General features: G+C 37.9%; 216 protein-coding genes and 1 other annotated feature. Of the genes, 38 read left to right on the top strand and 178 right to left on the bottom strand.

All coding sequences use genetic code 11. From position 1 onward, the window contains the following. From V7138_RS18660 to V7138_RS18605, 12 genes are all read right to left on the bottom strand, one after another. A partial coding sequence (locus tag V7138_RS18660; RefSeq protein WP_335400226.1) for an AAA family ATPase occupies window positions 1–487 on the bottom strand: 487 nt, incomplete at its 3' end. A gap of 128 nt (window positions 488–615) precedes the next feature. Next, complete coding sequence (gene rnc, locus V7138_RS18655) at window positions 616–1,347, bottom strand: ribonuclease III (protein ID WP_335400222.1); 732 nt, start codon at window positions 1,345–1,347, stop codon at window positions 616–618. Window positions 1,348–1,597: 250 nt separating this feature from the next. After that, window positions 1,598–1,831: an acyl carrier protein gene (locus tag V7138_RS18650; protein ID WP_010282514.1), complete on the bottom strand. Its 234-nt coding sequence runs from the start codon at window positions 1,829–1,831 to the stop codon at window positions 1,598–1,600. Window positions 1,832–1,931: 100 nt separating this feature from the next. Beyond that, window positions 1,932–2,672 (bottom strand): 3-oxoacyl-[acyl-carrier-protein] reductase, encoded by a 741-nt coding sequence (fabG, locus tag V7138_RS18645; RefSeq protein WP_335400219.1) that lies wholly within the window; start codon window positions 2,670–2,672, stop codon window positions 1,932–1,934. A 1-nt stretch (window position 2,673) separates the two neighbouring features. After that, a complete protein-coding gene (fabD, locus tag V7138_RS18640) occupies window positions 2,674–3,618 on the bottom strand; it encodes an ACP S-malonyltransferase (protein WP_335400216.1) in 945 nt (314 codons plus the stop codon). A gap of 12 nt (window positions 3,619–3,630) precedes the next feature. Next, entirely contained in the window at window positions 3,631–4,632 is a 1,002-nt protein-coding gene (plsX, locus tag V7138_RS18635; RefSeq protein ID WP_335400213.1) for a phosphate acyltransferase PlsX, read from the bottom strand. Between the two features lie 53 nt (window positions 4,633–4,685). After that, on the bottom strand, window positions 4,686–5,264 hold the full coding sequence (gene fapR / locus V7138_RS18630) for a transcription factor FapR (protein ID WP_335400210.1): 579 nt from the start codon (window positions 5,262–5,264) through the stop codon (window positions 4,686–4,688). A gap of 112 nt (window positions 5,265–5,376) precedes the next feature. Further along, window positions 5,377–7,425, bottom strand: coding sequence for an ATP-dependent DNA helicase RecG (gene recG / locus V7138_RS18625; RefSeq protein ID WP_335400208.1), 2,049 nt, complete (start codon window positions 7,423–7,425; stop codon window positions 5,377–5,379). Next, entirely contained in the window at window positions 7,418–8,305 is an 888-nt protein-coding gene (sdaAA, locus tag V7138_RS18620) for an L-serine ammonia-lyase, iron-sulfur-dependent, subunit alpha (RefSeq protein ID WP_335400206.1), read from the bottom strand. Before sdaAA ends, recG begins: the two co-directional genes overlap by 8 nt. Before the next feature lie 47 nt (window positions 8,306–8,352). Next, entirely contained in the window at window positions 8,353–9,015 is a 663-nt protein-coding gene (gene sdaAB / locus V7138_RS18615) for an L-serine ammonia-lyase, iron-sulfur-dependent subunit beta (protein ID WP_335400204.1), read from the bottom strand. Between the two features lie 149 nt (window positions 9,016–9,164). Beyond that, window positions 9,165–10,847, bottom strand: a complete 1,683-nt coding sequence (locus tag V7138_RS18610) for a DAK2 domain-containing protein (protein WP_335400201.1) — start codon at window positions 10,845–10,847, stop codon at window positions 9,165–9,167. Between the two features lie 16 nt (window positions 10,848–10,863). Further along, window positions 10,864–11,226, bottom strand: a complete 363-nt coding sequence (locus V7138_RS18605; protein WP_335400199.1) for an Asp23/Gls24 family envelope stress response protein — start codon at window positions 11,224–11,226, stop codon at window positions 10,864–10,866. 272 nt (window positions 11,227–11,498) lie between these two features. Here V7138_RS18605 and rpmB point away from each other — a divergent pair, with 272 nt between their 5' ends. After that, window positions 11,499–11,687: a 50S ribosomal protein L28 gene (rpmB, locus tag V7138_RS18600; RefSeq protein ID WP_010282529.1), complete on the top strand. Its 189-nt coding sequence runs from the start codon at window positions 11,499–11,501 to the stop codon at window positions 11,685–11,687. A 199-nt stretch (window positions 11,688–11,886) separates the two neighbouring features. Here the strand turns inward: rpmB and spoVM are convergent, their stop codons facing one another. From spoVM to V7138_RS18520, 16 genes are all read right to left on the bottom strand, one after another. Continuing rightward, window positions 11,887–11,967: a stage V sporulation protein SpoVM gene (gene spoVM / locus V7138_RS18595; protein ID WP_010282530.1), complete on the bottom strand. Its 81-nt coding sequence runs from the start codon at window positions 11,965–11,967 to the stop codon at window positions 11,887–11,889. Window positions 11,968–12,228: 261 nt separating this feature from the next. Continuing rightward, complete coding sequence (rpe, locus tag V7138_RS18590) at window positions 12,229–12,876, bottom strand: ribulose-phosphate 3-epimerase (protein WP_335400196.1); 648 nt, start codon at window positions 12,874–12,876, stop codon at window positions 12,229–12,231. A 2-nt stretch (window positions 12,877–12,878) separates the two neighbouring features. Next, window positions 12,879–13,763, bottom strand: a complete 885-nt coding sequence (rsgA, locus tag V7138_RS18585; RefSeq protein WP_335400194.1) for a ribosome small subunit-dependent GTPase A — start codon at window positions 13,761–13,763, stop codon at window positions 12,879–12,881. A gap of 72 nt (window positions 13,764–13,835) precedes the next feature. Next, entirely contained in the window at window positions 13,836–15,797 is a 1,962-nt protein-coding gene (gene pknB / locus V7138_RS18580; RefSeq protein ID WP_335400190.1) for a Stk1 family PASTA domain-containing Ser/Thr kinase, read from the bottom strand. A gap of 4 nt (window positions 15,798–15,801) precedes the next feature. Continuing rightward, window positions 15,802–16,551 (bottom strand): Stp1/IreP family PP2C-type Ser/Thr phosphatase, encoded by a 750-nt coding sequence (locus tag V7138_RS18575; protein WP_335400612.1) that lies wholly within the window; start codon window positions 16,549–16,551, stop codon window positions 15,802–15,804. 5 nt (window positions 16,552–16,556) lie between these two features. Then, the gene (rlmN, locus tag V7138_RS18570) at window positions 16,557–17,651 is read right to left on the bottom strand and encodes a 23S rRNA (adenine(2503)-C(2))-methyltransferase RlmN (protein ID WP_335400187.1); all 1,095 of its coding nucleotides are present in this window, start codon (window positions 17,649–17,651) and stop codon (window positions 16,557–16,559) included. Window positions 17,652–17,655: 4 nt separating this feature from the next. Continuing rightward, window positions 17,656–18,999: a 16S rRNA (cytosine(967)-C(5))-methyltransferase RsmB gene (gene rsmB, locus V7138_RS18565; RefSeq protein ID WP_335400183.1), complete on the bottom strand. Its 1,344-nt coding sequence runs from the start codon at window positions 18,997–18,999 to the stop codon at window positions 17,656–17,658. Beyond that, window positions 18,986–19,939: a methionyl-tRNA formyltransferase gene (gene fmt / locus V7138_RS18560; RefSeq protein WP_335400180.1), complete on the bottom strand. Its 954-nt coding sequence runs from the start codon at window positions 19,937–19,939 to the stop codon at window positions 18,986–18,988. Before fmt ends, rsmB begins: the two co-directional genes overlap by 14 nt. An 8-nt stretch (window positions 19,940–19,947) precedes the next feature. Then, window positions 19,948–20,421, bottom strand: a complete 474-nt coding sequence (gene def, locus V7138_RS18555) for a peptide deformylase (RefSeq protein WP_335400179.1) — start codon at window positions 20,419–20,421, stop codon at window positions 19,948–19,950. Between the two features lie 88 nt (window positions 20,422–20,509). Further along, window positions 20,510–22,924 carry a primosomal protein N' gene (gene priA, locus V7138_RS18550; RefSeq protein WP_335400178.1) on the bottom strand — a complete coding sequence of 805 codons (2,415 nt, stop codon included), beginning with the start codon at window positions 22,922–22,924 and terminating at the stop codon, window positions 20,510–20,512. Beyond that, the gene (gene coaBC, locus V7138_RS18545) at window positions 22,921–24,123 is read right to left on the bottom strand and encodes a bifunctional phosphopantothenoylcysteine decarboxylase/phosphopantothenate--cysteine ligase CoaBC (protein ID WP_335400176.1); all 1,203 of its coding nucleotides are present in this window, start codon (window positions 24,121–24,123) and stop codon (window positions 22,921–22,923) included. Before coaBC ends, priA begins: the two co-directional genes overlap by 4 nt. A 52-nt stretch (window positions 24,124–24,175) precedes the next feature. Beyond that, entirely contained in the window at window positions 24,176–24,409 is a 234-nt protein-coding gene (gene rpoZ / locus V7138_RS18540; protein ID WP_335400175.1) for a DNA-directed RNA polymerase subunit omega, read from the bottom strand. Continuing rightward, window positions 24,409–25,026: a guanylate kinase gene (gmk, locus tag V7138_RS18535; RefSeq protein WP_335400173.1), complete on the bottom strand. Its 618-nt coding sequence runs from the start codon at window positions 25,024–25,026 to the stop codon at window positions 24,409–24,411. The genes rpoZ and gmk overlap by 1 nt, the downstream gene beginning before the upstream one ends. A gap of 12 nt (window positions 25,027–25,038) precedes the next feature. After that, entirely contained in the window at window positions 25,039–25,302 is a 264-nt protein-coding gene (remA, locus tag V7138_RS18530) for an extracellular matrix/biofilm regulator RemA (protein ID WP_010282579.1), read from the bottom strand. A gap of 58 nt (window positions 25,303–25,360) precedes the next feature. Next, on the bottom strand, window positions 25,361–26,236 hold the full coding sequence (locus V7138_RS18525) for a YicC/YloC family endoribonuclease (RefSeq protein WP_335400171.1): 876 nt from the start codon (window positions 26,234–26,236) through the stop codon (window positions 25,361–25,363). A gap of 189 nt (window positions 26,237–26,425) precedes the next feature. Next, the gene (locus V7138_RS18520; RefSeq protein ID WP_335400169.1) at window positions 26,426–29,116 is read right to left on the bottom strand and encodes a calcium-translocating P-type ATPase, SERCA-type; all 2,691 of its coding nucleotides are present in this window, start codon (window positions 29,114–29,116) and stop codon (window positions 26,426–26,428) included. Window positions 29,117–29,277: 161 nt separating this feature from the next. Here V7138_RS18520 and V7138_RS18515 point away from each other — a divergent pair, with 161 nt between their 5' ends. Beyond that, window positions 29,278–30,990: an Rqc2 family fibronectin-binding protein gene (locus V7138_RS18515; protein ID WP_335400167.1), complete on the top strand. Its 1,713-nt coding sequence runs from the start codon at window positions 29,278–29,280 to the stop codon at window positions 30,988–30,990. Between the two features lie 28 nt (window positions 30,991–31,018). Here the strand turns inward: V7138_RS18515 and pyrE are convergent, their stop codons facing one another. The 48 genes from pyrE to V7138_RS18275 all read right to left on the bottom strand — a co-directional run bounded on the left by pyrE (window position 31,019) and on the right by V7138_RS18275 (window position 81,651). Beyond that, window positions 31,019–31,645 (bottom strand): orotate phosphoribosyltransferase, encoded by a 627-nt coding sequence (gene pyrE, locus V7138_RS18510; RefSeq protein ID WP_335400165.1) that lies wholly within the window; start codon window positions 31,643–31,645, stop codon window positions 31,019–31,021. Continuing rightward, window positions 31,642–32,358, bottom strand: a complete 717-nt coding sequence (gene pyrF, locus V7138_RS18505) for an orotidine-5'-phosphate decarboxylase (RefSeq protein ID WP_335400162.1) — start codon at window positions 32,356–32,358, stop codon at window positions 31,642–31,644. Before pyrF ends, pyrE begins: the two co-directional genes overlap by 4 nt. Beyond that, a complete protein-coding gene (locus tag V7138_RS18500) occupies window positions 32,358–33,269 on the bottom strand; it encodes a dihydroorotate dehydrogenase (protein WP_335400159.1) in 912 nt (303 codons plus the stop codon). The genes pyrF and V7138_RS18500 overlap by 1 nt, the downstream gene beginning before the upstream one ends. Further along, window positions 33,266–34,045, bottom strand: coding sequence for a dihydroorotate dehydrogenase electron transfer subunit (locus V7138_RS18495; protein ID WP_335400157.1), 780 nt, complete (start codon window positions 34,043–34,045; stop codon window positions 33,266–33,268). Before V7138_RS18495 ends, V7138_RS18500 begins: the two co-directional genes overlap by 4 nt. Then, window positions 34,042–37,254, bottom strand: coding sequence for a carbamoyl-phosphate synthase large subunit (gene carB / locus V7138_RS18490; RefSeq protein WP_335400155.1), 3,213 nt, complete (start codon window positions 37,252–37,254; stop codon window positions 34,042–34,044). Before carB ends, V7138_RS18495 begins: the two co-directional genes overlap by 4 nt. Next, entirely contained in the window at window positions 37,239–38,339 is a 1,101-nt protein-coding gene (locus tag V7138_RS18485; protein WP_335400152.1) for a carbamoyl phosphate synthase small subunit, read from the bottom strand. The genes carB and V7138_RS18485 overlap by 16 nt, the downstream gene beginning before the upstream one ends. After that, entirely contained in the window at window positions 38,336–39,622 is a 1,287-nt protein-coding gene (locus tag V7138_RS18480; RefSeq protein WP_335400150.1) for a dihydroorotase, read from the bottom strand. Before V7138_RS18480 ends, V7138_RS18485 begins: the two co-directional genes overlap by 4 nt. Continuing rightward, window positions 39,619–40,521 carry an aspartate carbamoyltransferase catalytic subunit gene (locus tag V7138_RS18475; RefSeq protein ID WP_335400147.1) on the bottom strand — a complete coding sequence of 301 codons (903 nt, stop codon included), beginning with the start codon at window positions 40,519–40,521 and terminating at the stop codon, window positions 39,619–39,621. The genes V7138_RS18480 and V7138_RS18475 overlap by 4 nt, the downstream gene beginning before the upstream one ends. Before the next feature lie 289 nt (window positions 40,522–40,810). Then, window positions 40,811–42,124, bottom strand: a complete 1,314-nt coding sequence (locus tag V7138_RS18470) for a solute carrier family 23 protein (RefSeq protein WP_335400144.1) — start codon at window positions 42,122–42,124, stop codon at window positions 40,811–40,813. Window positions 42,125–42,270: 146 nt separating this feature from the next. Further along, on the bottom strand, window positions 42,271–42,819 hold the full coding sequence (gene pyrR / locus V7138_RS18465) for a bifunctional pyr operon transcriptional regulator/uracil phosphoribosyltransferase PyrR (RefSeq protein ID WP_335400141.1): 549 nt from the start codon (window positions 42,817–42,819) through the stop codon (window positions 42,271–42,273). Window positions 42,820–43,043: 224 nt separating this feature from the next. Beyond that, window positions 43,044–43,952, bottom strand: coding sequence for an RluA family pseudouridine synthase (locus V7138_RS18460; RefSeq protein WP_335400139.1), 909 nt, complete (start codon window positions 43,950–43,952; stop codon window positions 43,044–43,046). Then, the gene (lspA, locus tag V7138_RS18455; RefSeq protein ID WP_335400137.1) at window positions 43,927–44,412 is read right to left on the bottom strand and encodes a signal peptidase II; all 486 of its coding nucleotides are present in this window, start codon (window positions 44,410–44,412) and stop codon (window positions 43,927–43,929) included. Before lspA ends, V7138_RS18460 begins: the two co-directional genes overlap by 26 nt. A gap of 119 nt (window positions 44,413–44,531) precedes the next feature. Beyond that, window positions 44,532–44,897 carry a TraR/DksA C4-type zinc finger protein gene (locus V7138_RS18450; protein WP_335400134.1) on the bottom strand — a complete coding sequence of 122 codons (366 nt, stop codon included), beginning with the start codon at window positions 44,895–44,897 and terminating at the stop codon, window positions 44,532–44,534. A gap of 282 nt (window positions 44,898–45,179) precedes the next feature. Then, the gene (ileS, locus tag V7138_RS18445) at window positions 45,180–47,942 is read right to left on the bottom strand and encodes an isoleucine--tRNA ligase (RefSeq protein ID WP_335400131.1); all 2,763 of its coding nucleotides are present in this window, start codon (window positions 47,940–47,942) and stop codon (window positions 45,180–45,182) included. Window positions 47,943–48,031: 89 nt separating this feature from the next. After that, window positions 48,032–48,287, bottom strand: a binding site (T-box leader). A 66-nt stretch (window positions 48,288–48,353) separates the two neighbouring features. Continuing rightward, complete coding sequence (locus tag V7138_RS18440) at window positions 48,354–48,854, bottom strand: DivIVA domain-containing protein (protein ID WP_335400128.1); 501 nt, start codon at window positions 48,852–48,854, stop codon at window positions 48,354–48,356. 102 nt (window positions 48,855–48,956) lie between these two features. Further along, entirely contained in the window at window positions 48,957–49,730 is a 774-nt protein-coding gene (locus tag V7138_RS18435) for an RNA-binding protein (RefSeq protein WP_335400125.1), read from the bottom strand. Window positions 49,731–49,787: 57 nt separating this feature from the next. Further along, window positions 49,788–50,048, bottom strand: a complete 261-nt coding sequence (locus V7138_RS18430) for a YggT family protein (RefSeq protein WP_335400123.1) — start codon at window positions 50,046–50,048, stop codon at window positions 49,788–49,790. 6 nt (window positions 50,049–50,054) lie between these two features. Beyond that, complete coding sequence (locus tag V7138_RS18425; RefSeq protein WP_335400121.1) at window positions 50,055–50,489, bottom strand: cell division protein SepF; 435 nt, start codon at window positions 50,487–50,489, stop codon at window positions 50,055–50,057. 16 nt (window positions 50,490–50,505) lie between these two features. Further along, window positions 50,506–51,183 carry a YggS family pyridoxal phosphate-dependent enzyme gene (locus V7138_RS18420; RefSeq protein ID WP_335400118.1) on the bottom strand — a complete coding sequence of 226 codons (678 nt, stop codon included), beginning with the start codon at window positions 51,181–51,183 and terminating at the stop codon, window positions 50,506–50,508. 9 nt (window positions 51,184–51,192) lie between these two features. Continuing rightward, on the bottom strand, window positions 51,193–52,014 hold the full coding sequence (pgeF, locus tag V7138_RS18415; RefSeq protein ID WP_335400115.1) for a peptidoglycan editing factor PgeF: 822 nt from the start codon (window positions 52,012–52,014) through the stop codon (window positions 51,193–51,195). 158 nt (window positions 52,015–52,172) lie between these two features. Beyond that, window positions 52,173–52,418: a YlmC/YmxH family sporulation protein gene (locus V7138_RS18410; protein ID WP_335400112.1), complete on the bottom strand. Its 246-nt coding sequence runs from the start codon at window positions 52,416–52,418 to the stop codon at window positions 52,173–52,175. 177 nt (window positions 52,419–52,595) lie between these two features. After that, the gene (gene sigG, locus V7138_RS18405; RefSeq protein WP_335400110.1) at window positions 52,596–53,378 is read right to left on the bottom strand and encodes an RNA polymerase sporulation sigma factor SigG; all 783 of its coding nucleotides are present in this window, start codon (window positions 53,376–53,378) and stop codon (window positions 52,596–52,598) included. Between the two features lie 144 nt (window positions 53,379–53,522). Further along, the gene (sigE, locus tag V7138_RS18400) at window positions 53,523–54,242 is read right to left on the bottom strand and encodes an RNA polymerase sporulation sigma factor SigE (protein ID WP_057996837.1); all 720 of its coding nucleotides are present in this window, start codon (window positions 54,240–54,242) and stop codon (window positions 53,523–53,525) included. Between the two features lie 75 nt (window positions 54,243–54,317). Continuing rightward, on the bottom strand, window positions 54,318–55,244 hold the full coding sequence (gene spoIIGA, locus V7138_RS18395; protein WP_335400107.1) for a sigma-E processing peptidase SpoIIGA: 927 nt from the start codon (window positions 55,242–55,244) through the stop codon (window positions 54,318–54,320). Between the two features lie 300 nt (window positions 55,245–55,544). Further along, complete coding sequence (ftsZ, locus tag V7138_RS18390; protein ID WP_335400105.1) at window positions 55,545–56,696, bottom strand: cell division protein FtsZ; 1,152 nt, start codon at window positions 56,694–56,696, stop codon at window positions 55,545–55,547. A gap of 46 nt (window positions 56,697–56,742) precedes the next feature. After that, the gene (gene ftsA / locus V7138_RS18385) at window positions 56,743–58,035 is read right to left on the bottom strand and encodes a cell division protein FtsA (RefSeq protein WP_335400102.1); all 1,293 of its coding nucleotides are present in this window, start codon (window positions 58,033–58,035) and stop codon (window positions 56,743–56,745) included. A 126-nt stretch (window positions 58,036–58,161) separates the two neighbouring features. Next, window positions 58,162–58,524, bottom strand: a complete 363-nt coding sequence (locus tag V7138_RS18380) for a small basic family protein (protein ID WP_335400099.1) — start codon at window positions 58,522–58,524, stop codon at window positions 58,162–58,164. An 18-nt stretch (window positions 58,525–58,542) separates the two neighbouring features. Next, a complete protein-coding gene (locus V7138_RS18375) occupies window positions 58,543–59,253 on the bottom strand; it encodes a DUF881 domain-containing protein (protein WP_335400097.1) in 711 nt (236 codons plus the stop codon). A gap of 42 nt (window positions 59,254–59,295) precedes the next feature. Beyond that, window positions 59,296–59,994: a DUF881 domain-containing protein gene (locus tag V7138_RS18370; protein ID WP_335400610.1), complete on the bottom strand. Its 699-nt coding sequence runs from the start codon at window positions 59,992–59,994 to the stop codon at window positions 59,296–59,298. Next, a complete protein-coding gene (locus tag V7138_RS18365; RefSeq protein ID WP_335400095.1) occupies window positions 59,984–60,787 on the bottom strand; it encodes a cell division protein FtsQ/DivIB in 804 nt (267 codons plus the stop codon). The genes V7138_RS18370 and V7138_RS18365 overlap by 11 nt, the downstream gene beginning before the upstream one ends. A 199-nt stretch (window positions 60,788–60,986) precedes the next feature. Continuing rightward, a complete protein-coding gene (gene murB, locus V7138_RS18360; protein ID WP_335400093.1) occupies window positions 60,987–61,895 on the bottom strand; it encodes a UDP-N-acetylmuramate dehydrogenase in 909 nt (302 codons plus the stop codon). 116 nt (window positions 61,896–62,011) lie between these two features. Beyond that, the gene (murG, locus tag V7138_RS18355; RefSeq protein ID WP_335400091.1) at window positions 62,012–63,100 is read right to left on the bottom strand and encodes an undecaprenyldiphospho-muramoylpentapeptide beta-N-acetylglucosaminyltransferase; all 1,089 of its coding nucleotides are present in this window, start codon (window positions 63,098–63,100) and stop codon (window positions 62,012–62,014) included. A 106-nt stretch (window positions 63,101–63,206) separates the two neighbouring features. Beyond that, entirely contained in the window at window positions 63,207–64,307 is a 1,101-nt protein-coding gene (spoVE, locus tag V7138_RS18350; RefSeq protein ID WP_026021680.1) for a stage V sporulation protein E, read from the bottom strand. Between the two features lie 229 nt (window positions 64,308–64,536). Further along, window positions 64,537–65,889, bottom strand: coding sequence for a UDP-N-acetylmuramoyl-L-alanine--D-glutamate ligase (murD, locus tag V7138_RS18345; RefSeq protein WP_438824379.1), 1,353 nt, complete (start codon window positions 65,887–65,889; stop codon window positions 64,537–64,539). Continuing rightward, entirely contained in the window at window positions 65,890–66,864 is a 975-nt protein-coding gene (gene mraY, locus V7138_RS18340; protein ID WP_335400088.1) for a phospho-N-acetylmuramoyl-pentapeptide-transferase, read from the bottom strand. Window positions 66,865–66,866: 2 nt separating this feature from the next. Continuing rightward, window positions 66,867–67,313 (bottom strand): hypothetical protein, encoded by a 447-nt coding sequence (locus V7138_RS18335; protein ID WP_335400085.1) that lies wholly within the window; start codon window positions 67,311–67,313, stop codon window positions 66,867–66,869. Then, a complete protein-coding gene (locus V7138_RS18330; protein WP_335400605.1) occupies window positions 67,314–68,777 on the bottom strand; it encodes a UDP-N-acetylmuramoyl-L-alanyl-D-glutamate--2,6-diaminopimelate ligase in 1,464 nt (487 codons plus the stop codon). Between the two features lie 205 nt (window positions 68,778–68,982). After that, window positions 68,983–70,938 carry a stage V sporulation protein D gene (locus V7138_RS18325; protein ID WP_335400082.1) on the bottom strand — a complete coding sequence of 652 codons (1,956 nt, stop codon included), beginning with the start codon at window positions 70,936–70,938 and terminating at the stop codon, window positions 68,983–68,985. A gap of 298 nt (window positions 70,939–71,236) precedes the next feature. After that, on the bottom strand, window positions 71,237–73,447 hold the full coding sequence (locus V7138_RS18320; RefSeq protein WP_335400080.1) for a penicillin-binding protein: 2,211 nt from the start codon (window positions 73,445–73,447) through the stop codon (window positions 71,237–71,239). A gap of 3 nt (window positions 73,448–73,450) precedes the next feature. After that, window positions 73,451–73,813: a cell division protein FtsL gene (gene ftsL, locus V7138_RS18315; RefSeq protein ID WP_335400077.1), complete on the bottom strand. Its 363-nt coding sequence runs from the start codon at window positions 73,811–73,813 to the stop codon at window positions 73,451–73,453. Between the two features lie 34 nt (window positions 73,814–73,847). Beyond that, window positions 73,848–74,780 (bottom strand): 16S rRNA (cytosine(1402)-N(4))-methyltransferase RsmH, encoded by a 933-nt coding sequence (rsmH, locus tag V7138_RS18310; RefSeq protein ID WP_335400075.1) that lies wholly within the window; start codon window positions 74,778–74,780, stop codon window positions 73,848–73,850. Window positions 74,781–74,839: 59 nt separating this feature from the next. Then, entirely contained in the window at window positions 74,840–75,271 is a 432-nt protein-coding gene (gene mraZ / locus V7138_RS18305; protein ID WP_335400073.1) for a division/cell wall cluster transcriptional repressor MraZ, read from the bottom strand. Window positions 75,272–75,392: 121 nt separating this feature from the next. Continuing rightward, entirely contained in the window at window positions 75,393–77,018 is a 1,626-nt protein-coding gene (gene bshC, locus V7138_RS18300) for a bacillithiol biosynthesis cysteine-adding enzyme BshC (protein WP_335400071.1), read from the bottom strand. A 97-nt stretch (window positions 77,019–77,115) separates the two neighbouring features. Next, complete coding sequence (locus V7138_RS18295; protein ID WP_335400068.1) at window positions 77,116–77,502, bottom strand: DUF3397 domain-containing protein; 387 nt, start codon at window positions 77,500–77,502, stop codon at window positions 77,116–77,118. A 12-nt stretch (window positions 77,503–77,514) separates the two neighbouring features. After that, the gene (locus tag V7138_RS18290; protein WP_335400065.1) at window positions 77,515–78,381 is read right to left on the bottom strand and encodes a 2-dehydropantoate 2-reductase; all 867 of its coding nucleotides are present in this window, start codon (window positions 78,379–78,381) and stop codon (window positions 77,515–77,517) included. 144 nt (window positions 78,382–78,525) lie between these two features. Further along, window positions 78,526–80,070, bottom strand: coding sequence for an acyl-CoA carboxylase subunit beta (locus V7138_RS18285; RefSeq protein WP_335400062.1), 1,545 nt, complete (start codon window positions 80,068–80,070; stop codon window positions 78,526–78,528). Between the two features lie 15 nt (window positions 80,071–80,085). Beyond that, complete coding sequence (locus tag V7138_RS18280) at window positions 80,086–80,298, bottom strand: biotin/lipoyl-binding carrier protein (RefSeq protein WP_335400059.1); 213 nt, start codon at window positions 80,296–80,298, stop codon at window positions 80,086–80,088. A gap of 12 nt (window positions 80,299–80,310) precedes the next feature. Next, window positions 80,311–81,651 (bottom strand): acetyl-CoA carboxylase biotin carboxylase subunit, encoded by a 1,341-nt coding sequence (locus V7138_RS18275; RefSeq protein ID WP_335400057.1) that lies wholly within the window; start codon window positions 81,649–81,651, stop codon window positions 80,311–80,313. A 189-nt stretch (window positions 81,652–81,840) separates the two neighbouring features. Here V7138_RS18275 and V7138_RS18270 point away from each other — a divergent pair, with 189 nt between their 5' ends. After that, entirely contained in the window at window positions 81,841–82,314 is a 474-nt protein-coding gene (locus tag V7138_RS18270) for an N-acetyltransferase (RefSeq protein WP_335400055.1), read from the top strand. 66 nt (window positions 82,315–82,380) lie between these two features. Here V7138_RS18270 and gerR read toward each other — a convergent pair whose 3' ends face one another. From gerR to V7138_RS18250, 4 genes are all read right to left on the bottom strand, one after another. After that, on the bottom strand, window positions 82,381–82,995 hold the full coding sequence (gene gerR / locus V7138_RS18265) for a sporulation-specific transcriptional regulator GerR (protein WP_335400052.1): 615 nt from the start codon (window positions 82,993–82,995) through the stop codon (window positions 82,381–82,383). A gap of 82 nt (window positions 82,996–83,077) precedes the next feature. Further along, window positions 83,078–83,842: an enoyl-CoA hydratase/isomerase family protein gene (locus V7138_RS18260; RefSeq protein ID WP_335400049.1), complete on the bottom strand. Its 765-nt coding sequence runs from the start codon at window positions 83,840–83,842 to the stop codon at window positions 83,078–83,080. A 124-nt stretch (window positions 83,843–83,966) separates the two neighbouring features. After that, entirely contained in the window at window positions 83,967–84,140 is a 174-nt protein-coding gene (gene rpmF / locus V7138_RS18255; protein ID WP_077617716.1) for a 50S ribosomal protein L32, read from the bottom strand. A gap of 40 nt (window positions 84,141–84,180) precedes the next feature. Next, window positions 84,181–84,699 (bottom strand): YceD family protein, encoded by a 519-nt coding sequence (locus V7138_RS18250; RefSeq protein WP_335400046.1) that lies wholly within the window; start codon window positions 84,697–84,699, stop codon window positions 84,181–84,183. A gap of 163 nt (window positions 84,700–84,862) precedes the next feature. Between V7138_RS18250 and V7138_RS18245 the strand changes: the two genes are divergently transcribed. Continuing rightward, window positions 84,863–86,104 (top strand): nucleotidyltransferase, encoded by a 1,242-nt coding sequence (locus tag V7138_RS18245; protein WP_335400044.1) that lies wholly within the window; start codon window positions 84,863–84,865, stop codon window positions 86,102–86,104. A gap of 37 nt (window positions 86,105–86,141) precedes the next feature. Here the strand turns inward: V7138_RS18245 and V7138_RS18240 are convergent, their stop codons facing one another. Beyond that, on the bottom strand, window positions 86,142–87,170 hold the full coding sequence (locus V7138_RS18240) for a SepM family pheromone-processing serine protease (RefSeq protein WP_335400041.1): 1,029 nt from the start codon (window positions 87,168–87,170) through the stop codon (window positions 86,142–86,144). Next, entirely contained in the window at window positions 87,151–87,957 is an 807-nt protein-coding gene (locus V7138_RS18235; protein ID WP_335400038.1) for a patatin-like phospholipase family protein, read from the bottom strand. Before V7138_RS18235 ends, V7138_RS18240 begins: the two co-directional genes overlap by 20 nt. 241 nt (window positions 87,958–88,198) lie before the next feature. Between V7138_RS18235 and ylbJ the strand changes: the two genes are divergently transcribed. Then, window positions 88,199–89,419 carry a sporulation integral membrane protein YlbJ gene (gene ylbJ, locus V7138_RS18230; protein ID WP_335400035.1) on the top strand — a complete coding sequence of 407 codons (1,221 nt, stop codon included), beginning with the start codon at window positions 88,199–88,201 and terminating at the stop codon, window positions 89,417–89,419. On the opposite strand, the gene coaD is transcribed toward ylbJ, so the two are convergent. Both coaD and rsmD read right to left on the bottom strand, forming a co-directional pair. Then, window positions 89,416–89,907 (bottom strand): pantetheine-phosphate adenylyltransferase, encoded by a 492-nt coding sequence (gene coaD, locus V7138_RS18225; protein WP_335400032.1) that lies wholly within the window; start codon window positions 89,905–89,907, stop codon window positions 89,416–89,418. The two genes, ylbJ and coaD, sit on opposite strands and share 4 nt — an antisense overlap. Continuing rightward, the gene (rsmD, locus tag V7138_RS18220) at window positions 89,904–90,479 is read right to left on the bottom strand and encodes a 16S rRNA (guanine(966)-N(2))-methyltransferase RsmD (protein WP_335400029.1); all 576 of its coding nucleotides are present in this window, start codon (window positions 90,477–90,479) and stop codon (window positions 89,904–89,906) included. The genes coaD and rsmD overlap by 4 nt, the downstream gene beginning before the upstream one ends. Before the next feature lie 401 nt (window positions 90,480–90,880). Between rsmD and V7138_RS18215 the strand changes: the two genes are divergently transcribed. Continuing rightward, a complete protein-coding gene (locus V7138_RS18215) occupies window positions 90,881–91,270 on the top strand; it encodes a DUF7147 family protein (RefSeq protein WP_335400027.1) in 390 nt (129 codons plus the stop codon). A 75-nt stretch (window positions 91,271–91,345) separates the two neighbouring features. On the opposite strand, the gene V7138_RS18210 is transcribed toward V7138_RS18215, so the two are convergent. The 5 genes from V7138_RS18210 to V7138_RS18190 form a co-directional block, all read right to left on the bottom strand. Next, the gene (locus tag V7138_RS18210; RefSeq protein ID WP_335400024.1) at window positions 91,346–91,621 is read right to left on the bottom strand and encodes a YlbG family protein; all 276 of its coding nucleotides are present in this window, start codon (window positions 91,619–91,621) and stop codon (window positions 91,346–91,348) included. A gap of 107 nt (window positions 91,622–91,728) precedes the next feature. After that, on the bottom strand, window positions 91,729–92,172 hold the full coding sequence (locus V7138_RS18205) for a YlbF family regulator (RefSeq protein WP_335400021.1): 444 nt from the start codon (window positions 92,170–92,172) through the stop codon (window positions 91,729–91,731). 73 nt (window positions 92,173–92,245) lie between these two features. Next, complete coding sequence (locus tag V7138_RS18200) at window positions 92,246–92,647, bottom strand: hypothetical protein (protein WP_335400019.1); 402 nt, start codon at window positions 92,645–92,647, stop codon at window positions 92,246–92,248. A gap of 92 nt (window positions 92,648–92,739) precedes the next feature. Beyond that, window positions 92,740–92,979 carry a YlbE-like family protein gene (locus V7138_RS18195; RefSeq protein WP_335400017.1) on the bottom strand — a complete coding sequence of 80 codons (240 nt, stop codon included), beginning with the start codon at window positions 92,977–92,979 and terminating at the stop codon, window positions 92,740–92,742. An 18-nt stretch (window positions 92,980–92,997) separates the two neighbouring features. Further along, window positions 92,998–93,387 carry a YlbD family protein gene (locus V7138_RS18190; RefSeq protein ID WP_335400014.1) on the bottom strand — a complete coding sequence of 130 codons (390 nt, stop codon included), beginning with the start codon at window positions 93,385–93,387 and terminating at the stop codon, window positions 92,998–93,000. Window positions 93,388–93,525: 138 nt separating this feature from the next. On the opposite strand from V7138_RS18190, the gene V7138_RS18185 reads away from it, so the two are divergent. After that, window positions 93,526–94,023 carry a PaaI family thioesterase gene (locus V7138_RS18185; protein ID WP_335400012.1) on the top strand — a complete coding sequence of 166 codons (498 nt, stop codon included), beginning with the start codon at window positions 93,526–93,528 and terminating at the stop codon, window positions 94,021–94,023. Between the two features lie 39 nt (window positions 94,024–94,062). On the opposite strand, the gene V7138_RS18180 is transcribed toward V7138_RS18185, so the two are convergent. From V7138_RS18180 to safA, 3 genes are all read right to left on the bottom strand, one after another. Continuing rightward, entirely contained in the window at window positions 94,063–95,127 is a 1,065-nt protein-coding gene (locus V7138_RS18180) for a CAP domain-containing protein (protein ID WP_335400009.1), read from the bottom strand. A 115-nt stretch (window positions 95,128–95,242) separates the two neighbouring features. Continuing rightward, window positions 95,243–95,668, bottom strand: coding sequence for a CBS domain-containing protein (locus V7138_RS18175; RefSeq protein ID WP_335400007.1), 426 nt, complete (start codon window positions 95,666–95,668; stop codon window positions 95,243–95,245). 9 nt (window positions 95,669–95,677) lie between these two features. Further along, window positions 95,678–96,295 (bottom strand): SafA/ExsA family spore coat assembly protein, encoded by a 618-nt coding sequence (gene safA / locus V7138_RS18170; RefSeq protein WP_438824378.1) that lies wholly within the window; start codon window positions 96,293–96,295, stop codon window positions 95,678–95,680. Window positions 96,296–96,466: 171 nt separating this feature from the next. Here safA and V7138_RS18165 point away from each other — a divergent pair, with 171 nt between their 5' ends. After that, window positions 96,467–96,835: a YugN family protein gene (locus V7138_RS18165; protein WP_335400005.1), complete on the top strand. Its 369-nt coding sequence runs from the start codon at window positions 96,467–96,469 to the stop codon at window positions 96,833–96,835. 168 nt (window positions 96,836–97,003) lie between these two features. Here the strand turns inward: V7138_RS18165 and V7138_RS18160 are convergent, their stop codons facing one another. From V7138_RS18160 to cyoE, 9 genes are all read right to left on the bottom strand, one after another. Continuing rightward, window positions 97,004–97,369: an Asp23/Gls24 family envelope stress response protein gene (locus V7138_RS18160; protein WP_335400002.1), complete on the bottom strand. Its 366-nt coding sequence runs from the start codon at window positions 97,367–97,369 to the stop codon at window positions 97,004–97,006. Between the two features lie 107 nt (window positions 97,370–97,476). After that, window positions 97,477–97,986 carry a GNAT family N-acetyltransferase gene (locus tag V7138_RS18155; RefSeq protein ID WP_335400000.1) on the bottom strand — a complete coding sequence of 170 codons (510 nt, stop codon included), beginning with the start codon at window positions 97,984–97,986 and terminating at the stop codon, window positions 97,477–97,479. A 133-nt stretch (window positions 97,987–98,119) separates the two neighbouring features. Then, complete coding sequence (locus tag V7138_RS18150) at window positions 98,120–98,581, bottom strand: DUF420 domain-containing protein (protein ID WP_335399998.1); 462 nt, start codon at window positions 98,579–98,581, stop codon at window positions 98,120–98,122. Window positions 98,582–98,610: 29 nt separating this feature from the next. Further along, window positions 98,611–99,510, bottom strand: a complete 900-nt coding sequence (gene ctaG, locus V7138_RS18145) for a cytochrome c oxidase assembly factor CtaG (protein WP_335399995.1) — start codon at window positions 99,508–99,510, stop codon at window positions 98,611–98,613. A gap of 154 nt (window positions 99,511–99,664) precedes the next feature. Then, window positions 99,665–99,991, bottom strand: coding sequence for a cytochrome c oxidase subunit IVB (ctaF, locus tag V7138_RS18140; RefSeq protein WP_335399994.1), 327 nt, complete (start codon window positions 99,989–99,991; stop codon window positions 99,665–99,667). 4 nt (window positions 99,992–99,995) lie between these two features. Continuing rightward, window positions 99,996–100,616 (bottom strand): cytochrome (ubi)quinol oxidase subunit III, encoded by a 621-nt coding sequence (locus V7138_RS18135; RefSeq protein ID WP_335399991.1) that lies wholly within the window; start codon window positions 100,614–100,616, stop codon window positions 99,996–99,998. Continuing rightward, window positions 100,616–102,490 carry a cytochrome c oxidase subunit I gene (ctaD, locus tag V7138_RS18130; protein ID WP_438824377.1) on the bottom strand — a complete coding sequence of 625 codons (1,875 nt, stop codon included), beginning with the start codon at window positions 102,488–102,490 and terminating at the stop codon, window positions 100,616–100,618. The genes V7138_RS18135 and ctaD overlap by 1 nt, the downstream gene beginning before the upstream one ends. Before the next feature lie 25 nt (window positions 102,491–102,515). Next, window positions 102,516–103,583: a cytochrome c oxidase subunit II gene (gene coxB / locus V7138_RS18125; RefSeq protein WP_335399989.1), complete on the bottom strand. Its 1,068-nt coding sequence runs from the start codon at window positions 103,581–103,583 to the stop codon at window positions 102,516–102,518. Between the two features lie 107 nt (window positions 103,584–103,690). Next, the gene (cyoE, locus tag V7138_RS18120; protein ID WP_335399986.1) at window positions 103,691–104,629 is read right to left on the bottom strand and encodes a heme o synthase; all 939 of its coding nucleotides are present in this window, start codon (window positions 104,627–104,629) and stop codon (window positions 103,691–103,693) included. A 654-nt stretch (window positions 104,630–105,283) separates the two neighbouring features. Here cyoE and V7138_RS18115 point away from each other — a divergent pair. Next, window positions 105,284–106,261 (top strand): COX15/CtaA family protein, encoded by a 978-nt coding sequence (locus V7138_RS18115; protein WP_335399983.1) that lies wholly within the window; start codon window positions 105,284–105,286, stop codon window positions 106,259–106,261. 83 nt (window positions 106,262–106,344) lie between these two features. Here V7138_RS18115 and pyc read toward each other — a convergent pair whose 3' ends face one another. From pyc to V7138_RS18100, 3 genes are all read right to left on the bottom strand, one after another. Beyond that, window positions 106,345–109,785, bottom strand: coding sequence for a pyruvate carboxylase (gene pyc / locus V7138_RS18110; protein ID WP_335399981.1), 3,441 nt, complete (start codon window positions 109,783–109,785; stop codon window positions 106,345–106,347). Between the two features lie 65 nt (window positions 109,786–109,850). Beyond that, window positions 109,851–111,065 (bottom strand): putative lipid II flippase FtsW, encoded by a 1,215-nt coding sequence (ftsW, locus tag V7138_RS18105; RefSeq protein WP_335399978.1) that lies wholly within the window; start codon window positions 111,063–111,065, stop codon window positions 109,851–109,853. A gap of 245 nt (window positions 111,066–111,310) precedes the next feature. Further along, on the bottom strand, window positions 111,311–111,592 hold the full coding sequence (locus V7138_RS18100; RefSeq protein ID WP_335399975.1) for a YlaN family protein: 282 nt from the start codon (window positions 111,590–111,592) through the stop codon (window positions 111,311–111,313). A 212-nt stretch (window positions 111,593–111,804) separates the two neighbouring features. Between V7138_RS18100 and V7138_RS18095 the strand changes: the two genes are divergently transcribed. Next, window positions 111,805–112,302, top strand: coding sequence for a peptidyl-prolyl cis-trans isomerase (locus V7138_RS18095; RefSeq protein ID WP_335399973.1), 498 nt, complete (start codon window positions 111,805–111,807; stop codon window positions 112,300–112,302). 58 nt (window positions 112,303–112,360) lie between these two features. Here the strand turns inward: V7138_RS18095 and V7138_RS18090 are convergent, their stop codons facing one another. After that, window positions 112,361–113,689, bottom strand: coding sequence for a PhoH family protein (locus V7138_RS18090; RefSeq protein ID WP_335399971.1), 1,329 nt, complete (start codon window positions 113,687–113,689; stop codon window positions 112,361–112,363). 227 nt (window positions 113,690–113,916) lie between these two features. Between V7138_RS18090 and V7138_RS18085 the strand changes: the two genes are divergently transcribed. Both V7138_RS18085 and V7138_RS18080 read left to right on the top strand, forming a co-directional pair. Next, window positions 113,917–114,507 carry a YhcN/YlaJ family sporulation lipoprotein gene (locus V7138_RS18085; RefSeq protein ID WP_335400599.1) on the top strand — a complete coding sequence of 197 codons (591 nt, stop codon included), beginning with the start codon at window positions 113,917–113,919 and terminating at the stop codon, window positions 114,505–114,507. Window positions 114,508–114,665: 158 nt separating this feature from the next. Beyond that, complete coding sequence (locus V7138_RS18080) at window positions 114,666–114,869, top strand: YlaI family protein (protein ID WP_335399968.1); 204 nt, start codon at window positions 114,666–114,668, stop codon at window positions 114,867–114,869. Window positions 114,870–114,939: 70 nt separating this feature from the next. Here V7138_RS18080 and V7138_RS18075 read toward each other — a convergent pair whose 3' ends face one another. From V7138_RS18075 to typA, 3 genes are all read right to left on the bottom strand, one after another. Continuing rightward, window positions 114,940–115,224, bottom strand: coding sequence for a hypothetical protein (locus V7138_RS18075; RefSeq protein WP_335399966.1), 285 nt, complete (start codon window positions 115,222–115,224; stop codon window positions 114,940–114,942). An 11-nt stretch (window positions 115,225–115,235) separates the two neighbouring features. Next, window positions 115,236–115,541: a YlaH-like family protein gene (locus V7138_RS18070; RefSeq protein WP_438824381.1), complete on the bottom strand. Its 306-nt coding sequence runs from the start codon at window positions 115,539–115,541 to the stop codon at window positions 115,236–115,238. Window positions 115,542–115,610: 69 nt separating this feature from the next. Beyond that, window positions 115,611–117,452, bottom strand: a complete 1,842-nt coding sequence (gene typA, locus V7138_RS18065; RefSeq protein ID WP_335399963.1) for a translational GTPase TypA — start codon at window positions 117,450–117,452, stop codon at window positions 115,611–115,613. A 148-nt stretch (window positions 117,453–117,600) separates the two neighbouring features. Here typA and V7138_RS18060 point away from each other — a divergent pair, with 148 nt between their 5' ends. Beyond that, window positions 117,601–117,786 carry a YlaF family protein gene (locus V7138_RS18060; RefSeq protein WP_335399961.1) on the top strand — a complete coding sequence of 62 codons (186 nt, stop codon included), beginning with the start codon at window positions 117,601–117,603 and terminating at the stop codon, window positions 117,784–117,786. Between the two features lie 19 nt (window positions 117,787–117,805). Here V7138_RS18060 and V7138_RS18055 read toward each other — a convergent pair whose 3' ends face one another. Together V7138_RS18055 and V7138_RS18050 are read right to left on the bottom strand one after the other, a co-directional pair. Then, window positions 117,806–118,600, bottom strand: a complete 795-nt coding sequence (locus V7138_RS18055; protein WP_335399960.1) for an inositol monophosphatase family protein — start codon at window positions 118,598–118,600, stop codon at window positions 117,806–117,808. 132 nt (window positions 118,601–118,732) lie between these two features. After that, the gene (locus tag V7138_RS18050) at window positions 118,733–118,921 is read right to left on the bottom strand and encodes a hypothetical protein (RefSeq protein ID WP_335399959.1); all 189 of its coding nucleotides are present in this window, start codon (window positions 118,919–118,921) and stop codon (window positions 118,733–118,735) included. Window positions 118,922–119,126: 205 nt separating this feature from the next. On the opposite strand from V7138_RS18050, the gene V7138_RS18045 reads away from it, so the two are divergent. Next, window positions 119,127–119,762 carry a YktB family protein gene (locus tag V7138_RS18045; protein WP_335399957.1) on the top strand — a complete coding sequence of 212 codons (636 nt, stop codon included), beginning with the start codon at window positions 119,127–119,129 and terminating at the stop codon, window positions 119,760–119,762. Between the two features lie 69 nt (window positions 119,763–119,831). On the opposite strand, the gene V7138_RS18040 is transcribed toward V7138_RS18045, so the two are convergent. Continuing rightward, window positions 119,832–120,095: a UPF0223 family protein gene (locus V7138_RS18040; RefSeq protein ID WP_335399954.1), complete on the bottom strand. Its 264-nt coding sequence runs from the start codon at window positions 120,093–120,095 to the stop codon at window positions 119,832–119,834. An 11-nt stretch (window positions 120,096–120,106) separates the two neighbouring features. Next, the gene (locus V7138_RS18035) at window positions 120,107–121,066 is read right to left on the bottom strand and encodes an NAD(P)H-dependent flavin oxidoreductase (RefSeq protein WP_335399952.1); all 960 of its coding nucleotides are present in this window, start codon (window positions 121,064–121,066) and stop codon (window positions 120,107–120,109) included. A 254-nt stretch (window positions 121,067–121,320) separates the two neighbouring features. Here V7138_RS18035 and V7138_RS18030 point away from each other — a divergent pair, with 254 nt between their 5' ends. Then, on the top strand, window positions 121,321–122,793 hold the full coding sequence (locus V7138_RS18030; RefSeq protein WP_335399949.1) for an aminotransferase class I/II-fold pyridoxal phosphate-dependent enzyme: 1,473 nt from the start codon (window positions 121,321–121,323) through the stop codon (window positions 122,791–122,793). 58 nt (window positions 122,794–122,851) lie between these two features. On the opposite strand, the gene V7138_RS18025 is transcribed toward V7138_RS18030, so the two are convergent. Continuing rightward, window positions 122,852–122,968, bottom strand: a complete 117-nt coding sequence (locus tag V7138_RS18025; RefSeq protein ID WP_335399948.1) for a GapA-binding peptide SR1P — start codon at window positions 122,966–122,968, stop codon at window positions 122,852–122,854. A gap of 279 nt (window positions 122,969–123,247) precedes the next feature. Here V7138_RS18025 and V7138_RS18020 point away from each other — a divergent pair, with 279 nt between their 5' ends. Then, on the top strand, window positions 123,248–123,676 hold the full coding sequence (locus V7138_RS18020) for a DUF1885 family protein (RefSeq protein WP_335399947.1): 429 nt from the start codon (window positions 123,248–123,250) through the stop codon (window positions 123,674–123,676). 61 nt (window positions 123,677–123,737) lie between these two features. On the opposite strand, the gene V7138_RS18015 is transcribed toward V7138_RS18020, so the two are convergent. Beyond that, window positions 123,738–123,977 (bottom strand): hypothetical protein, encoded by a 240-nt coding sequence (locus V7138_RS18015; RefSeq protein ID WP_335399944.1) that lies wholly within the window; start codon window positions 123,975–123,977, stop codon window positions 123,738–123,740. A gap of 311 nt (window positions 123,978–124,288) precedes the next feature. Here V7138_RS18015 and V7138_RS18010 point away from each other — a divergent pair, with 311 nt between their 5' ends. Beyond that, a complete protein-coding gene (locus tag V7138_RS18010; RefSeq protein ID WP_335399941.1) occupies window positions 124,289–124,666 on the top strand; it encodes a thioredoxin domain-containing protein in 378 nt (125 codons plus the stop codon). Between the two features lie 72 nt (window positions 124,667–124,738). Here V7138_RS18010 and lpdA read toward each other — a convergent pair whose 3' ends face one another. From lpdA to V7138_RS17985, 5 genes are all read right to left on the bottom strand, one after another. Continuing rightward, window positions 124,739–126,148 carry a dihydrolipoyl dehydrogenase gene (gene lpdA, locus V7138_RS18005; protein ID WP_335399938.1) on the bottom strand — a complete coding sequence of 470 codons (1,410 nt, stop codon included), beginning with the start codon at window positions 126,146–126,148 and terminating at the stop codon, window positions 124,739–124,741. A 6-nt stretch (window positions 126,149–126,154) separates the two neighbouring features. After that, window positions 126,155–127,450: a dihydrolipoamide acetyltransferase family protein gene (locus tag V7138_RS18000; protein ID WP_335399935.1), complete on the bottom strand. Its 1,296-nt coding sequence runs from the start codon at window positions 127,448–127,450 to the stop codon at window positions 126,155–126,157. Between the two features lie 179 nt (window positions 127,451–127,629). Then, the gene (locus V7138_RS17995) at window positions 127,630–128,607 is read right to left on the bottom strand and encodes an alpha-ketoacid dehydrogenase subunit beta (protein WP_335399932.1); all 978 of its coding nucleotides are present in this window, start codon (window positions 128,605–128,607) and stop codon (window positions 127,630–127,632) included. Window positions 128,608–128,610: 3 nt separating this feature from the next. Continuing rightward, window positions 128,611–129,720, bottom strand: a complete 1,110-nt coding sequence (gene pdhA / locus V7138_RS17990) for a pyruvate dehydrogenase (acetyl-transferring) E1 component subunit alpha (RefSeq protein ID WP_335399929.1) — start codon at window positions 129,718–129,720, stop codon at window positions 128,611–128,613. A 531-nt stretch (window positions 129,721–130,251) separates the two neighbouring features. Then, complete coding sequence (locus V7138_RS17985) at window positions 130,252–130,923, bottom strand: YkyA family protein (protein ID WP_335399926.1); 672 nt, start codon at window positions 130,921–130,923, stop codon at window positions 130,252–130,254. Window positions 130,924–131,113: 190 nt separating this feature from the next. Between V7138_RS17985 and def (V7138_RS17980) the strand changes: the two genes are divergently transcribed. From def (V7138_RS17980) to rnjA, 3 genes are all read left to right on the top strand, one after another. Further along, the gene (gene def / locus V7138_RS17980) at window positions 131,114–131,665 is read left to right on the top strand and encodes a peptide deformylase (protein ID WP_335399924.1); all 552 of its coding nucleotides are present in this window, start codon (window positions 131,114–131,116) and stop codon (window positions 131,663–131,665) included. A 531-nt stretch (window positions 131,666–132,196) separates the two neighbouring features. Continuing rightward, a complete protein-coding gene (locus V7138_RS17975) occupies window positions 132,197–132,406 on the top strand; it encodes a DNA-dependent RNA polymerase subunit epsilon (protein ID WP_335399921.1) in 210 nt (69 codons plus the stop codon). A gap of 6 nt (window positions 132,407–132,412) precedes the next feature. Further along, entirely contained in the window at window positions 132,413–134,080 is a 1,668-nt protein-coding gene (gene rnjA, locus V7138_RS17970) for a ribonuclease J1 (RefSeq protein ID WP_335399918.1), read from the top strand. 137 nt (window positions 134,081–134,217) lie between these two features. Here rnjA and V7138_RS17965 read toward each other — a convergent pair whose 3' ends face one another. The 7 genes from V7138_RS17965 to V7138_RS17935 all read right to left on the bottom strand — a co-directional run bounded on the left by V7138_RS17965 (window position 134,218) and on the right by V7138_RS17935 (window position 141,191). Then, window positions 134,218–134,913, bottom strand: a complete 696-nt coding sequence (locus tag V7138_RS17965) for a potassium channel family protein (protein ID WP_335399914.1) — start codon at window positions 134,911–134,913, stop codon at window positions 134,218–134,220. Window positions 134,914–135,024: 111 nt separating this feature from the next. Next, entirely contained in the window at window positions 135,025–136,842 is a 1,818-nt protein-coding gene (locus V7138_RS17960; RefSeq protein ID WP_335399911.1) for an ABC transporter ATP-binding protein, read from the bottom strand. Window positions 136,843–136,856: 14 nt separating this feature from the next. Beyond that, entirely contained in the window at window positions 136,857–138,611 is a 1,755-nt protein-coding gene (locus tag V7138_RS17955; protein ID WP_335399908.1) for an ABC transporter ATP-binding protein, read from the bottom strand. Window positions 138,612–138,831: 220 nt separating this feature from the next. After that, complete coding sequence (locus tag V7138_RS17950) at window positions 138,832–139,080, bottom strand: YkuS family protein (protein WP_335399905.1); 249 nt, start codon at window positions 139,078–139,080, stop codon at window positions 138,832–138,834. 262 nt (window positions 139,081–139,342) lie between these two features. Further along, complete coding sequence (locus tag V7138_RS17945) at window positions 139,343–140,221, bottom strand: LysR family transcriptional regulator (protein ID WP_335399903.1); 879 nt, start codon at window positions 140,219–140,221, stop codon at window positions 139,343–139,345. Between the two features lie 112 nt (window positions 140,222–140,333). Then, the gene (gene cbpB, locus V7138_RS17940; RefSeq protein WP_335399900.1) at window positions 140,334–140,771 is read right to left on the bottom strand and encodes a cyclic-di-AMP-binding protein CbpB; all 438 of its coding nucleotides are present in this window, start codon (window positions 140,769–140,771) and stop codon (window positions 140,334–140,336) included. A 183-nt stretch (window positions 140,772–140,954) separates the two neighbouring features. After that, window positions 140,955–141,191 (bottom strand): YkuJ family protein, encoded by a 237-nt coding sequence (locus V7138_RS17935; RefSeq protein WP_010282860.1) that lies wholly within the window; start codon window positions 141,189–141,191, stop codon window positions 140,955–140,957. Between the two features lie 181 nt (window positions 141,192–141,372). On the opposite strand from V7138_RS17935, the gene V7138_RS17930 reads away from it, so the two are divergent. Then, on the top strand, window positions 141,373–142,329 hold the full coding sequence (locus V7138_RS17930; protein ID WP_335400595.1) for an MBL fold metallo-hydrolase: 957 nt from the start codon (window positions 141,373–141,375) through the stop codon (window positions 142,327–142,329). Window positions 142,330–142,359: 30 nt separating this feature from the next. On the opposite strand, the gene V7138_RS17925 is transcribed toward V7138_RS17930, so the two are convergent. Then, on the bottom strand, window positions 142,360–143,004 hold the full coding sequence (locus V7138_RS17925) for a DUF3993 domain-containing protein (RefSeq protein ID WP_335399898.1): 645 nt from the start codon (window positions 143,002–143,004) through the stop codon (window positions 142,360–142,362). Between the two features lie 280 nt (window positions 143,005–143,284). Here V7138_RS17925 and V7138_RS17920 point away from each other — a divergent pair, with 280 nt between their 5' ends. Next, window positions 143,285–144,148 (top strand): metallophosphoesterase, encoded by an 864-nt coding sequence (locus V7138_RS17920; RefSeq protein WP_335399895.1) that lies wholly within the window; start codon window positions 143,285–143,287, stop codon window positions 144,146–144,148. Window positions 144,149–144,186: 38 nt separating this feature from the next. On the opposite strand, the gene V7138_RS17915 is transcribed toward V7138_RS17920, so the two are convergent. After that, on the bottom strand, window positions 144,187–145,917 hold the full coding sequence (locus V7138_RS17915) for a sensor domain-containing protein (protein WP_335399893.1): 1,731 nt from the start codon (window positions 145,915–145,917) through the stop codon (window positions 144,187–144,189). 164 nt (window positions 145,918–146,081) lie between these two features. Here V7138_RS17915 and V7138_RS17910 point away from each other — a divergent pair, with 164 nt between their 5' ends. Continuing rightward, the gene (locus V7138_RS17910; protein ID WP_335399890.1) at window positions 146,082–146,549 is read left to right on the top strand and encodes a YkyB family protein; all 468 of its coding nucleotides are present in this window, start codon (window positions 146,082–146,084) and stop codon (window positions 146,547–146,549) included. Window positions 146,550–146,663: 114 nt separating this feature from the next. On the opposite strand, the gene V7138_RS17905 is transcribed toward V7138_RS17910, so the two are convergent. Both V7138_RS17905 and V7138_RS17900 read right to left on the bottom strand, forming a co-directional pair. Next, on the bottom strand, window positions 146,664–147,314 hold the full coding sequence (locus V7138_RS17905) for a glycoside hydrolase domain-containing protein (protein ID WP_335399887.1): 651 nt from the start codon (window positions 147,312–147,314) through the stop codon (window positions 146,664–146,666). 22 nt (window positions 147,315–147,336) lie between these two features. Next, entirely contained in the window at window positions 147,337–148,605 is a 1,269-nt protein-coding gene (locus V7138_RS17900) for a sialidase (RefSeq protein ID WP_335399885.1), read from the bottom strand. Window positions 148,606–148,900: 295 nt separating this feature from the next. Between V7138_RS17900 and V7138_RS17895 the strand changes: the two genes are divergently transcribed. Next, entirely contained in the window at window positions 148,901–149,137 is a 237-nt protein-coding gene (locus V7138_RS17895; protein WP_335399883.1) for an IDEAL domain-containing protein, read from the top strand. Between the two features lie 70 nt (window positions 149,138–149,207). On the opposite strand, the gene V7138_RS17890 is transcribed toward V7138_RS17895, so the two are convergent. From V7138_RS17890 to V7138_RS17880, 3 genes are all read right to left on the bottom strand, one after another. Next, window positions 149,208–151,064 carry a PAS domain S-box protein gene (locus V7138_RS17890; protein WP_335399882.1) on the bottom strand — a complete coding sequence of 619 codons (1,857 nt, stop codon included), beginning with the start codon at window positions 151,062–151,064 and terminating at the stop codon, window positions 149,208–149,210. A gap of 324 nt (window positions 151,065–151,388) precedes the next feature. After that, the gene (locus tag V7138_RS17885; RefSeq protein ID WP_335399879.1) at window positions 151,389–151,571 is read right to left on the bottom strand and encodes a hypothetical protein; all 183 of its coding nucleotides are present in this window, start codon (window positions 151,569–151,571) and stop codon (window positions 151,389–151,391) included. A gap of 104 nt (window positions 151,572–151,675) precedes the next feature. Beyond that, window positions 151,676–152,563, bottom strand: coding sequence for an NAD(P)-dependent oxidoreductase (locus tag V7138_RS17880; RefSeq protein WP_335399877.1), 888 nt, complete (start codon window positions 152,561–152,563; stop codon window positions 151,676–151,678). Window positions 152,564–152,712: 149 nt separating this feature from the next. Between V7138_RS17880 and V7138_RS17875 the strand changes: the two genes are divergently transcribed. After that, window positions 152,713–152,808, top strand: coding sequence for a YjcZ family sporulation protein (locus V7138_RS17875; RefSeq protein ID WP_335399876.1), 96 nt, complete (start codon window positions 152,713–152,715; stop codon window positions 152,806–152,808). A gap of 52 nt (window positions 152,809–152,860) precedes the next feature. After that, a complete protein-coding gene (locus V7138_RS17870) occupies window positions 152,861–152,998 on the top strand; it encodes a YjcZ family sporulation protein (RefSeq protein ID WP_438824376.1) in 138 nt (45 codons plus the stop codon). Window positions 152,999–153,052: 54 nt separating this feature from the next. Here V7138_RS17870 and V7138_RS17865 read toward each other — a convergent pair whose 3' ends face one another. Beyond that, a complete protein-coding gene (locus tag V7138_RS17865) occupies window positions 153,053–153,265 on the bottom strand; it encodes a hypothetical protein (RefSeq protein ID WP_335399874.1) in 213 nt (70 codons plus the stop codon). Between the two features lie 108 nt (window positions 153,266–153,373). On the opposite strand from V7138_RS17865, the gene V7138_RS17860 reads away from it, so the two are divergent. Continuing rightward, window positions 153,374–153,571, top strand: a complete 198-nt coding sequence (locus tag V7138_RS17860) for a DUF5370 family protein (RefSeq protein ID WP_335399871.1) — start codon at window positions 153,374–153,376, stop codon at window positions 153,569–153,571. A gap of 55 nt (window positions 153,572–153,626) precedes the next feature. Continuing rightward, window positions 153,627–154,304, top strand: coding sequence for a GNAT family N-acetyltransferase (locus V7138_RS17855; RefSeq protein ID WP_335400591.1), 678 nt, complete (start codon window positions 153,627–153,629; stop codon window positions 154,302–154,304). Window positions 154,305–154,322: 18 nt separating this feature from the next. Here the strand turns inward: V7138_RS17855 and ptsP are convergent, their stop codons facing one another. Together ptsP and V7138_RS17845 are read right to left on the bottom strand one after the other, a co-directional pair. Continuing rightward, a complete protein-coding gene (gene ptsP, locus V7138_RS17850; RefSeq protein WP_335399868.1) occupies window positions 154,323–156,041 on the bottom strand; it encodes a phosphoenolpyruvate--protein phosphotransferase in 1,719 nt (572 codons plus the stop codon). Then, entirely contained in the window at window positions 156,041–156,307 is a 267-nt protein-coding gene (locus V7138_RS17845; RefSeq protein WP_335399866.1) for a phosphocarrier protein HPr, read from the bottom strand. Before V7138_RS17845 ends, ptsP begins: the two co-directional genes overlap by 1 nt. A 472-nt stretch (window positions 156,308–156,779) precedes the next feature. On the opposite strand from V7138_RS17845, the gene V7138_RS17840 reads away from it, so the two are divergent. After that, on the top strand, window positions 156,780–157,577 hold the full coding sequence (locus tag V7138_RS17840; RefSeq protein WP_335399863.1) for an HAD family hydrolase: 798 nt from the start codon (window positions 156,780–156,782) through the stop codon (window positions 157,575–157,577). Between the two features lie 37 nt (window positions 157,578–157,614). On the opposite strand, the gene V7138_RS17835 is transcribed toward V7138_RS17840, so the two are convergent. From V7138_RS17835 to V7138_RS17795, 9 genes are all read right to left on the bottom strand, one after another. Next, entirely contained in the window at window positions 157,615–158,832 is a 1,218-nt protein-coding gene (locus tag V7138_RS17835) for a DUF4129 domain-containing protein (RefSeq protein WP_335399860.1), read from the bottom strand. Then, the gene (locus tag V7138_RS17830; RefSeq protein WP_335399857.1) at window positions 158,822–160,012 is read right to left on the bottom strand and encodes a DUF58 domain-containing protein; all 1,191 of its coding nucleotides are present in this window, start codon (window positions 160,010–160,012) and stop codon (window positions 158,822–158,824) included. Before V7138_RS17830 ends, V7138_RS17835 begins: the two co-directional genes overlap by 11 nt. After that, window positions 160,012–160,962, bottom strand: a complete 951-nt coding sequence (locus tag V7138_RS17825) for an AAA family ATPase (RefSeq protein ID WP_335399854.1) — start codon at window positions 160,960–160,962, stop codon at window positions 160,012–160,014. Before V7138_RS17825 ends, V7138_RS17830 begins: the two co-directional genes overlap by 1 nt. A gap of 180 nt (window positions 160,963–161,142) precedes the next feature. After that, window positions 161,143–163,179 (bottom strand): glucose-specific PTS transporter subunit IIBC, encoded by a 2,037-nt coding sequence (gene ptsG, locus V7138_RS17820; RefSeq protein WP_335399850.1) that lies wholly within the window; start codon window positions 163,177–163,179, stop codon window positions 161,143–161,145. 191 nt (window positions 163,180–163,370) lie between these two features. After that, the gene (gene glcT / locus V7138_RS17815; RefSeq protein WP_335399847.1) at window positions 163,371–164,213 is read right to left on the bottom strand and encodes a glucose PTS transporter transcription antiterminator GlcT; all 843 of its coding nucleotides are present in this window, start codon (window positions 164,211–164,213) and stop codon (window positions 163,371–163,373) included. Between the two features lie 72 nt (window positions 164,214–164,285). Continuing rightward, window positions 164,286–165,560, bottom strand: a complete 1,275-nt coding sequence (locus V7138_RS17810; protein WP_335399844.1) for an ATP-binding protein — start codon at window positions 165,558–165,560, stop codon at window positions 164,286–164,288. A 290-nt stretch (window positions 165,561–165,850) separates the two neighbouring features. Further along, window positions 165,851–166,603, bottom strand: a complete 753-nt coding sequence (locus tag V7138_RS17805; RefSeq protein WP_335399842.1) for a VOC family protein — start codon at window positions 166,601–166,603, stop codon at window positions 165,851–165,853. A 69-nt stretch (window positions 166,604–166,672) separates the two neighbouring features. Continuing rightward, window positions 166,673–168,055 carry an L-cystine transporter gene (locus V7138_RS17800; RefSeq protein ID WP_335399841.1) on the bottom strand — a complete coding sequence of 461 codons (1,383 nt, stop codon included), beginning with the start codon at window positions 168,053–168,055 and terminating at the stop codon, window positions 166,673–166,675. 151 nt (window positions 168,056–168,206) lie between these two features. Continuing rightward, window positions 168,207–168,614 carry a VWA-like domain-containing protein gene (locus V7138_RS17795; protein WP_335399839.1) on the bottom strand — a complete coding sequence of 136 codons (408 nt, stop codon included), beginning with the start codon at window positions 168,612–168,614 and terminating at the stop codon, window positions 168,207–168,209. Window positions 168,615–168,772: 158 nt separating this feature from the next. Between V7138_RS17795 and V7138_RS17790 the strand changes: the two genes are divergently transcribed. Then, on the top strand, window positions 168,773–169,051 hold the full coding sequence (locus tag V7138_RS17790; protein WP_335399836.1) for a hypothetical protein: 279 nt from the start codon (window positions 168,773–168,775) through the stop codon (window positions 169,049–169,051). Window positions 169,052–169,123: 72 nt separating this feature from the next. Beyond that, window positions 169,124–169,687, top strand: coding sequence for a thioredoxin family protein (locus V7138_RS17785; RefSeq protein WP_335399833.1), 564 nt, complete (start codon window positions 169,124–169,126; stop codon window positions 169,685–169,687). A 106-nt stretch (window positions 169,688–169,793) separates the two neighbouring features. Here V7138_RS17785 and V7138_RS17780 read toward each other — a convergent pair whose 3' ends face one another. Continuing rightward, entirely contained in the window at window positions 169,794–170,294 is a 501-nt protein-coding gene (locus V7138_RS17780; RefSeq protein ID WP_335399830.1) for a hypothetical protein, read from the bottom strand. Between the two features lie 523 nt (window positions 170,295–170,817). Here V7138_RS17780 and V7138_RS17775 point away from each other — a divergent pair. Beyond that, window positions 170,818–171,048: a hypothetical protein gene (locus V7138_RS17775; RefSeq protein WP_335399827.1), complete on the top strand. Its 231-nt coding sequence runs from the start codon at window positions 170,818–170,820 to the stop codon at window positions 171,046–171,048. 51 nt (window positions 171,049–171,099) lie between these two features. On the opposite strand, the gene V7138_RS17770 is transcribed toward V7138_RS17775, so the two are convergent. Together V7138_RS17770 and recQ are read right to left on the bottom strand one after the other, a co-directional pair. Continuing rightward, window positions 171,100–171,600, bottom strand: a complete 501-nt coding sequence (locus tag V7138_RS17770; RefSeq protein WP_335399824.1) for a spore coat protein — start codon at window positions 171,598–171,600, stop codon at window positions 171,100–171,102. Between the two features lie 81 nt (window positions 171,601–171,681). Continuing rightward, on the bottom strand, window positions 171,682–173,472 hold the full coding sequence (gene recQ / locus V7138_RS17765) for a DNA helicase RecQ (protein ID WP_335399822.1): 1,791 nt from the start codon (window positions 173,470–173,472) through the stop codon (window positions 171,682–171,684). A 314-nt stretch (window positions 173,473–173,786) separates the two neighbouring features. Here recQ and V7138_RS17760 point away from each other — a divergent pair, with 314 nt between their 5' ends. Further along, complete coding sequence (locus tag V7138_RS17760) at window positions 173,787–174,839, top strand: YeiH family protein (protein WP_335399820.1); 1,053 nt, start codon at window positions 173,787–173,789, stop codon at window positions 174,837–174,839. Between the two features lie 17 nt (window positions 174,840–174,856). Here V7138_RS17760 and V7138_RS17755 read toward each other — a convergent pair whose 3' ends face one another. The 4 genes from V7138_RS17755 to V7138_RS17740 all read right to left on the bottom strand — a co-directional run bounded on the left by V7138_RS17755 (window position 174,857) and on the right by V7138_RS17740 (window position 179,640). Next, window positions 174,857–175,288: a hypothetical protein gene (locus V7138_RS17755; RefSeq protein WP_335399817.1), complete on the bottom strand. Its 432-nt coding sequence runs from the start codon at window positions 175,286–175,288 to the stop codon at window positions 174,857–174,859. Between the two features lie 82 nt (window positions 175,289–175,370). Then, window positions 175,371–177,734, bottom strand: coding sequence for an FdhF/YdeP family oxidoreductase (locus V7138_RS17750; RefSeq protein WP_335399815.1), 2,364 nt, complete (start codon window positions 177,732–177,734; stop codon window positions 175,371–175,373). A gap of 214 nt (window positions 177,735–177,948) precedes the next feature. Next, complete coding sequence (locus tag V7138_RS17745; protein ID WP_335399813.1) at window positions 177,949–178,311, bottom strand: DUF2294 domain-containing protein; 363 nt, start codon at window positions 178,309–178,311, stop codon at window positions 177,949–177,951. A gap of 63 nt (window positions 178,312–178,374) precedes the next feature. Then, window positions 178,375–179,640: an L-lactate MFS transporter gene (locus V7138_RS17740; protein WP_335399811.1), complete on the bottom strand. Its 1,266-nt coding sequence runs from the start codon at window positions 179,638–179,640 to the stop codon at window positions 178,375–178,377. 404 nt (window positions 179,641–180,044) lie between these two features. Here V7138_RS17740 and fdhD point away from each other — a divergent pair, with 404 nt between their 5' ends. Then, the gene (fdhD, locus tag V7138_RS17735; RefSeq protein ID WP_335400589.1) at window positions 180,045–180,854 is read left to right on the top strand and encodes a formate dehydrogenase accessory sulfurtransferase FdhD; all 810 of its coding nucleotides are present in this window, start codon (window positions 180,045–180,047) and stop codon (window positions 180,852–180,854) included. Between the two features lie 82 nt (window positions 180,855–180,936). On the opposite strand, the gene V7138_RS17730 is transcribed toward fdhD, so the two are convergent. From V7138_RS17730 to V7138_RS17640, 19 genes are all read right to left on the bottom strand, one after another. Continuing rightward, the gene (locus V7138_RS17730; protein ID WP_335399808.1) at window positions 180,937–181,386 is read right to left on the bottom strand and encodes a CoxG family protein; all 450 of its coding nucleotides are present in this window, start codon (window positions 181,384–181,386) and stop codon (window positions 180,937–180,939) included. A gap of 136 nt (window positions 181,387–181,522) precedes the next feature. Beyond that, a complete protein-coding gene (locus V7138_RS17725) occupies window positions 181,523–182,272 on the bottom strand; it encodes a Cof-type HAD-IIB family hydrolase (RefSeq protein ID WP_335399805.1) in 750 nt (249 codons plus the stop codon). Between the two features lie 32 nt (window positions 182,273–182,304). After that, the gene (locus V7138_RS17720; protein WP_335399802.1) at window positions 182,305–183,069 is read right to left on the bottom strand and encodes a sugar phosphate isomerase/epimerase family protein; all 765 of its coding nucleotides are present in this window, start codon (window positions 183,067–183,069) and stop codon (window positions 182,305–182,307) included. Between the two features lie 2 nt (window positions 183,070–183,071). Beyond that, entirely contained in the window at window positions 183,072–184,634 is a 1,563-nt protein-coding gene (locus tag V7138_RS17715) for a DUF4127 family protein (RefSeq protein ID WP_335399800.1), read from the bottom strand. Between the two features lie 12 nt (window positions 184,635–184,646). Next, window positions 184,647–185,246, bottom strand: a complete 600-nt coding sequence (locus V7138_RS17710) for a YesL family protein (protein ID WP_335399797.1) — start codon at window positions 185,244–185,246, stop codon at window positions 184,647–184,649. A 148-nt stretch (window positions 185,247–185,394) separates the two neighbouring features. Then, window positions 185,395–186,240, bottom strand: coding sequence for a sugar phosphate isomerase/epimerase family protein (locus V7138_RS17705; protein ID WP_335399795.1), 846 nt, complete (start codon window positions 186,238–186,240; stop codon window positions 185,395–185,397). A 91-nt stretch (window positions 186,241–186,331) separates the two neighbouring features. Beyond that, window positions 186,332–187,183 carry a MurR/RpiR family transcriptional regulator gene (locus tag V7138_RS17700; protein ID WP_335400587.1) on the bottom strand — a complete coding sequence of 284 codons (852 nt, stop codon included), beginning with the start codon at window positions 187,181–187,183 and terminating at the stop codon, window positions 186,332–186,334. A gap of 79 nt (window positions 187,184–187,262) precedes the next feature. Further along, window positions 187,263–188,321, bottom strand: coding sequence for a Gfo/Idh/MocA family protein (locus V7138_RS17695; RefSeq protein WP_335399793.1), 1,059 nt, complete (start codon window positions 188,319–188,321; stop codon window positions 187,263–187,265). Window positions 188,322–188,362: 41 nt separating this feature from the next. Further along, window positions 188,363–189,367: an ROK family protein gene (locus V7138_RS17690; RefSeq protein ID WP_335399788.1), complete on the bottom strand. Its 1,005-nt coding sequence runs from the start codon at window positions 189,365–189,367 to the stop codon at window positions 188,363–188,365. Between the two features lie 27 nt (window positions 189,368–189,394). Beyond that, a complete protein-coding gene (locus V7138_RS17685) occupies window positions 189,395–190,189 on the bottom strand; it encodes a M55 family metallopeptidase (RefSeq protein ID WP_335399785.1) in 795 nt (264 codons plus the stop codon). A 13-nt stretch (window positions 190,190–190,202) separates the two neighbouring features. Further along, window positions 190,203–191,219 carry a Gfo/Idh/MocA family protein gene (locus V7138_RS17680; protein ID WP_335399783.1) on the bottom strand — a complete coding sequence of 339 codons (1,017 nt, stop codon included), beginning with the start codon at window positions 191,217–191,219 and terminating at the stop codon, window positions 190,203–190,205. Between the two features lie 12 nt (window positions 191,220–191,231). Further along, window positions 191,232–192,356, bottom strand: coding sequence for a mandelate racemase/muconate lactonizing enzyme family protein (locus V7138_RS17675; protein WP_335399782.1), 1,125 nt, complete (start codon window positions 192,354–192,356; stop codon window positions 191,232–191,234). Continuing rightward, entirely contained in the window at window positions 192,346–193,071 is a 726-nt protein-coding gene (locus V7138_RS17670; RefSeq protein ID WP_335399779.1) for an N-acetylmannosamine-6-phosphate 2-epimerase, read from the bottom strand. Before V7138_RS17670 ends, V7138_RS17675 begins: the two co-directional genes overlap by 11 nt. Window positions 193,072–193,253: 182 nt before the next feature. Beyond that, window positions 193,254–194,153 carry a carbohydrate ABC transporter permease gene (locus V7138_RS17665; protein ID WP_335399777.1) on the bottom strand — a complete coding sequence of 300 codons (900 nt, stop codon included), beginning with the start codon at window positions 194,151–194,153 and terminating at the stop codon, window positions 193,254–193,256. 16 nt (window positions 194,154–194,169) lie between these two features. After that, window positions 194,170–195,024: a carbohydrate ABC transporter permease gene (locus tag V7138_RS17660; RefSeq protein WP_335399775.1), complete on the bottom strand. Its 855-nt coding sequence runs from the start codon at window positions 195,022–195,024 to the stop codon at window positions 194,170–194,172. A 204-nt stretch (window positions 195,025–195,228) separates the two neighbouring features. Further along, window positions 195,229–196,503, bottom strand: a complete 1,275-nt coding sequence (locus V7138_RS17655) for an ABC transporter substrate-binding protein (protein WP_335400585.1) — start codon at window positions 196,501–196,503, stop codon at window positions 195,229–195,231. Between the two features lie 212 nt (window positions 196,504–196,715). Further along, window positions 196,716–197,666: an acetylxylan esterase gene (locus V7138_RS17650; RefSeq protein WP_335399772.1), complete on the bottom strand. Its 951-nt coding sequence runs from the start codon at window positions 197,664–197,666 to the stop codon at window positions 196,716–196,718. Between the two features lie 96 nt (window positions 197,667–197,762). Continuing rightward, window positions 197,763–198,572 (bottom strand): MBL fold metallo-hydrolase, encoded by an 810-nt coding sequence (locus tag V7138_RS17645; protein WP_335399769.1) that lies wholly within the window; start codon window positions 198,570–198,572, stop codon window positions 197,763–197,765. A gap of 161 nt (window positions 198,573–198,733) precedes the next feature. Further along, window positions 198,734–200,413 carry an alpha amylase family protein gene (locus V7138_RS17640; protein WP_335399766.1) on the bottom strand — a complete coding sequence of 560 codons (1,680 nt, stop codon included), beginning with the start codon at window positions 200,411–200,413 and terminating at the stop codon, window positions 198,734–198,736. A 335-nt stretch (window positions 200,414–200,748) separates the two neighbouring features. On the opposite strand from V7138_RS17640, the gene V7138_RS17635 reads away from it, so the two are divergent. After that, window positions 200,749–201,048: a hypothetical protein gene (locus tag V7138_RS17635; protein WP_335399763.1), complete on the top strand. Its 300-nt coding sequence runs from the start codon at window positions 200,749–200,751 to the stop codon at window positions 201,046–201,048. Window positions 201,049–201,120: 72 nt separating this feature from the next. Next, window positions 201,121–201,501 carry a large conductance mechanosensitive channel protein MscL gene (gene mscL, locus V7138_RS17630; RefSeq protein WP_335399762.1) on the top strand — a complete coding sequence of 127 codons (381 nt, stop codon included), beginning with the start codon at window positions 201,121–201,123 and terminating at the stop codon, window positions 201,499–201,501. A gap of 41 nt (window positions 201,502–201,542) precedes the next feature. Here mscL and V7138_RS17625 read toward each other — a convergent pair whose 3' ends face one another. The 3 genes from V7138_RS17625 to V7138_RS17615 form a co-directional block, all read right to left on the bottom strand. Further along, on the bottom strand, window positions 201,543–202,061 hold the full coding sequence (locus V7138_RS17625) for an acyl-CoA thioesterase (protein ID WP_335399759.1): 519 nt from the start codon (window positions 202,059–202,061) through the stop codon (window positions 201,543–201,545). 105 nt (window positions 202,062–202,166) lie between these two features. After that, complete coding sequence (locus V7138_RS17620; protein WP_335399757.1) at window positions 202,167–203,132, bottom strand: bile acid:sodium symporter family protein; 966 nt, start codon at window positions 203,130–203,132, stop codon at window positions 202,167–202,169. A 165-nt stretch (window positions 203,133–203,297) separates the two neighbouring features. Next, entirely contained in the window at window positions 203,298–203,450 is a 153-nt protein-coding gene (locus V7138_RS17615; RefSeq protein ID WP_335399755.1) for a hypothetical protein, read from the bottom strand. A 179-nt stretch (window positions 203,451–203,629) separates the two neighbouring features. On the opposite strand from V7138_RS17615, the gene V7138_RS17610 reads away from it, so the two are divergent. Continuing rightward, window positions 203,630–204,991, top strand: coding sequence for a YjiH family protein (locus V7138_RS17610; protein WP_335399752.1), 1,362 nt, complete (start codon window positions 203,630–203,632; stop codon window positions 204,989–204,991). A 174-nt stretch (window positions 204,992–205,165) separates the two neighbouring features. Here the strand turns inward: V7138_RS17610 and V7138_RS17605 are convergent, their stop codons facing one another. From V7138_RS17605 to V7138_RS17590, 4 genes are all read right to left on the bottom strand, one after another. Then, window positions 205,166–206,173, bottom strand: a complete 1,008-nt coding sequence (locus V7138_RS17605; protein WP_335399749.1) for an ABC transporter ATP-binding protein — start codon at window positions 206,171–206,173, stop codon at window positions 205,166–205,168. A 15-nt stretch (window positions 206,174–206,188) separates the two neighbouring features. Then, on the bottom strand, window positions 206,189–206,998 hold the full coding sequence (locus V7138_RS17600; RefSeq protein ID WP_335399747.1) for an ABC transporter permease: 810 nt from the start codon (window positions 206,996–206,998) through the stop codon (window positions 206,189–206,191). Window positions 206,999–207,001: 3 nt separating this feature from the next. Further along, a complete protein-coding gene (locus tag V7138_RS17595) occupies window positions 207,002–207,805 on the bottom strand; it encodes an ABC transporter permease (RefSeq protein WP_335399746.1) in 804 nt (267 codons plus the stop codon). A gap of 75 nt (window positions 207,806–207,880) precedes the next feature. Further along, on the bottom strand, window positions 207,881–209,191 hold the full coding sequence (locus V7138_RS17590; protein WP_335399743.1) for a purine/pyrimidine permease: 1,311 nt from the start codon (window positions 209,189–209,191) through the stop codon (window positions 207,881–207,883). Between the two features lie 103 nt (window positions 209,192–209,294). Here V7138_RS17590 and V7138_RS17585 point away from each other — a divergent pair, with 103 nt between their 5' ends. Further along, entirely contained in the window at window positions 209,295–210,278 is a 984-nt protein-coding gene (locus tag V7138_RS17585; protein ID WP_335399741.1) for a Gfo/Idh/MocA family protein, read from the top strand. The last annotated feature ends 348 nt before the right edge of the window (window positions 210,279–210,626 follow it).

The raw sequence follows: 210,626 nt of genomic DNA, 5'->3' as shown, positions 1-210,626 counted from the left end.
CTTCAAAGATGCTTCTTCTCTCTTCAGCTTTACTACTTAAAATCTCTTCTACTTTCCCCTGACTAATAATGGAAAAAGCTTCGCGGCCAAGTCCAGAATCCATAAATAAGTCAACTATATCTTTAAGTCGACATGCTTGTTTATTGATCAAAAATTCACTTTCTCCAGATCGATAGACACGACGTGTGACACTTACTTCGTGGTAATCAATTGGTAAAAAATGATCCTCGTTATCTAATGTTATTGTGACTTCAGCTACATTCAATGCTTTGCGGCTGTCACTTCCTGCGAAAATGATATCTTCCATTTTCGATCCACGCAGTGATTTTGCTGACTGTTCTCCAAGAACCCAACGAATTCCGTCTGTGATATTACTTTTCCCACTTCCATTTGGTCCTACAACAGCCGTTACACCCGGTACAAAATCTACTGCAATTCTTTCAGCAAACGATTTAAATCCTACTATATCTAAACGTTTGAGGAACATAAACTTCCCCCTCAATTCGAAATTCAAGTCCTACATATTTTAACACAAACTTGTATGTTATTGGATTACTTTTTACAGCAACCAATTAGGCAAAAATATAACCCCACGAAATCGTGGGGCACTCTACCTTATTGTTGTTTGTTTTTTAACTTCTTTAATGCTATTTCTGCTGCATGTTGCTCAGCTTCTTTTTTCGATCTACCTGTACCTGTCCCAAGCTCCTCACCATTTAGGGATACTCTTGAAACAAATTCACGACTATGTGCAGGCCCTTTTTCTTGGAGCACCTTATACTCGATGATTCCAGTTCCATCTCGTTGTACAAGCTCTTGAAGCTGACTCTTATAATCCATCACATGAGAAAAAGCACCCGCATTAATTTTTGGTATGACTGTTTGATCTAAAAACTGGTTCACAACATCTAGACCTTTATCAAGGTATAGTGCCCCAATAAATGCTTCAAACACATCAGCTAATAGGGCCGGTCGCTCTCTTCCACCAGTCATTTCCTCACCTTTACCTAGTAAAACAAGCTCCCCAAATTTAAGTTCATTGGCAAACGTAACTAAAGATGGTTCACAAACAATAGCTGCACGCATCTTCGTTAATTCGCCTTCGCTCATAATTGGAAATTTGTTAAATAAAAACTTGGAAATGGTTAGCTCTAAAACAGCATCTCCTAAAAATTCTAGCCGTTCATTGTCTTCATGCGGCTTTTTTCGATGCTCATTCACATAAGATGAATGTGTAAATGCTTGAATAAGTAGGTTCTCATCTTGAAAATGAATCCCTAGTCGCTCCTGAAAAACTTTAAACTTCGGAGTGAACTTATTGCCTTTGTCTTTATTTATCCGCTTCACCTTACGTAACCTCCAATGAGAAAAGCGCAAACGCCTTGGGATGGAACGTCTACTAAATACCGCCACGTCCTGTGGCAAACGTAGACGTCAGCACATCCTGCGCAAGCCCGACAAGCTAATGTTCTGTGTCAAAAAAAGTCGTTCTTGGACTTTTCTTGACACAGGTTATTAGACCTCGAGGGGCTAGGCGCTTGCGCTAGACACTTTGAGAAAGCCCCGTTTAAATAACGGGACTTTTACAATTTAAGAATTATAGCTGGCTTTTTATGTAATTTACAGCGTCACCAACTGTAGAAATTTTTTCAGCCTCGTCGTCTGAAATTTCCATGTCAAACTCGTCCTCAAGTTCCATAACTAGTTCAACAACGTCTAGTGAATCCGCTCCTAGATCATCTTTAAAAGAAGCCTCTAAAGTTACTGCTGATTCTTCAACACCTAAGCGGTCAACCACGATTTTTGTAATTCTCTCAAATACATCTGCCATTCCATTCACCTCCCCTCAAAGTATTATATTGGTTTACCCTAGGAAAGCGCAAGAGCATAAAGTAAAAAGCAAGTGGTTTTATTTTTATACTGCTTTCAACTTACATCACCATTCCACCGTCTATATGCAAGGTTTGGCCTGTCATATAATTGCTTTGATCAGATGCCAGGAATAAAACAACTCCGGAAATATCAGTTGTTTCACCAAACCTAGAAAGAGGAATTAATTTTAGCATATCGTTTTTAATATCTTCTGGAAGCTGGTCGGTCATTTCTGTCGTAATAAAACCTGGTGCAACTGCGTTAACGTTAATATTGCGACTTGCTAATTCTTTCGCAGTTGTTTTTGTTAAGCCAATTACGCCAGCTTTTGCAGCTACATAGTTAGCTTGTCCAGGATTCCCACTAACCCCTACAATAGAGGCGATATTGATAATTTTACCAGAGCGCTGCTTCATCATTTGTCTAGTTACAGCTTTTGTACAAAGGAACACACCTTTTAGATTAATATTAATCACATCGTCCCATTCTTCTTCTTTCATTCTCATTAATAGATTATCTCGTGTAATTCCAGCATTATTAACAAGGATATCAAGACTACCAAATGTCGAGATAACCTCTTTTACCATATTCGTAACCGAATCTGCATCAGAAACATTTGCCTGAATCGCAAAAGCCTCCTGTCCTAATGCTTTGATTTCATCCACAACTTCATTTGCTTTTTGCTCACTGCCGGAATAGTTTACTGCAACCTTTGCACCTGCTTTTGCAAGTTCAATTGCAATCGTACGGCCGATTCCCCGTGAGGCACCGGTAACCAATGCTACTTTGCCATTTAACATCTTAATTTCCCTCCTTTATTGCTCGAATCGTTGCCTCAAGTGTTTCTATGTCACTGATTGCATAAGTTGCAACTCTACGATTTACTTTCTTAATTAATCCTGAGAGCACTTTACCTGGCCCAATTTCGATAAAGGTATCGACACCTTGGTCTAGCATGTATTGAACTGAATTTTCCCATAATACAGGTGAATACAATTGCTTTACTAGATTTTCCTTAATTTGCTGTGCTGATGTCATTTCAGCTGCGTTTACGTTTGCAATAACTGGTACATTTGCATCATTAATCTCAATCTGATCAAGTACAGCACGTAATTTAGCTGCTGCAGGTTCCATTAATGAAGAATGGAACGGTCCACTCACCTCAAGTGGGATAGCACGCTTCGCACCTTTTTCCTTTGCTAATTCACAAGCCTGCTTAACACCTTCTGCTGCTCCTGAAATTACAATTTGTCCTGGGCAGTTAATATTTGCCAATTGAACTGGATGACCTGCATGAGAAATTTCATCTGTTACCGCTTGTAAGTCCTCACGACTCATCCCAAGAATGGCAGCCATTGTTCCTTGTCCTGCCGGAACGGCTTCCTCCATAAATTCGCCGCGTTTACGAACCGTACGCACAGCGTCTTCAAAGCTTAGTGCACCAGCAGCGACTAATGCGGTGTACTCACCAAGACTATGTCCAGCAACAAACCCGGGTACTATATTAGCTTCCTTAAATTTCTCCAAAATTGCAATACTTGTTGTCAGTAGTGATGGTTGTGCATTTACTGTTAACGTGAGTGTTTCTTGCGGTCCGTTAAAGATGAGAGAAGAGAGCTCCTCCCCTAATGCTTTATCAGCTCTTGTAAAAATATCCTGAACCACTTCTTGAGAATCGGCTAATTCCTTTCCCATTCCCACAATTTGCGAACCTTGTCCTGGAAAAACGAATGCAATCATGCTCATTCTACATTCCCCCTATTCATCTACTTTTGGATGGATGTCCTCTAATGTTTTACGAATTGTACCGGCAACATCTTTTTCAACCATCTCGTATGTTTGTCTTATCGCACTAAATAGACCATTCGCATCGGAAGAGCCATGTGCTTTGATTACAGGTGCCTTTAAACCAAAGAGCCCTGCACCGCCATATTCTGAGTAATCCAGTGTCTTTTTTAACACCTTTAGCTCTGGCATTAAAAGTCCGGCTGCTATTTTACTCTTTAAATTGGTTGTGAAGGCGGTTTTTAGCATCTTAAACATGGATAGAGCAGTACCCTCGATGGTTTTTAAGGTAACATTTCCTGTAAAACCATCGGTAACAACAACATCTGCCACTCCGTCAAGTAAATCTCTTGCCTCAACATTTCCAATGAAATTAAGATGTGTGGCTTTGATTAAGTCAAAAGCATGTTTGGTAAGTTCATTTCCTTTTTTATCTTCTGTACCGACATTTAATAAACCAACTCTAGGATTAGCAACTCCACGAACCTTTGCGGAATATATCGATCCCATGATGGCATATTGAAGCAAGTGCTCTGGTTTCGCATCAACATTTGCACCTACATCTAGCATAAGAAAACCCTTTTTATCCAAAGTGGGGAGGGTTGGTGCTAATGCAGGCCGGTCAATTCCTTCAATTCTTCCGACGATGAAAAGTCCAGCAGTCATGAGAGCCCCCGTATTTCCAGCTGAAATACATGCGTCAGCACGTCCCTCGCTCACCTCTTTCGCCATTAAAACCATGGATGCATTCTTTTTTCTCCTCACGGCTCTTACAGGTTCATCTGTACCTTCAATTATTTCTGTTGTATGTATGATTGTTATTCTTTCATCTTCAGTCATATATTGACGAATCTTTGCTTCATCACCAATTAAAGTTACTTCCAGATCTTTATAATGCTGTAATGCAGTCATTGTTCCCTTAACAATTTCCTCTGGTGCATGATCTCCACCCATTGCATCTATCGCAAGTTTCATCTTAATCATTCCTTTTGTTTCTATTGAGAGCTGGGTACTTGTTTTGTTCACTATTATGAATCAGTTTTTACTTGTTTATTAGAACGATACATTGTAAATTCACCGGAAAACACGATTTCATTTCCGACATAACTATTTACATCTACAATCGTTCGATCTTTTTCCTGTGAACCCTTTACTTTAGCTTTTGCAACAACTCTCTCCCCGGCTTTTACCTGTCTTGTAAACCGAATATTTGCCTTTGCAGTAAGGGCAAGTTCATCATTAATAACAGCAACCGCTAATGAGTTTGCTTGGGCAAAAAGATGATGTCCACGAGCAATTTGATTTCGTTTAAACACATGCTCATTTGTGACATCAAAAATTGAAATTGCACTTTCGTCTAGTTCAATATCGATAATTTCACCAATGACTTCTTCAATTGGCAAAGCTTTGACTTCATCATCTAGTTTTTTCTCAGCAACATTCTTAATTCTCTCACGAAGCTCAGGGATGGATAACTCCAAACGATCCAAACGAATCGTTTGAACACTAACCTTGAATTTTTCGGCTAAGTCTTCATCCGTAATAAATGGATTCACTTTTATTGTTCCCTTAAGTAGTTGCTGCCGTTCTTTTTTATTTCTTCTCATTAAAAATACACCGTCCGCACTCTTATGACTAGGTACTAATAGTTAGTATATAATTTAAAAAGGCAGATTGCAAGAAAAAAAACTCCTTACAATCTGCCTTAAAGCAAATGGTTTAATCCAGTTTTTCTCCATCTAAAATACCCGTTTGTAATAAATCCTCCCGGAGGTATTTATACGATTGATCCTCCCAAAACGCCTTTGAATTAATTAGTTTGGCAGCATCATTTCGGGCTACTTCTAGTGTACGATAATCATGAACCATGTCAGCTACCTTAAATTCAGGGACGCCACTTTGTTTACGACCAAAGAAGTCACCTGGTCCACGAAGCTCCAGATCTTTTTCTGACAGAACAAAGCCATCATTTGTTTCTGTCATGATCCGCATTCTCTCTTTTCCAACTTCAGATTTTGGGTCAGCAAGAAGAATACAATAAGATTGTTCACTACCTCTTCCGACACGTCCTCGTAATTGGTGTAGTTGGGAAAGACCGAAACGCTCAGCATCATAAATCACCATCAAAGTGGCATTTGGAACGTTTACACCTACCTCAACAACCGTTGTGGATACGAGAATTTGAACTTCATTTTCACTAAATTGTCTCATTACATCTTCTTTTTCTTCTGCAGATAATCGACCATGCATTAATCCAACTTTCGCCTTGTTTTGAAAATGGAAGGAGAGCATCGTATGAACATCAATCGCATTTTGAACATCTAACTTATCGGATTCCTCAATCAGCGGACAGATGACATAGGCTTGTCTCCCTTTTGCAAGCTCTTTTTCAATAAAGACTAAAATCCGCTCAAGCATGTCATGCTTTACCCAATAGGTTTCAATTTTTTTTCTGCCTGCTGGCATTTCATCAATCACCGAAACGTCCATCTCACCAAAAACCGTTATCGCAAGCGTCCTTGGAATTGGAGTTGCAGTCATGAAAAGCACATCTGGATTTTCACCCTTTTCACGTAAAACTCTGCGCTGCTCTACACCAAAACGATGCTGTTCATCTGTAATTACGAGACCAAGCTTTTTGAAATTAACCTCATCCTGGATAAGCGCATGGGTACCTACCAAAATATGAATTTCCCCTGTTTTAAGCTGTTCGAGTATTTCTCTTCTTCGTTTGCCTTTCACAGAGCTTGTTAAAAGTTGAATATTTAATCCGTAATTTGAGAAAAGCTCAGCAAGTGACTGGGCATGCTGTTCAGCTAAAATTTCTGTTGGCACCATTAATGCTCCTTGACATCCCGAAAGGATTGCAGCATATAAAGAAATCGCTGCAACCACGGTCTTTCCTGAACCAACATCACCTTGAAGTAATCGATTCATTCGATAGGGTGAACGTAAATCATCGATTATTTCATCAACAACGCGGTTTTGGGCACTTGTAAGCGGAAATGGTAATCCATTCGTAAATTCCTCTAGCTTCCCGGTCTGAAACTCCATGGGTGTGCCCGATGTTTGTTCACGCTCAAATTTTCTTAATGCCTGCATTTTAAGTTGAAACAGCAGAAACTCTTCATACACAAAACGTCTTCTGGCTTGTTTTAAGTCCTGATGACCAGATGGATGATGCATGATTTTAATAGCATCCTTCTTAGGTAAAAGCCGATACCTTGCTAATAATTGCTCAGGAAGATTGTCCTCAATTTGTTCACCAAACTGGTTAAGAGCAAGTGCGATAAACCGCTTCATTCCTTTTACCGTGATTTTCCCTTTTACGGAATACACAGGTTCAATAAGGTTATCCTTTATCATCGGCCCGAAGACAATCTCACTAACCGTTATGGTTTGCCGATGCTGATCCCATTTTCCTGTAACTGTAACAGTATCATTTAACGAGATCTTATTTTTATAATATGGCCGATTAAAACAGGTCGCTGTTATTAAATAGCGACCTACCAAGACCCTGAAAGTTAAGCGTGATCGTTTTCGATTGTAATAGGTTAACAGGGGTTCACTGTGAACCTTCCCCTCAATCGTTATTTTCTCCTCGTGCTTCACCTCGGCAAGGTCTCGTAAATTATAATCTTCAAATCGATATGGAAAGTATAAAAGTAGGTCAAGAATAGTAAAAATGTGCATCTCATTTAGCTGAATTCCTGTTTCTTCACCGATCCCTTTAATTTCAGTGACAGGCTGCAGTAATTGACTATTCACTTTTGGTTAGCGAAATCCCAAAGATCTTTGCTTCAAGTGCACGACCTGTTTGGGTTGCCGCTAGCCCTCCCCGTGCTGTCTCTTTTAACGCCGTCGGCATTGTCTGACCTATTCTATACATTGCATCGATTACTTCATCACATGGAATTCGGCTTGTAATACCCGCCAATGCCATATCTGCGGCGACCATCGCATTAGCTGCACCCATTGCATTACGCTTAACACAAGGCACCTCGACGAGACCGGCAACTGGGTCACAGACGAGACCAAGCATGTTTTTTAAGGTAATCGCCATTGCTTCAGCAGATTGCTGTGGTGTGCCTCCTGCCATTTCAACTATGGCTGCCGCAGCCATTCCGGCAGCTGAGCCCACTTCTGCTTGGCAGCCACCCGCTGCACCTGAGATGGAAGCGTTATTGGCAACTACAAATCCAAATGCCCCAGCTGTAAACAAAAACTGAACCATCTCGTCTTTTGTCGGATTCAATTTTTCCTTCACCGCAAATAAAGTTCCTGGAACAACTCCAGCAGAACCAGCAGTAGGTGTTGCACAAATGGTTCCCATTGCCGCATTGACTTCATTTGTCGCTACAGCCTTACTAACAGCATCAAGTACGGTTTTACCAGTTAAAAAGTTTCCTTTTTTTATATAGTTTTGTAACAGAACAGCATCTCCTCCTGTTAAACCAGAATGAGATGAAACGCCAGCAAGTCCTCTTTCGACCGCTTTTTCCATTACTTCAAGGTTGCGTTCCATTTGAGCGATGATTTCTTCACGGCTTTTTCCTGTAACTTCTATCTCTTGTTCAATCATCACATCTGCTATTTTCATATTTTTAGTAGTGGCAAGTTCTACTAACTCAGCAACATTACGAAACATACAAAAACCTCCTGTCGAGTAAACGTTTAAAACGTTTTTTATGATGCCTATTCGACAATTTTAGCTACTTTTAAAATATTGGGTAAGGTAGATAGTTCATCTAAAACCTGTCCATCGATGTTTTGGTCAACTTCAATTGTCATCAATGCTTGCATCCCTTTTTCTTTCCGTGCTACTTCCATATGACCGATGTTAATCGCGTATTTTGCAAGCACATTCGCAACGCCTGCAATGGCGCCATAACGGTCATTGTGGACGACAAGAATAGCTGGATGATTCCCAGATAAACGAAGCTGAAAGCCATTTAACTCAGTAATTTCAATTTTTCCGCCACCTATCGATATACCGACAAGCTCCAACTCCCCCTCTTCATCACCAATTGAAACTCGAGCGGTATTAGGGTGTTCCGGAATCGCTTCTTCTTCTGTGAATTTTATTTGCATACCTGATTCTTTTGCAATTTCCAAAGATGTTTTAATTCTTTCATCAAATGTGTCAAAATCAAGCAGACCACCAATGATCGCAACATCTGTTCCATGGCCTTTATACGTCTCGGCAAATGATCCGTAAAAGGAGATGTTTGCCCATTTTGGTTCTCGACCAAATAAGCTTCTAGCGACTCTTCCAATACGCGCTGCTCCAGCTGTATGGGAGCTTGACGGACCAATCATGACCGGACCAATAATGTCAAAAACACTTCTAAATTTCATATTTTTTCCCCCATCCTTACTATAAATTTATGGAGTAAGGTCAAACTGTGTTCCTACATATTACTCTATTTGTCCTTGACTTTTTTATCTACAGGAAATTGTCCCCAAACATTGAAATAGAAGGGATTGATCCCTTCTATTTCATCATCTTATTCAACTGAGAAAATAAATGCATAAAGTGGCTGCTCACCATTATGGACTTCAACTTCAATATCTTCAAACTCTTCTTCAAGATATTGGACAATCTGCTCGACCTCATCCTCTGAGGAGTCCTGCCCATAAATAATTGTCACAATTTCATCATCATCTGCAGAAATAATTTTTGCTAATAAGTCTTTTGCAGCTTTTAGCTTATCCCTATCGGTTACAACAATTTTCCCTTCGGCAATTCCCATGAAATCATCTTTCGCAATGTCGATACCGTCGATATTGGTATCGCGTACCGCATACGTGATTTGACCCGTTTTTACATTGCTTAAAGCACTTGTCATAGTCTTATGATTTGCTTCTAATTCACCAGCCGGGTTAAAGGCAAGTAATGCAGACATCCCTTGAGGTACTGTTCGTGAAGGTACAACAATCACGTTACCATCAACGACGGATGATGCCTGTTCAGCTGCCATAATAATATTTTTGTTATTTGGAAGAATGATAAAGTTTTCCGCATGTACTGATTCAATTGCTTTAACAAAATCCTCAGTACTAGGATTCATCGTTTGTCCACCTTCAATAACAACATGAGCTCCAATGCTCTTAAATAATTCTGTAATTCCTGAGCCCATCGCAACAGTGATAATCGCATATTTTTCTTTTTCTTTGTTACGTTTCATTTGTTCTGGAGCAAGTGTCTCATCTTCATTTAAAATGGCTGTATGCTGTTCACGCATATTTTCAATCTTCATTTTAATCAAGCTACCGTAGCGCTGGCCATATGATAAAACCTCACCAGGTTGCTCGGAATGAATATGTACTTTCACAATATCTTCGTCAGAGATCACTAATAACGAATCACCATAGTGACTTAAATCATTTCGGAACTGTTCTTCAGAAAATGGATGCTTGCTTGTTTTTTCCGGTTCAAACTTGACCATGAATTCTGTACAGTAACCAAATACAATATCCTCTGTATTCATATGACTCTGAACACTTTTATGATGCTCCGCATTTACAAGCTCATTCATTGATGGTGTTGCAATCGACATATTATCAATTGTCTCACCTTTTAATTCTGATAGGAATCCTTCGTAAACTAGCACTAACCCTTGACCACCACTATCTACAACCCCAACTTCCTTTAATACAGGTAGTAGATCAGGTGTACGGTTTAATGATGCTTTAGCTTCCTTTAAGAGTTCTTCCATCACAACAACAATGTCAGTCTCATTCTTCGCAGCATCAACAGCTTGTTTTGCTGCATCTTTTGCCACTGTTAAAATTGTTCCTTCAACTGGTTTCATAACAGCTTTATAGGCTGTTTCCACACCCATTTCAAAGGCATGGGCAAATTCACTAGCGTTCAACGTTTCCTTTTGTTCGATCGCTTTAGAAAAACCTCTGAAAAGTTGAGAAAGAATAACACCAGAGTTACCACGCGCTCCCATTAATAGTCCGCGCGCTAAAGATGATCCAACCTTTCCAATATGTGGGGTAACATTATTTTTTACTTCTTTTGCACCAGATGTCATGGAAAGATTCATATTCGTTCCTGTATCACCATCTGGTACAGGGAAAACGTTAAGGGCATCTACCATTTTTGCATTATTAGATAAATGTGTTGCTCCTAATAACACCATTTTTGCAAAACGTTTTCCATCTAATGTAGTAATTGACACGCAATTTTCCTCCTCTTTATGGGTTCGTTACACGAACTCCTTGCACGTAAATATTAACCGAGTTTACAGCAAGTCCTACTGTTTGGTCTAATGTATATTTCACCTTAGATTGAACATTGTGGGCAACCTCAGAGATTTTCGTGCCATAACTTACAATTATGTACATGTCGATATGCACTTCATCATTTGCTTGACGTACAACAATACCACGGGCAAAATTTTCTTTTCGTAAAAGTTCAGAAATACCATCTTTAATTTGACTTTTTGAAGCCATTCCGACGATCCCGTAACAATCGATAGCAGCTCCACCAGCAACCGTTGCAATTACATCGTTTGATATATCAATTTGTCCGTACTTCGTTTTTAATTCGATGGACATGTGAGACTCCCCCTTTATAATTGTTCACCTTTGGCTACAGTAATTTTACTATAACATCTCATATTTTAAAAGTAATTCTCAACTTCCTATGTCGATTCATTATCTTTTATTATATAGCTTTTTACTATTTCTATGTCTTGACAAGGATTTTTCCTTTAAAGCACCGTTTTGAAGTATTGCAATATCCCATTAGTTATGATAAATTATATAAGTATTTCTATGAAGAAAGCGATATGTTTGATTGTTGCTGTGCAAGTTAGGAGGGAAATAGAATGGCACGTAAATGTGTAATCACAGGTAGAAAAACTACTACTGGTAACGCTCGTTCCCATGCAATGAACGCTTCAAAACGCAAATGGGGAGCTAACCTACAAAAAGTTCGTATTTTAGTTGATGGTAAACCAAAACGCGTATACGTTTCTGCAAGAGCATTAAAATCTGGTAAAGTAGAACGCGTGTAATAAAGAAAAGCGTAAGGCGCCCGTCAATCGGCGACAAGCATAAGCCAATCGCTTCGGAAGGTGTACTTCACCTTCCGAAGCGATTGGCTAGACCAGAGAGCCGATGGCGCCTGAAGCCAGACAATAAAAATGTCTTAGCTCTTACATTTGTAAGAGCTGAAAATTTGCACAAAAAAAGCACCTATGGACGGTGCTTTTTTTATCCCTTTTTAAATGATCCTAACATCGCACGGACGATACCGCCTAAGAACTTTGGTAACTTAATTGTATAAAATTTCATACTTTCCCTCCTCAATGCAATATCCACGTACTTTCATTGAAATCACACGGTCTTCTTTATTAATAATATTCAAATGAAAAAAAATAGTACCATAGTACATATAAATAAAAGCAAATTCATGTAAACCTCTTAAAACATTCTTATGCCTAATTGATTAAAAAAAGTACAATTCAATTTAAGTTCATTACTAAAACATAGTTCTCACTTAGATAAAATATGCAAAAAAGCATATAAAAAAGAGCAGAAATGTCTGCTCTTTTTTTACAAACCTCGGATTCTTTCAATCGCCGTTTTCCGATCTTCCTGATTATAAATGGCGGAACCTGCAACTAGAACATTAGCACCAGCACGGGTACAAAGCCTAGCTGTTTCTTCATTGACTCCTCCATCAACCTCAATCTCAACATTCAAGTTTTTTTCCCTCACCATTTGTGCAACTTCCTCGATTTTCGGAAGAACAGAATGAATGAACTTTTGGCCACCGAATCCAGGGTTCACAGTCATTAACAACACTAAATCAATATCCTCAATGATATGTTTTATTGTATCTACCGGTGTAGCTGGGTTTAAAACGACGCCAGCCTTGACTCCATGAGATTTAATTAACTGAATGGTACGATGCAAATGCGAACATGCCTCAACATGTACCGTTAAAAAGTCTGCCCCTGCTTTGGCAAAAGCTGGAATGTATTGATCAGGGTTTTCAATCATTAAATGAACATCTAATGGCAATTTGGTTATAGGTCGAATCGCTTCTACAATAAGTGGACCGATTGTAATATTCGGAACAAAGTGACCATCCATGACATCAACATGAATATAGTCTGCTCCCCCATGTTCAACATCCTTAATCTCTTCTCCTAGCTTTGCAAAATCTGCTGAAAGAATGGATGGTGCAATTTTAATCATCATTAGTACCTCGGCTTTCTTTCCTTTATTTCTTCATAAAAACTCACATAGTGATTATAACGGAATTGTTCAATGCTCCCGCTTTCTACGCCTTGTCTCACTGCACACTTTGGCTCAGAGGTATGCGTACAGCCACGAAATTTACAATCTGCACCCGCCTTATATATTTCGGGGAAGCAGTATGAAAGTTCCTCTGCCTCAATGGTTAGAAATTCTAACGAACTAAATCCCGGGGTATCTGCAACAAGTCCATTGCCAACTTCAATTAATTCCACATGTCTTGTTGTATGCTTTCCCCTGCCTAATGACGTTGATATTTCATCTGTTTTTAATGCTAAATCTGGTCGAAGCATATTTAACAGGGAAGACTTTCCAACTCCGGACTGACCTGCAAATACCGATATTTGATTTTCCAATAACGGTAACAGCTGATCAAGACCTTCCTTTTCCTTAGTCGAGGTTAATAAGACATGGTAGCCGATTTCGCGATAGCTTCGTACATAGTTCTCTATTTCTTGAACCGCATCGTCCGAAAGTAAATCCGTTTTACTAATACAAATAATAGGTTCTATATCGTTTGATTCGACTAAAACAAGAAAGCGATCTAACAACAATGGACTGAAATTAGGTTCAATCGCTGAAAAAACCAGTATAGCTTGATCCACATTAGCAATTGGCGGACGAACCAATTCATTCTTGCGTTCTGATACTTCTAAAATATATCCATCTGTGTCATTCTCTGCTTGGAATAACACATTGTCGCCTACTAAGGGAGTTACTTTGTTCTTCCGAAAAACTCCTCTCCCACGACATTGAATCAGCTCACCATCTTCGTTCTGAACATAATAAAAACCACTTAAAGCTTTTATAATTTTGCCTTCTGGCATAGTTTCACTCCTTGTTTTATTCATTCGTCACGACATACAGGGTAGCTAAAAAATCAACTACCCATTTGTAACCTACTCTTCTGGATACGGAATTTCCTCTCTCATAGAAGGTTCACCGTCAATAGACACCATGTATTGGGCAGTTTCACCAGGATTAATGACAAATGTAAGGTCAACAGTTTGTTTTTCCGTCATTTCAATCTCTTTGTAAACATCCGTGATTTTATGTTGAGCATCTTGAATATAAATTTTCACCGTTTGCGGGTTTCCTTCTTCATCAGGTGTATAGTCGATCGTAATCGTCCGCTTCACGTTTTTCGGCTCTTTCGGTTCAGGACCTTTTGACATAATTACTTTGACCTTGTTACCCCTCGTTAATTCAGTTCCCTTTTCAGGTGTTTGCGAAATTGCTTGGCCTGCAGGAATCTCATTTGAAAATTGTTCCTCTGAATAATCGATATTTAATCCAGTTGAGTTGGCATATTCATTAAGTGCATTTTCAGGGTATCCTGTTAAATCAGCAAGATTAATAGTTTCAAGTCCCTTGCTAATCGTAAAAATAACTTCTGTTTCTTCAGGAACAACCTCTTCCCCTTCTTCAATTGATTGCTTAAGGATGGTTCCGGGAGCACTCTCATCGAATACTTCTTCCTTATCAACATAAAAATAATTTTCTTTATCTAATCTAGCCTTAACTTCCTCAAAGTCTTTACCGACATAATCCTTGAATGCCACTTTCTTTTTACCAGTACTTTCATATAAATCAATTGTGGCGCCTTCCTTTACAGAAGCTCCTGCTTCAGGGTCAGTTCGAACAATATACCCTTCTTGGATTTCTTGATCACTGATTTCAATGGTGTCACCAATTTTAAAACCCGCTTCCTCCAGTTTGGAAACTGCTCGGTCATATGCCATATTTGATACATTTGGTACTTCAACATCCTTTGGTAAAAATAATGCAGGGAAAACCGTAACAGCAGCAACACCAGCTGCTATGATAAAGAAAAAGATGATGGCAAGCGTTACTAAAAGCTTGTTTTTCTTCTTCTTTTTCTTTGGTTTTGGTTCGTCTTGATCAGGCTTTTTCATGTTTTTCTGAGAATCTCGGACCATTGTTTCAGCCGATAATGGGCTATTATCTTTAATAATTGGAATGGCTTTTGTTACTTCATCATCCATATTTGGTATTACGAATTTTTCTTCGTTTAAACGATTCGGAAAAAGCGCTGTCTGCAAATCCTCTTCCATCTCTTCAACTGTGTCATAGCGATGAAATGGATCTTTTGCAGTTGCTTTTAAAATAATGTTTTCTACACTCTGTGGGATGGTGGCATTCCATCTTTTTGGTGATGGAGTATCCGATTGTAAATGCTTTAAAGCAATGGATACCGCAGATTCCCCTTCAAAAGGAACACGACCTGTTAATAATTCAAACATAACAATACCAAGAGAATAGATATCAGACTTACGTGTTGACATTCCACCCCTTGCTTGTTCTGGTGATAAATAATGAACAGAGCCTAGCACAGAGTTTGTTTGTGTAATGGTTGTTGAACTTAAGGCAACTGCAATCCCAAAGTCCGTTACCTTCACTGTTCCATCATGGTCAATTAAGATATTCTGTGGTTTGATGTCACGGTGAACAATCTGATTTTGGTGTGCATGTGTAATCGCAGATGTCAGTTGCAGCATAATGTTAATCGCTTCTTTAGGATGAAGTGGTGCATTTCGTTGTATGTATTGTTTCAAGGTTTGGCCAGGAACATATTCCATTACGATATAATAAATATCCTCTTCTTCCCCAACATCATATATACTTACAACATTCGGGTGTGCCAAGCTTGTAGCCGCATGAGCTTCACGTCTAAAACGTTTAATAAATTCTTCATCATTTGAAAAATCTAAACGAAGAACCTTAATGGCTACATCTCGTTCAAGGATTATATCACGTGCGAGGTATACATTGGCCATCCCGCCGCCACCAATGACTTCAAGAATTTTATAACGACCACTTAATCGTCTTTCAATAAGCATAGGATTATTCGCCCTCACTTTCAGACGTGTATTCGACGATTACGAGTGTGATATTATCTTCTCCACCATGATCATTGGCCAATTGAACGAGTTTTTCGCACCTTTTCTCAATAGAATCGTCACTTTCTAAAATGTCTTTTAATTCAGCTTCCGAAACTTTATTCGACAAGCCGTCAGAGCATATTAATAATAGATCACCTTCATCTAAAATGATTGTTTTTAAATCCATTTGGACCTGTGTTTCCGTCCCTAATGCACGTAAAACGACATTTTTTCGTGGATGATGCTCTGCATCTTCCTTTGATATATGCCCAGAACGAACTAGTTCATTAACAAGTGAATGATCTTCGGTAATTTGCTGGAACCCATGGCTATTCAGCAGGTAGCAACGACTGTCTCCAATATGCGCCACAGATGTAAATAGGTCCGTACATATTGCTGCGACAACTGTCGTCCCCATACCCTTGCATTCATCATTTTCTTGTGAATGTTTGTAAAGATTTGTATTAATTTTTGAAATATGCTCTTTTAACCACGCTTCTGCTGATTCAGATGTGGTAATTTTTTCACTTGCTTCCCAAAAGGACTGGAGCTGAGATGTTGTCATCTGGCTTGCAACATCTCCAGCTAAATGTCCGCCCATTCCGTCAGCAACGACAGCTAAAACTTGTCCATCCTTGTTATGGTAAACACCACAGCTATCCTCATTAATTTGCCTTACTTTTCCCCGGTTTGTTAAAAAGAACGACTTCATAAGTTTCACCTCGTCTCCTCTTTACGCTCCTTTGCTCGTAATTGACCGCAGGCAGCATCGATATCATGACCTTGTTCACGGCGAATTGTTACATTTACACCATGCTTCTTTAATGTCTTTTCAAATTCAAAGATCTGTTCTCTTGGTGTTCTCACATAGTCGCGTTCAGGAACATAATTGACTGGAATTAAGTTAACATGACATTTAATTCCCTTTAATAGCTCTGCTAGTTCTTCAGCATGCTCAACTTGATCGTTGACGCCACCAAATAACCCGTATTCAAAGCTAATTCTTCTCCCTGTTTTATCAATATAGTAGCGCACAGCTTCCATTAAATCAGGCAGTTTATACGCACGATTAATCGGCATTAACCTGCTCCTTATCTCTGTATTAGGTGCATGTAAAGAGATTGCAAAATTTATTTGTAACTTTTCATCAGCAAACTTATAGATTTTTGGAATGATTCCACTGGTTGAAACGGTAATATGACGAGCACCAATATTTAGGCCCTTATCATGATTAATAATTTTTAGGAAGGAAAGCATTTGATCGTAATTATCAAACGGTTCTCCAATCCCCATGATAACAAGATGACTTACACGCTCACCCATTTCATCTAATGCTTTTTGAACTTTTACAACTTGGGCAACAATTTCCCCGGCCTCTAGGTTCCGCTTTAGTCCTCCTAATGTTGATGCACAGAAGGTACAGCCTATACGGCAACCAACCTGTGTTGTCACACAGATGGAGTTTCCATAGCTATGTCTCATGAGAACCGTTTCAATTGAATATCCATCATGGAGTTCAAATAAAAACTTCATCGTTCCATCAGCAGAGGTTTGCTGAATGATGGTTTTAAGAGTCGTAATCGTAAATTGCTCAGCAAGCTTCTGACGCAGTGCCGTTGATAAGTTTGTCATCTCATCAAAATTGGTCACCCGCTTCGTATAAAGCCATTCAAAAATCTGATTTCCGCGAAATTTCTTCTCACCATTTTCAATGAGCCAGTTTTCAATCTCTTCTAGTTGAAGAGAGTAAATGGATGGTTTTGAATTTGGTAAGTTTTGTTTTTTTCTTCTAGTTGTTTGTACTTCTTCCAATACATTACACCTGCTTTCTTAATCTTGCAATATAAAATCCATCTGTACCAAAATAATGTGGATAAAGCTGAAGTTGTCCAGTTTTAATATATGGTTTCACTATTTCAGGCAGGTAATTTTCAATTGTCTCATCTAGTATAAAATCTTTGTTTTGTTCAAGGAAGGTTTTGATGACACCTTCATTTTCTTCGTAATCTATTGTACATGTGCTATACACGAGTATACCATCTTTTTTTAATAAAGATGAAACCTCAGTTAAAATGTCTAACTGTATTTTTGCAAGGTTTTCATTGTCTGATGCTGCTTTTGAATATTTTATGTCTGGCTTTCTTCTAATAACCCCAAAGCCTGAACAGGGTGCATCAACCAGAATTTTATCAAAGCTTTGTGATTCGAAAACTTCCCTTGCTTTTCTACTATCAAGAGCCTTTGTTTCGACATTTTTAAGGCCCAATCGATTGACTGCTTCATTAATTAACTTTATTTTATGTTCATGGAGATCTTGGGAAAATACCTTACCTGTGTTATTCAGTAATTCCGCAATATGTGTTGTTTTACCACCTGGTGCCGCACAGCTGTCCAGAATTTGATCACCTTTTTCAACTCCAAGTGCACGGGCTACAAGCATAGAGCTTTCATCCTGGATGGTCAAATATCCTTCCTTAAAGGCTTTTGAATGGGCTAGATTCCCACGAACTGCTTTAATAGCATCAACAGAGACACTTCCTTTTTCTGCTTCAATTCCTTCGTCTTTTAGCATTTGAATAAGCTCTTCTTTTGTTATCACTGCCTTATTAACACGAGCGGTTTGTTCCGGTGGTGTACAATTGACCTCACACATTTTTCGAGTTTCTTCAAACCCTATGTGCTGAATCCAACGCTTAACAAGCCATATCGGATGACTTGTTTCAATCGCAAGTCTTTCCACCTCATCTTTTATTTGCTCTAATGATGGCAAGCCCTCACGTTGGATAGATCGGAGCACTCCATTTACAAGGGACGCTGTACCTTTATGCCCTCTTTTTTTGGCAATCTCGACGGCTTCAAAAAAGATCGCTCGTTCTGGTACCCGGTCTAAATAGACCATTTGGTAAAGAGATAGCCTCAATAGTATTCTCACCCATTGATCAAGCTTTTTGCTCTTTTTTAAAAATGGAGCTAAATAAAAGTCTAATGTATCGCGGCGTTGAAGGGTTCCATAGACAATCTCAGTGAGTAGACCTACATCCTTCCCGTTAACCTCATGCTTTTTAATCATTTGGTTCAAAAGAAGATTGCTATAGGCTTGATTTTTTTCTATTTGCAATAAGATCTCCAGTGCTACATTTCGAACATTAGATTTCGCCATCTTTGTCTCCTAACTGAGTCCCTACCTGTAAATCGGCACCCAACAAGAATTGCTCTGCGCTCATTTTTTTCTTTCCTGCAGGCTGAAGTTGAGTAATTTTTATAAAAGTAGTATTCCCAGTCGAAACAATAAACCCATCTTTTTCAGTTGAAACAACAGTACCAGGTTTTGTTGGTGTAGCGGATGGTACTTTTTCACCCCACCAAATTTTCATGACATCCCCATTTATTGTGGTATAGGCAACTGGCCAAGGGTGGAGCCCCCGAATATGGTTATAAATATCTTCCCCAGTTTTTGTCCAGTCTATCTTTTCCTGCTCACGTTTAATATTTGAAGCAAAGGTTGCTTTGGTGTCATCCTGTTTAATTGGTGTTATCTTATCATCTAAAAGTAATGGAATGGTTTCTGATAATAGCTTTGAACCAGCCACACTTAATTTATCGTGTAATGAACCTACATGGTCTGTTTCAACTATTGGGATTTCTACTTGTGTTAGGATATCCCCTGCATCTAGCTTTTCAACCATATACATGATGGTCACACCTGTTTTTTTCTTTCCTTGAAGGATTGAATAATGAATCGGCGCTCCACCTCTCAACTCAGGAAGTAATGAGGCATGGACATTTATACAGCCATACTTTGGAACTTCCAGTATTTCATTAGGCAGGATTTGTCCAAATGCAGCGGTTATGATTAGATCAGGCTTGTAGCTTAATACAGTTTCTATTTCTTGTTTTTCTCTTATTTTATTTGGCTGGAGGACCGGGATACCGTGCTTTAAAGCCTCTACTTTAACAGGTGGTGGAGTTAACACTCTTTTTCTCCCAACTGGTCTGTCTGGTTGTGTCACAACAGCAACAACCTCATAGCCATCCTCTATTATTTGACGTAAAACAGGTACTGAAAAATCTGGAGTACCCATAAATACTATACGTTCCATGTCATTACCTACCCTTCAATTTCTCCTTCTTCATAAAAACGGTTCACCTTCGAGGTAAATAAAATACCGTGAAGGTGATCAATTTCATGCTGAATCGCACGTGCCATGAAGTCTCTTGCCTCGAATATGTATATTTTCCCTCTACGGTTTTGCGCTCTTACTTTAACATAATCATGACGTGTAACTTCACCAAAAAGGTCCGGAAAACTGAGACAGCCTTCTGGACCTACCTGTTCACCTTTTCGCTCAAGGATCACGGGATTAATTAATTCAATAAGTCCGCTCTCGTCCCCTATATCAACGATGGCGATTTGTTTTGCAATTCCAACCTGAGGTGCAGCTAATCCAACACCGTCTGCCTCAAGCATGGTATCGTACATATCTTTAATTAGTATTGATAGTTTTCGGTCAAAGGTTGTCACCTTTTCACATTCAACCTCAAGTATTTCATTTGGATATTTAACAATTGGTAATAAAGCCAAGTGAGTTCCTCCACTACAAGTTTTTACATATCTAGCTCTATGCGCCTTGCGCTTTCTATCAGTCTCTCTCTTTTATCGTAACTTTAAACTACATCATGATATATGGGTTTAAGTCAATGGATAAGGTAAGTGAGTTTTGTGCTATTTCTCTTTGGTATCGATCAAGAATCCCTTTCAAAAGCATATTAAGATTTGGCTCATTTTTGTATTTTATCATGCATTGGTATCGATATCTATTATTAATCCGAGCAATTGGTGAGGTCACCGGGCCTAAAATGATGGATTGATTTGATAGTGATTTTCGTAAATAGATTGCAATTTTCTCAGCAACATCGACGGTTTTTGTTAGTTCTGGATGTGTTACAGTCACTAAAGCAAGATAATAATAAGGTGGATAAGCATGGGCTTTCCTTATGCGCATTTCATTTTGATAGAAGCCATCATAATTATGATGACTCGCGAGCTCAATACTATAATGCTCAGGGGTATAGCTTTGAATCACAACCTCACCAGGAAGTTCATGACGTCCGGCTCTCCCGCTAACTTGCGTGAGTAGTTGGAACGTTTTTTCTGATGAACGAAAATCCGGAAGATTAAGCATCGTATCAGCAGTTAGGACACCAACTAATGTAACATTTGGAAAATCTAATCCTTTGGCGATCATTTGTGTTCCAAGTAATATATCTGCTTTTCCATCACCGAATTCGTTCAACAATTTCTCATGGGCACCTTTTCGGCTTGTTGTATCAACGTCCATTCGAATGACTCTTGCTTCTGGTAAAACCTTCGCAAGTTCTTCTTCCACCTTCTGTGTACCAGTACCAAAAAATCGGATATGCTCACTACCACACTCATTACAGGTATTAGGCATGTAGGTTTCATACCCACAATAATGGCATTTCAAACGGTTATGTGGCCTATGATAAGTTAGTGATATATCACAATGCGGGCAATTGGCAACATACCCACAGTCCCGACACATCACAAAAGAGGAATGGCCACGTCTATTTAAAAATAAAACCGATTGCTCGTTTCGTTCAAGTCTTGCTGTTAATTTCTCAAAAAGGGGAGTTGAGAACATAGAGCGATTTCCATTACGTAATTCCTCACGCATATCGACTATTTCAACAGTGGGTAAAGGTCTTTGATTGACCCTTTCCTTTAATGTAATAAGCTCATAGACATTCTTTGATGCACGTGCAAAGGATTCAAGCGTTGGTGTTGCACTTCCTAAAATAACAGGGGCATTATGCAACTGACCACGGAATATCGCGACATCTCTTGCATGGTATCTCGGATTATCTTCCTGCTTATAGCTTGATTCATGCTCTTCATCAATAATAATTATCCCGATATTTTCAAATGGAGCAAATATGGCAGACCTCGCTCCAACTACAACACTTACTTCCTTACGATAAATTTTTCGCCACTCATCATATTTCTCACCAATTCCTAGTCCACTATGCATGACGGCAACTCGGGAGCCAAAGCGCCCCTTGAATCGACTCACCATTTGTGGTGTAAGTGAAATTTCTGGAACCAGGACAATCGCTTCTTTGCCTTTTTTTAATACGGCATCAATTGCCTGCATATAGACCTCTGTCTTTCCACTTCCGGTTACACCATACATTAAGAACACCTTATGAAGTACATCTTCAATCGAGGCAAGAATTGGAGAGATCGCATTTTGCTGTTCAACTGTCAATGGCATTGGTGTCGTTTGTTCAAAATGCCTGTCCGCATAGGGATCTCGGTAAACCTCAACATTTTGTTCTGAAATAAAACCTTTCTTTACCATTGTTCGAATGGTACTATCGGTAACGGCAAGCTCCTCTAAAAGCTCCTTTACGAAGATTGGTTTATTGTTTTTCAGAAAAAACTCAAGGACATCTTTCTGTTTTTTAGCTGCCTGTGAAAGCTCTTGAATCACTTTTTCAGTTTCCTCTATTGAAAGTGCAAGCTGCACTTGCTTCATCGTTTTTTTATTGCTACGATTTTTTACTTTGTAGACAACCTCAAGAAGGCCTTTTTTAATATCCTTTTGGTATATATGCAATAAATCGTTTTTTTCAGCGTCTTCCCAGTGAACTTCATCATGCTGTGCAAACGAAGCTTGAATTGCTGGTTCCAATTCGATTCTTTTTGATGGATCAAGAAGTCTTATTTCCTTCTCGTATTTTGCACGCATTGCTGATGGAAGCATTGCTTGTAACGCTGATATCGTAAAGCAAAGTGTTTTTTCTGTTAACCATTTACCAATATGTAGTAGCTCTTCATTCAGAGCCGGCGTCAGATCAAGCAAAGAGTGAATTTCCTTCAGCTTATCCACTCCTGCCTTGTTTGATAGACTCATTACAAATCCCTGGACTTTACGAGGACCAAATGGAACAACGACCCTCATTCCTGGTACAACTACGTCACTCCATTTTTCAGGAATAATATAATCATATGGTTTATCCGTTTGCATTGCAGGAACATCAACAATAATACTGGCAATTTTCATTCCTTTTCGCCATCCAACATTTGTTTTACTTCAAGCAATAAAGTTTTTGCAACATCAAGCTTTGTCATCATTGGCAATTCTTTATGGGTTCCATCCTTTTTATAGATGGTTACAAGATTTGTGTCCGTACCAAAGCCTGCTCCTTGTGTCGTCACATTGTTTGCAACGATCATATCAAGGTTTTTTGATGATAATTTCCGTTTTGCATATTCTTCAATATGTTCGGTCTCAGCTGCAAAGCCAACTAAAAATTGGTGTTCCTTTTGTTCACCTAATGTTTTTAAAATATCTGTTGTCCGTTCAAGTTCGAGGACAAGATCTCCGCCCTTTTTTTTCATTTTTTCAGCATAGACTTGTTTTGGACGATAATCCGCAACCGCCGCTGATTTGATGACGATATCGTTCTGCTTATAATTAGCCATGACTTGTTTGAACATATCTTCTGCAGATTCAATAGGAATCACTCTCACATTAGGTGGAGTAGGAAGATTCGTTGGACCAGAAATCAAGGTTACTTCTGCACCCATCTGGCTTGCTGCTTCTGCTATCGCATAGCCCATCTTACCTGTTGAACGATTTGTAAAGAAACGAACCGGGTCGAGCTTTTCACGAGTTGGTCCAGCCGTAATTAAGATTCGCTTTCCACGTAATACGGGTAGTTCTGAAAAATGGGCCGTTATGAGTGCGACAATTTTTTCGGGCTCTTCAAGTCGCCCTTTCCCAACATATCCACAGGCTAAATATCCTTCAGACGGTTCAATAAATTGATATCCGTCCTTCGCTAACATTTCAATATTCCGTTTTACCGCGGGATGATCGTACATATGGACATTCATTGCTGGCGCAATCCAAACGGGAGCTGTAGTGGCAAGCAATGTTGTGGTTATCATATTATCCGCAATTCCATTTGCAAGCTTGCCAATTGTATTTGCTGTAGCAGGTGCTACGACCACTAAATCAGCCCAATCAGCTAAATCGATATGAGCAATCACGGCTGGATTTATTTCATCGAATGTATCGTAGTACACATCATTTCTCGAAAGTGCTTGGAACGTTAACGGAGTAACAAATTTCATTGCTGAGTCACTCATGATCACTTTTACGTTTGCACCAGCTTGTGTTAGCTTGCTTGTTAAAGCTGCAGCCTTATATACTGCAATCCCCCCACTCACGCAAACTAAAATATTTTTACCTAGCATTGGAATCCCCCTTAAAAAAATAACAACCTGCATGAGAGGTTGTTATTTTCGGTTATTCATTAATTGTTTGTGTTGGTTCTCCAGCGTCTTTTTTATCAGTTGTATAATAAAGAAGACCGGCATCGATTTCCTCTAGTGCTTTACCAACGGATTTATAGGATACAGGCTTCTGTACCATTCCATCATTTTTTTCTTGCATCACTCTTGCTCTTTTAGCAGCAACTGTTACAAGAGTATATTTAGAATTTAATTTATTTAATAACGCATCAATAGATGGAACTAACATTAAAAATCAACCTCCAGCATTTGTTTATAACGTCTTGCCACACGGTCACGGCGACAATGCTCAGCAGTGACAATTGCATTAATCCGCTCGCAGGCAAGCTCAACCTTATCATTTTCAACAACATAATCATAAGCGTCCATCATTTCAATTTCTTCTTTTGCAACCTTCATTCTGTTAAGGATTAAATCGTCAGACTCTGTACCCCTCGTAACTATTCTGTTCTTTAATTCTTTCAGACTTGGTGGTGCTAAGAAAATGAATAAACCTTCAGGGAATGCTTTTCTTACTTGAAGTGCCCCCTGTACTTCAATCTCTAGGAAAACATCCTTACCTTCTTGTAAAGTAGATTCCACGTAATCAATTGGGGTTCCATAATAGTTCCCAACATATTCTGCCCATTCAAGAAGCTTGTTGTTTTTTATTAATGCTTCAAACTCTTCTCTCGTCTTAAAGAAGTAATCAACACCATCCACTTCTCCTTCACGCGGCTTTCTTGTCGTCATTGAAATGGAATATTGAAATTTTGTATCGGGCTGTGAAAAAATTTCTTTACGGACAGTACCTTTTCCGACACCAGATGGACCTGATAAAACTATTAGTAAACCTCTTTCTTTCATTCGTTCTTAAACCTACCCTTCGTCTGTTAGCTCATCTTCTTTTGATAGCCTTTGTGCAACTGTCTCTGGCTGGACTGCTGATAGGATAATATGGTCACTATCCATTATCATAACAGCACGCGTTCTTCTTCCATATGTAGCATCAATGAGCATTCCTCGATCACGAGCATCTTGAATAATCCGTTTAATCGGAGCAGATTCGGGACTTACAATTGAAATAATTCTGTTGGCCGAGACAATATTTCCGAATCCGATATTTATTAATTTGATTTGCACTTAATCTCCCCCAGTATATCCCCTCTATTTTTGCCGCGAAAATGGCTTTATAATCAAGCTATTCAATATTTTGAACTTGCTCTTTAATTTTCTCTAATAAGCTTTTCATTTCCACAACATGATTTGCAATTAAAGGGTCGTTTGCCTTTGAACCGATTGTATTGGTTTCTCTGTTCATTTCTTGAATGATAAAATCGAGTTTTCTTCCAATTGGTTCATTTGTTTTTACAGTTTCCCTAAATTGACTAATATGGCTTTCGAGTCGTGTAAGTTCCTCACTGATATCCGCTTTTTCTGCAAATAATGCTACTTCAGTGAGAATTCGATTCTCATCAAATTCATCCCCAACAAACTCTCTGATTCTTTTTTCAATACGGTCACGATAATGGGTAACTATTTTTGGTGCATATTCCTTAATAATATGTACATTTTCATCAATTTGTCCAAGGAAGCTAATAATATCCTGGTTTAACTTCTTACCTTCAACTTCCCTCATTTGTCTCAATTGCAATGTCGCACTTTCAATGACCTCAAGGACGGTTTCTTCAAGTTCTTGGTTCTCCATTTCTTTCTCTTCTATGGAGAGGATATTTTCATTTGAAAGTAGCTGTCCTGCTGTAATTTGATCAGTAAGCTGGTATTTTTCCTGGATTTGTCGAGTCGATGCAACTAAAGAATCTAATAAATCCCAGTCAATGGAGATCGTTTTCGTAACAAGCCCTTCACCTTCAATTGTAAGAAATACCTCGACACGACCTCTTTTCACATGCTCGATTATTGCTTTTTTTATTTTATCCTCAAGAAACAGCAGTTGTCTAGGTAATCTTATATTGATTTCACAGAATCGATGGTTTACAGATTTCAGTTCTGCATGAACGGTGAATGCATTTGTCTCTTTTTTTGCACGTCCAAAACCTGTCATACTCACAATCATCATATCACTTCCAATCTAACATAACAGGCAGCGCTTTATGTATACGCTCATCTTAACCATTTATATTTTACCATTGTTTTCTAAAATGGAATAGTTCTTATTAAATGAAAAAAGGTAATAGAGTCTACACTCCATTACCTCATGTATTATAACACAGGTCTATATCTAAAATCCAAGTCTAGCTTATTTTTATGCACGAGCTGCGGATCTTTTTCTTGTTAATAATGATCCTGCAAGTAGGAATGTTGGTATAGCTGACATTCCGATTACGAGAAGCCAATCTCTTGGTGCAATGGCATATGTTTTGAAAACAGGTTGCAGTGGTGGATAGTAAATCACGATTAGCATTAAAATTATAGATGAAATAACCGCCCACACTAAGTACATATTTTCGAATGGATTGCGGTGGAAAATAGAGCGTTCGCTTCGGCAATCAAATACATGGATTAATTGAGCCATAACTAGTGTAGCAAATGCGATTGTTTGGGCATAACCAAGATTACTAGGGTCTCTATGATAAACCACCATAAAAGCAGCCAAAGTGGCAATTCCAATTAAGAATCCGCGGCTGACAATCTTCCAACCCAATCCTCTCGCAAAGACCCCTTCCTTCGGATGTCTCGGTCCATGTTTCATTAAATTCCCTTCCGGTTGGTCAAGTCCAAGAGCCATTGCAGGTAACCCGTCTGTTACAAGGTTAACCCAAAGAATTTGAATCGGAACGAGTGGCAATGGAAGCGCCATTAACATGGCAAACAGCATGACAAGAATTTCACCGACATTGGATGCTAATAAATAACGAATAAATTTTCTAATATTTTCATAGATATTTCGGCCTTCTTTTATTGCAGCTTTAATTGTTGCAAAATTATCATCGAGCAATATTAGGGATGAAGCTTCTTTCGCTACATCTGTTCCAGTTATCCCCATTGCAATCCCGATATCGGATGCTTTAATTGCTGGAGCATCGTTTACCCCATCACCCGTCATTGCAACAATATGTCCCCTACTTTGAAGAGCTTGAACAATTTTAAGTTTATGTTCAGGTGATACCCTAGCATATACATAGACATCATCTACAATTTCCTCCAGCTCTTCTACATCCATTTTTGAAAGGGCATATCCATCTAACACTTTACCGCCAGCTGGAAGAATTCCAAGCTGAGTAGCGATAGCTTTTGCTGTAATGACGTGATCACCTGTGATCATAATTGTTTTGATTCCTGCGTCTTTACACTCTTTAACTGCTGCTTTAACTTCTGGACGTGGCGGATCAATCATTCCTTGAATTCCAATAAAGGTTAACTCGCTTTCTGCCTCACGTTCAGAAACTAATTTTTGATTCGGTCTTAATGGTTTAAAGCCAACCGCAATCGTACGAAGGGCATTTGAAGCCAATCCCTCAATCGCATCCTTAATCTTATTCTCGTATTCTCCTGATAGTGGTTGTTGTTTATGATCCCAAAGAACCGATTTACTTACACCAAGTAATACATCTGGTGCCCCCTTTGTAACAACAAATTGATTTCCAGATCTATCTCTTACAATAACACTCATCATTTTTCTTACAGAATCAAATGGAAACTCTTCAATGATTTCAAATTGTTCTGCTAAAAATTCATTTGTAAGTCCTGCTTTAATACCTGCAACAAGAAGGGCGCCTTCTGTAGGATCACCATCAACGACAATATCCTCATCTTTTCTTTTTAATGAAGCATTATTACATAAAACGCCAAACGTCAGTAATTGTTGAAGGGTTTTGTTTTCAGATGGTTTTATTTCTCTTTCCCCAAAGAAGAACTTCCCGTCTACATCATAGCCTGTACCTGAAACAGACCATGTTTTGCCGCCAGACCAAAGATGTGTAACCGTCATTTTATTTTGAGTCATGGTGCCTGTCTTATCTGAACATATGACTGACGCGCAGCCTAATGTTTCAACAGCAGGTAAACGGCGGACAATAGCATTTTTCTTAATCATTCGCTGAACACCTAAGGAAAGGGCAACCGTCACAATAGCTGGGAGTCCTTCAGGGATTGCGGCTACAGCCAACGATACTCCCGCTAAGAACATTTCATACATTTCATGTCCATTTATTACACCAACTATGACGACTAACAGAGTTAAAATTAATGCAACGGTTATCAAGATCTTCCCTAATTGCTCTAATCTTCTCTGCAATGGTGTGATCATCGCTTGTGCTGTTTGAAGAAGCTCCGCAATTTGACCCATTGCAGTATTCATACCAGTTCCAACTACAATACCGACACCACTACCACGTGTTACCATCGTTCCCATAAAGGCCATATTTTCTTGATCACCAAGTGAAACTTCACCATCACGAATCGGTTCAACGTGCTTGGTAACTGGAACAGATTCCCCTGTTAATGCAGATTCTTCAATTTCTAAGCTTTTGACATCAACTAGGCGTACGTCGGCACCAATGCGGTCACCACTAGTGAATTTAATGATATCCCCTACAACAAGTTCTTTTGACAGAATTCGAACCCATTCATTATTTCGGAATACGTTCACCTGTGGTGCAGAAAGCTCTTTTAAGGCTTGAAGCGATTTTTCTGCTTTTCGTTCTTGAAAAAATCCTAAAAACCCGTTAATTAAGACAATTGCCATAATTGCGATGGCATCAATGTATTCTCCTAACAACCCCGACACGAGAGTTGCAGCAAGTAATACAAGTACCATAAAATCCTTAAACTGAGCTAAAAAAAGCAAAAGTGCTGAAGGGCGTTCCGCTTCCTTCAATTCATTATATCCAAATTGCTTTTGACGCTGTTTTACTTCTTGGTCTTGAAGACCTGTGGAAAGGCTTGTATTTACTTTTTTTTCGACCTCTTCTGACCTTAGCTCATACCACTTCATCCGTCTTTTACACACCCCTCACTAAATCTGTATCTATGAAAGCTTATTCAGTCTCGTCCAAAAAAATGCTATACTTTTTCTAAGTTGCCTTTTTGTTGGTACAATTGTAGAAGTGCTGTAGAAGACCTGCCTTCTATTGACATAGAAAAGAGGATATTGATATGACATTCGATGGAATATTCACGAAGGAAATCGTACATGAATTACAGCTAACACTTGAAAATGGAAGAATTTCAAAAATTTATCAACCATATAAAAATGAATTAATTTTTCAGGTTCGTTCAAATGGCAGGAATCATAAGCTCTTACTTTCTGCTCACCCTAGTTACGCCCGTATCCATGTGACAAATGGATTATATGATAATCCACACGAACCACCGATGTTTTGTATGCTCCTTCGAAAACATCTTGAGGGAAGCATTATAGAAAATATCCGTCAGGTTGACATGGACAGAATCATTGTTTTTGACCTTAAAGGTAGAAATGAGCTTGGCGATGTTTCCTTTAAACAATTAGTGATTGAAATCATGGGCAGACATAGTAATATCATCCTTGTTGATACAGAAAAACAAACAATTCTAGATAGCATTAAGCATGTTTCACCAGCTGTCAATCGTCACCGCACCGTGTTACCAGGATATACATATGTTTCACCACCAGCACAAGAAAAGACGAACCCTTTTACAGTCGATGAAGAAGCATTTTTGAAAAAAATTGACTTTAATGCTGGCAAATTAGATCAACAGATTGTGAATAAATTTTCAGGCATTTCCCCTTTATTCGCGAAGGAAGTTGTGTTTCGAGCAGGAATAGCGAATCGCAAATCTCTGCCAGGACCGTTTTTGTCGATGATTGAGGCCATTAAGCAAAATAAGATTACACCACAAATCATCACAAAAGGTCAGAAGGACTATTTTTATATCCTTCCTCTACAGCATATTGGTGGTGAGGCTAAAGAATTTGCAACGATAAGTGAAATGCTTGATCGTTTTTATTTCGGGAAAGCCGAACGAGACAGGGTTAAACAGCAAGGACACGATTTAGAGCGGTTTATAATAAATGAAAAAATGAAAAACGAGAAAAAAATCAAAAAACTGGAAGCAACCTTAGTCGAATCGGAAAAAGCTGAAAAATATAAGCTATTTGGTGAGCTAGTGACAGCTAATATGTATGCGATCACCCGTGGTGAAAAAGTAGCCCGTGTGTTAAATTACTATTCAGAAGAAAATGAGATGCTCGAAATCCCATTAAATCCTCAAAAAACACCGTCTGAAAATGCTCAAAGTTATTTTTCAAAATACCAGAAGGCAAAGAATGCTGTTGCTTATGTCGAACATGAAATCGAAAAGGCAAAAGAAGAAATTACGTATTTCGACTCACTTTTACAACAAATCGAATCTGCTGCACCAAAGGATTTACAGGAAATTCGTGAGGAACTGATGGAAGAAGGCTATCTTAAAAACAAGCAACAAAAAGGCAATAAAAAAATGAAACCTACAAAACCAGCGATTGAGCATTATGAATCGACTGATGGAACAGAAATCCTTGTCGGTAAAAACAATAAGCAAAATGATTATTTAACTAATAGACTAGCAGCGAGAGATGATATTTGGCTACACACGAAAGACATTCCAGGTTCACATGTCATAATTAGAAGTAAGCAACCAACAGAAGAAACAATCCTTGAGGCGGCGACAATTGCTGCATATTTCAGTAAGGCCAAAAACTCATCTTCTGTTCCAGTTGATTACACATTGGTACGGCATGTCAAGAAGCCAAATGGTTCGAAGCCAGGCTATGTGATTTATGATAATCAACAAACGGTTTATGTTACGCCAGAAGAAGATGTAATTGTAAAACTAAGAAAGCCCTAGGAACGATTTCCTAGGGCTTTTTTTAGGCTTACATTGTATACCATTCAGCTGGATTCTCTCTCCAGCTTTGAAGACTTTCAATATCATTTTCTGACACGACATTGTTTTCTAAAGCAACTTCGATTAAGGTAGGATAATCTGTTATCGTATGGGCTGAAACATTTGCCGCTTTTAAACGGTCTGTAGCTTCTGGAAGTTGATAGGAGAAGATTGCGACGATGCCTAATACTTCACATCCAGCTGCACGAAGAGCTTCAGCAGCCGTTATTGCACTGCCACCTGTTGAAATAAGGTCTTCAATCACCACAACTTTTTGTCCCTTAACTACCTTACCTTCGATTTGATTTCCTTTGCCATGTGCTTTTGCTTTACTTCGAACATAGCACATTGGTAAATCTAAAATATCACTTACCCACGCTGCGTGAGGAATACCGGCAGTTGCCGTTCCAGCTATTACTTCCACTTCAGAATAATGCGTTTGTATTAATTCAGCTAATCCCTTTGCAATTTTTCTGTGAACATGTGGGAATGAAAGGGTCATACGGTTATCACAATAAATAGGAGATTTTATTCCAGATGACCAAGTAAATGGTTCATTTGGCTGTAAAAATACGGCACCAATCTCTAGTAAATGTCCGGCTATTTCTTTTTTCATACTTGTACCCCTTTCCATGCTGCTTTCATTTGTTTATATGTTTGTAATGGGTTCGTTGCGCGTGTGATTGACCGACCAACCACAATCGCTGTTGATCCTAATTCTCGTGCTTTTTCAGGTGTAACAACCCGCGCTTGATCACCGATTTCATCAGATGCCTGACGGATTCCGGGTGTAACTGTCATAAATTCGTTTCCTAACCTGCTGTTAATCACTGGAACTTCAAGAGACGAACAGACGACACCATCTAATCCACTTCTTTTCGTTAATGTCGCATATTCCACAACTACATCTAGTAGATTACGGTCGATCAACAATTCGTTTCTCATCACGTCTTCGGTTGTACTTGTAAGTTGAGTGACCGCAATACACTTGGGTCTTAATTGCCCTACTGCCGTTCCAGCTTCTAGTCCTTCTCGAGCTGCCTCCATCATCTTTGTCCCTCCTGCAGCATGCACATTGACTAAGTCAACACCAAGCCCTGCAAGACGCTTCATGCTAGAATAAACAGTATTTGGAATATCATGAAGCTTTAAATCTAGGAAAATAGAGTGTCCTTGCTCTTTTAAGAAATGAATGACAGATGGCCCTTCTTGATAAAATAACTCCATTCCAACCTTAACGAAAAGCTGTTCCTCATGAAATTCGGTTAGAAAACCTTTCGCATCTGTTAAACTTGGAAAATCAAGAGCGATTATAAGTGGACGGTCCATTACTTCCAACTCCTTCCTTGACACTCAGTAATATGCGTAAATCCATATTTATCTAATAAACTCGGAAGCTCTTCAATTATTGTTGGGCATACGTATGGGTCAATAAAGTTTGCTGTACCCACGGCAACAGCGCTCGCCCCAGCATAGTAATATTCAAGTACATCTTCCGCTGTTTGAACGCCTCCCATACCAATGATTGGAATAGACACGGCCTGACTGACTTCATGAATCATTCGAATTGCAACAGGCTTGATTGCCGGACCTGATAGGCCACCTGTTTTATTTGCTAAAATTGGATTACCGGTTTTAAGGTCAATTCGCATTCCAATTAACGTATTAATCATGGTTAAACCATCTGCACCTGCTTCTTCAATGGCCTTCGCCATTTCAACGATGTTTGAAACATTCGGTGATAATTTTACATAAACCGGTACACTTGATACTTCTTTTACATATCTCGTTAACTCAGCAGCTACCTCTGGAATTGTACCAAAGGCAATCCCTCCTGTTTTAACATTCGGACATGAAATATTTAATTCAAGCGCATGAACATTAGGTGCTTTTGAAATTTCTCTTGCTACCTCAACATAGTCTTCGATTTGTGAACCCGCAACATTCGCGATAATTGGTACATCAAACTGCTCAAGCCATGGAAGTTCTTCTGATAAAACCTTTTCAAGTCCCGGATTTTGTAGTCCAATTGCGTTTAACATCCCTGCACTCGTTTCGGCCACTCGAGGAGTTGGGTTTCCAAATCTCGGCTGGGCAGTGGTTGCCTTGATCATAATTGCACCTAGAGTACTTAAATCATAAAACTTCGCGTATTCTTTTCCGAATCCAAAGCAACCCGATGCTGGCATGATTGGATTTTTTAGTGATAAACCTGGTAGCTCAACTTGAAGTCTGTTCATAGTACCACCTCTCCAACCTTAAATACTGGGCCATCACTGCAAACCTTTTTATACGAAGACCCATCTGGATCATTTTGAAGATGACATACACATGCAAAGCATGCACCAATCCCGCAGCCCATTCTTTCTTCTAAAGAGATGTATGCATTTCGGTCAGGATATGCTTTTTCAAGCGCCTTAAGCATGGGTGTCGGACCACAAGAATAAAGAGTATCAAATGTAATCCCGAAAGTAGTAATAACATCCGTCACAAATCCTTTTGTTCCAATCGACCCATCAACTGTGGCAATATAAGTTGTGCCTAACTCATTAAATTTTCCTTCATAAAAGACAGCGGATTTTGATTGAAATCCAAGTACGTGGATGACATTTACACCTTTTGCGACTAATTGTTTTGATAATTCATAAAGAGGTGGAACACCAATTCCTCCACCAACCAGCAAGGCTGTCTCCCCTTCACCGACTTCATCAACAGGAAAGCCGTTCCCAAGGGGACCTAGGACATCAACTGATTGATCAATGTTTTTTTCAGAAAGGACCCGTGTTCCGAGTCCTTCCTTTCGGTAAATAAGTGTGCATTCTTGATGTTGATGGTCAATATTTGCAATACTAATCGGTCTTCTTAACAATGGGTCAATCCCATCACTCACTTTTACATGGACAAATTGTCCTGGCTCACCCATTTCCTGAACCAATGCTCCCTCTAAGGTAAGCTCGAAAATATCCTCTGCAATTTGGGTGTGGCTAACCACCTTCATTTGTTCTTTTTTCATCACGAATGTACCACCTCACGGTTTTGCAAGTGAGAACCCATTGATTCACTTGAGAATGTCATAGATTCTAGAACTTTCACGATTGCTTTTGCTGTATCTAATGAGGTTAAGCAGGCAACTCCATTTTCAACGGTTTCACGGCGAATTCTAAACCCATCTCTTGCAGGTTGCTTTCCTTTTGTTAATGTATTAATAACAAATTGTGCTTTTCCTTGACGGATCACATCAATAAGATTTGGAGCTTCTGCACCAATTTTATTAACAACCGTAACTGGGATGTTTGCCTTTTGTAAGTAGCTAGCAGTTCCGCTTGTTGCTAGAAGCTGATAGCCAATTGTATGAAAACGTTTTGCGATTTCTAGGGCTTCTTCCTTGTCTTTATCTGCTACAGTTAAAAGCACAGAGCCATATGTTGGAATCGTGATTCCTGAAGCTACTAGTCCTTTGTACAATGCCTTTTCTAGTGTATAATCCTTACCCATAACTTCCCCAGTCGATTTCATTTCAGGACCGAGGGAAATGTCCACATTGCGAAGCTTCGCAAATGAGAAGACTGGAACCTTTACGTATACTCCTTCAGTTTCTGGGTGTAATCCTGTTGAGTATCCAAGTGATGGTAAAGATTGTCCTAGAATAACCTTTGTCGCAATATTTGCCATTGGGATGCCGGTAATTTTACTTAAGAAGGGTACTGTACGGCTTGATCTTGGGTTTACTTCGATTACAAATACTTCTTCGTTATAGATAACAAATTGAATGTTTAATAGTCCGATGATATTTAAACCTTTTGCAAGTGCGATTGTATGGTCAATAATTTGTTGTTTTACATGCTCTGACAATGTTTGCGGAGGATACACGGCAATTGAGTCACCTGAGTGAACTCCAGCACGCTCGATATGTTCCATGATACCTGGAATATATACCGTTTCCCCATCTGAAATAGCATCTACTTCAATTTCTTTACCAGTTAAATAGCGGTCAATTAAAACAGGATGCTGCGGATTAATCTTCACCGCATTTTCCATATAATGAAGGAGCTCTTCGGTTTGATAAACAATTTCCATTGCTCTTCCACCTAATACATACGATGGTCTAACAAGAACTGGATAGCCAATTGCTTCTGCAATAACCACTGCTTCTTCCACAGAAGTTGCTGTTTTTCCTTTTGGTTGTGGAATTCCAAGTGAAATAACCGTTTGCTCAAATTTATCTCGGTTCTCAGCACGGTCTAGGTCTTCTAATGATGTCCCTAGAATTTTAACACCACGTTCAGCTAAGTCACTTGCGAGATTGATAGCTGTTTGGCCACCAAACTGGACAACCACTCCTTCTGGTTGCTCAAGGTCAACGATATGCATCACATCTTCAATTGTAAGTGGCTCAAAATAAAGCTTATCTGAGATACTGAAGTCAGTAGATACTGTTTCAGGGTTGTTGTTAATAATAATTGCTTCATAGCCTGCTTGATTAATCGCCCATACAGAATGAACAGTTGCATAATCAAACTCCACACCCTGACCAATGCGGATTGGTCCTGAACCTAGGACGATGACACTTTTACGGTCCGTTACAATGGATTCATTTTCATCTGCGTATGTTCCATAGTAATAAGGTGTTGCAGATTCAAATTCAGCTGCACATGTATCTACCATTTTATATGTTGGAACAATTCCGGCTTGTTTACGAGTTTCATAAATTTCAATTTCTTTTTTATCCCAAAGCTTTGCAATCATCGAATCTGCAAAGCCTCTCTTTTTCGCAAGTTGTAAGGTTTCTAGGTTACCAACATTTTGGCGTAAAGTGGCCTCAAGCTTAATAATATTTTCAAATTTTTGTAGGAAGAATAAATCAATTTCACACCATTCATGAATTTCCTGTATCGAGATGCCCCGTCTAATGGCCTCTGCAAGGTAGAATAGACGTTCATCTCCTGCTTTGCGAATTCGTTTTTCAATCGTTGCTAAATCAGCATTTGTTGCATCTTCAAGGTCGATATGCGTTACATTTGCCTCTAGAGAACGAACCGCTTTTAAAATCGATTCCTCGAAATTACGTCCAATCGCCATGACTTCTCCTGTAGCTTTCATTTGTGTTCCCAGTCGGCGGTTAGCAGATTCGAATTTATCAAATGGCCAACGAGGAATTTTTGTAACCACATAGTCAATGGTTGGTTCAAATGCTGCATATGTCGTACCTGTTACAGGATTTTTCATTTCATCTAAGGTTAAACCAACCGCAATTTTTGCTGCTAGCTTTGCAATTGGATAACCAGTTGCTTTTGATGCTAAGGCAGATGAACGACTTACACGCGGGTTGACCTCGATAATGTAGTAATTAAAGCTGGATGGGTCTAGTGCTAGCTGTACATTACAGCCGCCTTCAATTCCGAGTGCACGAATAATTTTTAATGATGTATGTCTTAATAATTGATATTCACGATCAGTTAAGGTTTGGCATGGTGCAACTACTATAGAATCACCAGTATGGATACCAACTGGATCCACATTCTCCATACTACATACAACAATTGCATTATCCGCCGAATCACGCATTACTTCAAATTCGATTTCTTTAAATCCTGCAATGCTTTTTTCTAATAAACATTGTGTAACGGGACTATTTTTCAAACCACTTGTCACAATTTCAATTAATTCTTCTTCATTGTTACAAATTCCGCCACCGGTTCCTCCGAGTGTGAAGGCAGGTCGTACAATTACAGGGAAACCAATCTTTTCAACAAAATTGTAAGCTTCTTCTAAGTTATGGATAATATCACTATCTGGCACAGGCTCATTTAGCTCATTCATTAAGTTTCGGAATAGGTCACGGTCCTCTGCTTGTTCAATGGCAGAAAGGGTAGTACCTAGGATTTCAACTCCACACTCTTCAAGAATTCCTGAATTTGAAAGTTCCACTGCCATGTTTAAACCGGTTTGCCCACCAAGTGTAGGAAGAATGGCATCTGGTCTTTCCTTTCGAATGATTTTACTAACGAATTCTAGTGTGATTGGCTCAATATATACTTTGTCAGCAATTTCAATATCTGTCATGATCGTTGCAGGGTTTGAGTTTACAAGAATAACTCGGTACCCTTCTTCCTTTAATGAAAGACATGCTTGAGTTCCTGCATAATCAAATTCTGCAGCCTGACCAATAACAATTGGACCCGATCCGATTACTAGTATACTGTTAATGTCTAAGCGTTTTGGCATAGCTCTTCGCCTTCTTTCTTGAAGTTTTCAATCATCTGTAAAAAGTCGTTAAATAAGCTATTTGCATCGTCAGGTCCTGAGGATGCTTCTGGATGAAATTGGACCGTAAATGCTGGATATTCTATATGTCGTAATCCCTCAACTGTATCATCGTTGAGTGCAATATGTGTAACTTCAAGCTTTGCGTTTGCTAATGATTCTTTATTCACTGTATAGCCATGATTTTGTGAAGTAATCGCAATTTTACCTGTTTCAAGGTCCTTTACTGGGTGGTTCGCACCTCTATGTCCAAATTTCATTTTTTCAGTTTCTGCGCCATTAGCTAAGGCAAATAATTGATGCCCTAAGCACACTCCAAATAATGGTACTTTTCCTAAAACTTCTTTGATCATTTCAATTGCTTCGGGAACATCCTTTGGATCCCCAGGTCCGTTACTTAATAAAATGCCATCTGGGCTCAAACGTAAAATTTCTTCTGCTGGTGTATTATACGGAACGACAATGACATCACAGTCACGTTTACTTAATTCATGTAAAATACTATGCTTCATTCCAAAATCAACTAACACGATGCGATACCCTCTCCCAGGGCTTGGGTACGCGCTTGTTGTAGAAACTTGTTTGACTTGGTCGATTGGCAGAGTCAATTCATTCAGTTTGTTTACAACCTCCTGGACATTGGCATCCATCCCACAAATGACGCCCTTTAATGTACCATGTTGACGAATCATTCTTGTAAGCTTTCTCGTATCGATTCCAGAAAGACCCGGGATGTTTTTTGACTTAAAATATTCATCAAGACTTAATTGACTTCTAAAATTTGATGGATGATCACATACCTCATTTACAATCAGTCCGCTAATTTTAGGGTTAATCGATTCAAAATCATCTCTGTTAATCCCGTAATTCCCAATTAGTGGGTATGTTAATGTGACAATATGTCCACAGTTTGATGGATCTGAAATGATTTCTTGATACCCGGTCATTCCTGTATTAAAAATAACCTCACCTGTGTTTTCTGTATCACTTCCAAAACCGTCACCGATAAATACTGTTCCATCTTCTAAAATGAGCTGTCGCTTCATGCTAAAACACTTCCTTTCTGCCAAACAATGTTGCCTTTTACGAGTGTCATGACTGGCCAACCTTTACATTCCCAGCCACCAAATGGTGTGTTTTTTCCTTTTGAAACAAATTTTTCAGGATCAATTGTTCCTTTTGCCTCTAAATCAATAACAGTTAAATCAGCATTTTTTCCAATTTCTAAACTCCCAAATGGTAGCTTAAAGGTGTTTGCTGGTTTGCTAGTTAAAAAGTCCACTAATTGCTTTAACGTGATTTTCTTCGTCTCAACAAAATGTGTATAAAGAAGCGGAAAAGCTGTCTCTAGGCCAACGATGCCAAACGGGGCTAGGGCCATCCCTTGTGCCTTTTCCTCACTTGAATGTGGAGCATGATCCGTAGCGATAAAATCGATTGTTCCATCCATGAGACCTTCAATAAGGGCTTCTAAGTCCTCTTTTCCACGTAATGGAGGGTTCATTTTATAATTGGTGTCAAGGCTTGGAATGTCTTCATCACATAGCAGTAAGTGATGTGGAGTAACCTCGGCTGTTACATGAATACCAGCACGCTTCGCATCCCTGATGACACGAACTGATTCCTTTGTACTGACATGGCAGACATGGTAGTGACAGCCTGCAGCTTCTGCTAATAAAACATCCCTTGCAATATGTACGGATTCGCATACTGAAGGAATTCCATTAATCCCATGCTTCTTTGAGAATTCACCCTCATGAACAGCACCTTTATTAATGAGTGTGTTTTCTTCACAATGAGCAACAATTGGCATATCGATGGCTGCAGCTTGCTTCATTGCTTCAAGCATCATTCCAGCTGCTTGAATTCCAACACCGTCATCGGTAAATGCGAATGCTCCAGATTCCTTTAATGCTTTCATATCTGTTAGTTCCTCGCCAAGCTCACGAATCGTGATAGATGCATATGGAAGGACATTAACATGAGCTGTATCCTTAATTCTTTGTTGTAGCCAGTTCATTTGACGGGCTGTATCAGGAACTGGTCTTGTATTCGGCATTGCTGCAATGGTTGTAAAACCACCCTTTGCAGCTGCAAGAGTCCCCGATTCAATGGTTTCTTTATGTTCTCCGCCAGGCTCACGAAGGTGGACATGGACGTCAACGAATCCAGCTGATACAAACATCCCTTCAACATCAATTACCTCACAATTGGTTTGATCTAGACTAGTACCTATCGCTTCAACTAAACCATTTGTGATTTTAATATCTGCTGGTATTAAATCACCATGTTCATTAAGAATTTTTGCGTTTTTTAGTAATGTGCTCATATTAAAATTCCTCCTTCTACATGCTGTAAAACTCTTTTAAGGACTGCCATTCTTACAAATACACCATTTTCCATTTGCTTAAAAATTCTTGATTTACTTGCTTCGACTAATTCACTTGCCATTTCAACGCCACGATTAATTGGAGCTGGATGCATAATAATGCTTCCTTTCTTCAAGTTCTTGCCTCGGTTAATCGTTAATCCGTATTTTTGATGATACTCTTCTTTCGTCAAACCCATGGATGACTCATGACGTTCATGCTGAATGCGAAGCAGCATAACGACATCTGCTTCTTTAAGCCCCTCGTCAAGATCGACATATGAACCATATGGATTTGTATGATCCTGCCACTCTAATGGAGCAGAAAAATGAACCTTTGCTCCAAGTCTAGTTAAACTTTCTGCATTGGATCTTGCCACACGGCTATGGCGAATATCACCAACAATTAAAATATTTAATTCTTGGAATCTATTAAACTCTTGTTTAATTGTTAATAAATCAAGGAGAGATTGTGTTGGGTGATGACCGCATCCATCACCTGCATTAATGATTGGAATATTGATGCTCGTTCTTAGCTCGTTGAAATATTCATCCTTAGGATGACGAATGACAACTGCATTTGCACCAATAGATTGAAGTGTCTTTACAGTATCATAAAGACTTTCGCCTTTTTGGACACTAGAGGTCATTGCTTCTAAATGCAATACATCTGCGCCGATTCTTTTTTCAGCAACCTCAAAACTAAAACGAGTCCGCGTACTTGGCTCAAAAAAAAGATTAGCCACAAATGTTTGTTTTTCAAGCCTCCATTTGCTCCCTTGTGCAAAAAGTTCTGCATCAAAAAGAATGCGATCAATGTCTTCAATACTTAATTCAGTCATCGAAAGTAAATGATTCATTTTCTCTCCTCCTAATTATTAGAAAAGCACAAGGCGCTCAGCCTTAGGCGACAAGCATAAGACAAGCGCTAACAGAAGGTGCTCTTTACCTTCCGAAGCGATTGACTTAGACCAGAAAGCCGATGGCGCCTGGAGCTAGACATCATTGCTATAAAAAACACCCTTACCTTTTACGGTAAGGGTGTAAGAAACATGGTTGTATAAAAAAGGGTACAAGAAAACTAAGCCCTCTTTCGCTCAAACCTTACACCCTTAATAACCTCGCCGGGTCATTTTAAAAGGTGTTGCATTATGCAACAGAGTTATCATCCTCAAGATGAGTCTCGTAAATATCTTCGTCTTCACTCACTTCTCCACCAGGAAGAATAATGTTCAGTAAAACACCAATGATTGCAGCTAATGCCATTCCGTGGATTTCAAAGCCTAACACTTTAATGAAGGCTCCACCAATCCCAATCACTAGGATGACTGATGAAATCACTAAGTTTCTATTTTCACCTAGGTCCACCTTGCTATCCACTAACATCCGTAACCCGGATGATGCAATGATACCGAATAGGAGGATGGACACCCCACCCATAACTGCACTTGGGATTGAACCAATTAAAGCATTGATTGTTCCACTAAATCCGAAGAAAATTGCGACTACAGCCGCCCCACCGATTACATATACGCTGAATACACGGGTGATTGCAAGAACACCAATATTTTCTCCATAAGTTGTATTTGGTGGACCACCAAGAAGTGATGCAATCATCGTTGCAACCCCGTCCCCCATAATGGAGCGATGCAAGCCTGGCTGCTTAATTAAATCTTTCTGAACGACTTTACTTAACACCATTTGGTGTCCGATATGCTCTGATAAGGTTACAATTGCCACTGGTACAATTAGTGCAATCATATCCAGTGAAAAATGCGGTGTGTATGAAACAAATGGGATAATAAAATCTGGCATTTCAATAAATTTCGCTTCTTTTACAGGTGTAAAATCAACTAATCCAATCACCAATGCGTATACATATCCACCGATTATTCCGATTAACACTGGGATTAGATTAAAGAAACCTTTGAAGAAGATTGTTGCGATAATGACAATAGCCAATGTTACTAAGGCCACTGAAAAATGCTGCAAGCTGTATGCTCCATTTGCATCATTCATTGCCATTCCTACGGCTGTGCCTGCTAGGCTTAGACCGATTACAATGATGACAGGACCTACTACAACAGGAGGTAAAATTCGTACAAGCCATTTATGACCTGTTGCTTTTATGATTAATGCTACAACCCCATATACTAAACCAGCTAGTAAGCTTGCCATCATAGCAGCGCCTGGACCATCGGCTGCAATTGCTGTTTGAAGTGGGATGATGAAGGCAAAGGATGATCCTAGATAAGCAGGAACCTGCCCCTTTGTAATGAGTAAAAATGCAAGTGTACCTAATCCGCTCGAGATGAGGGCCACTCCTGGACTAATTCCAACTAAATACGGTACAAGAATGGTTGCACCGAACATTGCAAATAAATGCTGTAGGCTAAGAATTGCGAAGAGCCCTGCTGATGGTTTTTCTTTTATGCCTAAAACAACCTTTTGGTTATGATTCATTACCTTATTTCCTCCTCAGTCTTAACATACCCAAAATAAAAAAATCTTTGTGTTTTTACACAAAGAGGTATACAAATCCCTTTCAAGTCGAGAAGGAATGTTACCCCTTTGTTAGCCTCTCTGGACTACATTTAAAGGGTACTTATTTAGTTCTTGTGAATCGTTACTTGATCAGTATTATCAATTTCTTCTAGTTCCACCACGATTTTTTCTGAGCTTGCGGTTGGAATATTTTTTCCGACATAGTCAGCACGGATTGGGAACTCTCGATGACCTCTATCAATTAGTACTGCTAATTGAATCTGGGCTGGCCGTCCGATATCGATGAGAGCATCGAGTGCAGCTCGTACTGTTCTCCCAGTGTATAAAACATCATCAACGAGGATGACTTTTTTATTGGTGATATCCACCGGTATATCGGATCCTTTTACAATTGGTTCACGATCTGCCGTTTTTGTTGTTAAGTCGTCTCGGTATAACGTGATATCCAGCTCACCGATAGCAATCTTTTTACCTTCAATTTGTTCGATTCGATTTGCAATGCGTTTAGCCAAGTAAATGCCTCTTGTCTTGATTCCAACGATCACACAATCCTCAATACCTTTGTTTTTTTCAATGATTTCGTGAGCTACTCTTGTTAGTGCTCTTCTAATTGCCTGATTATCTAGTACGACAGCTTTTTCAGTATCAGCCATTTGTTACACCTCACTCACTTGGTTAACTCCCTCTTAACGAAAAATGTCCTCTCACCGTTAGTGAGAGGACATCGACATTTTACCCAGGGATATAGATATACCTATCCCAGTGTATTTTCCGTTTCCTTCTCAGCCTCACGGGACTGATTTTAAAGGGGCTCATTTGATTAAGTTTATTTTACGGTGCATATCGAATTTTGTCAATCCTTTTATGTGACAAAATTTTAATAACGAAGTTTCTCGAGAAGATCCACAAAATATGCAGGAAGCGGTGCTTCAAATTCAAGATACTCATTTGTTCTAGGATGCACAAAGCCTAAAAGCCCTGCATGTAATGCCTGTCCACCTAACTCCAAAGTCTTCTTTGGCCCATACTTTGGATCACCTGCTAATGGATAACCAATATATTTCATATGTACTCGAATTTGATGTGTTCGACCTGTTTCAAGCTGACATTCAACTAAAGTAAAATCCTTAAATCGTTCTAAAACATTAAAATGAGTGACCGCTACTTTACTGTTCTCATCTGTTACTGTCATGCTTTGACGATCTTTCTTGTCTCTTCCAATTGGTGCATCGATTGTACCTTGGTCATGCGGTATGACTCCATGGACGATTGCTTTATATTTACGGGTAACCGTCTTTTCGACTAATTGATTTACTAAAGATTCATGGGCAACATCGTTTTTGGCAACCATTAACAAACCTGAAGTATCCTTATCAATTCGATGGACAATTCCTGGTCGGAGAACTCCATTGATTCCCGATAAATCCTTGCAATGGGCCATAAGACCATTTACTAATGTCCCGCTCAGATGACCTGGTGCTGGATGCACAACCATGCCCTTTGGTTTATTGACAACAATAACGTCGGCATCTTCATAATAGATGTCTAAATTCATCTCTTCTGGAACAACATCGAGTGGTTCCGGCTCTGGAATGTCAATTTGAATGTTGTCTCCCAGACTTACTTTATAATTAGGTTTTATCTTATTCCCATTAACCGTAATGTTTCCATCTTTAATCCACGTTTGAACCTGAGTCCTTGACCATTCTGAATTAAAGGCAGAAACAATTCTATCAATTCGGTCATTTTGCTGATGTTCCTCAATTGTTAGTTCGAATTGATTCATCCTTTTTCTCCTTTTCTAATTTCCCTTCAAATAGTGTTAAAATTAAGATCAAACCAACACCGATAACTAATGCTGAATCGGCGATATTAAAGATTGGGAAATTATATGTAAAAATGTATGTATCTATAAAGTCGACAACTTCTTTACGAAAGATACGGTCGATAAAATTACCAATTGCACCTCCTAGCATGAATGAAAGCGCAATGCCAAATAGACGTTGATTTGGTTTGAGACGTTGTATATACAGAACAAGCATAACAACAACAACAATGGTCACAATATAGAAAAACCACATTTGTCCCTGTAATATCCCCCACGCTGCACCACGGTTACGATGCGACGTTATGTACAAAAAATTAGGAATGATTTCAATGGAATCACCAAGCTCCATATAACGAACAATTACCCATTTCGTTACTTGGTCTAATAAAATGACAAACAAAGCTATTAAATAATACACGCAAACGCCCCCATGTTAACAAAACTTTACCTTTCTGCATTTTAGCACATGATTGGACGGGTGTACAATGTATTTGAGGGATAAAGCAAGCAGAAGTAGAAGGAAAACCTTCACTTCTGCTACACTAAATATAGATGGTTTTCACGTTGAGGGGGTATGACTTTATTTCTGTCATATAAATCAGTGAAGGAAAATTCAAAAATGGTTCGAGCTGTTGGAAGAATCCTCAGTTTCTCGATTGGAATTTCAGCACCTGTTTCCTCACAGATTCCATACAAACCAGAATTCATTTTATTTAATGCCCTTTCAACATCATATAAATCTTCTTTTATATGACTGATGACAATTTTTTCTTTTTCAGAATGCTCATTCTGAAAGAGAAATTCTTGACTAACCTCATATTGTGTTGACTGCATCAACCTTGATAGTAGTTCCTCTTTCGTTAATTCTAACTCCGCTTTAATCTCTGCATACTGATCGTTCATTGGAACGCCTCCTTATCATGCTTTTGATTAAACGCATAAGAATAAGTTTATTTCTATAAGGTAGTAAAGATAGTGTTGCCGATAAAGGTTTGTGTTAAAGCCAACAACTTTTTCCTGTTTGATAAACTGTTTCTAATTACATAATACGTAATTCTTATCAAAAATTGACGGTTGGCAAGCCGGTTATTCGTTTACAATTTTATTAACATATTATTTCAGGACACCTTTCAATTGAAAAAAGCACCATGAACCTTTAGATTCATGGTGCTCTACCAGTTAGTTTTAGTAATTTTCTTTTACAACAGCTGCACAGCGTGAGCAAAGTGTTGGGTGATCTTGGTCCTCACCAACAGTTGGTGTTACAACCCAACAGCGATCACATGTTTCACCTTCTGCTACCCCTACAACGATTTTTACTTGTTCAAAGCTCTGTGCATTTTCTGGCGCATCCTCATAAGAACCACCAATTTCAAAGCCTGATACAATGAACAATTGCTTTACGTTTTCTTCAATTGAATCGAGAAGAGCTTTTGCTTCATTGTTTGGATATAGTACAATGCTTGCAGCTAATGATTTTCCGATGACTTTTTCATTTCTTGCTGTTTCAAGTGCTTTAAGAACATCGTCGCGCAGCTCCATGAATGAATCCCATTTCGCTTCTAATTGGTCTGCATTTGGAATCTCCACAGAAGTAGGCATATCAACCAATTGAACACTTTCTTCTTTAACCGAATCGATATGAGACCATACCTCGTCAGCTGTATGTGGAAGAATTGGTGTTACTAGCTTCGTTAAGCCCAATAAGCTTTCATATAAAACAGTTTGAATCGAACGACGATCACGCTGATTAGCTGGTTCGATATATAAAATATCCTTCGCAAAATCTAGGTAGAAGGAACTTAACTCGATTGTACAGAAATTATGAACAGAATGATAAACACCTGCAAACTCATAATTTTCATAAGATGCTTTAACCTTATCAATTAATTTGTTTAATTTAACAAGGATATAACGATCCACTTCACGTAATTCATTTACTGGGACTGCATCTGTTTCCGGATTAAAATCACTTAAGTTTCCAAGTAAGAATCGGAATGTATTTCTAATTTTACGGTAAACCTCAGCAACTTGTTTTAAAATGGCGTCTGATACACGAACGTCTGATTGATAATCAACGGAGGCTACCCAAAGACGTAGAATATCAGCTCCTAGCTGTTTCATAACTTTCGCAGGAACAACTACGTTTCCTAATGATTTACTCATCTTGCGGCCTTCACCATCTAGAGCAAAACCATGGCTTAGTACACCCTTATATGGGGCTTTTCCTGTTACTGCTACTGCTGTAGATAAGGATGAGTTAAACCAACCACGATATTGGTCCGATCCTTCTAAATAAAGGTCAGCAGGACGTTGTAAGTCATCTCTTTCTAAAAGAACAGCTTGATGGGATGAGCCAGAGTCAAACCATACGTCCATAATATCTGATTCTTTTGTAAAAATGCCGTTTGGACTTGATTCATGAGTAAAGCCTTCAGGTAATAAATCTTTTGCTTCACGCTCAAACCACACATTAGAACCAAACTCTCTGAACAATTCAGATACATGGTTAATTGTCACATCCGTGATGATTGGTTCACCATTTTCACCATAAAAGACTGGAATTGGAACACCCCATGCACGCTGACGAGAAATACACCAATCTCCTCTGTCACGAACCATATTGTAAAGACGTGTTTCACCCCATGCTGGAACCCATTTTGTTTCTTTAACAGCTTCCATTAGCTCTTGTCTAAAATCCTTGATCGAAGCAAACCATTGGGCTGTTGCTCTGAAAATAGTTGGTTTCTTCGTACGCCAGTCATGAGGATAGGAGTGAGTGATGAAGGAAAGCTTTAAAAGCGCTCCAACTTCCGTTAATTTTTCAGTAATTGGCTTGTTGGCTTCATCATAGAATAAACCTTCAAACCCTTCTGCTTCCGCAGTCATATATCCTTTTTCATCAACAGGACATAAAACGCCGATGCCGTATTTTTGGCCGACAATAAAGTCATCTTCCCCGTGACCTGGTGCTGTATGAACACATCCAGTACCTGCCTCAGTTGTAACATGCTCACCTAGCATTACTAAAGAGTCACGTCCATAAATAGGGTGAGTTGCTACTACATTTTCTAATTCTCGACCTTTAAAAGTTTTCACTACAGAAACGTTTTCCCAGCCAATTTCTTTTGTTACTGCCTCTAATAACGCAGAAGCAACAACATATTTATGGTTGTCAACACTTACTACAGAGTATTCAAGATCTGGATGTACGCTAATTCCAAGGTTAGCTGGAATGGTCCATGGAGTTGTTGTCCAGATGATGATTTTTTCGTCACCCTCTAGCACACCTTTGCCGTCTTTAACAGGGAATGCTACATAGATAGACGGTGATCGCTTATCTTGGTATTCAATTTCAGCCTCTGCAAGTGCTGATTCACTTGAAGGAGACCAATATACAGGCTTAAGTCCTTTGTAGATGTAACCTTTTTTAGCCATTTCTCCAAATACTTTGATTTGCTGTGCTTCATATTCAGGTTTTAATGTAATATATGGGTTCTCCCAGTCACCACGAACTCCCAGTCGTTTAAATTGTTCTCTTTGGTTATTGATTTGTTCGTATGCATATTCCTCACAAAGCTTACGGAAATCTGCAACGCTCATTGCTTTACGATTCACCTTCTTATTCTTTGTAAGAGCTGTTTCAATTGGCAGGCCGTGCGTATCCCAACCAGGCACATATGGTGCACAATAGCCGTTCATTGATTTAAAACGAACGATCATGTCTTTGATAATTTTGTTTAAGGCATGCCCCATATGAATGTCACCATTTGCATATGGAGGTCCATCGTGTAAAACGAATAATGGACGCCCTTTTGTACGTTCTTGAACCTTTTGGTAAATATTCATTTCTTCCCATTGTTCTTGAATTTGTGGTTCACGGTTTGGGAGATTTCCACGCATTGGAAAATCTGTTTTTGGCATTAACAACGTATCTTTGTATTCCATTACCATTTCCTCCTAATTATCGTTCCAATTTACAATTGCAGCTTGCGGATACCTTTTATACATAAAAAGAAAGAGACCTCCTCATCCCAAAAAGGGACGAGAAGGTCTCTCGCGGTACCACCCTTATAGACGAAGATTTTTCATTCGTCCACTCGACATTCGTAACGTGAATGATTCGCGAGATGCTTACTCAGACATGATCAAACGACCACTTCTATATGTTCAGCACCGAACTCCGGGGTGATCTTCATTCTTACTACTTATATCAGGCTTCCACCATCCCTGACTCGCTTTTAAGAATTGATAAGTATAAGTAAGAACTACTGTCCCTTTCATAGCTGCTTATATATTGAATTTAATTTGTTGTTTTAAAATTATATGCGTATTAAACAAAAGAGTCAAGTATAGAAACTAGTTTTCTTCCGATTCGGCAAAAACTGGCTCTGAATTGTATTCCATTAGGTGATCCCAATCATCATTATTAAGCATGTCCAATTGGGCTTCAATTAACATTTTAAATCTGTTTCTAAATACTTTTGACTGCTTCTTCAATTCTTCGATTTCAATTGATATCTTTCTAGATTTCGCTAAAGATTCATTAATAATTCGATCGGCATTTTTCTCTGCCTCTTTAATAATCAGCTTTGCTTCCTTTGATGCATTGCGTTTTACTTCTTCGGCTGTTTCTTGAGCAATTAAAATTGATTTATTTAACGTTTCCTCAATATTTGTAAAATGCCCTAGTTTTTCATTCAGCTCTGAAAGCTTTGATTCAAGTTCTTTTTTCTCACGAATAACCATTTCATAATCTTTAATGACTTGATCGAGAAACTCGTTTACTTCATCCTCATCATAGCCGCGAAAACCTTTATTAAATTCCTTATTATGAATATCTAATGGCGTCAAAGGCACGAATGCCACCTCCAATAATTAATAAAAAAATAGAAATCATTACCTTTAATTATGATACTTTACATTTCGACAAAAAAGAAGAATATCCTGCATTCTTTTCAATTATTTTTGTTTTCCTACAATAATTCTCCATTTTTCCTTTTTCGTTTTTCCCTCAATTGAATGAAGTTTACTTCTTCCGTACCCGCGTACAGATAAGACATCCGTTTCTTTACATTCAAAGGAAGCATGCTCGATTTTTTTCCAATTCACCTTGACAAGGCCATTCTCAATCAAACTTTGCGCTTTTTGTCTTGACAAATTTAAAATAGAGGATAGAACAACATCTAATCGTAAGGAAGAAACAGTGACTGCTTGTTCTGTCCATTCTTCATCTACTTCAAGTAAATCTGTAGAAGTTATTTCTGAGAGAGAAATGGTTGCTTTTCCAATAGCAGTCAAATTCATACTTACATAATCGGCGATTTCTTTTGCAACGACTATCTGAATACGTTCATCCTGTGTTAATATGTCACCAAACTTTGAACGTTTTAGACCAAGTGACATTAATGAACCTAGCACTTTACGATGGTCTACCGTGACAAATTTAACTGGATATTTCACTTCAAAGAAGGATAGATTGTAGTCAGTATCATTGGGTTCAAAATAGGTTGGATATAATAATGCACGCTTTCGCTCAAGCCCTTCTGTTCCACCAAAAAAACCAACAAGGATTTCTCCATTTGCACCAATTACTTGTTGCACGATCTCCTGCTCACGCGGATCAAGAAAATCGGTTAACTTTGGACTATATTGGTTTTCTACAGTCTGCTTCCATTCCAAAACTTGATCAATGAACGCATGCTCTTCTTTTCGAAAATGTTGATATAAATTCATATGTATAATACCTCTGGTTGAAATAAAGAAAGGGACCTAGCAATGAAGGTCCTTTTATTAGAACATAACTTGTAATGCATGAATGCCTCTACTAGCGAAATTTAAAACCAGAATGGCGACGATTGGAGAAATATCAATCATTCCTAGTGGTGGAATAAATCTTCGGAATGGTTCTAAATATGGTTCACAAATTTTTGCAAAGAATTGACCAATTCCAGACTCACGTGCATTTGGAAACCATGACATTAAAATATAAATGATCAGTGCATATGAATAGAGTCCTAGCACTTGACTTAAGATAGCGAAAATAATATCCATTAGCGATTACCACCCCTTTTCAGCGTATTCTTCGTTGGAAACAATTTCAGAAATATTTCCTGATACATCAATATTATCTGGTGTACATAAGAAAATATTAGACCCAATGCGTTGAATATCCCCACCGATTGCGTATACTGTTCCACTTAAAAAGTCAACAATTCGCTTAGCTTGATCATGTTGGACACGTTGTAGATTAACAACCACTGCCCGTCTATTTTTCAAATGATCAGCAATTTCTTGTGCCTCTGCATACACACGAGGCTCAAATAAAATGACTTTTGACGATTTTTGAACACTTTGTAAGCTTACCACATTTTGCTTTGCAGCAGCACGTGTAGGCTTGGTAGGCTCAATTTCATCTTCAAAATATTCATCTTCATCATAATCATATTCATCTTCCAGTGCAAAAAAACTTTTAAATTTTGATTTAATGCTCATTTATAACACCTCTCTTTTAGAATTCTTTTCCAACTAGTGATGTACCTATTCGAATGAAGGTAGCACCTTCTTCAATTGCAATTTCATAATCATTAGACATCCCCATAGATAACTCTGTACATGGTGCATACGATAAACCAAGAGCTTGTACATCGTCTCTAAGCTTTCGAAGTCTTTGGAAGCATTCACGAATGATGTTTTTGTCTTCAGTTAATGGAGCCATTGTCATAAGTCCGACAATCTCAACGAAAGGGAATTGTTCTATTTCCTTGATGAAAGGCTCAACCTGTTCAGGGGACATTCCATGTTTGGACTCTTCTCCTGAAACATTAACTTGTACAAAACATTTTATTTTACCGTTTGCGCGTCTTTGTATTTCCTCTGCCAAAGATACTCGATCAAGTGAATGAATGTAGTCCACCTTATCGATTATATTTTTCACTTTTCTTGTTTGAAGGGAACCGATAAAATGCCAAGTGGCCTCGTTCCCAATTTCTTCTTGTTTCTTTAACAGGCCAGTGTCACGATTTTCTCCAATATGATGTACTCCCGCTTCAATCGCTTCTCTAGCAGTTTCAACACTCACATATTTTGTAACTGCAATGATTGAAACAGAATCAACCGAACGGTTTGCGCGCTTGCATGCTTGTTCAATATTTTCTTGTATGTTTAAAAGATTTTCTTTTACACTCATTTCAAAAAATTAATCCTCCTTAAATCCTATAAAGCTCATCATTCTACCCGTTTTCCCGGCATCCCTTCGATGCGAAAAGAAAAGCTGATTCTCACAAGATGTACAGTGCGAGGAAACTTGTATATTTTCAGGAGGAATACCTGCTCTTACCATCAGCTGATAGTTTAGTTCTTTTAAGTCCAGTCGATATTGTGTATCACCGATTTTCTCATATGGCTTTGAATCGACATGGTCCAAATTTTTCACAAAATTCATTACATAATCATCCACAATGTAACAGCAGCTACCAATTGATGGTCCAATAATTGCTTGAATTTCATCTGGATTAACAGCTTCCGTTTTCCAAGCTTTAACCATCTCACCAGCAATATCCTGAACAGTTCCCTTCCACCCTGCATGAGCAATTCCAATGATTTGTTTCGAAGGTGAAAAAAAATAAAGCGGAACGCAGTCTGCAAAACAAAGGGTTAATAGAATATTTTTCTCAGCGGTATAGAATCCATCCGTATCTTTGATGCCATCTTCGTATGTAAAAGTCCCTGCACCAAGATCTTTTTTAGTGACCTTAGCGATTTTATTTTTATGTGTCTGTTCAGAGCATACCCAGGTTTCAGGTGGAAATTGGAGAATGTCTGCCAGTTTCTTGCGGTTGGATATGACCAATGATTTGTCATCCTTAACATGTAGCCCTAAATTTAGGGATTCATATTCCGCTTTACTGTCTCCTCCATTTTTAGTTGTAAACCCAACAACAAGATTTTCTGAAAACTTGCTCCATGTTGTGACTTTTAAAACCTGATCTGTATCTTGAATAAATGGTTCAAGCTTCATAACAACATCCTTTATTCACATGTTCAACCCACATTGCACAAATTGGGTCGACATTATTTTATTTTTTTTGAAAAATGAACCCTTCTCCAGCCTATTTTATCATATCTTAGCAAAAGAAAGGAGAATATGTTAGGAAAAATGTCAAAATTTAGCCGTGCTTATTCTATATTAGTTTGTGTTCTAACTAAAATGACATCTTTGCCTACCTTTATGATATTCTTCCATGGAATCACAATCTCTTCATCCCTACCAAATAACCCCAATACTTTCCCATAGCCACCGATCACAATGGACTCGATTTTCCCCGTTGTTAAATTAATATCGATATCACCAATATTCCCCAGTCTTTTACCGTCCACAACACTGACAACATCCTTAGCCTGAAAATCTGAAATTTTCACCATATCCTCCGCCTCCTTATATAAACTATATGACTGGCTCATCACTTTTTATGAGACAATTATAGACGGAAAGTAAGTTGTTCATATCGCGGACGAAAAAAAGACATTCGAATGAAACGAATGTCTAGTTATTTTTCATATACAAGCTTTTGCTTGTCCACAAAATGGGTCCTGAGCCCATTAATTTTGGATATTCTTATTCATTTGTTTAATTGCTGCTTTTTCAAGTCGTGATACTTGGGCTTGAGAGATTCCGATTTCTTCAGCAACTTCCATTTGTGTTTTTCCTTGAAAAAATCGTTTGCGAAGGATGAGTTTTTCACGATCATTTAATCGTCGCATTCCTTCTTTTAAGGCAATCTCTTCAATCCAATTGGAATCCCGATTACGCTCATCACTTAGTTGATCTACAACAAAAATCGGATCTCCACCATCATTATAAATAGGTTCAAATAATGATACTGGATCCTGAATCGCATCAAGTGCAAAAACGATTTCCTCGTGTGGCACTTCAAGCACTTTTGCGATTTCTTCTGCTGTAGGTTCCCTAGATGTTTCACTCATTAAACGCTCTCTTACTTGCAATGCCTTATAGGCAATGTCCCGCAGTGAGCGCGACACCCTGATAGGATTGTTGTCTCGTAAATAGCGCCGAATTTCACCGATAATCATCGGGACTGCATAGGTTGAGAATTTTACGTTTTGACCAAGGTCAAAATTGTCGATTGATTTCATTAGGCCAATACAGCCAACCTGAAATAAATCATCCACAAATTCTCCTCTGTTGTTGAAACGTTGAATCACACTGAGAACAAGTCGTAAATTACCATTTACGAGCTTATCGCGAGCTGACAAATCATTACCGCTTTGCATTTGTCTAAATAATTCCCGCATCTCTTCATTTTTTAATACTGGAAGCTTTGAAGTATCAACACCACAAATTTCTACTTTATTTCGAGTCAATTCTTTCCCTCCTAACAGGAGTTGCTGTACAAAGTTAAGTATCTCCGTTAGAGGGAAAAATATGCATTTTGAATTCACAACTATTTCCAAAATAGTTGTGAAAAAACGACGAAATCAATCATTCACAACCGTAATATTTTTTTCTTACACCATTTTATTAAATTCTTTACGAAGTCGTTTAATAATTCGTTTTTCCAATCTTGAAATATAGGACTGCGATATCCCAAGCATATCTGCAACGTCTTTTTGTGTCTTTTCCTCTCCACCAATTAAACCAAACCGAAGCTCCATAATTTGTTTTTCACGGTCGTTAAGCTGGTGAAGTGCTTTTACTAGTAATTTACGGTCAACGTTTGCTTCTAAATCTTTTGTGATAATGTCCTCTTCTGTTCCCAAAACATCAGATAATAATAATTCATTACCATCCCAATCGATATTTAACGGTTCATCAAAGGACACCTCAGACCTAATTTTATTATTACGTCGTAAATACATTAAAATTTCATTTTCAATACATCTTGATGCATATGTTGCCAATTTAATTTTCTTTTCAGGATTAAAGGTATTAACTGCTTTAATTAATCCGATTGTTCCAATACTAATTAAATCCTCAATGTTAATCCCTGTGTTTTCAAATTTTCGTGCAATATATACTACAAGTCTTAAATTACGTTCAATCAAGATAGACCTCGCAGCTTTGTCTCCGCTGGGAAGCTTGTTTAAAAGGACCTCTTCCTCATCCTTTGATAAGGGTGGGGGTAATGCTTCACTTCCACCAATATAATAAATCTCATCCGTCTTTAAACCTAATTTTATTAAAAGCTTATACCACCAATATGTAAGTTTTAATTTTAATTTAGCCACAAGTAAGTTCTCCCTTCTATTTTGTAAAAAGCGTGAGTATGATATTTATAGGTATATAATCGTTCGATTGCCCCATTAAGAAGCTGACTTAATGGAGGACGAAATGAGCATTTTCGGATGGACGATGCAATCATATTCTCCATCTGTAGACAATGTTGTATGGTTGAGTGCAACAAGACCTTTTTTTACGATATTTTCTTCATTTCCTTGGTAGATTGTAATTTGGTCGGGCTTAATTGCGAGTAGAAACTGATGCTCCTGTCCAACCCCCCGATATGGAATAAGTCTTACACGACTTTCCCATTTATGAGATTTAGTTGACGTTTCATTCGTTAATAACTCGATATTTCGGGATTGTTCGATTAAGGTTTTAGGAAATAATTCTACATATTTCGTTGTATCTAAAATCATAACCGGGCTTTTTGTAATGGGATCGAATAATTGATTTCCGCTGTCAACTAAACCTTTTAAATTTAGCGTAATATCATCTATTTCTAGCCTCACGTCAACAATCTGATCATAAAATACTTGTTTTGTTTCAATGTCCGCTATTCTATTTTTAGAAAAATACCATAAGAGAGGAAAACCGATTATTACAAATCCCCAACTAACTGGATTTCCAAATCCAGTAGATTGTGTAAGGATGGTTCCATCAAAAACTTGAACATCAAATGCTAAGAAATAATGAACCCCTATCATTCCACCCCCAATCATGAAAGTAGCAAAATAAAAGGTTAATAGCCCCTGGATAAAATACCTAAATCGTTTATAGCCAAAGGCAACTCCTACAATTATGATTGAAAAGAATAGTTTTGTAAGAGGATGTGACCCAAATGCCGAAAAAGGAGAAACAACAATCAGGACTACCAAGGATCCAATAAATGCACCGACTAAGATTCGCCATTTAACAATTTTACGCTTTAGAATGATTGCAGTTAAAAGTAATAATAAGGCGTCAAAGAAAAAGTTTAACAACCAGATTACATCTAAATAAATGGACAATCTATTTCTCCTTTCACCGGTAGTCACAACTCTTTTTTAAACGCAACTAACGTAAACTAGTTGGCTTAAAAAATAGTATATAGTACATCTTATATGGAAGTCTGTCACTTCATGCCGATAATAAAAGAGAAATTTTGGGAGATTGGTTCTTATTTTGTCAATTTGCAAAGAATTACGAAGGAATGGAATAAATAGGGGGAAAAACAAAAAAAAAGACATTCGACAATACTTTGTCAAATGTCTTTTTTTTAATTGAAAGAGTTTTTTAGGTCTAGCTCCAAGCGCCTTACGCTTTTCTTTTTACCCTCTTCTTTTACGGTTACGTAAGAATGTTGGTACATCGATTTCATCTTCAACATGAGCGGCACCACGTGTATTTACTTCATGTACAGGCTCTTCACGCTTCACTTCTCTTCTTTGTGTAACCTGTACCTGTGGTTGGGACTGTGGTTTAGCGGCAAATGAAGGACGTGATGGACGAGCTACTGGGTCTATCACTGTCTCTTGAAAACCTGTAGCAATGACTGTAACAACTATTTCTTCTTTTAAGTTTTCATTGATAACAGATCCAAAAATCATGTTAACTTCTTGGTCTGATGCTGATGCAACAATATCAGCAGCTTCTTGAACTTCATAAAGACTTAGGTTTGTTCCACCGGTGATGTTCATCAAGACACCTTGTGCACCATCAATTGATGTTTCAAGCAATGGACTTGAAATTGCCTTTTTAGCCGCTTCTGCAGCACGATTTTCACCAGTTGCAACACCGATACCCATAAGGGCAGAACCTTTATTAGACATAATTGTTTTTACGTCAGCAAAGTCAAGGTTGATTAATCCAGGAACAGCGATTAAGTCAGAGATACCTTGTACACCTTGACGTAATACATTGTCAGCCTCACGGAACGCTTCAAGCATAGGTGTGTTTTTGTCGACAATTTCAAGCAAACGATCATTAGGAATAACAATTAATGTGTCTACTGATTCTTTCATTGCAGAAATACCACCAGCAGCTTGTGTTTGACGCTTTCTACCTTCGAATGTGAATGGTCTCGTTACTACACCTACTGTTAATGCACCCAAATCCTTTGAAATTTGTGCAATTACAGGGGCAGCACCTGTACCTGTTCCGCCACCCATACCAGCAGTTACGAATACCATATCTGCTCCTTTAAGAGCTTCTTCAATTTGTTCTCTGCTTTCTTCTGCAGCTTTTTTACCTACTTCTGGGTTAGCACCAGCACCTAAACCACGGGTTAATTTTCCACCAATTTGCATTTTCACTTCTGCTTTTGAAAGATTTAAAGCTTGAGCATCAGTATTAACTGCGATAAACTCAACACCTTGAACACCGTGTTCAATCATTCGGTTTACCGCGTTATTTCCACCGCCACCTACACCTATTACCTTTATAGTAGCTAATTGATCAACATTTGTATCAAACTCTAACATTATAAGATCCTCCTAATTTGCAAATATACTTCTCTTGTAAACTTTATTATTCAAAGAAGAGACCGAAAAACCTCTTAACCTTTTTCCCAATATTTTGTTCTTCTTTTGAGTTTTTAGGGTGACTTTTCGCTTGAGGCTGTCTAGTTGGTCTTTTTTCAGAACTTTCCACCTGGACGGTCGTGCTAATTTTTCTTCCTTGAACTCTTGCTTGTTCATAAGCAAATTGCAATAAACCTACACCTGTGGCATATTGAGGTTCTCGAACACCAATATAGTCAGGCTTTGCAATTCGAACATTACTTCGAAATACAAGTTGAGATAGCTCTAAAACTCCAGGCATATTAACAACCCCACCTGTAAGTACAAAGCCACCAGGAAGATCTCCTACACCCATTTTTTTAATTTCTTTTTGAACTAATTGTAAAATTTCTTCTAGTCTTGCTTCGATGATTTCAGAAATGTCTAATTGGGAAAATTGTTCTTGTTGATCACTGCCGATTATTGGAACGTTAAATACTTCTTCCTCAGAAGCATCATCGTAGAAGGCATGTCCATGTTTAATCTTAATTTTCTCTGCATCTTCAGTAGATGTTCGCAACCCAATTGCTAAATCCTTTGTAATATGGTCACCACCAACAGGTAAAACACTTGTTGCTTTCAAATAACCATTGTCGAAAAGTGCAATTGTAGTAGAACCTCCACCAATATCAACGAGAGCTACTCCCAGGTTTTTCTCATCATCCGATAGTGAGATTGAACCAGATGCGAGAGGCTGTAAAGAAATTGCCGTGATATCAAGGCCTGCTTTTTCAACACATCGAAGCAGATTATGTAAGATTGTACGTGAAGTTGTAATGATCGTACCCTCCACTTCAAGTCGAACACCCAACATACCACGTGGATCACTAATTTCATCATATCCATCCACAATAAACTGGTTTGGAATCATATCGATAATTTCTCTTTCTGGTGGTAGAGAAATGAATTGTGCGGCATCAATTACACGCAGGACATCTTCATTGCTTATTTCACGATTTTGACGAGACTCTGTAGAAACTGCCACAACTCCGTGGGCATCCTGTAACTGTACATTTATAGCTGGAACAGACACAACTACTTGATTAATAGAAATGCCTACCATTCTTTCTGCTTGCTCAACTGCCTTTTTAATTGAATGAACGGTTTCATCTATGTCCACAATTGAACCTTTTTTCAAACCATCTGATTTAACATTACCCACACCAATTATGTTAAGAGAATCATCAACCATTTCACCGATAATAACCTTAACACTGGATGTACCGATGTCAAGACTAACACATATTTCATTGCTGTTCATTCTGTGGCACCTCCTTTTTACGTAACACATTTAACTATCATATCGAATAACAGCATTTATTTTTCATATAAATTTTCACATATGAAAAATATTCAACAACCATAGGGGATTTCCCTTTATTAAAAATCAATTTTTTTCTATTTTATCACGAGAAAGGCTCCATTTGGATAAAATTATTCTTCTGATAACCGCTATATTTTGGAAAAGCCTCACTCCAAATGCAAAAACGGCTACCAAGTACAAGTCTACACCAAGATGTACACCTAGAAAAGATAAACTTGCTGCTAATAAAATATTAAAAAAGAAACCAGAAACAAAGACGGACTGATCATAAATATTTTGTAGGTGGGCACGAATACCACCGAATAATGTATCAAGTGCTGCTAAAACCGCAATTGATAAATAATTTGAATACTCTGCCGGAATTTTAAATTCCGATAACAGTCCGAGGATGATTCCGATTATTAGACCAAAAATTGGGAGCCACATGACTATGTTCCACCTTTATCACTTTTTGTCTGGTTCCATATTAGGTTGCATTTCCGTAAGCCTAATTGGGTCATCATACGCAGGTATCGTAACGACTTTACTTGGTTTCGAAATCTTCAATCGTAAATTATCAATAAAAAACTGTCGCTCTGCTTCCGATGCCTTTAGCTTGTTGTAGAGTCGTTCAGCATCATCAGCAATGACTTTTATTTCAATAGGTAATGGACTGATCGAATATGAATCAATTTTCGGTCTACCTTGAATTTCCCGAATGACCGTAGTTGTAATAACGCGATGGCCATCAATTGAAATCGCCTTTGCTTGATAGGAATTTAATTCATTTACTAACCATCTCAACAAACTAGGCGTAATGGTCGTTGCTTGTTTACCGGCTTCATTGAACGATTGCTCAACTGTAATCGTGATTCCAGGACCAGAGACTTCGGTAAGCCCAGCTTCTTTCTTTAATTCATCAAGGGTATCCTTAAGAATAAGGATTTTGCTATCGTCACGCTGACTTTCGTATTGTTCTAGCTTTGCTTCATATGTATAAATTTTTGTTAAAAGCTCCGTATATAGCTCTTGGGATTGCTTTAAATCCTCGCGTAATTCCCATAAATCACGGGTGTCACGTACTTCAGGTTCTTTAATGGTTTGAAATTGGACAGCAACCATAAACCCAATTATACACGTAATGACCGTGAAGCTAATCCCTGTTTTTTTGTCCAATAAAACCACCTCACCTTCATTATTGTGAAAACATTACCCGGCTTATTTTTTCGTATTAATTAAGGGATCCATCTGAATTTGTTTGTTCTCAATTTTCACTACAATATTATCCTGAATCAATTGGTCAGTGATTCCTCCATTCATATTTAAGGCAGGTACGAGGACTTCTGGATCACCGATTGCTGATATCACAAATGGTGCAGGATAAGGGTTACCATCTACAACAACAACTGGTCCATTACAGTAAATATAGGAATCATGACTAAGTCTCTTACCGTTCACAGCAACAGCTTGGGCACCAGATACATAAAGTTCATTGATGACCTTGAATAAATGACTTTCATGTACCAAATAGTTATTTACATCCTGCCCCGATGGTACATAAGAGGAATCTTCTAGTGTAACGACCACTCCCGGACCTTTTACCCCAATCTCACCAACAACCATACGGTACTTTTCTACTTCCTCAACAAGATTGAAATAAATTTGTTCCTGTTCTTCTTTTGCAAGTTCTTCTTCAATTGCTTGAATTTGATTTTGTTTTTCAATAAGCTTTAATTGAAGTTCATTATTTTTTTCGTTTTGTTCATTTAATTCAGTTCGAATTTTAGCTTCTTCATTCCATTGTTCTTCAGTTACTTGGTTCGATTCCAACTGTTCCTTTGTAAACTGGTACGAGAATGAAATCATAAACCCTAGGACTAAGCAAACAAATGAGAGAATGACATGCTTACCCTTCACCTTCATCTGTTACCATCTCCTCTTCTTCACTGGTGTCCTTATATTCATATGGAATAAATGTAGGTACAACGTCTAGTTCAATATATCCTTTTAGAGACGGATCCAATTCACTTATAATCGTTGGATAAGCCGATATATTATTCGCAAAGTTTCTTACAGTAGCTTTTACCTCATATCCGTCAATCATATACATTGTCATCTGAAGTGGATCATACTCTGTCGGGGTATGATGTATTTCAGAAATAAGCTTCGAAATGGACGGTTGCACTTTTTTAAGTTCTTTTGCAAGGAGTGTTAAGGCTCTATCTTCCCAGTCAACTAAGATGGGTGCATCAACTGGTATTGCCTTTGAACCAAACTCCTCCGGTTTTTCAATAATTTCCCCATTTTCAAGGATTGGATAAAACGTATTAGAACCACTAATATAGCCTACCCTTTTCAATTCACTAACATTTAGCAATATATGATTTGGAAGTCTTTTTTCAATCTTGACTTCTTTTATTTCAGGGTGTTTTTTAATATTTTGGATAACGATATCCTTATCGACCTTCCAAAAGCTTGTCCCAACTTCTAATTTACTTAAGCTTTTGATTTGATCAGATGATATATTTTGGTTGCCAGTAATGGTGATTTCGCCGATTTTACTTAAAGGAGATTGGAAATAAAGAATTCCGGAAAGCAAAAAGAAGAAAAACGTGATATACATAATCAGCCTTCGATTAGCCTTTTGTTTTCTCCGCTGCTTAAGCTTTGGAATTCGGTCTTCTATGGTAACAACCTTTTGCTTTGCCAAATATATTCACCCCGCTCTAGGTAAGCCCTAGAATTAGAAAATTATGTATGTTCTTCATTGAGATTCATCCTAGTCGTAAAATGCTTGGAAACGAAAGAATAAACGGCATGTATACATGCCGTTTATTTAATGGTTACAGTAACACATACATGTTATTGTATTATATCATATTTTCCTAAGAAATGGGTGTAGAAACTGTCTACATTCGACCAATTATTTCAACTTCCGTTTCCATTCGCACACCATGTAACGTATAAATTTTTTCTTTTACAAATTCAATTAGATCAAGAACATCCTGAGCTTTTGCATTTCCGGCATTTACAATAAAATTCCCGTGCATTTCCGATATTTTGGCTCCGCCAATGGAATATCCTTTTAAGCCTGATTTTTCCACTAATTGTCCCGCATAATTTGGAAGTGGATTACGGAAGATGCTTCCGGCACATGGAAGGTCCCATGGTTGGGTATCTCTTCGGTACTCTTTGTTTTTCTTCATAATCGCCGAAATATCTGCTTTATCTCCTTCATTTAATTGAAAGATTGCTTCCACTACAATACCAGGTCGCTTTTTTTGGAGAATAGAGGTGCGGTAGGAATACTCCATTTCCTCATTTGATAGCCATTCAAAGCTACCATCGTCAAATAATATATGAGCTTTTGTTAAAACTTTTGATATATCAGACCCATGCGCCCCTGCATTCATATAAACAGCTCCACCGATGGAACCAGGAATTCCACTTGAAAATTCAAGTCCAGATAAACCTTTTCTGGCAATTTGAACAGCCAGACTTACGATAGAAAAACCAGCACCAACAGTAAGTGTGGTACCATCTAGTTCCATATGATTAAGGCCATTTCCTAGCTTTATGACCGCTCCTTCAATCCCTTTATCTGATACGAGGAGATTTGACCCTCTTCCAATTGCTCGCCATTTAATGCCGTTCTTTTTAATTATCTCCAGCGTCTTTTTTAATGATTTAATATTATTAGGTTCGATGAATAGATCAGCCGGACCACCAATTTTAATTGTTGTATGCTTCGATAAAGGCTCATTCACTAAAACCTTGCCAACGTTTGCCTCTTGAAGTTCCTTAACAATATTGTCCATATTAACCTCCTTTATCAGCATCTACACTTGAAATAAACATTACTATAAGTATATGCTCCACGTACGCTTCATGGTACATTTGCCTAAAATAGTAAAACGCATGGCACCAGAAGCTATTAAATTAGGTCTTGCATTACATTGTATAGCCGTTTTGCGGCATCTGGTATACCTATTTGTGAGGATGCTTTTTTCATTTCCTCAAGTTTTTTTTGATTTAACAGAATTGAATCAATGTCCTTAATTAGCTGTGGCCCAGTTAACTCCTTTTCCAGGCGTAAAATGGCAGCCCCTTTATCACTTAAGGACCTCGCGTTTTTCTCTTGGTGATTTTTTGTCACATATGGGCTTGGCACCAAGATACTTGGCAAACCCAGAGCCGTCAACTCAGCTAATGTTGTCGCACCTGCTCGAGCAACAACAAGGTCCACACCTGCCAGTACTTCAGGCATATTATGAATAAACGGCTTGATAATGACATTATCAGGATTTCCAACTGCCTTTACTTCGTTAAGCACATGTTCATAATGAACCTCACCTGTTACATAAAGGAATTGATATTCCTTTGTCTTTACTTCGGATAAGGCATTTAAAAAAGCATCATTTAGGGGTTTCGCTCCCCTGCTACCTCCCACTAATAAAACGGAGCGTTGGGAGCTGTTAAGACCTACAGATTGCCTTCCCGCTCGGCCATCTTTGCCAATGACTTCAGAAGCCCGCGGATTTCCTGTCAGTATAACTTTTTCATTAGGGAAAAATCCTCTAGCCTCTTCAAAACAAATTGCCACTTTATCAACATAGCGGCTTAGGAATTTATTGGTGAGACCTGGAATGCTATTTTGTTCATGAATAATTGTAGAAATATGTAATTTTGATGCTGCATAAACCACTGGTCCACAAACGTAACCGCCTGTTCCAATAACCACATCTGGTTTAAATTCTTTGATCAATTTCTTGCTATCACTGACCCCTTTTAGGAAACGTGCGATCGTTTTAATGTTATCAAAGGAAAGCTTACGCTTAAACCCTGTGATATCAATCGTTTTAAACGGAATCCCTTCACGAGTCACAATTCCGCTTTCTAACCCTTTTTCAGTTCCGATATAAAGAAACTCGGCTGTTGGGTTTAGCTTTTTGATTTCGTTGATTAAGGCAAGGGCAGGATAAATATGACCTCCTGTACCTCCACCACTAACAATTATTTTCAAGGAAACTCCTCCATTTGGAAGTCTTTTCGTTAAAGTTAATTAACCCTGTTCGAATAAACAGGGTTAAACCATTTTATAGTATAACATATATTCATGTAATTTTGGGTTAATACCTTGAATACCTGCTAATATTCAAAAGAACTCCGACAGCCATAAGCATTAGGGTTAAGGATGAGCCTCCGTAACTTAAAAATGGAAGAGTAATTCCCGTTACAGGCATGAGACCTGTTACAACTCCAATATTGATAATGACTTGGATTGCAATCATTCCAATAATTCCTATTCCCAAAAAACTTCCATATAAGTCAGGAGCACCTAAAGCAATCCGTACACCTCTCCATAGTAAAATACTGAATAATATGATTACAAATGAACCCCCGATAAAGCCCAACTCTTCTGCTAGTATGGCAAAAATGAAGTCTGTCTGTGGTTCTGGCAAATAAAAGAACTTCTGCCTACTTTGTCCTAAACCTAAACCAAACAAACCTCCCGGACCAATAGCATAAAGGGATTGAATGATCTGAAACCCAGTTCCCAACGGATCTTCCCACGGATCTAAGAATGAGGTAATTCGTTTAATTCGATATGGAGCTGATAATATTAAGGCAACAAACCCCGCCACACCGATTAATCCCAATCCAACAAAGTGGGAAATTCTTGCACCAGCAACATAAATCATAACGACACAGGTTCCTACCATAACGGTTCCTGTCCCTAAGTCTGGCTGTAGCATAATCATACCGAATGCTAGAAAAACAAGAGACAGTGATGGCATTAAACCTTTTTTAAAGGACGTAATTTTCTTCTGATTTTCAGATAGGAATTTCGCTAAAAATGCAATCATTGCTAATTTCATAAATTCTGAAGGTTGAATCGAAAAGGCTCCGACTCCAATCCAGCTTTGTGAACCGTTACGTTCCATACCAATTCCAGGGATTAATACGGCAACCAATAAGACAAAACATATAATAATGAGGACTTTTGCCCAAGTTCTCCATGTCCAATAGTCTACATTCATAATAAAAAACATTGCAATGACTCCAACACTCGCAAATAGAAGCTGTCTTTTAGCAAAGAAAAACGAATCATCAAATTTATATGTAGCCCATACCGCACTGGCACTGTAAACCATGATCAATCCGACTGCTAAAAGCGTAAGTGTTGTAATAATTAATATGATATCCGGAGTCGTTTTTTGGGTCACAATCAAAACACCTCTACATTCTAGATTCAGAGCAAGGAAAAAGCGCAAGCGCCTTGATTAGCCCCGACAAGCATAAGACGAATCACGCTCAGAAATCCTGATTTCTGGAGTGATTTGACTTATGACCTCGAGCTGCTCAAAGCAAAGCTTTTCGCAAGATACTCAAGGAAGATTATCGGTGATGAAAACTGGCTAGGTGCTGGAGCTAGATTAATCTAGATTGTCCAAGCCCTTACTTAAGCTTATGCACGGCGTTTATAAAAATGTCTCCTCTTTCTTCAAATGTTTTATGTTGATCCCAGCTAGCACATGCAGGTGATAATAAAATAACATCACCCTCATTTGAAAGGTTATAGGCTTCTTTTACCGCTGCTTCAACATTATCGACCATTTTTAACGTTTCTATTCCAGCTAGCTTCCCTGCTCGTTCAAGCTTTTTGGCTGTTTGACCAAATAGAACCATAGCTTTCACACGAGATAATTCAGGGACTAGATCATCAAATTCATTTCCACGGTCAAGCCCGCCCGCTAATAAAATGATCGGTTGTTCAAAGGCAGTAATCGCCTTTTTCGTTGCAAGGATATTTGTTGCTTTTGAATCATTATAAAATTTACGTTTTTCTATCGAAGTCACGTATTGCAGGCGATGTTTAACTCCCGTGAAGGTTGTTAACACCTCAGTGATGGCACTATTTGGCGTATGAACAAGCTTAGCTACCGCAACAGCAGCCAAGATATTTTCAAGATTATGGAACCCTGGTAACACAATATCCTGGATGTCCATGATTTTTTCTTCATCAAAATAAATCGCTTGGTCCTTCATATAGGCACCTTTTTGCAATGTTTGCGTAGTCGAGAATGGAATTTTCATTCCTCGACCACTTTCGGCTGCACGAACAACGTCCTTGTCATCTAAATTAATGACACTATAATCAGCAGCCGTTTGATTTTCAAAGATTCTTGCCTTTGCTTTTATATATTCTTCCTTCGTTCCATGGTAATCAAGATGTGCATCAAAAATATTTAATAAAACAGCAATTTTCGGTGCAAATTCTTGAATGCCCATTAATTGAAAGGAGGAAAGTTCAGTAACGATGATATTTTTTTCCTCCGCCGCTTTTGCAACCTCACAGGCTACTGTTCCAATGTTACCGGCGATTAAAGGTGATTTATTACCAACCTCCAGCATTTCAAAAATCAAGGTTGTCGTGGTTGTCTTTCCATTAGAGCCCGTAATACCAATAAAATCAGCAGGAGTAAGATGATAGGCTAGTTCCACTTCCGTTATAATTGGAATTCCTTTTTCTTTCGCTTTTACTAGGAGTGGGTTACTATATGGGATTCCCGGATTTTTAACAATAAAGTCAAAATGATCATCCAATATTTCAGTTGGATGACCTCCACATACAATGTTCATTCCTAATTTTTCAAGTTCCTGGGCAGCCTCGTTTTCTTCAAATGGCTTTTGGTCGTTGACTGTAAGGTGTGCACCAATTTCGTGCAGAACCTTAGCTGCAGCATAGCCGCTTTTGGCAAGTCCCAATATTAACATATGTTTGTTAGTAAAGTTATTTGTATTTTTCAATTAAATCCACACCTCGATATAAATTCCAAGAATCGCACATAATAATCCCACCGTCCAAAATGTCACAACAACCCGCCATTCAGACCATCCTACTAACTCATAATGGTGATGTAAAGGACTCATTCGAAACACACGTCTACCGGTTGTTTTGAAAGAGATTACTTGAATGATAACAGACAATGTTTCAATAACAAATACCCCACCGATTAATAAAAGTAAGATTTCAAGCTTTAGCGCAATCGCAACCGTCGCTATCGCTCCACCGAGTGCAAGTGAGCCTGTATCACCCATGAATACCTTTGCTGGGTTCGCATTAAACACAAGGAATCCAAGAACTGCTCCTACTACCGCTACACAGAAGATGGCAACATCATATTGCGCTTGATTCCATGCCAATACCGCAAATGCACCAAATGCAATTGCAGCCGTTCCTGAAACCAATCCATCTAAACCATCCGTTAGATTAACGGCATTTGAGAAGCCAACCAACCAAATTACTAAGACAAGGACATATAGAATTCCCAAATCAAACTCAACATCTGTCCCTGGAATAGATATGGCTGTTGAAAAATTATTTTGTTTATAAATAAAGTAAAAAACGATAGCAATAGCGATTTGACCTAGTAGTTTTTGTAAAGAGGTCAAACCTAGATTCCTTTTAAGAACAACTTTAATAAAGTCGTCTAAAAAGCCTAATACCCCGTAGCCCAATGTTACGAATAAAAGTAAATATGTCGTTACCGACAGTTCCCCAAAACGAGTCGAAACTAAAATTGTCGTAAGTAAAATTGAAACCAAAATAATGATTCCACCCATCGTCGGTGTTCCCGATTTTTTTTGATGGGATTTAGGACCTTCCTCACGGATACTTTGTCCAAATTTTAATCTACGTAAGAAAGGGATAAAAATGGGGGAGAGGATGACACTTATGACAAATCCTATTGCAATCGAATAAATGACTACTTCTTCGATCATCTCTACTCTCTCCCTTCTTCAATCATTGATAATTTTTTTGCAAGTATCTTTATTTCATTTTTCGTTTGATTGTCTTGCATTAATTCTTTCGTTTCATTCGTAAAAAGTTTAAATTTTGTCATTGTATCATACCCATTTTCTTCGATTTTTTTTAAATAGTATTCTAAGATTTGTTTAAGTGCTGGTAGTGGATCTGTTACTACGAATACAGGGAAATGATTAGGTAGAAATAGCGGTAATTTTTCATCCTTTGGCCAAACTGCTGCAACTGCACCATTATAAAGTGCCTGTTTTAAAAACTCATCCCTTTTATCACGTTCAATTGAAACATAAAGTCCTCTTTTGGTTAAGATGGTTGGGTCAGTAATCACTTCCTCAAAAACAAAATTCTGATTTTTGATCCCATACCCCTCATCAAACATGGTCCACATATCTTGATTGGATAACAATTACTTCAACTCCTTAATTGCACGAGCTGCAACAAGGCGGTCATCAAATAAATGAGTTTTATCCCCAATAATCTGATAGGTTTCATGTCCTTTTCCAGCAATGATTATTATATCATTCTCACCCACATTTGAAATAGCATAAAAAATTGCTTTTTCTCGATCAGGGATAGTGATATACGTTTCACCTACAACTCCTGCTTCCATCTCCTTTAATATTTCAATAGGATCTTCAGAGCGAGGATTGTCTGACGTAAAAATAGGGACATCCGCAAATTTTGTTGCGATTTTAGCCATGAGTGGTCGTTTCGACCGATCCCGGTCCCCACCACATCCAATAATGACTGTGATTTTCCCTTTTGCAATTTGTCTAACTGTTTTTAAGACATTTTCTAAGCTATCGGGTGTGTGTGCATAGTCAACTATCACAGTAAAATTTTGCCCCTGGTTCACTATTTCAAAACGCCCTGGTATACCCTTGATCTTTTCGACAGCCCTTATAATCGTAGAGATTGATACTCGCGAAACGAGGCAAGTAGCTATGGCAGCTAAAACATTGTAGACGCTAAATTGTCCGATTAAATTCATCTTTATTTCGTAATTGCCAAACGGTGTTTGTAAATCAAATTCTGTCCCAGTGGCTGTTAAACGAATGTTAGTAGCCATAATATCTGCCCCACGATAAATTCCATATGTAACGATAGTTGCTGAAGTAGATCTTGCATATTCCTCTGAAGCAGGGTCATCATTATTTAAAACCGCGTATTTCGGATTAGCTTTTTCATAGCGATTTCCTAAACTAGCAAATAATAAACCTTTCACTCTTCGATACTCATCAATTGTCCGATGATAGTCCAAATGATCCTGAGTCAAATTGGAAAACACTGCAATATTAAAATCACATCCATGAACCCTACCAATATCGAGTGCATGAGAAGAAACTTCCATTACTGCTCTGGTTACTTGTTCAGACACCATTTGATGAAAATATTTTTGGAGCATCACTGATTCCGGAGTTGTATTCTTCATCTCTATTGTTTGCTCTCCGATTTTTGCATACATTGTTCCAATAAGGCCTGTTTTTTCACCAGCTTCTTTAAAAATTTCTTCAATTATGTGGCTGATTGATGTTTTCCCATTTGTTCCCGTTACGCCTATTAATTGGAGGTGATGTGTCGGGTGCTGGTAAAATGCATCTGCCAGTACTGCCATCGCTCTTCTTGTATCCTTCACTTTAATTACTGGAATGGACACCTGCACCTCTTTTTCCGCGATGAGCGCAACAGCACCCTGGGCTTCAGCTTGTGTCGCAAACAAATGACCATCAAATGTACTACCTTGTACACAAAAGAATAGACTTCCCTTTTTTACCTCCCTCGAGTCCATTTCAAGAGATGTGATAAAAGGATTGGCATTACCTTTTTCCGTAAAATCATGCAGGTTCGCTAATAAGTCCTGTAATCGCATCATGAATTTTACCATTCCCTCTCGAAAAATTTACCCGGGAATTGTATCAGATTTACATAATACGCTAGTCCCCGTGTGTTGTCTAGTACCCTATTTTTCTTTTAATCCGAGAAAAGGACACCTTACCAAAAATTTTATTCCTCTATATTAAAGGTATTCCTTTTTATAGAAAAAAGAAGCCTAAAGGGGAAATCCTCTTAGGCTACTAGTTCTTATCTTTTGATTCTTTTTTATCTGCGGCTTCCCCTAGATGGATCCGTAATGTTGTTCCTTCCTGGACTCGTTCTCCCGCATTTGGCGCCTGGTCAACAACAACATTTCCTTCTCCACTAATATCTAATTTTATATTCATTAATTGCTGCTGTAATTCCTGTTTTGTTAATCCAATTACATTCGGAACTTCAAGATATTTTTTATCTGTCCATAATCTCATTTCTTTTTCGATTTGGTTGTCGCGCTTTTCAATTCCAAGTAGAGGCAGGCTTTCACGCATGATGTTTCCTACTATAGGTGCAGCTACTACTCCACCAAATTGCACGGTCCCCTTAGGATTATCAACCGCAATATAGACGACAATTTGTGGATCATCTGCTGGCGCAAACCCAATAAAGGACACGATATGGTTATTTTGAAGGTAGCCGCCACCTTTTTTAGATTTTTGCGCAGTTCCTGTTTTTCCACCCACTCGATAACCATCTACATAAGCTCCACCACCCGAACCTTTTGCTACTACATTTTCAAGTGCATACCTTACTTTTTCAGACGTTTCTTCAGAGATGACTTTACGCTTTGCTTCAGGTGTGTTCCTCTCTACCACTTTCCCGGTCACAGGATCTACCCATTCTTTTGCAACATATGGTTTATATAAGGTTCCTCCATTTACTGCTGCCGCAACCGCTGTAACCTGTTGAATTGGTGTTACTGCAACCCCTTGACCAAATGCAGTTGTAGCTAACTCTACCGGTCCAACGTTCTCTGGTTTAAAAAGGATACCGGTTCCTTCTCCTTGAAGATCAATACCTGTTTTTTGGCCGAATCCAAAATCGCGAACGTACTTAAATAATGTATCCTTTCCTAATCTTGTACCTAGCTCGACAAAACCTGGGTTACAAGAGTTTTGAACAACTTCCAGGAAGGTTTGATGTCCATGCCCCCCACGTTTCCAGCATTTAAGAGTCGCTCCCCCCACTTTAACAAACCCTGGGTCATTAAAATGATCTTTATCTAAATTGACTTTCCCTTCCTCCAACGAAGCGGCTAAAGTGATAATCTTAAAGGTTGAACCAGGTTCATATGTACTCCAAACAGGGAGATTTCGGTTGTATACCTCTTGTGGAACATTCCGGAAATTTGCTGGATCAAAGTCAGGTCTTGATGACATGCCTAAAATTTCACCGGTATTTGGATCCATTGCAATCGCAATGATTCCATCTGGGTTGTATTGGGCTTGAGCATTATTGAGTTCTCGCTCAATAAGGGATTGAATTCTTGTATCAATCGTTAGCCTTAAGTCAAGACCATCCTTTGGTGGTGTATAATCATCAGCGATATCTGGCATTCTTCTTCCTTTTGCATCAGAGTAAAACTGTACACTTCCTTTTTCACCTTTTAATTCCTCATCATAGCTTTTCTCAAGACCAGTTAATCCTTGGTTATCGATTCCGGCAAAACCTAGTACATGAGAAAGATAGCTGCCAAATGGATAGTGGCGTTTCGAATCCTCGGCTATATAGACTCCCTTTATCCCAAGGGCACGGACTTCATTCGCTTTCTCGTGAGAAATTTTTCTGCCTTCAGGGTTGATATAAACTTTTGATTCATTCTCGGTTATTTTTTTATACGCTTTTTCTTTAGACATATTTAAAACGGTGGCAAGTTTTTCTGCTGCTTCAGCAGGATTCTCTATTTGTCTCGGAACAACAAGTACAGTAGGTGCACTTTGGTTCGTAGCAAGGACAACGTCGTTTCGATCGAGAATTTTTCCTCTTTCCGGCTCAAATGGTATATCCCGACTCCACGAATCCTTTGCTAGTGCAGTCAGCTTATTCCCTACAAAAAATTGAACATAACCTAAGCGAACATCAATAATCAAAAATAGTAAAAACCCTATAAATAGAACTAACGATAATCTTTTTCGTACTGTTACATTTGAAACTCGCATATAGATGTACCTCCTATAAACTTGCAAATCCAAGGCTCGTCTAAATATATATGCTTGTACCAGATCGAATAGAACAGAACAAATGCGTAAGCGCCTATAGAGGATCATCGACTAACTTCTGCCACGTCCTGTGGCAAACGTCGATGTCAGCACTTCCTCGAAAATCATTGCATTTTCTTCGTGCGATGTTAATGCCACCGAAGCCTTCCTTGTTCTGTGCAAGTCCGACAAGCACAAGACGAGCTGGATGTCGATACAAATTAAAAAAGGAACTGAAAAAATCAGTTCCTTTTTGTTCTTACTCACTATTTTCTTCTTCAATCGGATCTTCGGTTGTTTCTTCTTGTTGGGTATACGGTGGTTCCAATTTGACGGTTAATTTATCACCATCTTTTAAGATAGCCCCAGGTGCTAAGCTTTGTTGTACGACATAACCAGTCCCACTATAGGATACTTGAATATTTGTTAAATCAGCAACTTTCATAACATCCCTGATTGACCAATTTGTCAGATCTGGCAGGGTAGCTTCTTGATCAGTAAGAAGGAATACCTGTTCATTTGGCAGGATTTTTTCTCCCTGGCCCGGGCTTTGGCTAATCACATTCTTTCCATTTCCTATCACAGTTGCCTTAAGATTTAGCTTTTCAATCGATGTTTTTGCCTCATCAATCGATTTTCCTTCATAGGATTCAACTTCAATTTCTTTATCAATATTCACTTGATCTTCCGGATTTTGTTCTTTCGGTTGGATATTTAAATATTGTAAACTGTTTTTCATAACATGATTGAATACCATCACAACTGGTTCGTGACCTATGTCTGTATCCTTAAGCTTAGGCTTCTCTACAGCCACATACACGATTAATTTAGGGTCATCCACAGGTGCCATTCCGAGGAATGAATATAAAAAATTACCTCTTCCCGTTAAATACCCACCTTTCGGACTAGGTATTTGGGCAGTACCTGTTTTCCCAGCAACTTGATAACCTTCAAGATCATACGCTTTTCCGGTTCCGTCAGTTACCACCTGACGTAATAAATTTAATACTTTCTGAGCGGTATCCGCTGAAACAGGTTCTCCTGCGACTTGAGGCTTGTGATCCACTACAGTTTTATCCGTGTCAGGGTCAACAATCTTATCAACAACATACGGTTTCATCATCTTACCGCCATTTGCAATTGCAGTTGCTGCTTGAACCTGCTGAATCGGAGTAACAGAGGAAGCTTGACCAAATGCGGTTGATACTCTATCAATTTCCCACCTGAAATTAATGATATTTTCGACTTCACCTTCTAAATCAATGCCAGTTGGCCGATCAAGGCCAAATCGACCTAAATACTCTAATAATTTATCGGTCCCTAGAAGTTCATTTGCTAATTTGGCAAAGGCAACGTTTGAGGATTTAAGGACGCCTTCATCATAGGTAATTGTTCCCCATCCGGACCTATTATGGTCACGAATCGTTTCTCCTCCAGCCGTGTAGCTCCCTGAAGCAAAGGAGGCGTCCCCATTATAGACTCCCTCTTCAATTGCTGCGGCCAATGTAAATATTTTCATCGTTGAACCTGGTTCAAACGGATAAGCAATCGCGTCATTCAAGTAATTTTCGATGTTTCGATAATTTGGGTCAAAACTCGGTCTTGTCGACATTGCTAAGATTTCACCTGTTTTTGGATTCGCAACAACACCAATGATTTTTTCAGGCTGGTACTCCTTTATCGTCGTGTTCATCGCGTCCTCTAAGAAGGTTTGAATCGTTTGATCAATTGTTAAGTAAACATTGCTTCCATTATCGGGAGCGACAATCTGTTCCTTTGCATCAGGTAATTTATAACCTTTCGTATCACTTTGGAATTTCATGTAGCCGTCTGTTTCTTTAAGGTATTTATCGAGACTTTTTTCAACTCCCATCTTTCCGACTGTTTCTGTCTCTTTTGTTTCCTTATCAGTCACCTTCTGAGCATATCCTACAACATGCGAGGCGAAGGTCCCATTCGGATAGTATCTTTTTAATTCTCTTCTAAAGGCAATTCCCGGTAATTCTAAGCTTTCAATTTCTTGTTTGAGTGAGGTACTAATATCTCGGCCATAAGTCCCAAACTCAACTTGTTTTCTTTCTGGTTTTGTTAAAACTTTATACATCTCGTTCTCATCCATCTTTAGAAGCGGCGCAAGCTTGCGAGCTGTTTCTTCTGGATCCACGACATGTTGCGGGTCATCCTCATTCACGGTTAAATCTTCATCAAGGATTGCCACCACGGTGTAAGTAGAGGTATCCTCTGCAATCGGATTTCCATTTCGGTCGAAAATTGTTCCTCGATGCGCTTCAATCGTTCTCTGTTTCGTGTATTTTTCTTCTGCTAGAGCTGCTAATACAACACCATCAACCTTACCTGTACCTTGGATATATGCAAATCTTCCCATCAATGTAAAAAAGAGCAAAGCAAATATTATACTAATAAATGCTGCTCCTCTATTTATATTGGTATTTTTAATCTTCATTTTCATGTTTTAGTTCCCTTGAACAACTTTCACGTTGTTTTCATTTAACACCAGGCCAAGTTCTCTCGCTTTTTCCCAAAGACGTTCGTATTCACTTAACTCCTGAACTTGTACATATAAATCATTATTTGTTTTTGTTTGTTGACTGATTGATGCTTCGATTTGTTGAATTTCGATGTTAGTATGGTAGATGGATACTTGGTTAGATATGATATGAATTGCGCAGAATATTACAGCTGCGGAGAATAAAATCCCTAATACCTTTTCCCCTAACGTAAATCGAAATTTCTTCTTTGTAGTTGGTCGCGTCTTTGGTGCCTGATTTGGTTGGTAGCTTTCAGTTTGTCTTACTTTGTATGCTAAATTACCCATCATATCCCTCCTTAAGTATCGATCGTATTTTTATTTAAAGTTTTTCCGCAATCCTTAACTTTGCAGACCGAGCTCTATTATTTGCCTCTAATTCTTCTTCTGTAGGTAATATCGGTTTTCTTGTAATAAGTTTTAATTTTGGTTTGTATTCATCCGGGATGATTGGAATCCCTGGTGGCAGTGGTGGACCTTCGCTTGCCTTTTTTAAGGTGACTTTACAAATTCTGTCTTCTAGCGAGTGAAAGGTTATCACACTCACTCTCCCTCCTGTTGCAAGAAGTTCAATTGACTGTTTAATCGCATCCTCAAACACTTTTAGTTCATCGTTTACAGCAATGCGGATTGCTTGAAATATCCTTTTTGCCGGATGCCCGCCAGTTCTTCTTGCCGCAGCAGGAATACCCTCTTTAATTAATTCCACCAATTCACCAGTTGTCTCTATTGGCTGCTTTTCACGTGCAGCCTCTATTTTTCTAGCAATTTGTTTTGAAAATTTTTCTTCACCGTATTGGAAAAAGATTCTTACCATTTGTTCATATGACCAATGATTTACAATGTCATATGCAGATAATGATGCATCCTGATCCATTCGCATATCAAGTGGGGCATCGTGGTGATAACTAAATCCTCTTTCAGGGGTGTCCAATTGTGGAGATGAAACACCTAAATCAAATAATATACCATCGACAGCTGTTACACCCTGTTCATGTAACTTTTCAGTAATGTTCGCAAAATTACTTTTGATAATGGTTACAATATCACCATATTGAGCTAGCTTGTCCTTCGCATTTTCGATTGCGATATCATCTTGGTCAAATGCATAAAGCTTTCCTTTGTTTGAAAGCTTTGAAGCTATGTATGAGCTATGTCCTGCTCCACCAAGTGTGCAGTCTACATAGATGCCATCTGGGTTTATCTTTAATCCGGCTACGGCCTCTTCTAAAAGAACGGTTTTGTGTTCAAACATGTTAGCACCTCTAATAATTATCATTTGTTATATCCTTACTATCATTTCACAAAAAATAATTATATATCAAAACCGATCATATTTTCAGCTATATCAGAAAAAGATTCCTCAGAAGCTGCGAAGTATTCTTCCCACTTATCCTTACTCCAAATTTCTATGCGGTTTGATACTCCAAGCACTACACATTCTTTTTCAAGTCCTGCATATGAAATGAGAGGTGATGCAATATTCACTCTTCCTTGTTTATCAAGCTCACATTCAATGGCTCCAGAAAAGAAAAATCGTGTGAAAGCACGAGCGTCTTTTTTTGTTAATGGGAGTGTTTTTAATTTATCTTCAAGTATTTTCCATTCAGATTGTGGGTAACCGAACAAGCACTGATCAAGACCTCTCGTTAAAACAAACGTTTCACCAAGGCTATCTCGAAACTTAGCAGGTATTATCATTCGGCCTTTCGTATCAACAGTATGATGGTATTCTCCCATGAACATATCCATTGTCCCCACTTTCTGTATTTATATTACCACAATCCCCCACTTTCCACCACCAGTTTTTATAATTTTTTACCAAATAAAAAAATCCTCGGAAATTCCGAGGATTTCAAGGTACGATTTACATCTTAATAACCTTATGCTTTCCGTTAAATTCAAACGGAAGGGCTAATAAATCTTTGATAAAATCGTCTCCATATTTATTTAAATAGTAAAAAACATTCCATAATCTCTCCTGTGGGGAGCCAAGTGGTAGGAGAGATTTTTCAATTCGGTTAAACCGGTTTAATTCGATTTCATTACGTTTTAAGATACTGCGATTAAAAGTATTCTTTAAAAAATCAAATTGTGATTGAATATTTTGTGCGTTCTTTAATAAAAGATCTGCTAGCCCAGGATCCACTTCGAGTCCCACGTCTCGAACTTTTTTATGGATGTGCTCGACTTCTTTCTTGGCTGCTGAAATCATTCCGTCCACATCAGCTGTTTGTTTTTTCAGCCATGTTTCTTTTGCTTTTAGAAGTTCGCCCGATAACACCGCCTGTATCGTTAATCCGATTTCTTCTATATTAGATTCAATCGCTCTCTCCACAATTGTCATCATTAACCGTGGTACAACAGGTGGCATCTTTATTTCCATAACTGAAAATACTTTTTTTAGCTCCGCCCAGTATGACACCTCACCAGGTCCAGAAATGAAAGCAAGTGTCGGAAATAAGAGCTCCTGCATCACTGGACGTGTGACTACATTATTACTAAGTAGGTCCGGTTTTTCTTTCGCAATTTTAAGTAATTCTTCACCACAAAGGATACATTCATTATTTTTTCCGCTAAAAATATCATGCTCTACATTATACTCAAGCAAAATGCGTTCATCATTTTGCGTATAAAATAGGTTAGCACTGGATTCATTCATATCAATTGTTTTAGGGTATTGATAGGTAGAAAGGATTTCCTGCTGTAACAACAATGCATCATGAATGTCTCTATTTTTTTCAATCATTTTTTGAAAGTAGAATGATTGGAGTGTTCTAATCTCTTTTGAACCGGAATCAACTAGCACAAGTCCAGCCTCACCAAAGAGTTCATTAATAATTTGAATAAAAAAATCAACATAGGTCTTTGATTTTTCCACATATCCATTCAGACGTTCCAAAAGACCATTTGTATGATTGGTTTCACCATAGGTCTCAAACACTTCTTCAATCCATTCCACTAAGCCGTCCTGTTCAAGTTCTATGGACGATACCATTGTTTTCCTGTTGTGATATTGCGGAACGGCTCTTTTGCGAATGCCATTTTGTAAATTCACATAGAGATGATTAATTTCGGCAAAATCATGGTCCTCCCCTGCTATCCAAAACACCGGTATAACAGGTATATTCAGTTTTTCCTCTTGTTCTTTTGCAAGCTTAATAATAGAAACAATCTTATGAATGGTATAAAGCGGTCCAGTTAATACACCTGCCTGCTGCCCACCAATTACCACCACACTTCTTGGATCTAGTAGCTTGTTAATATTCTCAATTGTATATGGATGATAGTTTAAACGTTTATTAAATGAAAGCAAATGCTCTACAAGTTTTTCACGTTCAAATTGTCTTTTATGTAAATCTTTTTTTCTCTCCTCGTACACAAGGGGAGATTGTATGTCGTAATCAAAAAAATTCTCTATATCCAGTTCATTTGAAAGATAATGATTCATTAATCGATTTGAAGATGGTAACGAGAGATCCAAAACCTCCATAAATTCTTGTTCTTCCTTTCATATCCAGTTTATATCTTAGATGAGTATAGCACGGTTTTTTGAGAATCCAAAAATTACTGCTCAATAAAAGTTAATTTTAGGTCGCAACAAAAATTCGTTGAACTAGCCCGATGAGCAATAATAAAAAATAAGCAATCGTTGAGGCAAGGAATGCAAAACGCCAAGACTTCCTTAATACTTTCACCGTTTCAATTTCATGGCTTTTCCTCCAGGCTAAAAAGCCAATGAACAAAATGCTCGTAAGGAGGAGCAGAATGAGTAGCCAAAGCATGCTTTTTCCAACAATCACAAGTAATAAGTAATGGACTGCGATGAGAAAAAATAATGTCGTTACATCAACCGAAAGAAAAAAAGATCTTCGATTGTTTTTTAAAATAAATCTACTAATCACGTAAACTAGTATAAATCCCAGTAGTGGAATTGTTACAAATGTCGCAGCTACTCCGGCTAAAAAATCAATCATTCCTTATCCCCCTTATGTTTCGAGTCCTTTTATTGAATCATATAAAAATTGAGTAATCACTAATTCTTCGTTGTTCTTTGTTCCATGGTTTAAAACATACCCTAAAATGGCATCAATTTCAGTTTTTCTTCCCTCTTCAATGTCACGCAGCATCGATGATTTATTTTGAGCGGTGTTTTCACAAATAGTCGTCACAAGTTCCCACATTTTTTCTATATTAGATGGTATGGCAGAGGTCACTTCACGAAATAAGGCTTTCATTTGGTTGTGAAAATAATGATTTTGTAAAAGTTCCCCATTCTTCACCCGAAAAATAGCTGTCAAAGGGTTGATGACGGCATTTGCAATTAGCTTTGAGGTAACAATTTCGTACCAATCCTCATAATACTTGATGACAAAATCAGACTGTGAAAAATCGAATTGCTCATTCTTTCCTTTAAATACCCCCATTTTCGTCAGGCCAACACCGGTATGGATAACCGTCGTTTCATTTACTTTTAGTGCGCCATGTTCAACCACTCCCAGAAGAATTGTATGATTTTTTAAATCTCCAATCCGATTGATATGACTCATTCCATTCTGTAGGAAGCAGACGGATTGAACTTTCTCTAGGTCTTTGGTTTGTAATAAAACATCTTCTAATATGTATTGTTTGACTGCAAAGAAGACGATGTCCTCTTCTCTTACAGAAACTGAACTTGGTACAGCTTGTACTCTATATGTTTTTGAAGTCCTTTGTTTTTCGATTGTTACACCTTTTTTGTTTATTTCATTTGCCTGGTATTCAGTTCGAGTATAGATCGTTACATCATGTCGTTCTGCAAGATAGCCTGCAAAAAGCAACCCGATGGACCCACCACCAATTATTCCAATTTTCATATCCCCAACTCCATAGTTTGTCCTTCCTTTATTTTACCAAAAAGCCCGACAATATGCCTAGTATATCGAACACGAAAAAGAACCATAAAATAATCTTGCATGACAAAACCCCAAAGCTTTTCCTTGGGGTCTTGGCACTCTTATCTATACTGGGTAAACAGGGTGTTTCTTTTGTCCAAAATGAAGCTCTTTTGTTTCGTATGCAGCGAGACGGTTAATTAGGACTTCTCTCAACTCAGTAGCCGCGACGATATCGTCAATAATGAGCTCAGATGCTAGTTTGTATATATCAATAGTCTCTTTATACTCTTGTTGCTTTTGTTGGACAAATGCCATTCGTTCTTTCGGATCATCTATTTCATTGATTTTATTTGAATAAACTGCATTCACCGCTGCTTCAGGACCCATAACCGCAATTTGAGCCGTCGGAAGTGCGACGCAATAATCAGGTTCAAATGCAGGTCCTGCCATTGCATAAAGTCCAGCACCATAGGCTTTACGTACAATAACGGAGATCTTTGGTACGGTTGCAGAGCTCATCGCTGCAATCAACTTTGCTCCATGTCTTATAATTCCCGCTCTTTCAACCTTTGTTCCTATCATAAATCCAGGGACATCAGCTAAAAACACTAAAGGGATATGAAATGCATCACATAAAGTGATAAATTTAGCGGCTTTGTCTGCAGAATCTACAAACAAGACGCCCCCCTTTACCTTCGGTTGATTGGCGATGATCCCGACCGGCCTTCCATCCATACGAGCAAGCCCCGTGATAATTTCTGGTGCAAATAGTTTTTTTATCTCATAGAAACTGCCCTCATCGATGAGGGCATCAATCCCTTCATACATATTAAAAGGAGCATTCTGATTCACCGGAATGATTTCTTGAAGACTCTTGCCTTCCTTTGGCGACACCCCTTTGATAATCACCGGTTTGTTCAAATAATTAGCAGGAAAAAACTTCAGGTAATCCCGTGCACTTTGAATGGCTTGCTCTTCATTTGCAGCAAGCACATCACCACAGCCACTAACGGTACAGTGCATTCTTGCACCACCCATTTCTTCTAATGTAACCTTTTCCCCGATAACCTTCTCGGCCATCCGTGGTGAACCCAGATACATGGATGCATTCTTATCGACCATGATGACAATATCACAAAAAGCAGGTATGTATGCACCACCCGCTGCAGATGGACCAAATAAAATACAGACTTGAGGAATCATGCCAGATAATTTGACCTGATTATGAAATATCCGCCCTGCTCCCCGACGATTTGGGAACATTTCAAGTTGGTCCGTTATACGTGCCCCGGCCGAATCTACTAAATATAAAAGTGGCACGCGTAGCTTTTCAGCGGTTTCTTGAATACGAATTATTTTCTCAACGGTACGGGCACCCCATGATCCAGCCTTTACTGTCGAATCATTCGCCATCACACAAACTTGTTGCCCGTTTATTTCTCCGATTGCGGTAACAACGCCATCTGCCGGAAGATCCCCTGCTGTATTGTTAGCAAATTTTCCGTCCTCTTGGTAAATCCCATTATCAAATAAGAGCGCAAGTCGGTCACGGACAAATAATTTATGTTGCTCTTTTAGTTTTTGATGATATTTTTCATGTCCTCCTGCTTCGATATCTTTCCTTTTTTCGATAAGCTTTTGGTCTAAATCCTTAGTCGTACGAAGCATGATTACCCTCCTTTTTTATTCTAAAACAAGTAATACATCATCCTCATTTACAAAATCTCCAATATCTACTTTTACAGTGGCAATCTTGCCATTTTGTTCACTTTCAATTGGGATTTCCATTTTCATTGACTCCAGCATGACAACCATTTGGCCTTCTGTAATCTCTTCGCCTTCTGAAACGAATACTTGTAAAACCGTTCCTGCCATGCTTGCTGTAATTTCCTTCATCTTATTTCCCCCCTAGTGTTTTTTCATCAAAGAGATGTAATTCGTAGCGTATTGCCCCTTAAGATAGGAATCTTCATTTATAATTTCTTGGAATAATGGAATATTTGTTTTTATTCCTTTTATCACAAGTTGATCAAAATACTCCTTTGCTATTTGAATTGCCTTAGAACGATCATTTGCCTTAACAATTATTTTGGTAATCATCGGGTCGTAAAATGGTGTAACGGTCGACCCTGCTTCATATCCGCTATCGACGCGGACACCCATACAATTTGTTGGAAGTGTAAATTCCTCGATTGTTCCTGGAGACGGAAAAAACTTTACCGGGTCTTCTGCATATACGCGAAATTCAATTGAATGACCCTCATGGCTAATTTCATGCTGAGCCAGAGGTAGTTTTTCTCCCTTCGCAACGAGCAACTGCCATTTTACAAGATCAAGATTCGTAATCATCTCTGTAATGGCATGCTCAACCTGAAGCCTTGTATTCATCTCTAGAAAATAGAAATTTTCCTGTTCATCAACAATGAATTCGATTGTTCCAGCATTTGTATATCCCACATATTCTGCGGCCTTTTTTGCTGCGTTACAAATTTTTTCACGTGCCCCTTGCGAAAGAAATGGTGAAGGTGTTTCCTCAATCACTTTTTGATTGCGACGCTGAATCGAACAATCTCTTTCGAATAGATGGACGATATTACCGTGATGATCACCAAAAATTTGGACCTCAATATGTCTTGCATTTGGTATAAACTTTTCAATGAACATTTCATCATTACCAAAATATGATTTTGCTCTTGCTTTTGTTGAATGATATGCTTTTTGTAGTTCTTCTTCCGTATAGCAGCATACCATCCCAATTCCGCCTCCGCCACCACTCGCCTTTAACATGACTGGGTAGCCAAATTGAGCAGCAAGTTTCGAGGCTTCATCTATTGTTTGAATGGCCTCATCACTCCCTGGGACAACAGGTATACCTGCATCCATCATGGTTTGTCTTGCTTTTACCTTATCCCCCATTAATGAGATTATCTCAGGGGTTGGTCCTATAAACACAATCCCTTTTTTAGCTATTGCTCTAGCAAAGGTTGCATTTTCGGATAAAAACCCATAGCCAGGATGGATTGCATCAACCTGCTCTTTTTCGGCAATCTCAATAATTTTGTCGATTTGAAGATAAGATTTTAAGACCTGCGGCTCACCAATTCGATGAGCTCTAGTTGCATTTCTCACAAATGGTAAATCTCGATCCGCATCAGAATAGACAGCGACCGTTTCAATCCCCATCTCATGACAAGTTTTCATAATTCTCGATGCAATTTCTCCCCTGTTGGCAATCAACACTTTTTTCAAGCTCTTTTCCCCTTTCATCAAAAGTTAAAAAGACGCAATATATAATTTCTACATTCATCTACATATTCCTGCACGCAATTGCAAACGCTTTCTATTTTTTTCTACAGAATTTTTTGTTATTTTGTTATATAATGAATGTAATATTAATTTAAACAGTTTTTCATAGTAGAATTGCAAGGGGGATATCAAATGTATACGGCTAAGGTTGAGAAATTATTAGTAAACTATAAAACTCTTGAAGAATTTAAAGCATTTAAAGAATATGGGCTTCAAGAGCTTTCCATGCTTGAAGACCTTCAATCCAATATTATTGAAAATGATAGCGTTTCACCGTTTTACGGAATTTTCTTCGGTGATAAATTAGTGGCACGAATGAGCCTTTATCGTGTTGATAAACAATTCAACAAATATTTTGAACCCGCTCAAGACTACCTAGAGCTGTGGAAACTTGAAGTACTTCCAGATTATCAAAAAAGAGGCTATGGGAAAGCATTAGTGGATTATGCGAAAACTTACAATCTACCGATAAAAACAAATCCACGAGTAAAATCCTCAGGTTTTTGGGAGAAAATGGGCTTTACACCTGCAGATTATCATATGGAACGTGATCTTGGGGAAAACCCACTTCTTTGGTTTCCTGAAGGAGTACACCAAATCGACTAAACAAATATACCTAAAAATACGATACATGAAGAAAACAGCTGAACATCATGTCAGCTGTTTTCCTTTTTATTTTTCAATTCGTTCAAGATTCCCATTTCTGTCCATTTGAAATTTCACCTTTTTACTTCTTTCATCTTCTTGGAGAACCACCATTTTACGGGCGCGTTCCATAATTTCAATTAATGCCTTATAATCTTCCTCAATTAATTGGATATTATTTTCCAAGGTGTTGTTTTGTGCCGTTAAGGTGTTTACTTGTTCTTGAAGCTTACTAATTTGAGTGTTCAAACTCTTATTTTCTTTCATTACATTTTGAAGCTCATTTTCTGTTTTTTCATATTCTTCAAGGAAGCGGATGATGTCCCTTAGTTGCAAATCCGTTTGCTTATTAGATGAGAATTCGGTATTTTCAGATTCTTGTTTTTGTTGAAGCTGTTCACCGTTGTTTTGCTTTTTTAATTCTTTACGTTGTTTTTTCGCAAGTTCAATACCGGATTTATATTGTTTTCGTACATATGAATTCCATCTAAAACCACAGGCAGCTGCCGTACGAGATAACTTACGACCTACCTCTTCAAATGCTCCTAATTGAGTTCCTCCCTCACGGATATGGCGCAAAACCACTTCAGCTAGAAATAAATCCTCATCTTGAGTCCATGCATCTTGACGTGTTGAAGTCATATCTTTCCCTCCTATACTTTTTTACTTATACATATGCATGTAGTAGAAAAGATAGACTACTCACACTCTAGTAAGAAAAGATTTATTCTTTTTGCATGATTTTTTGAACGGCTTCAAGATGTTCATCCATTACCCATAATGCTGAACATTCCTCGATTTCTTGAAGCATTCTTTCCTTCATTCCGGTAGCAATCCACTTTCTATTCACTACCTTTTTATATGATTTTACTACTTTAGTTGTAATTAAGAATTCATTCGCAATAAATTTTTTACAATCCTTTATTACATTGTCCTCTGATAGGACATGTTGAATGAAGCCAAGCTCCTTCCCTACTTCAGCAGAAAGAATTTCTCCACTCAAAAGAAGGTGATATGCTTTGTCAATAGGTATTCTTTCTAGTAGGAGTGTCGCACCACCCCACCCAGTCGTGATCCCTTGTTTCCCTTGAACAAAGCCAAATCTAGTTCTTTGAGATGCTAGTCTATAGTCACAGGCCGTCGCTAGCTCACATCCACCTCCAATTGCTAGTCCATTCAATAGAGCAATCGTAGGTTTCAATAAAGTCGCAAGCTTATATAAAATCATACCCATTTTGCTTAGCATCTGATATGCTTCTTCTACCGTTTGAAGGTTTTGAAAAACCGATAAATCGCCGCCAGAACAAAATGCTTTATGTCCAGAACCTGTTATGACTAAGGCCCGAGCATCCTCGTTCCCTTCTACTTCTGCGATGGTCTGTAAAAGTCCATCCATGACATCAAAATCAATCGCATTCCATTTTTCAGGTCGATTGATTGTAAACCAAACAATCCCCTGTAAATCTCGCTTTACTATGTATTTAGCCATCACGTTCCCCTTTTTCCTTTTTATTTTCATTGTACTGGTAAAAAACAGGGATACGCAACTTAGACAAATTAAAAAGCGTATCAATAACATAGTTATCAATACGCTTTTCAATCATTAACAAAAATTATTTGTTAACAACTTCTTTTCCTTTGTAAGTACCGCATTCTTTACATACGCGGTGTGCTAATTTCATTTCACCACAGTTTGGGCAAGCCACCATACCTGGCACTTGTAATTTGAAATGTGTACGACGTAATCTTTTTCTTGTTTTAGAAGTTCTTCTAAAAGGTACAGCCATTATTCCCACCTCCTTAAAAAGATAAATGATAAAGTGGATTTTATTCGTCTTCAAAGAATTTTGCTAGTCCCGCCAATCGGGGATCAATTTTGTTCTTTTTGTCATCTTCTGTGATAACTTCCCAATCTTGTCCTGATTGTGGTGCTGCATCTTCTGAGTTCGAATCATCACAATAAATTTGCATTGGTATTTCAAGTAAAATATTTTCCTTGATTAGTGGAAGTAAGTCAATTACTTCACCTCGAACTTGATGTACATCGTCGTCCGAATCTAAATCATAATCAGACGTCTCTCTGAGTAGAAACGTTTCAGTTGTTCGGATCTCGAATGGAAATTTCACATCAACCAATGTTCGAGAACATGGCAAAATCATTGAACCTGAAATTGTTATTTGAAAGCTCGCTTTTGTTGAGTCGAGATCAACACGACCGGTCACTTGTACCGGTGAAATATCTCGAATCGATTTTTCGAACTCCATTAAGTCTTTTACATCAACAGTTTCATCAATCATTAGGCCTTTTCGAGCCAACTGATTTAATTGATTAATTGTCCATTTCAATTGAAATCACCTCGAAGCGCAACAAAGGTAATTATAGCTTTGCCGATTACATTTGTCAATATTTTTTCTTTACACTATACTTGGTGTGTAGATACTTATCTACTATATCAGCTTTTCCAATTAAATGATATTTAAAATGATAATTTTAATAAAGGGTGAAATGATGAAAGCTGTTGGTGTAATTGTTGAATATAATCCATTTCATAATGGACATAAGTACCATCTTGATGAAACGATAAGGAAGACAAATGCGGAATGTATCATTGCAGTGATGAGCGGAAACTTTCTCCAGAGGGGAGAACCTGCTCTAGTATCAAAATGGACGAGAACCAAAATGGCATTGGAAGCAGGCATTGATATCGTCATTGAATTACCCTATGCATTTGCGACTCAAAAAGCGCAAATCTTTGCTAACGGTGCGATTTCACTTTTGAGTGCTCTTCATTGTAAGGAAGTTTGCTTTGGCAGTGAAAATGGAACAATCCATGACTTCGAAGCTACTGTTGAGTTTATGAAAAAAAACCAACAAACGTATGATTACAACACCCGGCAATATGTAAAAGAGGGTTATAGCTATCCAAAAGCAGCATCTCTAGCTTATTCTTCGCTTGCAAATTATAAGACATACGTGGATTTATCAAAACCAAATAATATTTTGGGCTATCATTATGTTAAAGCCATACATGACCAAAATAGTTCAATTAAAGCAGAAACCATCATGAGAACGTCTGCTGACTATCATGACGAAACATTTTCACATGATTCAATTGCTAGTGCAACGAGCATTCGAAAATCCTTATTCTCTGCTGAAAAAAAAATTGATGAAATTAAAAATTTTCTCCCCGACTCTACTGCCGAATGGCTTTCTTTCTATTATGAGGAGAATCGCCTATTCCATCGTTGGGAGGATTATTTTACATTATTAAAATACAAACTGCTTACATCTACCTCTTCTGAATTAGCAAATATATATGAAGCAGAAGAAGGGATTGAAAATAGGTTACTCACTTATATTTCAGAAGCCATCTCTTTCCAAGACTTTATGGAAAAAATAAAAACAAAACGCTATACATGGACAAGATTACAAAGACTATGTGTGCATATTTTAACAAACACAACAAAGGAACAGTTAAAGCCAATCAATGAAAACCCGATTGCAACCTATATTCGTTTACTTGGGATGTCCCAAAAAGGACAGAGGTATTTAAATAACATAAAAAAGGATGTTCAGCTTCCAATACTCTCAAAAGCGGCAGGATTTTCTGATGAACTCTTTTTACTTGATTGGAAGGCTGCCCAAACCTACTTAGCTATTTTTCCTGAACCTCATCGCAGCCAACTTCTACGACAGGAATACGCCACACCACCGATTCGCTATAATGAAGAACAACGAGTATACCTTTAAAAACAGTCGCCCCATTTGGTAGCGACTGTTTCTTTGATTATTTCACTTCAAGATTCTCTAAATAGCGTAGTGCATCTTCAAAGGTATCAACAGGAACGATTTTCATATCGCTGTTGATGTCCTTTGCGGTGGCTAGTGCTTGCTGATAATCCGAATCTGCTGCACCATTTTGATTTGGAGCAAAGAAAATATCTACATCGGAGTGATCGGCAGCAACGATTTTTTGACCAATCCCGCCAATTGGGCCAACCTGTCCATCGATATTAATGGTTCCAGTTCCAGCAATACGTAATCCATGTGTTAAATCTTTTTCGGTTAACTGATTATAAATCTCTAGCGTAAACATAAGTCCTGCAGAGGGACCTCCGATTTTTTTTGTATCAATTTCAATTTTCGGATCGGTCACAACTTCAATATCTGTAATTAATTCAATTCCAATTCCAATTTTGTCTGGATTGTTTGGAAAAGGTGCGAGTGGTACAGAAACTGTTTTCTCTTCCCCGTTTCGTTCCACTGAGATTTTGATGACGTCATTTTCCTTTTTCTTCGCCACGTATTCCATAAACTCTGTATGTTCTTGTATTTGCTTTCCATCCACTTTAAAGATTCGATCACCTGCTTTTAGTACTTTTTCCGCAGGCATTCCTTCAACGATACCCATTATGTATATCCCGTGGTTTTTGACCGTTACAGGTTTGTTTGCATGCTGATAAGCGACGGTAATCGCAGATTCCTGTGAATCCTCCATATAAAATAACTGTCGATTAGAATATTCCTCATCACTTTCATTGTCACGTCTGACATGGTTAATTGGTAAAATTTCATGATACTTTTGGAACTTCGCGAAGAAATAGCTAAAGATATTGGCTTGCCCCATGCGAATGGTTGTTAACATGAATTCTCCTTCTTCTTCAAAGCCGTTCTCCACATTGATAATTGGATCAAGCTCTGTCGCCATTCCAGGCTTTGTTACGTAATAGGGGAGCTGGATAAAAGTGCCGAGAACAGCAAGCACCACTCCAACTGCAAGAGCTTTTAAATAAGCCTTATTTCTCTTCTTCTTCATTCAATAAAGACTCCTTCCAGTTTGCGATTACCTCTTGGATTGCGGGGAGTTGTTTTCTTGTTTCTTCTTCCCCGATTGTGATGATATCTTCAATATTTGTAAAAGCGCGAGAACTAAAATGTCCGACATTTGGTCGGATCATAATGTCACTTGAAAATTCTCCGTACTTCACAAGCTCTTTTTGCATAATATCGATACTCTGTAATATCACATCAAATATTGAAGCAACCTCTTCATTTATTTTAACATGTGAGACGTCCACCGCAATAACTATATCAGCACCCATTTCTTTCGCAACTGAAATCGGAACTCGATCAATAACACCACCGTCCACAAGTATGCGACCATCGATTTTTTCAGGAACAAAAATTCCTGGGATAGCAATGCTTGCTCGGACCGCATCAGCGACAGGACCTTTTCGAAACACCACTTTTTCTCCAGTTAATAAATCTGTTGCAACAATGCCAATAGGGATATCAAGTTGCTCGATATCTTTACCATGTGTAAAGACACGAATTAATTCCTTGACTCTTTTTCCTGCAATGAAGCCCATTTTCGGGACTGTAAAATCCAAATAATACTTCCGCTTAAATGCAAGTGCAAGCTTATACAATCGATCAATATCAAGTCCTGCCCCATAAAAGCTTGCAACCAATGAACCCATGCTCGTTCCTGCAATAAGATTAATCGGAATTTTATTTTCTAAAAGTACTTTAATAACACCCAAATGAGCAAATCCTCTCGCCCCACCAGATCCAAGTGCTAATCCAATAATAGGTTCGTTCATATGAATCATCCCCTGAGTAAATTTCATTTAGTTTTTAACATTATATGAAAAAAGAATTGAAAACTTGTACATTCTTTTGGTCTAAACTTACCACCCATTAACGTATATTTAAGTAGATGTACAAACCATTCGTGCAAGCATGCGTGGATGTTAGAAAATTACGAGAATTGTGGGCTCTCTTATTCTATCACTCATTTGATTACACTGTATAGAAGAGAAGACTTCTGTAGGAGGAGTACCATTGATACGATCTAGATTTAAAACAGTAACAATTGCAGCAGGTATTTCATTACTTACGATTGCACTTATTTATTTTCCAAAGGAATCACTGGAAGCTTCTAGGGTTGGGTTGGAAATGTGGTGGAAGATTGTATTTCCTTCTTTACTCCCTTTTTTAATCATATCAGAATTATTAATTGGTTTTGGGATCGTTAAATTTATCGGTGTTTTATTTGAACCATTAATGAGACCTTTATTTCGGGTACCGGGTGTAGGTGGATTTGCTTGGGCAATGGGGATGGCTTCAGGGTTTCCAGCAGGTGCTAAACTATCTGCAAGGCTTAGACAGGAAAAACAGATTACGAGGGTTGAAGCAGAAAGGCTCGTGTCCTTCGCAAATGCTTCAAATCCCCTTTTTATATTTGCTGCTATTTCAGTAGGATTTTTTGAAAACCCCGAATTAGGAGTCTTACTTGCAGTCAGCCATTATGTCGGAAATTTTTGTGTGGGTTTAATTATGAGATTCCACGGTAAAAAAGGGGATGAACAAACACCTAAAGATGAAGAGAAGAAAAGTATCATTGTTAAGGCCTTACAGGAACTTCACCGGACAAGATTGAAGGAAAAAAGGCCATTTGGGCAATTATTAGGTGATGCTGTCACGACTTCGATTCATACATTGCTAATGATTGGTGGTTTTATTATTCTCTTTTCTGTTTTTAATAAGATTCTTTCATTAATTAATGTGATTGCAATAGTTGGTGCAGGACTATCTCTATTACTAAAATTATTTCAGTTACCAGCCGAACTCAGCATCCCGCTTATTTCTGGGATTTTCGAAATTACGACGGGTTCTAAGATGACCAGTGAATTAGAACATATTGAACTACTTCCTAAGGTGATAACCGTTAGTTTTATCCTAGGTTTTTGTGGACTTTCTGTTCAGGCACAGGTTGCCAGCATTCTAGCAGAAACGGATGTGCGTTTTAAACCATTTTTTATTGCCCGCATCATGCATGGTTTTTTAGCCGGTCTGATTACCTTTCTTTTATGGGATCCACTCTACGTAAAAAACGCAGGCTCAGAGGAAACATTTGGTGCTCCAATTCTCCCAGAACAGACTTCCGTTTGGATTGAGACCTTTTGGAATGGGCTATTAACATATGGACCGCTCGTAACGATTTTTTCGTTATTATGTTATATTGTTGTTTACTCGAGTAAAATGAAAAGCCCTCGCATTTAATTTGCGGGGCTTTTAAATTTCTCTTTGAGCGCTAATTCAACTGGCTTCGGTACAAGCTCGGAAATCTCACCATGATATTTGGCAGCTTCCTTCACAATACTAGAGCTTAAAAAGGAATATTGGTTATTTGTCATCATAAAGAAAGTTTCGATTTCTTCATTTAAGATACGATTCATGGAGGTAATTTGCATTTCATACTCAAAATCTGAAACGGCACGAAGCCCACGTAATATCGCGTTCGCATTCTTTTGGCTTGCATAATCCATCAATAGTCCTTGAAAGGATTCAACTTCAATATTAGGTAACTCCTTCGTACTTTCTTGTAAAAGTGTAATCCGTTCTTCAACAGTAAACAAAGGCTGTTTAGAAGAATTATTTAATACACACACATAAATTTTGTCGAACACTTTTGCCCCTCGTTTGATAATATCTAGATGCCCATTCGTTACTGGATCAAAACTCCCTGGACAGACCGCAATTCTTGTCATGTCGTTTCCCCTTTCTCTTCCTCTTCATGCTTAAATATGGATACTCCGATGATACCGTATATTTCATGACGAACTAAACGAAGGGTTCCGATTGTTGGTTCTAACAAAACTTCGGATCCGTGTTCCGCAACGATATAACCGTCTTTCGATAACAAGTGATGGTTACTTATTTCTTCGATTAACTCTGTTAATTTTTGTTGCTTGTAGGGCGGATCTAGAAGAATCAGATCAAATTGGATATCCCTTTTAACAATCGCCTTTAAAGCTCGAAAGGCTTCGTTGCGATATACCTCTGCCTGTTCGCCAAAGCGACAAATTTCTAAATTACCTTTAATCGTTTGAATGGCTTTTTGATCACGGTCAACAAAGATGACCTTTTCAAATCCGCGACTTAACGCCTCAATTCCAAGTCCACCGCTTCCACCAAATAAATCAAGTCCAGTCCCACCATCAAAATAGGGACCGATGATATTAAAGATGGCTTCCTTCACCTTATCTGTTGTTGGTCTTGTTGACATTCCTGGTACCGCTTTCAAGTGAAGACCTTTCTTCGACCCGGATACGACTCTCACTGCTATCACCACTGTCTATGTAAATTGAATAACATTATCCTATCATAAACGTAAACGTTTGTTAATGAAATATGAAAAATTCCATGACTTATGATTGGCAAAAATTTTTCTCAGATAATAAAAAAATGCGACATGATGTATACACAATTTTCAATTGGTCATAATTAGTAATAACAACATCATTCGAGGATGTTGTTGCCAACCGCGGAGAAGACTTACGTTTCCCCATAAGTTCTTCCTCCGGTTTCTCCTCTCCCTTTGCCTTCTACCATGTGAACGGTAACGAAAAACATGGTTTGGAAGGACCCTGCAGGTATATTTGCAGGGTTTTTTTGTTTGTTAATTCAAATCTATTCATGATAAAGTAGACATGGAAAATATGAATTAGAGGGGAATATAGGATGATACAACGTTTTATTGAGCTAGGTGAAGGATTCTCGGATATTTATGAACTCCTTGAACTTGTAAGAGGAAATAGACACAGAGTCTCAAAGCTATTTGCATTTCACACAACAATCGGGGATCGGCAGGTAACCTCTGTCGCTGTCGCATTTCAGCCGACAACACCTGGTGATTTTCAAGCCATCTATATTTGTAGAGAAGGAATTCCGAATCCGAATGTCAAACCAAATCAGCGCTACACTCTATTTTCTGAAGTAGCAGATGAACTTGGTTTGCCAATCATCACACTGGATGTAAAGCCTTCAACAATGTTTCATGAAAAAGAACTTTATTACCAGCATTTAATTGGGATTCTACGAATGAACCGCTATATCCCGCCAATGAAATAAAGAAAAAGCGCAAGGCACCCGCCCATCAGAGATAAAAAAGCTTACCGAAAGCAATAAATGCTTTTGGTAAGCTTTTTATAAGCCAATCTTATAATCGTATTCCTTGGCACGATCTGGTTTTTTGTTCTCAAATTCAATCTTTAAAAATGGTTTATAGGATGGCTCTACCTTTTTAATATAGGGTAGAGAATTTAATTTTTCTACGATTGAATCCGTATTCTCCATATCGTTATAAAGGACCACGTATTTTAAACGTTTAGACACATAATGAATATTGCCAAATTTACGCAGCATTTTTGAATGCTTGAGCGAATGAAGCCAAACGATAATTCCTTGGCGTTGTCCAATCATAGCGTTTTCTCCTTAAATCCAATAGGTTATTAATTAGTGTATCATAACAAGTAAAAATTTTACAATACGAAATAAAGTAGAAAACGTACTTTTTTCAGAAGTAATGGTTATTTACAACCGCAAGCTCCACCACTTCCGCAGCCACCGCCACAGCTTGAGATGGAATCAAAATAAGGATTCCCTGTGGGAACTTTAATTTGCTTTGATACAGCACCACCTAGTAAAACGCTAATTTCATCCAGAACTTTTTGTAGGTTATCCTCTGCTTTTTTAAAATCAGCAATCGTTTCATGAAGATCGAGCTTTCTTTTTAGTTCCCTCGTTTCTTTTGAAACCGTTCGAAAATCAGGATGGTATTTTCCAAATCTTTGAACCTCATCATATTTTTCCTTCATTATTTGAAATTCAGCGATTAGTTTCTGCGCTTTTCTATCTTTTTGTAACGTATATAAACAGCTTCGGTACTCCTCTGCTAGGTCTGATTGTAAAATCATCGATGAAATTACTTGAGCTTCTTCAAGGATTTCAACTTTTTCAATTGTGGCTATCAAAATTAACACCTCCACTTTCACTATACCACGAATTTTTATGAATCGCATCAACTTAGATAGTTCATTATAAAAATTAGGGGATTTGGACATGAATTGTATGTTCAAGTTGATAGTTGGTTAAATCATTGTGAACAACTTGAATCTTTAATGTATGCTCCCCTGTCGCTAACCCTTTAATAATAAAGGCGGCAGTTGAAACCTTTTCTGTTCTCTCCCCGTCAATCAGGACATTAAGATGACCTTCCCCATCTTTTTTCTGACCCCCGCTTTGTTTAAATGTAAAATTCGGGATTATACACTCCAAATATACATCATTCCCCCGAATATGATGTTCAACCTGAATAGTACGCTCTCTTTCTACCTCACTGATTTCACTATAATAGGCGTGGTGACCACTCTTCGCTACAACCGGTTTTTCATCTATTTGAGGAGTTAGGAAACTTAGAAAACAAAGGGACAAAATAAACTTGTACATATTTATCAACTCCTTTTTTCCTAGTTTTTCCTTTACCCACCCAAATATCCTCTTGTATTCAAAGAAAAAGCCACTACATAAGAGTGGCTTCTTTAGTCGCTTTGTCGCATGCCTTGATACATTTGAAGCATGAATGAGGCCATTTCTAAGGACTGGTTAATTTTTTGTACTTTATGGGGGATGGTTTGTTTGAAATAGGCCTTTGCCTCGTATTCCAAGCTTTGAAGATCGCGTGGATTCCGAGTTAGAGTTCGGTACCAAATGGGATTTTGTCGGACAAAAGCGCGTAGTTGTTTTTTTGATTTGAGGTATTCATATGTTTCTTGACGCATTCTGTACTCCCTTCTCACCTAATCTTTGCGAAAGGCAAAAGGATGGTGAGTATTTCGGGTGTTTCGTATTTGCTGTGGCTTTTCATCCCCACGAAACTGATGAATGACGGCCTGAATTGTTGAAATGGCTTCACCTACATTTGTGATTTGTTGTTGTAGATTATTCATATCTGCATTTTTAAAGGATGAAAATATTTTACCGATAAAATCGGTTTTATCGCTATTTTCAGCTTTACTCGCTTTGTCTTTAAACTTTTTCCATTTCTCATCTTCCTCACCAAGTATATACCAGTCTTCATATACTTCCTGCCAGTTAAGTGTGCCTTTTCGCACTTCCTGAACCAGCAGAGGATGTTTTTTCACAAAGGCCTTAAATTCCTGAACAGATGGATGAAGCTTCTTTTCCATTTCAATCACCTCGATTTCATACAATTGCCTACTATAGTTTATCTTGATTATAGTGAATGGTTCGCCCAAATTGCCAAAACTCTATGTATATTGTTAAAATGAGAATAATAAAAATATTATGGATTCGAGGTTAATTGAATGGAAGATCGTATTCTACAAAAATTACAAACATTTTTCTTAGAGGCAAATGAAAAGGAACGAAGAGCAATGGAACAGGTAATCGACGCCGTAATTCGTAAACAAACAAAGCAAAACGGTTCTTATATTGGTGGCCTGTTGCAAACAAACCGACAAGTTATTGATGACGAAACCTATGAAATTACCATTCCAAATTCGGAACTTATTCAAAATCCGTTACAAATTGTCCATGGAGGCATTACAGCTACTCTTCTTGATTCAGCAATGGGATCTGTCGTTCACCACGTTCTCCCGCAAGACAAAGCTGCCGTAACAACTGAAATGAAAATTAATTATGTGGCACCAGGAATCGGAAAACAATTTCGCTGTGTCGCAAAATTGATTCACAAGGGAACCAAAATCTGTGTAACCGAAGGCAGAGTATATCGGGATGACGGAAAGTTAATTGCGCATGCAACCGGAAGTTTCTTTATTATTGACCGCCCCCAAAAAGAATGAATAAAGATTAAACAGTAAGCCAAACACATGTTGTGTTGCTTACTGTTCTTCTTTATCCCAAGCTTGGATGAAATTTTGAGTATAGTATTTTTCATACACCCCAATCCCAAGGTAATTGTATTCTTCATTTAAAAGTGTTTCACGATGACCTTTGCTATTTAGCCAACCTTCTACAGCCGCGATTCCGTCCACATATTTTGCCGCAATATTTTCACCTGCTAATTGATAATTTACCTCTCCATCTGCAAGTCTGTCCGCAAGGCCACCATTTGTTGGGGAAATATGGTCAAAATAATCATTCACTTTCATATCTTTACTATGTAAGTACGCTACTTCTGCTAATTGTTCGTCAGCCTTTAATGGATGTATACCATGTCTAAGCCGAATGACATTAGTTAAATCAAGGATTTGGGCTTTGTTCGCCTGTTCAATTTCCTTCCACTCTTCCTCTGTTACCTTTTTTGCTGAGAGTAATTCTCCACGGTAAGCTAATTCATAGGGGCGAAGTTTGATTAAGGTTTTTCCATCTAAAAAACGAATGCTTGAAATTTTTTCAGTAAATGTATCAATATACACTTGAATATAAACGTTACCCAATGCAATTAATGGTCTAGCCTTCATTTCTTCTTCTGATAATTCAAATCGATAAGGACTTTTATTAACGTTTAGTGAAATTTTAGGCTTTATAAGCCCCTTTGATTGAAGTTCTGCAATAGGTTGTCCAATTTTAAAAGGTTCCACGAGGACATCATTTCCCGTTCCAAATACTGTGACAACTCTACCATTTTCAATTCCAACCTGGATGTAATTTTGAGGATTCTTGTTATATACCCACCAGTCATAATCATAGGATGAGCGATCAATTCGGTTCGGTTCGCCTAATTTTTCTTTTATTTGTGTACTTTCCATACCAATAAACGAGATCAGGCCGTTAAACTGATGCATATCTTTTAAAGATGAGATATGTTCTTTCGTTATACCTGTATGGTTTAAAACAGTAGTAGAATGTTCAACACCGTTCAAAAAACCTGGTCTTCCATTTTTAAAAGAAATGTAATAAATGCTAGAAACTAATAGTAAAATGGTAACGACAATCTTAGCCACCTTCAGAAGAACCACTTCCTAATATTAACGTATTTCTACCATGTATATTAAATATTGCTAGATTTATGCGTTTTTGAAAGAAAAATAAACAGGCACCACATTTGGTGCCTGTCCTTTAATGAACCTGGTCTTGTTCGGAAATATCACTTAATGCATCTCCTGCATATTGATCAGATGTATGATTTGTGGATAAATCACCAAGTGATAAAATTCCAACTAATTGCTCATTTTCTACAACTGGTAAACGTCTAATTTGATGCTTCGCCATTAATCGGGAAGCCTCCTCAAGAGAAGTATCAGCCGTACATGTAATTAAGTCCTCACTCATCACATCTGTCACTTTACTCGAACCAGACCTTTTTTCGGCATAACCTCTTACCACTAAATCGCGATCGGTGATCATTCCAATTAATTTCTTATTCTCCAAAATCGGAATCGCACCGACGTCTAAATCCTTCATTTTAACCGCTACTTCATACACATTATCAAGGGGTGTACAATATTCAACATCAGTACTCATTACATCACGAACAGAATCCATTGTAACCTCCTATTTTCCAATAAACATTTGAGTCCAGTAATATCTCTTTGAACCGCCTTCTGCATATCCCACACCAATATGTGTTACGTCTCGCTTCAAAATATTAGCACGATGCCCCGGGCTGTTCATCCAAGCATTAACGACTTCCTGTGGAGTTCTTTGTCCAGCTGCAATATTTTCAGCAGCCGTTCGATAAGAGATACCAAAGTTTCGCATCATCGTAAATGGCGAGCCATATGTCGGTGATGTATGGTCAAAGTAGTTGCGGTCTCTCATATCTAATGATTTATACCGTGCAACGCGCGACAACTCCCAATCACTCTTTAAAGCAGGAAGCCCATATTTTGCACGCTGCTGGTTGGTTAATGAGATTACCTGATTCTCGATGCTTTTTACATTATTCAAGATCGGTATCGTAACTTTTTGTCCAGGGTAGATCAGGTTTGGGTTTCTGAACTGCGGGTTTGCCGAAATAATTTCTGACAAGCCAACCTGGTAGCGTACAGCAATCTTCCATAAGGAATCTCCACGTTGTACAGTGTATGTAGTTGTACCTTGTCCATTCGCTATCATTGGACTAGTTAAAATAAATAGTAAACTTGTGATCATAAATATGATTTTCTTCAAGCTTGTCCCTCCTTTCCATGTTAGTTTGACCAAAATGGAGAAAATTTCACATGAAATATTTTTTATTTTTCGTGACATATTAATGTCAAACGTTGCAACTTGTATCTTTTCGTACTATTATTATACTGAGAACATATAAATCGTTGTTGACGGTTTTTGGAGGGATATTAAATGAGATTTGAAAATACGGGGATTGAAAACGTAACAATTGAATTACCAAGATTGACTGACATAATGAGATCAGAAGGATTTATCCTTGCAGGTCAGTGGGACTATGAAAGAATTACATACGACCGTAAATTTGAAATTAAGGGTGATATTTACTACCTGCGTGTTCAAGGATATGCTGTTGAAGGCATTATTGAAGAAAACGCGACAGATGCAGTTATTAAGTTACTTACTCCATTTGTTGGTAAGTACTATTACCCACATGGTGTTGAATATGGAGAAGATGAAAACTTCCCTAAAACACTTGTTGACCAATGCAACCGCATCCTTGCAAAAGTAAAAGAAGAAATCGATGCAGTTGTAAACGCATAATAATGAAAAGCGAGAAGCGCCTTGCTCAGCCCCGACAAGCATAAGACAATACAGTGAGAGGTTGCTCTTTAACCTTCTTGATGGATTGGCTAGACCAGAGAGGGGCTAGGCGCTGGAGCTAGACAATACTACACAAAAAAGGAACAGCCACCGCTGTTCCTTTTTTTGTTATGTTGTCGCAAGCACTTGCGAATTTGTAAGACCTTCTACTTTAATGGTTAAACTAGAAAGACTAATACCTGTCATGCTTTTTATTTCATGTAAGATGGCTTGTTGTAAAAGCTCGCATGTCTTTTTAATTTCCAAACCATATTCAATCGCAATCTTGACCTCGAGAGAAATTTCTTCTTCTTCTTCTTCAATTACTGTTATCCCGTTTTTATGAAAATTCCGATTCAACATGCCCGAAACACCATCTTTAAACCCAGAAACTATTGTTACCCCTTCCGTATCCTCAGCGCAAATGGAAGCAATCATTGCCAACACGTCATTCTTAATATAAAGGGACCCATTTTCTAATGATTTTCGAACCACCCCAACCACACTCCTTCACATTTTTAAAACCACTTCGAATTACTCCTACCATATGCAAAAAGGAATGAATTGGGCACTCGCCCTAAAAATTTTTTCACTAAGCTTTATTAAATTACCTTACGAAGTTCCCATGTTAAAAACCGACCATCCTTCTTCGTACATCTCATCCCTAGTTTTTCAAATAACTGGATAGATTGATAATTACTATCACTGCATTCCATTAAAACCTTTTTCGCATCAGCTTGAGTAACAAGCCAATCAATTAAAGCATCAACTGCTTCATAAGTTAAACTCGTCTTCTGATATTCCCGATTCATCGTGTACGTTAAATGAACATTTCCTTTTTTATCCGGTTTCCCATGAAGATAAATATCTCCGATAATCCGTTTTTCAGCATAATTAATGATTAGCCATAATCCCCATCCATAATGTGCGTCATCCTTTTCAAGTTTTTCTATATAAAACGGAAGAATACCAGTTATTAAAGGAGATGGCCAGTTTTGTGGAATCGTTATAGGTGATCGTTTTTCAAGTTCTTTGCGATGAAAAACTAATGACTTGGCAATATCCAAGGAACATGGTACCAATAATAAGTTTTCTGTAAAGATCTCAATCATCCTTAACACTCCCCTCTAACGAAAATGAAGTTTACTAGTCTAACATTATGTGAAACGAAATACAAAATAAAAAGGTGCTCTAGAATATTGTATTCTAGAACACCTTATACATATTACTAACAATCTGAATCAATCAAAAACCTAAAATGGCTTTTAACATAGATGTAGTTTCTCCGCCTTTATAAAAGACGTACAGTAAAAAGTATACCGCTACACCCGTTATTGCTGAGAAAAACCAAATAATGCTTGTAATGGGTCCAAGCTTTCGATGCTTTGCAATTTTATTTTTATAGCCAAGGTACAATGTTATAACACCGAATATCGCACCAGTTGTGGCCAAGAAGATATGGAAGATTAAGAAAATCGTGTAGTATATCTTCACATCATCAGGACCACCAAATGATGTATTTCCGATAAAAATTGTTCTCGACATATAGATAATAAAGAATATCAAAGCAAAAATTGCAGCAGTCGTCATCGCTTTTTTATGAGCTTCTATTTTTTTCTGTTTAATTAAATACCAACCGATGGCAACAGTTACTGCACTTAAAATGATAAAAGTCGTGCTTAGTGTAGGCAGAATCGGTAAATTCATATTTATCCTCTCTCACATCTTATTTCTCTTTAATTTGTTTGTGGTTTAAGTAATTGCTCATCTAATAATTTTTCTTCTTCACGTTCTTTACGAACCCATTCAAAGAATACCTTTCCTAGTAGAATGGCATATACAAATTCTTGAATAATCTTCATAATGACACCGCCAGTACGCTGGTCTTCAAGCGGTGGCATAAAATTAAACATTTCCGGGCCAGTCAGATTGATACTGGACAACATTGATGCTGGTACACAAAGTGCGAGTGCATTCATCCATGAACCAAGATCGGTATATGTTGAATACATTGCAGTATCTGAAAAAATGATAAGCGCACATGCAGGTGTTAATAACATGCCATCAGCAAAAATATACCCTACTTTTTTAAGGCCACTCAAAGTATTCCACTCTTCCAATTTATTGATTAATGGCCACCACATAAAGAAGGCCGCAATAAAAATAAAGACAGTTGTTGCAGCATGAATAAACACACCTGTTTTTACAAAGTCAAAAATGAGTGGGATATGATATAAAGAAAAAGAACCATTAAACATAATTAGAGCAATTAAAGGCTTTGTAAGAAATTTAAAAATTGGTTTTACAACCTTTAGATTTATAAACTTTCTCCATAACCAATTTGGCACACCTAAAATGAAAAACGTCGGTACAATTAAATATAGAACGGCCATTTGTGTCATATGAGCTGTCATCGTCATATGACCTAATAAATCAATCGGACTTCCTTTGGATAAATAAAGTAAGATCATCCCGATCACAAATAATATCTTTGTTTTAATCGATGTAGGTTCTGAATGAGCAAATCGATGTCTCCAAGGACCAACAATCATAAAATATAAAACCGTTATAATTAATAGTGAAGCTAAAAAATAGGGACTCCATAATGCCCGAAAACCAAAGATATCTATAGACATCTCCTTCTCACCCCTCTTTGTAATGTAAACAATATACAGATACTATTAATTATACTCTTAGGGAATTAGCCATGCAAACAAACCATTTATGAACTTTTCTTGTCTAATTAAAAATTGAAAAAAGCCGGCTTTTACACCGACTTTTTTACAACGTTTACCACCAAATAATTGTCATAAAGCATAGGACTGTTAAAGCAGCAATTAATACTCCTGAAAACATAAACATCTTTGGTGCTTCATGTCCTTTATGATTCATGTGCATGAAGTAATATAATTGTAAGATAACCTGAATTACAGCTAAAAGTAGAATAAATGGTACTACAAACCATGGTGAAAATTGACCAGATCCAACTGCAATAAAGGCAATGATTGTAAGAAAAATCATCAAAGCAAAAGAAATAACATGCTGTTTCATTTCTTCCGCACTTTTTCTTCTACGATAGGCTAAATCAACATTTGTGTTATTCGAATTATTTGCCATGTGTTTATCCCACCATTCCCATTAGATATACAACAGTAAAGATGAACACCCATACTACGTCGATAAAGTGCCAATAAAGGCTAAAGACATAAAACTTAGGTGCATTATATAAATCCAAACCACGATTTGCATTTCGAATCATAATGGCAAGAGCCCAACATAATCCAAATAGTACGTGAGCACCGTGCGTTCCAACTAGTAAATAGAATGCAGAACCAAATGCACTTCCTGTGATTGTATGTCCTAAATGTACATAATGGTTAAACTCATAGATTTCTAATCCTAAGAAAGACGCACCAAGAAGTACAGTTAAACCTAACCAAAGCTGCATTTTCTTGAAGTTAAAATTTTTCATATGATACATTGCGTACACACTAGTCAATGAACTTGTTAAAAGGATCATTGTCATCGCAAAAGCAAGTGGAATTTCGAACAAGTCCTGTGATGAAGGTCCTGTACCATTACTTTTGTTTAATGCAAGATATGTTGCAAAAAGGGAAGCGAATAGAACTGTTTCGCCTCCAAGAAAGAGCCAAAAACCAATAAATTTATTTTTTCCTTCCAGGGTCGCTTTTTCAGGCTCTGCAGGAAATGTTTCAGCTGTTAATTTTTCTTCCACATGCATTATGCCTCAACCCCTTTCTTATCATCGTCATCCATTAATTCAGCTTTATGGATGTGGTATCCGTGATCATCAATGAGTGAACGTAGCAACATGGAACCGAAAGTTATGATTCCTCCAATGATCATCACTGGAACTGACCAACTTACACCGTCTGGATGGTGCAAGAAACCAAATGCTGCAACAAATAGTCCAAACGAAATCATGAAAGGTAAGAAAGAACTATTTGGCATATGAATATCTCCAAGTGGTTCTGCAGGAGTCATTTCTTTTTTGCCTTGCATTTTTTCTACCCAAAACGCATCTAAGCCACGAACTAAAGGTAATTGCTTAAAGTTATATTCTGGTGGTGGTGATGCCATCGCCCACTCAAGTGTACGTCCATCTCCCCATGCATCTCCAGAAACATATTCTCCTTTAATAGATGTGATGACAACGTTATAAAGAAGAACAAGTACTCCTACTGCCATAAATGCAGCACCAACTGAACTAATCATGTTTCCAAGGTCCCAACCATGGTTAGGTAAGAATGTGAACACGCGTCGTGGCATTCCCATTAGACCAAGGAAGTGTTGGATAAAGAATGTTAAATGGAAACCAATTAGGAATAACCAAAAAGTCACTTTTCCAAGAGTTTCATTTAGCATCTTACCAAACATTTTTGGCCACCAGTAGTGAGTAGCCGCAAATACTGCTAGTACAACTCCGCCGACAATAACGTAGTGGAAGTGAGCAACTACGAAATAAGTATCATGATACTGATAGTCTGCTGGAGCAGAACCTAACATTACACCTGTTACCCCACCCATGATAAAAGATGGGATAAATGCAACTGCATATAACATAGGTGTTGTAAATTGCATTGAACCGCCCCACATAGTAAAGAGCCAGTTAAAGATTTTAATACCAGTTGGTACGGCAATCGCCATTGTAGCAACTGCGAAAATGGAGTTCGCAATTGGTCCTAATCCAGTTGTAAACATGTGGTGAGCCCACACCATGAATCCTAAGAAACCTATTAATACGGTTGCGAATACCATTGAAGAATATCCGAATAGTCTTTTTCTAGAGAATGTAGCAAAGATCTCAGAGAAAATACCGAATGCTGGGAGAATTAAGATATACACTTCTGGGTGACCAAAAATCCAGAATAAGTGCTCCCAAATAATGGTGTTTCCGCCCATTGACGGAACAAAGAAAGCAGTACCAAAGATACGGTCAAACATCATTAATAATAACCCTACAGTTAATGGAGGGAATGCAAATAAAATTAATGCTGATGCTACAAACGTAGTCCATGTGAATAATGGCATACGCATATATGTCATTCCAGGTGCTCTCATCGTGATGATAGTAGCTAAGAAGTTAATACCACCAATTAGAGTACCAATACCTGAAATCTGAAGTCCTAGTACATAGAAATCAATACCATGACCCTCTGAGTGTAATGCAAGTGATGCATAAGAAGTCCAGCCTGCATCAGGTGCACCACCCATAAACCAACTTAAGTTTAAGAAAACTCCTCCAAAGAAGAATAACCAGAAACCTAACGCATTTACAAATGGGAACGCAACGTCACGTGCACCAATTTGAAGCGGCATAACGGCGTTCATAAATCCAAGTAACAGCGGCATGGCTGCCAAGAAAATCATGGTTGTACCATGCATCGTTAAAATTTCATTGAAAAAGCCAGCACTTACAAAGTTATTATCCGGGATTGCAAGCTGAATCCTGATAATTAGGGCTTCGATTCCACCAAGTAGGAAGAAAAAGCCACCAGCCATTATATAAAGTTTAGCAATTTTTTTATGGTCAACAGTCGTTAAATAATCCCATAAAACAGCACCAAACCCTTTTTTCTGAGTTAAAGTACTCACAATGTGACCTCCTTATTCCATAATCTTACTCTTCGATTTTAAGTCCCATTAAATATTCAGCTAAAGCATCCAAGTCATCATCTGATAAGCCTTTACTATCATAAGTGCCTGTCATATTGTTCCCCGGCTTAATTGATTCAGGATCTTTTAACCAATCCTTTAAATTATCTTCACTAAATTCTAGTTTACCAGCGATGCTTGAGCGATCACCGAAGTTAGCTAAACTTGGTGCAGTTGGACGCTTTTCACCTGTATTAATTGCGTGACAGTTGAGACAGCCGTTCGTTGTGAATAATTCTTCTCCGGCTTTTGCAAGATCATTAGCAGGCACATGTTCAGCATCCTTAGCAGCTACCATGCTGTTAATCCACTGATCATATTCAGCACGTGGAACTGGTTTTACTTTAAAATCCATTAAAGCATGTGATGGGCCACATAACTCGGCACATTTACCATAGAGTAAGCCACCTGCTTTTTCAGTACTTTCAGAGTCAAACTCTAACCAGAATTTATTTACGTTATCTGTATTCGTATCTAATTTCCCACCAGCTGCTGGAATCCAGAATGAGTGCTTAACATCTGCAGCTATAAGGTTGAAATAAACTTTTTCATCCATCGGAACAACTAGCTCCTGTGCAGTAACAATGCCATCCTTAGGATATTCAAATTCCCACCAATATAAATTTGCAGTGACATTGATAACAACTGCATCTTCATCTTGTTCCATCGCCTTTACATCAGCTAATTTAAAAGTAGCTGATACAGTTGGAACTGCTAGAACCAAAAGCAAAAGAATCGGAATAGTAGTCCAAATGATTTCCAAAGTGTGATTTCCTTCTACTTGCTTAGGAATCTTGTTTTCGCCAACTTTTTTACGTCTAAACTTGACTAGGGCAATAATAAAGATAATTGTAACAACTGCAATTACGATTACCATGATTGATGTCGCAAGGATCATTAAATCGTATTGCATTTTTGCAACTTCCCCTGCTGGGGTAAGTGCAGAAACGAATGGTTCCCCACACCCTGCTAACAGTAGCGCCATGAAACTAAACAGTGTAAATAAGCGCACTTTTGGTAGCCATTTTTTCATAGCTTGATCAAACCCCTCTTTCAATATTTTTTTGCTACTATCTTTATAAAAAAGATATTAAATCCCCCTACTTAAAATAGAAGAATCATTTATATTTTGAAACCCACTTACACTAATGTAACGATGATCATGGTTACAAACATAATCGTTAAATAGTTAAGCGAGTAAACAAACATTTGTTTTGCCCATTTGATATCATCCTTCATTTTAAAACCTTTAATGCCGAGGATTAACCATCCGATATTTAGGAGGGTTGCGATTACAACAAATAGGCCGCCTAAAGAAAACATATAAAAAGGTAGTGGTAGCAAGCAAAGAATCCAAATCATAATTTGTCTCTTAGTCATTGCAAACCCGTGAACAACTGGCAGCATTGGAACTCCTGCTGCACGGTATTCTTCAACCCGCCTCATAGCAAGGGCCAGAAAATGAGGTGGTTGCCAGATAAACATAATCAAAAACAAGAGCCACGCAATCACGTGTAAGTCTGGGTCAATCGCTGCCCAACCAATGAGTGGTGGCACAGCCCCTGATATACTACCAATAACGGTATTAATTGTATACTTTCGTTTTGACCATATTGTATATAAAACTATATAAGAGAAAACACCAATTAAACCAATAACCGCAGCAGTAACCGTCGTAAGAAGTAGAAATCCAGTTCCTATTAGTATGAGTATTATTCCCAATCCTAAAACATATCCGGGATTAATTCTACCGGTTACAGTTGGCCGTACTTTCGTACGTTCCATTACATGATCTATATCTCGATCATAGTAATTATTCACTGCACAGGAGCCAGCAATTACTAGTGCTGAACCTATAAGCGTGTATAATACAATATCTATTTCCTGCAAAAAGCTTTTACCTGTAAAAAACAAGGCTAGCCAAACTCCAGTAAAAGCAGTGATTAAATTGGAATTAACGATCCCAATTTTTATGAGTGCTAGGAAATCCTTATAGGCAGTCGTTCGATACTCCTGTTCACGAACTTCTTCCTTTTGTATCTTTTCATCTGTACCAAGTACAGACCTTGTCGTCGTCATCGTGAAGCCTCCTTATTATCTTGAACCTTACTTTCAACTTAAAGAGAGTGCATTAAATACAGCAACCTAATCAACCTCATTGTTTATGTAGTAAATGTCAGTTAAAAATCCTATAACCATTTTGTACTTATTTCAGTATTAAAAAACGCAATAAACAAAATAAAGCGTTTTCGGGTTAAGTAGTATGTAAAATGATTAGATTTATTATCTTAGTTAAGTTTATTATGCTGTAGATATTATAAATTATATTAAAAACTACCCTTTCTGTATATTAAATCACATTTTTAAACATTTTTGTGAACATTTCGTTAAGAATTTATGACTATTTTGTGACCTTTTCACCGCTGACAAACCGCGATATAAATACTATTATAACTATAATAATAGTGTTAATCCTATGTTTTTAGGAACTTGTCAAAAATTAAAATTCCCCTCCTATCTATTTCTAGCAAACTCCTTCATAATATTCAACCTTTTTTACTACAATAATAATTTTTTTTCAAATTTAGGTGGCTTGTAAAGAATTCGCAAATTGTGTAATATCGAGAAGAGCGTTTCTTTGAATTTTATCTTTTATTTAGATAAGATGAATATCGTAGTAATTCAGTTAAAAACTAGTAAATAAATGTTTGATAAGGGTAAGAAGGTGATTTTTTGAGCCGTTCATTAAAATGGTTATCGGTGTTAACGACAATCGGTATGCTATTTGTATTAATCGGTGGCGCATTAGTAACAAAAACCGAATCAGGTGCTGGATGTGGTGATTCATGGCCACTTTGCCACGGTCAATTGATCCCCGATGAAATCACATTTGAATTAGTTGTTGAGCTAAGTCATAGAGTCGTCTCTGGAGTCGTTGGGATCTTAGTTCTCGTTTTATCAATCTGGTCTTGGAAAGCAATCGGTCATATAAGAGAAACAAAATTTTTGGCTTTTGTATCATTCTTTTTCTTAGTTCTTCAAGGGCTGATTGGTGCAGCGGCGGTTATGTGGGGACAATCTGATCTCGTACTAGCTCTTCATTTCGGAATATCGCTTATCTCCTTTGCCTCGGTTTTGTTATTAACGTTACTTATTTTTGAAGTGGATAAAAAGTTTGATGCCGATTCACTAGTGATTGATAAAAAACTGCGAACACAGTTTTACGCAATAACGATTTATAGTTTAGTTGTTGTCTATACTGGGGCATTAGTTCGCCACGTTGGCGCTTCACTTGCTTGTCCTGATTGGCCAGTGTGTACATATAATAATATTGGCCTTCCCACTCAAATGCACGAATGGATTCAAATGGGGCACAGACTGTTAGCAGGGCTATTATTTATTTGGGTATTGGTACTTTTTGTTCGTATTTATAAGCATTATAGGCACGAAAAAGTTCTTTATCACGGCTGGATGATTGCATTTGGTTTAATTTTGCTACAGGTTATCTCCGGTGCAATTGTTGTTTTATCAGGCCTGAATCTTTATATTGCACTAGCACATGCTTTATTTATTGCTTGCCTATTTGGAGTTTTTAGTTACTTTATTTTATTATCCTCTAGAAGTAATAAAAATGAAATGGCATTAAAAGCAGAGGCACAGAAAACAAATGAGGATGCCATTAATTCAAATCGAACCATCACAGTTCAATAAGACTTAAACCCGCGGGTGCTCCCGCGGGTGTTTTTTTGTAATAAAAAGAACCCCAAAGTTTTATCATTGGGGTTCCTTTGTGATTATTTTGTAAGTTCTAGTAAAAGGTCACCCGTCTGGATTGCCTCACCATTCGCTACGTGAATATCTTTTACGATACCTGTGAATGGAGCTTGAACAGTTGTTTCCATCTTCATGGCTTCTGTGATCATGAGATGGTCCCCTTTATTGACTTTATCGCCTTTTTCTACCAATACTTTAATCACTGTTCCAGGCATTGTAGCACCAATATGGTTCTCGTTATCACGATCTGCCTTTAGCTTTGCAACAACAGTTGATTTGATATTTGTATCTTTTACGATAACTTCACGAGGCTGCCCATTTAATTCAAAATAGACAATTCTTGTACCATCTGGCTGTGCTTGACCAACTGAAACAAGTTTTACAATTAAGGTCTTCCCTTGTTCAATCTCTACTTCAATTTCCTCACCTAATCGCATTCCATAAAGAAAAGTTGGTGTATCTAGTACGGAAATATCGCCAAATTGTTCAAACGTCTTTTGATAGTCCATAAATACCTTTGGATACAACGCATAAGAAATTAAATCTTTATTTGTTACATCACGATTTAAGCTGTGAGTTAGTGTATCTTTTATATCACTGAAATTAACAGACTCTAATAATTCTCCAGGACGAACTGTAATAGGCTCACGTCCTTTTAAAATGATTCGTTGAAGTTCTCTAGGGAATCCACCATGTGGTTGACCTAAGTACCCTTCAAAAAGTTCCACAACGGAATCAGGGAAATCTAATGTTTCTCCTCTTTCATAAATATCATCTTCAGTTAAATTATTTTGAACCATATATAGTGCCATATCTCCAACTACTTTGGAAGATGGTGTTACCTTAACAATATCGCCGAACATATCATTTACACGACGATACATTTCTTTAACCTCTTCCCACCTTGATTCAAGGCCGACTCCTTTAGCCTGCTGTTGTAGATTACTATATTGTCCGCCAGGCATTTCGTGTTGATAGACTTCAGTATGTGGTGCATTCATACCACTTTCGAAATCCTGATAATATTTACGAACACCTTCCCAGTAACGTGCAATCTCTTCATAAGCTTTTACTGAAAGATCAGGTTTTCTTTCTGTACCTTCTAATGCATATAATAAAGAGTTTGCGCTCGGTTGAGATGTGTGACCTGCCATTGAACTTACCGCTACATCAACAATATCAACACCCGCTTCAATCGCTTTTGCGTAAGCGAATAATCCATTTCCACTTGTATCATGCGTGTGTAAGTGAATTGGAATCGATACGGTCTCCTTCAATTCAGAAATCAAAGCATAGGCTGCTTGAGGCTTAAGCAACCCAGCCATATCCTTTATTCCAAGTATATGTGCTCCTGATTGCTCCAGTTCTTTTGCAAGTTCTTTGTAATATTGCAAATCATATTTTGTACGTGTTGGGTCTGTAATATCTCCAGTGTAACAAATGGCTGCTTCAGCTATTTTACCGTTGTTACGAACAGAATCAATCGCTAGAGTCATACCTTTCACCCAGTTTAAGCTGTCAAAGATACGGAATACATCGATTCCAGACTCAGCTGATTCTTTAACGAACTCGCGAATAAGATTATCTGGGTAATTTTTATATCCAACGGCATTTGAAGCACGCAGCAGCATTTGGAATAAAATATTTGGAGCCTGCTTTCTTAATGTAGCAAGACGCTCCCACGGATCTTCATTTAAGAATCGGTATGCCACGTCAAATGTTGCGCCACCCCACATCTCAAGTGAGAATAATTCTGGCAATAACCTAGCAGTAGGGTCTGCAATATGTTTAATATCATTCGTTCTAAACCTTGTTGCAAGTAATGATTGGTGAGCATCACGGAATGTTGTATCCGTAAACAGAACTTGTTTTTGTTCCTTTACCCAATCTACAACACCTTCTGGACCATGTTGATCAAGAATTTGCTTTGTTCCGGCTGGTACTGGCTCATCATGTCTTACCTTAGGTAAGAAAGGCTTATCAAAAACTGGCTTTCTTTTCTTTTCAACACCTGGAAATCCATTGATTGTTACTGTTCCCACATAGGAAAGCATTTTCGTTCCACGGTCTTTTGCTTTAGGAAAAATAAATAGCTCAGGTGATGAATCGATAAATGAGGTATCATATTCACCTGATAAGAATTTTTCGTGTTTTACCACGTTTTCCAAGAACGGAATGTTTGTTTTAATTCCGCGGATTCTGAATTCCTTCAAGTTTCTGACCATTTTGGATGCGGCATGCTCAAAGGTTAACGCTTGTGTTGATAGCTTAACTAGTAGGGAGTCATAGTATGGTGTAATAACTGCACCCTGGAATCCGTTCCCGGCATCAAGACGAACACCAAAACCGCCACCGCTTCTATATGCGCTAATTTTACCTGTATCAGGCATAAAATTATTCAAAGGATCTTCTGTTGTTACACGTGATTGAATCGCATACCCATGTGTTGTAATATCTTCTTGTGCCGGGATACCGATTTCATTACTGTGTAAAGAATGGCCCTCTGCAACCTTGATTTGTGTTTGAACAATATCAATACCAGTAACCATTTCTGTGATTGTATGTTCAACCTGTACTCGCGGGTTAACTTCGATAAAATAGAATTCATCATTTGCAACAAGGAATTCAACAGTTCCAGCATTCACATACTGAACATTTTTCATTAATTTTACCGCAGCATCACAAATGTCTTGACGTAATTGTTCGGATAAAGAAACACTAGGTGCTACTTCTACCACTTTTTGATGACGTCTTTGAACTGAGCAATCACGCTCATAGAGATGAACAATATTTCCTTGACTATCTCCGATAATTTGCACTTCAATATGTTTTGGATTTTCAATTAACTTTTCAATATAAACTTCATCACTGCCAAATGCAGCCTTAGCTTCTGATTTAGCACGCTCATACGATTCTTTAAGTCCAGCCTTGTTACGGACAATACGCATTCCCCGTCCGCCTCCACCAAGTGATGCCTTGATGATGACAGGGTAGCCGTTTTCTTCTCCAAACCGAACCGCCTCTTCTAAGCTTTTTAAAGGTCCATCACTGCCTGGAATGACTGGGATATCTGCTTTTTCTGCTTGAAGTCTTGCCTTTACCTTGTCACCAAACATATCCAGATGTGTCGTTTTAGGGCCGATGAAGATAATTCCCTCTTCCTCACATCTTCTTGCAAAATCAATATTCTCAGATAAAAATCCATATCCTGGATGAATAGCATCGACGTCATTTTCTTTTGCAATTTCAATAATTCCTTCTATATCCAAATAGGCATCAATTGGTTTCTTACCTTCACCCACTAGATAAGCCTCGTCAGCTTTATAGCGGTGATAAGAGCCTGCATCTTCCTTGGAATAGATAGCAACAGTACGGATATGCAACTCTGTACATGCTCTAAATACACGTATTGCGATTTCTCCTCGATTGGCAACTAGTACCTTCGTTATGCGCTTGTCCATATAAATCCTCCTTCTAAAACATCTTCAAAATTTTAAAGCATTTTATCATCAACCTATAGATGTTTTTATCTATAAGAGACATAATTTTTTTGAAAGGAACGAGCCGGTTGATCTTGCGGCTGTTTTTCCTTTGTACGGTACATTGCATGATAGTTTGTAAACATTGAAACATTAATTAAGATTCCCATAGAAGCCATTAACAATAATAAGGATGAACCCCCGTAACTAATAAACGGCAAGGTAACCCCAGTAATTGGAATCAACCCGGTTAATCCTCCCAAATTAATAAATGTTTGAATAGCAATCATGGAGGAAATACCAATCGCAAGCAAACTTCCAAACGGGTCTGTACATTTTCTAGCAATTTGGAATCCTCGAAAAACAATATATGCTAACAATAATAATACAAATAAGACTCCAAATAAACCTAATTCTTCAGCAATGATTGCCATAATAAAATCTGTATGGGCTTCTGGAAGGTAATTAAACTTTTGAATACTCTGGCCTAAGCCAAGGCCTTTCCACCCACCAGCACCTAAAGCAATATAGGAGTTAACTAATTGGTAGCCATTCTTTTCATCTTCAAATGGATTCATAAATCCTAGGAAACGTCCCATACGTCCCTCAGATAGAATCCCACCTGATAAAATGTAGAGTAATGGTGATAAAAGTATAGCTGTAACAAGTCCGACTAACATTAGTTTTCCAAGACTTTTAAGACTCATCCCCGAACAAATAATGATAGTTAAAGCAATTAACCCGATAATAAAAGCTGTTCCAAAGTCAGGCTGGATTGCTACTGTCATGCATATAAAAAGGGTGAATGCAATAGGTGGCATGACTGCTATTCCAAATTGGTTGATATACGCTTGTTTTTTTGAATAAACAGCAGCAAGATAGATAATCACGCTCAATTTGGTAAACTCTGATGGTTGAATTCCCCTTGCTCCAACCATGATCCAGCTTTGTGCATTATTTGCCGTATGACCTATAGCAAAGACTAATAAAAGCATCCCCACAGAACCTAGTACGATCGTAAGAAGGACTTTTTTCGATGCATAAATTTTATAAGGTAAAATCATCGTAACAAAAAATGCTGCTGTCCCAGCGAGCAAGGCTACTTTTTGTCGATCAAAAAAGAAGGATGGGTTTTCTCCAAACTTTGGGGCAGAAGCAATGACCATGCTTGCACTATAGACCATGACAAGTCCAAAAGAACATAAAAGAAAAACAGCAACAACAAGGGTATAATCATATGATTTTAAAATTTTCTTAAGCATTGGCATCTTCCTCTAAATTACAAGGTATAATTACTAATTGTACTATATTTGCTCGGCATATATCGTAAAATCCTACAATTTCTTATAATCTTATATCCTACTAAATTGTAAATAATAATATGTAACGCGTGAAAAACCTTTTTATAAAAGTACTGTAAAAACAGAAACCTGTAAACCCCATCTTATAAAAAAACTCAAATTATCCAAAGGTGCGGATAATTTGAGTTGATTTATCTATTCGTTACCTATTTTCGGGTTGAAGCTTCATGGAGAACGGATAATTCACGTTCAAGTTTTGAGATGAGCTCTTTTCCTTCAGGCCCCTCTATCAATCCTAATCGAACTGCAAAATCTATTTCCCTGGATAATCCGAACATTTGCGTATCCAGCACTTCTTCATACAGTGGACATTGAGGCATGGTTAAATTATCCATTTGAACTTTAATAAGTTTTAATATTTTTTCAGCATCTGCTTGTAGTAAAGCCAATGCTTTTTCACGATGATTCACCGAAATCTCTGAAGTCAATTTATAACCCCTCCGTTCAGAAGCGATACCTAATCCTATCTATAAATATTAACCTTTATACAGTAAAATTGCAAGAATAAATAGATAAGACTATTATTCTTTAATTTCGATTTCCTTAATAAATAGCGCTCTTATTTGAAGATTTAACGTGTTGATACTTCCTATTACGGTCCAAAACCTCTATAATTATGGTTGAAAGGAATGATTCATGAATGAACTCAATTATTATGATTGAAGGACAAACAAAATTTAAAATCACACTTGATCCTAGTGTATGGATTTTTGATGATCGTAGAGTAGATTTACTTACATATTTCGAATCAGATCAAGACGTAAAGGAAGATTTAAGCGAATACACAAAATCGGTGTCAAAGCATTGGGATCGAGAAATCCGCGAAGGTGCGATTTACCCACCGACTTTAAAAACAGAGAAAAAATTTTTAAAGGAAAAAGCATTAACGGGTACATTTGGAATCCCGTTTGGGGATTTTCTTAAAAATGCGGAACCACTTGAGGACGCTACCATCTTAAAAATTGTTCAACAAGACAAAGAAACAACGATTCCACTCAGTGAAGCATATGATGCCGTTCTGGGATTTTCAAAAGAAGGTAAGCCCTTACGTGAAGATGGTCCTGTCCATTATTATTTCGGAGATGGCTCTAATCGTGAGAATCCTATAAAAAATATAACTCGTTTTGTCATTGAATGACATGAAAATGAAGCCTGTTCCAACCCTCTAAACGGATTAGTACAGGCTTTCCTCATTCTTAAAGAATATCTGCTGCTAATTGTGCAAGACCTGACCGTTCTCCTTTTACTAAGCGAATATGACCGGCAATCTTTTGGTCCTTAAATTTCTCTACGACATATGTTAATCCATTGTTGTATTCATCTAAATAGGGATGGTCAATTTGTTCAGTGTCTCCCATAAACACGATTTTACTCTTTTCCCCGACTCTTGTAAGGATTGTCTTAACCTCATGCTTGGTTAAATTTTGCGCCTCATCAATGATGATAAATTGCTCTGGAATGCTCCTGCCTCTTATATAGGTTAGAGCCTCAACCTCGATTGAGCCCATTCCTGCTAGAATAGCATCCAATTCTCCAGGCTTTTTTGTATTAAATAAATATTCAAGATTATCAAAGATTGGTTGCATCCACGGCCTAAGCTTTTCCTGTTTTTCGCCAGGTAAGAAACCAATGTCTTTACCTACAGGGACTATTGGGCGAGCGACCAACAGCTTTTTATACTGCCCTAAATCTTCTGTTTGCATTAAACCGGCTGCCAAAGCTAGCAATGTTTTCCCCGTTCCAGCCTTACCAATTAACGTCACCAATGGAATATCATCTCTTAATAGCAGTTCAAAGGCCATGGTTTGCTGTACATTTCTTGGTTTAATCCCCCAAATATGATCCTGTTTAAATTGGAGCTTCTTTACTACATTACCTGACTTATCAACAATCCCAATAGCGGATGACGAGCCCCCTAATGCATCTTTTAATAAAATAAATTGATTTGGATAAAATGGGTGATTGACTAACTCTGTAACATGAAGTTCCCCTTTTTCATAAAAAAGATCAAAAAGATTACGGTTTATATAAATTTCGAGAAATCCCGAATAAATATGATCAACCTCAACAACACGATCACTTAGAAAATCTTCGGATTGTAACCCTAGTGCATCAGCCTTTACACGTACCAATGCATCTTTACTGACTAAAATCACCTGTTTTCCATTCTCTTTTGATTGTTCTTCCAATGAAAGGTTTTTAGCCACGGCTAAGATGCGATTATCGTTTGTTTTCTCTACAAAGATTTCTTGAAGTTCGTGAAAGGATCTATGGTTTAATTCTATCCGAAGGCTTCCACCTGTTTCAAGCAGAATTTTTTCATGCAGCTTCCCTGTTTGCCGTAAATTATCAATAAGTTTTGATACGTGCCTCGCATTTCTGCCTATTTCATCCATATAACGTTTTTTTGAGTCTACCTCTTCTAACACTACTGCGGGTATAACAACCTCATTATCGTCAAATGAGAATATTGCTCTAGGATCTTGCAATAATACATTCGTGTCTAATACATAAATTTTCCCCAAAATCACGCCTCCTACTCAAGTGTGTTTCATATTTTTGTTTTAGGAGTGAAACAGGCTATTCATTTTGTGTGAATATTTTTATTTTATTATATTAGTCAATCCTTATTTTGTTCGTGTGAGGACGACCGTTGATAAAAATATATGTAGGGATGAATAAAGATAGAAGGATTATTAAACAATAAAAAAAGAAAACACTATGAACGATGGGAGGCAATACGGTGAGATATATTAATATCCTTCTGTTCTCAAGTATACTTTTTATTGTTTCTGGCTGCGGTGCAAATAATAATGCTGGAGAAGATGTAGACGATGCACGTGTAAAAGTTCAAAATACAGTCGATAACAATGTTGACAGAAAAACAGGACAAGAAATTGCTAGCCATCTTGTCGAACTCGCAAGCAGTGTCCCAAAGGTAAATGATGCAACTGCGGTTGTATTAGGTAAGTTTGCAGTGGTCGGCATTGATGTAGATGCCAATTTAGAACGCTCCAGGGTTCAAACCATTAAATATTCAGTTGCTGAAAGTTTACAGCACGACCCACACGGTGCAAACGCAATTGTAATTGCAGATGCAGACACATTTGAACGTCTGAAGCAAATGAGGAAACAAATTGAGGATGGAAGGCCTGTAACAGGTATTTTAGATGAATTAGCACAAATTGTGGGTCGTTTGGTCCCTGATGTTCCAAGTGATTTGATTGATAATCAAAATACAGAACCTACAAAAACAAATGACAAGCAGTTAGATCAAAAAGATCAAAAAGAACTTGATAAAGAACAGCAAGATCAGTCTAATGACAAAATGGGTAATAGATAATTGCTATGTAGTGCGAGGAAAACCAAAAGTTTTTCTCGCGCTTTTTTGCATTTACACTTAATATATTCTCCTCTAAAAAGACAAACTTTGTCAGAAAAGTAAGTAATGTTGTATAATGAAAAAATAGATACTAGATAACATTTGAGGGGTTCATAAAAATGAAAGTAAAATGTGTAATATGTGATAAAATTGAGGATATTAAGGATGAATCTAGCCTCGCTAAACGACTAAGAAATCGCCCAATCCATACATATATGTGCCAAGACTGCCATGATCGTATAGAAACAAGAACAAAAGAACGAATTGCAACGAATAAATTCAAACTATACCGCAAAAAGAAAACAGATGATGATTGGTGGTAAAAAGAATAGCGCTGAAATCTAGAAAATAACGCACAAAAAAAGCCGAGCAGACCTGCTCGGCTTTTTGCTATTATTCGTAATTCTGATATCGCTCGGGATGTTGCTGAATTTGATTGTGCATAACCTCAATTAACTCAATTGGAAACCGCGCACTTTTCGATTCCCCATCAATTTTATATTTCACGAGATACATGAAATCATCTTTCTGAATTTCGATATCCTTAAGCTTAAACTCATTAACCAAAATATCTTCAAAAAGATCGAAGGTTTCCTTGGCTGATTTATCATCAGGTCTTGCTTCAGCCACAACTTTAATCGTCAACCAATTATAAATTGCATCCTGCAAGGATTTCATCAGATTACCTCCTACGCTTCACTTTTCTTTGTTTGGTGAAGACGAATTTTATAAATAAGTAAAATAGCAGCGGTAATCGCTAATCCTTCCGCAATCGGTAAGAATGCACCTAAAAACGTTAAAATTGTACAGCCTAAGGCAAGACATCCGTAAATGACTATATTTTTTAATAAAGGTAGTTTTTTTGCAAATCCCAAACGAAACACGATAATCGTTAGGAGTAGGATTACAACATACAATATATTAGCACCGACATTTGGAGTTGTCGAACTATAGATTGTTTTTGCAATCGGCCACATGTGTTCATAGACATCCATATCCACTCATACCCTCTTTCTCACACTTTCCTATCATTAAAGTATCAGAAAGGGACAAGGTTCACAACCTTATTGATTCACTTCAGCAAGTTTTTTTCGTTTTGCTGCTTTTTCACGTTCATTTTTATCAAGAACCTTCTTACGTAAACGGATGGATTCTGGTGTAACCTCACAATACTCATCATCATTTAAGTATTCAAGTGATTCCTCTAACGACATAATCCTTGGTTTCTTCATTGTCGACGTTTGGTCTTTGTTTGCTGAACGCATGTTTGTCATTTGTTTTGCTTTTACGATATTAACCGTTAAGTCATTTTCACGGGTATGTTCACCCACAATCATTCCTTCATACACTTCAGTACCAGGCTCAACAAAAATCGTACCACGATCCTCTACACCCATAATTCCGTACTGAGTTGCTTTCCCAGATTCCATTGATACTAGAACACCTTGTCTACGTCCACCTACATTGCCTGAAGCCATAGGTTTGTAGCTATCAAAGGTATGATTTAATATACCAAAACCACTAGTTAAGGTTAAAAATTCAGTTGTATAACCAATCAGTCCACGTGCAGGCACCATGAAAATAAGGCGTACTTGGCCATTACCATTGTTAATCATATCTAACATTTCGCCTTTACGGGCACCGATGGATTCCATGATGGAACCAGTATGTTCTTCGGGTACATCAATTTGAACACGTTCAACGGGTTCGCAGCGAACACCATCGATTTCCTTTACAATAACTTGCGGTTTCGATACTTGAAGTTCAAAGCCTTCACGGCGCATATTCTCGATTAATATGGATAGGTGAAGCTCTCCTCGACCTGAAACAATCCAAGCATCTGGAGAATCGGTATTGTCTACGCGTAAACTTACATCGGTTTGAAGCTGTGCACGGAGACGTTCCTCAATTTTACGTGCTGTTACATATTTCCCTTCACGTCCAGCAAATGGGCTATTATTCACAAGGAATGTCATTTGTAATGTCGGTTCATCAATATGAAGAACAGGGAGGGCATCTTGGTGCTCAATCGGACAAACAGTTTCACCAACATTAATATCCTCCATACCTGATACAGCAACTAGATCTCCCGCTTTTGCTTCCTGGATTTCAACTCGTTTTAGTCCTGAGAATCCAAAGATTTTTGTTACACGGAATTGTTTTACACTGCCATCTAATTTCATGAGAGCAACTTGTTGTCCAACATGCATTGTTCCTCTGAACACTCGTCCAATTCCAATTCTTCCAACATAGTCATTATAATCAAGTAATGCTACTTGGAATTGTAACGGTTCTTCACTATTATCAATTGGAGCAGGAATGTTTTCAAGGATACAGTCGAATAATGCTTCCATATTCTCATCCTGTTGGTGTGGATCAGTACTTGCTGTTCCATTGAGTGCTGAAGCATAGACGACTGGAAATTCTAATTGTTCTTCAGAAGCATCCAGCTCGATAAATAAGTCGATTACTTCATCGATAACTTCCTCTGGGCGCGCAAAGTCACGGTCGATTTTATTTACAACTACGATTGGTCTAAGATTTTGCTCTAATGCTTTTTTCAATACAAACCGAGTTTGCGGCATACAGCCTTCATAAGCATCAACAACTAATAATACACCATCAACCATTTTCATAATCCGTTCGACTTCACCACCGAAGTCAGCGTGTCCAGGAGTATCCATAATATTAATTCGGGTATCCTTATAATTAATTGCCGTATTTTTGGCCAGAATGGTGATACCGCGTTCACGTTCAATGTCATTTGAGTCCATAACACGTTCATCTACGTGCTCATTTGAACGGAAAGTTCCTGATTGATGAAGCATTGTATCTACAAGTGTTGTTTTACCATGGTCAACGTGTGCGATAATTGCTATATTTCGTAAGTCATTGCGTGTTGTCAAGATTTAACATCTCCTATTATCAAATTAAGGAATTAATTATTTTTACATTTTTTTACTATTAAAAAGAACCGGAACTAAAATATTATATACCAAAGAGTAGAAATAATACACATTTTTTTGTAGAATAATGAGGAAAGGGGCCATTTTAATGAAAAACGTGAATATTCCAATGCTTCTCTTTGCAATTGCGACAGCGGTTTTTATTATGCTAATTGGTGTATCGATTGCTGAAAAAAGTCTGTTAGGTATTATTCTGTCTATTATTGCAGTAATTATTGTTACAGGTTTAGGATTTTCTACAAAGAAAAAAATGCGTGAGAACGGCAGGTTCTAAACTGCCTCCCACGCTTTTTTTACTTTCTTTTTAAAAATTTAGTAAAGATTTCTTTATGGAGATTTGGTCTTGCAACAAAGATACTGTTCTCCTTTAAAAAGTCTAATGGTTCCCCATCAAGGGTTGTGATTACCCCACCTACCTCGTTTAATAAAACTACTCCGGCTGCAAAATCCCAAGGTGATAAGCGCATCGTGATGTATACATCAATTCTGCCCGTTACAAGGTAAGCTAATTCTAAAGCCGCTGAACCGTAAGAACGAGTTCCACGAACCGCATTGACAATTGGGATTAAGATTTTAGGATCAATTCGTTTATTCTCTGTTACCCAAGTAGCATTTATGGCAACAATTGCTTTTTCAAGAGGAACTTCCCCTAATGGTTCAATTCTACTGGAGTTAAAATAAGCACCTTGGCCCTTCCGTGCATGATAAAGTTCATCATGGACGACATCGTATATAAGCCCTATCTGCCCCACCCCATCTTCATATACCGCAACAGAGATTGCAAAATTACGCTGTTGATGAACAAAATTCATCGTGCCATCGATTGGATCAATGATCCACGTAATACCTTTTAATGATTTGATTTTATCTTCTAGGCCCTCTTCCCCTAAAATTTGATGGGAAGGAAAAGTTCCATGGATTTTTTCGATGAAAAATTGCTCAGTCTCTTTGTCCATATTCGTAACCAAATCATCGGGATTTGACTTTGTTTCAACTACAAGCTTCGCCTGGAACGAATCTCTAATCCGTTCTCCTGCTTCTCGTATCCAATGTTTAGCGTAGTCTTCTATTTCATTCCAATTAACCATTGTATGTACCTCACTTTTTTCATCTCACCGGATAGTATACGTTAAGTATTTGTCTTTAAAGCTTACTTTACTTTTTTACTGAAAAGCAAGCAATAAGGAAAGCGAACCAATTTTGGTTCGCTTTTGTGACTTTTATGCTTCAAGTTTTACTATTTCTTTGCTCAATTTTTGTAGCTTCTTTTTACATTCAGCTTTTTTCACTTCATCATTTTCAATCATCGCATCATAAAGGGTTGCCAATTCATAATCAACTTCTAAACGTAACACCGCCATACGCTTCTCTCCGTCTTTACGCTTTAAATCATTAATCACTTGTTTCAATTTCCGCACCCCTTTCTTCTATTTCAATTCACTTTCCCATATTGACTGTTCCACTTGTTACTATTATCTTATGAGAAAACTGGAGCATTGTAACAAATATGTGCGAATACCTAGATAAGCATTAGTTTTATCAAGCAGTCTAGTACAGAATTTCTTATGTTTTTGGTAAAATACCAGTAGGATTATTAATAGGAGGATAAAGCTAATGACTTTTACAGGGTTTACAAATAAAGACTTTGACGTGTTTACAATAGATGGACTTGAAAATCGAATGGATGCGTTAATTACACATATTCGACCTAAATTAGAGGATTTAGGGAATCATTTTGCTCCAACACTCTCGAGTCTTACTGGAGATGAAATGTTTGCACATGTGGCAAAACATGCGAGAAGGACAATCAATCCGCCTAAGGATACTTGGGTTGCTTTCGCTAATAATAAACGAGGTTATAAAATGCTGCCACATTTCCAAATCGGATTATGGGAAACACATCTCTTTGTTTGGTTTGCTGTGATTTATGAAGCTCCAATCAAGGCTGAGTTTGGTAATATGCTAATGGAACATTCAAAAAAAATCAGAGAAAGTATTCCAAACCATTTCCTATGGTCAGTTGATCACACAAAACCAGATACACATAATCATCAAGAGTTAAACGAACAAGAACTTGAATCCATGTTCAGACGGCTTCAAACTGTCAAAAAGGCTGAAATTCTTTGTGGAATTAACATTCCTCGAGAGGAAGCAATCCATATGCAGGCAGAAGAGTTAGTACGAGTAATTGATGCAACTTTCAGAAAGTTATTACCATTATACCAGTTAGCCCAGAAAAGTTCAAAGTAGACTTTTGAAAAACGACCCAAACTAACATAGAAAAAGGATGTCCTATTCATCATAAGACATCCTTTTTCTTTACATTTTGATTAATTCCGATGTTTGTTTTGCTTTTTGAATTACACGATAGGCAGAATAACCACTCGTTTCCTCAAATTCACCACAAACCTGTTTTTCTTCAGCTTTGCTTGGAACAATTTCTTTAAAGCGCTTATACGCTTGCATGAATTGTTCCCTTCCAATTCCCTTCTCATATGCCTTTTCCACACATTCAAAAAAGGCAATAACATCTACGACCTCATTCGTGCTCCAATCATAAGAAATTGGATATTGATAATCCAACGACCTCACCTCTATTTACTCCACTGTTTCCTAATTTCTTCGGCCTCAGTGATCATGCGCTCAAACAGTTCAGCAACTGTTGGTTCGTCTTTAATAAGACCCATAACCTGCCCAGCCCAAGCATATCCACCATCTAATTTTCCTTCATAAATATAGCTCATATTAGCTTGACCACTTATGTATTCCTTTAATCCTTCATATCCGCTGTTTGCCTCCTCTAATTGAAGAATTTTCGAAGTCCACTCATTTGAAATCGCCCGACCAGGTGCCCCAAGTGATCGTTTAATCACGACTGTATCATTTTCAGTTCCATTTATCAACGCGTCTTTATAGCCTCGGTGTGCATGCACACATTCTTTCGTGGCAATAAAACGTGTTCCCATTTCGATTCCTTCAGCCCCTAAGCTTAATGCTGCCATCAAGCCACGTGCATCACCAATACCACCGGAAGCAATTACTGGAATAGATACGGCATCGACAACCTGCGGAATAAGAACCATTGTTCCGATATCCTGTCTACCAAGATGACCACCGCCCTCTTGGCCAACAACCATCACGGCATCTGCCCCAAGTTCTTCAGCTTTTTGGGCCTGTCTTCTTGCTGCAACAAGAACAAGCTTCTTTGTATTAACCCCTTTTAATTGCTCAAAAATCGGAGCAGGATTTCCACCAGTCATCGTAATAACAGGCACTTCTTCCTCGATCGCAACCTCAAGCATGTCTGAAAAAGGTCTTCCGTGTTGTCCTATCGCATAGTTAACCCCAAACGGGTTATTCGTGAGTTCTTTTACTTTTTTAATTTCATTGCGAAGTTCTTCTGGTGTTTGAAGTGACATTGCTGTAATTTGTCCAAGCCCTCCGGCATTTGATACAGCTGCAGCAAGCTCGGAATACGCTAAATAAGCAAGTCCTCCCTGAATGATTGGATATTTAATACCTAATAGTGTTGACACCTTTGTTTCCCAATTCATGAGACTCCCACCTTTCAACTAATCCAATTCTAGATAAGAACCAAAACTCCTCCTTTTTGATTTTACAAACGAGGTGCTATAAAAAAAACAGAAAAGTTTAACAAGACAAAAAAGGTTTAATAATTATAAGCCCGGACAATTTAAAAGAGAGAAATATTTTTATATGCAAACAGGTAGAGAAGTGCTATAATTCACTTGTTTTATGTTGAAATACATGTATTAATTCAATTTATATAAAGAGGTGTGGTTATCAATTGTCACAAAATGAAACACCATTATTTACTGGTCTAGTGGAACACGCAAAAAAGAATCCAACCCAATTCCATATTCCTGGTCATAAAAAAGGAGCTGGAATTGATCCTGAATTTCGAAACTTTATCGGTGATAATGCCCTTTCCATCGATTTAATCAATATCGGACCTTTAGATGATCTCCATCAGCCTAAAGGCATCATTAAGCAAGCACAAGACCTTGCTGCAGAAGCTTTTGGTGCAGATCACACATTTTTTTCAGTTCAAGGTACCAGTGGGGCTATCATGACAATGGTAATGGCTGTCTGTGGCCCTGGAGATAAAATCATTGTACCTAGAAACGTGCATAAATCTGTCATGTCTGCCATTGTTTTTTCGGGTGCAGTTCCTATTTTCATTCACCCAGAAATCGATAATCAATTAGGTATTTCACATGGAATTACAACAGATTCAGTTGAAAAGGCACTTGAACAGCACCCTGATGCAAAGGGATTGCTTGTTATAAATCCAACTTACTTCGGGATAGCTGCAGACCTAAAAAGAATTGTCGATATTGCTCATTCCTATGATGTTCCCGTCCTTGTTGATGAAGCACATGGTGTTCATATTCACTTCCATGAAGAGCTTCCTCTTTCTGCCATGCAGGCTGGTGCGGACATGGCTGCTACTAGCGTCCACAAACTTGGCGGGTCAATGACACAAAGCTCTATTTTAAATGTAAAAGAAGGTTTAGTATCAGCTAACAGGGTGCAATCGATTTTAAGTATGCTCACCACAACTTCTACCTCTTATTTATTACTGGCTTCTTTAGACGTTGCGAGAAAACGTTTAGTCACAGAAGGACACGACCTGATTGAAGAAACCATTAAATTAGCTAACTATATGCGCGACAGCATCAATGAAATTGAAAAATTATATTGTGTTGGTCGAGAAATTTTAGGCTCTAAGGCAACATTTGATTTTGATCCAACAAAATTAATCATTTCAGTAAAAGACCTCGGCATTACAGGATCTGACGCAGAAACTTGGCTGCGTGAAAAATACAACATTGAAGTAGAGATGTCCGACCTCTATAACATCTTATGTATTGTGACGCCTGGCGATTCCAAAACAGAGGCTGAATTACTAATTAAGGCACTAGCTAATCTGTCTGACGAGGTATCTCATCTTTCAGGATCAAGAATGGTTCCTGAAGTATTACTGCCAGATATTCCTGTTCTTGCTTTGTCACCCAGAGATGCATTTTATTCTGAAACAGAAGTTGTGTCATTTGAAGAATCTGCAGGTCGTGTTATAGCAGAATTCGTGATGGTATACCCGCCAGGAATACCGATCTTTATTCCAGGTGAAATCATTAGCGAAGAGAACTTAACCTATATTCAAACAAATATAGAGGCTGGCCTTCCTGTACAAGGACCTGAGGATTATGAGCTAAAATTGCTTCGTGTCATCAAAGAACATAAAGCAATTCGTTAAATCAAAAAGAAAGCATGCAAATTCTGCATGCTTTTTTCATATTGTTTATTAAGTCCAGTTAGTTTTCTTCGTGATGGCAATCGCAGTGGTCGCATGTTGAATAAAGTGTTGTGACCTTCTCGTATTCAAAGTGCTCGATTGTCTCGTTGCAAGCTTGACAGATGATTGTACCCATTATTCAAAGCCCCTTTCGAAAAGTAGATTTCCTTCAACTCAAATTGAAAACGTTTTATGTTATGTTATTTATATAATAGTATGTCACATTTATTTCGTCAATGGTTAATTGTATAACACTTTGAATTTTTTTTACGAATTATTATCATAAATCTAAACAAATTACATAAATCAAGGACTACATTAATCTGAAGTTGTAACTATTACCAATTCAATGCTAGAATAGGAGTGAATTCAAATAGATTAGAAGATTTATAATTTTGGAGTAGGAGTGAAAAGTTTGGAAAACGCATACATAAAGCTTGTCCCTAATTCAAACGCACAAAAAATTTCACTTGACGATGTAAAAGACCTCTTTAGCTACTACATAGACATTACAGATAAAACTGGTAAACAGCTCAATTGGGATTATGATGACGCTGCATTTCCTTATCAAATAAAAGAATTAAACCAAGAAAAAAACTGGTTTTACTTAAAATCAGATCACCCAAAATACCATGCCATTGTAGTTGGAGTTGGCCAAGAGGCAATGGAAGACGAAAATGGTGAGAACTCTGGCAATAGCTATATACAAGTCACCCTGCCTCAAAGTTCCACTGCAGGTGATAAAGGAAAAGCAAACGAATTTTGCAAGTTCCTAGCTAAAAAACTTGAAGGTGAATTACACCTATTTAATGGACGCATTATGTACTTTTATAAAAGAAAATAACCTGTTTTTGTGACCTTTATAGAAAATAACAATAGACCATATCCTACGGATGTGGTCTATTTCATGTAAAAGCCCAGAAAACTTTTTCAAACGAGAAAAAACAAAAAAATGAGATGACTGTTAGCAAAAAGGATCCTTTTCGTGTCAATCCAATTTTGTTAGCAATCAAAAACGCGAAATAACAAAAAATCATTAATAAGATACCTCTTGCTAGAAGACTGTCAGAGCCTGATAGCCATTTTACCAATGAAAAAGCACTCCAAATTAACACTTGAATTAACCCAATTACATATACCTTCATGAAGATACTCTCCTTTTTCCAGTATTAAAGGAACAAAGATTATGTAAGGAGCTTCAAAGCAGCAATGTCTTTGTGACCCCATAATTGCGTGGGCCTAGGCTTGTTTTCTAATATATTTTTTTTACTATATTAATTATTATGCACAGAAAGATGGTAGTATTTTTCATTTATGTAACAAATCGATTACATTGGAAAGAATTTTTCGAATACATGATAAAATAAACTGGAATGAAAAATAGGTGTTTTGTATTATTCAATTTAGCAGTAATGGCCTATAATTATGACTATTTTATGGAAGAGTGATTATAAAAATGAAAGCATATACCCTAATCATACTTTCTTTTTTTATTCTTTCCTCGTGTTCCACGCATAAGGCACAGCCACCAATACCGGAAACCGATGAAAAACAAATTATCTTCTTTTCTGATGAGGAAAATCTCCGAAATGAAAGTAGCTATTATGATGCATTGCTGGAGTTAAAAAATAAATACCCAAATGAAATTGCAAATATGAAGGTTGTTTCCTCTAATGAGAACCGACTTTATTCAAAATATCAGATTGAGGAATATCCATCATTATTAATTGTCCAACAAGATAAAGTGCTTGAAAAAATTGAAGGAAATATGGACAAAGATGAAATAATCACTCCTTTAGAAAATATATTATCTTCTTCGACTAGTTCAAAATAAAAAAATTGTATCTCTTCTAATACTGGACAGCAAAAAAATCGCCCCAAAATGGAGCGATTTTTTTAATGTTGATTATTTTACAATATGAATTGGAGTTCCTAGAGCAACTTCCGCTGCTTCCATTGTAATTTCACCAAGTGTTGGGTGAGCGTGAATAGTCATTGCAATATCTTCCGCTGTCATTCCAGCTTCAACAGCAAGACCTAACTCAGAAATAATATCTGATGCACTTTCACCAGCCACTTGAGCACCGATTAGAAGACCATCTTCTTTACGTGTAATAAGCTTCACAAAACCATCAGTTGCCTCAAGAGCAAGTGCACGACCGTTAGCTGCATATGGGAACTTAGAAGCAACGATTTCAATGCCTTCGTCTTTTGCTTGTTGTTCTGTGTAACCTACAGTAGCAAGTTCAGGTTCAGAGAATACAACAGCAGGAATTCCTAAATAGTCAATTTCAGATGACTCTCCAGCAATTGCTTCTGCCGCAATTTTACCTTCATATGAAGCTTTATGAGCTAATTGAGGTCCGGGAACAATATCGCCAATTGCGTAAATATTACTTACGCTCGTACGGCATTGTTTATCAATTTCAATGATTCCTCTTTCATTCATTTTAACACCTGCAAGCTCTAATCCAAGCTCATCGGTATTAGGACGACGTCCAACCATTACGAATACATAATCTGCATCGATTGATTGTTCTTCACCTTTTGCTTCATACTTCACTGTTACACCATTTTCTGTTTCTTCAACACCTTTAGCTAATGCCTTAGTGATGATTTCCGCACCTTTTTTCTTTAGGTTCTTTTTCACAAGTGTAGTCATTTGCTTTTCAAAACCAAGAAGAATGTCATCTGCACCTTCTAGGATTGTCACTTGTGAACCAAAGTTTGCATAAGCCCCACCAAGTTCAAGACCAATTACACCGCCGCCGATGACAACGATTTTTTCTGGTACTTCTTGAAGATTTAATGCACCTGTTGAATCAAGAACACGTTTTGAAAACTTAAATGATGGGATCTCAATTGGACGTGAACCAGTCGCAATAATTGCATTTTTAAAATTGTACGTTTGTGCAGAGTTTTCACTCATAACACGTAAAGAGTTTGCATCAACGAAATATGCTTCCCCTTGAACAACGTCAACTTTATTACCTTTTAAAAGTCCAGAAACTCCACCAGTTAATTTCTTGACAACACCATCTTTAAATGCTTGGACTTTTGAAAAATCAAGTGAAACATTTTCAGCTTTGATTCCCATTGATTCAGAATTTTTAGCTGTTTCATAACGGTGTCCTGCGGAGATTAATGCCTTAGATGGGATACATCCAACGTTAAGACAAACACCACCAACAGTAGCTTTCTCTACGATAGTTACCTTTTGTCCAAGTTGTGCTGCACGAATAGCTGCAACATATCCACCAGGGCCGGCACCAATTACTATTGTGTCTGTTTCGATTGGGAAATCTCCTACTACCATTTTTTATTACGCCTCCATTAATAATAATTGTGGGTCATTTAACAAGCGTTTAATTTGGTTGAGTGCGTTTTGAGCGGTAGCCCCATCAATCATACGGTGATCAAAGCTTAATGATACAGCTAGTACAGGAGCTACAACAATTTCACCGTTTTTCACAACCGGTTTTTCTGCAATACGGCCGATTCCTAAGATTGCAACCTCAGGGTGGTTAATTACAGGAGTAAACCATTGACCGCCTGCTGACCCAATATTACTTATTGTACATGATGCACCTTTCATTTCATCAGGAGCAAGCTTACCATCGCGAGCCTTAGCTGCTAATTCATTAATCTCATTTGAAATAGTGAACATTGATTTACGATCTGCATCTTTAACAACTGGAACGAGAAGACCTCTGTCTGTATCAGCAGCAATACCAATATTGAAGTAATGCTTATGAATAATTTCATCAGTCGCATCATCAAGTGACGTATTTAATGCAGGGAATTCACGTAATGCTGATGTTAATGCCTTAACTACATATGGAAGGTAAGTTAATTTAATACCTTTTTCAGCAGCAACTGCTTTAAATTTCTTACGATGTGCAACTAATTCTGTAACATCAACCTCGTCCATTAATGTAACATGTGGCGCAGTATGTTTAGAGTTAACCATTGCCTTAGCAATTGCTCTACGGATACCACTCATCTTTTCACGAGTTTCTGGATACTGACCAGCTGGAATTGGTTGTTTTGCAGGAGCTTTTGGCGCCTCTTGGGTAGCTGCTTGTGATGTTTCGGCAACTGTACTTTCAGGAGCAGCAGTTGCACCACCAGAAAGGAATGCGTCAATATCTGACTTCATTATTCTACCATTATCGCCACTTCCTGCAACCTTTTTGATATCAATTCCTTTTTCACGTGCATATTTACGCACTGATGGCATTGCGATGATACGACGGTTTTCGTCTACATCTGCAGCAGGTTGCGTTGCTTCTGGAGCAGTCTCAGCTGGTGCTTGCGCTTCAGCTTCTTGCTTAGGAGCCTCTTCTGATTCGTCACCCTTAAATTGAATGTCCTCATATCCAGGAGCATCAAACTTAATTAATGTATCGCCTACGATTGCGACAGTCCCTTCTTCTACAAGTACTTCAAGTACTTTACCTTTAACAGGAGAAGGAATTTCTACTACAGCTTTATCGTTTTGGACTTCGCAAAGTACGTCATCCTCATCTACTTCATCACCTGGTTTAACAAACCACTTTACAATTTCACCTTCATGGATACCTTCACCGATATCTGGCAACTTAAATTCAAATGCCACGGTTTTCGCCTCCTAATAGTTAGTTTCATGTTCCCCAAAAAGAAAGGGGTCACTGTTGAATAAAGTTAAATACGCCCTGGTGTACGACTCTACTTATGGTGTTATACCTCTAAGCTCGTACACCAAAGGCTTTTTCATTTTGTTAGGATGATTAGTCCCCTTACATTATTTTAAAATAATTAGAAGTTCATTACTTTCTTAGCTGTCTCTAATACATCCTTGAAGTTTGGTAACCAAACTGATTCTGCTTGTGAGAATGGATATACTGTATCAGGAGCAGTTACACGTAATACTGGAGCCTCTAAACTTAAGATTGCACGGTCGTTGATTTCAGCAACAACATTAGCTGCAATACCAGCTTGTTTTTGAGCTTCTTGAACAACGATTGCACGTCCTGTTTTTTCAACAGAAGCAATGATTGTTGGAATATCTAATGGGCTAACTGTACGTAAGTCAATAACCTCTGCAGAAATACCCTCTTTTTCTAATTCAGTTGCAGCTTTTAAGCATTCATGAACCATCGCACCATAAGAAATCATAGTAAGATCAGTTCCTTCACGCTTCACTTCTGCTTTGCCAAGTTCAATCGTGTATTCACCCTCAGGAACTTCCTGACGGAACGAACGATACAGTTTCATATGCTCAAGGAATACAACAGGGTCATTATCACGAATTGCTGCAATTAATAATCCTTTAGCATCATATGGTGTTGATGGAATAACAACCTTCACACCAGGCTGTTGAGCAATTAGTCCTTCTAGGCTATCTGCGTGAAGTTCTGGTGTATGTACACCTCCACCAAATGGTGAACGAATTGTTACTGGAGCCGTGTAACGGCCACCTGAACGATAACGCATACGTGCTAATTGACCACTAATAGAATCCATAACTTCGTACACAAATCCAAAGAACTGAATTTCTGGAACTGGACGGAAGCCTTCTAAACTTAAACCAACAGCTAGTCCACCAATTCCTGATTCAGCAAGTGGCGTATCAAATACACGATCTTCACCGAATTCAGCCTGTAGACCTTCAGTAGCACGGAACACACCGCCGTTAACACCAACGTCTTCTCCAAAAACTAAGACATTTGGGTCATTTTTTAATTCTGTGCGTAACGCATCAGTGATTGCTTGAATCATTGTCATTTGCGCCATGGCTTACTTCGACTCCTTCGCTTTATAGATTTCCATTTGCTCCTCTAAATTTTGAGGAAGCTCTTCGAACATATGAGATATTAAGTCAGTAACCTTTTGTTTTGGTGTTTCATCCGCTTTTTTGATTGCGTTCTTAATATCTTCTTTTGCTTCTTCAATAACTTGGTTTTCTAATTCTTCATTCCAAATACCTTTTCCTTCAAGATATTTACGGAAACGAACAAGTGGATCCTTCTTTTCCCATTCATTATCAAGCTCGGAAGTACGGTATCTAGTTGGGTCATCCCCAGCCATCGTATGTGGACCATAACGGTAAGTCATTGTTTCAATTAATGTTGGGCCATCACCATTAACGGCACGTTCACGCGCTTCTTTAACAGCTACATAAACTGCTAGTGGATCCATTCCATCAACTTGAATTCCTGGAATTCCTGCTGCTACAGCTTTTTGAGCTAGTGTAGCTGCTGCCGATTGTTTCTCAACAGGTGTAGAGATAGCAAAACGGTTGTTTTGAACAACGAATATAGCCGGTGCTTTGAATGCTCCCGCAAAGTTAATTCCTTCATAGAAATCACCTTGTGAAGTTCCACCGTCACCAGTGTAAGTAATGGCAACTGATTTCTTGCCACGCTTTTTCATACCCAATGCAACACCAGCACATTGTATGTATTGAGCCCCAATGATGATTTGTGGGGAGAGTACATTTACTCCTTCAGGAGCTTGATTCCCATGAAAATGTCCACGTGAGAATAAGAATGCTTGGTATAATGGTAGGCCGTGCCAAACGATTTGAGGCACATCACGGTAACCTGGTAAAATAAAATCTTCTTTCTCTAAAGCAAATTGAGATGCAAGTTGAGATGCTTCTTGACCTGCAGTTGGAGCATAGAAACCTAAACGCCCTTGACGGTTTAACGAAATAGAACGTTGGTCAAGGATTCGTGTATAGACCATTCTTCTCATTAATTCTTTTAATTGATCATCACTTAAATCAGGAACAGCAGCTTTATTTACTACTTCTCCTTCTTCATTTAAGATCTGAAACATAGGAAAGTTTTCAGCAACTTTATCCAGTTGCCCTTGTAAATCAAAGACATTTGCTTTTACAGCCATCTTTTCTCGCTTCCTTTCTTACCCTATTTTCTTTAATCATATGCTCCTCCGTGCTTCCACATAGGTGCGTTAACTTTATTATGGCGATATAGCCATTTTACAAAGTTATGAATGATACAAAACATACAGCATTAGGTTACCCAAAAATATATCTTTTCAAAGACACTTTTTATCCAATTGGACGTAGTCTTTTGATTAATGACGTTTAGCAATGCTTGAAAAGGATATTTTGACGCCTAAATTTAAGCTGTATTAATTATTTTAGTAAAGCAATTAATACAACTGCTCTCTATCCATTTCCAAGTGTACAACAATGAAAGGTGCACGTCAAATTGTTTGTTTACTGTTTTTTAACTTGTCCTCTTCATTTTGATATTTTACATAATTTGTTATTTAAAAAATCTGTACCAATACACATTTGTCATCTGTACTACAATAAATGCTATTTTTACATGAAGTTTTTTTCATTGAACCCTAATAAAGCCCATCAGAAAAGGACTGCCAACAATGGCAGCCCTTTCATCATGTGTATTATTCCTCTTCTTTGAAGACAACTTCTAGTCCAGCATTTTTATAAAACGAAACCTTTGCTTTGTTATATTGGTCCGTAAGTTTATTAAATGCTTCATTTTTAGCAACTACTTTTTCATAGGTTTCATTGATAAGATTAATTTGTTGTTCCAATTCTTCTAATGTTAATTCTTCGTTTTGAAACATTTCATATAATTTTTTATCATGCTGAATTGCTTCATTATAGGAAGAATACAATTCCTCGTAGCTTTCATAGCGCTGTTTCATTAGCGATACCAAAGCATTTGCCTCTTCTTTAACACTGTCTTCCTTAATCTCGGATATTAAAGAATCAATTTTTTGAAATTCCTTTTTGGATGCTTTGATACTCTCATGTTCATTGTTAATTCTTGTTTCACGATCAGCAACAATGGTTAAAGCTTCATTTGATAATGTAACGATTTGATCAAATTCCTTCATACCTAAAGTTAAAATTTTATCATAAAGCTCTTTCTCTTTTTTCTCTAACTCCACTAGTGGATCTTGTTGTTCTTCAAAGTCCTTTTCAACTTCGACCACTTTTTCTAATGTCTTGTAAATTTGTTCTTCAGGTGATGGTCCGCCCGTACACCCCATTAAGAGAAAAACCAAAAAAAGTAAAACAAATGAAAGTTTAAACATTTTATTTTTCACATTCTGCTCCCCCTTAGCTACTTACAATATACTATATTATAGGATGTTTTCATAACATAAATTTATTTTTAAATATATGTGTTTGTCCACGCTTTAGAACAAGGCAGATTTGCTACTTTTTATTTTAAAATGATGAAACCTTTGTTAAACTTAAACTACAGAAAGCATCAAGAAACAGGAAGTGATAACATTGATTACAATGGAAAATATCATTCGCGAAGGCCACCCTACATTAAGGAAGGTTGCAAAAGAGGTTGCTTTGCCAGCATCTGAAGAAGACCGTAAAATATTAAAAGAACTCATTGAATACGTAAAAAATAGTCAGGACCCTGAAATAGCTGAAAAATATGGGCTTAGACCAGGAATTGGGCTTGCAGCACCACAAATTAATGTCTCTAAACGCATGATCGCTGTACATTTAAGAGAAGATGATGTGCTATATAGCTATGCTTTGTTCAATCCAAAGATCATAAGCCATTCTGTTAAAAAAAGTTATTTGACAGCTGGAGAAGGTTGCTTATCTGTTGACCGTGTTGTACCAGGCTACGTTCCCCGTTATGCAAAAATCAAGGTAAAAGGAACGAATCTAGAGGGTGAAGAAGTGATTGTAGAGCTTAAAGGTCTAGCAGCTGTTTGTTTTCAGCATGAAATTGATCATTTAAATGGAGTTATGTTTTATGACCATATTAATGAAGAAGACCCTTTTGCTGAACCGGAAAATGCAATCCCAATTGAAAGATAACGAATGAGTATCGATGTGCGAGGTCATGTCGGTACTTTTTTATAAAATAGATTCCATTATTTTTCCATGATAATCAAATCCTTTTATTCGCATACTATAGACAAACTTATTAACACGTGCATCGTTTTTGAAATGTTTAAAGTCTGAGGAATAAGGAGATGATAGTCATGCTAAAAAAGTTACGGAAAAAAATAATAAAGCAGTGGCAAGATTTATTAAAAAGGAAGTCGATTGCGTAGATCATTTAAGAAAAAAAAGATAGAGCCCTTCGGATTTCGAAGGGCTCGTTATGTACTATCATTTATTTTAATGTTATAATAAATTTTTAGCGTACGGTGATTAAACTTCAATCCAAACGACTTACCCGAAAAGTCTTAGTCTTCATCTCTATTACCCCCTCTTTTTACCTAGGAGCAATACAGGAAATAAGATTTATTTAGGAAAAGTAAGAAAAAACATGAAAATGATGTTATATTTTTATATAATAGAAAAAGTTACTCTAACTTTCGGAAATTAAGGAGAGATTTGGCAATGATTTTTAAAGTTTACTACCAAGAAGATGCTTATGAAGTTCCTGTAAGAGAAAATACAAAAACAATGTTTATTGAAGCAGAATCACAAGTTGAGGTGCGTCAAAAATTGAAGGAACGAAAAATTAACATTGAATATATTCAAAAGGTGGAAGGGGCCTATCTTGAATATGAAAAACTAAATGAAGATTATAAAGTATTGGAGATTTGATGAATTATGAAATTTGTTAAGAACGATCAAACAGCTGTTTTCGCCTTAGGTGGACTCGGGGAAATTGGTAAAAACACTTATGGCGTACAGTTTCAGGATGAAATTATCCTGATCGATGCTGGAATTAAGTTTCCAGAGGACGAGCTGTTGGGAATCGACTATGTGATTCCGGATTACAGCTACCTTGTTAAGAACGAAGAAAAGATTAAAGGGTTATTTATCACTCACGGCCATGAAGACCATATTGGTGGTATTCCTTATTTACTTCGTGAAATTAATGTACCTATCTACGGAGGAAAGCTTGCCTTAGGTTTAATTAAAAACAAACTAGAAGAGCACGGTCTACTTCGTCAGGCTAAGCTAATTGAGATTAAAGAAGAAGACATCATAAAGTTCCGTAAAACATCGGTTACTTTTTTCAGAACAACACATAGTATTCCTGATTCATATGGAATTGTAGTCAAGACTCCTCCAGGACAGATCGTACATACAGGAGATTTCAAGTTTGACTTCACACCTGTTGGAGAGCCTGCAAACCTTCAAAAGATGGCAGAAATCGGCAAAGAAGGGGTTCTATGTCTACTGTCTGATAGTACGAATGCTGAAATACCTAATTTCACAATGTCGGAACGACGAGTTGGCGAAAGTATTCAGGATATTTTCCGTACGGTTGATGGTCGAATTATTTTCGCTACTTTCGCATCTAATATTCATCGCCTTCAACAAGTTGTTGAAGCGGCTGTTCAAAACGATCGAAAAATTGCGGTTTTCGGAAGAAGTATGGAATCAGCCATCACTATTGGCTATGATCTAGGTTATATTCAGTGTCCGAAAGACACTTTTGTGGATGCAAATCAAATTAACCGTCTTCCTGCTAATAAAGTGGTTATTCTCTGTACAGGAAGCCAAGGTGAACCAATGGCTGCTCTTTCAAGAATTGCAAACGGTACACATCGACAAATTCAAATCATTCCTAATGATACAGTCGTATTTTCATCTTCCCCTATCCCAGGGAATACACTAAGTGTGAGTCGAATCATTAATATGCTTTACCGTGCCGGAGCCGATGTAATTCACGGACCACTAAGCAACATCCATACGTCAGGTCACGGAGGCCAAGAAGAGCAAAAATTAATGCTTCGCCTCATGCAACCAAAATACTTCATGCCCATTCACGGCGAATATCGTATGCAAATCACACATGCAAAATCTGCGGTTGATTGTGGTGTATTAGAGGAAAATTGCTTTATTATGGATAATGGTGAGGTTCTTGCCTTAGGTGATGATGAAGCGTCTATAGCTGGTAAGATTCCATCTGGTAATGTGTATATTGATGGTAGCGGAGTCGGTGATATTGGAAATATTGTATTGCGCGACCGCCGTATTCTTTCTGAAGAAGGTCTGGTAATTGTAGTAGTTAGTATTAATATGAAGGACTTTAAGATTGCTGCAGGACCAGATTTAATTTCACGTGGATTTGTGTATATGCGTGAATCTGGCGATTTAATTAATGATGCACAAAGCTTAATTTCGAAGCATTTAAATAAAGTAATGGAGCGTCGTACAACTCAGTGGTCTGAGATTAAGAATGAAATCACTGATACGCTTGCGCCGTTCTTATATGAAAAAACAAAACGCCGTCCAATGATTTTACCAATCATTATGGAGGTATAAGATAGACACCCTTCTATTCAATGTTGATTACCCACTGAGGCTTTCTCAGTGGGTTTTTTAATGGACTGAAAAAGCCATAAACCTGGTTAACTATCCTTAAAAACCCCATAAAAAAAGAACGCCTCATACGAGACGTTTTATTCTTCGATTAGATTTTTTTCGAAACGGCTGATGTCTGTATCCGCTCCGATCATAATGAGAATATCTCCTTTATGAATTTGCTCGCTTGCTTGTGGAGATACAATGATATTCTTTCCTCTTTTCATCGCAACAATGGTTACCCCATATTTGGCGCGGACATCTAATTCAATTAAAGACTTCCCATCAATTTTCTTCCCTGCTACAATTTCAATGATACTATGCTCATCTGAAAGCTCCAAATAATCTAAGACATTATTTGAAATGATATTGTGGGCAATTCGTTTTCCCATATCCCGTTCTGGATGGACAATGCGATCTGCTCCAATTTTACTTAAGATTTTTTCATGATAATCATTCTGCGCTTTTACCCAAATCTGTTTAACCCCTAATTCCTTTAGGATAATGGTTGTTAAAATACTCGCCTTCAAGTTATCCCCAATAGCCACTATAACAAGGTCAAAATTGCGAATCCCAATGCTTTTTAGAACCGATTCATCCGTGGAATCACCAACAACCGCATGAGAAGCAATTGTCGAATATTCATTCACTCTATCTTCATCAATGTCCATGGCCATAACTTCCATGCCTTCTTCACTCAATGCGCGGCAAATGCTTCCTCCGAAACGACCAAGACCAATAACCGCAAATTCCTTTTTATTCACTACTATTCCCCCACCAATTTGATGATACATTTGATTGTAACACAACTAATTACTAATGTGGAACACCTTAACATCCTTATAATAGACATAAAAAAATGAAAGGACAAATGGAGCAGTCCTTTCATTCTTTCATTCTATACGTTAAATAGCATCAAGCATTTTAAATTGCGCCTTGACTAAACCGAAATATTCTCCTCGCTGTCTCATTAGTTCATCATGATTACCTTGTTCAATTATTTCACCATGATCGAGAACGAAAATTTGATCTGCTTCACGAATTGTTGAAAGTCTATGGGCAATGATGATTGCTGTCCGATTTTTTAATAACCGTTTTAAGGCCTGTTGGATTTTCACTTCTGTTTCGGTATCAATACTTGCCGTCGCTTCATCTAGTATTAATATTTTCGGATCGGCCAGAAGTGCGCGGGCAAAGGATAATAACTGTCGTTCACCGACGGATAGGATATTTCCTCTCTCTTCCACTTCTGTATCATATCCATTAATAAGCCGTTCAATAAACTGATGAGCACCAACTGCCTTTGCCGCAGATATTACCTCTTCATCTGTTGCATCAGGTCGGCCAAACCGAATATTTTCTTTGATTGTACCCGAGAAAATGAAGGTATCCTGAAGTACGACACTAATTTGGGACCGGACACTTTGAAGCGACAATTCCTTAATATCGATTCCATCAATTCGAACTTCTCCACTTGTTGCATCATAAAAGCGACTAATTAAGTTGGCTATCGTCGTTTTACCTGAACCAGTATGACCGACAAGCGCGACTGTTTGGCCAGCTTCCATGGTTAAGGAAATACCTTTTAAGGCTTTACGGTTATCATCATACGAAAATTCAACCTTATCAAATTCAACCTTCCCTTTCATATCAGTTAGCTGAATTGCGTTATCCTTTTCGTCGACGATTGGCTTTTCATCAATAAATTCAAAAATACGCTCAGAAGAAGCCATCCCTACTAATAGTTGATTATACACTTGACCCAGACGTGAAATAGGCTCCCAGAACATCCCCAGGTAAAAGGCAAAAGAAACGAAAACCCCAACAGTTAAGCCTTCATCCTGAATTAGCATTGCCCCGAACCAAATGAGAATTGCTGTTCCAACCGCATTTGTCATTTCAACAAACGGTCGGAACATGGCATTTTTCTGGGTCGCACCTCTCCAACTTTCAAAGTTTTCATTGTTAATCCCATCGAAGAACTCGATATTTTCACGTTCCTGGGTAAAAGCCTGTGTTACTCTTACCCCTTGTATGCTTTCATTCAAATGCGAGTTAAGCATGGATTGTTTGATTCTTACCGTCTGCCATGATCTTCTGATATTTCTTCTTAATTTTGTTGTGATTAAGACCATGAGTGGCAGGATAATTAAGATTGCCAATGTAAGCTTTGGACTTAATCCAAAGAGAATAAAAATAACTCCAAATAACAAAACAAAATCCATTAATAGATTAATAACCCCATTCGTAAATAATTCTTGAAGAGAGTTTACATCATTAAGGATACGAACCAATATCGAACCCGCTGAACGCTTATCAAAGAAGCGATGTGAAAGTCCTTGGACATGCGAAAAAAGATGCTTTCGTAAATCATAAATAATATTTTGGCCTAGCATATTGGTCCATTTGATTCTAAAAATATTTGCGACATAATTGATTCCATATAAGCCTGCAATTGTAAATACTAATATAATTAATAAATTCGTATCTTGATTCGCAATCGCATGGTCAATCGTATACTTACCGATCAAAATAGGTGCGATTAATCGAACAGCAGTTGTAAGTAGCACCATGATAATGGCTAGTGGCAATAGATTCTTCGTATATGGTTTCATATACGCTAGTAATCTAAGCATTTGCTTCCAGTTAAACGGTTTTTCAATCGCTTGATCGGTCGAATAATGGAAGCGATGTTTGATATCTTGTTTTTCTTCCTGTGTCATTCTTTCTCACCTACCTATCCGACTTGTGGCTGAAGGACCACTTTTTGATCCTTATATTGAATTTCATATATTCGTTGATAAGGTCCTTCATTTTTCAATAATTCTTCGTGGGTTCCACGTTCCACGATGACTCCATTTTCCAATACTAGGATTTCATCAGCATGCTTCAAGGAAGAAATTCGGTGAGCGATGATAAATGTTGTCCGCCCTTTCATAACTTCCTTTAAGTCTTGCTGGATTTTAAATTCCGTTTCCATATCCACCGCACTTGTAGCATCATCAAGTATTAAAATACTCGGATCAATACAGAGCGACCTGGCAATGGCGATTCGTTGCTTCTGACCTCCCGATAGTCCCATTCCGCGTTCACCTAGCATCGTATCATAGCCCTTAGGAAGCTCCATGATGAAATCGTGGGCTTGAGCGCGTTTTGCTGCATCAATAATTTCTTCCATGGATGCATTTGGTCTACCGTAGGCAATATTTGCACGAATTGTCGAAGAGAACAAAAAAGATTCCTGCATCACAAAGCCAATATTGCTTCGCAAGGTTTGAATGGAATAATCCGTAACATCTCGCCCATCAATCAATACATTACCTTTGACAGGCTCATAAAATCTCGTCATAAGCTGAGTAATGCTCGTTTTTCCTGAACCGGTAGCGCCTATTAAGCCGACGGTTTTTCCTGGCTCGACTGTAAATGAAATTGATTCAAGAGCTGCCTCATCCTCCTCGGTATATTTTAACGTGACATCTTTAAACTCAACATGACCTTGTAATTTTTCTTTCGAAATAACCTCATTTTGATCCACAATCTTTTCATCGGCTTCAAGAATTTCTAAAAGGCGTTCCCCTGAAGCTTTTGCTTGTGAAAACATGTTAATAATAAAACCAAGGTTCATGATTGGATTAAGTAGATACCATACTAAACTAAAAAAGGCGACAAGTTCACCGTGTGAAACTGCACCATCGATTACTAAATATCCTCCATATGATAAAAGCGCAACAACACAGACATTACCGATAAACTCCATCAATGGGAAGAACTTTGCCCAAATCTCTGAAGTCGCTAGGGATACGTCTCGATAGCCTTCATTGGAGCGATTAAATTTATTGATTTGAAAATCTTCACGTGATAATGATTTAACTGTATTTATTCCGCTTATATTTTCCTGAACATTTGTATTCAAGCGACCAAAAGTTTTTCGAACCTTTCGAAAAGCCGGGTGGACACGCTTGTCAAAGCGATAGACAACAATAGCTAAGAATGGTAATGCCATAATTGTGACTAAAGTTAATGGAACTGAATAAGAAAACATGACCATTAAACTAAATACAATTAAAAGTGTGAAACGAAGCAATTCTGCAAATCCAAAGGATAGAAAGAATCGAATCCCCTCAACGTCAGCTGTTAAGCGAGACATGAGATCCCCTGTTTTCGCATTGTCATAATAGCTAAATGATAACCGTTGAAGCTTTTCATATAATGCATTTCTCACCTTATATACAGCGGTTATTCCAAATAAATCGCCAAGATATTGGTTGAAATAAGTTGCTAACCCCTTTATCACCATAATCGCAATGAAACCTAGAGCAAGATATGGAACAAGCTGATAATTACCCGCTCGAAAAACTTCATCAATTGTTAACTGAAGGACGATTGGGTACACAACCGTAATCCCTGTCACGAAAATCATGGCAAATAAAGACCAGAAAAAATACTTGCGATATGGCCAATAAAACCCTTTTAATTTCTTAAATGTTTCCATCAAATTCCCCCCTTGATGTTCCGAAAAACGTTAAAAAATGTTAAAAAACTACGTAACATATAATATATCGGTTTTCGAAATAAATTACTAGTGCATTTTCTGAAAATGTTAAATTTTTTCTAAAAAAGAGAAAAACAAGACCAAGTCAAAATTGAACGAGGTCTTGTCCACTAAAAAAAGACTAGGTGATGTACCTAGTCCCGGTTTCGTCTATTATTATTTACGCTTGTCCTAAACGACTCTCCAGTTCTTGACAAACCTCGTCAGCAGATAGGCCGTTTGCTTCGATAACAGGCCCTTTCATAACAGTATCAGCCATACCCATCACATTCGAATCTAAACCTGTAACAACGCATGCGTCACAGTTTTGTGCATCACTTTCTTGTTTTAGCTGAACAACTTCATAGCCCTTTTCTTGAAGAGCCTGCTGAACATTTGTTAGAGAGCCTTCAACTCCAATTTTCGCCATTAATCATCCACCTCCTCATATATGTAATTTGTCACAATCAGTCTGTGATTATTCTACACATATGAACAAATGTGCAAGCGCCTTGAAGGGGAACATCGCTAACTACTGTCACGTCCTGTGGCAAACGTCGATGTCAGCACTTCCTGTGCAAGTCCGACAAGCATAAGACAAGACGGCAAGAAGGTTGCACTTTGACCTTATTGACGGATTGGTTTATGACCTCGAGGGGCTAGGCGCTGGAACTAGACGTAGAAAGACTAAATTACAATGTATCAAAATTCTCCTTAATCATCTCGACAAACGCTTGGACTTGTTTAAGCTCGAATGCATAATCATATCCAACGAGCCAAGTATCTCGTTTCATTGGTTCATTGTTTTCATTCATTAATGGAATTTTATAGATATTTTTCGTTTCTTCATCATTTAATGTGACAGATGGTAAAATAGCGTATCCAATTCCATTTAAGGTCATCTGTTTACATGTTTCGATTTGATCAACCACAATGGTTCGGCGTGGTGTTGACTGGAAAGTACGATGCCACCATTCTTGGATCTCTTGATAATAGGTTGAGTCACTTTTAAATTGGATAAACGGTCGATCGGTTTCCCATACTTGTTCAATTTTTTGGATTTCTTTATCCACCATATACATCGTATCGGTTAATAAATGGTGTTTTACACCCTTCCAATCGGGCTTACCGCGAATGATTCCAATATGGACAGTATCATCATAGAGGTTTTTTAGAATTTCGCTACTCCACCCCGTGATTAATGATATTCTTGCATGCGGGTATTTGTTTACATATTTTTTTAAAACCTTCGGAAGCCAATTCTGTCCAATAATCGACGCACACGCAATTTTAAGCGTCCCGTGCACTTCTTGATTTAAGCCCTGAAGCTGCTCCCTTATTTTTTCTTCTTTTTCTACAACTTCTTTAGCAAAATCAATAATTTTCTCTCCCGCGGGTGTAGGGGTTAACCCTTTTTGGGAACGAATAAAAATTTTAGTATTCCATGCTTTTTCAATCGTTTGAAGACGTTGAGATAATGCTGGCTGTGTCACAAATAAGCGTTCTGAAGCTTTTCTCATATTTAATTCAGATGCAAGTACAACTAATAGTTGAAATTCGGAAAATTGCACACTTGTTCCTCCCTAACCTAGAGGCTAGTTTTACTTATAGTATAGTTTATAAATAACTTAATTTCATTATTAACCGAAAAAACCTCCATTTTAACCATGGAGGATTGGATTACTATTTAATTTTTAGTTGTTTATTCAATTGTTTTAAGATGGCTCGACGGGTAAAAATCCCTTCAAATACGAACTCATCATTTTCCACACAAACAAAAGGGTTATCAATGACTAAATGAAGGCCTTTTAAAACGTTGTCATTATAGTTCAATCGAGGAATTTCCCTGTTCATTACTTCTTCAACCTTCATTTTCTCCAGACGCTCAAATTCAATTCGTTCTAATCCGAGGATTGAGTCTAGGATATGGGTTGAACTAATTAATCCATGTAACTTATACTTTGGGTCTAATACTGGAACTGCGGTATATCCTGTTTTCGTAAGGACTAAAAGTGCGTGCTCTAAACTATTTCCGATTTGAACATGAGCAACTTTATCTGCTGGAATTAGCATGTTTTTAATCGTTATTTCAAATAAATTTTCACTCTGAAGACCAAACATGTAAGCCTCACAACCTCACATCGTAATTATTTTTCATATATTACCAGTTTATTATTATTAATGCTCCTCCTTTATCTTACCATAATTTTATGTAGAGAACTTGTATTATTTAACAGAGATTGCTGTGAAGGATTTTATTAGGGAGAAAAAGGTCCGGCGATCTGCCGAACCTTTACAAATTGACTAATTAATTAAGTCAAAAATTTCAATTGCGATCATGTCAATATTGTCGAATTGATATGTTTTTGGCTTTTCCCCTTGCTGATATACTTCAAGTTCAAAAGTACTTGTTTTGTTGAAATATTTAACACTGCACTTTCTTTCACCATTTACTTCAAAAAAACGTTGAGGGGGCTCCCCACCATTTGCATTTTCCTGAAGGCTTATAAGGCGAGATATAATTCCTTGCAATTGTGACATTCGTGCCTCTCCTTTCATAAACATGACCTTCTTTTAGGATTGAGCAATATCCATTCTTCTATCCACATTTTTTCGAACGGAGTAATATTATCAGAATATTGTAATCAATACCTTTACATAACTACTATGTAACAATACAATAAAATTAGTCACTTAACAATAAAAAAATGGGGTGGAGATTATAGCAAATTATACACAGCTAAATGACCGAATATTTTTAATAGATGCACATGATTTGGGGAGGAAAGCAAGAACGGGTTCTTACATAATTAAAGAGGAAAAAATAACGATTGTCGAAACAAGTGCAAGTCCGTCTATTCCCTACATTTTAAACGGGTTAAAAGCACTCGACATACATCCAAATGATGTCGAGTATATTATCGTAACTCATATTCATTTAGACCATGCAGGAGGTGCTGGACTCCTCTTACAGCATTGTCCGAATGCAAAGGTGGTTGTTCATCCAAAGGGAGCTAGGCATTTAGCTGATCCAAGCCGTTTAATTGCAGGTGCAAAAGCTGTATATGGGGAGAGCTTTGATTCTTTGTTTGATCCCATCATACCAATCCCTGAGGAAAAACTAATCGTGAAAGAAGATCAGTCCGAGCTTACAATTGGGCCAAATTGTACACTTGTTTTTTATGATTCGCCTGGGCACGCTAATCATCACTTTAGTATTTACGATCCTGTGAGTAACGGTATTTTTACAGGGGACACAATCTGTATTTATTATCATGAGCTTGTAAAAGATGACATTGAGCTCTTTTTACCTTCGACAACACCCAATCAATTCCGCCCGAACGCAATGTTAGAATCTGCTGAAAAAATAAAAGCACTACACGTATCATCGATTTATTTTGGTCATTATGGGATGACAACGAATGTGGAAGAGGTATTTAAACAGCTTTCTTATTGGTTGCCTATCTTTGTGAATGCGGGGAAACAAACATTTGCCGAACTTCCGTTAGCAAACTCAAGTGAGAAAAAAGATATGATCAAGAAGCTGATTTTACAAGAGGTTACAACCTTCCTTGATGAACATGATGTGCCTAGAGATCATGAAGTATACGACATAATTGAGCTGGATCTTGATATTTGTGCGATGGGAATTGTCGATTCGATGCTTAAAGCAAAATAGAAATCCCATGGGATTTCTATTTTTTATGGATTAAAAGATTTCTTTGAAGCAACCTGCTTTTACCGGGGTAAGATTGTCCATTTCAAGCAAGGAATAAATCGTCGTTTTAAACGGATTCCAGGTCAAGAATGAATGATTGTTTTTAGACGTTTCCCTACGCTTTGTGGCTTTATTCGTTACGGAAGGAGGATCATCTTCCATGGCTAAATTTGTGATTTTCCAATGTGAGTTTATTTTTTCAAGTGTGATAACCTCATAATGATCTTGATATGAAACGGGTCCTGATTCAGGAGTTGTAAATAATTCATAAACAAAGATTTTGTTTTCTTCCTGATCAAATACTATCTTCGTTTCATCTGTATAGGAATAAAACGGAACAAAGTAGATGGCAAAATCTGAACCGTATACAATATACCCCTCTTCTTCCTTCATCAAATTCTCCTCTAAAAAAGCGGCTGTATAGTCCTCATGAAAATATGGAGCGAGGATTTGCCGGGCCTCATCATAGGTGCGAAATTCTAAAGTTAATGAAGATTGTGCCTTAAAAGCTTCCTGTAGCAGTGTAAACACTTGCTTTTTTGTTAGTGGTTGATTAGATGATGCTGTAGCCGTTGGAACAGTAACGAGTCCGATTAAACTAATGACAATGAGTAGTAGTACGATTCGCTTGCTCAAAAAATCATCCTTTCCTTGCTAGCTTTGTACAAGTACCATCATTTTATCAAGTTCTTAGATTCATATGGGTATGAATCGTTCGTTAAATAATTGCAGTTTTTGACACAAATCCTTGATATCCAAACAATTAATTCAATTTTCTCGAAAAAAAGAAAGAATTTTGACAAAAAATATTTTACAATATTTTATTTTCATTACACTGTAATACATATTTAAAAACTATTTGAATATGAATATGCTACACTAGTCTCATGACTTGATAGATAGGTTGGCGGATAGGATGGCAAAAAAATATACAAGACGACAATTTATTAAACGTACTTTTGCTGCAACTTCAACAGCTGTTATTGCTTCTTCATTCGGGTATTGGTATGCTCGTTACCTTGAACCGAAACAGCTAGAAGTTTCGAATCATAAAATTCGGCATCCGGCCATCCCTAAAGCCTTTCATAAAATAAAGATTGTCCAATTTAGTGATACCCATGTTGGACATCATTTCACATTGGAACAACTTCAAAGAATTGTTGATAAAATAAATGGTCTCAAAGCTGACCTACTTTTTTTTACAGGGGATTTAATGGATGAGCCGAACAAATATGCAGCTACCAATCACCTGATTCCGATTCTTCAACAATTAAACGCACCACTTGGAAAATTTGCCATTTACGGAAACCATGACCATGGAGGTTATGGATCAGAAATCTATAAAAACCTGATGAATCAAACTGGCTTTACCCTACTCATGAATACTTCTGAGGAAGTTTACGTTGATGATTCTAAAATTTCAATTGTCGGACTGGATGATGTCATGCTTGGGCGTCCAAATTTTGAACAAGCTTTTAAAGACGTAGATTCCTCCAGTTTTACGATTCTGCTTGCACATGAGCCTGATATTGCCGACCGAGCCGAAGAGGTAGGTGCCCATATGCAATTATCTGGGCATAGCCATGGTGGTCAAATCCAGCTTCCATTTGTGGGTCCCCTGATTACCCCACCGCTTGGCAGCATTTATTATGAAGGAGATCATCTAATTGGGCCGAATAAAATGTTCTTATATGTTAATCGAGGACTAGGAACGACAAGACTTCCACTACGATTTTTAGCGAAACCAGAAATCTCTGTTTTTACCTTGGTTTCGAACTAGCAAAAAGAGGATGCCGCAGGTGGCATCCTCTTTTCCTATTACTTATTAGAAAAATAATGTTCGATCATTTCATTTTCTGGGATGGGTTTACTAAAGAAATAGCCTTGCACTTTGTGACAGCCCATGATTTTGAAGAATTCTACTTGTTGTTCGTCTTCTACACCCTCTGCAATAACAGAAAGACCAAGGCTTTGCGCCAAGTGAATAATCGTTGTTGTAATCGCAGCATCCTTTTCATCACGAAGCACATCCTTTACAAAGGACTGGTCAATTTTCAATGTATCAATCGGTAGTTTTTTAATATAGCTTAAAGAGGAATAACCGGTTCCAAAGTCGTCAACAGATATCCGCACACCAATTTCTTTTAATTTTGCTAGAGTCTGCAATGTTCTTTTTGGATCCTGCATAGCCCCTTCTGTCAGTTCAAATTCAAGACTCCCAGGATAGATTTGATTCTGAATAATATTTTCATGAATCATTTTTACAAGTTCAGGCTGCTGAAATTGCTTCGGCGATAAATTGATTGATATGGAAACAGGCCCATACCCTTTCTCTTTCCATTCCTTAAGCTTTCCGCAAACCGTCTTAATAATCCATTCACCTATTGATAAAATAAGCCCGGTATCCTCAGCTATTGGAATAAACTCACCCGGTGACACGAATCCAAGAATCGGATGTTTCCACCTTAATAGCGCCTCAAAGCTTGTCACTTCATCTGTACTAAGGTCAAGCTGTGGTTGATAATAAATTTCGAGCTCGTTTTTCTCGATTGCTTTTCTTAAACCTGTCTCCAATTGCATTAAATGGGAAGTTTGTTTTTGTAAATCAGAACTATAAAATTGATGCAGTGATCTCCCTAATTCCTTAGCTCGATATAGGGCGGTATCTGCATTTTTAATTAGTGTATCGCCATTTCTACCATCTGTGGGAAAGATACTAATTCCAATACTAGCCGAAATAAAAAACTCCTTTTGTTCTAATAGGAAAGGCTTTTCAAATGCTCGGTTCACATATTGTGCGAATTGTTCAGAGAGCTCTCTTGTTGTATTCGGTAGAATGACAATGAATTCGTCCCCACCTTGGCGGAACACTTTATAGCTCTTTTGACTAATTGATGCTAACCTTTTTCCAACTTCTTGTAGTAGGTGGTCACCAGCAACATGCCCCATTGAATCATTGAAAAATTTAAAACGATCAAGGTCAATAAACATTAATGCTAAGTTTTGATTATTTCTTTCTGCTTCTTCGACGGCATTGTCAAGGTCTGTTTTTAACAAAGTGCGATTCGGCAAACCTGTCAATTGATCATGATAAGCCATGTAGGTAATCATTTCTTTATCAGCCACTCTAGCAGAAATATCACGTGTCACACTTACAATAAAAGTAATTTCACCCTTATCATTAAATATTGGAGTTAAAATCGATTCTCCATGAACAACTCTCTTATCTGCTAAAATGACAACATCTTGAAAAGAGATTGGTTTTCTCTTCTCCATAACCGATGTGTATTGTTCATGCAGATGATTGGCTGTTTCCAGAGGCAGTACATCATGAAGTGACCTTCCAAGACTATCACTCGTTAATTTCGCATGCCCCTTCGCTTCTTCATTTAAGAAAACATAGGAAAAGGTCCCGTTCTCTTCTACTTTCATGACATATATTAAATCCTTAATATGTTTAAGGATTATTTCAAAAATGATTGCTTCAATTTTATCATCAAAACGATTGAATTGATCATCCTTTAAGATAACGTTGTTTATTCTGTTCATGGTACCATTCCCTAATTCAAGTATTATCTATTTCTTCTCCATCTATCGACAAAAACCTTTATTTTTTCAAGATTTTTTCAATCACGATATCAACCGGAGAAACGAAGTCAATTTGTCAAAATTCACTACTACCAGTATAATAAAAGATAGAAAGGAGAGAAAGTATGAAAAAACAGGTAAATCAGACCCCGCTTGAACCAAATGTGGACAACCTGGCTCGTGCCATTTTTGTTGTGAACCGACATGCTAAAACCGCAACAAACCCTAAATTTTTATATCTACTTAAGCGAAAAGCGTTAGAAAAGCTTTTAGCAGAAGGAAAAGCCAAAAAAGAAGGACTTCATTTTTCCAGAAATCCGAAAAATAGTCAACAGCAATCCGATGTCTTAATTTCAGCCGGAGACTATTATTTTCACATGCCTCCTACAAAAGAAGACTTCTCACGCCTACCACACCTTGGAAAGTTGAATCAGACATATCGTAATCCAAAAACATATCTATCACTTTCTCTAGCGAAAAGCCTCTTACAGCAATACGTTGGAATTGAAGAAAAAACAGAGAATACTCTTCGTCCAAACAAACGAACCTACCAAAAACCCGTATTCAAAAAACTAGGGGAAAGTTATCGTTAATTAGAACGGCGGAGGGCGCCTGGAGCTAGACATCAAAAACTATGTACGAAACTTTTTTCTTTGATTGCTATAGCAAGACGAACAGTGAAAAACCAGGTATAGCTACCTGGTTTTTTAATAGAGATAATTTAAAGTGCGTTGATCGGCTAGATTTGTATCAATTGGACAGTCCTGCGAATCCCTTCCATATTGCCAAACCCACACATTTGCTTTACATTTCGGTGACGCTGGTCTATAGGTGGGGGCATTTCGTTCCCTAGTAACCCCGGTTTCCGGTTCAGCACTCCATAATATTGTTTGTACTGCAACCTGCTTATTTTTTCGTACAGCCTCACAATATGCATTGGAAAAACTGCCTTCGACTGGATCATGGTAAATACCCGGACGATAACCCGTTGGGTAAATAGACTCCACCCACCCTCGAATCCAAGCTTCATCAACAGCATAAAAACGCTCGATATTTGCAAATAGGGCTACATTATTTGGAATACCTAGACGTCTTGCATTAAACACGGCATTACGTGCAGCGAGCTGCCCTTTTTCAAAGCTAGTTGCATCTGAAAAAACATTATAAATTGGCAAAACTTTAATTCCTCGATTTCGTAAAAATGAAATTTCTCCCCTTGTTAGGCCATGGGAAACATCTGGTACTTCACTTAAATATCTCCCCCAAAATTTCGGATTTCCAAATTTACTTTTTACACATGTATATAATTCCTCATCGACGATTGCTGCCGAATCCACTCCCCATACATATCTAGGCATCTTTACAACTCCTTAGTGCATGTCATGCTTTCCATTTATGGATTAATTGATTGTTTTCTCCTCTAGCAAAGACATCAATTCGATTGCGATTCCATGATGCTGAGGATGGTTCTGAGGTTAAGTTTCCACCTAGATCTTCCCAATCACTCCAACTGCTTCCGTCCCAGTTTTTCAGATAAAGATGGTCACCTGTTCCTTTTACAAATACATCTAAATTATTAGATTCCCTTGAGGATGCTGTGGGACTTGAGGTTAATTGGCCACCAAGATCCTCCCAATTGCTCCAGTTCGAGCCATTCCAGTATTTATGATAAAGAGCACGATTCTCACCCCGACCGAAGACATCAATTCGATTAGGTCCCCACGAAACGGCACCAGGTGCTGAAGTTAGAACTCCCCCAAGGTTTTCCCATTCACTCCATCCTTCTCCATCCCAATATTTATGATAAAGATGACGATCCGTACCCCTTCCAAAGACATCTAAGCGATTCTCTCCCCATGACGCCACTGCGGGTGATGATGAGAGTACTCCGCCTAAATCCTCCCAATCGCTCCATGTAGAGCCATCCCAATATTTATGAATCAGTTGATTTTTGTCACCTCGACCAAAGACATCTACCCTTCCTTGTCCCCAAGACACTGCAGCAGGTGAGGATGTTAGAGATCCCCCGAGATTCTCCCATTCTGTCCATCTTGAACCATTCCACATCCGGTGGTAAAGAACTCGATTTCGTCCACGAACATAGACATCTAATTGGTTTCTACCAGGCACTATCGCAGAAGGTCCCGATGTTAAATAACCTCCAAGGTCTTCCCATTCGCTCCAATTCTTTTCTGGCGAGTAGCCAATATTTTCATAAGTGAGTCGAATAATTGCCTTAAATATCCTTTCAAGCACCCGATCCGGAATCCGATAAGGAGACAATACGCCAAAGATCCAATTCGCTTGATTTCGAAAAGCGGGATAGGTTTGGTTAACCTTTTGGTCTAAAGAACCTGAAAATTGATTTTGCGTCATAAGTGTAAACATGACAAGCTGCATCGCAATATATTGCGATATTCTTTTGTTGACATTATATTCGGCCAATTCGTTATAGTGAGGTTTTAGATTTTTCCGTACTTCTTTCCATACATTTTGAAATTCCTCTGTTTGTCTTAATTGATTTTGCTGCGTGTTAGGATTTATATAATAAGCTTGTGGATAGCTGGGAACGGGATAGTATGGGTAATAATATTGTGGAACTGCCCGGTTGTATGGATTCATTTGATATCCACCATATGGTTGATTCATAGCAGGTACCTCCCTTTTATAAAAAGTCCTCATAGCATTCTATGATGTAATGTAGGAAAGTAACCCATTTTTTCATAATCACTTCCTCTTATCACAATGTTTACCAACACATCTAAGTTCTGACATATCTAAATTTTCTAAAAAAACACTTTACTTTTTACTGTTTTCCCCTCATAATAGAAAGACAACTAGACGATGCAATATTTTCCTAAGATAGCATGGTTCTAGTGGAGCTTATAAGTAAACAAACATTTTATTTACAAATAAGCGAAAAATTAAAAGGAGTGATTACGTAATGGACCATTTTAACAAAGAGCCAAAAAATGAAGTAGTTGTTATGCCTCAAACGCCTGATGAAGAGATGTATGAGAAGGTAGCAGAAATGGTTCTCATCCAATCACAGGCCTCCTTTCAGAAAGAACAATTGCTAAAACAAATTGACCAATCACTATTGAATCGTGATGAAACATTATTTATGAATCTTACAAAACAATATAAAATGTTACTGTCCCAACATAAATTTCTTCAATAATCATCAATTGGCTAGTGCGAGAAGCACTAGCCTTCTTATTTTATAAAAAAAACGATGTAGCTTTGTTCTGCTACATCGTTTGGTTTATTCGAGGAAGTTTTATTTCGAAGGTTGTCCCTTCATTTTCCTTGCTATCGACTTTAATTTCTCCGTTATGGTTTTCGATAATATTGTAGCTTACCATTAACCCAAGGCCCGTTCCCTTTTCCTTCGTTGTATAAAAAGGCTCCCCAATTCGGTTAAGGATGGATTCTGGAATTCCACAGCCGTCATCAATAAAGAAAATATAAATGAAGTCGTCCGAAACCATTGTGCGAATGATAATGGTACCGCCATTTTCCATTGCATCTATGGAATTCTTGATGAGATTGATGAAGACTTGCTTAATCTGATTTTCATCACAGGTAATAATCGAATCCTCATTCTCATATTCAATATTGATTTGAATATTTTGGAGAATAGCTTGTGTTTCAAGCAGTGTCACAACATCACGTAAAATAGTCCGGATATCCTTATTTTTGAATTTTATTTCCGACGGCTTTGCTAATAATAAAAGCTCACTTAAAATTAATTCAATTCGATTTAATTCAGAAAAAATAATGTCAAAATAATTCTGTTTCTCATGGAATTCATCATTAAACAATTGTAAAAACCCTTTTATGGCGGTTAATGGATTTCTAATTTCATGGGCAATTCCTGCCGCAAGCTGCCCGGCGATTGAAAGTTTTTCAGATTTAATCATTAATTCCTCTGCTTTTATTCGGTCAGAAATGTCACGAATAATGACTTGAACGGCAGCCTCTCCAAAGTAGGTAGTCGGTATTCCGATTAATTCTGTGTGAATTTGCTTTCCTTGGAATGTATACCATGATTGTTTACTAAAATTGACTTCTTTCTTTTCCGCATTGACGATCTCGATGAAATCTCTCACCTGATCATGATTTTCCGGATGAAGGAAGGTATAAATATTTTTTCCTAACATTTCTGTATAGCTGTTTGCCCCAAACATTTTTACACCTGAGTCATTGATAAACACCCAATTATTTTGATAAATCACGGCAATCGTATCAATTGAATTTTGGATAATCCGTTGATAACGTTCACGGCTTCTATGGATAATATCATGGAATGACTTGCGTGATGAAATATCATGCAAAACAAGATATTCATATGTTTCATCGTTGATATAGATGGGTACTTCCTTTACTTCAACAAAGAATGTTTCATTGTTTTGTTTCTTCCACTTTTGTTCGATAATGCCTAAACGAAATCCATTTTGGATTTGCTCGATTCGCTTAGCTACGACCTCATGGAATTCTTCATCTATAAATGAATAAATAGCACTACCAATTACCTCTTTCGGATGTTTAATTGTTAATAAGGTAGCTGCCTCCCTGTTTAGATAAACAATTTGACCTAGCTTTGCAATGACAATCGGAAAAGGAGCTTCATCGATTAAAATCGGTGCCTCTACCAACCTCGTATATGAGGGAATCTCATCCGGAATAAACGAGGAGAATAAAGTGTTAGAACTAAATTCCTCAGAAATGCGATCATTTGCTGGCTCTAATAACACATTCATTTTTAGTAGTATTTCTTCATATTCACAAGACGAGGAGTTATAGATAGGCTCAACAATAGTTTCGAACCAAATGATATCATGATTGGTTTTTAACAGTCTTAGCGCACATACAGATTGTTGTTGTTTATTGAAAAAATAACTTTCAAGCATAAAACGATCATCTTTATGTATGATATTTTTAATCGATGTTCCAATCAGCAAGTCTTGTGTGTAGCCTAAGATGTTTTTACAGTTGCTTGAAATATAAAGAATTTGTCCATTTTTCGTCACTGTTAATACAAGATTAACAGAAGGCGTTACCACTGATACATACTCTGGAGCACTCTGTTGATTTCCTGTCTTCATATATTGAACCCCCTCCCTCATTATTGCTTGACTCAATCGTTATGGCCGATCTGTATATGAATGTCGATAAATGATTTAAATGGGTTGGTGTAACCATTTTTTTACTATACTATTACATTAATTTAGGGGCTAATTCATATCCATAGGTAGAAAGACCTGTTTTAATGCTATTATAAAGAAATTTCAGCAAAATTCCTACTGTTTTGGCAAATATAAAAAATCCAGGCCATGCAATGACCTGGATTTTTTATCGCTGGTATTGTACTATGGGTGTCAAAACATTCGACAATTACATCTCCTTGTCGAATATTGTTTATACACAACTTATAGTCCGCCTTCATATTTTCCATCATTTTTAGAGGCTTTTTCTTTTTTAGCCTTTTTCTTATGTGCTTTGTTAGCTGCAGCACTGCCAAACTCTTTGCCGAATTCAGAGTCCGTTACAGCTGAATCAAAGCCTTTTTTGTTTTTTTGTTCGGGATCATTCTTTTTATTTCGTTTTGCCATAGTTGAGTGCACCCCCTTAGAGATTATCATCATTATTTTCTTCTCTAAGGGGATTTCTATGCAGGAGCTGACCATAACCTCTTGGCTCTAAAACCTGTGACCTGTTATTCCCAGAGCTTGCAGATGGCTTGGGTACCACTGTTTTCCTCACCATTTTCGGCTAATTCATCGTACATTTTTTTTGCAAGTTCAAGTCCTGGTGTTTCCATTCCCATTGCTTTCGCTTCTTCTAGTGCAATCCCCATATCTTTAATGAAATGTTTAATGAAGAAACCAGGCTCGAAGTTGCCTGCAATCATTCGTGGAGCAAGATTACTTAATGACCAGCTTCCGGCTGCACCTGTTGAAATACTTTTTAATACGGTTTCTGGATTAAGTCCTGATTTTTTTGCATAAACCATTGCTTCAACAACGCCTATCATATTTGACGCAATTGCGATTTGATTACACATTTTAGTGTGCTGACCAGAACCTGCTGGACCCTGGTATACAATGTTTTGTCCCATTATTTCAAGAAGTGGCTTGCAAGCTTCGAATACATCCTGATCCCCACCAACCATAATGGCTAATCTCGCTTCTTTTGCACCAACATCTCCACCTGAAACAGGTGCATCTAAGGAATACATACCATGATGTTTTGCGGCTTGATATATTTTATTTGCCAAAGACGGTGTTGATGTTGTCATATCAATAAAATAAGTACCTTCTCTCGCATGTGCCAGAAGTCCATGATCACTTAGGTAAATTTCCTCAACATCATGTGGGTATCCCACCATGGTAATAATCACATTTGCTTCATCTGCGACTTCTCCCGCAGACTGTTTCCAAATCGCACCCTGTTCAATGAGGTCTGTTGCTTTTTCCTTCGTCCGTGTATAAACAAGAACCTTATATCCTTTTGAAAGAATATGGCCAGCCATGCTTTTTCCCATGACACCTGTTCCTATAAAGCCAACGACTGTGTTTTCATTTAAGACATTTGTATGTATCATTTTCTTTCTCCCTCATTTTTTTTATTTTTATCATATCATACTTGAAATAAGTCAGACCTAAAAAAAATTTAGGAAAATTGGGGTTTTGTACCTTACGAAACCTATGCGTATTCCATAGGATATAACAAATAGATATGGAGGTGTTCTAAATGAGTGGAGTAGGAGTAGGATTTGGAGCAGGTTTTGCGTTACTTGTTGTATTGTTCATACTATTGATCATTGTTGGTGCAGCCTATATTTATTAGTAATTCTTATGCAAGTTTAAGATTAATTATAATTAAGAAAGGGAGATGTATTATGGGATTCTACGGAGGATATGGATGTGGCGGATATGGTTACGGAGGCTACGGTTACGGCTTCGGATTCCGCGGAGGCTTTGCGTTGATTGTTGTACTATTTATTCTTCTAATCATCGTGGGAGCTGCTTGGTTCTAAAATATCCAATAAGAAAAGAAGCCAGCAACATAAAGGGTTGCTGGCTTTTCCATGTTATTTTCCATCAAACAAATCCTGAAACTTTTTCATTTCTCTATCTTCTTTCGGCTTTAGATGAAAAGGATTTTTAGGTTGGACCATGTTTTCGGTGTTCACATCTGAACGGATCCCCATTTTCTCCCCTCCTATATCAGCATTGATCATGCCTTCATATCTTCCATCAAAATGGGGATCCCTTTCATGATGATCGCGATCGTTATCTGGCATCGTTAATACCTCCCTTTATCATTAAACTGGCGTTTTTTTAAAATAATATGTACAAATTCCACAACAAAAAGGAACACTATACACAACATGAATGAAGGAGAGAGTTAAATGGGTGCGATTGACCGCGAAGGCTATCGGTTTGAAACAGAATATAGCGTAATTAATCAAAATGGTGCAATCCATGTTTATCGTGATGGTGATTTTATTAAAGAACTACCCTTCTCATTTACAGGAGAACAGCCCGAACCAGCGTTACTTGAAAAGATTGTTGAATCATTTTTTGAAAACAATCAAAAATACGAATAATTTTGCTTCTCATCCATCCTAATCTAGCGTAAAATGTGGTTGTGAGGTGAGCGGCTTGTTTCGAAAAGAACTATTTGTGTTCGATGAAAATAAACCAAAAGCGTGTGTGATTCGAAATTATCGTGAAACTGATTTTGAGGATTTAATTCAAGTTCAACGGGAAAGCTTTCCCCCACCATTCCCGTCTGAGTTATGGTGGAATAAAGAACAATTACATAATCATGTCGCCTTATTTCCTGAGGGTGCCTTATGTGTTGAAATGGATGGAAAAATATGTGGATCAATGACCGGTTTACTTGTTCATTTTGATCCAAGCCATCCGCATCACACATGGGAAGAAATCACAGATAACGGATACATCCGAAATCATACCTCCACTGGAAATACCTTATATATTGTGGATATATGTATTAGCCCCGCTTTCCGAAAATATGGTCTTGGAAAATGGTTAATGCAGTCGATGTATGAGGTTGTCGTTCATTTAAATGTTGAGCGATTATTAGGTGGAGGACGGATGTCCGGGTACTCCAAATATGCAAAAGACATAGCTGCTCAAAGCTATGTTGAAAAAGTCATGGCAGGTGAACTGAAGGACCCCGTGATCACATTTCTTCTCCGAAGTGGACGTACACCTGTCCAGTTGATTGAAAACTATCTTGAAGATGAAGAATCCTGTAATTATGGATTATTAATGGAATGGAAAAACCCCTTTTACGCAAAAAAACGAGTCTAACCAAGACTCGTTTTTTTGTTAATTCATAAAGTTTGCTTTAACAAACTCGACAACTTCTTCAGTTGTGCTCATTGATAAGATCTTTTCTTTATGGCTTGCGATTTCCGCTTTTGATAGTTTTTTAATTTGAGTACGTGCTGGTAAAATGGATGTCGCACTCATGCTAAATTCGTCAAGGCCAAGTCCTAAAAGAATTGGAATCGCAATTGTGTCACCGGCCATTTCTCCACACATTCCTGCCCACTTGCCTTCTTTATGAGCTGCTTCAATAACCATTGAAACTAGGCGTAGAATGGAAGGTGAATATGGCTGATAGAGATAAGAAACTCGCTCATTCATACGGTCAGCTGCCATTGTATATTGAATTAAGTCATTTGTTCCAATACTAAAGAAATCAACTTCTTTAGCAAACTGATCCGCTAATACGGCAGTTGATGGAATTTCAACCATAATTCCAATTTCAATCGAATCAGAAACGGCAGTTCCATTCGCAACAAGCGTTTCTTTTTCCTCGAGTAAAATCGCTTTTGCCTGTCTAAACTCATCAAGTGTCGCAATCATTGGGAACATAATTTTCAAATTACCAAATGTGCTTGCACGAAGTAAAGCACGTAGTTGAGTACGGAAAATGTCTTGTTCCTCTAAACAAAGACGAATTGCTCTAAAGCCAAGGAATGGGTTTAGTTCTTTCGGTAAGTTTAAATATGGAAGCTCTTTATCTCCACCAATGTCTAATGTACGAACAACAACCGGCTTGCCTTCCATTTTTTCAAGAACGGTTTTATAGGCTTCAAATTGCTCCTCTTCAGTAGGAAGCTGGTCGCGGCCCATGTATAGAAATTCTGTACGATAAAGGCCAATGGCTTCGCCACCATTTTCAAGAACACCCTTAACATCTTCTGGAGTTCCGATATTAGCAGCAAGCTCAACATGTTCCCCATCACTTGTAATGGTTTTTTCATTTTTCAATTTAGCCCATTCAGCTTTTTGAGCTTCATATTGCTCTTTCTTTTGGCGGTACTGAGCTAATACTTCTTCAGAAGGATCAACAATCACGTCACCATCAAGTCCGTCAACAATGACCATGACCCCATTTTGAATGTTTGAGGTAACAGCTTTTGTTCCAACGACAGCTGGGATTTCCATCGATCTTGCCATGATTGCAGAGTGAGAAGTACGACCACCAATATCAGTCGTAAACCCTTTTACATAATTACGATTTAATTGAGCCGTATCTGATGGAGTTAAGTCTTCCGCAATAATGATCACTTCTTCTGAAATCATACTTGGATTCGAGATCGTAACCCCTAGTAAATGAGCAAGTACACGCTTTGTTACGTCGCGAATATCAGCAGCACGTTCTGCCATATACTCATTATCCATACCTTCAAACATGGTAATGAACATGTTTGCAACCTCTTGTAAAGCAAATTCTGCATTTACACCCTCAGAACTAATTTTTTCTTTAATCGGATTAAGAAGTTCTGGGTCACTTAACACGAGAAGGTGAGCGGAAAAGATAGCCGCTTTGTCTTCCCCTAATTCTTCATTCGCACGATTCCTAATTACTTCTAACTCTTCTTTTGATTGATTAACTGCTTCATCAAAGCGTTTCATTTCAGCATCTTTGTCACTGATTGTCTGTTTTTCAACGGTTAAATCAGGATGCTCTAAACGAAAGCTTTTTGCAATGGCAATCCCTGCAGAAGCAGCAATTCCTTTAATCATATTTGACATTATTCACCAAGTCCTTCGTTCGCCATGATTTCTGTTAGGTTTGCGATTGCTTCTGCTTCGTCAGAACCTTGAGCAACAATTTTCACTTCAGCACCTTGACCGATTCCAAGAGACATAACACCCATAATGGATTTTAGGTTAACAGACTTCCCGTTATATTCTAATTGAATATCTGAATTAAATTTACTAGCCGCCTGTACTAATACTGTCGCTGGACGTGCATGAATTCCTGATTCACTTGTAACTTTAAATGTTTTTTCTGCCATGATAATTTCCCCTTTGCAATTATTTGAAATCATTATGATTACTTGTAGTATTTGTACGTTTCCGGTAGATATGTAAAGAAAGAATCGCAGGTTCCGACTCAAAATCAAAAATTAAAAGGCACGAGAAAGACAATAAAAACGAGAGACATTTTTTCTCACAGCTTTTACTAGTACCTTACTCATGCCTGATCGAATCAGTAACACGTAAATGTAAACTGTATGTAAAAATAAAACCGATCATTCTTTACAAAATAACCGTATACTCGAACTAGTATATCATAGATAATAAATATTTTTCAACGATAAGTAACATAATCCGACAAGAATGAAAATTGAGAATGTTTCTCAGACGATTTAATGATTCATTTAGACGATTCTCAAAAACAATCAACTTAACAATATCACTCTTTCATGTTTATCATGTATAATAGACAATTATTGTATCTACATAAAAAAGTTGGAGGTGTTTTCATTGATTAAACTAATTGTGAGTGATTTAGATGGAACACTATTACAGGAAAATAATACAGTTAAATCCGAGGACGCCAGAGCCTTAAATCAGGCATTACAGGAAGGACTTCAAATCAGCATTGCAACAGGTCGAATGGATACGGAAATAAAAGAAGTATTAAAATTGATTGGACAAAAGTTTCATCGCATCAGCCAAAATGGAGCGTTTGCGTCGACCATTGATGAGAGGTCTATTTTTTCTCGTACCTTTACAACAGAAATAGCGGAAAAAATATATAAAGAAGTATTAGATTCCAGATTTGTAACGATTGTATGTACCTATGATACTAATTTCACACATGAAAATAATAAATATGTAGCCGATGTTCAAAAAAGAATGTTCCATCCAATCATCATTGACCCAGAAATCGGTTCGAAATTTAGTGAGGTTAAACCATCCAAAATTTCGCTGATGGGCTTTGAACAAGATATTATCGATATGTACGAAAAGCTTTCAGCTGATTTTAAGGATGAGATTGATTTATTTATTTCTGAAACACATGTATTGGACATTATGCCAAAGCAAATAAGTAAAGGCAATGCGGTTCAAAAGCTTCTTGATGAACTTTCTTTCAAACCTAAAGAAATTGCGTGTATCGGCGACTCTTTTAATGATATTCCCATGTTTCAATTAACTCCTTATAGTTATGTGATGTCCACTGCACATGACGATGTAAAAAAAGAAGCAAAATTCGTTGTGGAATCTGTTGCTGAGGCAGTTGAAATGATTTTAAAAGAAAATAGTAAACAATGTGTTTGATTAAAAAGAAGAAGAACCTGAATTTCGAGGTTCTTCTTTATTTCTGGTTTTTTAAGCTTTTTATTTTTGCTTTGATTTGCCTCACCATATCTTCACAAGCTTCGTTTTCATTAGCGCTTAATTCTTCATCCCCATATCTGGCTCTTTCATAGAGTTCTACAAGTCGATAATCAAGAAAATGATTTCGACCTAGCCATTCTGTTACACTTTCATGATGGTAACGACCAAGACCGCGCTGAGCTGAAAGCACCTCTAATTCAAGAATAAGCTTTCTAACCTTTGCCTGCGGGGTTTTTCTTTTCGGTTTTCTCCATTTTGTAGTAGGTGTCCTGATCCCCTCAGTGACAGTCGCATATTGATAGGCCTCCCCCACCACGACCGCCTCTTTTACAAATCTTTTTCTGGCTAATAGGAAAAGGATTACTGCTAAAATGATCGCACCTAGAATCGATAAATAAAACCAAATATCAAAACTCCCTATCATCTCTAAAAATGGATTTTTCTGTTCCGTTTCATCCCAATTCAAGCTTCCCACACTTTCTCCCTTTGAGCCTCGAAACGATTCAATATTTTCGACCGCATTAAAAAGTGGCTTTGAAACCCAATAAAGGCCAGTTCCAATAATGGATGATACAAAGGACAATCCCTTAACAAAAAGAATCGGAAAAATAACCGCAACCCCAATTGTACTTACAAATAAACCACTAAATAAACCGACTACAGACCATGAATTGTTTCTGGTAGCCACAGTTTTCTTGACAAGTGAACTCGAACTTACACTGTTTAAGAGTTTACCAATCATGAAAAAAATTAACTCGGTAACTAATAAATACAACACAAGATCACTATGGATATACCCTTGGACTTTTGCTGCAAAGTAAGTGAGTCCTCCAAAAAGTAAGCTACCATTTAAAATAGATGCTTCTGTCAGCTTTGGATTTTTATGAAAATGAACAACCATTCGGTAACATACGATTGCTGCAATCACAATACTCTGTCCGAACGGTAAGCCGATTGCACTACTTACAAGGGCAAGCAATGGTACAATTAACATAATAAATACATATGGAGTATTTGATTTCATGAACGATAATAAGAGTGCAATCAAGGCAGCCCCGGCACCTGTAAGAAACAAGAATGGTAGAATAGGTGGCAGCTGCTCCGTGTGAATATATAGCAACATGAGCAAAATATAGAGTAGGATTACTTCCATTACATATTGGTACGACTTTAGTAATGCTTGATTAAATCGCATCAGAATTCCCCCTCTTCACTGAAAAGGAAGCTTTCTGTAAATAAATGGCATCCTCATTCTCAATCACTTTAAAACAATCGACACCCTTTCTTGCAAAGCTTCGTAATATCAATTGCTCATTCTCTTCGATTTCACCTAACAAAATCAAATAGGGTGAAAGCTGCTGCTGTCTTCCAATGGTATGAATCATGTAATGAAACGGAATCGTAATACTATGCTTGCTTAGTCTTGCAATCAATTCAAGAGCTCTCGCTAAATGTTCCTTCCCTTTCCCAAGAGGTATATGGATATATGGCGTTTTACCTGCTCTTCTTACATTGACAAATACCTCAAATGGAATATTTTTTACTGTTGCCGATTCTAGTAAGTATGTTAATCCACTCAAATATTGCTCCAGCTTTTGTTCACGGACATTAATAATAATCGTCCATGAAAACTGAGCCGTTTTATCAAAAATCTTTGTTTGCAGTTGATTGGTACGGGCACTCGCCTTCCAATGAACCCTGTTAAAAGGATCTGTTGGTACATAACCTCTTGTCCCCACAATCGCCGTCATATCTTCAAAAAATGAAGTTCGAATAGGATACTCTCCTTGATTTTTCGGAACAATCTTTTCGATTCCTCCCACCGTTTCCGGTGACGAATAAATAATCGTCTCAAAGTTAATCGGCTTCGTATACTGAAGATAGGCTTCACCAAAACCAAACAGATGTGGAATTCTTATCTCTAGTGTGCGAATTTTTGCAACTCCCCTTTGCTTCCCTTCAAATGGCAAGCTTGTTGATGAAATTTGTTTACCAATAAGGGTAAGCGGAAGGGTGAGTTCAATTTGTTCGGTTTCTAAAACTTTTCTTTCATTCTTAAAACCTATTACATCATCAATCATTATTCGGATGTGACCATTCAAGATTGGTAACATCCCTTCCTGTCGTAGCATAAGCGAAAAATCACTTTCTTCACCTTTAAAGAGCTTAATAGTAGACTTATCAACTGAAACAATGATTTTACTGCCAACATGCTTTAAATAATATTTGTTGAGAAAGACAAATAGCAGAAAGAACACTCCTACAAACACAAGCAAAAACACCTGTGAAAGAATCCCAACTAAAATAAATGCCGAAGAAAGAAACATCATATACGACATTTCATTTCCAATCGATATTTGCCGCTGCCAATTCATTATTTCACTGCCCCTGCTTCAACCGGGACTGATACCGATGAAAGTAGCTCCTGAACAATTTGACGATTCGTTTTCTTCAACGATCCCTCCATTGTTAGCACAAGTCGATGTGAAATGACATATGGAGCCATAAACTTAATATCCTCTGGAGTTACAAACATCCGTCCTTCTAAATATGCCTTGCCTTGGGCAGCCTTCATCAAAGAAAGCGTTCCCCTTGGACTCACTCCAACTTCAACATCACCATGCTTTCTAGTGGCATGTACAATGCGTAATAAATACTCCTCAACATCATCAGAAAGTCGTACTTGTCCTACTTCAGCTTGCATCGCTTGAATCTCTTCTTTTGTAAGAACCTCTAAGATTTCCTCGATGGGGTTGTTTTGTCGATATGTTCTCATGATTTGCTTTTCCTCTTCAAAGCTTGGGTAGCCGAGATCAATTTGCACAAAAAAACGGTCCATTTGTGCTTCCGGTAAGGGAAAAGTCCCTTGTTGGGATTCGATTGGGTTTTGTGTTGCAATGACGACAAATGGTGCAGGAAGCTTTAAAGTTTCCCCATCTATTGTTACCTGGCGTTCCTCCATTACTTCTAATAAACTTGATTGAGTCCTCGGAGTTGCACGGTTAATTTCATCTGCTAAGAGGATATTGGTCATAACCGGACCGGGACGAAGCTGGAATTCCTGTTCCTTCGGATTAAAAAATTGAATACCCGTAATATCACTTGGTAAAACATCGGGTGTAAATTGAATGCGCTTAAAATTTCCACTTATCGATTTCGCAAAACTCTTCGCAAGCATTGTCTTTCCTGTACCAGGTACACTTTCTAGTAAAATATGACCTTTATTAATAAGAGAATTTAGTACTAACTCAATGACATCATCCTTTCCGATAATGACTTTCCCAATATTCTCTTTGATTTTTAAAACATTCTCTTTTGCAGACATAAGTGCCTCCTATTTTTTAGTAATTCTATGATAATTTAAATTTATCAAAAATATGCGTATTTTCCAACATAATTCTGGCTGAACAAAAAAAGGAGAGTGATGAGCTCTCCTTCTTGCGACCAATTAAACAAAATAGACAGAACCACAGAATTGCCTATGGTCTGTTTCGTTTAATTTTTGTTATCCTTTTGTTATCTCGATGATATTTTCTTCAGAGAGATTAATCATACCTTGCTTTTTAAGAATAATCTTTTCTCCTTCTACAAGGTTTGTGAACACAATCGGAGTAACGATTGACGTTGCATTTTCCTTAATATAATCTAAATCCACTTTCAATAGGTGCTGGCCTTTTTCAACCCTATCATTTTCACTCACAAGTGTTTCAAAACCTTGTCCTTTTAGATTAACTGTATCGATTCCGACATGGATAAGAATTTCGCGTCCTGAATCAGATAGAATACCAATTGCATGCTTTGTCGGGAACACGTTGATAATTTTCCCATTAACAGGTGAAGCAATTACACCTTCTGATGGAATAATTGCTAAGCCATCGCCCATCATTTTACCGGAAAAGACTGCATCAGGAACTTCGGTAATTGGTTTAATTTCACCCTTTATAGGTGAAACAAAACTGTCATCACCCTGATGTTTATTACCCATTAAATCTTGATTTATTTCTTTCGTGCGGTTCATTTCTGCTTCGCGGGGCTTTTTCCCGCTCATTACGTCTTGCATTTGACTTTTAATGATTTCAGAGCGTGGTCCAAAGATTGCCTGAATATTATTTCCAACTTCAAGCACACCAGCCGCACCTAATTTTTTCAATTCGTCCTTATTTACATCTTTAATATCGTTTACAGAAACACGAAGACGAGTGATACATGCATCAAGATGGGCAATATTTTCTTGTCCACCCATGGCATTTAGAATGTTATAAGCGAGATCACCAGCCTGCCCTTCCTTTTCCTCTTCCCCTTTCGCTACTTCACGTCCAGGTGTCATGAGATTAAATTTACTAATCGCAAAACGGAATACAAAATAGTAAATAACTGCAAATATAAGACCGATTAATATCGCAATCCACCAAGGCTCTCTACCGGGCAATATGCCAAATAAGAAGAAGTCAATTCCTCCACCTGAGAAGGTATAGCCTATATTAACACTCAAAGCGGTCATTAATACAAAAGATAATCCATCCAGGATTGCGTGGATCAAGAAAAGAATAGGTGACACAAACATAAATGAAAATTCAAGTGGCTCTGTGATACCCGTTAAAAACGAAGTCAGGGCCCCTGAACCTAATAGTCCGGCTACAAGCTTTTTATTTTCTGGACGTGCAGCATGATACATGGCAAGCGCAGCAGCCGGTAAACCAAACATCATAATTGGAAATTCGCCAGCCATAAAGTTACCGGCTGTAATATCTACCCCATCCTTCAATTGGGCAAAGAAAATTGTCATATCTCCTCTAACAACTTGCCCAGTTGCGGTCGTATAAGAACCGAATTCGTACCAGAACGGGGCATGGAAAATATGATGTAACCCAAAAGGGATTAGCAATCTTTTTATAAACCCGAAGAAAAATACAGCAAAATACGTACCTTCTTCTATTAGCCATAGAGATGCACTATTCATCGCTTCCTGTACGGGTGGCCAAATAAATAATAATAAAAGACCTGCTACAAAAGAAAACGCAGCTGTTGCAATCGGTACAAATCGTTTACCTGCAAAGAATCCAAGAAACGAAGGCATCTCAATATCGTGAAAGCGATTATAAGCATAAGCAGCAATAAGTCCTACAATAATTCCTCCAAAAACACCTGTTTGCAATGTAGGAATTCCTAAAACGGATGCAAAAGCGGGGTTGTCAGCAAGCATTTCAGGAGTTACTCCCCGCCATGAACTCATTACTTGATTCAGAACTAAATAACCAACTAAAGCAGCAAGTGCTGCTGCACCATCACCAGCTAGGCCGATCGCTACCCCAACTGCAAAGAGCAGGGCCAAATTACTAAAGATAATTCCACCTGCGTCCTCCATCACTGATGCAACAAGCTGAATCCAATCTGCTTCCAGGAACGGAAGATATTGCAGCATTGTTTCTTGTTGCATGGCATTTCCTATCCCAAGTAATAGACCTGCTGCTGGTAAAAGGGCTACAGGCAGCATAAGTGCTTTACCAATCTTTTGCAGGACGCCAAAAACTTTTTTAAACACCTTAAAACCTCCTATGATATTCATTCTCATTAAGAAATCCCAAAAAATAAAAAAGGCATGAGTAAGAGATAATTAAAAGAAGCCAAAGAATACTATCTCCAAAAATGGAGAATATATCCTGTTAAACTTCATTTAATCATTAACTTTACTCATGCCTGATCGAATCAGTGACACGTTAAAAAAAATGGTAGCTATTTAACTTTCTTTTGAAGCCTTTGCAAATGCATCGTCATATAGACAGCTTCTGCGTCAAAAACTGGCTTCTTCAATGTTTGTTGCATGATCTTAATGAGTTTCCATGAGAGATTATAGCATAAGGGGTATTCTTCTTTCAAGAGAGCAGAAATTTTTTCTGGTTCTTCTACTTTCTCTCCCGCTTTTACACGTTCAATTGCGAATCTCAAATGCCGCACAAGTCTCATATAATCAATGCTATTTTTATCAATCACTATTTTCAACTGATTCTCAATTGTTTCCACCAATTTTGTCACAAGTTGAGAATGCTGATTTACTTCTGATAATTCTTTATTGGAAATTGCACTGTGTATGTGAAGGGCTATAAATCCCGCTTCTCCTTCAGGCAAGTGTATATGAATTTCATCCTGAAATAGAGCCATGACTTCTTTCGCGATGTCGTATTCCATTGGATACAACGCTTTCGTTTCTATTAAAAAAGGATTGCGGATCTCCATCCCTTGCGAAATCCGAGCAACAGTAAATATCAAGTGATCGGTCAAGGCTACATGGATATGCTCATTTAACATCGCAGCCGTTCTGCTTTTAATTAACTCTATCGCGGAAATAATCACTCTCTGTAAATCATCCTCTAAATATGGTAAAAGCTTAATATAGTTTTTTTGTTCTCTTTCATTCTTTAGGACGAACAGCTTTTCCACGCCAGCACTATCCAGTACCTCGTGCTTCTTTCGGTTAAAGCCGATGCCCTTTCCTATTATAACGACCTCTCCATAGTCAGAGTGATCTGCAATGATAACATTATTATTCAGAGCTTTAGATATGATAATGTCAGACATCTTAATTCCCCACTTTTTATGCTTTTCATACCATTCATATCCTATATGAGTGAGTAGAAGAAATCAATCATTTTACCTTGCTGGGCTCTCCTTATAGTAATGTCTAACCGGTAAGGTAATGATTACTTTCGTTCCGAGTCCGACTTTACTTATAATGTTAAATGTACCTTTATGGTCTTGGATAATCTTATTACTCATCGTAAGACCAAGTCCCATTCCTTTTTCTTTTAACGTAAAAAAAGGCTCTCCAATTTTTTTAAGTCTTTCTTTTGGAATTCCGACCCCAGTGTCAATAACTTCAATATTGACTTTATCATTGTTAACTTTTGTACGAATTCTTATTTTGCCTCCAGCAGGCATGGCATCAATGGAATTTTTCATCACATTGACAAATACTTGAATGAGTTCATTCTTATCCCCATAAAGAATGGCTTCTCCAGCGTCATTTTCTACCAAAACTTCGACATTATGTAGGATTGCTTCATGTGATGTGAGTTGAATGACATAATCAATCAGGTCGCTGACTTTAAATTCTTTGAGAATCTTACTCTGAGGCTTGGAAAACACGAGTAATTCACTAACAATTTGATTAATTCGATCAAGCTCAGATAAGATAATATCTGATGTGTTTGACTCGTTTTTTTCCTTTTGCAATTGTACAAAGCCTTTTATCGTCGTGAGTGGGTTACGAATTTCATGAGCAATTCCTGCTGCCAATTCACCAACAACAGAGAGTTTCTCTCTTCTGCGAGCAAGCTCTTCAGCAGCCTTCACATTTGATACATCCCTTCCAATTGTCACAAGGCCTGCACGTTTTCCTTCTTCGAATAAAGGAACACGGATGACATCAAAGGTTTTCAGTTCTCCACTCGGAATGAGGATGGTTTGCTCATAACGAGTCTCCTTACCGATTTTCCATGTTTCTTCATCTAATTTGACATTCCGAAACAAATATTCCTCAAATTCTGGGAACATCTGGGCAATTTCTAAATCGGTTTTATTTTTATACATATCCGTTTGAAGACTGTAAAGTTCTTTCGCATACCGATTAATCCGGATCCACCGGCCTTGTCCATCTTTAAAACAGACGAAATCAGGCATCGCATTAATGAGAGTCGTTAGTTCATTTTGCTCTTCTAATGCTTTAATATAGGCATCGTGTTTCTTAATGATAAGATGAATCAGAACAGTCGTGATAATGACAAAAACGAGTCCTTTACCAATTTGAAAATAGCTATCATTTACTGATGGAAATTGATCGATAATAAATTCAGAAAATGTAATCCATAACAGGCTTGCCAAAAAATAAATGACCAGCAGTCTCTTTTTAAATACTTCTTTAAACATGACAAGCACCCCGTAATCATTTGACAATTAATTTAATTTGCTGTATAATAATATTTTGCTCCCTTAAAACTTATAACATAATTTTTGATATAGATGAAGTACTAATTTCGTTTTATCTTTTACATTTGAGAAAGACTTATTCACACTGGATCGGCTTCGGAGCCGTTAGGACGAAAGAGAGGTAGGGCTTTCGTTGTTTAAGATTTTCAAATCTACCGCGGCAATAAAAATTATGAAAAGTGAATCACGCCCAAAACAAGAACCAACCGTGTAAATACGGTTGGTTCTTGTTATAATCGGTACGTTGCTCCATGAATAATCTTTGTTTTACCTTTACTTGGTTCAATGCCGATGATGTAGGGTCGCTCTCCCCTTGGATGATCCTCTTTACAAAAGTACACGTTAATTGATTCTAAATCCACTTGTAAAGCTTTTTGTTTAGTGCCTGGCAGGATAGTGTCTAATAGGGTTCCATTGAATAAATCAGCCCAAAGCTTTGCTGTTGTGGAGGGTTCCTTCACCGAGTATCCGATGTAGGAGATGCTTTTGGTACCTGGAACATATATCCCTTTTCCAATCAAATCCTTTTCCCTTACTCCATCTTCTTCTCCCCATTCAATAAAAAAAGGCATTGGCTGAAGGTGCCGGATAAAAAGCATGGACCACTGGAGCAATGTACCATCTGAACGTTTGCGTGATCCCGGAAAAGGTCCAAGAGTCTCGAACCCTTTTTCAGATAGCATCCTCTTTACTTTTTTAATAGAAGATGTTCGAAACGCAATTTGAGAAAGCCCTTCACCTAGTTGATAATCTTCATAAAGATGCCAACTAAACGGATGACTTCCTTCTTTTGTAACCTCTATGTTATTGATTCCAATCCATTCAATGTAGGCTAGATTTTCAAAATAACATAATGAATTGTACGTTCCCCAATTTTCATGGTTTCCACCCCTCGCAGTATGAAAACCCAACAACTGAAAAGCTGCCATTGCATTATGCGGGTCTTTTACATAATGAACAACATGGTCAAAACGAATCTCCAACAAATCATCTCCATCTCGGGTTTTACTTAATTTTACCAAAAAAGCAAGACCCAATGAAGGGTCTTCTTTTTATGCACCAAGTGATTGAGTTGGGCTTGAATATGTTTCGGTATCAAGTTCGTTTGTAATTCGACTTGTAAGCACTCCTGCTGTCATACTGCCACTTACGTTAAGTGCTGTACGCCCCATATCGATTAAAGGTTCAACAGAAATTAATAAACCAGCTAAAGCTACAGGCAAATCAAGAGCTGACAAGACAAGGATCGCAGCAAATGTTGCACCGCCTCCAACACCAGCAACACCAAAGGAACTAATTGCAACAATCACTACTACAGTTAATATAAAAGATGGGCTCAATGGATTAATACCAACAGTAGGAGCAATCATGACCGCAAGCATCGCTGGATACACACCAGCACAGCCATTTTGTCCTATAGAAAGCCCAAATGAACCTGCAAAGTTGGCAATTCCTTCTGATACACCTAAATCATTAGTCTGTGCCTTGATATTAAGCGGTAAGGTTCCCGCACTAGAGCGAGAAGTGAAGGCAAAGGTTAACACAGGGAATGCCTTTTTCAAGTACGTGATTGGATTTAAACCAGCAAATGTTAACAACAATAAATGGATGGCAAACACAATCAATAACGCGACATAGGAGGCAACTACGAATTTTCCAAGTTTATAAATGGCCCCGTAATCACTAGTAGCTGTAACACGTGTCATAATTGCAAGAACACCATAAGGAGTTAAACGTAAAATAATAGTCACGACACGCATGATAACTGCATACAGCGCATCAATTATTTTAGCAAACATTTGCGCATTCTCTGGATCCTTACGGCGAACTCCAAGATAAGCCATTCCGATAAATGCTGCAAAAATAACAACCGCAATGGTAGAAGTTGAACGAGCTCCCGTAAAATCTAAAAATGGATTGGCTGGCAACAAATCAACAATTTGCTCAGGAAACGTTTTATCTTGTATACCTGCATATCGTTCTTCAATCGCTTCTCCTCTAGCTGTTTCAGCGTCTCCAGCTTCGATTTGGATGGCTTCTAAATCAAATGCTACAGTTGTCCCAATCCCAACAAGTGCCGAAATTGCCGTTGTCCCTACTAATATTCCAAGAATTAGGAAGCTAATTTTCCCGATATTATTTGCTAATTTCATCTTCGTAAATGCCGATACAATTGAAATGAAAACAAGCGGCATAACAATCATTTGTAAAAACTTCACATAACCATTTCCTACAATATTATACCAACTAATAGACTCGGAAATAACCTCTGAATCAGCCCCATATATTAGCTGAAGAACGAGACCAAATACAATTCCTAAGCCAAGTGCTGCAAATACTCGTTTTGAAAATGATACATGCTTTTTCTGCATATAAACTAATAATAATAACAATAAGACCATCAATACGATATTTACAATACCGAGTAAACTCATATACTTTTCCCCCTTTTATGTATCAATGTATTAAAATATAATTCAGTTTTTACCTATCCGTCAAGGGAGAAGTGAATCAATTTAAAATAAATACATTCCCAACAAAAAAATACCCAGAATTCAAATGATTCTAGGCATTTTTATTCATAATTCAGGCAACTTTTATAGCTTTTCCAAAAGGCATTTTCGGGACATAATCGTCTGGAATCAGCCAAAACACTTCCGCTTTTACATCCAATTCATCGTAAAAATAGCCCGTGACATCTGTAATATAAAACAATGTATCAATTTTCTCTTCATCTGCCCATTCAAGCACTTCCGTATAGGAGGACTTTCCATGCGTATAATATTTAATAGTAGGGTTTTGTATAGATGTGATGCTTCTTATTTTAAAATCAGCTTGAACAAGCTGTGCTTCTGGCACCATTTCTCCAAAGAATTTTATGATATTGTTTATTAAAATTGAGCGCACCTGGTTTGTCGAGGTATCTATGGCAAGTGCAATCTTCTTGTCTTTTCGATCCTTAAGTAAACCCATCAGTGACCTTTGCCATCTCACGCAGCATTCAACCTCCTCATGCTTAATCACCAAAGGATGACCTTGGCTCCTCTATTTTGTCACGTTTTTCGACCAAATATGAACTGTTCAACTAACAATACTTGGATAGCTATTTCGAAGGGCTATAGGCAAAACTATCAATTATTGGGGGAATGAAAATGAATATCTCAAAGCAAGAATTAGTTAAAAAACTAGCAGAAAATAATGGAATTGGCTTTGTCGAACTTGGTGGAACTCTGCATGAAATTAAACTTTCAAATGGAAATCAAATTACTTTTACAGGTGCTTGTTGGAAATGGGAGCAAACAGAAATGCCTTCAGCTCACGGGGACTACCATGTGTTAACAGATGTTCTTGTTGAAGAAGACCTGATGATACCAAGATTTCCAATACATGATGCCTATGAATTTTACGAATCTGTTCAAGATTTTTCATAAGCATCTAAGTGGTATGATTTTCCTTAATCATTTATAGTAGAGGCAGATAGTTCAATTGAGGAGGAATACATAATGGCAGACTTAAAACCATGGTTTGAAAAAGGCATGAACCAATACGACTACATCAATAGCATGCAAGTTCACAAAGAAAACCTTTTGAAGGTCTATAATCAGTTTCGTTTAGACGAATCTGATAAAGAATTACTTCAATCCCTTCAAGAAAAGGAGCTAAAAGCGATTATTTTAGCAGCCGATTGGTGTGGAGACGCAATGGTCAACCTCCCTATTCTCATGAGAATTGCGGATGAAGCATTGTTAGAAACACGTTATTTAATTCGCGACGAAAATTTAGAATTAATGGATCAATACTTAACAAACGGTAAATCACGTTCAATTCCAATTATTATTTTTGTGAATAAGGATTTCGAAGAGATTGGTAAATGGGGGCCAAGAGCACCTGAAGCCCAAGCAATTGCCGATGAATTAAAGGCAAATGTACCTGATAAAGAGTCTCCTGAATATGAGGCTGCATTTAAGGCATTTATTAACAAGTTTACTGAGCGTATTACAACTGACGGGGCACTTTGGAATGATATAAAACATAGCATCATTTCCACGTTGAAAAAAAACGCATAATAGTTTGCACCCAAAACATATACTATTGCTAAGACCGTCCACTACTTCCAACATCGCTTGTTGCGGGACTAACCAGAACGGATATGTGGGCGGTCTTCTTTGTCTTTTATAATGGGGGGAATACATGTATAAGAAACACAAAGGTAAATAGAAAAGCCGTTGTATAATGAAATTTTCGCCGAAACCCTGATGACTTTTGATGACGCAGGTACCCGGCAAAAAGCGTCAACGCCAAGCAAAACAAAGCAAAAATGCCACTTATGATTTTAGGATTTAAAAACCCAATAATCTCTCCGAATTTTGCAAGCATTATCCCCCCATGAAACACAATCAAAATAGTTCCAATGATCGCAAGCTGGATATGAGTCTTCATCATGTAGCGTGACAATTTCGCAAGTGTTATCTTCAGCTTGCGAACCTTCGTCCTGCGGATGACAAGAAAGATAAAGTACATATTTACATTTACGATAAAGAGGATGATTGCGATTTGGGCGAAAACTTGCCCTAATATCACGACCTGTGAGTCATGCGTTCTAAAAACCCATATGTAAATAAACGTGCTTATTACGAGTACTGCATTTAAGAATATCCAAATATAATAGGCCATTCCATCCCTCCCCTTCTTTCACCCATTTTACTAGATGGTTATGAAATGTGTAGTGTGGGATATCACTAGGGGTATTGATTGTTGTAATGGAATATTTCTGTGTTGATAATAGATTGATTTTGTTCGTAAATGGCTATAGTTGGACAATTTGCTGGTACCTGGTCTCCTGCTTTTTTCCAAGTGAATGCAGTTAACTGAGTTTGCTAGTACTCAATATCCTAACTTTTTCCAAATGCATGCGCGTTAACGGAGTTTGCTAGCACTCACTCTCCTAGTTTTATCCAAATACATGTACGATAACGGGGTTTACCAGCACTCATTCACCTAACTTTTTCCAAATGCATGCATGATAACGGAGTTTACAGGCACATAATCTCCTGATTTTATCCAAAAACATACTTGATAACCTGGTTTAGCAATTTCCCTTTCCCAATTAATGAAGTTGTAGGTTTAGGGTTTCTCCCCTATCCTCCTCCAAACATGCTAGAATTGAAGGTAGAATCTTGAAATGGAGGTATATGATATGTCAACTTGCAATATCGATCACTCAAAAGAAGATGTAAGTAAAAAGCTTCAAAGCCAAGAAAATTTTCTGCCGAAGGAGCTTTACAACAAAGCTGCTCAATTCCTAGAAACCGAACGTACCCAATTAACATTGAATGAATTATTTCATCTTTTAAAAAAATACGATCTAGCTCCAAAAGAAGAACAGCAAGAACGAAACCATGCGATGGAAAAGCTTTTTGAAGCATAAATCGATTTCTACTTAGGCAAAAGGCACCAAATTTGATGCCTTTTGCTAGGTTTACATTGATAGAGCCTTTCTCGCTAGTGTCACATCATGACTTAGCAATTTTTCAAAATCATAGGACGGATAATACCCGTTTTTGTACATATAATTATATACATTGGCATGACATTGAATGGCTTTTTGTAAATGTTTAGAGAACACATCTCGCAATTGCGGCGTCGCAGTCTCGGTGACTGCAATTGCATAATTACGGACAGATGTTTTAGCAAACGCTAATAAATCACCTGCATAAAAGGCTGGATCCAAACGTCTTTCTGCAACATCCTCACGTGGAGCCATATTGTAAAACCTTAATAACTCATTAAGATTTGCTTCAAGGTCCCTAATGGTTTGTTGATATAGTTGTCTTAATTCACGATCCTGAACCTTTCCAATCGCATCCTTAAGTTTCATAAGACCTATAGACTGAAATACTACGAGTTCATGAAGCTCAAGTGTTTCATGCCAAGCAAGTGTTTTTTGTCTTTGCTCATCTGGGTAACTGTTTATAGACATTTTCTTCTCTCCCTACACAATAGTCCATATCAGTACTATTCAGGACGCATTAATATGGTTAATTGTCCTAGGTAAAATGGGCTATTGATGGGTGAGAGCCTCTTTGTCCTCAACATACTGTCGTATCGCAGTTAAGAAATCCTCTCCATAACGCTCTAGCTTCGTCTGGGCAACCCCTTTAATTTCAAGGAGCTCTTTCTCATCCATAGGAGCCACTTCACTCATTTCTCGTAATGTGCTATCTGAAAAGACAATATACGGTGGCACGCCATCACGTGCCGAAATACTTTTGCGGACATCGCGAAGGATTTCAAATAATGTATTATCGGTAACAACCTGCTTTTTCTGCACCTGTTCCTTCTTGTAAATTTTAACTTCCCCTTTTAGAACAGGTAATGCCTTTGCATCAAGGATAAGCACAGGATATTGGGAATTGGTCAGTTTGACATACCCTTCTGCAGTCAAAAAGTCGATCAAACCAACGATTTGTTTTTCCGAATACTGCTTTAGTAAGCCATAGGTAGACAAAGACGTAAATCCAAACTGTTGAATTTTTTTATTCTTTGACCCTTTTAACACCTGAGCAACCAATGTCTTTCCATAGCGCTCCTTCATCCGTTTGATACACGAGAATACCATGAGTGCCTCTGTTGTCACATCGATTTTTTCACGGTCATCTGTACAGTTAAAACAACGTCCGCATTCAGCGCTTTCCATCTCACCAAAATACTCTAGTATGTAGCTTTGTAAGCATTTCTCGGTGTGACAATAGTCAATCATTTGCTGGAGCTTGTGATATTCCTGCTCCTTTTTCCCTTCATCCGTAGTGGATTGCTCTATTAGAAATTTTTGGAGCTGGATATCCTGCGAGGCAAATAATAGATAACAATCACTTTTTTCACCATCCCGTCCTGCTCGCCCGGCTTCTTGGTAGTAGGCTTCAATATTCTTCGGTAAGTTATAGTGAATAACATACCTTACATTACTTTTATCAATCCCCATACCGAAAGCATTTGTCGCAATCATTACATTCACAGTGTCAAATAGGAAATCCTCCTGTGCTTGTTTTCGCTCTTCATCTGAAAGGCCTGCATGATATTTCCCTACTAAAAATCCTTCCTTTTCTAGAAACGAATGAAGTTCATTTACCTCACGACGAGTTGCCGCATAAACAATTCCCGATTGATTCTTATTCTCGAGTACAAAGCTTTTTACAAAATCTCGCTTGTTCTCACCTTTTAAAACATTGAATGTTAAATTATCTCTCGCAAACCCAGTGATAAATACAGCATAGGGGTCAATCTGAAGCTGGCTACAAATATCTTCTTTTACTTCAACTGTTGCTGTTGCCGTTAATGCGGCTACAACCGGTTTTGATGGCAATTCTGCAATCATAAAATGGATATTTCGGTAGCTTGGCCTGAAATCATGCCCCCATTGTGAAATACAATGTGCTTCATCAACGGCAATCATTGAAATAGGTATGGAAGATAAAAGGGATCGAAACTGAGAGGATTCAAGTCGTTCAGGAGCAATATAAATGATTTTATAACGGCCAGCACGTGCTTCCTGGAGTCTTTCCTGAATTTCCTGCATTGATATACTACTGTTAATATAGGTGGCTGAAATCCCGACACTAAGCAATGTGTCTACCTGGTCCTTCATTAAAGAAATTAATGGAGAAATGACTATCGTTGTTCCCTCAAAAATGAGGGCTGGAATTTGATAGCATATCGACTTTCCACCCCCAGTAGGCATAATCGCGAGTGTATCATTTCCTTGTAAAATGTTCTCGATAATGGATTCCTGCCCCGGTCTGAAGGAGGGATACCCAAAATACGATTGTAGGACTTGCTTTGCTTGTTCAATCATAAAAAACACCTTTTTTATTTATTTTACTTATTTTGGTAAAAATGTGCGTTTGACGTAGTGTACTACCCCACATGTCCAAGGGATGTTGTGCATACTATACAGTGTGGTGTTAGCTCCTTATTCTTTATCTGTTCGTGTTGGGAAGTGAGAAATCACTTCCCCTTTTTTTGGGCCACACGTGGTGGTCACAAAACGTTTCATTCTTATTCTTAAATCTATAGTTAAGTTAATTATAAAGGAAGAAGAAAAAAGTGGGAAGGGTATCCGCGCTGTGTTAAGATAAAAAGTAGAAAATGATGTTAAGGATGAAGCATATGAGCAACGCAAATCTACAAGTATCGGAAACATATGAAAAAAAATCTTTTAAATTCAATTTTCCACTTACATTTCGTAATAAGCTACCTGGTGTGGCTCTTGTTTTTATGATAGGAGTTTTGGCGAACTCTTTAGGGAAAGATTTCCCATTAATCGGAGGGGCTGTAATTGCGATTATTATCGGCATCCTTGTCCGAAACTTTCTACGTATTCCAGCTGTCTATACTGAAGGGATTTCCTATACGTTAAAAACCTTATTGAAAACAGCCATTGTTCTTTTAGGTTTCGGTCTTAGTTATTCTAGTATCTTTCAGCTTGGGTATGAAGCAATCTTTTTAGTCATTATTGCGGTTTTAGCTGGTATTCTTTTTACATTTATTGTGGCCAAGTTGTTTAAACTAGAAGGAAATATTCCCATTCTGGTTTCACTCGGAACTGCAATTTGTGGAGCAACTGCTATTGTAACATCTAGTCCAATTATTCGTGCGAAAGAGGAAGAAACAGCGTATGCCATTAATACCATTTTTGCATTTAATGTATTGGCCGTTTTATTCTATCCCCTTTTAGGACAACTTTTTTCGCTGCCCGATCATATTTTTGGTATGTGGGCAGGTGTCGCGATACATGATACTTCATCGGTCGTGGCTGCGGGGTATAGTTATAGCAGTGCAGCTGGAGATACATCCGTTGTAATCAAATTAATTCGAACACTCATGCTTGTTCCTGCAGCTCTAATTCTATCAATCTATATTTCAATGAAATCAAAAGAGAACACAACAAATAAGGTGAAAATAAGCAAGGTATTTCCATCCTTTATATTATTTTTCGCCGGAGCTGTTGCGGTGAATACGATCTTCTCCCTTCCATCATCGCTTATAAGTGTAACGGATGGAGTGGCAAAATTCTTAATCCTCATGGTGATGGCAAGCGTTGGACTAGGTACAGATTTTAAAAAGATTAAATCCGTAGGTTTACGCCCATTATTTGTAGGACTCATTTCATCCATTATGATGGGGATTGTAACCTTGTCCATTATCCTTTTACTATATTAAAAAAAGAAGTTGGGAACTCATTTCCCAGCTTCTTTTCGTTCCTCCAAAATATCGCAAATGATTTCAATGTGGAAGGATGCCCACGCTTTTTCGCGGAAATGGAGGACAACGGTAAAAAACAGGAGAAAAAAATAAAGGACGGTGAAAAGAATTAAATAAAAATGTCCTCTTCCAAACAGAAATTTTTGCAATTGGTTTGAAAAAAGAAATAAAAACCATGGAACGGCTGTGATTAAAATTGGAATGATTCCAGATCCATTTTGTTCTTTTAACATGCGGTAATATATGATTTTTAAGGTTTGCGAGTCAATCCCTTCATAAAAATGCTGGATTTTACGCACTTCCTCCATTTCCTTCAGATGCATAAAGGTTCGATCCCTTCGCGCATTCCTTTTTAGCTTTAGATAAATTTTATGTGCATCTCCACGAAACGATATCAATTGTAACACCCCAGGAATTCAAGATTATTCTTAACAGTTCCCTGATAACTACATAAAAATGCCCCCCAATTTAGATTTGGGGGGCGATTTATTACGCTGGAGGATTTACGTCTAAATCATCCTCAATTTCTTTTTCTTGGTATTGCGTGTCTTTTCGTGCATTAAAACGTTCTGCTTTTTCAACATATACTGCAATGTTGTAATCAGGGATACCTGCAAATTTTTCATAGCGTCCTTTTGGTAACAAGAAGTTACCTTCTGGGAAGAACACGCCAAGATTTTTTCTTGCGATATCCGCAAATTTTGCTTTTCCTTGGAAGACACCAAATCCATTGTGTACCACAATCGCTTCACCTTCTCGAATACGCAGCTCTGCAGCATCCTCTGGATTGATTAGCACATCATAGCGTCCTGCTCCATTAAATGGATCAACCTCTTTATAAATCATCGAATTAAACTGTTTACCACGACGTGTGGTTAACACGAATTGTTCTTCTTTTTTACCAAAGTCAGGAATTTCAACTGGAATTAAGTTCCCTCTACCATCTGGAGTTGGACAAATTCCACCTTCACAAAGCCACGCTCCACCCCATTGGAACACATCTCCTTTTTTCTTGAGGTGTTGAATTCCATTGTAGTTTGGGTTTGCAATCGCAATTTCATCACGAATTTCTTGGCCACTCTTAAAATCGATGAGATGCGCTTTTTCTGGCTTAACTCGCTTAGCGAGGTCAACATAAATCTTCCACTCAGCACGTGCTTCTTTAATTTCATTCTTATTTCCATCTATTTCAGGTGAAAAATACACCATACGCTCAGTCGACGTTGAAGTCCCGCCACCCTCTTGCTCATAACGCGTTTTTGCAGGTAAGACAATCACTGCTTCTTTTGCATCTACAAGTGTCGATGTATTCAAGATAATGTCTTGATGGACACGGATATCAAGGTTTGACAATGCTTTTTCAACGAAAACAGGGTCTGGCATGGTTTCCAGGAAATTCCCACCGGACATATAATAGAGTTTTACTTTTCGCTCATGGTCTTCTGGAAGTAAGATATTTTCTAGAGTTACTCCGACAATATCCCCTTGCCATTTTTCAATCTCAAAGCCCCAAACTTTTTCAAGGCGCTCGATATTTTTTTCATCAAATTCACCACCAGGTAGTACAAATGGGTCTGCTCCCATTTCACCCGACCCTTGTACAGAGGAGTGACCACGGAATGGCATGAGTCCATTGTATTTACGTCCTAAGTGACCACGTAGAAGAGCAAGATTGGCTACCTGTGAAATATTATCGGTTGCAAACGAATGCATGGTTAAGCCCATCGCCCATGTATACACTGCATTTTTGCTCTTTGCCAGTAGCTCTGCCAACTCGCCAATACGTTCTTTGGACACACCAGATGATTTCTCAATTTCTTCCCAGTTTTGCGCTTTCGCATGTGCTTTTAACTCTTCGTAACCATTCACATGTTCCTTTACGAATTCATGATTGATTGCAGATCCTTGCTGCTTTTCCTCCATTTCAAACCAGTGCTTCATAATTCCGAACATAAAGGCAATGTCTCCACCAATGCTCACTTGATAGAAATCATCCGCAAGCTTCGTTCCAAATAATGCGGATTCCATATTGGATGGAATCCAATATTTATCCATTGCCGGTTCTCTATGCGGGTTAATCACAATGATTTTTGTGCCACGCTTTTTCGCTTCTAGCATGTATTTTGTAGAAACAGGTGAGCTGTTTGATGCGACACTTCCCCAGAATACTAATACATCTGTGCCCATCCAATCTTGGTAATTAGCTGTTGAAGCCCCAACACCTATGGACCGCTTCATCGCTGTTTTACTAGGAGAGTGACAAATACGGGAAGCGTTGTCAATATGGTTTGTTCCTAAGAATCGAGAAACCTTAGCAGCAACATAATACGATTCATTTGTAATTCCCCTAGAAGTTAAATAAAATGCATATTGCTTTGGATCTAGCTTCTTCATTTTATTGGCTACCATATCCATCGCTTCATCCCAGGAGATTCTAGAAAACTTTCTTTCTCCTTTTCTGCGAATCATTGGATATGGAATTCTTCCAAGCTTTCGCAGTTCAGTACTGTTATACTTGCGGAGTTCATCAATATCTGCATGAAGAATCTCTGAGTTAATTGCTGGCATTGTGCTTAGACGTAGCACATTGAGCCTAGTTGTACACATATGCGGCCCCTTCAGTGTTTGATCATATAGACCAGAAACTCCAAGGGCACAGCCGTCGCAAACACCCTGCGTTAAAATACGTGTTGCATATCCAATATTATCCTTATTTTCCCAAGCAACTTTCATGGTGTCACGAATATGCTTTGGCTTCACCTTTCCTAACCCAAAGGGAATCGGACTGACCCAGTGCTTTGGTTGTGGCATTTTCGTAGATTTAATTGGTCCCTGATGCTTCGTTTCTCCCATGATTAATCCCCCTCTTCCTACTTGTTATTACTATGTGTATGGTAAAAGCTAACTTATATTAACTGTGCTTTCTGTATTCATACTGCTTATTCCTTTTAAAAAGCTTAAATTATAGAAAAAACCACCGAAACATGATTCTAGGATGTTAGAAAAATGAAACGGTGGTTAGTCTTTAGCAGGGTCGCTACCAAGTGCCAACACAAGATGTTGTCTTTTATTTAGTTAAAAACTTCTTTTCTAGATCTTGATCAAATACAAAGACGGACATTCCGAAATCTCGGTCAATATCAATATCTACAAATAAATCGACTAGGTTTGAACCTAAAAATTCTTCCATTTCAACGGGCCTGTTTTTGCGATACATTTCTTTTACCATTTCGGTTCTTGCCGCACGAAGCATTTGTTTTCCTTCATCTGCGGCTGCAATAAATTTTTCCACTGGAGATAGGTTACCTTCCATTTCACAAATGGCCCAGTTTTTACAAAACGTTGTTGTGATTTTACTTGGTCCTTTCCCCATGTGCTTTTTGCGAAAAGACCTTACTAGATTGCTAAACTCTGCTTCGTACTTATTCATTTTTGTTCTACCCTCTTATTCCAAACTTCATTAACCTTAGTTAATCAAGATTACCAATGAATGTCAACTAGCAAGCTCAGCACCTTTTCCAGCTTGTTGTTTTCGCAGTTTCTTAATATCCAAACGGATCAAAAGTGAAATCGCCAATGCGACCGCAAATAGTGCCGTAAACACTGTTAAACTTTGTGTATAGCTTCCTGTGGTGTCACGAATCCATGAAGCGAACATCGGACCAGCAAGTCCTGCAGCTGCCCATGCAGTTAAAATATAACCGTGGATGGCCCCAAGTTGTTTTGTTCCAAACAAATCGCCGATGTATGCAGGGATCGCTGCGAACCCACCACCATAACAAGTGTATATAAGCGCTAGTAAGATTTGGAATAACAATGGATTAGACACATATGGAAGTAACGGGAATGCAATAACTTGAATAACAAAGAATACTGTATATGTATTCGGTCTTCCTAAATAATCAGAAACTGATGCCCAACCAATACGTCCAAGGCCGTTAAATGCACCTAAAACCCCAACTAATGCTGCAGCTGCGACTGGAGTTAATCCTACACTTTCTTGAGCGAGTGGTGAAGCAGCAGAGATAATTGCAATTCCGCAGGTCACGTTTATAAAGAGCATAAGCCATAAGTAATAAAAACGTTTTGTTTTAACAGCTTGGTTTGCAGTTAGTTGTGATAAATCCTGTTTGACCTGTTTAGCTCCACTTGCAACCTTTTCCTTAAAGCCAGCTGGTAACCAACCTGCCTGAGGGGGAGCAAGGTATAGGGATGACACGATCATAATAATAAAATATGAAATTCCTAAAATATAAAATGTATTTGCTATTCCCACGGATACAATAAGCTTTTGCATGATTGGACTACTAATTAGAGATGCAAATCCAAAGCCCATTATTGCTAGTCCTGTAGCCATTCCACGTCTATCTGGGAACCATTTAACTAATGTGGATACAGGTGCAATATAACCAACGCCTAGACCAATTCCACCTAAAGCACCATAGAATAAATATAATAATGGCAATGATTCTAAGTTGATTGCAAGCCCAGATCCTGTGATTCCCACACCAAAGAAAAGCGCAGCAAGAATACCAGATGCACGAGGGCCATATTTTTCAACAAAATGCCCTAGAAAGGCTGCGGATAATCCTAAGAAAAGGATCGCAATACTAAATGTCATGCTGATGTCGGTTAAATCCCAACCGAATTCTGATTGAAGTGGCTTTGTAAATACACTCCATGCGTATACAGAACCAATCGATAAGTGAATTCCTACTGCCGAGGCTGCGATCAGCCACCGATTTTTCGTCTTTTCCATTTCAACTCTCCTTTTTTTGAACTATTGGTGTTTAATTTTGCAGTATCTGTTCTTAGAACAAAAAAACCGCCAACAGCCCTATGCTTAAATAAGCAAATAAGGATGATGACGGTTAATTTACCTAGCAGGATCGCTACTACAAAATTAACAGTAATCGCTTTCAACATTCGACCTTTTGCAGCAGAGACAGGTTCGCTATCCTGTGACAAAAGTGTGTCGATATTGTGAACTCTTTGTTACGATAGTATCAAACCTAGCAAAATAATACAATAGATTTTCGTTAAATTATTTTGAGTTATGAAAATATTTAAGAGTTGTCTTACCAAAAAAAGTATGTTTATATATTAGTAATCAATTAGAGTTTACTATCATTGGTCAGTTCAATTGGAAAGTGAGGTGTATCGATTATGGATTCTATTACTATTCGAAAAGAGATTATCAAATTTGAAGATGGTCAATTATTTAACGACGATGATCAAATCGTTACTGAATTTCCATTAACGATTCTTTTAAATCAACAGGAATTTGCGACGATGGTATGTACCCCTTCAGAGCTAGAGGAACTAGTGATTGGTTTTTTGGCTTCAGAAGGTGTCATCCGTTTTAGAGACGAAATCAAAAGTCTCCATATTGATGAAGGCCAGGGCTATGCATATGTTGAAACGACAACTCAGGTGACTACAAGTCAGGAATATTATTCAAAGCGTTTTATCGGTTCTTGCTGTGGAAAAGGCAGACAATTTTACTTTGTGAATGATGCAAAGACAGCGAAAACATCAACATCAACGATTACCCTTACACCGGAAGAATGCATCGGCTTAATGAATGAAATGCAGCAAAATAGCATTGTTTTTAAAGACACGGGTGGCGTGCATAATGCTGCACTTTGTACACCAACAGAAATGATTGTGAACCGAACCGATATCGGGAGACATAATGCCTTAGATAAAATATACGGATACTGCTTACTGAATAAAATTCCAGTTCGTGATAAGGTGATCGTGTTTAGCGGTCGAATTTCTTCAGAGGTCTTATTAAAGGCTGCAAAGATTGGGGTCGGCATTGTATTATCTAAATCAGCACCTACTGATTTAGCGATTAAAATGGCAGAAGAGCTTAATATTACCGCTGTTGGCTTTATTCGTGGTGGTAAGCTTAACATCTATTCACATCCAGAGCGAATTGTTAAAGCTTCTTTTGAAAGCACTTTCTAATCGGAAAGGCGCAAGCAACCTGAACAGCCTCGAATATAAAAGAAAGAGATTAGCAGAGTTGTTCTACTAATCTCTTTTGTATTTACGTATTCTGAAATAGTTCTTGTACGTTTTTCATGAATTCCTCGGATTGTTTATTGCTCGATCCCTTCATCAAAACCTCTCCAACCTTGGCTAATTTTCCCGACAACTCAAAATCCATTTCATATTCGACGAGTGTTTTATCCGGTTCAATTTCCTTCAGGTTGGCCGTCAGAGTATTTGTAAAGGAGCCCGCAAGTGATACCGGCTTTCCCTTCATTTCGACGACGATTCTCTCATTTTTTACAGACTCTTTTAACTCCCCTACCCCTTGTATTTTAATTGGGACAAATTGGACCTTGACCTCAACCAATGTTTCATATTTTGTTGGACTTACTTGTTTAACTTCTTTACAGCCCGGAAAACATGGCCCTAATTTCATTGGGTCCATAAAAACAGAATAGACACGTTCTCGGTCTGCATGTACGATAAATTGATCAGCTTTTTTCAAAATCCCACTCCTAACGATAATTTCTAAGATGATGTTACAAGTTTATTAGGGTATTTTGAATGTAGAACAACAAGTTTTGTCAATATCGAAAACCATCAAAGGAAAATCCTTCATATTTCTTTATTCGTAAAAGATTTTAACGATAATCGGTTTCGAATATGTATTGGCATATTGCCCTTGCTACCCCATCCTTTTCGTTTGAGGAAGTAATCACATCTGCACTACTCTTGATCTTCTCTGATGCATTTTCCATTGCAACACCCAACCCAACAGATTTGATGAGTTTCAAGTCATTAAAACTATCTCCGATTGCCATTACGTTCTCTAGTTCGATATCTAACAAACTGCAAACCTTTCGAATACCATACTCCTTTGTTATCCCTTTTGCTGAAATCTCAATATTATTATCTGCGGACTGAGTAATTTCTAAATGGTCCCAACTTTCTAATTCAAGCTTTAGTTTTTCGATTAAAGTTACATTACTATTTAATAAGCCAAATTTCATCCATTTTTCATTTACATCATCATCCTTCCAATCGTTTTTTCTAATGAAGCGGTCTGCAGTAAAGCCCCAAAACCAGGAGTCGGTTTGAATGGCAAGTTGGTGAAGTCTTAGGATGTCGCGAGTCCTTAAATAATGTCTTTCAAATAAATCATCCGGTGTTTTCCAAATCTCTGCACCATTTAAAAACACCATTGGTGAATGAAGGGCCAATTCTTTTCTAAATACCTCTGCCATTTGTCGACCTCTACCAGTTGCAATGGAAACAATAACCCCATTCTCTACTGCCTTTTTAACCCAATATTTAGTTGGCAAAGTAATTTCCTTATTCTCATTTAAGGTTGTTCCATCTAAATCTAAAGCAAGTAAACGATATGGAAGCAAGGTTCAAACTCCTTTCGTATACATTGATTTTCTTATGGGAATCGTTTTACAGATTGATTTACAAATTCAATATTTTTCATCTCGAAATTTATATAATAGTGCGTTTCCTTAACCCATTCAAGAATTAGATCAAAAGGAATTTCTCCATTTCCTACTGCCAAATGTTCATCCTTGATTCCATGGTTATCGTTGATGTGGAATCCTTTAATAAATTCCTTTAGAGCTAATAATTCCTCTACAAACTTACTTCTACTCGCTAAGTACGCATGCCCGGTATCAAAGCACAAGCCCACTTTATCTTGATTGATTCTATTCAGAATAGGTAATAGATCATCACTCGTAGATCCTATTTCATATTTATAAGGGGGGACATTTTCCAGTAGAAGAATTGTATTTTCAGGTATTGCATGAACTTTTTTATCAAAAAAGTCCTGAATGTTAGTTAACCCTTTTTTATAATCTGAGGCTCTACCCGGATGACAGAGTAAATAATCACTATGAAAGTATTTCGCTAATTTTATACACTTGTTCCAAATATCTTCTGTTTCCTCAATAACCTTTGGATCACTTGAAGCTGGATTAAACTTCTTATTCGGCAAATGGAATTGAACTTTCGCCTGATATTTGACGAGTAAATCATGTAATTGAATACACTTTTGTTCATCCCAGAATAACATTTCATACCCATGCCCTTCACACATAATTTCAATCCTCATCCACCCATGCTCCAGGAGGGTATATATGGCTTTTTCAATTGGCAGATGGTACAAAACGTATGAAGAAATTATATAGTTCATAACTATTTCTCCTCGTAAGGGTGAAATGTCAAGTCGAATCCTACTTCAAACATACGTTTCCATGGGGAATACACATTATTCAACATGATTTTCCCTTCCGATAGATCAGATAAGTGATTCTCAATAAAAACGGAAAGCTGTTTTTTTATCAAGTTTTCGATATTGTCTAGTTGGTCTGAAATATCGAAATAGGTTCCACCAAGACGAGGTACATCATGTGTAGATACATGCCTTCTAGCAATTGTTTGGTAGCCCCAGTCCTCTACAAGCCTAGAATAATAGAATTCTCTGCTCTTCCTCTTCCTATCTGTATTAACTACGTTTTGTTTATTAAAATAGGATTCAATGATTGTATGTGAAATGACAGTTCCTAATGTATTTCCTGATGTATTCCATCCTGCATAGGCATCAACTTCTTCCACCAGCCCTACTTTTTTTATAAAATTCATCAGGGTTTGGTCACTTCCATTACAAGTCGCCACATCTGCTAATCCAATCACTTTCCCCTTTTTTACAAAATATTTTAATGCATGGACAAATTCCCGATAGTTAACTTCGGAGGAATACGATTGATGCCTTTCATAAAAGGCTTGATTTGGTTCGGCGACCCCTGATTGGCTTACCGCAGGTGAATGTGTAAATAATAGTGCATCAGCCTCAATTGAATTGTCAGCAACTATACCACCCATTGCGGTTATATGTGATTTTATACTTTCATGTAAACTTCGGTCCTCATATTTTGGAATGATAAAAGGTCCTTTTGTGGAGGAGTATCTGATATAAATGGATGGTGTAAAATTATGAATTTCACAGAAAGCCTTCGCAAATAAAGTACAGCCTATTTCATCTGCACCGGGGTAAATCGCTATCTTATCGAATAAATTCAATTGTTCAACTTTAGATACGAGAACTTTTTGCTCAATTGAACTAAAACCAAATTCGGCATTATCATCAAGCGGAATAATTAATGAATCAATCAAGCCTTCATCCACCAGTTCGATTGAAGCATTATTTATGAAGGTGTTTATCTTTCTCCTTCCGATAAAATCATTTAATACATCTGAAGGAATTTCTGCTTTCAGTTCAGTTAGCTTATGGACTTCTGTTTCAGTAAGTTTGCTTCTTGTTTCTTTATCTATTAATTTTCCATAAGTAGAAATATTTTCGCCGTAAAACTCGTAATAAGTAGGTTCTTCATCGCTACTATTATAATTCGGAACTCTCATAATTAAGTTAAATGCATAGATTGTAAGATTTTTATTTTGCTTTTTTAACTCCCGAATCAGATCAAGCCTAAACTGACATTCATCTTTAGATAACTTGTGTAATCTAGAAGGTACGATCCCTCCATAAACAAGCATATCCAATGAAATGATTAAATAATGAGCATCCTTCGTTTCTTGAACTAACCAATCTCGAATATCACTATATGCAGCAGGTATCTTCTTATTTCCTAATATTTTTTTACTCGGAACTTGTAAGGTCATATCTGCAGCAGCAGCTAGTTGTTGTGGATAGACAAGGTTACATGGTCTCTCATCTAGCGGTAAATACACGATTTTCATATACAAACCCCTTTATTCAATAGCAAATTTTTTAGAAATGGTTCTTTTACAAGTGTAGTAATTTACAAACCCTAACAGACTAAAGGCACATATAATAGGTAAAAACGGAACAAATGTCCAGGTAAAAATAATAATACTTATAAAAAGAAACATGATAATTGGAGTAGCAGGTCGGGTTGTTGATAAATAAAACGATTGTTTAATTAATTCCTTGTAAGACATATCAAAATCCACTAGCAATGGATAAATATATAAAGACATCGATAAAAAAGTCAAAGCAAATAAGCCAAATAACGGAAACATGATATAACGATAACCCCCCTCCAAATTCCACATAACGAGAAGGTCAGCCACCAAAACCACTCCAATTAGTAGTTGAAGTACTCCAATCATACTTGCCTTTTTAAAATACGTTTTAAAATCACGATAAAACGCTTTTGTTAATGACTGCTCATTTCCTTCTAATAAGCCTTTAATAACTCCAAGCATGGCAGAAGTCGATGCTGGGATTGTGATGATAGGAAGCGAGGAAATAAGCCATAATACATTTAAGAAACAGATATTTCCAATTGCCTCCATTACTTTAAACAACTTTCCATCATGCGAGAACACTTTACCACCACTTTCTTAATTGGAAGATTTATAGTTCAACATAATTTTGTATAATTTCAATAGTAAGAACTACCCCAAATTCTTTTTGAAGGAATTTCGAGTAGCTCTTTTGCGATTTGAGTTAGGAAATCTCCAGTGTTGTTAGTTTTTAAGACGACATGGCTTGTAAGATTTGTTTTAGATTATTCACTGACTTTTCTGCTCCTACTTTTGGATCGTCGGTTCCTTCATATTCTACAGAAAGCCATCCATGGTAATTGACACTTTTTAGCTCATGAATGACATGATTCAAATCCACTTTTCCTTCCCCAGCGACTGTTCCTACAAATTTATCACCGGATAATGAGCGAAAAGCATGACCCTCATATTCTTTTCCGACCTGAACAAAATCCTTAAAGTGCACATGTGCAACATATTTTTTTAATGCCGTTACAGCATGACTCGGCTCTTCATCTACTAAAAGGAAATTACCTGTATCAAGAGTGCTTCGTACATGGGTAGAATTGACAGTTTCAATTAATTCAGTAACTTGTTCACTTCTACCAGCAAAATACCCGTGATTTTCAATAGCAAGAATGATGCCTTGCTCTTCAGCATAATTAGCACATTCTTTTAAGCATTCGATGATCCAAGTTTTCCCCTGTTCATAGGAAACGTTTTCACTTACGTCACCACTAAAAATTCGAACGACATTTGTGTTCAGTATTTTAGCAATATCTATGCCGTTATATACTTTCTGAATCTCGGTTTTTCTTTCGTCTTCACTGGTCTTCACAAAATTATTTGAAATATCGTAGGCACTTACCATCAGATTTTTTTCTGACAACATACGCTTTACCCTTGGTATTTCTTGGTCCACATCTTTCCAGTACATATCTAAAAGCTCCACTCCATGCAGACCAATAGAAGAAGCATACTCAATAAATCCAAACACGTCCAGATTTTCATTTACTGTATATTTATGTAAACTATACATACTTACACTTGTTTTCATGATCATCACCCCAGCCCTTTATTCGTTTAATTTATCCCGCTACCTTATAAAAGAAGATGCAGCCAAAAACTGCATCTACTGTATAAAACAATTAGTACATTTTATCTAAAACCGCTTTTGCTGTCTGTTCAATAGATTTGAAGGTTTTGCCCTTATCCTTTAAGCCAATCACAGTTGTTAAAATATCAAGTAAATGAAGTTGGGCAATCTTTGAAGAAAATGCACCGCCTTGGAGTGGTGACTCCTTAGACGCAGCTAGTAAAATAACGTCTGCATACTTTGTAATTGGTGATCGTGCATGATTGGTTAGACAAATAACAAATGCGTTGTTATTTTCCTTAGCAATTCGAATTGCGTCAACAACATCTTTTGTACTTCCCGAGGTTGATATGCCGAAGACAACATCATCTCTTGTAGCAAGAGCCGCATTCATTGCCATGACATGAGAATCGGTGGAATGGATTACATTATATCCAAAACGCATGAACCGGTGATTTGCGTCCATTGCCGTTATACCGGATGAACCGATGCCGAAGCAAAACAATCGGTTTGCCGAGACAATCGCATTGGCAGCTTTCTCGAGTGCTTGTGTTTGTAATAAGTTAAGTGTATTTTCTAGTGCATATGTGTTTTGGGTTGTTATTTTTCGAGAAACTACTTCAAGTGTGTCATTCTCTTCAATTTTCCCATGTACATGCTCTTCAGGACTAACAAGGTTTTGTGCAACTGCTAACTTAAACTCCTGATATCCACGAAACCCAAGCTTCCGACAAAATCGAATAACAGTTGTCTCTCCTACTCCTGATTTTTCAGCAAGATCTGTTACTGACGAATAGACAGCTTCTTCCGTATCCAACATTACGAAATCTGCTACTTTTTGTTCAGCCTTTGTTAGTGATTTATAGATACTTGTAATCATTATAATTGGGTTCGATTTTGTCATAGTATTCATTGTTTACTCCTTCTTCTCGGATATAGGAAAAGTATATCATACATTCTTTTATTCAATTACGATTGGAAAATTAAAAGTGGATTTCTGTCCCCTTCTTACTAGATTCATATATTCCACATAAGATTTTCATCATCTCAACCCCGTCTTCCACTGGACTAATCGTTTCATTTCCAGTACGACAGCAATCAATAAAATAATCGATTTCAGATTGAAACGCCTTCACAAAATCAAATGACAAATTGTCGATTTGTGGATTCAGATTTACAATGGTATCGTATTTTTCAGAAACGATAAGGAGTTCAGGTTCTATCTCTGCTCCACCCTTTTCTCCAAATAATTTAACAGAGATTTCATCCTTCTTCGAATGAAGTGAAAAGCTTACATCAACAAATAATGATGCTCCATTCTCAAAACGAATGAGAGCATTCGCAAGGTCTTCTACTGTATTTTTTGTTGCATCGAAATCTGATGCTTTATAATAAGATAAGTTTTCTATATTTGATCTGTTTCCTAGTTTATGATAAGTATTACCACTAATCGACTTTACTTTTGGCCGTCCCATTAAATACCAGCATATATCAATCATGTGAACACCTAAATCAATCAATGGTCCTCCACCCGAACGTTCTGCGTCAGAGAACCATCCCCCCGGATTCCCCAATCTTCGGATACAAGACGCCTTCGCATAATAAATTTCTCCTAATTCATCATTCTGAATAAATTTTTGAAGAATACGAGTGTTGCTTGCGTACCGCCGGACAAATCCTACCTGGAGAAGTTTTCCTGTTTCCTTTACTGTCTTTTCAATTTCCAATGCCTCTTCAACCGTTTTACATAATGGCTTTTCTACAAGCACGTTCTTTCCAGCTTTAAGTGCAGCAATGCTAATTTCAGCATGACTATTATTCCAGGTACATATACTTACTGCATCGATTTCGGGATTAGCTAAAAGCTCACGATAATCCGTGTATACATGCTCTGCCCCAAACGTCTTTGCTTTTTGTTCTGCCCTTTCAATATTGAGATCACAAACTGCAACTATTTTAGCATAATGATTTTTGGTATAAGAACCAAAATGAAGGTCTGAAATACTTCCCGCACCGATAACTCCAATTTTTATCTGTTTCATTTTCGATCCTCCTCAAGTTAAATCTCAAATTGATATCCAATTTACTTTTGAGTGATTTCCTTATTAACCTCTACATCGACTCCATACACCCAAGGCTGAATGGCCGCGCCTATTAGTCCTGCATCATTACCGAGCGTGGTTCCTTTTATCTCAACTGGATCAACGAGGGAACGGATACCCAATTCAGATACTCTTTCTTGAACCTTTTGAATAAACCATGCTCCATCATGTAATACTCCTCCTCCAAGAACGATTAGTGAAGGATTGAAGGTATGTATCATGCTAACAATCGCAAATGAAAGAGCATTAATAGCGGTCTCCACTACTTTTTCAGCTACTTCATTCCCTGCGCTCATTAATTCAAAAACCAGTCTGCTCGTTACTTCTTCAGGGTGTTTTTGATAATATAATAGTTCACTATTCCCTTTGCTATCATGATAAGATTCTAATTCTTCTCTCATCATTCTTGCGATTCCCGTTCCTGACGAATAAGTCTCCACGCAACCCTGAAATCCACAGTTACATAATGGCCCATTCATATCAACTGTAATGTGACCTAATTCAGCACCGCCACCCCACGCACCTCGAAGTAACTGACCTCCTGTAATCACACCTCCGCCAACACCTGTGCCTAGAGCGAGGCATATAAGATTTTCAACATTTCTTCCGATACCAAGCTGCTGTTCAGCGAGCGCAAGAACATTAACATCATTTTCTATAAAAATCGGCAAATCTGTTTTTGTTGAAAGAATATCTCTTAATGGAACATCATTCCAATCCTTTATATTTGCTGTTCCTGAGAGAACCTTTCCTTTTTCAAAGTCTATTTGTCCAGCCGTACCTATTCCTATGCCAACCAGCTTTTTCCCCTCCGTTTTCGCTGTCTCGGATAGGGAAAAAATAATATTTTCAAGTAACTGAATGATGGAATCTTTTGATTCTTGAGGCGTGGAAAATGTTTTCTTGATTAAGACACTGCCTTCTCTATTTATAATACCCGCGGCGATCTTTGTACCGCCAATATCTATTCCAATTGAATATTCCAAAGTTATTACACCTCTACTCACAACTATTTACAATGCTAATGAAAGAATCTCAAGGATATTGTCACTTGTATATGAAGCTGTTAAACCGTCAATTCGTTTACTTCGCACACCATCAAAGTACCTATGATCAAGCTGGTCTGTGCTTAAAAATTTCATTACTAGTTCGTATGGTCCATCTATGTTAACAGGCAACACATTTTTCCTATTATCAATTGATTCTTTTATCTCCTCTTTTAATTCCCTATAGACTAGCTTAGGTGGTTTAATCAGTGCTGCATGCCTTCCAAGCCCTTCCTTTGTTTCGTACGTTCGTACGTTAGGAATTTCCGTAATTGCCTCTGCACACGTTTTTTTATCTCCAGTTACGAAAAGGACGGGTACATGATGTAAGCTAAATAACAGGCTATCTATTCCGATTTCGCCAATTGGCCTTCCATTAAGGTGAATGGATTGCCAACCGACTGATGTCATTGTATGATCTCTGATTGCGCTTTCAGTTCCACCCATTGCGTGATACCCAATTAACATCGCACCGTCAAACGATGAATCCAATCCAGGGAAGCGATTGGATACATTTGTTGCCCCCATACAATACTTCGCCTCAGGAGGCAATTCTGAAGCGATGAAATTGTACCCTGTTCCATGGGCATCCTTGACATAAATGTCATCAGCCCCTGCTTCAATTAAGCCCTCAATAACCACACTTACTTCGGCAGTTAACAGTTTCCTAGCCTCTTCATAATACAATTCGCCTTTTTTCAATTGTTCAGGTAATAAAATACCCGAGATACCCTCCATATCTACACTCACATAAATTTTCATTATGAAGGCTACCTTACAAGTAAACTTCTTTTTGGTTGTTAGAAGATTCGTAGATGGACAGGATCAAATCAACTGCTTTTCTTGCTTCCTCACCAGGTACCATAGGCTCTCGATCTTCAATAATTGCTTTAGCCATGTCTTCTACAAAATGAAAATGGCCAATTGACCTAACTCCTTCCATTTGTTCCTGCTCAATTTTAATCTCTTTTGTAATATCTCCTTTATCCATGGTAATCCACTCCTGGATTCCATTATCGTCAAATATAATTGTTCCCTTTTCCCCATAAAGCTCAATTCGTGTATTCCTCTCAGGAAAAACAGAGGTGGTACCTTCAATTACGCCAAAAGCTCCGTTCTTGCATTCTAGAACAGATACTGCGGTATCCTCTACCTCAATATTTCTTGCTAAAGCTGCCGTCCTCGCAAACACTTTCGAAACCCCACCTGTTAACCACACAAATAGGTCAATCCCGTGAACACCTTGGTTCATGAGAGCTCCTCCACCATCCATTTCCCATGTGCCTCGCCAGCCAGCACTATCATAATAAGCCTGGTCACGAAAATATTTTAAGTAGGCATCACATAAGATCAACTTTCCAATTTCATCGTTAGAGATGGCTTCTTTTACTTTTTTAACGACGCTTGTAGCTCTTCGTTGGTAGACACAACCTAATTTTACCCCCTGCTCCCTACACGTCTCAATCATTTGCGTCATCCGTTCAGCCCTTATATCAAGCGGTTTTTCACAAAGAATATGTTTTTTAGCTATAGCTGCATCAATGGCAATTTGACCATGTGTCCCGCTAGGAGTACAGATTGAAACGACATCTATATCTTCCATCGCGAGAAGTTCTTTATAATCAGAAACATAGGTAGAAACGCTAAATGTTTCGGCAAACTTCCTTGCTGTCTCCAATCGCAAATCAGAAACTGCAGCAAGCTCCGTAAATGGACTTGCTATAATCGCCTCAGCATGGAGAGGAGATATGACACCACAACCAATGATTCCAAACCTAATTTTTCGACCCATTTTAACCTCCTGCTAAACTTGAATTTGATATATTTCGAGTTTTCTAGGATCTATGACACAGCCAATACCGTCCCCTGATGGTAGTGAAATCGCGCCTGTTTCGATACTTGTTTTGTTTTGAATCGGATCATCCGCTAAGAAAAACGGGCCATTCAAATCGGATGGCAGGTTGATTCCTAAATAATTGAACAAGTGAGCGCTACTTGTAAGTCCTAAAGTCGATTCTGTTAACCCGCCACCAAGTAAGCCAAGATTTGCTTCCTTCGCAATTTCTCCTGCTAATTTTGAACCAGTTATTCCTCCCATTTTGGTAAGTTTAATCACGGCATAATCACAGGCTTCTAGTCGAATCGCTTGTAAAACATCGCTTGGACTCCAAATACTCTCGTCTAAGGCAATCGGAACGAACGTTTTTCTTCTCAATTCTCGATGCCCAAGCAGATCATTTGCTTTTAAGGGCTGTTCAAAAACGTCCACACCGATATTCTCCATTTTCCTCCCTGCCTTTATTGCTTCAGGAAGAGTATAACCTTGATTTGCATCCACCCTGAAAAATAAATTGGGGGCTTCCGCCTTCACTGCTTCCAAAACTTCCATGTCAAAATCAACGTTGAATCCAATTTTCACATCAACAGCTTTAAAACCGTTTTCGCGTGCAAATCTAGCTTTTTTGGCTGCTTCATCAATGTTTCTTGTACTGATAAGAAAAGATAAATCAATATGTCCCTTAGGCTTTCCAAGCCAAAGTTCGGACAACGTTTTATTGGAACTTTTTCCGATCAGGTCATAAAGTGCCATATCAACAGCCGCTTTACAAATAGGCTGACCCATTGAGATTCCAGAGGAAATTTCCTTATCCATGATTTCATGAATAGTAGTTAGGTCATCCGCCTTCTTTCCAATGAGTAAAGGTTTGATGTATTTCTGAATCGTTGAAACAACTGTTTCAATTGTTTCATAACTCCATCTATGACTTGGTCTTGCCTCTCCCCATCCTTCAATACCGTCTTCAGACACGATCTTCACATAAACATGCGGCGCACCCTGATTACTGTCTCCTACAGTTCCTCCTGAAATTTGAAAACTTTGTTTCATTGGAAGCGACAAAGGAATGACTTCCAGGTCCTTAATCATCATTTTTTATCACCTGTACATTTTTTAGATCTGCTTTTTGAATTCTCTCTACAAATTTCTTCGTTATTTCCTGCGGTCTTGTAATGGCAGACCCTACTACTATTGAATGTGCACCATTTTGAAAGGCCATAACCGCCTCGTCTGGAGTCGATATTCTACCCTCCGCAATAATTGGGACTTTACAAGTTGAAGTTAGGGCCTTAATAAGTTCAAAATCAGGTCCTTCCAATTGCGGACTATACGGCGTATATCCTGACAGTGTGGTAGAGATAAGGTCACATCCCTCCTCAACAGCAGAGATACCTTCTGCAACTGTAGACACATCCGCCATGATTAGACTTGAACTATTCCTTCTGATATACAAGACTAACTCTTTAAAGGTAACGCCGTTTGGTCGATCTCGAAACGTTGCATCAAGTGTGATAACATCTGTTCCAGATTCAATTAACTCAGAAACCTCCTTTAACGTAGGTGTTATAAACACTTCACTATCCGGGTAATCTCGTTTGATAATGCCAATCGTCGGCAATCCTGTTGCTTCCCGAATTGCAATGATATCTTCCTTTCCATTTGCCCGTATCGCTACAGCACCACCCATTTTGGCAGCAAGACCCATTTTGGCCATATACATCGCGCCATGTAATGGCTCATCCTCTAAAGCCTGACACGAAACGATTAATTGTTTGTATATTAAGTCCAAAAACTGTTGTTTCTTCATCATTTCCCCTCTTTTTTAAAATCGCACCAACGTATGAAAGAATAATCCACCATCAAAACAGCATAAAGGATTTTTTCTTCACCGTTATCCAAAAAAAAATGGTAAATGGGGATCTTTTACATCATATTCTATGTGATATTGGATACGATTAAGAATTATTTTCAAAACTAAATTGGCAGCATTTACCCCTTAACGGCACTGCTATAGGCACCTTTAATAAAGTAATTTTGAAATGCTACAAAAACAATTAAGATTGGTATGAGTGCAATTATTGCACCTGCCGAAACAAGTCGAGTATTCGTTACAAAGGCTCCTTTTAAGTCATATAAACCTACTGTTAATGGATATGTGTTTGGATCTTGTAAAACAAGAAGCGGCCATAAGAAATTGTTCCAAGAAACAATGAAACTTAAAATAGCTAATGTCGCAAGCATCGGCTTAACCATCGGTATCATAATATACCACCAAATTTGCCAAGGTCTGGCGCCATCAATAATGGCAGATTCATCAATTTCCTTGGGGATACCCATAAATGCCTGCCTCATTAAAAAGATACCAAATGCCGTAACTGCCCCAGGCAAGATAACACCAGCAAATGAACCAATTAGGTGCAATTTTTCCAGAATCAAATAAATCGGTATCATGGTTACTTCTGCAGGTATCATCATCGTGGAGAGAATAACTAAAAACACAATATTTTTCCCTTTAAAATTCATTCGGGCTAACGGATAAGCGGCTAACGAACAAAATATTAATGGTAAAACCACTCCCCAAAAGGCTAAAATTGTACTATTCCATAAATAAAGAGGAATTGGGAGTGTATTCCATACAGTTATAAAATTATCTAAGGTGATATTTTCAGGAATAAACTGTGGAGGAAATGAAAAGATAGCTTCGTTTTGTCCCTTTAATGCAGTCGAGACTGACCATAAAAAAGGCACAATCATTACAACCATTACGACTAATAAAAAGAAATAGGATATTAGCAGACGACCAATCTTCCTTTTACTTGGTAGATTCCGAAACTGCCCTTTTGGTTTCATGTCTGGCACTGTATTTGTGTTTGTTTGTGTAGGCTGCATATATTACTTGACCTCCTTAAGACGGGTTATCCAGTGTTCGTTTATTTAATAAAGTCAAAATTAAAATGATAATAAATAGAATAAAAGAAATCGCACTAGCATATCCCATTTCCAGTTGTCTAAACGCTTTTTCAAATACAAGGAACACAACGGTTTTTGATGCCCCTATTGGTCCACCATCTGTCATTGTCAACATTAATGTAAACTCTTTAAAGGCTGACATCGTTGATATAACAGCCGTAAAGAAAATAATGGGCTTTAACATAGGAAACGTAATATGAATATGTTTCTTCCAGAACCCAGCTCCATCCAATTCAGCTGCTTCGTATAAATCGGTTGGTACAGACTGTAACCCCGCTAGATAAAAAAGCATATAGTAACCTAAGCCCTGCCATATCGTAACTATTGCAAGACTAATCATTACAAATCCCCGACTTGTTAACCAATCAATCGGACTGATACCAATAAGACTTAACACATAATTAAAAATTCCATCGCTTGCAAATAACCAGTTCCACAAAATTGCTGTAATGACAACGGAAACTAATGCAGGGAAATAATAGGTTAATCGAAATAACTTGATTCCTATTAACTGCTGATTAACAAGAATTGCAAGGAATACTGGAAGAACAACGAGTGCAGGTGTAACTAAAACCCAATAATAAGCTGTATTTTTTAATGCATTCCAAAACTCTTCATCTTTAAATGCTCTTATGAAATTTTCTAACCCAACCCAATCTACCGTTCCCATAAATACATTGTATTCTGTAAAGCTCAGCCCCAGAGCTGCGAGTGCTGGGAGTAAAGTAAATGTTGTTAACAAAATACCGGTTGGTAAAAGAAACATCCAAGCGTGTCTTGCTTTATACATACAATCACTCCTACTATAGTCACGAATGCTAGTCTGTTATCATCTATGAATATCAGTTATATTTGATAAAATAAAACGTTAATTAGTGGAGTTTTCTTCTAGCCCCACACTTAGAAAAGAAGACATTCACTATGCCTAAGCAATCATGAATGCCATAGAAATTACTATCATTCTCTTATTGAATTGTCGAATGTGGATGTGTCTTTATTTCGTCTTTAGAAGCTCGTTAATCTTAGCTTCAGCATCTTCAATTGCTTTCTGCGGATCTTTATCTTCTAATAAGACCTTGTGGAATTCTTCGTTGACAGCCTTATTAATCTCTGAAATATTTTCAACAGGAGCAAACATATCCTTTCCAATATCTAACTGTTTCGCAGCATAAAATTTACCTTTTTCTGCAGGATCATCAGAGTTTTCACCTTGAGTGAAGAATTCATCAGCCGCAGCCTCTTTTACTGATGGAAGAATCGCGACAATTTTACTGAATGCTAACTGGCTTTCAGCGTTTGTAACAAATTTAGCAAATTTAACTGCCTCATCAGGAGCCTTGGATTTTGCAGAAACCGCAATGTTCATGATCGATACATGTCTAAATCCAGACGAACCAACAATTGCCGGTGCCGCATCAGATTTATCATATACTTCTGGTGAGAGGTCCTTAACCTGACGATATAGTTGTGGTCCAGTTCCCCACCATGCCATTTTCTCTTGTGCATACCACTCGTTTGGTTTGGCTTGAGCCAACAAGATTTCTTTCGGAATTAGACCTTTATCAAAACGCTCTTTAAAAGTCTTAAACACTTCAACTGCCTCAGGCGTATTAATGGCAGCACTCTTTAAGTCTTCTGAGACTAAAGGAATACCATTTTGAGGTAAGAATAAATGGATGTCAATTGGCGTATTTCCATATACCCCTAATTTTTCATAGAGAATCTCTGACATTTCCCAAGATTCTTCTTCAGTTGCAGGTGGATGGTCAATACCAGCCTTTTCTAATAATTCCTTATTGTATAATATACCGCCAGTTGATAGATACCAAGGAAGTGCATATGTTTTGTCACCTAAATTACCAGCTTCCCATACCCCTTCAAAGAAATCAGCCTTAACATCAGCTGCTTTCTCTGTAAGATCCATCACAGCCCCAACAGCTGCAAGTTTCTTAAGGTAATCTGTGTTTAAGTTCATAACGTCAGCAAGCTGACCAGATGCCGCGGCTGTTAACGTTTTTTGTTCAACAGTATCATACGGAATATCTTCCCAAACCACGGTAACCCCAGGATTTTCCTCTTCAAACTGGTCGACTAAACCATTTATGTAATCATCAAATGTAGGGCTTAGTGAAATCGTCCAAAACTTAATTTCAACATTCTTTTTTTCTTCTTTCTTACCTTCGTTATCAGTACCTGCACTTTCATTTTTCGAACAGGCAGCTGCAACAAAAAGCATTAAAACGATCAACAACATTGAAAGCCTTTTCATTCTTTTCAATTCGATTTCCCCCTTTTTTAATTGAAGAACATTCACAGCATGGTGGAACTTTGCTCCCAAAAATTATCTTAATAGTGAATATATTCTTCAAATTTTATTTTATGGTAAGAAATTTACCTTGTCAATACAATTGTTACAATCTTTAGAAATTTAAATCTATTAAAAAAGAGAACGAATCTCTTTCCCTAGCAGTCTTAGATTTTCTATAAGTTTTCCTTAATATAAGCAATCGTTCCATCGATATGAGAGATGATTCCTGGCGCATCATGACCTGAAAATGGGTATGCAATGATTAACTTTGATGCATCAATTAAGTTGTACACCCCGTAAATGGATTGAGGCGGACAAATTAAATCCTTAAACGCGACTGAAATTCTAGTTTTACTCTTGATCTTCGGCGCTAAATTTAGATTGTCGAAATAAGAAAGTGTTTTAAATACCTGTTTACTTTTTTGAGGGTATCTGTGCATAAAATTTTCAACACTCATGAGGGATCCTTCGAATTTTTGCTGGATGGCAAGTTCGATATTACACATATTTGGAACATCGGCAACTACTAATGATGGACGATTGTCTAGAGCCGCAACCGCTAATGAAATACCACCACCTAAGCTTGCTCCGTGTAAGCAAATTCTCGATTTATCGATTTCGTCTCTCGTAAAAACAACATCGACTGCACGTTTGCAATCCATGTATAGCTTTCTATAATAATATTCATTTTTATCTAAAATTCCTTGTGTAGCCCATGTTCCAGTAGCACCAACTGAATAGTGTGTGTCCTCGGCACTTTCTCCATGTCCTCGACAGTCTACGGCCAAAACGGCATATCCCTGAATAATCCATTTCACATAATTAGATATTGAACCTTTGTTACCACCATATCCATGAAATGTAATGATGCACGGCAAGTCTCCACTATGGTTGTTAGGCAAAATATAAAAAGCATTTATTGGAGTTTCTTCAAATCCCTTGTATGTTAGGCTGTAAGCTACAATTTGATTGATGGGATAGTCGATCTTTTTCATTTCAATTTGGAGAGGAGTTTCATTTGATTCTCTTAAGGTACCCTCCCAAAATTGTTCAAAGTCCCTTTCTCTAGTCAGTTCAGGTATATAGTTTTCGAATTCTTGGATTTGTTTTTCATAGAATAGCATTGGCACCCTCGATTCCTTTGTTTTCCTTAAATAGTTTTAGTGTATACATTACATCTTTTTCTTAGCTGAGAGATTATTCCCATTAGAATGGGAAACTCAAACATGGAGGATCATTCCATCATAGGCCACTTTAATACCACTTGTAGCAAAGATTTCCTCTAAATCCTCATGCATTAAGCCAATATTATGGGAAAAATGAGTTGCGATGATTTGACCTTCATTCGACATGATCTTTTTATCAAAGAATACTTTCTGTATGTCTTTAACTGCCTCTATATTAAGATGATTTCTTCTTCCTGGTAAAAGCCCATTTGTACAATCCAGAATGGCTACATCGATTTTCTTGGTGGATAACCATTCCCACGTTTGTTCCGGAAACCACCCTGTGTCATGTCCATGAAATATCTTGTTTCCATCCTTTTCAACATAAAAGAGAAAACATGTTTCTAACGGGTTATGGTCTGCAGGCAATGGAGTTACCTTTGCTGTACCAACCTGGTATGTAGTAAACGGATGCATTAAAGAAAAAGTAAAATAATTCTCCGTGTGCCATAATACTTCTTTACATTTGTAGATGGCCGCATCATTTCCATATATATGAAGCGGATATGAAAAATCATGGGCAAATCCTGGTGTTCTCATTCCAAGGTCCTTCGGATTAAAATGGTCCATGTGGGTATGTGTAAATAATAAATGCTCAATTTTCGAAAGATCGAGATTATGTGTTAATACATGGTGATAGGTATCCGGTGGAAAATCAATCTTAATGGTATCATCAATAATCGTTGAAGACCGAGTTCTTATATTCTTTCCCCCTAAATCTCTTGCCTTTTTACAATGTTTACAGTTACAAAACAACCCAGGAAATCCCTCTGCCGCAGCCGTACCTAAAATTTGTATTTTCATATAATCTCCCTTTCTATTTTAAAAATATGGATATTACCTCCATTTTTCAGTGAGATGGAGATAATTTCCTGATTTTAGTATAAATTTACTCTTTCCAAGATTCAAACTATTTTATCGAACGAAAAAGGAGCAGATTGAGATAACCCGCTCCCCCTTTCGTATTACGTATCGCTTCGTACCATTTTTAGAAGTCCTGGTATATGATGCGGAGTTTCACTTGGTTCCGCAAATTCCTCCTCCACGATATGCCACCAGTCAAACCATTCTAGATAGACCAAATCAAATAACATAACACCATGTGTTAATTCGATATCCTTTCGCAGGGCCTTACGGAACTGCTCTGGATTGTTACTATATTGATTGAGATACAGACTTCCGTATACAAAAGTCGATTCATTAATGACATCCATAGCCAGCTCAGCAGAGCCTTCAACACTATGCTCAGCAATTCTGCCATTAGCAATTGCTTCTTCTTTTGTAACTTGTTCAAAATACGTTCCGGTCATGATGAAATCCAATGTTTCAGCATAACCTGTCTTGTGATAGTTGTCTGAAGTCCAGCTATAATCAGGTTGATGTGTTCTACTTGCCCAGTTCACACCTTCACTGTAATAATCAGAATACCATGCACCTACATATGTGCTAAAATAAACATCCTCTTTTAGATCATGGATTGTTTTCTCTGCCTTTTGGAAGAAAGACTGGATATTCCCTGCACGCCACTCAATCCATTCTTTATACAAAGGTCCCTCTTCAATACTTTGTTGCCCGTTACCGTCAAATTTGATTTCAAAAATATCTTGAGGGAAGTTCTGAACTTCTTTACCAATATACTCTTCAAATTTTTCACGGCTTAGTTCACTAAAGTCCGCATAAATATTGTTGTACCTTGCGCGGTCAAGAACGATTCCGTCTACATCATATTTTGTAACTAATTCTTCAATGATCCCTAATTCATACTCTTGGACATCCTCACGAATTGGGTTTACAAATGTTGAATGACCTGCCGCTTGTGAAGATGGCACAAGTTTTGTTTCTGTTGATGAGATGTCGATTGCATCGCCAACCTTAACATGATCAAGCAGCCATGTTCTTGCTGTACCGTGACCAGATAAAACGTAGCCGTTTTCAGGAATTTCTAAGGCTGGTGTTCCATATGTGTTCCTGTCAGAAACCTGTGTGACAACGCCATCTGTAACTTGTACTTCTGCCCCCCAACGATTTGCAGGAGAAACATCATACTTGTCTGGCGTATATAGAACAAGATAATTTGTATTTCTTGTGGTATTTGAACCATCAATTTTCCTTGTTTCTCCGTTAGCAGCTGTTGCCACCCTCGACCCCTCATAAATGACGGATTGCCATTCTGGGTTCTCATATGCTGGCCCTTCTTGGTATGTTGTGCTTCCCTCCGAAAAAACATTGATAGCCGCATGGACTTTTATTCCATATTTATGTGCCTCTTCAATTACATTTTGTAATAAATCATAATTCGCGGGGTACCCTTGAAATTTATCAATCTTCTTTGATGTACTTGCATGAGGAGCTAAATCACTTTTATAGGCAACAAAACCTGTTGAATTTTTTATATCAAGAACGATCGTGTCTATATTCGCTTTTGCTGTTTTGCCAACGATTTCTTTCACTTTTTCTTTCGTATTTAGATATTCGATATTTGCAGACAAGTCATACCAGAGTATTCTGGCCTTTTTATCCGGATCTTTTACTAAATTCTGTAATACATTCTTCCTAGCAGTATCATTCCCACCCTTAGCTGAAACCGGAACAACCAAAAAAGTTAACAATAAGAAAGCAGTAACAATAGCAATTAATTTTTTCATATCTCGCTCCTTTTTTTACTTTTCTTTTCTGTTTACTTTTATGTATTTCAACGATGTAAGAATGTCTACCCTCCCCTTTTTTTAGAATTATCTAAATAATAGCACATTTACAACAAAAGGAGAATCTTTTCTCCATTTTAATCAAATAAACAGGAATATTTATCTAAAATTGATTCCTTTATTTCATTTTTCAACAAAATGACCCGCGACTAAAGACCTATATTTACTAGATATTCTATTTTCTCCTCATTATCACGGCCGCCAATTCTAGCACAATCTTTCCTTTTGTTATAAGATGAGCTAAGATAAAGCATAGATTTTGAGGTGAAACGTTTATGGCCTTTGGTATTAAACGCAGGGAGCTACTTGAGTGGAAGAAGAAGGTTTCGGATGGGGAAATCGCATTTCTTACCCATTATTGGATTGACGACCGTTTTCCAGGAATGACGACGGTGACAAAGGTTGGCTGTGCTGACCTTGACAAACTTAAAAGTTGGGGAAAAAAATATGGTATTCCTTCAAAGTATATTCATAACCGGACAGGCTTCCCCCATTTTGATTTATTAGGTGACAGACAGATTGAAATTTTAAGAAATGAAAACATGCTACATCAACTAGAGAGGTTCAAAGGATAATCCCTTTGGACTATTCTCTTTTTTAGGAATTTGGATAGAATAAAAAAGGGCTTTTGAAAGGAGAACGACAATATGATAAATGATTTTAAAAAATTTGCGTTAAAAGGCAATGTCATTGATCTCGCAATCGGGGTTATTATTGGAGGAGCCTTCGGAAAAATTGTGACATCACTCGTAAACGATATTATTATGCCACTAATTGGATTTTTGCTTGGTGGAGTAGACATCTCAAAGGCTTCTATCCCCTTTAATGGTGAGGAAATCATGTATGGTGCTTTTCTACAAACCGTTTTGGACTTTTTAATTATTTCTTTCTCTATTTTTCTCTTTATCCGTTTTTTCCAGCGCTTTAAGAAAAAAGAAGAGGAAAAACCTGCAGAACAAACTCCATCCAATGAAGAGCAGCTTCTTGCTGAGATTCGTGATTTATTAAAAGAACAACGTAGTAATTGAAAAAGGTTGTCCAAGTCAAGATAGACTGTGGACAACCTTTTTTACACTTCCCAAGGTAAGGCGAGGCTAAATTTTGATGCCATTTTCTCATTTTCTTTTTTGCGTCTTTTTCGATTTTCAGCACGTTCTTTTGCAGATTCATGAAGCATCTTTTCTTCTTCCGATCTCGGAATGACTTTTGGGACAGGCTTTGGTTTGCCGTTCTCATCTAATGCGACAAATGTTAAAAACGATAATGCGCAAATATGCCGTTCTCCGTTATATAAATCCTCAGCAATCACCTTTACAAATACCTCCATCGATGATCGACCTGTGTATGTCACATAAGCCTCTAAACAAACAGAGCTTCCTTCATAAATCGGGTTTAGAAAGTCAACAGAATCTGTTGATGCAGTTACAACTGGCGAGCGTGAATGTCTTACGGCTGAAATGGAAGCAACATCGTCAATATAGGCCATTAGTTTACCGCCAAACATGGTTCCATGATAATTTGTATCAGGTGGAAATACATTGCTCGTCTTCACTACAAACGATTCCCTGCAATATTTTGCTTCTTCCATTGTAAATCCCCCTTCTTATTTCTATATCCTATTCTTCTCGTATTTTATAATTTCAAACAAACAAGTTTTTCTCCCCATGGCGCAAGCCCATTCGGCTAACGCTGGTTATGCAGGAAATTTTTGTTCAAGGCGTTCGAAGGAATAAACACGGTCAATGAACAGCGCGTAAATCGAAGCCAATAATTGCTGGAACAGCATTCCGACAACGACTGGAACAGCTACCTCTGCTGGGAAGAATGTTATTGCAATGACAGCTCCTGCGCTAATATTACGCATACCTCCCGTAAAGATAAGCGCGATGATCACGTCAGGATCTAATTTCATTAAGCGCCCAATGCCCCATGCAATCAAATATCCACAGAATGCGATAAAGAATACCACGGCACCGATGATAATCAATTTTAGATTTACATTTTGTAAATACGGTGCTATTTCTGCACTATTGATCATGACTACGACTCCAAGTCCAAGCTTTGAAAAAGGTGCGAGGTTTGGGCTAAGTGTTTTCGTGCATTTACCTTTTGTAAGATGGTTAACGAGCATACCAAGAACTGATGGCAGTACAACCATGAAAAAGAGGCCTTGCATAATGCTGAGAACATCCATTTCAACATTACTGCCAACAAATAACGTTAAACTATACGGCACAACAAATGGTGAAATTAATGTATCGATTAAGATAATCGATAGTGTTAGTGCAATATTCCCGTGCTTCATTGCGACCCAGATAAAGCTAGAAATTCCGGTTGGAATCACCACTGCTAATATTAATCCGGTAATCGTAAAGCTATCGCCTGGAAAGGTTAGATGGCCAACAATCCAAGCCCAGGCAGGCATGATCAAATGTAGAGTAAAAAGAGCAATTAAGATTGGAAATGGATGTGTAATAGCTCGTTTTAGAGAACCAAAACTTGAACTTAACGCTCCTGAAAAGGTAATGAATGCAAAAATCCACGGTACTAAATATGAAAAAGGAGCTAAGTATGCAGTTAGTAAAACACCCAATACGACACTTGTAGGTGTAATGAGTGGCATGAGTTTCTCTAATTTTTTGTTGAGTTTCTGTAACATCGTCATTCTCCTAGTTTATGAATCTACCGCTTTAAAATCATTGTTTAAGTATACTACAATTTTAACATTTTTGAGGTTGTCTTATTAAGGAAATCCGATAACTTGGGTTTTATTCCCACAAACGAGAAAAGCATCATCACTTGTGACAATGCTTTTCGTTTCCCTCTAGCTTGGATCATATTCGTCATATGAAAGGGTTGTGACCTGTGTGTAATCGCCCTTTTCAATTTCTTTCATCGAGGCATCTTCTCTTAATTCATCTTCTGTGTCCATTCCGACAGCAATTGTCGGCTCTTCCTTTTTTTGACGTTTTTTCATAGGTAATCACTCCTTTCTTTTAGTATTCCCTTTTGTTGGGTATGATACAAAAAAACAACGGTCATTTTCAGAATAGTATTTTTATACAATTGGAAGCATTTTTATTTAAAAAAGCCTCGCATTTTTATGCGAATTATTATAAAGTAGGATTTGTGACTTTTTTAAGAGGTGAAACAACTATGGCAATTCAAAGACAACAAGAGAAACCTACAATTATGGATTATTTAAAATTTATTATTCCTTCCTTGCTCGGAATTCTTTTATTTATTGTACCGTTCCAATATCAAGATGCATTCACGATCCCTGTTGCCATCTTGGCAGGGATTGTCCAAGATATATTAGGTGAATCAATCCCATATATCATGACTGGATTAGTCACCATAACTGGTATGATTTCCATGTTTACAGTATTTATTAAACCAGCTTTTATTACGAAATCTCCATTTTTATCGGGACTATTTTATGTATCTCCCGTATGGGTGGTAACACGAATACTTGGAATGATTTTTGCAATTATGACCTTATTCAAGCTGGGTCCTTCTGCTATTTGGTCAGCTACTACAGGCGGCACGTTGTTATTTGATTTAATTCCTGTTTTATTTTCGGTATTTTTATTTGCAGGACTGTTTTTACCATTATTACTTGATTTTGGTCTGCTCGAGCTATTTGGAGCTTTACTGACAAAGGTGATGCGTCCCCTTTTCAGATTACCTGGGCGTTCATCGGTAGATGCCATTGCTTCTTGGTTAGGAGATGGCACCGTTGGAGTGCTTCTTACGAATAAGCAATATGAGGATGGTTACTACACAAAAAGGGAAGCAGCCATCGTTGCAACAACCTTCTCTGTTGTTTCCATTACGTTTACAGTTGTCATTTTAGCTCAAATGAGATTAGAAAATATGTTTGGTCCGTTTTATCTTACCATCTTACTTGCAGGTTTAGCGGCGGCCATTATTACGCCTAGAATTCCACCATTATCTCGAAAAACGGATACGTATTATGAAGGTACAACACAAAAGGCAGACGAAAACATTCCAATGAATATAAGTCGTTTCCAGTGGGGTATGGAACAAGCGGTCATTCAAGCGAGAAAAAGTGCGGACTTTTCGAAAGTGTTAAAAGGCGGTATGCAAAACGTCTTAGATATGTGGATGGGCGTAGTTCCAGTGGTCATGGCGATCGGAACAATCGCATTAATTATTGCAGAATTCACCCCAGTCTTCAAATATCTAGGAGCACCATTTGTACCAATTCTCACTTTACTCCAGGTGCCAGAGGCCGTTGCTGCATCTGAAACAATGGTAATTGGATTTGCGGATATGTTCCTGCCATCCATTATCGGGGCAGGCATCGAAAACGATTTAACTCGATTTGTCATCGCGGGTGTATCTATCACTCAGTTAATTTACATGTCTGAGGTTGGCGGATTAATACTCGGTTCTAAGTTGCCCCTTTCGTTTCTAGACTTAGTGATGCTCTTCTTGGAACGTACGCTTATTACTCTACCAATCATTGTTGGGATGGCTTATCTGTTCTTTTAAAATGTGCTTCGGCGCCGTATTTTGCTAATGTCCATAGAAGTTAGAATAATGGCCATAGAAATAAAATAATAGCCATAGAACCCTGCCTAACGGCCATAGAAATAAAATAACGTCCATAACACATAAGGAAGCCCTACGAATTATTTTTTCGTAGGGCTTTTACTCTTCAAAATATCAAGCTTTCACCGGTACTTCTTCCTTCGTAAAGCCTTCTTGATAAATTCGACTGATGATTGATTCAATTTCTGGCTCTTCTACTGTTAAATCCGTAATATTATGGGTTTGTGTAATTTGCGAAATCACATCTGACGCTGAAAAATCATCCCGATTGAAGCGAATCCATTTTCTATTCCCTTCTTCTTTGCAAATTTCCCCATTTGAAACGTGAAGATCCATTCCATTTTCCTCAACATCCACAATCAACGTCCGCATTTTTCCGTAGCGTGATTTTACTGCAGCAATGTCGCCATCATATACCTTTTGCCCGTGATCAATCAGAACCATCCGTTTACATAGCTTTTCAATGTCTTCCATATCATGGGTTGTTAAAATCACCGTCACATCGCGAAGCTTATTGATTTCTTGAATAAATTCACGCATTTTCTCTTTTGCGACAACATCAAGACCAATGGTTGGTTCATCCAAAAACAAAATATCTGGATCATGTAAAAGCGAGGCTGCAATATCCGCTCTCATTCGCTGACCAAGTGACAGTTGACGAACTGGCGTATTCATAAATTCACCTAACCCCAAGATTTCTGAGAAAGTATCCATATTCTCTTTATAACGCGCATTTGGAACACGGTAGATTTCCTTAAGTAATTCAAATGACTCAATTGTCGGCAAGTCCCACCAAAGCTGTGTTCGTTGGCCAAACACGACCCCTATGTTTTTCGCATTTTCTTTCCTGTTTTCATATGGAATAATCCCATTTACCCGGATTGATCCACTTGACGGAACAAGGATTCCGGTAAGCATTTTAATCGTCGTAGACTTTCCAGCCCCATTTGGTCCAATATAGCCAACCATCTCTCCTTTTTCAATCGAAAATGAAATATCGTTTACCGCTGCTTTCGTTTCAAATTGCCTATTGATCACACTTTTTATCGCGCCAACGAAACCGGTCTCCCTTTTTGCAATCTTAAATTCTTTCCTTACATTTTCAACCTCAATAATAGCCAAGATACTCCCCCCTTTTCACGATCCAGCACTTTTATAACGACTTAAACCAAGCATCCACACCTTATAGGCAAGTGTAAAAAACACGATTCCGACTAGCGGTGTTAAATACCCGATATAGGCAGGAAAATACGGTGTTTCCTTATCTAATATCACCGCTGCTGGGAAATAGTTCACAAAACCAAATGGAACGACAAACGCCGTTACCCATTGAACGACTTTTGGATAAATCGCTAGCGGATAGTTTGTTAAATTTCGGGCTGGATACATCACGACCCAATAAAAACGCTCTGATTTTGTCGTCCAGAAAGCAATTGCCGAAATAAACACGAGCAATCCCCCTTGAACAAGGATTCCCCCAAGAATCGCACCAAATAAAAAGAGGAGTTTTCCAAATTGCCATTGAATCTCAAGAACATTGCTCACCCATATAAAGACCATGATACTAAAAATGAACTGACCTGCTGCCCCAATATCGAATTTCATCGCCATAAAGTGAAAGAATGGATTGATTGGTCGAACAAGAAACCGGTCAAATGTTCCATTCACAATATATGTATCCAAACTTCTAAAATGGAAAAAGAGAATGATACAAAATCCCCATGACAACACGGCAAGCGCAAATAAAAAAAGGAGTTCATAAAAGTTCCATTTACCAAGCTCTTTAAATTGATAAAGCATGATCCACATCGTTACTGCCGTTCCAGTATATGCTGCGACCATTCCTACAATACGCATGATAAAGGCAAAACGATACTGCATTTGGGCACGGACACCCGCTCCAACAAGTCGAAAATATAATTGGACGTATTCGATTATTTTTTTCATGGCTCACCCTCCCTGCACAATCACTTTGTTTGATGCTTTACGCCAAACAAATCGGAGGATTCCATATGATACCGCCACCCAAAATAGTTGAATTCCGATTGATAGGAACACTGCCTTACCTGTAATTTCCTCTATAAAAATTGCATTTGGAATAAAATAGATTCCTTGAAACGGTAAATATGTCGCAAACGTTTGCAACCAACCTGGGAAAAACCATAACGGAATGACAGAACCGGATAAAAGCGAAACAGAAAAATAAAAGATATCCTCAATCCCTCCTGTTTCAATCAGCCAGAACGTGAATAAGCCAAATGTCAGCTCGATACAGTATCGAATGAGAAAACCTAAAAACCCTGAAACTATAAATAAAATCCATGTCTGCCATGAGGTTGGCAAGCTTAGGTCAACAAAGAAAAACAACAGAATATATAACGGAACTAACGCGGTAACCATATAAAATGCGACACTACCAAAATCGGCAAACAAATATCTTAGCGGCACATCAAAAGGTCTCATCAATTCCAGTGCAATATCCCCTGTTCGCACCTTTTCCTGCAGTTCCCATAACGGTGTTCCCGCACCATTAACTGCCGTTAAAAATTGACTGACGACAACATACGTAAGCATGGCAGTTAATGAAATTCCACTTGCTTCTTCTTTTCCAGCATAAAGTGCATACCAAATTGACATCCACATTAATAGAAAGATAATATTTGAAACCAGCCTTGTCCACACATCAAATCGATAAGCAGCCGATCTCATAAAGGCCTTTTTCGTAAAAGCTGTATACATTTTTACCGTATCCATCCAGTCACCTCTATCAAACTAGCAAACCTATTTAACAGATTTTTCTTTATAGTAGCATAATTGCATACCCCACGACTAGGCTCTAACTCTCTTTTTGGAGCCTAGTCTTACTACAGTCTGTTCAATTATGATAGCGACAACGGTTCCCAATACAAGTCCATTGTTTAAAACCGCGGTTAAAATAGGTGGCACATCCTTAAAAGCAGCTGAAGGAACAAACATTGACCCTACCCCTACGAATAATGAAAAAACTATAATCATTCGAGAACGACTTTTATTTGCCATGTTGTCAAATGCAGCTAAGGCCGGCAGCATGAGGTTTGCAAAAATAATAAAAACCGTTGCATAGCCAATGGGTGCCGGCAAACCTGAAACAAAGTTCATGATTTTAGGAAAAAAACTAATCCCGACTAATATAAAACTTCCAACAATAAATGGAAGTCTTGTATTGATCTTCGTGGTCGCAATGAAACCTGCAGCTCCCGAGATTGGTACAGGCGCGACACCTGAAAATAGTCCTGCAAGCATTTGGTTAACCCCCGCCATAAATCCAACTGAGCGAAATCTTGTTTCTTCAGTTTTGATTTTTTGTGAGTGTAGTACCTGTTCAACAACTCTTACACTTGCGATTAAATTTGTCAAAAGTAATAACGTTACAAGGATTGATGTAGCAATCATTCCACTATCAAAAACCGGTGTTCCAAAAGCAAAAATGCGAGGTATATCAATTAATTTATCCGATGTCACGTTAAGTGGCTCTGTAAGGCCAAATACCGCAAAAATAATCCAACCGAGGGCTAAGCTGATCAGAACCGAGTATTGCTTTAATGCTCGAGGCCCTTTTTCTGCAAAAACAAATGTAAAAAAGATAATAAATAGACAAATACCAGCAATTTTTAGATTGACTGTTTCTTCGCCACGGTAGCCAACTCCGAAAATTCCATTTATAAACGAACCACTCAGCTGTAATGAAAGTAGTATTAAATAGGTCCCAGTCACTACCGGTGTAAACAACTTTGAAAGTCGATTAATAATACCTAGTACACTTAATAGCATAAAGAGGATCCCACTTACTAAAATTCCTGCTTCAATTACTCTTAGTGTCTCTTGCCCTGATCCATACAAGGTTGGCCCTAACCCCGCATAAATAATAAACACGCCCCACCATAAACCTGCTGGACCTTCATTAAGCGGCAAACGATGTCCAAAATAGACTTGGACCAAACCTGCTAATCCTAATACTAGAAATGTCCGCGACACAAAGCTTGCCGTTTCTGCTGGGTCCATACCATAAAGTGCCGCAATCGCGATTGGTGCTACAACTGAACTCGCAATGATAAAAGCAAGCCATTGTAATGAACTAAAAAAAACTTTCAATTTCCTCATCCCTATTCTCTTATGTATGCAATTCATTTTATCATTTTTTCCAAGTTGTGTATGTTTGTTATAATGAGTCTATGTTCTAATTTTTACATTTGGAGGATAATTTATGATTCGTTTTGGAGTAATCGGAACCAACTGGATTACAGATGCTTTTTTGGAAGCAGCAAAAGCAATTGAAGACTTTTCACTAACAGCTGTCTATTCACGGACAGAGGAGCGAGCAAAAGAATTTGCCGACAAATATCACGCATCCTATACCTTTACCTCTATTGAAGAAATGGCACAATCTGATGTATTGGATGCAGTTTATATCGCTAGCCCGACATCCTTTCATGCTTCGCAAGCAATCATTCTATTAAAGCATGGTAAGCATGTTCTTTGTGAAAAGCCGATTGCCTCAAATGCAAGAGAGTTAAAGGAAATGATTCAAACCGCAAAAGAAAATAAAGTGCTCTTAATGGAAGCCCTGAAATCAGGATTTCTGCCTTCTTATTCGAGCATCCGCGAGAACTTACATAAAATTGGTCCCGTTCGCCGCTATTTTGCGAGCTATTGCCAATATTCCTCTCGCTATGATGCCTATAAGGAAGGAATAATTTTAAATGCCTTCAAGCCGGAATTTTCAAATGGGGCATTAATGGATATAGGTGTGTACTGTGTGTATCCAATGGTTCAATTATTCGGAAAACCTGATTCAATCAAGGCCAGTGGTCTCATGCTTGATTCAGGCGTGGATGGTGAAGGGAGCATTCTTGCCCACTACAAAGATATGGAGGGCATGATGATGTTTTCAAAAATCACCAACTCCTATATCCCGTCTGAAATTCAAGGTGAAAATGGCAGCATTCTTATCGATAAAATCTCGGGACCTCAGAAAGTAGAAATTCACTACCGGGATGGCAGAAAAGAGGACATCTCAAGACTCCCTGACAAGCACACAATGTATTACGAAGCAAAGGAATTTATCAATCTTATTAAATGTGGCGAACTCGAATCAAAGGTCAATTCATATAAAAACTCAATTTCCGTAATGGAAATTCTGGACGAAGCTCGAAATCAAATGGGGCTAGTCTTTCCTGCAGATAGGTAAAGAGGCTTGGGTGTGTGTTCTGTTAAAAAGAATGGATTACTTCTATCGTCCATGAAATGGGAAGAAATAACTCGTCTCTGTCAGATTGTTAGTTGATTTGGACTCGTGCTTGCGGGTTTGTCTGAGTTGTGTCAGAATCACGGGGGCTTTTGGACTCAGGGGCACGGGTTCGCCAAATTGGTGTCAGAATCACTTTCGCTTTTGGACTCAGGAGCACAGGTTCTACTAAATTGTGTCAAAATCACATGCTCTTTTGGACTCGGAATCTCGGGTTCTATCAACTTCTGTCAATATCATACGTTCTTTTGGACACTTGCGGGCGAGTTCTATGTCAAGTCCTGTATTATG

Origin of the sequence: Bacillus sp. JJ1533 (assembly GCF_036965045.1) — a bacterium.
Lineage (GTDB): Bacteria > Bacillota > Bacilli > Bacillales > Bacillaceae_L > Ferdinandcohnia.
Note: the sequence above shows the minus strand (reverse complement) of the source record. Positions and strands in the feature narration are given on the sequence as shown.

What these genes read in the sequence shown, in the direction of transcription:
- V7138_RS18650 (WP_010282514.1), bottom strand. Translation starts at nt 1,831, where the DNA reads ATGGCAGATGTATTTGAGAGAATTACAAAAATCGTGGTTGACCGCTTA.
- fabG (WP_335400219.1), bottom strand. Translation starts at nt 2,672, where the DNA reads ATGTTAAATGGCAAAGTAGCATTGGTTACCGGTGCCTCACGGGGAATC.
- fabD (WP_335400216.1), bottom strand. Translation starts at nt 3,618, where the DNA reads ATGAGCATGATTGCATTCGTTTTTCCAGGACAAGGTTCGCAAATTGTG.
- plsX (WP_335400213.1), bottom strand. Translation starts at nt 4,632, where the DNA reads ATGAAACTTGCGATAGATGCAATGGGTGGAGATCATGCACCAGAGGAA.
- fapR (WP_335400210.1), bottom strand. Translation starts at nt 5,264, where the DNA reads ATGAGAAGAAATAAAAAAGAACGGCAGCAACTACTTAAGGGAACAATA.
- sdaAA (WP_335400206.1), bottom strand. Translation starts at nt 8,305, where the DNA reads ATGTTTCGTAATGTTGCTGAGTTAGTAGAACTTGCCACTACTAAAAAT.
- sdaAB (WP_335400204.1), bottom strand. Translation starts at nt 9,015, where the DNA reads ATGAAATTTAGAAGTGTTTTTGACATTATTGGTCCGGTCATGATTGGT.
- V7138_RS18605 (WP_335400199.1), bottom strand. Translation starts at nt 11,226, where the DNA reads ATGTCCATCGAATTAAAAACGAAGTACGGACAAATTGATATATCAAAC.
- rpmB (WP_010282529.1), top strand. Translation starts at nt 11,499, where the DNA reads ATGGCACGTAAATGTGTAATCACAGGTAGAAAAACTACTACTGGTAAC.
- spoVM (WP_010282530.1), bottom strand. Translation starts at nt 11,967, where the DNA reads ATGAAATTTTATACAATTAAGTTACCAAAGTTCTTAGGCGGTATCGTC.
- rpe (WP_335400196.1), bottom strand. Translation starts at nt 12,876, where the DNA reads ATGATTAAAATTGCACCATCCATTCTTTCAGCAGATTTTGCAAAGCTA.
- rsgA (WP_335400194.1), bottom strand. Translation starts at nt 13,763, where the DNA reads ATGCCAGAAGGCAAAATTATAAAAGCTTTAAGTGGTTTTTATTATGTT.
- pknB (WP_335400190.1), bottom strand. Translation starts at nt 15,797, where the DNA reads ATGCTTATTGAAAGACGATTAAGTGGTCGTTATAAAATTCTTGAAGTC.
- V7138_RS18575 (WP_335400612.1), bottom strand. Translation starts at nt 16,551, where the DNA reads ATGAAGTCGTTCTTTTTAACAAACCGGGGAAAAGTAAGGCAAATTAAT.
- rsmB (WP_335400183.1), bottom strand. Translation starts at nt 18,999, where the DNA reads ATGGCGAAATCTAATGTTCGAAATGTAGCACTGGAGATCTTATTGCAA.
- fmt (WP_335400180.1), bottom strand. Translation starts at nt 19,939, where the DNA reads ATGGAACGTATAGTATTTATGGGTACTCCAGATTTTTCAGTACCTGTT.
- priA (WP_335400178.1), bottom strand. Translation starts at nt 22,924, where the DNA reads ATGAAAATTGCCAGTATTATTGTTGATGTTCCTGCAATGCAAACGGAT.
- coaBC (WP_335400176.1), bottom strand. Translation starts at nt 24,123, where the DNA reads ATGCTAGGTAAAAATATTTTAGTTTGCGTGAGTGGGGGGATTGCAGTA.
- rpoZ (WP_335400175.1), bottom strand. Translation starts at nt 24,409, where the DNA reads ATGTTAGTTCCATCTATTGATGCGTTATTAAATAAATTAAATTCTAAA.
- gmk (WP_335400173.1), bottom strand. Translation starts at nt 25,026, where the DNA reads ATGAAAGAAAGAGGTTTACTAATAGTTTTATCAGGTCCATCTGGTGTC.
- V7138_RS18525 (WP_335400171.1), bottom strand. Translation starts at nt 26,236, where the DNA reads ATGATTGTGAGTATGACAGGTTTTGGACGTGCAAAAAAAGAGACAAAT.
- V7138_RS18520 (WP_335400169.1), bottom strand. Translation starts at nt 29,116, where the DNA reads ATGAAGTGGTATGAGCTAAGGTCAGAAGAGGTCGAAAAAAAAGTAAAT.
- V7138_RS18515 (WP_335400167.1), top strand. Translation starts at nt 29,278, where the DNA reads ATGACATTCGATGGAATATTCACGAAGGAAATCGTACATGAATTACAG.
- pyrE (WP_335400165.1), bottom strand. Translation starts at nt 31,645, where the DNA reads ATGAAAAAAGAAATAGCCGGACATTTACTAGAGATTGGTGCCGTATTT.
- pyrF (WP_335400162.1), bottom strand. Translation starts at nt 32,358, where the DNA reads ATGGACCGTCCACTTATAATCGCTCTTGATTTTCCAAGTTTAACAGAT.
- V7138_RS18500 (WP_335400159.1), bottom strand. Translation starts at nt 33,269, where the DNA reads ATGAACAGACTTCAAGTTGAGCTACCAGGTTTATCACTAAAAAATCCA.
- carB (WP_335400155.1), bottom strand. Translation starts at nt 37,254, where the DNA reads ATGCCAAAACGCTTAGACATTAACAGTATACTAGTAATCGGATCGGGT.
- V7138_RS18485 (WP_335400152.1), bottom strand. Translation starts at nt 38,339, where the DNA reads ATGAAGCGACAGCTCATTTTAGAAGATGGAACAGTATTTATCGGTGAC.
- V7138_RS18480 (WP_335400150.1), bottom strand. Translation starts at nt 39,622, where the DNA reads ATGAGCACATTACTAAAAAACGCAAAAATTCTTAATGAACATGGTGAT.
- V7138_RS18475 (WP_335400147.1), bottom strand. Translation starts at nt 40,521, where the DNA reads ATGAATCATTTACTTTCGATGACTGAATTAAGTATTGAAGACATTGAT.
- V7138_RS18470 (WP_335400144.1), bottom strand. Translation starts at nt 42,124, where the DNA reads ATGAATCATAACCAAAAGGTTGTTTTAGGCATAAAAGAAAAACCATCA.
- pyrR (WP_335400141.1), bottom strand. Translation starts at nt 42,819, where the DNA reads ATGGCTGATACTGAAAAAGCTGTCGTACTAGATAATCAGGCAATTAGA.
- V7138_RS18460 (WP_335400139.1), bottom strand. Translation starts at nt 43,952, where the DNA reads ATGAATCAATTCGAACTAACAATTGAGGAACATCAGCAAAATGACCGA.
- V7138_RS18450 (WP_335400134.1), bottom strand. Translation starts at nt 44,897, where the DNA reads ATGAACGATCAGTATGCAGAGATTAAAGCGGAGTTAGAATTAACGAAA.
- ileS (WP_335400131.1), bottom strand. Translation starts at nt 47,942, where the DNA reads ATGGAATACAAAGATACGTTGTTAATGCCAAAAACAGATTTTCCAATG.
- V7138_RS18435 (WP_335400125.1), bottom strand. Translation starts at nt 49,730, where the DNA reads ATGAATTTATATCAACATTTTCGAAAAGAAGAGCATGCGTTCATTGAT.
- V7138_RS18430 (WP_335400123.1), bottom strand. Translation starts at nt 50,048, where the DNA reads ATGGATATTATTTTCGCTATCTTAAGTCAAGTGCTAGGACTCTATTCA.
- V7138_RS18425 (WP_335400121.1), bottom strand. Translation starts at nt 50,489, where the DNA reads ATGAGCATTAAATCAAAATTTAAAAGTTTTTTTGCACTGGAAGATGAA.
- V7138_RS18420 (WP_335400118.1), bottom strand. Translation starts at nt 51,183, where the DNA reads ATGAGTGTAAAAGAAAATCTTTTAAACATACAAGAAAATATTGAACAA.
- pgeF (WP_335400115.1), bottom strand. Translation starts at nt 52,014, where the DNA reads ATGAAGCTTGAACCATTTATTCAAGATACAGATCAGGTTTTAAAAGTC.
- V7138_RS18410 (WP_335400112.1), bottom strand. Translation starts at nt 52,418, where the DNA reads ATGGTGAAAATTTCAGATTTTCAGGCTAAGGATGTTGTCAGTGTTGTG.
- ftsZ (WP_335400105.1), bottom strand. Translation starts at nt 56,696, where the DNA reads ATGTTAGAGTTTGATACAAATGTTGATCAATTAGCTACTATAAAGGTA.
- ftsA (WP_335400102.1), bottom strand. Translation starts at nt 58,035, where the DNA reads ATGAACAGCAATGAAATATGTGTTAGTCTTGACATCGGTACATCCAGT.
- V7138_RS18380 (WP_335400099.1), bottom strand. Translation starts at nt 58,524, where the DNA reads ATGTGGCTCCCAATTTTTGGTCTAATAATCGGAATCATCCTCGGACTG.
- murB (WP_335400093.1), bottom strand. Translation starts at nt 61,895, where the DNA reads ATGGACAATATTGTTAAGGAACTTCAAGAGGCAAACGTTGGCAAGGTT.
- mraY (WP_335400088.1), bottom strand. Translation starts at nt 66,864, where the DNA reads ATGATCGAAGAAGTAGTCATTTATTCGATTGCAATAGGATTTGTCATA.
- V7138_RS18330 (WP_335400605.1), bottom strand. Translation starts at nt 68,777, where the DNA reads ATGCGATTACAGGACTTATTAGCGAACCTGCATGATTTTACGGAAAAA.
- V7138_RS18325 (WP_335400082.1), bottom strand. Translation starts at nt 70,938, where the DNA reads ATGCGAGTTTCAAATGTAACAGTACGAAAAAGATTATCGTTAGTTCTA.
- V7138_RS18320 (WP_335400080.1), bottom strand. Translation starts at nt 73,447, where the DNA reads ATGAAAATGAAGATTAAAAATACCAATATAAATAGAGGAGCAGCATTT.
- ftsL (WP_335400077.1), bottom strand. Translation starts at nt 73,813, where the DNA reads ATGGGTAATTTAGCATACAAAGTAAGACAAACTGAAAGCTACCAACCA.
- rsmH (WP_335400075.1), bottom strand. Translation starts at nt 74,780, where the DNA reads ATGTTTGAACACAAAACCGTTCTTTTAGAAGAGGCCGTAGCCGGATTA.
- mraZ (WP_335400073.1), bottom strand. Translation starts at nt 75,271, where the DNA reads ATGTTCATGGGAGAATACCATCATACTGTTGATACGAAAGGCCGAATG.
- bshC (WP_335400071.1), bottom strand. Translation starts at nt 77,018, where the DNA reads ATGGAGGTTTTGGATCTCTCGTTACCATCTTCAAATCGATTAATGAAT.
- V7138_RS18295 (WP_335400068.1), bottom strand. Translation starts at nt 77,502, where the DNA reads ATGATTGATTTTTTAGCCGGAGTAGCTGCGACATTTGTAACAATTCCA.
- V7138_RS18290 (WP_335400065.1), bottom strand. Translation starts at nt 78,381, where the DNA reads ATGAAAATTGGAATAATTGGTGGTGGGTCCATCGGGTTGCTTTTTGCA.
- V7138_RS18285 (WP_335400062.1), bottom strand. Translation starts at nt 80,070, where the DNA reads ATGCTTCGTACGACTAAGGATTTAGACCAAAAGCTTATCGAAAAAAGG.
- V7138_RS18280 (WP_335400059.1), bottom strand. Translation starts at nt 80,298, where the DNA reads ATGAAGGAAATTACAGCAAGCATGGCAGGAACGGTTTTACAAGTATTC.
- V7138_RS18270 (WP_335400055.1), top strand. Translation starts at nt 81,841, where the DNA reads ATGTATACGGCTAAGGTTGAGAAATTATTAGTAAACTATAAAACTCTT.
- gerR (WP_335400052.1), bottom strand. Translation starts at nt 82,995, where the DNA reads ATGACTTCAACACGTCAAGATGCATGGACTCAAGATGAGGATTTATTT.
- V7138_RS18260 (WP_335400049.1), bottom strand. Translation starts at nt 83,842, where the DNA reads ATGGCTAAATACATAGTAAAGCGAGATTTACAGGGGATTGTTTGGTTT.
- rpmF (WP_077617716.1), bottom strand. Translation starts at nt 84,140, where the DNA reads ATGGCTGTACCTTTTAGAAGAACTTCTAAAACAAGAAAAAGATTACGT.
- V7138_RS18245 (WP_335400044.1), top strand. Translation starts at nt 84,863, where the DNA reads ATGAAAGCTGTTGGTGTAATTGTTGAATATAATCCATTTCATAATGGA.
- V7138_RS18240 (WP_335400041.1), bottom strand. Translation starts at nt 87,170, where the DNA reads ATGAAGAAGAAGAGAAATAAGGCTTATTTAAAAGCTCTTGCAGTTGGA.
- V7138_RS18235 (WP_335400038.1), bottom strand. Translation starts at nt 87,957, where the DNA reads ATGAACGAACCTATTATTGGATTAGCACTTGGATCTGGTGGGGCGAGA.
- coaD (WP_335400032.1), bottom strand. Translation starts at nt 89,907, where the DNA reads ATGACAAGAATTGCGGTCTGTCCAGGGAGTTTTGATCCAGTAACGAAT.
- V7138_RS18215 (WP_335400027.1), top strand. Translation starts at nt 90,881, where the DNA reads ATGATACAACGTTTTATTGAGCTAGGTGAAGGATTCTCGGATATTTAT.
- V7138_RS18210 (WP_335400024.1), bottom strand. Translation starts at nt 91,621, where the DNA reads ATGATTGGACAACGCCAAGGAATTATCGTTTGGCTTCATTCGCTCAAG.
- V7138_RS18200 (WP_335400019.1), bottom strand. Translation starts at nt 92,647, where the DNA reads ATGTACAAGTTTATTTTGTCCCTTTGTTTTCTAAGTTTCCTAACTCCT.
- V7138_RS18195 (WP_335400017.1), bottom strand. Translation starts at nt 92,979, where the DNA reads ATGCGTCAAGAAACATATGAATACCTCAAATCAAAAAAACAACTACGC.
- V7138_RS18190 (WP_335400014.1), bottom strand. Translation starts at nt 93,387, where the DNA reads ATGGAAAAGAAGCTTCATCCATCTGTTCAGGAATTTAAGGCCTTTGTG.
- V7138_RS18185 (WP_335400012.1), top strand. Translation starts at nt 93,526, where the DNA reads ATGGAAGATCGTATTCTACAAAAATTACAAACATTTTTCTTAGAGGCA.
- V7138_RS18175 (WP_335400007.1), bottom strand. Translation starts at nt 95,668, where the DNA reads ATGGATTCTGTTCGTGATGTAATGAGTACTGATGTTGAATATTGTACA.
- V7138_RS18165 (WP_335400005.1), top strand. Translation starts at nt 96,467, where the DNA reads ATGAGATTTGAAAATACGGGGATTGAAAACGTAACAATTGAATTACCA.
- V7138_RS18155 (WP_335400000.1), bottom strand. Translation starts at nt 97,986, where the DNA reads ATGATTGAGATCTTTACAGAAAACTTATTATTGGTACCATGTTCCTTG.
- V7138_RS18150 (WP_335399998.1), bottom strand. Translation starts at nt 98,581, where the DNA reads ATGAATTTACCGATTCTGCCTACACTAAGCACGACTTTTATCATTTTA.
- ctaG (WP_335399995.1), bottom strand. Translation starts at nt 99,510, where the DNA reads ATGTCTATAGATATCTTTGGTTTTCGGGCATTATGGAGTCCCTATTTT.
- ctaF (WP_335399994.1), bottom strand. Translation starts at nt 99,991, where the DNA reads ATGGCAAATAATTCGAATAACACAAATGTTGATTTAGCCTATCGTAGA.
- V7138_RS18135 (WP_335399991.1), bottom strand. Translation starts at nt 100,616, where the DNA reads ATGCATGTGGAAGAAAAATTAACAGCTGAAACATTTCCTGCAGAGCCT.
- coxB (WP_335399989.1), bottom strand. Translation starts at nt 103,583, where the DNA reads ATGAAAAAATGGCTACCAAAAGTGCGCTTATTTACACTGTTTAGTTTC.
- cyoE (WP_335399986.1), bottom strand. Translation starts at nt 104,629, where the DNA reads ATGACGACGACAAGGTCTGTACTTGGTACAGATGAAAAGATACAAAAG.
- pyc (WP_335399981.1), bottom strand. Translation starts at nt 109,785, where the DNA reads ATGGACAAGCGCATAACGAAGGTACTAGTTGCCAATCGAGGAGAAATC.
- ftsW (WP_335399978.1), bottom strand. Translation starts at nt 111,065, where the DNA reads ATGCTTAAGAAAATTTTAAAATCATATGATTATACCCTTGTTGTTGCT.
- V7138_RS18095 (WP_335399973.1), top strand. Translation starts at nt 111,805, where the DNA reads ATGAACTCAATTATTATGATTGAAGGACAAACAAAATTTAAAATCACA.
- V7138_RS18080 (WP_335399968.1), top strand. Translation starts at nt 114,666, where the DNA reads ATGAAAGTAAAATGTGTAATATGTGATAAAATTGAGGATATTAAGGAT.
- V7138_RS18075 (WP_335399966.1), bottom strand. Translation starts at nt 115,224, where the DNA reads ATGAAATCCTTGCAGGATGCAATTTATAATTGGTTGACGATTAAAGTT.
- V7138_RS18070 (WP_438824381.1), bottom strand. Translation starts at nt 115,541, where the DNA reads ATGGATGTCTATGAACACATGTGGCCGATTGCAAAAACAATCTATAGT.
- V7138_RS18060 (WP_335399961.1), top strand. Translation starts at nt 117,601, where the DNA reads ATGAAAAACGTGAATATTCCAATGCTTCTCTTTGCAATTGCGACAGCG.
- V7138_RS18055 (WP_335399960.1), bottom strand. Translation starts at nt 118,600, where the DNA reads ATGGTTAATTGGAATGAAATAGAAGACTACGCTAAACATTGGATACGA.
- V7138_RS18045 (WP_335399957.1), top strand. Translation starts at nt 119,127, where the DNA reads ATGACTTTTACAGGGTTTACAAATAAAGACTTTGACGTGTTTACAATA.
- V7138_RS18035 (WP_335399952.1), bottom strand. Translation starts at nt 121,066, where the DNA reads ATGAATTGGGAAACAAAGGTGTCAACACTATTAGGTATTAAATATCCA.
- V7138_RS18025 (WP_335399948.1), bottom strand. Translation starts at nt 122,968, where the DNA reads ATGGGTACAATCATCTGTCAAGCTTGCAACGAGACAATCGAGCACTTT.
- V7138_RS18015 (WP_335399944.1), bottom strand. Translation starts at nt 123,977, where the DNA reads ATGAAGGTATATGTAATTGGGTTAATTCAAGTGTTAATTTGGAGTGCT.
- V7138_RS18010 (WP_335399941.1), top strand. Translation starts at nt 124,289, where the DNA reads ATGAAAGCATATACCCTAATCATACTTTCTTTTTTTATTCTTTCCTCG.
- lpdA (WP_335399938.1), bottom strand. Translation starts at nt 126,148, where the DNA reads ATGGTAGTAGGAGATTTCCCAATCGAAACAGACACAATAGTAATTGGT.
- V7138_RS17995 (WP_335399932.1), bottom strand. Translation starts at nt 128,607, where the DNA reads ATGGCGCAAATGACAATGATTCAAGCAATCACTGATGCGTTACGCACA.
- pdhA (WP_335399929.1), bottom strand. Translation starts at nt 129,720, where the DNA reads ATGGCTGTAAAAGCAAATGTCTTTGATTTACAAGGGCAACTGGATAAA.
- V7138_RS17975 (WP_335399921.1), top strand. Translation starts at nt 132,197, where the DNA reads ATGATTTTTAAAGTTTACTACCAAGAAGATGCTTATGAAGTTCCTGTA.
- rnjA (WP_335399918.1), top strand. Translation starts at nt 132,413, where the DNA reads ATGAAATTTGTTAAGAACGATCAAACAGCTGTTTTCGCCTTAGGTGGA.
- V7138_RS17965 (WP_335399914.1), bottom strand. Translation starts at nt 134,913, where the DNA reads ATGTATCATCAAATTGGTGGGGGAATAGTAGTGAATAAAAAGGAATTT.
- V7138_RS17960 (WP_335399911.1), bottom strand. Translation starts at nt 136,842, where the DNA reads ATGACACAGGAAGAAAAACAAGATATCAAACATCGCTTCCATTATTCG.
- V7138_RS17955 (WP_335399908.1), bottom strand. Translation starts at nt 138,611, where the DNA reads ATGGAAACATTTAAGAAATTAAAAGGGTTTTATTGGCCATATCGCAAG.
- V7138_RS17950 (WP_335399905.1), bottom strand. Translation starts at nt 139,080, where the DNA reads ATGGCGAAAATTGGAGTTGAAGGCTCTCTAACAAATGTTCAGCAGGCT.
- cbpB (WP_335399900.1), bottom strand. Translation starts at nt 140,771, where the DNA reads ATGTTTGGTCTTCAGAGTGAAAATTTATTTGAAATAACGATTAAAAAC.
- V7138_RS17935 (WP_010282860.1), bottom strand. Translation starts at nt 141,191, where the DNA reads ATGTCACAATTGCAAGGAATTATATCTCGCCTTATAAGCCTTCAGGAA.
- V7138_RS17920 (WP_335399895.1), top strand. Translation starts at nt 143,285, where the DNA reads ATGGCAAAAAAATATACAAGACGACAATTTATTAAACGTACTTTTGCT.
- V7138_RS17915 (WP_335399893.1), bottom strand. Translation starts at nt 145,917, where the DNA reads ATGAACAGAATAAACAACGTTATCTTAAAGGATGATCAATTCAATCGT.
- V7138_RS17910 (WP_335399890.1), top strand. Translation starts at nt 146,082, where the DNA reads ATGAAAAAACAGGTAAATCAGACCCCGCTTGAACCAAATGTGGACAAC.
- V7138_RS17905 (WP_335399887.1), bottom strand. Translation starts at nt 147,314, where the DNA reads ATGCCTAGATATGTATGGGGAGTGGATTCGGCAGCAATCGTCGATGAG.
- V7138_RS17900 (WP_335399885.1), bottom strand. Translation starts at nt 148,605, where the DNA reads ATGAATCAACCATATGGTGGATATCAAATGAATCCATACAACCGGGCA.
- V7138_RS17895 (WP_335399883.1), top strand. Translation starts at nt 148,901, where the DNA reads ATGGACCATTTTAACAAAGAGCCAAAAAATGAAGTAGTTGTTATGCCT.
- V7138_RS17890 (WP_335399882.1), bottom strand. Translation starts at nt 151,064, where the DNA reads ATGAAGACAGGAAATCAACAGAGTGCTCCAGAGTATGTATCAGTGGTA.
- V7138_RS17885 (WP_335399879.1), bottom strand. Translation starts at nt 151,571, where the DNA reads ATGGCAAAACGAAATAAAAAGAATGATCCCGAACAAAAAAACAAAAAA.
- V7138_RS17880 (WP_335399877.1), bottom strand. Translation starts at nt 152,563, where the DNA reads ATGATACATACAAATGTCTTAAATGAAAACACAGTCGTTGGCTTTATA.
- V7138_RS17875 (WP_335399876.1), top strand. Translation starts at nt 152,713, where the DNA reads ATGAGTGGAGTAGGAGTAGGATTTGGAGCAGGTTTTGCGTTACTTGTT.
- V7138_RS17870 (WP_438824376.1), top strand. Translation starts at nt 152,861, where the DNA reads ATGGGATTCTACGGAGGATATGGATGTGGCGGATATGGTTACGGAGGC.
- V7138_RS17865 (WP_335399874.1), bottom strand. Translation starts at nt 153,265, where the DNA reads ATGCCAGATAACGATCGCGATCATCATGAAAGGGATCCCCATTTTGAT.
- V7138_RS17860 (WP_335399871.1), top strand. Translation starts at nt 153,374, where the DNA reads ATGGGTGCGATTGACCGCGAAGGCTATCGGTTTGAAACAGAATATAGC.
- ptsP (WP_335399868.1), bottom strand. Translation starts at nt 156,041, where the DNA reads ATGTCAAATATGATTAAAGGAATTGCTGCTTCTGCAGGGATTGCCATT.
- V7138_RS17845 (WP_335399866.1), bottom strand. Translation starts at nt 156,307, where the DNA reads ATGGCAGAAAAAACATTTAAAGTTACAAGTGAATCAGGAATTCATGCA.
- V7138_RS17835 (WP_335399860.1), bottom strand. Translation starts at nt 158,832, where the DNA reads ATGCGATTTAATCAAGCATTACTAAAGTCGTACCAATATGTAATGGAA.
- V7138_RS17830 (WP_335399857.1), bottom strand. Translation starts at nt 160,012, where the DNA reads ATGAATTGGCAGCGGCAAATATCGATTGGAAATGAAATGTCGTATATG.
- V7138_RS17825 (WP_335399854.1), bottom strand. Translation starts at nt 160,962, where the DNA reads ATGTCTGCAAAAGAGAATGTTTTAAAAATCAAAGAGAATATTGGGAAA.
- glcT (WP_335399847.1), bottom strand. Translation starts at nt 164,213, where the DNA reads ATGTCTGACATTATCATATCTAAAGCTCTGAATAATAATGTTATCATT.
- V7138_RS17810 (WP_335399844.1), bottom strand. Translation starts at nt 165,560, where the DNA reads ATGTTTAAAGAAGTATTTAAAAAGAGACTGCTGGTCATTTATTTTTTG.
- V7138_RS17800 (WP_335399841.1), bottom strand. Translation starts at nt 168,055, where the DNA reads ATGAGTTTACTCGGTATTGTAAATATCGTATTGATGGTCTTATTGTTA.
- V7138_RS17790 (WP_335399836.1), top strand. Translation starts at nt 168,773, where the DNA reads ATGAATATCTCAAAGCAAGAATTAGTTAAAAAACTAGCAGAAAATAAT.
- V7138_RS17785 (WP_335399833.1), top strand. Translation starts at nt 169,124, where the DNA reads ATGGCAGACTTAAAACCATGGTTTGAAAAAGGCATGAACCAATACGAC.
- V7138_RS17780 (WP_335399830.1), bottom strand. Translation starts at nt 170,294, where the DNA reads ATGGCCTATTATATTTGGATATTCTTAAATGCAGTACTCGTAATAAGC.
- V7138_RS17775 (WP_335399827.1), top strand. Translation starts at nt 170,818, where the DNA reads ATGTCAACTTGCAATATCGATCACTCAAAAGAAGATGTAAGTAAAAAG.
- V7138_RS17770 (WP_335399824.1), bottom strand. Translation starts at nt 171,600, where the DNA reads ATGTCTATAAACAGTTACCCAGATGAGCAAAGACAAAAAACACTTGCT.
- recQ (WP_335399822.1), bottom strand. Translation starts at nt 173,472, where the DNA reads ATGATTGAACAAGCAAAGCAAGTCCTACAATCGTATTTTGGGTATCCC.
- V7138_RS17760 (WP_335399820.1), top strand. Translation starts at nt 173,787, where the DNA reads ATGAGCAACGCAAATCTACAAGTATCGGAAACATATGAAAAAAAATCT.
- V7138_RS17750 (WP_335399815.1), bottom strand. Translation starts at nt 177,734, where the DNA reads ATGGGAGAAACGAAGCATCAGGGACCAATTAAATCTACGAAAATGCCA.
- V7138_RS17745 (WP_335399813.1), bottom strand. Translation starts at nt 178,311, where the DNA reads ATGAATAAGTACGAAGCAGAGTTTAGCAATCTAGTAAGGTCTTTTCGC.
- V7138_RS17740 (WP_335399811.1), bottom strand. Translation starts at nt 179,640, where the DNA reads ATGGAAAAGACGAAAAATCGGTGGCTGATCGCAGCCTCGGCAGTAGGA.
- V7138_RS17720 (WP_335399802.1), bottom strand. Translation starts at nt 183,069, where the DNA reads ATGAACTATATAATTTCTTCATACGTTTTGTACCATCTGCCAATTGAA.
- V7138_RS17715 (WP_335399800.1), bottom strand. Translation starts at nt 184,634, where the DNA reads ATGAAAATCGTGTATTTACCGCTAGATGAGAGACCATGTAACCTTGTC.
- V7138_RS17705 (WP_335399795.1), bottom strand. Translation starts at nt 186,240, where the DNA reads ATGAAAACAAGTGTAAGTATGTATAGTTTACATAAATATACAGTAAAT.
- V7138_RS17700 (WP_335400587.1), bottom strand. Translation starts at nt 187,183, where the DNA reads ATGACAAAATCGAACCCAATTATAATGATTACAAGTATCTATAAATCA.
- V7138_RS17695 (WP_335399793.1), bottom strand. Translation starts at nt 188,321, where the DNA reads ATGAAACAGATAAAAATTGGAGTTATCGGTGCGGGAAGTATTTCAGAC.
- V7138_RS17685 (WP_335399785.1), bottom strand. Translation starts at nt 190,189, where the DNA reads ATGAAAATTTATGTGAGTGTAGATATGGAGGGTATCTCGGGTATTTTA.
- V7138_RS17680 (WP_335399783.1), bottom strand. Translation starts at nt 191,219, where the DNA reads ATGGGTCGAAAAATTAGGTTTGGAATCATTGGTTGTGGTGTCATATCT.
- V7138_RS17675 (WP_335399782.1), bottom strand. Translation starts at nt 192,356, where the DNA reads ATGATGATTAAGGACCTGGAAGTCATTCCTTTGTCGCTTCCAATGAAA.
- V7138_RS17670 (WP_335399779.1), bottom strand. Translation starts at nt 193,071, where the DNA reads ATGAAGAAACAACAGTTTTTGGACTTAATATACAAACAATTAATCGTT.
- V7138_RS17665 (WP_335399777.1), bottom strand. Translation starts at nt 194,153, where the DNA reads ATGCAGCCTACACAAACAAACACAAATACAGTGCCAGACATGAAACCA.
- V7138_RS17660 (WP_335399775.1), bottom strand. Translation starts at nt 195,024, where the DNA reads ATGTATAAAGCAAGACACGCTTGGATGTTTCTTTTACCAACCGGTATT.
- V7138_RS17655 (WP_335400585.1), bottom strand. Translation starts at nt 196,503, where the DNA reads ATGAAAAGGCTTTCAATGTTGTTGATCGTTTTAATGCTTTTTGTTGCA.
- V7138_RS17650 (WP_335399772.1), bottom strand. Translation starts at nt 197,666, where the DNA reads ATGCTATTCTATGAAAAACAAATCCAAGAATTCGAAAACTATATACCT.
- V7138_RS17645 (WP_335399769.1), bottom strand. Translation starts at nt 198,572, where the DNA reads ATGAAAATACAAATTTTAGGTACGGCTGCGGCAGAGGGATTTCCTGGG.
- V7138_RS17640 (WP_335399766.1), bottom strand. Translation starts at nt 200,413, where the DNA reads ATGAAAAAATTAATTGCTATTGTTACTGCTTTCTTATTGTTAACTTTT.
- V7138_RS17635 (WP_335399763.1), top strand. Translation starts at nt 200,749, where the DNA reads ATGGCCTTTGGTATTAAACGCAGGGAGCTACTTGAGTGGAAGAAGAAG.
- mscL (WP_335399762.1), top strand. Translation starts at nt 201,121, where the DNA reads ATGATAAATGATTTTAAAAAATTTGCGTTAAAAGGCAATGTCATTGAT.
- V7138_RS17625 (WP_335399759.1), bottom strand. Translation starts at nt 202,061, where the DNA reads ATGGAAGAAGCAAAATATTGCAGGGAATCGTTTGTAGTGAAGACGAGC.
- V7138_RS17620 (WP_335399757.1), bottom strand. Translation starts at nt 203,132, where the DNA reads ATGTTACAGAAACTCAACAAAAAATTAGAGAAACTCATGCCACTCATT.
- V7138_RS17615 (WP_335399755.1), bottom strand. Translation starts at nt 203,450, where the DNA reads ATGAAAAAACGTCAAAAAAAGGAAGAGCCGACAATTGCTGTCGGAATG.
- V7138_RS17610 (WP_335399752.1), top strand. Translation starts at nt 203,630, where the DNA reads ATGGCAATTCAAAGACAACAAGAGAAACCTACAATTATGGATTATTTA.
- V7138_RS17600 (WP_335399747.1), bottom strand. Translation starts at nt 206,998, where the DNA reads ATGAAAAAAATAATCGAATACGTCCAATTATATTTTCGACTTGTTGGA.
- V7138_RS17595 (WP_335399746.1), bottom strand. Translation starts at nt 207,805, where the DNA reads ATGGATACGGTAAAAATGTATACAGCTTTTACGAAAAAGGCCTTTATG.
- V7138_RS17590 (WP_335399743.1), bottom strand. Translation starts at nt 209,191, where the DNA reads ATGAGGAAATTGAAAGTTTTTTTTAGTTCATTACAATGGCTTGCTTTT.
- V7138_RS17585 (WP_335399741.1), top strand. Translation starts at nt 209,295, where the DNA reads ATGATTCGTTTTGGAGTAATCGGAACCAACTGGATTACAGATGCTTTT.